General features: G+C 46.5%; 201 protein-coding genes, 1 tRNA gene, 1 pseudogene and 1 riboswitch (1 of these 204 cut by a window edge). Of the genes and pseudogenes, 132 read left to right on the forward strand and 71 right to left on the reverse strand.

Translation table 11 applies throughout. The features are described 5' to 3' along the window. Positions 1-543: 543 nt before the first annotated feature. The 3 genes from IEW88_RS04605 to IEW88_RS04615 form a co-directional block, all read right to left on the reverse strand. Positions 544-3420: a bifunctional diguanylate cyclase/phosphodiesterase gene (locus tag IEW88_RS04605; RefSeq protein ID WP_147903233.1), complete on the reverse strand. Its 2877-nt coding sequence runs from the start codon at positions 3418-3420 to the stop codon at positions 544-546. Between the two features lie 57 nt (positions 3421-3477). Next, positions 3478-5031: a methyl-accepting chemotaxis protein gene (locus IEW88_RS04610; RefSeq protein ID WP_147903234.1), complete on the reverse strand. Its 1554-nt coding sequence runs from the start codon at positions 5029-5031 to the stop codon at positions 3478-3480. Between the two features lie 170 nt (positions 5032-5201). Next, a complete protein-coding gene (locus tag IEW88_RS04615; RefSeq protein WP_147903235.1) occupies positions 5202-5756 on the reverse strand; it encodes a TetR/AcrR family transcriptional regulator in 555 nt (184 codons plus the stop codon). A 152-nt stretch (positions 5757-5908) separates the two neighbouring features. On the opposite strand from IEW88_RS04615, the gene IEW88_RS04620 reads away from it, so the two are divergent. After that, the gene (locus IEW88_RS04620) at positions 5909-6667 is read left to right on the forward strand and encodes an IS5 family transposase (RefSeq protein WP_140906638.1); all 759 of its coding nucleotides are present in this window, start codon (positions 5909-5911) and stop codon (positions 6665-6667) included. 809 nt (positions 6668-7476) lie between these two features. Here IEW88_RS04620 and IEW88_RS04625 read toward each other — a convergent pair. Genes IEW88_RS04625 through IEW88_RS04640 form a run of 4 tightly spaced genes read right to left on the reverse strand, consistent with a single transcriptional unit; the run spans position 7477 to position 12733 of the window. After that, positions 7477-7878 (reverse strand): hypothetical protein, encoded by a 402-nt coding sequence (locus IEW88_RS04625; protein WP_147903236.1) that lies wholly within the window; start codon positions 7876-7878, stop codon positions 7477-7479. Next, on the reverse strand, positions 7878-9785 hold the full coding sequence (locus IEW88_RS04630; RefSeq protein WP_147903237.1) for a site-specific integrase: 1908 nt from the start codon (positions 9783-9785) through the stop codon (positions 7878-7880). The genes IEW88_RS04625 and IEW88_RS04630 overlap by 1 nt, the downstream gene beginning before the upstream one ends. Before the next feature lie 3 nt (positions 9786-9788). Continuing rightward, positions 9789-11525 (reverse strand): hypothetical protein, encoded by a 1737-nt coding sequence (locus IEW88_RS04635; RefSeq protein WP_147903238.1) that lies wholly within the window; start codon positions 11523-11525, stop codon positions 9789-9791. Next, positions 11522-12733 carry a site-specific integrase gene (locus IEW88_RS04640; protein WP_147903239.1) on the reverse strand — a complete coding sequence of 404 codons (1212 nt, stop codon included), beginning with the start codon at positions 12731-12733 and terminating at the stop codon, positions 11522-11524. Before IEW88_RS04640 ends, IEW88_RS04635 begins: the two co-directional genes overlap by 4 nt. A 131-nt stretch (positions 12734-12864) precedes the next feature. On the opposite strand from IEW88_RS04640, the gene IEW88_RS04645 reads away from it, so the two are divergent. Beyond that, positions 12865-13419 (forward strand): DUF7010 family protein, encoded by a 555-nt coding sequence (locus IEW88_RS04645; RefSeq protein ID WP_147903240.1) that lies wholly within the window; start codon positions 12865-12867, stop codon positions 13417-13419. 36 nt (positions 13420-13455) lie between these two features. Here IEW88_RS04645 and IEW88_RS04650 read toward each other — a convergent pair whose 3' ends face one another. The 6 genes from IEW88_RS04650 to IEW88_RS04675 form a co-directional block, all read right to left on the reverse strand. After that, a complete protein-coding gene (locus IEW88_RS04650) occupies positions 13456-13920 on the reverse strand; it encodes a DUF4920 domain-containing protein (protein WP_147903241.1) in 465 nt (154 codons plus the stop codon). Between the two features lie 21 nt (positions 13921-13941). Next, positions 13942-14235, reverse strand: a complete 294-nt coding sequence (locus IEW88_RS04655; protein WP_147903242.1) for a nucleotidyltransferase family protein — start codon at positions 14233-14235, stop codon at positions 13942-13944. After that, positions 14228-14656 carry a nucleotidyltransferase substrate binding protein gene (locus tag IEW88_RS04660; RefSeq protein WP_147903243.1) on the reverse strand — a complete coding sequence of 143 codons (429 nt, stop codon included), beginning with the start codon at positions 14654-14656 and terminating at the stop codon, positions 14228-14230. The genes IEW88_RS04655 and IEW88_RS04660 overlap by 8 nt, the downstream gene beginning before the upstream one ends. Before the next feature lie 96 nt (positions 14657-14752). Beyond that, the gene (locus IEW88_RS04665) at positions 14753-15880 is read right to left on the reverse strand and encodes a serine hydrolase domain-containing protein (RefSeq protein ID WP_147903244.1); all 1128 of its coding nucleotides are present in this window, start codon (positions 15878-15880) and stop codon (positions 14753-14755) included. Between the two features lie 10 nt (positions 15881-15890). Beyond that, positions 15891-17273, reverse strand: a complete 1383-nt coding sequence (locus IEW88_RS04670) for a M23/M56 family metallopeptidase (RefSeq protein WP_147903245.1) — start codon at positions 17271-17273, stop codon at positions 15891-15893. A gap of 1 nt (position 17274) precedes the next feature. Beyond that, the gene (locus tag IEW88_RS04675; protein ID WP_147903246.1) at positions 17275-17673 is read right to left on the reverse strand and encodes a BlaI/MecI/CopY family transcriptional regulator; all 399 of its coding nucleotides are present in this window, start codon (positions 17671-17673) and stop codon (positions 17275-17277) included. 287 nt (positions 17674-17960) lie between these two features. Between IEW88_RS04675 and IEW88_RS04680 the strand changes: the two genes are divergently transcribed. From IEW88_RS04680 to IEW88_RS04690, 3 genes are all read left to right on the forward strand, one after another. Next, complete coding sequence (locus IEW88_RS04680; RefSeq protein WP_147903247.1) at positions 17961-19043, forward strand: type I restriction endonuclease; 1083 nt, start codon at positions 17961-17963, stop codon at positions 19041-19043. Between the two features lie 35 nt (positions 19044-19078). Continuing rightward, positions 19079-19213: a helix-turn-helix domain-containing protein gene (locus IEW88_RS18770; RefSeq protein ID WP_260394361.1), complete on the forward strand. Its 135-nt coding sequence runs from the start codon at positions 19079-19081 to the stop codon at positions 19211-19213. 70 nt (positions 19214-19283) lie between these two features. Continuing rightward, positions 19284-19781 (forward strand): DUF1993 family protein, encoded by a 498-nt coding sequence (locus IEW88_RS04690; RefSeq protein WP_147903248.1) that lies wholly within the window; start codon positions 19284-19286, stop codon positions 19779-19781. A 62-nt stretch (positions 19782-19843) separates the two neighbouring features. Here IEW88_RS04690 and IEW88_RS04695 read toward each other — a convergent pair whose 3' ends face one another. Together IEW88_RS04695 and IEW88_RS04700 are read right to left on the reverse strand one after the other, a co-directional pair. Further along, positions 19844-21385 (reverse strand): alpha-N-arabinofuranosidase, encoded by a 1542-nt coding sequence (locus IEW88_RS04695; RefSeq protein ID WP_147903249.1) that lies wholly within the window; start codon positions 21383-21385, stop codon positions 19844-19846. 273 nt (positions 21386-21658) lie between these two features. Further along, on the reverse strand, positions 21659-21907 hold the full coding sequence (locus IEW88_RS04700) for an HP1242/YdcH family protein (RefSeq protein ID WP_053423021.1): 249 nt from the start codon (positions 21905-21907) through the stop codon (positions 21659-21661). 265 nt (positions 21908-22172) lie between these two features. Here IEW88_RS04700 and IEW88_RS04705 point away from each other — a divergent pair, with 265 nt between their 5' ends. Further along, the gene (locus tag IEW88_RS04705; protein ID WP_147903250.1) at positions 22173-23618 is read left to right on the forward strand and encodes an amidohydrolase family protein; all 1446 of its coding nucleotides are present in this window, start codon (positions 22173-22175) and stop codon (positions 23616-23618) included. A gap of 61 nt (positions 23619-23679) precedes the next feature. Here IEW88_RS04705 and IEW88_RS04710 read toward each other — a convergent pair whose 3' ends face one another. Continuing rightward, positions 23680-24456, reverse strand: coding sequence for a hypothetical protein (locus IEW88_RS04710; protein ID WP_147903251.1), 777 nt, complete (start codon positions 24454-24456; stop codon positions 23680-23682). A 193-nt stretch (positions 24457-24649) separates the two neighbouring features. On the opposite strand from IEW88_RS04710, the gene IEW88_RS04715 reads away from it, so the two are divergent. Genes IEW88_RS04715 through IEW88_RS04730 form a run of 4 tightly spaced genes read left to right on the forward strand, consistent with a single transcriptional unit; the run spans position 24650 to position 29379 of the window. Continuing rightward, a complete protein-coding gene (locus IEW88_RS04715) occupies positions 24650-25765 on the forward strand; it encodes a type 1 glutamine amidotransferase domain-containing protein (protein WP_147903252.1) in 1116 nt (371 codons plus the stop codon). A 1-nt stretch (position 25766) separates the two neighbouring features. Beyond that, the gene (locus IEW88_RS04720) at positions 25767-26480 is read left to right on the forward strand and encodes a response regulator transcription factor (protein ID WP_147903253.1); all 714 of its coding nucleotides are present in this window, start codon (positions 25767-25769) and stop codon (positions 26478-26480) included. Then, a complete protein-coding gene (locus IEW88_RS04725; RefSeq protein WP_147903254.1) occupies positions 26473-27720 on the forward strand; it encodes a sensor histidine kinase in 1248 nt (415 codons plus the stop codon). The genes IEW88_RS04720 and IEW88_RS04725 overlap by 8 nt, the downstream gene beginning before the upstream one ends. A gap of 57 nt (positions 27721-27777) precedes the next feature. Continuing rightward, positions 27778-29379, forward strand: a complete 1602-nt coding sequence (locus tag IEW88_RS04730) for an amidohydrolase family protein (RefSeq protein ID WP_185148539.1) — start codon at positions 27778-27780, stop codon at positions 29377-29379. Positions 29380-29415: 36 nt separating this feature from the next. Here IEW88_RS04730 and IEW88_RS04735 read toward each other — a convergent pair whose 3' ends face one another. Continuing rightward, positions 29416-29790 carry a DUF3224 domain-containing protein gene (locus tag IEW88_RS04735; RefSeq protein ID WP_147903256.1) on the reverse strand — a complete coding sequence of 125 codons (375 nt, stop codon included), beginning with the start codon at positions 29788-29790 and terminating at the stop codon, positions 29416-29418. A 109-nt stretch (positions 29791-29899) separates the two neighbouring features. Here IEW88_RS04735 and IEW88_RS04740 point away from each other — a divergent pair, with 109 nt between their 5' ends. Then, positions 29900-30700 carry a helix-turn-helix domain-containing protein gene (locus IEW88_RS04740; RefSeq protein WP_185148540.1) on the forward strand — a complete coding sequence of 267 codons (801 nt, stop codon included), beginning with the start codon at positions 29900-29902 and terminating at the stop codon, positions 30698-30700. 59 nt (positions 30701-30759) lie between these two features. Further along, the gene (locus IEW88_RS04745) at positions 30760-31290 is read left to right on the forward strand and encodes a DUF6942 family protein (RefSeq protein WP_147903258.1); all 531 of its coding nucleotides are present in this window, start codon (positions 30760-30762) and stop codon (positions 31288-31290) included. Between the two features lie 163 nt (positions 31291-31453). Here IEW88_RS04745 and IEW88_RS04750 read toward each other — a convergent pair whose 3' ends face one another. From IEW88_RS04750 to IEW88_RS04760, 3 genes are all read right to left on the reverse strand, one after another. Beyond that, entirely contained in the window at positions 31454-33082 is a 1629-nt protein-coding gene (locus IEW88_RS04750) for a methyl-accepting chemotaxis protein (protein ID WP_147903259.1), read from the reverse strand. Between the two features lie 312 nt (positions 33083-33394). Then, a complete protein-coding gene (gene uvrA, locus IEW88_RS04755) occupies positions 33395-36223 on the reverse strand; it encodes an excinuclease ABC subunit UvrA (RefSeq protein WP_147903260.1) in 2829 nt (942 codons plus the stop codon). Between the two features lie 303 nt (positions 36224-36526). Beyond that, on the reverse strand, positions 36527-37627 hold the full coding sequence (locus tag IEW88_RS04760; RefSeq protein ID WP_147903261.1) for a DUF5694 domain-containing protein: 1101 nt from the start codon (positions 37625-37627) through the stop codon (positions 36527-36529). 216 nt (positions 37628-37843) lie between these two features. Here IEW88_RS04760 and IEW88_RS04765 point away from each other — a divergent pair, with 216 nt between their 5' ends. The 7 genes from IEW88_RS04765 to IEW88_RS04795 all read left to right on the forward strand — a co-directional run bounded on the left by IEW88_RS04765 (position 37844) and on the right by IEW88_RS04795 (position 46220). Next, complete coding sequence (locus IEW88_RS04765; RefSeq protein ID WP_147903262.1) at positions 37844-39211, forward strand: MFS transporter; 1368 nt, start codon at positions 37844-37846, stop codon at positions 39209-39211. An 11-nt stretch (positions 39212-39222) separates the two neighbouring features. Further along, positions 39223-39882, forward strand: coding sequence for a single-stranded DNA-binding protein (gene ssb / locus IEW88_RS04770; protein WP_053422926.1), 660 nt, complete (start codon positions 39223-39225; stop codon positions 39880-39882). Between the two features lie 306 nt (positions 39883-40188). Then, positions 40189-41382, forward strand: a complete 1194-nt coding sequence (locus IEW88_RS04775) for a site-specific integrase (protein WP_147903263.1) — start codon at positions 40189-40191, stop codon at positions 41380-41382. Between the two features lie 202 nt (positions 41383-41584). Beyond that, entirely contained in the window at positions 41585-43171 is a 1587-nt protein-coding gene (locus IEW88_RS04780; RefSeq protein ID WP_147903264.1) for a tyrosine-type recombinase/integrase, read from the forward strand. Then, a complete protein-coding gene (locus IEW88_RS04785; RefSeq protein ID WP_147903265.1) occupies positions 43168-45357 on the forward strand; it encodes a hypothetical protein in 2190 nt (729 codons plus the stop codon). Before IEW88_RS04780 ends, IEW88_RS04785 begins: the two co-directional genes overlap by 4 nt. Positions 45358-45359: 2 nt before the next feature. After that, positions 45360-45770 carry a hypothetical protein gene (locus IEW88_RS04790; protein ID WP_147903266.1) on the forward strand — a complete coding sequence of 137 codons (411 nt, stop codon included), beginning with the start codon at positions 45360-45362 and terminating at the stop codon, positions 45768-45770. 153 nt (positions 45771-45923) lie between these two features. Continuing rightward, a complete protein-coding gene (locus IEW88_RS04795) occupies positions 45924-46220 on the forward strand; it encodes a hypothetical protein (protein WP_147903267.1) in 297 nt (98 codons plus the stop codon). 13 nt (positions 46221-46233) lie between these two features. Here the strand turns inward: IEW88_RS04795 and IEW88_RS04800 are convergent, their stop codons facing one another. Next, positions 46234-46458 (reverse strand): helix-turn-helix domain-containing protein, encoded by a 225-nt coding sequence (locus IEW88_RS04800; protein ID WP_147903643.1) that lies wholly within the window; start codon positions 46456-46458, stop codon positions 46234-46236. Between the two features lie 82 nt (positions 46459-46540). On the opposite strand from IEW88_RS04800, the gene IEW88_RS04805 reads away from it, so the two are divergent. Further along, complete coding sequence (locus IEW88_RS04805) at positions 46541-47566, forward strand: Arm DNA-binding domain-containing protein (RefSeq protein WP_147903268.1); 1026 nt, start codon at positions 46541-46543, stop codon at positions 47564-47566. Positions 47567-48246: 680 nt separating this feature from the next. On the opposite strand, the gene IEW88_RS04810 is transcribed toward IEW88_RS04805, so the two are convergent. After that, complete coding sequence (locus IEW88_RS04810; RefSeq protein ID WP_147903269.1) at positions 48247-48807, reverse strand: Tll0287-like domain-containing protein; 561 nt, start codon at positions 48805-48807, stop codon at positions 48247-48249. Positions 48808-49103: 296 nt separating this feature from the next. Between IEW88_RS04810 and IEW88_RS04815 the strand changes: the two genes are divergently transcribed. From IEW88_RS04815 to IEW88_RS04830, 4 genes are all read left to right on the forward strand, one after another. Next, the gene (locus IEW88_RS04815) at positions 49104-50387 is read left to right on the forward strand and encodes a sensor histidine kinase (RefSeq protein ID WP_185148541.1); all 1284 of its coding nucleotides are present in this window, start codon (positions 49104-49106) and stop codon (positions 50385-50387) included. Continuing rightward, positions 50387-50917: a response regulator transcription factor gene (locus IEW88_RS04820; RefSeq protein ID WP_147903271.1), complete on the forward strand. Its 531-nt coding sequence runs from the start codon at positions 50387-50389 to the stop codon at positions 50915-50917. The genes IEW88_RS04815 and IEW88_RS04820 overlap by 1 nt, the downstream gene beginning before the upstream one ends. Positions 50918-51014: 97 nt before the next feature. After that, complete coding sequence (locus tag IEW88_RS04825) at positions 51015-53264, forward strand: TonB-dependent receptor (RefSeq protein ID WP_147903272.1); 2250 nt, start codon at positions 51015-51017, stop codon at positions 53262-53264. 417 nt (positions 53265-53681) lie between these two features. Next, entirely contained in the window at positions 53682-55310 is a 1629-nt protein-coding gene (locus IEW88_RS04830; protein WP_147903273.1) for a methyl-accepting chemotaxis protein, read from the forward strand. 157 nt (positions 55311-55467) lie between these two features. Here the strand turns inward: IEW88_RS04830 and IEW88_RS04835 are convergent, their stop codons facing one another. Beyond that, positions 55468-55656 (reverse strand): YgaP family membrane protein, encoded by a 189-nt coding sequence (locus IEW88_RS04835; RefSeq protein ID WP_147903274.1) that lies wholly within the window; start codon positions 55654-55656, stop codon positions 55468-55470. 182 nt (positions 55657-55838) lie between these two features. Between IEW88_RS04835 and IEW88_RS04840 the strand changes: the two genes are divergently transcribed. The 7 genes from IEW88_RS04840 to IEW88_RS04870 all read left to right on the forward strand — a co-directional run bounded on the left by IEW88_RS04840 (position 55839) and on the right by IEW88_RS04870 (position 67351). Next, complete coding sequence (locus tag IEW88_RS04840; protein ID WP_147903275.1) at positions 55839-57236, forward strand: cytochrome ubiquinol oxidase subunit I; 1398 nt, start codon at positions 55839-55841, stop codon at positions 57234-57236. Continuing rightward, positions 57236-58237, forward strand: a complete 1002-nt coding sequence (gene cydB, locus IEW88_RS04845; protein WP_147903276.1) for a cytochrome d ubiquinol oxidase subunit II — start codon at positions 57236-57238, stop codon at positions 58235-58237. The genes IEW88_RS04840 and cydB overlap by 1 nt, the downstream gene beginning before the upstream one ends. After that, entirely contained in the window at positions 58186-59967 is a 1782-nt protein-coding gene (gene cydD, locus IEW88_RS04850; protein ID WP_147903277.1) for a thiol reductant ABC exporter subunit CydD, read from the forward strand. Before cydB ends, cydD begins: the two co-directional genes overlap by 52 nt. Continuing rightward, a complete protein-coding gene (locus IEW88_RS04855; protein ID WP_147903278.1) occupies positions 59957-61690 on the forward strand; it encodes an amino acid ABC transporter ATP-binding/permease protein in 1734 nt (577 codons plus the stop codon). Before cydD ends, IEW88_RS04855 begins: the two co-directional genes overlap by 11 nt. A 75-nt stretch (positions 61691-61765) precedes the next feature. Next, positions 61766-63046 carry an NAD(P)/FAD-dependent oxidoreductase gene (locus tag IEW88_RS04860; protein WP_147903279.1) on the forward strand — a complete coding sequence of 427 codons (1281 nt, stop codon included), beginning with the start codon at positions 61766-61768 and terminating at the stop codon, positions 63044-63046. Positions 63047-63202: 156 nt separating this feature from the next. Next, positions 63203-64108: an efflux RND transporter periplasmic adaptor subunit gene (locus IEW88_RS04865; protein ID WP_229670313.1), complete on the forward strand. Its 906-nt coding sequence runs from the start codon at positions 63203-63205 to the stop codon at positions 64106-64108. Positions 64109-64141: 33 nt separating this feature from the next. Then, a complete protein-coding gene (locus IEW88_RS04870) occupies positions 64142-67351 on the forward strand; it encodes an efflux RND transporter permease subunit (protein ID WP_147903281.1) in 3210 nt (1069 codons plus the stop codon). Positions 67352-67462: 111 nt separating this feature from the next. Here IEW88_RS04870 and IEW88_RS04875 read toward each other — a convergent pair whose 3' ends face one another. Beyond that, a complete protein-coding gene (locus IEW88_RS04875) occupies positions 67463-68767 on the reverse strand; it encodes an NAD(P)/FAD-dependent oxidoreductase (RefSeq protein WP_147903282.1) in 1305 nt (434 codons plus the stop codon). Positions 68768-69276: 509 nt separating this feature from the next. Further along, positions 69277-69516, reverse strand: coding sequence for a DUF2798 domain-containing protein (locus IEW88_RS04880; protein WP_147903283.1), 240 nt, complete (start codon positions 69514-69516; stop codon positions 69277-69279). A 281-nt stretch (positions 69517-69797) separates the two neighbouring features. On the opposite strand from IEW88_RS04880, the gene IEW88_RS04885 reads away from it, so the two are divergent. The 3 genes from IEW88_RS04885 to IEW88_RS04895 all read left to right on the forward strand — a co-directional run bounded on the left by IEW88_RS04885 (position 69798) and on the right by IEW88_RS04895 (position 71446). Continuing rightward, the gene (locus tag IEW88_RS04885; protein WP_147903284.1) at positions 69798-70409 is read left to right on the forward strand and encodes a class I SAM-dependent methyltransferase; all 612 of its coding nucleotides are present in this window, start codon (positions 69798-69800) and stop codon (positions 70407-70409) included. A gap of 5 nt (positions 70410-70414) precedes the next feature. Beyond that, entirely contained in the window at positions 70415-70666 is a 252-nt protein-coding gene (locus IEW88_RS18860; protein ID WP_147903285.1) for a DUF3135 domain-containing protein, read from the forward strand. Positions 70667-70975: 309 nt separating this feature from the next. Continuing rightward, positions 70976-71446 carry a DUF302 domain-containing protein gene (locus IEW88_RS04895; protein WP_147903286.1) on the forward strand — a complete coding sequence of 157 codons (471 nt, stop codon included), beginning with the start codon at positions 70976-70978 and terminating at the stop codon, positions 71444-71446. 123 nt (positions 71447-71569) lie between these two features. On the opposite strand, the gene IEW88_RS04900 is transcribed toward IEW88_RS04895, so the two are convergent. Beyond that, positions 71570-72040 (reverse strand): Dps family protein, encoded by a 471-nt coding sequence (locus IEW88_RS04900; RefSeq protein WP_221411377.1) that lies wholly within the window; start codon positions 72038-72040, stop codon positions 71570-71572. 65 nt (positions 72041-72105) lie between these two features. Next, positions 72106-72255, reverse strand: coding sequence for a hypothetical protein (locus IEW88_RS04905; RefSeq protein WP_185148542.1), 150 nt, complete (start codon positions 72253-72255; stop codon positions 72106-72108). 208 nt (positions 72256-72463) lie between these two features. Here IEW88_RS04905 and IEW88_RS04910 point away from each other — a divergent pair, with 208 nt between their 5' ends. The 15 genes and pseudogenes from IEW88_RS04910 to IEW88_RS04975 all read left to right on the forward strand — a co-directional run bounded on the left by IEW88_RS04910 (position 72464) and on the right by IEW88_RS04975 (position 87878). Then, entirely contained in the window at positions 72464-73105 is a 642-nt protein-coding gene (locus IEW88_RS04910) for a peroxiredoxin (RefSeq protein ID WP_053425189.1), read from the forward strand. 56 nt (positions 73106-73161) lie between these two features. Further along, positions 73162-74028, forward strand: a complete 867-nt coding sequence (locus IEW88_RS04915; RefSeq protein ID WP_147903287.1) for an MBL fold metallo-hydrolase — start codon at positions 73162-73164, stop codon at positions 74026-74028. Between the two features lie 43 nt (positions 74029-74071). Continuing rightward, on the forward strand, positions 74072-74824 hold the full coding sequence (locus IEW88_RS04920; RefSeq protein WP_185148543.1) for a sulfite exporter TauE/SafE family protein: 753 nt from the start codon (positions 74072-74074) through the stop codon (positions 74822-74824). Between the two features lie 15 nt (positions 74825-74839). Then, positions 74840-75235 carry a rhodanese-like domain-containing protein gene (locus IEW88_RS04925; RefSeq protein ID WP_147903288.1) on the forward strand — a complete coding sequence of 132 codons (396 nt, stop codon included), beginning with the start codon at positions 74840-74842 and terminating at the stop codon, positions 75233-75235. Between the two features lie 209 nt (positions 75236-75444). Then, positions 75445-77631 carry a catalase/peroxidase HPI gene (gene katG / locus IEW88_RS04930; RefSeq protein WP_147903289.1) on the forward strand — a complete coding sequence of 729 codons (2187 nt, stop codon included), beginning with the start codon at positions 75445-75447 and terminating at the stop codon, positions 77629-77631. Between the two features lie 332 nt (positions 77632-77963). After that, positions 77964-78413 carry an OsmC family protein gene (locus IEW88_RS04935; protein ID WP_147903290.1) on the forward strand — a complete coding sequence of 150 codons (450 nt, stop codon included), beginning with the start codon at positions 77964-77966 and terminating at the stop codon, positions 78411-78413. Positions 78414-78658: 245 nt separating this feature from the next. Next, positions 78659-78769 (forward strand): annotated as a pseudogene (locus tag IEW88_RS18930) (helix-turn-helix domain-containing protein); the annotation flags it as partial. Beyond that, positions 78770-79201, forward strand: coding sequence for a TetR family transcriptional regulator C-terminal domain-containing protein (locus tag IEW88_RS04940; protein ID WP_229670343.1), 432 nt, complete (start codon positions 78770-78772; stop codon positions 79199-79201). After that, a complete protein-coding gene (locus IEW88_RS04945) occupies positions 79198-80349 on the forward strand; it encodes an efflux RND transporter periplasmic adaptor subunit (protein WP_147903292.1) in 1152 nt (383 codons plus the stop codon). The genes IEW88_RS04940 and IEW88_RS04945 overlap by 4 nt, the downstream gene beginning before the upstream one ends. Next, positions 80346-81548 carry an ABC transporter permease gene (locus IEW88_RS04950; protein WP_147903293.1) on the forward strand — a complete coding sequence of 401 codons (1203 nt, stop codon included), beginning with the start codon at positions 80346-80348 and terminating at the stop codon, positions 81546-81548. Before IEW88_RS04945 ends, IEW88_RS04950 begins: the two co-directional genes overlap by 4 nt. Before the next feature lies 1 nt (position 81549). Then, entirely contained in the window at positions 81550-82260 is a 711-nt protein-coding gene (locus IEW88_RS04955; RefSeq protein WP_147903294.1) for an ABC transporter ATP-binding protein, read from the forward strand. A 366-nt stretch (positions 82261-82626) separates the two neighbouring features. Beyond that, positions 82627-83073, forward strand: coding sequence for a flotillin family protein (locus IEW88_RS04960; protein ID WP_147903295.1), 447 nt, complete (start codon positions 82627-82629; stop codon positions 83071-83073). 832 nt (positions 83074-83905) lie between these two features. Beyond that, positions 83906-84256 (forward strand): hypothetical protein, encoded by a 351-nt coding sequence (locus IEW88_RS04965; RefSeq protein ID WP_147903296.1) that lies wholly within the window; start codon positions 83906-83908, stop codon positions 84254-84256. 315 nt (positions 84257-84571) lie between these two features. Beyond that, positions 84572-85843 carry a sensor domain-containing diguanylate cyclase gene (locus IEW88_RS04970; RefSeq protein WP_147903297.1) on the forward strand — a complete coding sequence of 424 codons (1272 nt, stop codon included), beginning with the start codon at positions 84572-84574 and terminating at the stop codon, positions 85841-85843. Positions 85844-85916: 73 nt separating this feature from the next. Then, positions 85917-87878 carry a CHASE domain-containing protein gene (locus tag IEW88_RS04975; RefSeq protein WP_185148544.1) on the forward strand — a complete coding sequence of 654 codons (1962 nt, stop codon included), beginning with the start codon at positions 85917-85919 and terminating at the stop codon, positions 87876-87878. Between the two features lie 90 nt (positions 87879-87968). On the opposite strand, the gene istB is transcribed toward IEW88_RS04975, so the two are convergent. Beyond that, positions 87969-88724 (reverse strand): IS21-like element helper ATPase IstB, encoded by a 756-nt coding sequence (gene istB, locus IEW88_RS04980; protein WP_147903299.1) that lies wholly within the window; start codon positions 88722-88724, stop codon positions 87969-87971. Further along, a complete protein-coding gene (istA, locus tag IEW88_RS04985; RefSeq protein ID WP_147903645.1) occupies positions 88714-90213 on the reverse strand; it encodes an IS21 family transposase in 1500 nt (499 codons plus the stop codon). The genes istB and istA overlap by 11 nt, the downstream gene beginning before the upstream one ends. 49 nt (positions 90214-90262) lie before the next feature. Between istA and IEW88_RS04990 the strand changes: the two genes are divergently transcribed. Further along, a complete protein-coding gene (locus tag IEW88_RS04990; protein WP_147903300.1) occupies positions 90263-90733 on the forward strand; it encodes a hypothetical protein in 471 nt (156 codons plus the stop codon). Positions 90734-91409: 676 nt separating this feature from the next. Here the strand turns inward: IEW88_RS04990 and IEW88_RS04995 are convergent. From IEW88_RS04995 to IEW88_RS05005, 3 genes are all read right to left on the reverse strand, one after another. Next, positions 91410-91832, reverse strand: a complete 423-nt coding sequence (locus IEW88_RS04995; RefSeq protein WP_147903301.1) for a hypothetical protein — start codon at positions 91830-91832, stop codon at positions 91410-91412. Between the two features lie 7 nt (positions 91833-91839). Next, entirely contained in the window at positions 91840-92355 is a 516-nt protein-coding gene (locus tag IEW88_RS05000; protein ID WP_147903302.1) for a DUF2971 domain-containing protein, read from the reverse strand. Positions 92356-92530: 175 nt separating this feature from the next. After that, positions 92531-92989 carry a hypothetical protein gene (locus IEW88_RS05005; RefSeq protein ID WP_147903303.1) on the reverse strand — a complete coding sequence of 153 codons (459 nt, stop codon included), beginning with the start codon at positions 92987-92989 and terminating at the stop codon, positions 92531-92533. A gap of 227 nt (positions 92990-93216) precedes the next feature. Here IEW88_RS05005 and IEW88_RS05010 point away from each other — a divergent pair, with 227 nt between their 5' ends. Then, on the forward strand, positions 93217-93849 hold the full coding sequence (locus tag IEW88_RS05010) for a hypothetical protein (protein WP_147903304.1): 633 nt from the start codon (positions 93217-93219) through the stop codon (positions 93847-93849). 267 nt (positions 93850-94116) lie between these two features. Here the strand turns inward: IEW88_RS05010 and IEW88_RS05015 are convergent, their stop codons facing one another. Further along, the gene (locus IEW88_RS05015) at positions 94117-94731 is read right to left on the reverse strand and encodes a CGNR zinc finger domain-containing protein (protein ID WP_147903305.1); all 615 of its coding nucleotides are present in this window, start codon (positions 94729-94731) and stop codon (positions 94117-94119) included. Between the two features lie 126 nt (positions 94732-94857). On the opposite strand from IEW88_RS05015, the gene IEW88_RS05020 reads away from it, so the two are divergent. Continuing rightward, on the forward strand, positions 94858-95793 hold the full coding sequence (locus tag IEW88_RS05020) for an alpha/beta fold hydrolase (protein WP_147903306.1): 936 nt from the start codon (positions 94858-94860) through the stop codon (positions 95791-95793). Positions 95794-95840: 47 nt separating this feature from the next. Here the strand turns inward: IEW88_RS05020 and IEW88_RS05025 are convergent, their stop codons facing one another. Further along, positions 95841-96767 (reverse strand): LysR family transcriptional regulator, encoded by a 927-nt coding sequence (locus IEW88_RS05025; protein WP_221411364.1) that lies wholly within the window; start codon positions 96765-96767, stop codon positions 95841-95843. A gap of 98 nt (positions 96768-96865) precedes the next feature. Here IEW88_RS05025 and IEW88_RS05030 point away from each other — a divergent pair, with 98 nt between their 5' ends. Continuing rightward, positions 96866-98044 (forward strand): MFS transporter, encoded by a 1179-nt coding sequence (locus tag IEW88_RS05030; RefSeq protein ID WP_147903307.1) that lies wholly within the window; start codon positions 96866-96868, stop codon positions 98042-98044. 46 nt (positions 98045-98090) lie between these two features. On the opposite strand, the gene IEW88_RS05035 is transcribed toward IEW88_RS05030, so the two are convergent. The 6 genes from IEW88_RS05035 to IEW88_RS05060 all read right to left on the reverse strand — a co-directional run bounded on the left by IEW88_RS05035 (position 98091) and on the right by IEW88_RS05060 (position 108794). Continuing rightward, positions 98091-99788, reverse strand: a complete 1698-nt coding sequence (locus IEW88_RS05035) for a glycoside hydrolase family 9 protein (protein ID WP_147903308.1) — start codon at positions 99786-99788, stop codon at positions 98091-98093. A gap of 81 nt (positions 99789-99869) precedes the next feature. Further along, a complete protein-coding gene (gene tkt / locus IEW88_RS05040) occupies positions 99870-101870 on the reverse strand; it encodes a transketolase (RefSeq protein WP_147903309.1) in 2001 nt (666 codons plus the stop codon). Positions 101871-101878: 8 nt separating this feature from the next. Further along, entirely contained in the window at positions 101879-102820 is a 942-nt protein-coding gene (gene tal, locus IEW88_RS05045) for a transaldolase (RefSeq protein WP_147903310.1), read from the reverse strand. Between the two features lie 52 nt (positions 102821-102872). Further along, positions 102873-105737 (reverse strand): glycosyl hydrolase 115 family protein, encoded by a 2865-nt coding sequence (locus IEW88_RS05050; protein ID WP_147903311.1) that lies wholly within the window; start codon positions 105735-105737, stop codon positions 102873-102875. Next, positions 105734-107428 carry a glycoside hydrolase family 43 protein gene (locus tag IEW88_RS05055; RefSeq protein ID WP_147903312.1) on the reverse strand — a complete coding sequence of 565 codons (1695 nt, stop codon included), beginning with the start codon at positions 107426-107428 and terminating at the stop codon, positions 105734-105736. The genes IEW88_RS05050 and IEW88_RS05055 overlap by 4 nt, the downstream gene beginning before the upstream one ends. Before the next feature lie 169 nt (positions 107429-107597). Continuing rightward, complete coding sequence (locus IEW88_RS05060) at positions 107598-108794, reverse strand: XylR family transcriptional regulator (RefSeq protein ID WP_147903313.1); 1197 nt, start codon at positions 108792-108794, stop codon at positions 107598-107600. Positions 108795-109039: 245 nt separating this feature from the next. Here IEW88_RS05060 and xylB point away from each other — a divergent pair, with 245 nt between their 5' ends. Together xylB and xylA are read left to right on the forward strand one after the other, a co-directional pair. Further along, positions 109040-110494: a xylulokinase gene (gene xylB / locus IEW88_RS05065; protein ID WP_147903314.1), complete on the forward strand. Its 1455-nt coding sequence runs from the start codon at positions 109040-109042 to the stop codon at positions 110492-110494. A gap of 284 nt (positions 110495-110778) precedes the next feature. Then, positions 110779-112098: a xylose isomerase gene (xylA, locus tag IEW88_RS05070; RefSeq protein WP_147903315.1), complete on the forward strand. Its 1320-nt coding sequence runs from the start codon at positions 110779-110781 to the stop codon at positions 112096-112098. A 140-nt stretch (positions 112099-112238) separates the two neighbouring features. Here xylA and IEW88_RS05075 read toward each other — a convergent pair whose 3' ends face one another. The 4 genes from IEW88_RS05075 to IEW88_RS05090 form a co-directional block, all read right to left on the reverse strand. Further along, the gene (locus tag IEW88_RS05075; RefSeq protein ID WP_147903316.1) at positions 112239-112619 is read right to left on the reverse strand and encodes a hypothetical protein; all 381 of its coding nucleotides are present in this window, start codon (positions 112617-112619) and stop codon (positions 112239-112241) included. A gap of 477 nt (positions 112620-113096) precedes the next feature. Continuing rightward, positions 113097-114224 carry an endo-1,4-beta-xylanase gene (locus tag IEW88_RS05080; protein WP_147903317.1) on the reverse strand — a complete coding sequence of 376 codons (1128 nt, stop codon included), beginning with the start codon at positions 114222-114224 and terminating at the stop codon, positions 113097-113099. 41 nt (positions 114225-114265) lie between these two features. Beyond that, positions 114266-115198, reverse strand: coding sequence for an aldose epimerase family protein (locus IEW88_RS05085; RefSeq protein ID WP_147903318.1), 933 nt, complete (start codon positions 115196-115198; stop codon positions 114266-114268). Positions 115199-115359: 161 nt separating this feature from the next. Continuing rightward, the gene (locus IEW88_RS05090; RefSeq protein ID WP_221411365.1) at positions 115360-116856 is read right to left on the reverse strand and encodes a sugar porter family MFS transporter; all 1497 of its coding nucleotides are present in this window, start codon (positions 116854-116856) and stop codon (positions 115360-115362) included. Between the two features lie 244 nt (positions 116857-117100). On the opposite strand from IEW88_RS05090, the gene IEW88_RS05095 reads away from it, so the two are divergent. Genes IEW88_RS05095 through IEW88_RS05115 form a run of 5 tightly spaced genes read left to right on the forward strand, consistent with a single transcriptional unit; the run spans position 117101 to position 126613 of the window. Then, positions 117101-118588: an MFS transporter gene (locus IEW88_RS05095; RefSeq protein WP_053422913.1), complete on the forward strand. Its 1488-nt coding sequence runs from the start codon at positions 117101-117103 to the stop codon at positions 118586-118588. A 4-nt stretch (positions 118589-118592) separates the two neighbouring features. Next, positions 118593-119594: a glycoside hydrolase family 43 protein gene (locus tag IEW88_RS05100; RefSeq protein WP_147903319.1), complete on the forward strand. Its 1002-nt coding sequence runs from the start codon at positions 118593-118595 to the stop codon at positions 119592-119594. Positions 119595-119618: 24 nt separating this feature from the next. Continuing rightward, positions 119619-122069 carry a glycoside hydrolase family 3 N-terminal domain-containing protein gene (locus IEW88_RS05105; RefSeq protein WP_221411366.1) on the forward strand — a complete coding sequence of 817 codons (2451 nt, stop codon included), beginning with the start codon at positions 119619-119621 and terminating at the stop codon, positions 122067-122069. Positions 122070-122091: 22 nt separating this feature from the next. Beyond that, positions 122092-124680: a glycoside hydrolase family 3 protein gene (locus tag IEW88_RS05110; RefSeq protein WP_147903320.1), complete on the forward strand. Its 2589-nt coding sequence runs from the start codon at positions 122092-122094 to the stop codon at positions 124678-124680. Positions 124681-124693: 13 nt separating this feature from the next. Beyond that, on the forward strand, positions 124694-126613 hold the full coding sequence (locus tag IEW88_RS05115) for a sialate O-acetylesterase (RefSeq protein ID WP_185148545.1): 1920 nt from the start codon (positions 124694-124696) through the stop codon (positions 126611-126613). A gap of 86 nt (positions 126614-126699) precedes the next feature. Here the strand turns inward: IEW88_RS05115 and IEW88_RS05120 are convergent, their stop codons facing one another. The 7 genes from IEW88_RS05120 to IEW88_RS05150 form a co-directional block, all read right to left on the reverse strand. After that, a complete protein-coding gene (locus tag IEW88_RS05120; protein ID WP_221411367.1) occupies positions 126700-127407 on the reverse strand; it encodes a DUF6445 family protein in 708 nt (235 codons plus the stop codon). Beyond that, the gene (locus IEW88_RS05125) at positions 127386-128867 is read right to left on the reverse strand and encodes a tryptophan halogenase family protein (RefSeq protein ID WP_147903322.1); all 1482 of its coding nucleotides are present in this window, start codon (positions 128865-128867) and stop codon (positions 127386-127388) included. The genes IEW88_RS05120 and IEW88_RS05125 overlap by 22 nt, the downstream gene beginning before the upstream one ends. Positions 128868-128906: 39 nt before the next feature. Next, positions 128907-129938: a cupin-like domain-containing protein gene (locus IEW88_RS05130; RefSeq protein ID WP_147903323.1), complete on the reverse strand. Its 1032-nt coding sequence runs from the start codon at positions 129936-129938 to the stop codon at positions 128907-128909. A gap of 23 nt (positions 129939-129961) precedes the next feature. Further along, positions 129962-130699: a SapC family protein gene (locus IEW88_RS05135; RefSeq protein ID WP_147903324.1), complete on the reverse strand. Its 738-nt coding sequence runs from the start codon at positions 130697-130699 to the stop codon at positions 129962-129964. A 96-nt stretch (positions 130700-130795) separates the two neighbouring features. Continuing rightward, positions 130796-133885: a TonB-dependent receptor gene (locus IEW88_RS05140; RefSeq protein ID WP_147903325.1), complete on the reverse strand. Its 3090-nt coding sequence runs from the start codon at positions 133883-133885 to the stop codon at positions 130796-130798. Between the two features lie 470 nt (positions 133886-134355). Then, positions 134356-134835, reverse strand: a complete 480-nt coding sequence (locus IEW88_RS05145) for a DMT family transporter (RefSeq protein ID WP_147903326.1) — start codon at positions 134833-134835, stop codon at positions 134356-134358. A gap of 9 nt (positions 134836-134844) precedes the next feature. Beyond that, entirely contained in the window at positions 134845-135279 is a 435-nt protein-coding gene (locus tag IEW88_RS05150) for a DMT family transporter (protein ID WP_147903327.1), read from the reverse strand. Between the two features lie 98 nt (positions 135280-135377). Here IEW88_RS05150 and IEW88_RS05155 point away from each other — a divergent pair, with 98 nt between their 5' ends. Then, a complete protein-coding gene (locus IEW88_RS05155) occupies positions 135378-136328 on the forward strand; it encodes a LysR family transcriptional regulator (protein ID WP_147903328.1) in 951 nt (316 codons plus the stop codon). Positions 136329-136522: 194 nt separating this feature from the next. Here IEW88_RS05155 and IEW88_RS05160 read toward each other — a convergent pair whose 3' ends face one another. Beyond that, complete coding sequence (locus IEW88_RS05160; protein ID WP_229670315.1) at positions 136523-137416, reverse strand: LytR/AlgR family response regulator transcription factor; 894 nt, start codon at positions 137414-137416, stop codon at positions 136523-136525. 124 nt (positions 137417-137540) lie between these two features. Between IEW88_RS05160 and IEW88_RS05165 the strand changes: the two genes are divergently transcribed. Then, on the forward strand, positions 137541-138743 hold the full coding sequence (locus IEW88_RS05165) for an acyltransferase family protein (protein WP_147903330.1): 1203 nt from the start codon (positions 137541-137543) through the stop codon (positions 138741-138743). On the opposite strand, the gene flgN is transcribed toward IEW88_RS05165, so the two are convergent. The 3 genes from flgN to flgA form a co-directional block, all read right to left on the reverse strand. After that, positions 138740-139174, reverse strand: coding sequence for a flagellar export chaperone FlgN (flgN, locus tag IEW88_RS05170; protein ID WP_053422899.1), 435 nt, complete (start codon positions 139172-139174; stop codon positions 138740-138742). The genes IEW88_RS05165 and flgN overlap by 4 nt on opposite strands. Next, positions 139171-139458: a flagellar biosynthesis anti-sigma factor FlgM gene (flgM, locus tag IEW88_RS05175; RefSeq protein ID WP_053422898.1), complete on the reverse strand. Its 288-nt coding sequence runs from the start codon at positions 139456-139458 to the stop codon at positions 139171-139173. The genes flgN and flgM overlap by 4 nt, the downstream gene beginning before the upstream one ends. An 84-nt stretch (positions 139459-139542) precedes the next feature. Beyond that, on the reverse strand, positions 139543-140301 hold the full coding sequence (gene flgA, locus IEW88_RS05180; RefSeq protein ID WP_147903331.1) for a flagellar basal body P-ring formation chaperone FlgA: 759 nt from the start codon (positions 140299-140301) through the stop codon (positions 139543-139545). Between the two features lie 79 nt (positions 140302-140380). On the opposite strand from flgA, the gene flgB reads away from it, so the two are divergent. From flgB to IEW88_RS05370, 38 genes are all read left to right on the forward strand, one after another. Further along, the gene (gene flgB / locus IEW88_RS05185; protein WP_053422896.1) at positions 140381-140755 is read left to right on the forward strand and encodes a flagellar basal body rod protein FlgB; all 375 of its coding nucleotides are present in this window, start codon (positions 140381-140383) and stop codon (positions 140753-140755) included. A gap of 2 nt (positions 140756-140757) precedes the next feature. Then, positions 140758-141174 carry a flagellar basal body rod protein FlgC gene (flgC, locus tag IEW88_RS05190; RefSeq protein ID WP_053422895.1) on the forward strand — a complete coding sequence of 139 codons (417 nt, stop codon included), beginning with the start codon at positions 140758-140760 and terminating at the stop codon, positions 141172-141174. A gap of 10 nt (positions 141175-141184) precedes the next feature. Further along, positions 141185-141856 (forward strand): flagellar hook assembly protein FlgD, encoded by a 672-nt coding sequence (locus tag IEW88_RS05195; RefSeq protein ID WP_147903332.1) that lies wholly within the window; start codon positions 141185-141187, stop codon positions 141854-141856. A gap of 11 nt (positions 141857-141867) precedes the next feature. Continuing rightward, a complete protein-coding gene (locus tag IEW88_RS05200; protein ID WP_147903333.1) occupies positions 141868-143232 on the forward strand; it encodes a flagellar hook-basal body complex protein in 1365 nt (454 codons plus the stop codon). Between the two features lie 19 nt (positions 143233-143251). Then, positions 143252-143980 (forward strand): flagellar basal body rod protein FlgF, encoded by a 729-nt coding sequence (locus IEW88_RS05205; protein ID WP_147903334.1) that lies wholly within the window; start codon positions 143252-143254, stop codon positions 143978-143980. Positions 143981-143993: 13 nt separating this feature from the next. Next, a complete protein-coding gene (gene flgG, locus IEW88_RS05210) occupies positions 143994-144779 on the forward strand; it encodes a flagellar basal-body rod protein FlgG (RefSeq protein WP_053422891.1) in 786 nt (261 codons plus the stop codon). Between the two features lie 10 nt (positions 144780-144789). Beyond that, positions 144790-145461 (forward strand): flagellar basal body L-ring protein FlgH, encoded by a 672-nt coding sequence (gene flgH, locus IEW88_RS05215; protein WP_053422890.1) that lies wholly within the window; start codon positions 144790-144792, stop codon positions 145459-145461. Between the two features lie 11 nt (positions 145462-145472). Beyond that, the gene (locus tag IEW88_RS05220) at positions 145473-146576 is read left to right on the forward strand and encodes a flagellar basal body P-ring protein FlgI (protein ID WP_147903335.1); all 1104 of its coding nucleotides are present in this window, start codon (positions 145473-145475) and stop codon (positions 146574-146576) included. A gap of 2 nt (positions 146577-146578) precedes the next feature. Next, a complete protein-coding gene (locus tag IEW88_RS05225; protein WP_147903336.1) occupies positions 146579-147016 on the forward strand; it encodes a rod-binding protein in 438 nt (145 codons plus the stop codon). Next, on the forward strand, positions 147013-148347 hold the full coding sequence (gene flgK, locus IEW88_RS05230; RefSeq protein WP_147903337.1) for a flagellar hook-associated protein FlgK: 1335 nt from the start codon (positions 147013-147015) through the stop codon (positions 148345-148347). Before IEW88_RS05225 ends, flgK begins: the two co-directional genes overlap by 4 nt. Positions 148348-148357: 10 nt before the next feature. Further along, positions 148358-149254, forward strand: a complete 897-nt coding sequence (flgL, locus tag IEW88_RS05235) for a flagellar hook-associated protein FlgL (RefSeq protein ID WP_053422886.1) — start codon at positions 148358-148360, stop codon at positions 149252-149254. 15 nt (positions 149255-149269) lie between these two features. Continuing rightward, on the forward strand, positions 149270-150283 hold the full coding sequence (locus IEW88_RS05240) for a hypothetical protein (protein ID WP_147903338.1): 1014 nt from the start codon (positions 149270-149272) through the stop codon (positions 150281-150283). Between the two features lie 154 nt (positions 150284-150437). After that, complete coding sequence (locus IEW88_RS05245; protein WP_147903339.1) at positions 150438-151274, forward strand: flagellin N-terminal helical domain-containing protein; 837 nt, start codon at positions 150438-150440, stop codon at positions 151272-151274. A 90-nt stretch (positions 151275-151364) separates the two neighbouring features. Then, on the forward strand, positions 151365-152654 hold the full coding sequence (gene fliD, locus IEW88_RS05250; RefSeq protein WP_147903340.1) for a flagellar filament capping protein FliD: 1290 nt from the start codon (positions 151365-151367) through the stop codon (positions 152652-152654). 13 nt (positions 152655-152667) lie between these two features. Next, on the forward strand, positions 152668-153057 hold the full coding sequence (fliS, locus tag IEW88_RS05255) for a flagellar export chaperone FliS (protein WP_053422882.1): 390 nt from the start codon (positions 152668-152670) through the stop codon (positions 153055-153057). Positions 153058-153287: 230 nt separating this feature from the next. Continuing rightward, positions 153288-153623, forward strand: coding sequence for a hypothetical protein (locus IEW88_RS05260; protein ID WP_053422881.1), 336 nt, complete (start codon positions 153288-153290; stop codon positions 153621-153623). Further along, positions 153623-154843 (forward strand): flagellar hook-length control protein FliK, encoded by a 1221-nt coding sequence (locus IEW88_RS05265; protein WP_147903341.1) that lies wholly within the window; start codon positions 153623-153625, stop codon positions 154841-154843. The genes IEW88_RS05260 and IEW88_RS05265 overlap by 1 nt, the downstream gene beginning before the upstream one ends. A gap of 22 nt (positions 154844-154865) precedes the next feature. Further along, the gene (locus IEW88_RS05270) at positions 154866-155297 is read left to right on the forward strand and encodes a flagellar basal body-associated FliL family protein (protein WP_147903342.1); all 432 of its coding nucleotides are present in this window, start codon (positions 154866-154868) and stop codon (positions 155295-155297) included. An 8-nt stretch (positions 155298-155305) separates the two neighbouring features. Then, positions 155306-156025: a FliA/WhiG family RNA polymerase sigma factor gene (locus IEW88_RS05275; RefSeq protein WP_147903343.1), complete on the forward strand. Its 720-nt coding sequence runs from the start codon at positions 155306-155308 to the stop codon at positions 156023-156025. Positions 156026-156043: 18 nt separating this feature from the next. After that, positions 156044-156901, forward strand: coding sequence for a flagellar motor stator protein MotA (gene motA / locus IEW88_RS05280; protein ID WP_147903344.1), 858 nt, complete (start codon positions 156044-156046; stop codon positions 156899-156901). Beyond that, positions 156901-157890 (forward strand): flagellar motor protein MotB, encoded by a 990-nt coding sequence (locus tag IEW88_RS05285; RefSeq protein WP_147903345.1) that lies wholly within the window; start codon positions 156901-156903, stop codon positions 157888-157890. Before motA ends, IEW88_RS05285 begins: the two co-directional genes overlap by 1 nt. 1 nt (position 157891) lies before the next feature. Then, the gene (locus tag IEW88_RS05290; protein WP_185148546.1) at positions 157892-158320 is read left to right on the forward strand and encodes a PilZ domain-containing protein; all 429 of its coding nucleotides are present in this window, start codon (positions 157892-157894) and stop codon (positions 158318-158320) included. Positions 158321-158323: 3 nt separating this feature from the next. Further along, a complete protein-coding gene (locus IEW88_RS05295; protein ID WP_147903347.1) occupies positions 158324-159205 on the forward strand; it encodes a FliM/FliN family flagellar motor switch protein in 882 nt (293 codons plus the stop codon). After that, a complete protein-coding gene (locus IEW88_RS05300; RefSeq protein ID WP_147903348.1) occupies positions 159205-159561 on the forward strand; it encodes a FliM/FliN family flagellar motor switch protein in 357 nt (118 codons plus the stop codon). Before IEW88_RS05295 ends, IEW88_RS05300 begins: the two co-directional genes overlap by 1 nt. Then, entirely contained in the window at positions 159554-160291 is a 738-nt protein-coding gene (gene fliP, locus IEW88_RS05305) for a flagellar type III secretion system pore protein FliP (protein WP_147903349.1), read from the forward strand. The genes IEW88_RS05300 and fliP overlap by 8 nt, the downstream gene beginning before the upstream one ends. Beyond that, complete coding sequence (locus IEW88_RS05310; protein WP_053422872.1) at positions 160288-160557, forward strand: flagellar biosynthetic protein FliQ; 270 nt, start codon at positions 160288-160290, stop codon at positions 160555-160557. Before fliP ends, IEW88_RS05310 begins: the two co-directional genes overlap by 4 nt. 7 nt (positions 160558-160564) lie before the next feature. Further along, positions 160565-161341, forward strand: coding sequence for a flagellar biosynthetic protein FliR (gene fliR / locus IEW88_RS05315; protein WP_147903350.1), 777 nt, complete (start codon positions 160565-160567; stop codon positions 161339-161341). Between the two features lie 14 nt (positions 161342-161355). Beyond that, positions 161356-162510, forward strand: a complete 1155-nt coding sequence (gene flhB, locus IEW88_RS05320; RefSeq protein WP_147903351.1) for a flagellar biosynthesis protein FlhB — start codon at positions 161356-161358, stop codon at positions 162508-162510. Further along, on the forward strand, positions 162507-164579 hold the full coding sequence (locus IEW88_RS05325) for a flagellar biosynthesis protein FlhA (RefSeq protein WP_147903352.1): 2073 nt from the start codon (positions 162507-162509) through the stop codon (positions 164577-164579). The genes flhB and IEW88_RS05325 overlap by 4 nt, the downstream gene beginning before the upstream one ends. A 331-nt stretch (positions 164580-164910) precedes the next feature. After that, positions 164911-164999: riboswitch (cyclic di-GMP riboswitch) on the forward strand. Between the two features lie 194 nt (positions 165000-165193). Beyond that, positions 165194-166030, forward strand: a complete 837-nt coding sequence (locus tag IEW88_RS05330) for an OmpA family protein (RefSeq protein ID WP_147903353.1) — start codon at positions 165194-165196, stop codon at positions 166028-166030. A 17-nt stretch (positions 166031-166047) separates the two neighbouring features. Then, positions 166048-167361, forward strand: coding sequence for a sigma-54-dependent transcriptional regulator (locus tag IEW88_RS05335; RefSeq protein WP_147903354.1), 1314 nt, complete (start codon positions 166048-166050; stop codon positions 167359-167361). 19 nt (positions 167362-167380) lie between these two features. After that, positions 167381-167698 (forward strand): flagellar hook-basal body complex protein FliE, encoded by a 318-nt coding sequence (gene fliE / locus IEW88_RS05340; RefSeq protein WP_147903355.1) that lies wholly within the window; start codon positions 167381-167383, stop codon positions 167696-167698. Between the two features lie 12 nt (positions 167699-167710). After that, a complete protein-coding gene (fliF, locus tag IEW88_RS05345) occupies positions 167711-169453 on the forward strand; it encodes a flagellar basal-body MS-ring/collar protein FliF (protein ID WP_147903356.1) in 1743 nt (580 codons plus the stop codon). Continuing rightward, positions 169434-170453 (forward strand): FliG C-terminal domain-containing protein, encoded by a 1020-nt coding sequence (locus IEW88_RS05350; RefSeq protein ID WP_053422864.1) that lies wholly within the window; start codon positions 169434-169436, stop codon positions 170451-170453. The genes fliF and IEW88_RS05350 overlap by 20 nt, the downstream gene beginning before the upstream one ends. A gap of 1 nt (position 170454) precedes the next feature. Next, complete coding sequence (locus tag IEW88_RS05355) at positions 170455-171096, forward strand: FliH/SctL family protein (RefSeq protein WP_053422863.1); 642 nt, start codon at positions 170455-170457, stop codon at positions 171094-171096. Beyond that, positions 171089-172414 (forward strand): FliI/YscN family ATPase, encoded by a 1326-nt coding sequence (locus tag IEW88_RS05360; RefSeq protein WP_147903357.1) that lies wholly within the window; start codon positions 171089-171091, stop codon positions 172412-172414. The genes IEW88_RS05355 and IEW88_RS05360 overlap by 8 nt, the downstream gene beginning before the upstream one ends. 4 nt (positions 172415-172418) lie before the next feature. Then, positions 172419-172841, forward strand: a complete 423-nt coding sequence (locus tag IEW88_RS05365) for a hypothetical protein (RefSeq protein WP_147903358.1) — start codon at positions 172419-172421, stop codon at positions 172839-172841. Positions 172842-172938: 97 nt separating this feature from the next. Further along, on the forward strand, positions 172939-173490 hold the full coding sequence (locus IEW88_RS05370; RefSeq protein ID WP_147903359.1) for an SRPBCC family protein: 552 nt from the start codon (positions 172939-172941) through the stop codon (positions 173488-173490). A gap of 27 nt (positions 173491-173517) precedes the next feature. On the opposite strand, the gene IEW88_RS05375 is transcribed toward IEW88_RS05370, so the two are convergent. After that, positions 173518-174876 (reverse strand): phosphohexomutase domain-containing protein, encoded by a 1359-nt coding sequence (locus IEW88_RS05375; protein ID WP_147903360.1) that lies wholly within the window; start codon positions 174874-174876, stop codon positions 173518-173520. A gap of 219 nt (positions 174877-175095) precedes the next feature. Between IEW88_RS05375 and IEW88_RS05380 the strand changes: the two genes are divergently transcribed. Then, entirely contained in the window at positions 175096-175629 is a 534-nt protein-coding gene (locus tag IEW88_RS05380) for an AidA/PixA family protein (protein ID WP_185148547.1), read from the forward strand. 280 nt (positions 175630-175909) lie between these two features. Then, on the forward strand, positions 175910-176155 hold the full coding sequence (locus IEW88_RS05385) for an XRE family transcriptional regulator (protein WP_147903362.1): 246 nt from the start codon (positions 175910-175912) through the stop codon (positions 176153-176155). Positions 176156-176169: 14 nt separating this feature from the next. Here the strand turns inward: IEW88_RS05385 and IEW88_RS05390 are convergent, their stop codons facing one another. The 4 genes from IEW88_RS05390 to rhtA all read right to left on the reverse strand — a co-directional run bounded on the left by IEW88_RS05390 (position 176170) and on the right by rhtA (position 180364). Continuing rightward, positions 176170-176574: a hypothetical protein gene (locus IEW88_RS05390; RefSeq protein ID WP_147903363.1), complete on the reverse strand. Its 405-nt coding sequence runs from the start codon at positions 176572-176574 to the stop codon at positions 176170-176172. Next, on the reverse strand, positions 176574-178268 hold the full coding sequence (locus IEW88_RS05395; protein ID WP_147903364.1) for a S41 family peptidase: 1695 nt from the start codon (positions 178266-178268) through the stop codon (positions 176574-176576). The genes IEW88_RS05390 and IEW88_RS05395 overlap by 1 nt, the downstream gene beginning before the upstream one ends. Positions 178269-178441: 173 nt before the next feature. Further along, positions 178442-179272, reverse strand: a complete 831-nt coding sequence (locus IEW88_RS05400) for a hypothetical protein (protein WP_147903365.1) — start codon at positions 179270-179272, stop codon at positions 178442-178444. A gap of 210 nt (positions 179273-179482) precedes the next feature. Then, positions 179483-180364 carry a threonine/homoserine exporter RhtA gene (gene rhtA, locus IEW88_RS05405; protein ID WP_053422929.1) on the reverse strand — a complete coding sequence of 294 codons (882 nt, stop codon included), beginning with the start codon at positions 180362-180364 and terminating at the stop codon, positions 179483-179485. 152 nt (positions 180365-180516) lie between these two features. On the opposite strand from rhtA, the gene IEW88_RS05410 reads away from it, so the two are divergent. From IEW88_RS05410 to IEW88_RS05435, 6 genes are all read left to right on the forward strand, one after another. Then, positions 180517-181518, forward strand: a complete 1002-nt coding sequence (locus IEW88_RS05410) for a M20/M25/M40 family metallo-hydrolase (RefSeq protein ID WP_221411368.1) — start codon at positions 180517-180519, stop codon at positions 181516-181518. 73 nt (positions 181519-181591) lie between these two features. After that, positions 181592-182836, forward strand: coding sequence for an exonuclease subunit SbcD (gene sbcD, locus IEW88_RS05415; protein WP_147903367.1), 1245 nt, complete (start codon positions 181592-181594; stop codon positions 182834-182836). After that, positions 182833-186192, forward strand: coding sequence for an AAA family ATPase (locus IEW88_RS05420; RefSeq protein WP_147903368.1), 3360 nt, complete (start codon positions 182833-182835; stop codon positions 186190-186192). The genes sbcD and IEW88_RS05420 overlap by 4 nt, the downstream gene beginning before the upstream one ends. A 118-nt stretch (positions 186193-186310) precedes the next feature. Next, entirely contained in the window at positions 186311-187003 is a 693-nt protein-coding gene (locus IEW88_RS05425) for a tetratricopeptide repeat protein (protein WP_053422851.1), read from the forward strand. Positions 187004-187051: 48 nt separating this feature from the next. Further along, positions 187052-188107, forward strand: a complete 1056-nt coding sequence (locus IEW88_RS05430) for a sensor histidine kinase (RefSeq protein WP_147903369.1) — start codon at positions 187052-187054, stop codon at positions 188105-188107. Then, a complete protein-coding gene (locus tag IEW88_RS05435; protein WP_147903370.1) occupies positions 188107-188703 on the forward strand; it encodes a response regulator transcription factor in 597 nt (198 codons plus the stop codon). The genes IEW88_RS05430 and IEW88_RS05435 overlap by 1 nt, the downstream gene beginning before the upstream one ends. Before the next feature lie 112 nt (positions 188704-188815). Here IEW88_RS05435 and IEW88_RS05440 read toward each other — a convergent pair whose 3' ends face one another. Together IEW88_RS05440 and IEW88_RS05445 are read right to left on the reverse strand one after the other, a co-directional pair. Then, positions 188816-189586 (reverse strand): DUF481 domain-containing protein, encoded by a 771-nt coding sequence (locus IEW88_RS05440; protein ID WP_147903371.1) that lies wholly within the window; start codon positions 189584-189586, stop codon positions 188816-188818. A gap of 3 nt (positions 189587-189589) precedes the next feature. Then, positions 189590-190408 carry a mechanosensitive ion channel family protein gene (locus IEW88_RS05445; RefSeq protein WP_147903372.1) on the reverse strand — a complete coding sequence of 273 codons (819 nt, stop codon included), beginning with the start codon at positions 190406-190408 and terminating at the stop codon, positions 189590-189592. Between the two features lie 168 nt (positions 190409-190576). Between IEW88_RS05445 and IEW88_RS05450 the strand changes: the two genes are divergently transcribed. The 3 genes from IEW88_RS05450 (at position 190577) to IEW88_RS05460 (ending at position 192706) form a co-directional block, all read left to right on the forward strand. Further along, a tRNA-His gene (locus IEW88_RS05450) sits at positions 190577-190652 on the forward strand. A 110-nt stretch (positions 190653-190762) separates the two neighbouring features. Beyond that, positions 190763-191299: a DUF1285 domain-containing protein gene (locus IEW88_RS05455; protein ID WP_147903373.1), complete on the forward strand. Its 537-nt coding sequence runs from the start codon at positions 190763-190765 to the stop codon at positions 191297-191299. Positions 191300-191425: 126 nt separating this feature from the next. Next, positions 191426-192706, forward strand: a complete 1281-nt coding sequence (locus tag IEW88_RS05460; RefSeq protein ID WP_147903374.1) for a metal-dependent hydrolase family protein — start codon at positions 191426-191428, stop codon at positions 192704-192706. A 41-nt stretch (positions 192707-192747) separates the two neighbouring features. Here IEW88_RS05460 and IEW88_RS05465 read toward each other — a convergent pair whose 3' ends face one another. The 4 genes from IEW88_RS05465 to IEW88_RS05480 form a co-directional block, all read right to left on the reverse strand. After that, on the reverse strand, positions 192748-193212 hold the full coding sequence (locus IEW88_RS05465; RefSeq protein ID WP_147903375.1) for a DUF2489 domain-containing protein: 465 nt from the start codon (positions 193210-193212) through the stop codon (positions 192748-192750). A gap of 10 nt (positions 193213-193222) precedes the next feature. Further along, complete coding sequence (gene yihI / locus IEW88_RS05470; protein ID WP_147903376.1) at positions 193223-193777, reverse strand: Der GTPase-activating protein YihI; 555 nt, start codon at positions 193775-193777, stop codon at positions 193223-193225. Between the two features lie 54 nt (positions 193778-193831). Next, positions 193832-194362, reverse strand: coding sequence for a methyltransferase domain-containing protein (locus IEW88_RS05475; protein ID WP_229670317.1), 531 nt, complete (start codon positions 194360-194362; stop codon positions 193832-193834). A gap of 664 nt (positions 194363-195026) precedes the next feature. Continuing rightward, positions 195027-195653, reverse strand: coding sequence for a c-type cytochrome (locus tag IEW88_RS05480; protein WP_053423029.1), 627 nt, complete (start codon positions 195651-195653; stop codon positions 195027-195029). 181 nt (positions 195654-195834) lie between these two features. Here IEW88_RS05480 and yihA point away from each other — a divergent pair, with 181 nt between their 5' ends. Beyond that, positions 195835-196449, forward strand: coding sequence for a ribosome biogenesis GTP-binding protein YihA/YsxC (gene yihA, locus IEW88_RS05485; protein ID WP_221411369.1), 615 nt, complete (start codon positions 195835-195837; stop codon positions 196447-196449). Positions 196450-197256: 807 nt separating this feature from the next. On the opposite strand, the gene polA is transcribed toward yihA, so the two are convergent. Continuing rightward, positions 197257-200034, reverse strand: a complete 2778-nt coding sequence (polA, locus tag IEW88_RS05490) for a DNA polymerase I (RefSeq protein ID WP_147903651.1) — start codon at positions 200032-200034, stop codon at positions 197257-197259. Positions 200035-200614: 580 nt separating this feature from the next. Between polA and IEW88_RS05495 the strand changes: the two genes are divergently transcribed. Beyond that, a complete protein-coding gene (locus IEW88_RS05495) occupies positions 200615-201013 on the forward strand; it encodes a c-type cytochrome (RefSeq protein ID WP_053423031.1) in 399 nt (132 codons plus the stop codon). Between the two features lie 215 nt (positions 201014-201228). Further along, positions 201229-203790, forward strand: a complete 2562-nt coding sequence (locus IEW88_RS05500; protein ID WP_147903378.1) for a diguanylate cyclase domain-containing protein — start codon at positions 201229-201231, stop codon at positions 203788-203790. On the opposite strand, the gene rep is transcribed toward IEW88_RS05500, so the two are convergent. After that, positions 203764-205779: a DNA helicase Rep gene (gene rep / locus IEW88_RS05505; protein ID WP_147903379.1), complete on the reverse strand. Its 2016-nt coding sequence runs from the start codon at positions 205777-205779 to the stop codon at positions 203764-203766. The two genes, IEW88_RS05500 and rep, sit on opposite strands and share 27 nt — an antisense overlap. A 161-nt stretch (positions 205780-205940) precedes the next feature. Between rep and ubiK the strand changes: the two genes are divergently transcribed. The 7 genes from ubiK (at position 205941) to IEW88_RS05540 (ending at position 211346) form a co-directional block, all read left to right on the forward strand. After that, entirely contained in the window at positions 205941-206195 is a 255-nt protein-coding gene (ubiK, locus tag IEW88_RS05510) for a ubiquinone biosynthesis accessory factor UbiK (protein ID WP_147903380.1), read from the forward strand. 14 nt (positions 206196-206209) lie between these two features. Then, positions 206210-207487: a Xaa-Pro dipeptidase gene (locus tag IEW88_RS05515; RefSeq protein ID WP_147903381.1), complete on the forward strand. Its 1278-nt coding sequence runs from the start codon at positions 206210-206212 to the stop codon at positions 207485-207487. Between the two features lie 129 nt (positions 207488-207616). Further along, positions 207617-207961, forward strand: a complete 345-nt coding sequence (locus tag IEW88_RS05520) for a hypothetical protein (RefSeq protein ID WP_053423036.1) — start codon at positions 207617-207619, stop codon at positions 207959-207961. 81 nt (positions 207962-208042) lie between these two features. After that, positions 208043-208198 carry a hypothetical protein gene (locus IEW88_RS05525; RefSeq protein WP_185148548.1) on the forward strand — a complete coding sequence of 52 codons (156 nt, stop codon included), beginning with the start codon at positions 208043-208045 and terminating at the stop codon, positions 208196-208198. Then, entirely contained in the window at positions 208167-208979 is an 813-nt protein-coding gene (locus IEW88_RS05530; RefSeq protein ID WP_185148549.1) for an alpha/beta hydrolase, read from the forward strand. The genes IEW88_RS05525 and IEW88_RS05530 overlap by 32 nt, the downstream gene beginning before the upstream one ends. A gap of 106 nt (positions 208980-209085) precedes the next feature. Then, the gene (gene katE1 / locus IEW88_RS05535) at positions 209086-210594 is read left to right on the forward strand and encodes a catalase KatE1 (protein WP_147903383.1); all 1509 of its coding nucleotides are present in this window, start codon (positions 209086-209088) and stop codon (positions 210592-210594) included. A gap of 248 nt (positions 210595-210842) precedes the next feature. Beyond that, positions 210843-211346, forward strand: a complete 504-nt coding sequence (locus IEW88_RS05540) for an ankyrin repeat domain-containing protein (protein ID WP_053423039.1) — start codon at positions 210843-210845, stop codon at positions 211344-211346. On the opposite strand, the gene IEW88_RS05545 is transcribed toward IEW88_RS05540, so the two are convergent. The 3 genes from IEW88_RS05545 to IEW88_RS05555 form a co-directional block, all read right to left on the reverse strand. Then, on the reverse strand, positions 211343-211687 hold the full coding sequence (locus IEW88_RS05545) for a RidA family protein (RefSeq protein WP_147903384.1): 345 nt from the start codon (positions 211685-211687) through the stop codon (positions 211343-211345). The genes IEW88_RS05540 and IEW88_RS05545 overlap by 4 nt on opposite strands. 14 nt (positions 211688-211701) lie before the next feature. After that, a complete protein-coding gene (locus IEW88_RS05550; RefSeq protein WP_053423041.1) occupies positions 211702-212493 on the reverse strand; it encodes a DUF2884 family protein in 792 nt (263 codons plus the stop codon). Positions 212494-212607: 114 nt separating this feature from the next. Continuing rightward, entirely contained in the window at positions 212608-215487 is a 2880-nt protein-coding gene (locus IEW88_RS05555; protein ID WP_147903385.1) for an ATP-binding protein, read from the reverse strand. Positions 215488-215683: 196 nt separating this feature from the next. On the opposite strand from IEW88_RS05555, the gene IEW88_RS05560 reads away from it, so the two are divergent. The 11 genes from IEW88_RS05560 to cysQ all read left to right on the forward strand — a co-directional run. Further along, complete coding sequence (locus tag IEW88_RS05560; RefSeq protein ID WP_147903386.1) at positions 215684-217489, forward strand: assimilatory sulfite reductase (NADPH) flavoprotein subunit; 1806 nt, start codon at positions 215684-215686, stop codon at positions 217487-217489. Beyond that, positions 217489-219204: an assimilatory sulfite reductase (NADPH) hemoprotein subunit gene (gene cysI, locus IEW88_RS05565; RefSeq protein ID WP_147903387.1), complete on the forward strand. Its 1716-nt coding sequence runs from the start codon at positions 217489-217491 to the stop codon at positions 219202-219204. The genes IEW88_RS05560 and cysI overlap by 1 nt, the downstream gene beginning before the upstream one ends. A gap of 24 nt (positions 219205-219228) precedes the next feature. Continuing rightward, positions 219229-219966: a phosphoadenylyl-sulfate reductase gene (locus IEW88_RS05570; RefSeq protein WP_147903388.1), complete on the forward strand. Its 738-nt coding sequence runs from the start codon at positions 219229-219231 to the stop codon at positions 219964-219966. 200 nt (positions 219967-220166) lie between these two features. Next, a complete protein-coding gene (locus IEW88_RS05575) occupies positions 220167-222449 on the forward strand; it encodes a GGDEF domain-containing phosphodiesterase (RefSeq protein ID WP_147903389.1) in 2283 nt (760 codons plus the stop codon). Positions 222450-222664: 215 nt separating this feature from the next. Beyond that, positions 222665-223879, forward strand: coding sequence for a serine/threonine transporter SstT (gene sstT, locus IEW88_RS05580; protein WP_147903390.1), 1215 nt, complete (start codon positions 222665-222667; stop codon positions 223877-223879). 238 nt (positions 223880-224117) lie between these two features. Beyond that, on the forward strand, positions 224118-225536 hold the full coding sequence (gene cysG, locus IEW88_RS05585; protein ID WP_147903391.1) for a siroheme synthase CysG: 1419 nt from the start codon (positions 224118-224120) through the stop codon (positions 225534-225536). 51 nt (positions 225537-225587) lie between these two features. Further along, positions 225588-226502, forward strand: coding sequence for a sulfate adenylyltransferase subunit CysD (gene cysD / locus IEW88_RS05590; RefSeq protein ID WP_053423049.1), 915 nt, complete (start codon positions 225588-225590; stop codon positions 226500-226502). After that, on the forward strand, positions 226502-227920 hold the full coding sequence (cysN, locus tag IEW88_RS05595; RefSeq protein ID WP_147903392.1) for a sulfate adenylyltransferase subunit CysN: 1419 nt from the start codon (positions 226502-226504) through the stop codon (positions 227918-227920). The genes cysD and cysN overlap by 1 nt, the downstream gene beginning before the upstream one ends. Before the next feature lie 2 nt (positions 227921-227922). Beyond that, positions 227923-229659, forward strand: a complete 1737-nt coding sequence (locus IEW88_RS05600; protein WP_147903393.1) for an SLC13 family permease — start codon at positions 227923-227925, stop codon at positions 229657-229659. 9 nt (positions 229660-229668) lie between these two features. Then, positions 229669-230262, forward strand: a complete 594-nt coding sequence (gene cysC / locus IEW88_RS05605; RefSeq protein WP_147903394.1) for an adenylyl-sulfate kinase — start codon at positions 229669-229671, stop codon at positions 230260-230262. Beyond that, a protein-coding gene (gene cysQ, locus IEW88_RS05610) for a 3'(2'),5'-bisphosphate nucleotidase CysQ (protein ID WP_147903395.1) crosses the window boundary here: on the forward strand, positions 230262-230686 show its 5' portion. It continues 346 nt past the right edge of the window; the window shows 425 of its 771 coding nt (coding positions 1-425); it begins with the start codon at positions 230262-230264; its stop codon lies beyond the right edge, outside the window. The genes cysC and cysQ overlap by 1 nt, the downstream gene beginning before the upstream one ends.

Raw genomic sequence — 230686 nt, forward strand, 5'->3', positions numbered from 1 at the left:
CAATAAAACCATATAAGGTAGTAATACGGCTGATACCTAGCAGAAAAAACCGTATAAGGTAGTATTGCCAGCGTTCTTTACACGAAAGTCATCGTTGTTGGTGAACGTTTGCTCTATTTTTGTAGATATTGAGGTTATTGGCGAGGCGCAAGTGCTGGCTTTGTGATTAATTGCATTTAATTTACCACCTTATTGCAATCTGTCCGTACCACATGCTGTAAATTAATCGCACCACCACTTTGATGGAAAGTACCACTTCGTCGAATCTCGGCTTTGTGCCAAAAGCGGAAATTCACTGAGATTCGATTAAATCGGCGCTTTTCACTGAAAGCGGAGATTTCAGGACATTAGATGTACCTCTCGAATACTTAGAGGCAACAGCGCATTACCAATAAAAGTTAACAATGCGAGGACTATTCATCGTACCTTTTAAGATATCACCGGTTTTTAGACTGAATCTAATTATATACGTTAATCAATGTTAACGTGCCGTCCTTAAAAAGGTGCGTTTCTATAGAATTATGCGTTAACTTGCTTTTTTAACTAGCATCCATTCCGCAACTGGTCTGCTGGCATCGGTCTGCCAAGTAAATAGCCCTGAAATGACTGGCAACCAGATTTAATTAAGAATTCCAGTTGCTCCTCTGTTTCAACACCTTCAGCGACGACTTCTAACTTCAAAGTTGAAGCCAGTGATAATATCGTAGCGACTACTGCAGCATCTTCCTGAGAGTTGATCATGTTCTCAACAAATGAGCGGTCAATTTTCAGCGTATCTATAGGCAGTTTAGTCAGATAGTTGAGTGATGAATAACCAGTACCAAAATCATCAAGTGAGAAGCGAATTCCTAGTGTACGCAGTTCTTTCATGGCTTTAATGGTTTCATCTACATTCACCTGCAACATACTTTCCGTTATTTCCAGCTTTAATCGGTATGGATTAGCCCCATGTTCTTTCAACGTCATTTTTACTGTTTCAACGAAGTTTGGCTGTTGCAATTGTCTTGCGCTTACGTTGACTGCGACAGTCCAGGCTGAGCGGCATTCATCTAGCGACCACCTAAAAAGCTGCTTACATGCAGTGTGCAATACCCAATTTCCAATATCTAAAATGAGATTGGATTGTTCAGCCAAAGGTATAAACTGTGCAGGAGATACCATTCCTAATGTCTTACTGTTCCAACGGATTAATGCCTCACTACCTACAGTGGTTTTATTCTTGTTATAAATAGGCTGATAGAAGAGCATAAACTCGTGTTGATGAGTTGCAAGGCTCAGTTCTCGAAGCATTTCATTGCGTTTGTTTAGTTCAGCTTGTAATTCAGGGTCGAAGAAACTGACCTGATTTTTACCGTGAGCTTTTGACTGATACATAGCAATATCAGCTTGTTTTAAAAATTCAGAAGCGTCATGTTCAGAGCAATCGAATAAGGCGACACCTATACTTGGGGTAATATTCAGGCTTTGACCATCGAGAAGATAAGGTTCAGATAACGCAGCTCGAATTTGTTCTGCTTGTGCTGCTACTTTGATTGAGGCGTTTGATTTAGTCTGTTCAACACCAGTCATTAAAAGAACAAATTCATCACCACCTAGCCTCGCTGCTGTCTGAGTTAATCCTGTTTGTTGTTGCAGTCGTGAACCAACCTGTTTTAACAACTCGTCACCGGCAGTATGACCTAACGAATCATTTATATCTTTGAAGTTATCAAGGTCGATGAGCAGTAATGCATTTATAGCAGGAGTAAGGCTACTAGCATTACTAAATATTTTCTCCAGTTTTTCTTTTAATAAGCGCCTGTTTGGTAACGAAGTCAACTCGTCGTAATACGCGAGTCGTTGCGCTTCCTGCTCGGCAAATTTACGTTCCGTGATATCAGCTCTGATCGCGATATAGTGAGTTGGCTTCCCGTTTTTATCTACATACGGGACTATAGTCGTGTTCACCCAATACAATGAACCGTCTTTTGCTTTATTGCATATTTCGCCATGCCAAATTTTTCCTGTGGCTATAGTTTTCCACATTTGCTTAAAAAAGCACGGAGGATGCACTTTTGAGTTAATTAACTGGTGCGTATTACCAACCAGTTCATCTCTTGAATATTGAGAAATCTCACAAAACTTACTATTAACTGACGTAATAACGCCTTTAGCATCGGTAAACGCAACAATGGCATGTTCATCCAGTGCTTTACGGAGTTTTTCAGTTTCCTGCAACGCTGCCAATTTTATTCGTTCAGCAGTTTCCTTCTCTGTTGTATCAACAACTAAGCAAAGTAAAGTTTCTATTTTATCTTCAGTATTTTTTTCGGGCACCATAATCACTTGGCGGTGGACTGTGGTGCCATTTGAGTAGGTGTATTCGAATTGAAACTCAACTTTATGGCCTGATAGCGTTTGCTCAAGGTGTGTCAGCATCAGCTCTAACACTTCTTTAGGTAACGAATCTCGAATGTTTCGCCCTATTTGAGGTGTATCAAAGATGTGTGACATACTCTGCATATATGGATTGATATATAGATAGTTGAATGAACTATCAAACCGCATAATCCCCAAAGGAATATTGGATAAAATAGCATTCAGTTCTGCATCTTTTTTATGGATTTTTGCTTCGGCCAATCTTGCTAACTGATAGGGACGCTTGAGCTCAGTCCAGTAAATTGCTCTGTAAATGAATACAGCTGAAAGTATTTTAAATAAGTGCCCGATAAGAAGACTGTAGTCTGATGGGGTAGCATAGTTTGTGAGTGTTAATGCGCAAAGCGCCATTGCGTAACATGAGCCAGCGAAATATAAATACTGCCCACGATGACTATGCTTGTATTGCTGAAGAAAAATTAATGCCAACACTGAATTGCCAATAAAAAGGACATATTCAAAGTTTGTCTTAAACTGAGTAACTCCAGTTCCTGGTATAAAAGTGGCTGGAAAACTATCTAAGTGATAAAGCCCTACGTAGCAGATAACAGCGGCAAGTAGCATTGCAGCCGATAGCCATATTAATTTATGACCATGCAGCTTGAAGTGAAAGGAGATTGCTACCATTGCCATTAATTCTAGTGTCCTTGATGACAGCCAGAAAAAAATCGCTTTTTCGGTGGAGCTTTCTGTTATGAATATCGGCATACCTTGGTATGACAGCGAATGGATGTAATCAAGCAATGCAATCGTTGTGAAACTAAAGACAATAGTATTGGTAAAGCGACTTTTGGTTTCGTCCACCCGTTGAAACAAGATGGCGACAATTGAGACCGACACAAAAATGGAGGCAAGCTCCAATGTCAGATGAGTCAGCCATAAATGATCAGTATCTAAACGGCCAAAATGGTCGGGCCAAGCAGAGACTGATACAAGCGCAAGGCTTAAGGTCACTAGCAAAAAAAGTGGCAATGGCACACTGCTGAACAGCCCCGATCTCATCAAATGACCTCTATCTCGAATGCTCCGATTAAATGATTTTTTGGTTTTGCTAAGCTGCTAGCGTTTAAAACGCACCACCAGTTCGTGCAATTCATCCGCTGTGGTTTTTAGCAAAGTAATAGAGTCAGAAGTATGATTGGCACTGTCTGAGCTTGTGCTTGCTAAATCAGAGATGTTCACCACTTGTCTATTAATATCATCAGCCACATGAGCCTGCTCCTCCACTGCGGCAGCCATTTGGGTCGACATGTGTGCTATTTGTTCTACTGCGTCCGAGATACCATTAAGCATCTTGCCACTCTCTAACACCTTTAACAGGCCTTCATCTGCTGCTTGCGTACCTAAGTTTGCAGTATCTACTGCATTTTGAGCCTTAGACGTTAGTTGCTGTACAATAGAGTAGATTTCACGAGTGGATTCCTGAGTTCGTTTAGCAAGGTTACGTACTTCATCGGCGACTACGGCAAACCCTCGGCCTTGCTCACCAGCTCTTGCGGCCTCTATGGCTGCATTAAGCGCTAGTAAGTTGGTTTGATCTGCAATTTGTTCGATGATTTGAGCCGCTTGGGCAATTAGACTGGTTTGCTCTGATACTTCCGCTACTGATGTACTGATATCCGATACCGTATCTCTGAGCTTTTGAATGGATTGGCGCGTGACTTCGGCCACTTCATTGCCTTTGACAGCCAAATCATTGGCAATATCTGCGTGACTGGCAGTGTCAGACACATGCTTAGATACCTCCGCTATGGTCGTGGTCATTTCATTCATCGCTGTTGCTACTTGAAATGTTTCTGCTTGTTGCCTTTCTATCTCGCTGCAGGTTTTCAGCGTGAGTTGATAGCCTTGTTCTGACTCTTTTGCCACATTAAGCGCCGCATTTTCGATACGGGTAATTATTGTTCCTAGATGTGCAGCCTGGCTTAACATTGCAACTTTTAGCATGCCCAGTGTGCCAAGAGAGTCTGTATATGTTTGTGCTGCTAGTTCATGTGAAAAGCTACTTGCCAACATTTCATTTAGCGATTGGAGCGTGCGTTGATTTTTTAGCGATACCAACACGGCATAAATTAAAACAGAAGGCACAAGTAGTAATTCAGATAACGTTTGAAAGCCCACTAAAAATAGAATCAAGCACAGCACCAGTGCACTGATAAGTACCCAGTTCGTTTTCGATATCAAAGGAGCTTTGGCTAATGGTTTTCCGGCATTAATCTTTGCATAAAGCGCTTCTGCTCTGACAACGTCTTCGCGCTTAGGGCAAGAGCGTACCGATTCATAACCTACAACCCTGCCTTTTTCAGTGACCGGTGTGACATAAGCATCTACCCAATAATAATCACCATTTTTACAACGATTCTTGACCAAGCCCATCCATGGTTTTCCGGCTTTGAGGTGAGTCCACATCACTTCAAATGCCGCCGCTGGCATTTCTGGGTGCCGGACAAGATTATGTGGTTTACCAATCAGCTCATTTTTTTCATAACCGCTGACCTCAACAAACGCATCATTGCATTCCACAATAGTGCCTTTTGTGTCAGTCACAGAAATTAATTTCGTCGAAATAGGAAAGGTTCTTTCGTTTCTGGTGATAGGCTGGTTATTTCGCATAGATACTCCTTGTATGACACTGCGCTGAATAACCATAGTCTAATATTGATTAGGTAGGTGCTGCTAATTAAATTTGAGTATTTTTAAGCCAAAAATGAAGATTTACAAATACTGTTTCATGTAGAGGTAATTTGTTGTTTTTTATGTACTTTAAAAGTGAAATCAGTGTGTCAGAAAAGCAGTTTACTAATGAGTGACTCTAAGTAGACTGAATATTCCTCGTAATTAAAAGGTGAATTCGCGATGCCCATTATTGGAACGAGGCCGTTAATTATGCTCGTGATTGTCAACAAGGCATAAATAGTTTGAGATTGCTTTTCAGTTCCTTCGTTGCCTGAGAGCCGAAGATGCACCTCTACAGGCATTTTATAGAGCTGTGCGAGGTGCATTGCTATATTCGTGTTTCCTAATGCATTGCTCCATATAAAAATCATGATTTTAACGAGTTTAGGGCTTCGAGCGTCCTCTAGCAGAAATCTCAGGAATTTTTTCGAGATCAGCTCTCCTTTGTTTTTTCCCGATTCAAAGTCGAAGTTTGAAGTAGATGTGTATCTAAGGATCAGTCGTTCAACGACTGACTCCACCAAATCCTCACGTTTTGGATAGTAATAAGTGACATTACCCTGTGATATCCCCAATGCTTTGGCGACCTTAGCCACCGAGAAATGCAAAGGGTCTCCGGTCTCAATCAGATTTATCGCAGCGTCAATAATACGCTCTTTCATTTAGAAGCAGTCCATCAGCAGATAAAACATTTTCAGTTGACAAGTTTAGCATTCTAGAGGCTGTTGATCTTTGAGCAAAAAACAAGCGGCATAGCAACAAGGTATAATGGTTTCGCCAAAAATCAAAAATACCACCGAGAACGGACGTTGCTATGCCACGAACAATGTTAACAGATAAAGCTTGGGAAACCCTAAAGCAAATCCTTAAAGAAACAGGACGTGTTTACAATAAATATGAACACCGAGATACGTTAGAAGGCATACTTTATCGAATGCGAACCGGTATTCAATGGCGCGATTTACCTGAAAAATTTGGTCGTTGGAACTCTGTATTTCGGCGATTTAATCTTTGGTCAAAAAAAGGGGTGTTAAGAGAACTGTTTCAACGCATATCTTCCGATAATGACCCTGAATGGTTGTTTATTGATGGGAGCATTGTAAAAGCGCATCAAGACAGTAGCGGGGCAGCCAGTCGTTCAGATGAAGCGATAGGAAAAAGTCGCGGAGGCAGTTCTACAAAAATCCATCTCGCAGTAGATAGCGGTGGACTTCCTGTTTATTTTGAAATATCAGGTGGACAGGTAAATGACATAATTCATGCTCAAAGCCTGATATCTGAGGCACCAAAGTCATACTACGTTACTGCTGATAAAGGCTATGACAGTAATCAACTAAGAACCTTTATTAAGACAAATGGCGGCGTTGCGAATATTCCCAGAAGAGAGAACAGTAAAATAGGGAATGTTCATATGGATTGGTGCCTCTATAAGTATCGCCACTTGGTTGAGAACGCTTTTTTAAAAATCAAGAGATTCAGAGGTATAGCTACACGCTACGACAAATTGGCTAGAAACTATGCCAGCAATGTTGCGTTAGCCTTTGTGATGATGTGGTTGCCAATGCATTGCTGAGGAAAAGATTGTGGGAGCCTCAACAGTGCTTGGCTCTAAAAAGAGAAAAACACTGTTATTCGCTTTTTTATACGCTCCCAAACACCCCAAAAACAAAAAATTGGTCATCCACGGATGACGAGATTTGGACACTTTAAAATGACTACCGTTATAACTGTAATATATACCAAGGTAGGATTTTCGACCTTTTTCAAAATGACTACCGTTACAAAGGGTACTTTATCTTAGGCCACCAAAAAATAGTCATCAGACATGCCGATGAGAATGTGTGCAAAATATATACAAAGATCAACAGGCTCTAGACTTTTTAGTTCATTTTTTTACTGATCTCAGTCAATACGTCTCGTATTCATTAATGTGGTCTGAATGGCTCGGTAAAGTGAGAGGACTAAAAAGTGAAGATACCCCACCAAGACAAAAATATGGTCACAGAGGCTTCGGCTATAAAGTGTGCGCCGGATTTAAGAAAGTAATAGCATAGACATGGATTTCGAAGAAGCGCCTCTTATCTTTGTATTTCTAGGTTCCTGCTAAATCGAACGTCTGTAATTAAGGCAAAGCAGAGATTCGTTTTTCACGAGCGGCCTGATCTGAATAGCTGCTTTTCGCTCATAGCTGACGGTCAATTCATTGGATCATTGCTGAAACTGGTGGTTATGTGAAAAAGCAACTGGCGGTAAATAGCCAGTGATCTTAGTGGTAAATTAGGGGGTGTTTTGCAGCTATGGCTTATCAGATAACACTTTCCACATTTACTTGAGAGCCTACTTGTGTCGGTGGTTTATTTGAATTGCACTATTCAAACCATTTTATTCGGAGAACTGCACCACGTTAGATGGCTGTATTCGTGTTGCTGTTTTATGGCGATGCAGCTCCCATGTTAGCTGTGCCACTGATGTTGCCATAACAGACAACTCCTTTTTCAGTTGTTCATTTTCGTCCTGCAAGCGCTTATTACGGTCTATAAGTTCGTCGTATTTATTCCTCTCTACCTGTTTTTTATCTGTACGTGCCGCAGACTTCTTTGCTAGCTCAGGGTTGGGGTGGTATCGCTCTTTCTCTAACATCACCATTTCGAGTATGGCTGGGTGATTTTTACACGACCCATTGCCCACACCAGCTCTTTTTTCAACTGCAAACGGACTGATTTTTTTACCTTCTCTTTTAAGTTCTTCGAAGGCGTTAAGCAGCTTGGTTCTCACATCTGTCATTACAATGCTCCCAAGTTGAACCGTTCAAATGCTATGTTATGGTCACGCATGACCTTCTCCGCAGATCGGATGTCTGTAAGCTCTCTAGCTAGAGTGTTTTGGTTATAAAACCCCATCTCTTTCATTTGCTGAATTTTATGACCGATACGCTTGTGCCTTTCTTGCCAACGAAGGGCTTCGTCATGGTTGATATTGAGGTTTTCACAATCTCGCCCTACGCAACTGGAAGGCTCAAATAAATGATTCATACTGCACTTAAAGCCAGCAAAGCATCGGCCAAAGCCCGTTGATTTATTTGCCCCTTTGGTTTCCTTGACAAGCTGTTCGAATTGTCTGTCGGTTAATACCTTTGGGTTGCCCTCGAACGCCTTCATAAACCCACCAGATTGCGCTTCTGGATGGTCGAACATATCTCGCAAATACGTTTTGTGGCTTTCCATTTCAGCATCTTCCACTAATTTTTTCACATTAGCTGGATTCACTATCCCTAATAGCGTCAACACCTCAGCATGACTGGAATAAATCGCAGTCATGGCGAGGCTGATATGCTTAAACTGATGCTTCAACGCAGCGAGCGTTACCAATCCATTTCCTACCACAAAGTGAGCGAAGGTGCGTCTCAATGAATGCGCTGAAAAATGCCAATAAAACGAGCCATCTGCTCGTGATTTAACAGGACTGTATCGATCAGATATAACAGGATTAAGCAAACGGTACACTTCATCCATCTCATCGGGTACATAGGTAATATCAAGGTGTTTTGAATAGTTAGTAAAAACGCCCCTAATATTGCATAAATTAAGAACAATATCGGCAGTTTGGCTACTAATGTTCTCTCCATGCCTGCCAGCATCGAAGCTAAAACGCGGTGAGCTGTGAATATCGCCCTTGACGGAGCGATAGTCATCATTTAACTCGGTTAAGATGGCGAGCGCCTTTTTACAGATAGGAGCGCAAGCCCACACATCTTCTCGGGGCAATTTTTCTAACTTACGAGTCCATGATCGCAGTGTACATAACGTAACGCCATCAAGGTTAACCTCTTTGTAAGAGGTCGAGTCGATTTGTGTTAACTCGCTGATGCGCATCCCTGTAAAGGCCGATAATGTGAAAAAGCAAGAGCCCTCTATCGTTTTGAATTCATGAAAAGCTTGCCACTCAGTCATTTGATATTTTTTAGCATAAGTCTTTACGTCGCGCAGGTCTTTGAGCTTGCTGTAAGCCTCATCAACGTCCTTCACCAAGCGCCCCATTAATTGTTCGTAAATTACGGGAATAACAGTTGGGTAGTGGCCAATACTTGAGCTGGAAAACTGCTTTGCGAATTGCTTTAAGGTTTTTCCTTCGGGAATGCCAAGCCAAAAGTGCCGCTTTTCTGGAAAGTGCTGGTTGACATGAGTGAGAGCGCTCAGGGATTTCAACAGAGACCATATTGTTCCTTCAGGGCTCGCTTTTTGCTCATGAAATAATTGACTCAAAACCAGCTCATTACGGAGTAAAGCCAAAGAACTTACTGATGTACCTTTAAGTGCCCTCAACGCATAATTTGCTGATTTTGCTACATCTACACAATAGCTTAATTTTCGGAAAGTATTGCCTTCCATATGAAGTAAATCGCCCTTTGCACCCCAAATTAAAAAGTAAACGCGCTGCTTAAGTTCAATCAGCAATTCAGGTTGGTGCTTTTCAGGATGGAAATTTATCTGATATCTTGATTTGATCTCTCTCGTGACGTTAAAAAACGCATTGAAATCCCATGTATCATCACGGAAATAGGAAACAGGCTTGCCGACTTTATCGACACTAACTACCGTATTGTCATCAGGCATGACGAACTCGCCCGATGCACTTGATGGAGGTAGTGCGTGCTGTGAAAACTTTTGGGTATCGTGGCTAACATTGAACATCGCTTACCCTCTGAATATATCTATGATTGAGCTTTCATCCCATAGCGGGTGACACTCTCGCTCCAAAAGCTTCATTGCCGCACTCAAGTGAGATTTATTGAAGCGAGCCTTAAGTGCATTCAACTGGGCTTTAGTTTCACCAAAGTTGGTGATGAAGTGCTCTATATTCTTATGCGCGAGCATCGCTTCATTCAGCCGTTTCTCGAATGAGAGCAGCCGCCAGATGTCATGTGGGTCATCGACTACCCCAAAGTTCTTGCAAATAAAGCATTTCACAACAAAACCGCACCCTAAGTCACCCTTATCCTCATCAGAAAGAACACTACTTTTCTCGACGCATTTTTGGAATTCTTGTTTCTGCGGAGTCTCTGCGCCCTTACAAAAACCACCGTTTAAGTTCTTCACAACGCGATGTTCAGGGTCGCTTTCTTGTAAAGCTTTCCATTCTTCCTGTGAAATGACAGCACCTACTGCTAATTTAGCCTTGGCCACTGCGACAACCGTTCCGCCAGTTGGATTTTGACCTACATGGTGTAAAGCACTTAAACCAAGCGCCAGTTGACTTCTCGCCTCGTCCACAGAGACTTTTCCATACTTGGCGCTGTCATACGTCCCTGGTGCATTACGAGTATTAGTTGCGGCATTGCTTCGTCCTAACCTCTGCTCCGCATACTGCTTAATGGAGGACTTTAAAAGATTACTACTCAGACGAAAATCAGGATTCTGGCTAATCAGGTCTTGAATCCGTTTTGAGTTTTTCGGCAGATAGCTTTTAGCATAAGCGTGCAGGTTAATATTTGATGGAACACAGCCATCTGCCTTTCTAAACAGAAAATGCTTATCCAGACCCAGCGAGAGAGAGTGCGCTTTTGAGAACGCAAGATGTGATTCAAAAAAGCTCTTGCAGGAGGCTCTTGGTGTAAATGAGCGTAGCTCAACGCTGTTTACTCGGGTTTTGAACCCTTCGATGCTGATACGACCTGCACCAGACTTTTTACAGACCCACTCATCGTCCAAGAACATGCTCAGTGTTTCGGTTTCCCCTGCCCCTAGATAGTAGATGGTCAAATACACGGCATTAAAAACCAGTCTATCAAACGCAAGCCTTCTTTGAGTTAACGACATTGACTCATCGAGATAACGTTTTAATAAGGCTTTTCGGTCAGCCAGCAAAGCAAAGGCGAGTGAGCGTAGTTGCGTTGCTGTGTAGTTATCAGAGCCTAGTATGGCTGAGCAGGTTGCAAGATTGCGAACAGGTCTTGGGATTGCGCCAAAGCCAAATTTGCTACAGATGGAGGATAAGTTCGAACCAAGGTAGCCTAACGTTTTTGCCTTCACAGGTTTGCCGTTTAACCCCTTACCCGTGCTAGCCATCAATAAATAAATCGCGCGGATATACTGAGTACAAGTATCAGTGGAAAATTCAACCTTTTGCTTGCTTCCTTGGGCATTAAACGCATGTCGCAACACACTTCGGATATGACTAAATTGGCCATACTTTGTAGGTTCGCGCCACCCCGACTGCTCAAATTTAGAAATTAGCAAACGAATATGTTCATCTGTGGAGTATGCCTTCAATTCTTTAAAGTCAACTGCATTCATCTCACCATTGCTATTTTTCCAAACATACTTCCACTTGGTAATTGTCGTAAGTGTATTATCCGTAACCATTTCAGCTGTAGGTGTTGAGCGGTATACACGAACGCTTTCCTTGCTCTTAGTGGTAAAGGTATCTGTCACGATAGTGTTTCATCCTCTAGCAAGCTCATGGTAAGTTCAGGCACCTGATTTTTTTCAGGATTGCCCTCGTAGTGCTTTAGATACAACATTGTTGTATCTAAGTCCTTATGCCCCATTTCGTTCTTGAGCATTGTTAACGCTTGCATCATCGACAGTTCTTTAATTGTTACTAACGACTCAAGCTTGTAAGCCCCAAACGTGGCTCTGCAGTCATGCTCTTTATGCTTAAAGTGCGGATTACTGTTTTCCTGTATGGCTGATCTCAGCTTAGCCCACTGCGTATTGATGCTTTGCGTGGTGAACATGTTACCATCTTTATTGATAAAAGCTGGAGCGTCCAAGTTACCTGTATTCATGAAGTACAACTGTTTTCTTTTCAGATAGCGAGCGCTCTGATGGTACTCATTCATCTGTTGCATCAGCCAAATAGGCATGGATATTTGACGGTTAATATCGTATTTAGTCTTACATTCATGAGCTGGTCCAATCCAAATGCCAGTGAGAACCCTGCCAGTAAATCCTTTTGGAATAACGAAATGTTTTGGCTTTATATCGGTTATTTCAATAGAGCGCAGACCTGAGCAAAGGGCAACGGATATCATTAAACGAAACTCCAGGGACAAACCATTGCAGTACCAATTGTCTCGAACATGCTTTAGGTCGAGGTCGTTTAATGGTTGTAAATTTGTGTCTCTTGACTCACTGCGGATAGAGCAATCGGTAAGGACTTGGCCGTACTTTGTTCTGCCAGTCACCGTAAAAGGCAAAGTTGAAATGTAGCCATGCCTAAAGCAGAAAAGGTAAAACCGTCTTACAACTGACATAGCAGCGACAGCCACAGAACGCTTTAAGTTTCCTTTTTCTATTTCACGATTTAAAAAGGCACGATAAAGAAAGATTGGGTAGCGCTGTAATTCTTTGGATTGGTCATACCAAGATAGATGATTGGCTTGCAGGAATCGGTAATAACGTAACAGATGAAAGCATGTGGGTTTTATATCCTTAGTGCCTTCTACAATACGGCGGCTCATTATATAGGCGTTAGGCTCATAAACAGGCTTTCCTTCACTGGTAAACAGCATGAGAACACCTTTAAATGACATTGGTTTGTTCACACTGAACGAGATTGGCTCTTGCTCGGTATCAATATAAACAGAACCGATGTCGATAGTGTCTTCTGTCTCAATGAGGTGATAGAAATGTTCCATTCCAAAAAGGCCTGTAGTAATCTAATTTTTAATATAGATGTCAATCTAATAATGTCAAATAAGTAAGTTTTAGTGTCAATCTAATTATAACTAATAAGTCTTTTAGTAGAATGTAAACAAAGGAGTGTGTGATGGAATTCACTTTAAGTCAGTTGCGGCAAAGTTTTGAACAAAGAACAAACCGCTCTATGTCGATGCCGCTGGCGGGCACTGTATTCTGGTCTGTGGTGCTGGGGCTGAGTTTTGTTTTACCTTTTAACAGCGCTTTGCTGGTGATGTTATTTGGTTCTGGCTGTATTTTTCCGCTGGCGTTGTTATTTGCCAAATGGCGCAATGAAGACTTTTTTATGAAAGGTCATGCTTTGGGCAAGTTGATGCTGACGGGTGTGATTATGGCCAACTCACTCTGGGTTTTGCATATCATTCTGCTGTTTGTTCAGCCGAAACTGGTGCCTTACAGTCTGGCTCTGGGTTTAGCTATTCACTGGCCTTTATACGGCTGGATTATTCAACACAGCTTAGGTTTGCAGCATTTATTGATGCGTGCTTTTGGCCTTTTTGCCGCTTTTATGTGGCTACCACTGAATTCTATTGCGGCCGCAGCTTTAGTCACTGTGATTTGTTATCTGATCACCTTGATACAAATGCAGCGCCGTGTGGTGGACGCCGGAAGTCCTGCCTTGTAATTTGTGCGGGCGACCATCAAGGTCGCCGTTGCAATTTTAATCAGCAATTTCCACTGCAACAGGCACCAACTGATACAAAGTGATGGCTTCAGTCACGTTGGCTGGGTCAAAAGCTTCGCCTTGCTCTTCGGCTTTATGCGCCAGATACTCACGGGTTGATTCTAAATCCATCTCAATCGGATCCAGCCTGCCACTGGCATAAGCCGTTTTGCCCTTGGCGCTGACTGGAAACACCATATCGCCGTCCTTCACTTTGATACGAAAAGTCGGTTGATTGGCATCAGCGGCGAATTGCATCCAGCAACCTTTTTTCTGACAGACGGCTTCTACAGTGCCTTTAACCGTCACTTGCTGCTGCAGATAACTTTGTGGTTTTGCCAGAATGTCAGCAACCTCGACCAGTTTAGTTTTATCGACAGTACCACCAAAAGTGCTGGCGGAAGTACTAAAGATAAGCAGTGTCAGTGTGGTGCTCAAAAACAGCTTTTGTAGTAATTTCATCATTCACCTTGTTAAGCTTATTTATTGAATAACCTGATAATTTTTCAGGATTAGCTGTTGAAACTCGGCCGAAATATCATGCCAGTCCACCAGATCGACCTTAAAAGGTAAGTCGGATTCCTCCAGCGCATCCTGCAGTTTAAATAGTTGTTGTGGCGGCAAAATCTGCTTCGCTACGAGGGCTAAGTCTAAATCAGACCATGCTTTGGCCGTACCTTTGACTCTGGAACCAAAAGCCCAAACCTTAACATCAGGTACATGGCTGCTGAGCAGGTGCCGCAACAAAGACAACTGATCATCCGACAGATTAAGCATTACGTTGCTGCAACCTCTGTAGTACAGATAAAGCCTGAGCCTCAAAATTCAAAGCGGCTTGATACACAACTGATGCTTTGTCCTGATCATAAGTGTGAGACGTGATATTGCGTTGCCGCCTGAATTCAAACCAGAGTTCAGGGTCGTCCAACAAACCTTTTTCCATGGCGGTACGAATCAAATCCCGAAAAGAATACTGGTCTATATCACTTAAAGCCGCTGCGTCCTGCTCCAGTTGGCGTTTGATCATTTTGACGCACAGCTCATAACAAAACTCAAAATTCTGGATCACACCAGCCACTACCAGACGTTTTTGGCTGTCAGATAAGCCAGCAATAAAACTCTGATTTTTGCTGTCCTGCACTGCTTCAGACAAGGACTTGCAAGCCAAAGCTAAAGCGGATAAATCCAGAATTTCCATAACAGTCTCGCCTGAGTCAATATAAAAGCATTACAGCAGCTGCACCCTGTTTTGGCAATATTGCTGATAATAGGTGTCTCAGTCTCTGAGTTCAACCTAAGTACTTAACACCTGCTGCCAGAACCATTTGGCTAAATCGCCTGTGATATCCGCTTCCGCATTGGTCAGCAGTACTAAACCTATGTCCTGCTCTGGTGAATAAGCGATATAAGGCCGGAACCCGTCCACCACACCACCGTGATAAAACAGTTTGTGCTCATCGTATTGGATCACCCGCCAGCCGCGGCCATACCAATTCGATACCTGTTTGTACTGTTGCCAGACCGGCCAACGGGATTTGCCGCGTAATTTCACCATAGGCTGTTGCAACTGAGCCAAAGCTTCTGCGCTGAATACACCAGGCTTATGACCCAACATGGCTATCAGGTATTTGGCCATATCATTAGCGCTGGCATTCACGCCAGCGGCCGGATTGACCCAATAAAAGTTCGGGTCAATTTTGACCGGACGCCAGCCTTTGCCCCCTCTTTTATGCGGCATAGCTTTGTTTTCAGTGGCTAAAAAGGGTGCATAACCGACAGAAGCTGTGCTCATCTGCAAAGGTTTAAAAATACGCTCTGGCAGTAATTCTTCGTAGCTTTGGCCTGTGCCGCGGCTTAATACCTGATCCAGCAACGCAAACACAATATTCTGATAGCTGTAGCAGGTGCCGGGTTTACAGCCCGGCGAGAGCTGTTGAAATTTTGGCAGAATTTGTTCTGGTGTTTGTTTATCTTCCAGCAGGTTTTCATAAGCATGGGGCATTAACCCTGTGCTTTGGCTAAGTACCTGATCGACTTTAATTTGCCTGGTGGCAGTGGCTGTTTTTAATTTAAATTCAGGCACATAGTTAATCAGTGGCAAATCTAAGTTCACTTTGCCCTGCTGTGCGGCCAAGACGCTAATGCCTCCGGTAAAAGTTTTGGAGACTGAGGCGAGGCGAAATACGGTGTCTGCATCAATTTTTTCCGGCTTGCCCATAGCACGTACACCATAACTGCCAGTGGCAATAATCTGGTTACCTCGCACTACGGCATAAGCACCGCCTGGCACTTTGGCTTTGTTTAGCTGCACCCTAAACTGCAAATCCAGCCCTTGCAGCAGTTCGCTTTGTTGAATTTGCGCTGAGGTTGAGAGCGCGCAGAGCAACAGGCTGCATAAGGTGGTTTTTATCAATAATTTCATTCGCTTGCCTTTACAACTTTAAAAAAGGGGCTGGGTCTTGCTGTTTGCCGTCGATCAGCAATTCAAAATGTAAATGAGGTCCTGTCACCCGGCCCGTTGAACCCACTTTGCCTATAGGCTGGCCCGGCTCAACGGTCTGACCTGCTTCGACATAAAAACCGTCCAGATGGGCATACAGGGTTTGATAGCCATGGCCATGGTCAATCAACACGGCTTTGCCATATCTGTCGTTCAGGCTTTTGGCGTCAGCTATCAGCACTTTGCCTTTTTGCGCTGCTTTGACCGTAGCGCCTCGTTTGGCACCAAAATCCAGCCCCTGGTGTGGACGGTTTTTGCGAAACGGGTGTTTTTCACCATAAAAAGAGTTGATAGGCACTTTGCCAACAGGTAATTGCCATTCTTGCGGCGGCGAGCTGAAGCTAAGCTGAGCACAACCCACATTCAGCAGCAAAGCCGTGCTGCATAACAGTGTTGTGGCGCGCCATTTTTGCCAGTACGACAACGCTGGCGTGGGCTGAAATAACTGCTGTAATCGTTGCTGATAAAAGCTTTGGCTGGCATTGCTTTGGATAAAACCCGGCATCAGAGCAGGCATTTGCTCTGCCTGACTTTGTTTCAGGCTGCAGAGCAAGGTTTGGCCATACAGCAGCGCTTGGTCTGGCTGCTGTTGCAGCACGGCTTTGTCCACCGCCAATTCCATACTGCGAATAAAAGCCTGTTCAATCCGCCGCAATACAGGGTTAAACCAGCATAAAGCCACCAGAATGCGAATCAGCAATAGCTGTTGTGGGTCCCGTCTTTGCAGATGCACCAGTTCATGTTCGATCAATAACTGACGCTGCTGTTCTGACATCGCTGATATGTAAGCAGGCAAGATTAAAACCATGCGGCTCCAGCCGGCAACAAAAGGCGAAATAGCGGCCTGAGTCAGACGAATTTCAAACTCTGCTGGTACAAGTTGGAGTTGGGTATTATTCAGCAGCAACGCCTTGTCTAAGGGCTGTGATTGCTGGATCAACCGCTGTACCTGCTGCCATTGTTTCACCACACGCCACAGCGATAGCAGGCTGATGATGGCTATCAGCCCCAAAGTCAGACGCCAGTAAAAAGCTGGATCTGTGGGCGGCTCTGTTAACGACGGATGCAGCGGCTGCGCTGTTAATGCCTGCACTGAGGTGACAGTATCAAGCAGCAACACCGAAGGTACAGTCCAGTACTGATACAGCTGTGGCATAGGCAATAAAGGTAAAAAACTCAACGCCAGTAAACACCAATACAAAGCAGGCCAATGCTGCAAGGCGCTGAATTTATTCAGCAAAAACTGACTAAAAACCCAAAGTAAGCCAGACCAAAGACTACAAAGCAGCAAGGATAACAGCAACTGTTCAGCCATCTTAAGCCTCCCCGTTGTTGATTGGCTTCTTGTGCTGCTGCGCTAAATCCGCCAGTAGCTTTTCCAAATCAGCCATTTCATCGGCGTTCACCAGTTTGCTGTTGGCAAACATGGCGACAGGCAAAGGGCCATTCAGTTCAAACACCCGGCGGGCAAAATCCTGCGCAAAAGCCGCTAGCGTTGGCATTTTGTCCAACAGCGCTTTGTAGCTGTTTTTATTGCCCAAAGTTTCGCAAGCGACAAAACCTTTTTCTCCCATCCGCTCCAGAGTTTTACGGGTAGAGGAATAACCCCAGCCCAACACAGGCTCCAGCTCGTCATGCAACTCGCGCGCAGTAAGAGGTTGTTTTAACCACAATAATTTAAGAATTTCCAGCTCAGGAGCCGTAGGTTGGTGCATAAAATTGAGTCTGTGATTTCACTATGCTTTTAGAGTGCGACAAATGTCACACCAAGGTCAAGCAAAATCTGCGACATTTGTCGCGGAGGCGAGGTGTTTGTTTGGGATTGTGCTGTAGGGTGTGACTTTTATGGTCGCCCGTGTAGCAATTAAAAATTTGAAAAAATCGGTAATCCTTTAACTGGGTTGCATTGCTTTTAGAAACAGCCGTTGCTATGTTGGTTCTGACATAACAAAAAGCTAATACACCAGCAGTTCGAGTGTGTTGATAACACGAGGATATCGAGATGGATTTTGTCGAACGTTTACAAGTTTTATCCAGAAAAATAGGCCAAATCTCCGGAAATCTGATTACGGAAGAAGCCACTAAAACAGCACTAGTCCTGCCTTTTCTCAATTCAGTTCTTGGTTATGATGTATTTGACCCAACTGAAGTTGTACCAGAGTTCACGGCTGATACTGGTATCAAAAAAGGTGAAAAAGTTGACTATGCCCTGATGAAAGATGGCGAAGTCCAGATACTGATTGAATGTAAAAAGTATGGTGACAATCTTAATACCAAACACTCAGGTCAATTATTTCGCTATTTCTCTGTAACAAAAGCCAGAGTGGCTATTTTGACTAATGGTTCTGTCTATCAGTTTTATACCGATCTGGATGCACCCAATAAGATGGATGAAAAGCCATTTTTAACGCTTGATCTGGAAGATATCGACGAGCATATAGTGCCAGAAGTAAAGAAACTGACAAAATCGTCTTTTGATGTGGAGTCTATAGTCGGAGCTGCTGGCGAGCTAAAATATCTTAATCAGATCAAAAAGTTGTTAGCCGAACAATTTCTAGCTCCTGAAGAAGAGTTTGTTAAATTTTTTGCATCACGAGTCTATGACGGTGTTTTGACTCCAAAAGTTAAAGCGCAGTTTATGGAGATCACCCCTAAAGCCATCAAGCAATTTTTAAATGACAGTATCAATGCGAGGCTAAAGTCAGCTATTGGTGGTGAAGTTAAGGCTCCTCTTACCGAAGATAAAGCAGACACATCTGTTACGTCAGAAACTCAGACTGACAGTGAAAAATCAAAAGTGGTGACTACGGCCGAAGAATTGGAAGGTTACAACATTATCAAAGCTATTCTGCGTCAAAGAGTTGCAGTCAGTCGTATCGTTGCCCGTGATACTCAAAGCTACTTTGGTATTTTGTTGGATGATAATAACCGCAAGCCAATAGCTCGCCTGCACTTTAATGCAAAGCAAAAATACATCGGCTTATTCGACGCAGATAAAAATGAAACCCGGCATCCAATAGAGTCTGTAGATGATATTTTTGGGTTTAGTGAGCAGCTCCAAGCTGCTATTAATTTTTATCTTTAGACCTAGCCAGAGGCGCCATTACGCCGGAAATAGCGTTGCGTTTGGAACTGGTTTTTAGCAAACCTTCGGCTGAGCATTGGCTGCGGTTACAAAACGCCTACGATCTGTGGCTGGTGCGTGAGCAACAAGCACAGTTACAGGTTTTGCCTTATCAGTTGGAATTTGCCTGACACCAGACATAGCAGCGGGTGGCCATAAAGGTCACCCCTACAATTTTTAGCATTGAGAAAGGACAACTCTATGTTACCCAATGTGCTTTTTATTCATCCTTTGCGCCAGATGGCGATGCTGTTGCAAAAGATTCAGCGGCATGATGCTGCTTTGCTGGAGTCAGCTTTAACAGCTGAACAATTTCCGTTATGGCAACAGGCGCAAACTGCCATAGGCTTTTCGTTACGTGCTTGTTGTCCGTTGTGTGATCAGGTAAAACCAGAGTTTGGTCAACCCAAACCAGGCTGGGCTGATTTGGAGCAGCAAATCCATTTATCCATTGAGTTCTTGCAGTCACTAAAAGCAGAGGGTTTTGCAGGTTGGCAACAAAAACGTATTGAAACTACGGCTGGTTTTGCACAACTGGAACTGACAGGGGAGCAGTTTTTGTATCTCTATGCGTTGCCGAATTTTTACTTTCACTACGGCATGGTGTACGCCATAGCCCGTGCTCAGCAAGTGCCTTTAACTAAAGGCGATTTTGATGGCTGGCATCAGTATCCGGAAGGGTTTTCTTTTCTGCGTTAGCTCTGGCATAAAAAAAGGGCAAACTGACTTGCCCTTTTCAGTGCTGTGAGTGACCCGTCAGCTTATTGCACTTTGACTACCAGTATAGATTTAGCTGGTAAGTCGAGGCTGAGCTTGCCGTTTTTACCTGTGGCGCTGAAGGCTGTTGGCTTGATGGTGTCTGGCTTGGCGAAGGTATTGTGAGTATCCATTGCATCGGCAGTCAGTAACTGGCCTGAGACACTATTGATCTGAATACCGTCCAGATTGATCTGCGTTGTTTCGGCTTTATTTGGGTTAGCATTCACCAGCGCCAGATAGACAGAGCCATCTTTAGCTTTGGCTGCTGTGGCGCTGACTGCAGGTATCGCAAACTCACCCAGTTTATATTGCGGCACATTACTTAGCTTCAGTGGTAAGGCTGTCGCATCCTGAAACGGCACATACATTTTAAAGGCATGATAGGTTGGGGTCAGGATCATTTTTTCCTTGTCTGTCAGTATCATGGCCTGTAATACGTTCACCATCTGGGCAATATTGGTCATATGTACCCGGTCAGCATGCTTATGGAAAATATTAAAGTTCAGTGCCGCCACTATGGCGTCTCTTAAGCTGTTTTGCTGATATAAAAAGCCAGGGTTTTCGCCTTTTTCCACGTCGAACCAGGTGCCCCACTCATCGACATAAAAGCCGACTTTTTTCTCAGGATCATGTTTATCCATCACCTTTTTGTTATTGGTGATAAACGTATCCATGGCCAGCGTGCGCTGCATGGTGCTGATCCACTCGCTTTCCGGGAATTGCAGCGCCGCACCTTTCACATCCCATTGGCCTGTTGGCAGGGTGTAGTAGTGGAAACTGACGGCATCCATTTTTTGTTTGATGTTGGCTGTCATGTAGTCAGCCCATGAGGTGTCATCGCCGTGGCTGCCGCTGGCAATCCATTTGGGTGTATTGTTGGCCGGAGTTTTCAGAAAGGTGGTGTAATGCTTATACAAATTGGTGTAGTACTCCACCGACATATTGCCGCCACAGCCCCAGGCTTCGTTGCCTACAGCAAAATAATGCACTTTAAACGGCTTATCGCGGCCATTTTTGCGGCGTAATTCGGCTAGTGTCGACTTTCCTTCGGCCGTCATATATTCCAGCCACTCGGCCATCTCCTGTGGTGTGCCTGTCCCCAGGTTGCCATTGACGTAAGCCTCGGCGCCCAGTAACTCCACCAGATCAAAAAACTCATGGGTGCCGACCGCATTATCTTCTTCTACGCCGCCCCAGTTGGTATTTACTTTCACTGGTCTTTTATCGCGTGGACCTATGCCATCACGCCAGTGGTATTCGTCGGCAAAACAGCCGCCCGGCCAGCGGATCAAAGGGACATGTAAGTCTTTTAACGCGGCCAATACGTCGTTTCGAAAACCTTTGGTATTGGCAATTTTAGAATCCGGACCTACCCAAAGGCCTTCATAAATGCCACGGCCTAAATGTTCGGCAAACTGACCGTAGATATTTTTATTGATCACAGCGCCTTTGGCACTGCTATCAAGCTGAATTTGTGTGGCAGCCAGAGCTGTAGCGCTCAGGCTAAAACCAAGGGCCAGCAATAGTGGTTTTATAACTCGCATCGAGTTCTCCCATTCATAGGTGAAGAGTTTGATTTGTGCTGTCGGTTGGGTGGTGCGGGTTTTTTATACATCCTATTGTAGGACAAAACAACCCTTATGCGCATTGAGAGAAAAAAGATGAAGTGATGCTGTGAAAAAACATAACGAGGTTTTTACCTCAGACTACTGTGAGTGCATCACAGACTTAGGTTGATTCGTTATGTAAAGAGTGGGCGAATAGTGGTGACGCAGAATAAAGAACGGGCCATAGAGGCCCGCCTTAGTTAAATGCTATTACACCGCAGCTTCGGCGGCTTTTATCATCATGTATAAGTCATCTTTTAAGTGCAGGCGTTGCACTTTCTGCTGCTCCAGATAGTCGTCACTGCATACCTCCGCACCTTGCTCAATGCGATGTATTTCGTGATCAATTTCGTGGTAGCGGTTAAACAGCACCGCAAAGTGGTTGTTGTGCTGCTTTAAATGATGGATCTGTTCTTTGTATTCTGGAAATTCGGCATGTAAATCGTGTTTATCTGGCATAGTTTTTCCCCGTTGGTTTTTCGTACGCTGTACCGGTAAAACATGCTCCGGTGTAGACAATACAGCGTTATGCTGATTTGTTACCGTTGTGCTGTCTGTGTGCTGATTTTCATAGTACGCCTTTGCATGGTGCTGTCTTTGATCCAGCACAAGCGGATAGCAGATTAGGATAAGACCAGCGTCGTGATTGTCGCGTTTGACGAGCTGGTCTTAACTGGCTGCAGTACGGCACTATGAAGTCATCATTATTTGTTGTGAGTTTGTGATGAAATTAATCCGTCTTTCTCTGATTGCCACAGCCGCTCTGGCGTTATTCAGCTGTACCCCTAAAGCTACGGCTCCTTTACTGGTGCTGCACAATATTCAATGGGTGGATGTCACCACAGGTCAGTTGGTGCAGGATCAACTGCTGGTGATCCAACAAGATCGTATTCAGGCGATTTTGCCTGAAGCAAAGCTGACTGATTACCCACAAGCACAGCAACTGGATGGCGGTGGCCGCTATTTAATTCCGGGTTTATGGGATATGCATGTGCATTTTGAAGGCCGCGATTTAGTGGAAGACAACAAGCTGTTGTTGCCTGTGTATCTGGCTTACGGTATTACCGGCGTGCGTGAAGCGGCCAGCAATCTGGCACCTGTGGTGCTGAACTGGCGTGAGCTGGTGAACCAGCAAAAGTTACTTGGGCCTAAAATATTTACTGCTGGTCAGAAGTTTGAAGGCATTAACTCCTTATGGGATGGCGACTTAGAAATTGGCAGTGAAGCCGACATGCTCGCAGGTATGGATAAGTTGCAGCAGATGCAGGTCGACTTTATCAAGATCACTGAAAATACCCTGCAACCTGACTTGTATCTCGCGACTATTAAAGAAGCAAAAAAACGCAGCCTGCTAGTGTCCAGCCATGTGCCTTATGGCACCAGTATTGAGCAATTGGCCGAAGCGGGTTTGTCCAGTATTGAACATGCTTCTTATCTGCTGCGCTTGGGTTTTGCTGACGAAGCTGCAGTGGCCGCGCAAGTGCGGGCCGGAACCCTGACTAATCAACAGGCAGCAGAGCACTACAAAACAGGTTTTGATCAGCAGCAGGCGCTGCAAGGTTACCGCATGTTAAAACAGCTGAATGTGGCTGTGACCCCTACTTTAATTGGTGGTCGACAACTGGCGCATTTGCATGACACCGACCATAGCCATGATGAATTTTTAAAGTACCTGACCAAAGATTTTACTTCGAACTATCAATGGCGTATCGATCGTATGGCTAACGAAACGCCAGAGCAGCAGCAACAGCGTAAAGACAAAGAACAATTGATTGCCAGCCAACTGCCTTATCTGCAACAAGCCGGAATAACCTTGTTAGCAGGCAGCGACTCGGCGGCGCTGAATACTTATGTCTATCCGGCTCAGGCCTTACACGACGAACTGGAACTGTTTCAGCAGGCAGGTTTAACTCCGGCGCAAATTTTACAAACGGCCACCATCAATGGTGCGCGGTTTATGCATCAGGACAAAGACTACGGCAGCATAGCTGTCGGGAAAAAAGCTGATTTAGTGTTATTGAATCAAAACCCGCTGCTGGATATTAAAGCCAGCCGCAGTATTGATACCTTGCTGTATCAGGGCAAAGTCTATAACCGTGCAACCTTGGATCAACTATTACAGCAAGCCGAACAACGTAAGCTGGAGCTGGAGCAAAAAACCGGTTCATGATCGGTTGCCGGGATATAGAGGCCGGAGTTATCCGGCCTCATTTCAGTGTTCCATCAGCAGGCTATTGAGCCGCATTTTTATACTCAAGCTGCAGTTTTTCCAGCTCGCCTTTTAGCAATTCCGTATTGCTGTTGGGGCTTTTTAACTGTTGCTCAACAAATTTGATCTGCTCTTTAATGTCGGACTGAGTAGGTTTTCGGTTTTCCAGCGCTTTGGTTATTTCTACCATGCCGACCATAAAGGAGCATTGTTGGTGGTAATAATCTATGTCGTACAGCATTTGGTATGCGCTGTAGCTGCTTTGCGTGGTCGCTGCCAGGCCATTGTAAATCTGCTTTTTGACTTCACTTCTTTTTAGCTCAATAGAGCGCAGTATGGTGGTTGCCAAAGCATTGGCATAAATTTGCTCATTAACTAAAGAGCGGCTGGAGTTTGATAAGGCTGCACCTGCGGATAATGCCGCTTTGGCACTTTCGCCACCCACTACAGTTCCCAATCCGGCCAGTACATTGGTGACTGTGCCTGTACTGATATTCCAGGTATTGGCATTAGAAATAATCAGTGACTTGTGCCGCTCACAACTTTCATCAGACAAGCTCAACAGTTCAAACGCCAAAGCTTCTTTCTTTTCTTTGGTGTTTGCTGCCGCCAAAACCTGCTGAAAACTCTGAGTATTGATTTCGGCATAAGCCTCACCCGTATCAGGGTTAAATTTGATGTAAGGTTTGAGGGTGCCGACAGGTTTAAACACTGGATCAACCCGATAATTTGCCGCTATCTGGCTACAACCGCTGAGGAGTAACAGAGTAATGAAAGCAATTAAAGAATAATGATTCATGCTGCGGTTCCTTTATCTGTTTTTTTGACAGTTGCTGTCGATAGTAAAGATCAAATCAATGCTAGTCCCCTTTCTGGATAAATCCAGTGTTGACGAAAAATTCAGACTGGTTGCTGCATCTGCAGTCTTTTACGCCCTTTTCACTTTTGTTTTGTCACCCTGCAAGCGAACCCTGAACATGGAGTAACAAAAGATGATCTCAACTTTCTTTAAAAAAACCGGGATTGCGCTGCTGGCTGCTTTGTCGCTTTTTGGCGTAGCACAAGCCGAAGAAGCGGCTAAACCCAAAGTGTTACTTGTTGCCAGCAGTTATGGTGTGGCTGGAGATCCGAAAAAGCCGGGCATGGAGTTTGATGAATATGCCATGGCGTATCATTTGTTGAGCCCACAGCTTCAGCTTGAATTAGCCAGCCCCAAAGGCGGCAAAGTGGAAGTGGGTGAATACAACAAAACCAAGTCGTATAACGCTGCTGTTTTAACCCATCCTGACGCTATGGCTTTACTGACCAATAGTAAAAAACTCAGTGACGTCAAAGCCCAGGATTATCAGGCGGTGCTGGTGCTGGGTGGCAAAGGCGCTATGTTTGATTTGGCTGAGCACTTACCTTTACAGCGACTGCTCTCTGAGATGGCGGCTCAGCAGAAAGTTATCGCTGCGGTCTGTCATGGTCCTGCGGCATTGCTGCATGTGAAAAACGCCGACGGTTCTTTATTGCTGCAGGGCAAAAAAGTAGCGGGTTTTAGCAATCAGGAAGAAACTATGTTTGCCAAGGAGATGCTGCCGTTGTATCCGTTTTTATTGCAGGATGCTGTAACCAAAGCGGGCGCTTTGTATCAACAGACCGGCCCTATGCTGCCTTTGGTGGTGCAGGATGGCACACTGATCACGGGCCAAAACCCCTATTCAACTCCGGCTTTGGTTGATGCGATATTAGCTCAGTTGCAACTGAGCACAGCCCCACGTCAGCCTTATCCGGATGAACAGGCTGTGAGCATCATTCAGCAGTTTTTAGCAGGTCAGCCGATACCAGCACAGTTGGATGAAAAGCTGGTAGATATTCCGCTACTGGCGATTTGGGGTTATTACTACCTGCAATTTGCCAAAGCAGACTCAGATCGTCAGCACGCTGTCCAGGTGATGGAGTTAGTCAGTGGCAGCTTTACCGATCCACAGTTTTTAATGGCTCTGGCACAAGGCCAATTACAACTGGGTAATACAAGCCGTGCTGTTGAACTGGCAAAAGCTGTGTTAAAACAACAACCAGACTCCAAAGCAGCACAAGAGTTGCTGAGTAAAGTGAAGGCATAAGTTGAAGCATCAAAGCCAACCTGGCCTACGTATTCTGCTGGTGGAAGACCAGCAGGCGTTGGCTTGTAATATCATCGATTACTTAACAGCTGCCGGGCATCAGCTGGATTATGCGGCTACTGGTACCTTAGCTTTGCAGCTGGCAAAACAGCATAGCTATGACTTAGTGCTGCTGGATTTGATGCTGCCTGATACAGATGGCAGGCAGCTTTGTTCCCAGCTGCGCCAGCTCTGGCTCAAAGCTGTGCCTGTACTGATGTTAACGGCTTTGGATAGTCTGGATGATAAGTTGCAGGGTTTTGCTGCTGGTGCTGATGATTACCTGACCAAGCCTTTTGAACTGGCTGAATTGGCAGTGCGTTGTCTGGCTTTAAGCCGTCGTCATTTACTGAGTATCGATCCGTTATTGCAGCTTGGGCCTTTGCAGATCGACAGGTCGCAGCAGCAAGCCAGCCGTTCTGAACAGATGCTGGATTTACATCCGCTTGGTTATCGAATTTTAGTGGTGCTTGCCGAAGCTTACCCGGCTTTGGTGAGCCGTTCTGATTTAAGTTATCAGCTGTGGGGTGACGAGCCGCCGGATTCCGATGCGTTGCGGGCTCATATTTACCTGCTGCGCCAGCAACTGGATAAACCCTTTAAAGACGCTATGTTGCAAACTGTCTACGGCATAGGTTTTAAGCTGGTATTGCCACAGGAGCAAGCCAATGCATAAACCCGCCCGCAGTTTAGGCCAACGAATTGTCTGGGCTTGTGTCATTTTGGCGCTGTTGTGTGCTTCCTTGTTCAGCTTTTTTAACGTGATTTTTGTCTACACAGTGGAAGACCAGTTCTTTCGTCATCAGTTAATGGATGAAGAAAAACGCCAGTTGCAACAGCCAGAGCTCGTTGTACCTTTATCTGCAGCTATGCAGATTTTGCTAAGCCCTCAGGATTTCCCTGCTGATTTACAGCAGCAGTTTGAACCCAATACAAGGCGCACGGAATACAGTGGTCTGGAAGGGCGGCATTATCATATCCGCTCTTTTATTCACCCCTCAGCCAAAGAGCCGGTCTGGTTAGTGGCCGAAGTCAGTTCGCAGCTGGTGGTGCGGCCGATTCGGGATGAAATGTTTTTATTGTATGGCATCAGCACTTTAATGATGGTGTTGCTGGCTGCTGCTTTGGGTTTTGCTTTAGCCCGTCGTGCGACACGGCCTTTAACTCAATTGGCAGAGCTGGTGCAAAACAATGAATTTAGTCCGGGTTTTGCGTCCGTATTTCCGGCCAATGAAATTGGTGTACTGGCTGACGCTTTAGAGCAAAACTGGTTAAGAGTGCAGGCTTTTATTGCACGAGAACAAGCTTTTAGCCGCGATGCCAGCCACGAGCTGCGCACACCTCTGGCGGTGATCCAAAGCAGCTGTGAGCTGTTATTGGCTCAGCAATGGCCTGCTGAGCAACACCAGCGTTTAGAGCAAATCCAGCATAGCAGCAGGCAAATGAATCAGTTGATCAGCACTTTATTGGCGATGTCGCGTGAGCAGCATTTGGGCCAGACTGAAACCATCAAATTGGCGGTCTTGCTGGAGCAATTGGTGCTGGACCTATCGCCTTTACTGGAGGGAAAAAACATCGAGTTGGAGCTGCAGGTCTCGCCGGATGTGCAGCTACAGCTTAACCCTGTCTTGCTGCAGATGGTGCTGACGAATTTGCTGCAGAATGCTTTTTTGCATAGCGCCCCCGGTACTATTTTTATCAGTGCAGACTCGCAGCAGTTACAGATCCAAAACCCGTTGCACGACGAAGACCAACCGACAGAGCTGACAGCTTTATTTGCCAAAGGCCGGCAAAGCAGTGGTTATGGTTTGGGGCTGGGTATAGTGCAACGGCTCTGTCAGCAAACCAGGCTGGATCTGCAGCTCCACCGCGTTGAACAACGACTGACCGTCAGCTTGATTTGGCCGCAACTTTGACGCTTTTTTCACATCTTCTCCACTATTCTGATGATGATTTATCAGATGGAGCTTCTTATGTATCGGCTATTTTCTCTGTTAAAACAAAGCACACTGACTTTATTGGTTGCGTTGCTGATGTGTTTTGTTGTGCTGGTTGGGTGTGTCAACTGGCCTTTACCTGATGCACCAGGTCCAGCCAGCACAGCTCCTTTGCTGCTGGATAACGTCAGTATTGTCGATGTGGAGACAGGGCAAATTCATCCGCATCAGGCAGTATGGATTGAGCATGGCCGGATTAGCAAAATTGCTGCTTCTGATCTGGTCGCTATGGATAAAAGCACAACAATGCGCACTGAAGTGATGGCCGATGGCCGCTTAAAAGTGCATGCAGGCGGGCGTTTTTTAATGCCGGGTTTGAGTGATATGCACACACATTCGTTACAACTTTCCCCTCAGTTGCATCATCCGCTCTGGATAGCTGCTGGTGTCACTGCAGTGCGGGATTTATCGGGTTGTATGCTGGAACCTGATAGTTTTCAGGCCTGTACGGCAGATAGAAAAGGCTGGCAGCAGGAACAGCAGGCAGGCCAAAGAACCAGCCCAAATTATTGGTTACACAGCAGTTATCAGTTAAATGGCGGGCCTGAAGTACCAGCGAGTTATCCTGCCTTTTTTAAGTTGCAATCGGTTGCTGACGCTAAAGCTTTGGTTGCGCATTATCAGGCGCAAGGCACTGATTTTATTAAAGTCTATGAAAAGCTTAGTCTGCAGCAATACCAGTGGTTAGTGGCAGCAGCTGATGAGGCTGATCTGACTTTGGCCGGACATCAACCCTGGCTGGTGTCTTTTACTCAGATGCTGGAAGCGAGTCAGCGTAGTGTGGAACATGGACGGGTCTTTATTTTTGAATGTGCCGATGCGATCAAAACCTATAAACAACAGCCACTTAGCCGGAGTTTTCAGCCAGAACAATGGCGTGAACTGCTGCAAAGTCAAAATCCGGAGTTGTGTCAGCAATTAATGCAACAAATGGCGTTATCCAACACTTGGTGGAGCCCAACTTTATTAACGCTGCAGCTGGGGGCAAAAGCCGGTGATCCAAGATTCCGGCAGGATGAACGCCTGAAGTTTGTGCCTTATCTGCTGCAGTTGCTTTGGCTGGGTGATGCTGACAGCATGTTGGAAGCAGCTTACGACACCAATGGCCTGAATGTGCATGCCGAATTGCTGCAGTTAGCGCAGCGGCAACTGAAACAAGCTCAGCAAGCTGGTGTGAAAATTTTGGCGGGCACAGATACCCCCGACTCTTTTGTGTTTGCAGGCTCGGGTTTACACGACGAGCTGGCGTTATATCAGCAAGCAGGTTTAACTCCTTTAGAAGTGATCCAGACTGCCACTCTCAACCCTGCTGTTTTTACAGGTATGGCAGCAGAAACGGGTTCAGTGGCTGTGGGTAAAACTGCTGATTTATTACTGCTAAATCAGAACCCCTTGCAGCGTTTAGCCACCATGCGCCAGCCTGAAGCTGTGGTGCTGGCGGGATTTTGGTATCCAAAAGCTTCTTTGCAACAGTTGGAGGCTTTTGCAGAAGACCAGGCTAACAGTATCCAACTAAACCTGCGTTTATTGTGGAATGCTCTAATGAGCGCGCCGGTGCGCCAGCAGTTTGCTGACTAACACTACCCGTCGTACCTGCAGCCACAGCTTTGTTGTTTAACCAATCACATAACTCGCTTGCCCTGCTTCGCCTGAGCTGAAAACTCCCTTCAGGCCCAGCAGTTCCGCATGAGTCGAACTACTGATAATGACAAACTGGCTTTTGGCGACGCCCCGTTCAAAAGTACCACTATGTTGCAGCGTAAGTTGACACAGCGTATCACCAAGGCTGCCGGTGATAAATTCGAAGCCATTAAAGTTGGCCTCTCCGCTGCTTTCATAGCTCAGTTGGTAGTGCACTTCGCTGCTGCCGTTGATATCACCGCTGTAGCTTTGGCTGACCAGGGCTTTGCTAAGTTTGGCTCCAGAGTCAAAAGAGTGGATGACTGTTTCTTGCCAGTTGGTAATTTGAAATGTGCCTTTAAGTTGCATTAGTTTTTCTGCCTTGCCTGATTAATTGTACTGATTTAACAGTATCATGCGGTTAACGCTTGGTATTGTAAAAACACGTCATTCTGACGGTTTGCTGTGGAGTAGGATTTTGCAAAGCAATCACAATCCAATCACCGGGGTGCTGCACCACCATCAAAGCGCCGAGCTGTATCAGCTACGCCGCTATTTCCCCGATGCTGCTCTGGCTGAACTGATTGAGCAATTTTGGCTGGTTGATTGGGATTTGAGTGGTAAGCCCGCTCATACCCAGCAGAACTTGCCCGACCCAAATTTTCACGTCCTGATCAGCCAGGGCACTGTGACTCTGCTTGGGCCTGTCAGCAAAAATTATAGTTATGAAATGCAAGGCAAAGGCCAGATTATTGGAGTGAAGTTTGCGTTGGGCGCATTGGCGGAACTATTGAATTTCAAGCCAGCTGACTTTATCGATCAGCAGATGGATGCGCAGCAGCTGTTTGACATTGATTGCAGTCAACTGCTGGCTGAATTGTCGTTAGCACATAGCGATCAGCAAATCATTGCTATTCTGCATGCCTGTTTTCTGCCTTTTGCAGTGCGCCCCTCATGGCAATGTACCAGAGTGCGGCAACTGGTTGGCCTGATTAAACAACAGTCTGATATCACCAGTGTTGAGCTGTTGGCAGAGCGCAGTGGTGTATCTGTGCAGACTATTCAACGCTGTTTCCGTCAGTATCTGGGCCTCAATCCAAAATGGCTGATCCGCAAGTATCGGTTGCATCAGGTCTTACTGCTGTTGGAACAGCAATCCGTAGAGAGTGCTGATCTGGTGGAAGCCTTGGGTTATAGCGATCAGTCGCATTTGATTCGCGACTTTAAAGAGTTTTTGGGCGTGACTCCAACAGCCTATAGTCTTCATCCGCGAAGCTGAAGGCAAAACGGCTAAAATCCTTTACCATAACGGCAGTTTTTAGCGGATGAGACAACACAGTGATTGGATTAGGGGATCAAAACGCCAGCTTTCGGGTTTATGTGGAGAACAGACCCAAAATGCCACAGTACCAGCAGCTATTTGACTGCGAAGCGATGCAAAAAGGTGATATCGACCTGATTTACCAACACTGTGGTAATGGCTGGCGCAAGTTGTTTAATGTCTACGCCAAATTGCTCTGCGTTTTGGATCCAACGCGCTTTCCCTTCCCGACTCAGGCCAGCAGCTGGCAGCAGTATCGTGATCAGTTTTTATTACAAAAAGCTTCAGACACAGCTTTGTTATTTGATATGCCGCAGCTAAAACCTGCCGATACCACTATCCATTTAATTGCTGGCCGCACCCACGCTAAGCAACTGATTGAGCGGGGTTTAGCTTGTCAGCTGCATTGGCTGAACGAAGAGTTTGCGATAGACCCCAGCAACAAAGTGCTGGTGACACCTTACTTTGATTACCGGCAGTTGAGTAATGAAAAGATCGCCTTTAGTGCGGGGTTATTAAAAACTTTAACCTGCTCCCTTTGTACATAAACGATTAGCTCGACAGGTACTCAGACCAATAGCGCTGATTCGTCAAGAAGTGCCTTAGTGCAGTAAAGATTTTGTAATCTGCAATCAAGCAGCTTTTGAAAAAACAAAACTCAGCTAAAAGGAGGCCGTTAAACAAAAGGCCTCCTTTTTCAACGTGCAGTGATCAAGACGTTCTGAATTGTTTAACGTTGAGTTCCAGTGTTTTTGCCAGCTGCTCCAACTGTTGGCTAGCCGCAGTAATTTTAGAGGCTTCCAACTCAGCTTGAGTCGCTGCGCTGGTGATTTGGTTAAAGTTACGATTAATTTCTGCGGCAACAACGGATTGCTGTTCCGCTGCAGTCGCGATCTGAGTGTTCATATCGCTGATCAACGTCACTGACTGGTTAATAGCGCTAAGTGAATCCCCGGCTCGTGTCGCTTGGTCCACACTCAATTCAGCCTGAGTTTTGCCTTCATTCATTACGTTTACTGCTTTGAGTGAGCTGCCCTGCATTTTTTCGATCACCGTTTGGATTTGGCGGGTCGACTCCTGAGTGCGGCTGGCAAGGTTACGTACTTCATCGGCAACAACAGCAAAACCACGGCCTTGTTCGCCTGCGCGGGCTGCTTCTATGGCCGCGTTTAAGGCCAGCAAGTTAGTTTGTTCAGCTATGCCTTGAATGACGTCTAATACTGAACCAATCTGACGGCCATCTTCTGATAAATGGTTAATCACATCGGCTGCTTCAGCTACTTTATCCGCCAGTAACTTAATGCTGGCCTGAGTTTTTCGTACTTCGTTTTGGCCTGCGTTAAACTCATTCATCGCGTTATGAGCAATACCTGCAGCTTCGCTGGTGTGATTCGCAACCTCACTTACAGTGGCAGACATTTGTTGAATAGCACTGGCACCTTGTTCTGTTGCTCGTTTTTGATTGCCGATCAGATCTTCGTTGTGATGGGCGGTCTGCAATAGATTTTTTGACGCTGTGAGTAACTGCTCTGCTGCCCGCATTGAGTTTTTGGTCATTTCAGACATATGCACTGTTAAATCGCGCACTGCGCTTAAGATACTGTCAGGTGCACCTACCTGTACTTGTTTGGTCAGATCGCCTGAAGCAATGTATTTCAGCACTTGTGTCGCATACTCAGGCTCACCACCTATCAAGGTTTTTAATCTATTTACTGCTCTTATCGCTACAAAGCTGCCAATCATCATGGCGAACGCTGTTACGCTCAGCATAATCCATTGAAAGCTGTTGGTTTGTTCGCGAGCTGCGGTGACTTGTTGTTGCACCAGCGTTTCCTGGTAATCGATCAGCTTATTGATGCGTTTTAACCATTCGCTGTAGGACGGTGACACAGTCGTTAGCAAATAACTGGTGGCTTCGTCGTGGCGTTCGCTATTGATCATCTCTAATAATGTTGCGGTCAGGGCTAAAGTAGCAGTCTCAATTTGCTTGATCGATTGCAACAATGCCGTTTCTTCACTGCTGTGCTTCTCTTTTCGATACATTTCATCAAGAGGTGCTGCCGCTTTCTGGTAGAAATCATTCAGCCGGATAATGTCGTTTTGATGAATTTGTGAATTGGCTTTATTTTGTACCAGCACCGCATCACGTATAGAGATGGCTCTGTCGTGCACGCTGCCCCTAAAGTTAATGGCGTAACGCTGCTCTACGGCAGTCTGCTCAGAGAGTTGGGTTAAGTTATTGTCTGCAATGCTTATTTTCACTAACCCAAGTAGGGTAATACCTAGCATGATGATCAATAAAATTGCGAAGCCTGCGTATAAGCGTTTAATGACGTTCATTTATTACACCTTGCTTTTTTTATCATGGAGCAAATTATCTATGCAGTCCCAGTGTAGCAGTTGCCCTTACCTTCAACTCTGTTTATTGCCGGATAGTGAGTGCTTTAAGTTATTTATTGATGATTTGGTAAGAAAGTCATCTATCGAGCTATTGGGTACGAGCTTTTTCTGAGAGTAGACTTAGTGGGCAGTTGTTATTTGGCAAAAACCTCAGTGAGTCTAGCCGCGACATAGGTTGAGCTATGCTGCTTGGTGGTGACCGATTTAAATAACTGATGGGCGTTGGCTAATAACGCCCATCAGTGTCTTGGTTTACATCCCCAACAGCGGCTTTAAATAATGCCCTGTGTAGGATTTCTCATAAGCTGCCACTTGTTCTGGTGTGCCTGCGATCAGGATTTCACCGCCGCCGCTGCCGCCTTCAGGGCCTAAATCGACTACCCAGTCTGCGGTTTTGATCACGTCGAGGTTGTGCTCAATGACGACTATGGTGTTGCCAGCATCACGCAGTTTATGCAGGACGTTCAGCAGTTGCTGGATATCAAAGAAGTGCAGGCCTGTGGTCGGCTCATCAAGGATATACAGGGTTTTGCCTGTATCGCGTTTACTCAGCTCACGCGCCAGCTTCACCCGCTGCGCTTCACCACCGGACAAGGTCGTTGCCGACTGGCCGAGGCGGATATAGGTTAAACCTACATCCATCAGAGTTTTCAGTTTACGGGCTATGGCCGGAATGCTTTCGAAAAACTCGTGGGCGTCTTCTACTGTCATTTCCAGCACTTCGTGAATATTTTTGCCTTTGTATTTCACTTCCAGTGTTTCGCGGTTGTAGCGTTTGCCTTTACAGACGTCGCATGGCACATAGACATCCGGCAGGAAGTGCATTTCTACCTTGATCATGCCATCGCCCTGACAAGCTTCACAGCGGCCACCTTTGACGTTAAAACTAAAACGGCCTACCTGATAACCCCTTGAGCGTGCTTCCTGAGTACCGGCGAATAAATCCCGCACCGCAGTAAAAATGCCGGTGTAAGTGGCCGGGTTAGAACGTGGTGTGCGGCCTATAGGGCTTTGGTCGATGTCGACACATTTATCAAAATGTTCCATGCCTTCAATGGCTTTGTGTGGTGCAGGCTCTTCGCCTTCACCTTTGTTCAGTACACGGTGCGCGACACGAAACAAGGTGTCGTTAATTAAGGTGGATTTACCTGAGCCCGACACCCCTGTGATACAGGTCATGACGCCAAATGGAATCTCTAAATCAACGTTTTTCAGGTTGTTGCCGCTAGCGCCCAACACCCGTAATTCTTTGCCTTTTTTACCAACATGACGTTTTTCAGGCACCGCAATTTTACGTACGCCGGATAAATACTGGCCTGTTAAGGAGTCGGGCGTATTTTTAATATCCTCCAGACTGCCTTGCGCCACAACGGAGCCACCATGCACGCCAGCGCCCGGGCCTATGTCGATAATATGATCGGCGGCGCGCACTGCGTCTTCGTCGTGTTCTACTACGATGACGGTGTTACCTAAGTCGCGTAAATGCGTCAGGGTGCCAAGTAATCTGTCGTTGTCGCGTTGGTGTAAACCTATTGAGGGTTCATCCAGCACATACATCACGCCGACTAAACCTGCACCAATCTGACTGGCTAAACGAATACGCTGGGCTTCGCCACCGGATAAGGTTTCGGCGCTGCGTGACAGGTTCAGGTAATTCAGGCCTACATTGACTAAAAACATCAGTCGGTCCTGAATTTCTTTTAACACCTTTTCAGCGATTTGCGCTTTTTGGCCTTGCAAGGTCAGTTGGCGGAAAAACTCTAAACAGTCACCAATCGACAGTTCCACTACTTCAGGCAAAGTGGTTTTACCAATAAACACATGGCGGGCTTCTTCACGTAACCGTGAGCCGTTGCAGGTGGGGCAAGACTGCGAAGCTAAATACTTGGCCAGTTCTTCCCGCACTGCGTTGGATTCAGTTTCGTGATAACGCCGCTCCATATTCGGCAAAATGCCTTCAAACGGATGCTTACGTTTGATGATATCGCCTCTGTCGTTCAGGTATTTAAATTCGATATCGGTTTTGCCTGTGCCGTTTAAGATCACTTGTTGATGCTGTTTGCTCAGGCTGGCAAAAGGCACTTCCAGCTCAAAACCATAATGGTCGGCTAAGGATTTCAGCATCTGGAAATAATAGAAGTTACGTTTATCCCAGCCACGAATAGCACCACCGGATAAACTCAGCTCGTCGCTGACTATCACTTTATTGGCATCAAAATACTGTTTTACGCCTAAGCCATCACAGCTTTGGCAGGCACCAGCCGGGTTGTTAAAGGAAAACAAACGTGGCTCCAGCTCGGCCATCGAATAACCACAAGTCGGGCAGGCAAAGTTGGCAGAAAAAATCAGCTCCGGCGCTTTGTCATCGTCCATTGATGCGACTTTGGCGATACCACCAGACAGTTCCAGCGCGGTTTCAAAACTTTCGGCTAAACGTTGTTTAATATCGTCGCGCACTTTAATCCGGTCAATCACCACTTCAATGGTGTGTTTTTTGTGTAAATCCAGCTTTGGCGGGTCGGACAAGTCACAAATTTCGCCATTAATACGGGCGCGGATATAACCCTGGGCCGCTAAGGTTTCCAGCGTTTTGACGTGTTCACCTTTACGCTCCTGCACCACTGGCGCGAGCACCATCAGCTTGGTGCCTTCAGGGAAAGCCACTACTTTATCGACCATCTCACTGATGGTTTGTGCGGCTAAAGGCAAATCGTGAGTAGGGCAACGCGGCTCACCGACCCGGGCAAACAATAAACGCAGGTAGTCGTAAATTTCAGTGATAGTGCCTACAGTCGAACGCGGGTTATGCGAGGTGGACTTTTGTTCGATAGAAATAGCAGGTGATAAACCTTCGATATGATCGACATCGGGTTTTTCCATCAGGCTTAAAAACTGCCGGGCATAGGCCGACAAAGACTCAACATAACGGCGCTGACCTTCAGCGTATAGGGTATCAAAGGCTAAAGAGGATTTACCTGAACCTGATAAACCCGTGATCACCACCAGTTTGTCGCGGGGAATTTGCAGCGAAATATTTTTCAGGTTGTGGGTGCGGGCACCCCGAATATCTATTTTATCCATAGGATTGAGTCTCTTGCCTGTTGAGTCGGCTTGGGGAAAACGAATTATCGCAAAAATTGCTATGAGGCAGTCAGTTTGATTTTGGTTGAAGCTTTATGCGGCAAAGCTTTAACCGGATCAGTAAAGCAATAATTCAATTGGAGATACTGTATATAAATACATGCTTTATAGCAAGTCGGTCGCTTAGAAAAACAGCAAAGAAACAGGCCTCCCTGCTGCCTTTTATTAACAAGATAGCGCTTGTATTCAATAGATGCGATGTAACCCAATCCTTACTGGCTGCGCTCTGGTTTTTTATTGTAGTTACTGTAACAGCGGGCGGATGTCGACAATGCTTAAGTCGCTGCTGACGCCCAGATAACGCTCGTAATAGGCCTTGTGTGATGAACCCACAATGGCCAATACTTTACTGCCAGAGCCTATAGTTTCGCGAATATTAGCGACCATTCTCATATTACGGGTTTCCCAGTAAGCCAGATATTTGCGCCCTGTATTCCCTGGCACTTGTGCGCCCGCTGCAGCAGCAAAGTCACCTGCGACGGCCCGACGAGCCTCCTCTACCGAATTGGTAGAGCTGTACCACTCCAACACGCTGGCTTCTTTATTTTCAACGAAATGTTTGTGCTGCTGCTCAAGCAAGGCTGCACGTTGTTTAGTCCACTCGTTATTCCAAATTTGCCTGATTTCCTGCTCAAAGACTTTTTCATCCATCTGGCCAATAGCCGCATCTCCGGTATGATCATCTACCGGATACACCTGTTCATGGCCTAGTTGCACCGCCAATGCCGCGGCAATACTGACATTTTCATTCATCTGTAAGCTGCGTTTTTCCAGTTGAGCCACCAGCTCTGCAGTCAGGCCATCGGCGCTGATCCGTTCTGTTTTTGGTAATCGTAACCACTGCACTACTGCTGAGACCGGATTACCTGCCGCCATAAATAACGCAGACAACCGACGACGCTCTGAGTGCGGACGATTGTTGGTTGGGATAGCTAAGAGCCTGGCTATCTGTTGACTGGCTTCGGCACCGGATAGCTTAAGTGCTTGTCTGGCCACCGTTGGATCGTAACAATACTGCTCTGCCGTGTCGGGGTAAGCAAACTGATAATCCCGCAGAAAATCGCACTGTGCACCAGAAAGTGCTTCAATCAGAATTTTGTCAGGGGCAAAAGTAACCAACCGGTTCAACAAGGGGGTCAGCCTGCTCTTATCAAAATCAGTCGGCAGGGAAGATAAATGTGAAGTGCCCAGCACGGCGATTTGGCTAAGCCCACCGCGTTCTGCTGCAGCTTTATCGGCCAGATAAACTGCCTGAGCGAATTCAGTGTCTGGTTTTGGATTTGTTACTGCAGCTGGTGCTTCGGCTGAGCTGAGTAAAGCAGCCACTAATAACGTAGTAAGCATAAAATCTCCAAAGCTGTGGAATGTAATCAGGGGAACTGTTACTACTCTAGTTGGGCCGCAGTGCAGCGCCAACCAGCGAACTGTAACGCCTTCATGCTTTTTGTAACAAAGTTCTTGCTCGAAAAAAAATGCTTCAGAGTCAGACCCTGAGCCCGACTCCGAATCCAAACTTTGTGCTACAATCGCCGCCCGCTTTAACCCGGAGAATTGTCGCGGATGTCCCATCTGAATCCACTGGAAAAACGTGCCGCCTGGTCTTTGGCACTGGTATTTGCTTTCCGGATGCTTGGTTTATTTATGCTGATCCCCGTCTTTGCCATTTTTGGTAAGGACCTGATCGGCTTTTCGCCTTTGTGGATAGGTTTAGCTATAGGTGCTTATGGCTTAACTCAGGCGCTGTTACAAATTCCTATGGGTTGGCTGTCCGATAAATGGGGCAGAAAGCCGGTGATGCTATTGGGGCTTAGCTTTTTTGTGCTGGGTTCTGTGGTCGCGGCTTTAGCAGATTCTGTCTATATGGTGACTTTTGGTCGCGTGCTGCAGGGCATGGGTGCTATTTCCGGCGCTGTGATGGCGCTCGCTTCTGACCTGACCCGTGAAGAACAACGACCCAAAGTCATGGCTGTGATTGGCATGACCATAGGTTTGTCTTTCACTATAGCTATGGTAGCAGGGCCTGCTATAGCAGCGGCCAGCGGGTTAAGTGGTATTTTCTGGTGCACTGCTTTGATGGCCATTACCGGTTTGTTGTTGGTCTGGAAAGTCGTGCCTGTAGCCGTCAGTAAAGCGCCAGCTTCTGAAACTCTGGCCACTAAAGGCCAAATCGCAGCGCTGTTTCGTCACCCGGAATTATTGCGACTGAACTTTGGTGTATTGGTTCTGCACCTGTTATTAACAGCTATTTTTGTGGTGTTACCCACTTTGCTGCTGCAGCAAAATTTCCTGTCAGAACAACACTGGCAACTCTATCTGCCTGTTTTAATTGCGGCTTTTATTCTGATGGTGCCGCTGATGATTTTGGCCAGCCGCAAGCAACAGGAAAAAGGCTATTTATTACTGGCAATAAGCCTGCTTATTGTTAGTTTTGTGTTAATTTTAATCAATCAGCAGTTGTGGTCGATCACCCTGGCGCTGTTGTTGTTTTTTGTTGGTTTTAATTATTTAGAAGCCAGCATGCCTGCTTTGTTGTCGCGTATTGCCCCTGCTGGATTAAAAGGTACTGCTATGGGTACTTATGCCAGTGCGCAGTTTTTTGGCGCCTTTGCTGGCGGTATTTTAGGCGGTGCTGTGGCAAGTTTCAGCAGCGGTGAATCCTTGTTTGCCGTGGCTGCCCTGATTGGTTTACTATGGTTAGCTTATGCCAGCCGCATGACAGTGCCTGCGCGATCGCAACGACTGTCATTGCCTGTCAAAGTGGCCGATGAAGCCGCCGCAGCCCAATTGGCGCAGCGCCTGACCCAACTCAACGGAGTGTTGGAAGTCACAGTGGTGGTTGCGGAACAACGTTTGTATTTAAAAGTCGGCCAGCAACAGTTTGATTTGGCAGAGGCACAGTCTTTGGTTGAGAGCAGCCAAAAAAGTTAAGGAGAAGTCGCATGGCTCGTGGAATTAATAAAGTAATACTCATTGGTAACCTGGGGACAGATCCTGAAGTCCGTTATATGCCGACAGGTGGTGCAGTGGCCAACCTGACGATCGCGACCAGCGAAAGCTGGACGGACAAAACCACCAATGAGAAGAAAGAAAATACCGAATGGCACCGTGTCGTGATTTATCAGCGTTTGGCTGAAATTGCCGGTGAATATCTGCGTAAAGGCAGCAAGGTGTATATCGAAGGTCGTTTGCGTACCCGTAAGTGGCAGGATCAGCAAGGTGTTGAGCGTTACACCACCGAAATCATTGCCAATGAGCTACAAATGTTAGATGGCCGTGGTGAAGGTCAAGGCGCTGGCATGGGTCAGGCTCCGGCTATGGGTGGCGGTGCTCCTATGGGTCAGCAAGGCGGTTATCAACAACCTGCCGCTGCACCACAACAACGTATGCCACAAGCAGCTCCGGCTCAGGGCGGTTATGCCCCGCAAGCTCCGGCTGCTGCAGCACCGGCACAAGGCGGTTACCAGCAACGTCCAGCTCAGGGCGGCTTCCAGAGTCAGGGCAATTTTAACCAGCCACAAGGCGGTTTTAATCAGGCAGCACCACAACAACGTGGCCCAATGGAACCCCCAATCGACTTTGACGACGATATTCCGTTCTGACTCACCGCTTTTGAAAGTGTAAAGTCAAACTGAATAGAACAGTAAAAAAGCCTCTAAAATCAGAGGCTTTCGTTCAAAATTCAGATCGTATACCTTTTGGGTACTTGCTCTCTGGTATTTGGGATTTCTAACACTTTAAAATGTAAAGACAAATGTAAAGTCGTCGATATTAATCGACATCTTATTGTTTTTGATTACCCTTTTGTCATTTTATACTTCAATAAAACCAAGCATTTAGCAAAGATTGCTACTTGATTTTGCGGTGCTATACTCGGTCTCGTCGTACAGTCGAAGTGGGGTAGTAACATGGCCTATTCAGTTCAGATGATGAGAGTAGAATCACACGGTGACAGAGAAGTCATTGTGCGTGATCAGAACGGTCTTCCTCCGATCGACATCAACATGTACGTCATTCGTTTTCGTAGTCGCTCTGAGTCTTACAGGAAGAGCATTGCGTATGCCATTACAAAACTTTATCTATGGGCTGAGCAGCGAGAACTGGATATCACCGAACGAATGCGAAGCGGTGAGTTTCTAACCTTTATCGAAATTGAATCGTTAAGAGAGTTTATGCGATTGCGCTTCAATGCAAAATCAAATGCGCCTCAGACGATTGAGCTTGCTAAACATACCTTTGTAAGTGCAGACACCTACCGCAGACGCTGTGAGCGTGTGATTAACTATTTACGCTTTCTTGGGCATGTATTTGCTGGGCAACGAAAGCGTTCCGACCCTTATGTCAAGAACATGAACACCTTCATCACTCAGTGTGGGCAGATCCTGAAAGAACCAAAGGGACTCAAGTATGCTCGACAGCGTTATGGTTTATCAGAAGCAGCTGTTAAAAAACTACTGTGGTGGCTCGATCCAGAGAATCCATCCAACCCATTTCAAAAACGGATCCGTTTAAGAAATCAACTCATTGTTCATATGCTCTTATTGACTGGGATCCGGGATGGTGAGCTCCTCTCTTTACGTCCTGATGCTTTAATAAGGAAACCTTATGGGTATGCGTTGAAGGTGACACAAAATACAACCTTGGATCTTGATCCCAGGCTTGAGCCTCCACAGGTGAAAACCTATTCGCGTGATATCCCGGTGAGTGATAAAACGGCCGAGCTCATTGATACGTACATCCGAGGAGAGCGTAAACAAAGAGGAAAGTCGGCAGCGAAAGCAGCTCCCTATCTTTTTTTGAATTCAAACTTAACTCCTAAGCCAATGACAATAAGAGTCTTAACTCATATTTGTGATCGGATTAAAAAGGTCGATCCAGAGACGTTTAAAGAGCTACACCCGTATTTGTTTCGTCATACATTCAACGACTTGCTCGTACTCACATCTGACCTTAGCGTGGACAGTGAAGAGTTCAAAAACTTACAACGTGAGTTGTGTGGTTGGGCTCGGAATAGCGAGCAAGGGAAAATCTATACAAAACGATCGCGAGAAATTTTAGCTTCTGAATGCTTGAAAAAAATGGAAAGCCAGTTTATTGTTTAAATGTTACCTCTGACAGGAGAAAGAGGTTTCGCATAGAGCCGACACACGAGGAGTGAAGGCTGCACACTTGAGTACTTCTTAGAAGTACTGTCCGTTTAACACAAACGGTCACTTTTACCTTACTTAGCCATATTAATCGAAATACATCCATACACCCTATGTTTTAGGGAGGGGTATTTCATGGCCAATGAGGTAAGAGCTGATGAAAAAGAAAGCCCGCACGCGTTTAAAGTCCAACTTTGCCATCCAAGCGTTAGAACGTCCCATTTTTAACAAACCCCATGTGCTCAGTCGCTCCAGACAAATTGACACATCAGGTGATGTATGGGAAATCGGTGAGAGTCATCCCGTATCATTAAATTGGTCTGCTTTTTCAGAGCTACCCACTGAGCTTGTCAGTCAGATTAAGTATGCTTTTGAATGCATTCTTGTGACCCTTGCGCCTGATACTGTGCGAGGATGTTTTGATTCACTAAAACTTTTCTTCAGCTCTGTAGATGATTGGGGGCATGATGAAAGTGTCAGCGAACAACTCACTGAATACCTTTTTGATTACATCATAACGCACAGAAGCTCCAATAATGAGGCCGTACTCAACACACTCCGGTTGTGGTACATCCGTTCCTATTATCTGGCGTTATCCCTTTTCAAACGAAGCACATGTCAGATGCTCTCCAGGTTTACCTTCAAAGGCAACATGAAGGGTATAGATGTGTTGACCTACATGGAGGGACGCTCGCCACTGCGTAGCGATGAGCTCGATAGGTTACGCAAGGCCCTGAGTGCATTGCGAGCCAGCATAACTCCTTACGACGCTCTGTTTCCTAAATTAGTTGTAGTCTGGTTGTACGTCGTCCTTGGCGTCAGACCACGGCAGTTATTGTTGCTAATGACATGTGACTTTGCGGTCCATATTGATCAAAGCAATGGTCAAAAAACTTACATGCTGAATGTTCCGTCGGTCAAAAAGCGCTACAGCTTGCCACGTCAGCAATTCAAAACGCGTGTATTGCCCGTGTTTCTGGGGGAGTTGTTAGAGCAGTTAATCACTGTGCAGTATAAAGATCTCTTCTCTGACGATGGCCTCCCATCCAGTGACTCACAACCAATATTTAGGGCGAAAACAGCAGAAGTTGGCCGTCGCGAGCGGCGCGCAACATTCGAGCGGTTTGAGGGTAGCAAAGATTTCGTTTTTTTTAACGGTGCACCGGCCGCCATTATTGACTACATCGACACCAAAAGAGTCTCTCAGGGTCATGCACCGCTCAATATAAAGCTAACACCGAGGCGGTTACGGAAAACCTTTGCCACCCACGCCGCCTCTATGGGGACACCGAGTTACGCCTTAATGGAATTGCTCGACCATGACGATTTACAGCATGTGATGGTGTATTACCAACTGGGTGTGGCTTTCGCCCTCAAGGTCGATGCGGTTTACCAAAAGCAGTTCAGCAGCCACCTGGAGTATTTCGAGGGGAAGATCACGCTTGCGGAGTTGGTTGACCGAAATAACTTACGTGTGGTTTTTGGGCCTGATTCCTTGAAAAAGCTGGTAGGGATCGGCCTGTGCGCGAAGCAGGAGCCTTGTTCTTTGCAGCCTCCATATTCGTGCTACAGCTGCAATAAATTTGAAGCATCTGACAATATTTCTGTTCACCAGGAAGTTCTCGATGCGATGCGAGAGGAGATCAGACAAAAGTTTGGAGATGACGCTCCACCCGGGTTTTATGCAGCGCCTCACATGAAAGCATGTAGTGAATTAGTTGAACAGTTGGAGGTGAGATCATGAGTTACTCGAATGCTGTACGCCAATTAAGCCTTGTCGATCAACTGTCCGAACAAGAACAGAATGTCAAACTTGCTCAGGTGTTGCGCCTGTGGAAACCGACAGACAACTGCGAAGAGAACTTTGCTGACCTTATCGATTTAGGGGCTCGCCTCTGCCAGATCGTGTTCAAAGGGCAGGTCTCTTGGCACGATGCGTCATGGAATATTAGTGGTTTCGAGTCCACGGTGAGTGTGAGGAGCGTTGCTCACAAGAGCAACATACTTTTTACCCAGCGATCGGGTTTGCAAAAGTTTCAGAAGCAAAAGAAGTCCGATGAACGGCCTTTTGCGGAACCATTTGCATCATTTGCAAAGGCATTAGTCGTCGTCGCGCATGCCCACAAACCTACAAGTCATAACGTGCACATGGTGATGATGCGGGCCATGCGATATCTCTATGAGGTTGCAGAACTTCATGGGTGTTCACATATTCATGATTTGTCTCCTGGCTTGTTTGATGAAGCCTTAAAGCTCGCCGTTGCCCAGAAGGAACAAGAGACGACCTTGTATGTCACAGGAGAAAAGCTCAGTTACATTGCCGATAAAATCATGGAATTTGGCTTATCAGTGATGCCGTTAAACTGGGAAAATCCTATTCCTAGAGATTACAAACATGGGGGGAGGCTTCAAACAAGGAATGGACCTGCTCAGGCAAAACAACGGGCCGAAAAGCTACCGAAAACTGCAGTCTTAGTGTTTATTTCTGCGCTATGGACTCACTATGAAGAACTTGAAGAACGTGACAAAGCACTGACCTGTATGGCCATGATCCTCATGGTTTGCGGCTTTCGGATGGATGAGTTTGTCAGTCTGGACGTCAACTGCATTCCTACACGGGAAGAGTTTTATACATTTGAACCGGAGTTAGATCCACAGACTGGCCGTTACTGCCGATTGCTTAAGATACGAGTACTTGCCCGTAAGCGTTATGTTTGGGACAGCAAAATAGTCCCCCCAAGCATGACCGAGTTGATTTTTCAGGCGATTGATCGGCTCAAGGAATTATCAAAAGAGCATCGCGAAGTCTGCAGAACAATGCTTGAGCATGGAAAGTGGACGAAATTCATGCAGTTTGGTGATGATGATCTCCTCACATCCAGACAAGTTATGGATGTTATTGGTGCGTCTTCAACCAGTAACACGATAACTACCCTCAAGCGATATGGTGTAGAGCCGTGGCCCGGCTCAAAACACAAGAGCACATTTTTTAGGGTCGGTGATATTCATTCTGCCTTTTGCAACGCTTACAAAGAACGCATAAAGCCGATCCTTGAAGGGATTGGAATGAACACGATTAAAGTTCCCGTTTGGGAGCTCATTACACTGCGATTCAAAGATCAGTACACGCCAAAAGAAATGCTAAATGTGTTTGCTGAACCACTGACGGGGACGCAAATCAATGACTTCTTTATGGGGCGTGATTATGTATCACGGATCTCTGGCAACGACGCTCGTATGGCCAATGTATTTGAGCGTTATGAGTTTCCTGAACTCAATGATCTTGAAGAGACTCCGGAGGTGCGTACTCACCAGTTCAGGCATTTACTCAATACGATCATGCAGGAATCTGACGCATTCTCTCAGGAAGATATTGCCAAGAATTTCCTGCGGGCAGGAACACGCGATAACGAGGCATACAATCATAGAAAATCGACATCATCTACCCGGGATCTGATTGAAAACGTTCAGCATGCGATTTTTCACCCTGGTGAAGATATTCCGATTGAGCGGGCCGCTACTCTTGCCAGGCAGTTCCCATTGTTATCCCCAGATGAGCTAAAACAGGATTTAGAGACCCTTGGCAGCTCTCACATTATGGATATCGGACGTTGTCGTCATGATTACGTCCAGAGTCCTTGTGGTTTGCACTATGCGTGCCTGCACAATTGCAAACATTATCGAAGAACCAAGGGAAACTCTGTGGAGGTAGCACGCCTTACTGAGCGAAAAAATATTGCCTTGGAACAGATGGAACGCGCGCAAATAGATGCCAGCGAAGGATTTACAGGTGCCAATGAATGGTACCGGCATCATGCTGAACTGGTAAAAGGATGCGATACCGCACTTGCGATCGAAGATGATCCAAATGTGCGTCTCGGCGAAATTGTTCAAATATTTCCGAACGGTCGTGATTCATGTGAGGTGTAAAGATGTTCACAAGATACATTTCTGAATCTTTGGAGCAGCAAATTATCGCTTTGCTAGACGAGTGGGCAACAGGAGAGCTGGGAACAGCTCTTTCCTGGGCAAAACTTGAAAAATCATTTGGTTATAGCCGGCAAGCATTAAGTGGTAATCGCGCCATTAAAAATAAGTTTGATGAAGCGAAATTCGCACTGAGAAACCGGAAGAAATCTGTTGCCGTTCAAAACGCGAGGCTAGATGAGCTGGAGGCTCTGAAAAATGAGAATTTGAAGTTATCTATCCAGGTTCAGGAGTTCGAAAAACGATTTATGAGATGGATGCATAACTGCCATTTAAAAGCGATTAATCCGTTAGAACTGGATGCGCCTATGGGGGTTAGTTTTAAAACAGCGATGCGAGCAAGAGATAGAACCTAAAAAAATTTTGAAAATAATGTAGATTATAGTTGATATATGTCGATTATAATCTACATTTGGTGGTGAGCACTGAAAATGGCTAAGTAAGGGCTTAAGTTCAGGATCACAAAATACCTGCCATGGATGGTCAACGATACATACCGGAGGTAAGTGATGACCATCATTTCAACAAATGTTTTTTTACAGAAAATGGACGAGCAAAAATTAAGACGCAGGCGACTAAAAAGCCTCCGCGATTTTTTGCTTTCCTCACTCCAAATAAGCCCCCATAGCCAAAACCTTGTCGTTGTCGTGGGTAATGGCAATGAAAGGAATAACTCTGAAGCTCTATTAAATTGGCTTGGCGAAGAAACCTTAGACGATAAGCCATTAGCTGAGTTACCTGCACATCAGGTTGAAGGGCATTTACTGCGTTACTTAGAGCGGCGCTTCGATTGCTGGCCTGATTAAAAACAACGCGGTACTAGTTATCTGGAATGTGCTCAATAACCTGATCGACCGGCACACCAAAATAGGAGCAAAGTCGATCAATCACATCCAGGGTAACGTTAGAGCCTGGTTTATTCAGGATTTTAGAGAGGGTGGCTCTGTGTATACCTGTGGCATCTGAAATGTCATTAATTGTGATCCGTTTACGATCATCGAATGACTTTTTTTCTATCAACGCCATTAAGTGATACTTGATCATCATCCCTCCAAACTTAAGTGGAAGTAATCATAACTGCTTTTTAGAAAAAAGAGCATATTTTCATCAGCAATTGAGGTGATAAATGAGAGCGATTATCAGAGATTCGTCTGGACACTTGATTCTCCGTTTTAAAGTCCTTGGTCAGCATTTTTCCGAACAAACACAGTACGTTGATACATATAAAAACAGGAAGCACTTAAGTGCACTTCATAAGAGAATAAGGGAAGACATCAACAATGGTGTTTTCGAATACCGCGAGCATTTTCCCCACAGTAAAAACGTAAATATTATAAGCGCTATCAGGGCTAAGTTCATATCACCAGACTGGCGCGCACTGCCAACAGTGAGGCACTTTTTGGTACACGAATACCAAGGGATCGTAAGCCACCCTTTACCAAAAATGATGCTGCACATCATGTCCTGCATAGGAGAGGTAAGAGTCAATGAGGTTACAGGGTTACACATCGTAACTTTGGCTGACTCGTTGAAAGCTATGGTCGGCATCAGTAAGTCCCAACTCTTTCTGACGATGTCGTTTGTTCTAGACATACTTGATAAAGCGGCTCTCTCTTACAAGTTTGAAAGACCTTTCCGTCTAATGGATGTTACAAAACTCGAAGATCCTGTAAAGCCTTTAAGTCTTCAGGACATCTCATATATTGCTCGATTCATCCCGGTAAAATACTACGACTTATTTATGTGTCAGTTTCACCTAGGGATCCCATCATGGGAGATCGTTGAACTTGAGTGGAGTCAGTACAACTCAAGAAAATCATCCTTCAGCTTCGCAGACCGGGTCATCCATGTCGCCCCTTACTCACGAAAATTTCTATTTCATCTATTGAAGAAGACAGGGAACTCACGCTATGTGTTTTGCGATGATGAAGGACAAAAACTAAAACTGAATCACTCATGGATAAACAACTATTGTTGGGTAAACGCCGATAAGGAAGCTGGAACCAAACGAAAGCGGATCAATGGATTAAGGCATGCCTCTATACCCTACCTGTTTGAGAGTGGCTTAAGTGTCTCGCAAATAAGTCAACAGACACAGACACTCTATCGCCCCACTATTAATCGTATTTTGTCAGAATATATTTTGATGTGAAGAGGTAACCGATGAACATTCTTTTTGGCGGAGAACTCTTAGAGTATTTTTTGGTTAAAGATCCAAAATTACCATTTCATTATGCAATAGGCATACGTTTTTCAAATAGCTATGGAGCACATCTTATACAGACAGCTCGTATTAATTCTATAGACACTAACATCGGGGTTCTTTATACCATCCATCGGTTTTATAGACTGCATCATCTTGTTACGGATGATATATATATCCATAATGTCCACTCCGTTTTTAAAAATAAGATCATTCCGATTTTTGATGACGAAATAGTAGAATCTTCAATAAGCCTGACGTTGCAGTAGATCTTACGTGTATTAATTCTTGAGAACTGGAGAGGTCAAAAGTCACGGTATGAGGTAATTCCCATAATGTTACATAAGATCCAGCAGTCTCCTAAAATCGCCTTTGTGGGAAAGTTTTTTAATTTTCTCAATGTTGTCATGTAGATATACTTCAACTGCAAAAAGGGGGATCGGCTTAAAATTTTTAGCTAACAAGTAAAACTCATACACAAGGATCAAATAGTAATCTTCGTTAATTCGTTTACCAGATAATTGACCAAACAGTGACTGGACTACCCTAACTGCTGGCGAGCAGTTGAAACTGGAAAGAAGCTTTACCCAGCTTCTTTCCGATGATAGATGTACAGACTGAGGTCAAGGTTAATTGAGTTGTTTTTGCAAGGTAAAAGCACCACGTAGTTCACCCGGAGTAAAACCTGTGGCTAAATCTGCAGGGTATAAAGTAGATATTTTTGTTTTTACTTCTTCTGCAATAGTTTGACCATGGCAGGCAACACACATCGTGTCCATAGGTATAGCTTTGATGAAACGAAAGGTCTTTTTGCCTTGGTCCTCAATGATTTCAGCTTTGGCCATTGTGGCTAGGGGCTCACCTTTTTGTGACGCAGATAACATCCAGTCCAGATTTTGCTTCTCCCACTGGTCCGGCTTATTGGCTGGATTTCGGTATTTCAGAGCTGTTCTCGCTACTGTCCAGCCATCTGATGCCAACTTCTTTTGAATTTCGGGGGCGATAACACTACATACCTGAACACCATTCGGATGGCCGCCTTGCTTTACGGCTTGCATCAAATTCGTTTTCAATTCTGTAGAGAATAGTTTAATACGTGCCTGAGCTTCAGTAGTTAAACTCTCGGTTGTCTCCGCAGCTAAAGGTTGAAAGGAGGAGAGGGCCAAAATTACGATGAGTTTTTTATACATGGATATTACCTCAATTAGATTTATCTAATAAATTACTCCGATTTAAAAGTTCAGCAAGCAGAAATTTTGCACCAAGTCACTTTATACTGCTCGGGGCAACCCGAAAAAGAGAGCTACCAACTGTAATTTGAACACCCTATAAATGCTGCAGAGCCCATAGTTGATAACGTTTGAACAATACTTCCGGAAGTAGGCATTGTGTTGTCAAAATCCAGTGTGACATTTTGTCGCAGTTCTCGCGTGACAATGACTTTACTGTTTTCATATACATGATTTATCAACTTAGAGTGCAACCTATGCCTTATTTCTTTCTCCAAACCAAAATGAGTATGCTCTCCAATTCATTCTGGCAACTGGTCATATTTCGGTTTGTGGTCATCATTATCCTCTCTACATTGTCGATTGCAGGCTGGATGCTGGATTATCCCGTGAGCTCTTGGGATACAGTAGTGTTTGTTCTGCTTGTTTTGCTGACTACCAATCTGGTTCTGTTTTTTTTACCTGATCGTCTGCAAACTTCGCAGGGAATGTTAGCACTCGGCTGTACTCTGGATTTTCTGGCAATTTTTGGCTTGTTGTGGCTATCAGGCGGCGTAAGTAATGGTTTTATTGCTTTACTTTTATTACCTGTTGCAGTTACCGCTGTTTTGCTGCCTGCATGGGTAAGTTATATTAACTCTCTGGCGGCGATTGGCTGCTATGGACTGTTACTTTGGCAGGGTGATCTGAGTGCTATATTACAGTTTAATAAGGACTTAGGTGCTCATAGTTTACATGACCATGTGCTGAAGCCTTTTTCGCAACATATGTGGCAAATGTGGTGTGCTTTTATCATTTCTGCGTTGTTGATGAGTTGGTTTATAAGTAGGCAAACTCGTCTGATAAGACTGAAATCACTCCAGTTAAATAATCTGCAACAAAATCAGCTACGTCAGGAGAAAGCGCTTGCCATCGCTATTTATGCGGCGAATGCCGCTCATGATCTTGCGTCACCTATTCAAAATCTGTTGCTGTTAACAGATGAGATTGCTTCCGAGTTGAAGGACAATGCAATATTGTCAGATATTCAACAGCAACTGGAACGCTGTCAGTACATTATTGACGGTCTGAGAAAACGAGCGGGGGATTGGCGTAATCTTAGTTCCGCTGAGCTCTATCCAGTGTTATTGATCGGTTTACAATCCTGGATTGTCACTCGTCCTGAATTAAGTGTAACCTTGGATGAGCAAAATGATCAAAGTCATTGCCGTATACCTGAAGCTACAACTGTAGCTTCTGCAGTATTTCAGATCCTGGATAACGCTGCTGATGCCAGTATTAAAAGTCAGCAGCCAAGGTTAATTTTAGAACTGAAGCTTAAAAAGCAGATGCTTAGCTTGCGGATTATTGATTTTGGCGAGGGGTTATCTGAAGAGCGACTGGCAGAGCTTGGGCACTTGCCGCAGTACAGTGAAAAAGGGCTTGGTTGGGGGCAATTCTTAGCCAACATATCGATTGAACGCTTAGGGGGAAAAGTGCAGCGCTGCAATCGGCCACAAGGCGGTCTGGAGACACTGATTACTTTTAAAGATCAAAGTTGATGAAAAAGTTTGTGATTGTAGATGATGACGTAACGCTTGTTAACACTTTGCAGCGCCGATTAAGTCAGCCCGGCTGGCAGTTAGTTTGTTTTTCTGATCCGGTCAGCGCTGTGCAACTGGCTTCGCAGCAGGCAGAGCTGTATTTGCTGGATTTACGCTTTGCCCAACAATCCGGGTTGGAGTTTATTCCTGTCCTGCGCCAGCAGTTGCCGAAATGCCGCATTGTAGTGCTGACCGGTTATGCCAGTATTCAGACTGCGGTACATGCGATCAAACTCGGTGCAGACGATTATCTGACCAAACCTGTGGATTTTCAGCTTCTGAAACAAAGTTTATTTGGCCATAGTGAAGCCGATTCAGTCGCTGGTACGACGAATGAGCATGGCTTTTTGTCGGCTGAGCAAATTGAGTGGGAACATATTCAGCGGGTGCTGGCTGAGCATCAGGGAAATATTTCCCATACTGCCACAAGTCTAGGAATGCACAGGCGAACTTTGCAGCGTAAATTGCTAAAACACAGACCGAGCTAATCCGCTACAGTTTCAATGCGACAATTTGCCGCATTAATTTATCTCTTTGAACTTACTACCATATCGATCTTTGAGATGATTACTGTAAGGCCCACCTATGTCGTTACAATCCAGTCTGCACTTTGCTACTTTTGCTATTTCATCCTGCACTTTAGCTTTTTATCTTGTCTGCCAGCCGGTCTTTGCGACTACAGATATTGAGCATATTGAAATTGAAGGCAAGGCCGCAGGTGCTAAGTCATGGTCTGTTACTGCAGAACAGCTACAAAACCAAATCGCAGCCACCAGCGATACGGCTGCGCTATTAAGTCGTTTTGCTGGTGTTACGGTGAAGCAAGCGGGGGCTGTGTCGGGGTTGCCCAGTATCCGAGGTTTGGCTGATGACCGAATTCGGATCCAGGTTGATGGTATGGATCAAGTCGCCGCCTGTCCTAATCATATGAATCCGCCTCTGTCTTATCTGGCGCCTTCGGCTGTGGGAAAAATCCGGGTATTTGCGGGTGTGACACCAGTCAGTGTTGGCGGTGACAGTATTGGCGGCAGCATTATCAGCGAGTCTTTAGCTCCAGAGTTTTCCGCAATGCCAAAATCCAGTGGTGCCTTAGGCGGCTTTTATCGCAGTAATAATCAGGCCCGGGGCACAGATGTGAAACTTAGTTACAGTGCACAGCAGAATTTTGCACAGTACAGCGGCAACTGGAGCAAGGGCAACAATTACCATGCGGCGGCTGATTTTAAAACCCAAAGCTCCAGTGGGAGGCCCGGACACAGTATTGCTTTGGATGAAGTGGCATCGACAGGTTTTGAAACGCAGAATCATCAGCTGCGGCTGGCGCATCAGCAAGGCGCTGATCAGGTGGAATTACAGCTTGGTTATCAGCAGATGCCTTATCAGGGTTTTGCCAATCAGCGCATGGATTTACTGCAGAATCAGCAGCAGAGGGTGAATCTGAGTTGGCAACGCGATACTGAGTTTGGGCAGCTGAAAAGCCGGCTGTATCGGGAAAATGTAGAGCATAAAATGGACTTTGGTCCGGACAGACAGTTTTGGTACGGCAGTTTGGCTGTGATGGGTAAAGCCTGTGAGCCTGTGCGGTTTCATGGCGATCCTGCCGGGACTTGTGCCGCCGGTATGCCGATGCATTCTGAGTCGGCCAATAGCGGTTTTCATTTCAGTGGTGATGTGGATTTGAGCCGCGACTCGCTGTTGCGCCTTGGCACAGACTGGCAGCAACTAAAACTGGACGATTACTGGACTGCGTCTGGCGGTGCCATGGGCCCCGGTACTTTTCTCAATATAAATCAGGGTGAGCGCAGCCGTATTGCGGTTTTTGCAGAGCATGAGCTCGCTATTAACGAGGACTGGCTGGTGCAATACGGTGTGCGTCATGAGCGGGTCGAGCGTAATGCCGGACCAGTGAGTGGCTACTCCACTAGCAGCACTGCGATGGGCATGCAGGCTTTGCAAGCGGCACAGTTTAATCAGGCAGAGCGCAAGCTCAGTGATGATAATCTGGACTTAAGCCTAGTTAGTCGTTATCAGCTTCACCCACAGCTTGAGCTGGAACTGGCGGCTGCCCAAAAAAATCGGTCAGCAAATTTATATGAAACCTATGTCTGGTCGGGTTGGGCTATGGCCGCCTCGATGAATAACCTGGTGGGGGATGGTAATGGCTATGTTGGTAACCTGCAGCTACGTCCTGAGCGTGCCCGTTTGTTGGCTGCCAGCCTGAACTGGCATAGTCTCGATCAGAAGCACCAGTTATCAGTCAGACCTTATCTGACTCGGGTGGATAACTATATAGATGCCGTCGCGGCGAACAGCAGCTGGCAAGCCGGGCAGTTTAATATTCTGCGTTATCAAAACCAGCAGGTTGAACTGAAAGGCGTGGACCTGAGTCTGCAAACAGAGTTGGCGCAAAATCAGAATGGGCGTTGGCAATTCAGTGCTATTGGCAGCTATCTGGATGCGCGTAATACGGATACCGGAGATGGCCTGTATCAAACCCCACCTTTACATGGCCGACTGACCTTGAGCCACGCAACAGGCGGTTGGGATAACAGCCTGGAATGGCAAATAAGTAAAAGCAAAACCAGGCTGTCTTCTATTCGCGGTGAGCAAGCTACTCCGGGTTATGGCATAGTGGCACTGCGACTGAGTCATAGCTGGTCACAGCTTCGGCTGGATGCGGGCATCGAAAACCTGTTTGATACCCTCTACTACCTGCCACAAGGTGGTACCTATACGGGGCAGGGGATGACGATGTCACTCAATGGTATTCCTTTTGGTATCAGAATGCCTGGCATGGGACGCTCGTTTTATGCCGGATTTAACTACAGATTTTAATGAAAAACTGGATTTTGAAACCCACCCAGAGCTTTGTGAAGCAAAGCTCTTTCACCTAGCATTACCTCTGGATCTGGCATACTTTCTCACTATTGCGGTCTATAACTGAATAGAAGCTAATATTTAACCACCCTAGATAAGACGTATTGGTGGCGAAAGTACTTGGTCGTTAAAAGTTTAGGGTGATTGTTTCAGTTTGCTGACCTATTTTTACAAGGAAGAGTGTCAGGTTCTTTGTTGCTATTTTAGTATGAGAAAGTTGAAATTGATAAAATTAGTAACTCATGTTAGTTTTTAAATTAGGCAACAAGACGTTGTCAAAAAGAGGGAAAATTTGTATTTTCTCTCGATGTCTCCCTTAAAAGCTTTAGAGTTTTATCTGTTAAGACACTAATCTTAGTTAAAAAGAGAATTTTTATGAGCTCTACACGTAGTTCGTTGTCTTTGGGTAAGAAAATTGGATTGAGTTTCATTGGTTTAATCTCATTTATCTTGTTAGTCGGTGTGATTTTTGTTTACTCACAAAGCGCAACATCTGAAGCAAGGGAGCAGGCTAATGAGCGTCGAAGTCTCGCCATTTTGCAGTTAGAAAAAGAAATAGATCACTTAAACTGGACTAATCAGCTTGCTAATAGTTTACTTTTTAATCAGCCATTTACCGGAGAGTTGCAGCCAACACAATGCAAATTTGGGCAGTGGTATCAGCAGTTGAAATCTTCCGATGCTTACCAGTTTTCTTCCCCTGAACTCCGCCAGGCTTTTGATGCGCTTGATAGTCACCACAAAGCTTTGCATGCTAGTGCTGCTAAGTTAGGCTCTATGGCTGAACAGGATCGTCACCAGATCTATAAAGAAGAAACACTGGTTCATCTGGCTAAACTAAGAGCTGGACTAAATGAGACCACGACATTGCTTGCTAAGCAGCGGGAACAAATAGTAAAGGCTGCGCAAGAGACCGAACAATCAGCAGTTATTGCAATCTGGTCTGCCATTTTTCTGGCTATAGTCGCTGCGATAGTGATGACCGTCGTGTTGCAAAGATTGGTATCACATCCAGCTAAACGTTTGAGAGACCAAGCTGAAGCTATAGCATCCGGCCAACTGAACAGACCTCAACTTGATACTGGTTCGGATGATGAGCTCGGGCAGGTTGCTCAGGCATTTAATCGGATGCAGATATCACTCAGACAAATGATGAGTCACCTCTTACAAACCTCACAATCCATAGCAGAGCAATCAGCAAGGGTTTCTGATGTCACCAAAAGAACAGATTTGGATCTTCAACAACAGGCCCTCGAAATAGACCAGCTAGCCACTGCAATGAATGAAATGGCTGCAACCATTACAGAGGTTGCCAAACATGCTCAGAATACATCTGACGCTACCGAGGTCTCAGAGAAGAATGCGTTAGATGGCCAGGACAAAGTTCATCAGGTTATTCGTGCAATAAATTCCATTGCAGATGAAGTGACCCGGGCGTCAGAGACCATCGGAATGGTGCGGCAAGAGAGTCTGAACATTGGGACTATTCTTGACACTATTCAGGCTATAGCTGAACAGACTAACTTACTTGCTCTTAACGCAGCTATCGAAGCGGCGCGCGCCGGAGAGCAAGGGCGTGGTTTTGCGGTCGTAGCAGATGAAGTACGCAGTCTTGCTGGAAGAACTCAAGCATCAACAGCGGAGATCAAATCTAAAATTGATGCGTTACAACGCACTGCTCAATTATCGGTTGAAGTGATGACTTCCGGAGTAGACAAAGCAAAAGAAGGTGTACTGCTTGTCGATGATGCTAAAGAATCTTTGTTAAGAATTATGGACTCAGTGAGTCAAATTAGTGATATGACGCTGCAAATAGCTAGTGCAACTGAGCAGCAAAGTATTGTAGTTCAGGAAATGGATAAGAATTTGACCCGTGTGAATCAGTTCAGTGATCAAACGAAGACTAGGTCGAAAGAGGCTGATATGGTTTCTGCGCAACTAGAGGTCACTGCACAACAAATGTTAGAGCTAAGCAGTCGTTTTGATATCGGCCCAACGCGTTGATAACATAATGCGGCAGTCATTCGATTGCCGCATTATTTAGATTTTGCGAGCCATAGATTAAAAATCTGCTGATATTTTTAGCTAATGTACGATATATATTCTTAATCTAAATTTTTCCAAAGATTTGCGAGTTTATTCATTATTTAATGCGCTAGTTTCAACTGACTTTACAGGTCTTAATACCCAATAAAGAGTACAGTGGGCAAACACTGAATAATCCCGTCAGCAAAGGAACGATACCAATCCATCCCCACATGCCTACAGTTCCAGTTGCAGCCAGAGCAATTAAAACCACTCCAGCTGTGATACGAAGAGCCTTGTCCAAACCACCTACGTTAGCTTTCATGCTATTTCCTTGTTAATTAGAGAGTTCTTATTAATAATAATCCTATAACATGCTGTTAGCGATAACTTTAAGCTGTAAAGTTCGTTACTGCGGCAATATGCCGCACTTGTTTATAAGAAATGTTTAATATAGCTTAAGTACAATGTACCAGTTTTTTCAAAATTAACTCTTCGGGAGTCGTTATGGAGCTTGATCCGCTCGTCCTTTCACGCATACAGTTCGCGTTTGTCGTATGCTTTCATGCAATCTTCCCTGTGTTCACCATAGGTTTAGCCAGCTTTATCGCTGTTCTTGAAGCTCTGTCTTTCAAGACGGGCAATCCAGTTTGGCAAAAGTTATCCAAATTCTGGATACAGGTGTTTGCCGTTGTTTTTGGCATGGGCGTTGTATCCGGTATAGTGATGTCTTTCCAGTTTGGAACAAATTGGAGTAATTTCGCCTACGCTACAGCCAACTTCCTTGGTCCGGTATTAAGCTACGAGGTGATTACTGCATTTTTCCTTGAAGCAGCGTTCTTAGGTGTGTTGCTATTTGGACGGGACAAGGTTCCACAAGGCGTACATCTTTTCGCTGCTATCATGGTTGCTACAGGAACCTTTATTTCCTCTTTCTGGATTTTGTCAGCGAACTCTTTAATGCAGACTCCAGATGGTCTTGAACTAAGAAACGGCATGTACCATGTGGTTTCATGGGCCGACGCTTTGTTTACTGCTTCTTTTGCCTACCGATTTGCTCACATGGCGTTGGCTTCATTTCTGACTGCTGCTCTCGTAGTCGCTGGTGTCAGTGCATGGTTTATTTTGCAAAAGCGCGAATTTGAAACGAACCGTAAGGCCTTATCTATAGCGCTTTGGATGCTTCTAATCTTAGCGCCGTTGCAAGTATTTATTGGTGACTTGCACGGTTTGAATACACTTAAGCATCAACCTATGAAAGTCGCTGCAATGGAGGGTAACTGGCAAACCAGTAATGGGGTACCGTTGCTGCTTTTCGCTATTCCAGATCAGGATGCGCAGACCAATCATTTTGAAGTGAAAGTTCCGAACATGGCGAGTTACGTACTGACTCATGACTGGAATGGCGAAGTTCCTGGGTTAAATGAAGTCGCTCCCGAGATGCAACCACCTGTATTCATAGTTTTTTGGGCATTTCGAGTTATGGTCGCGATGGGATTATTGATGGTGTTATTTTCGATCTGGGGTTTGGTACTACGGGTTAAAGGAAAATATTACCAATCAACCAGCTTTCTGCAAGGCTTGAGATTGATGAGTTTAAGTCCGTTTTTTGCTGTACTGGCGGGATGGGTTGTGACAGAAACTGGCCGGGCACCTTGGTTGATTTACGGACAGATGACCCACGCTCAGGGCGTTACCCCTTCTTTGACTGGTGGAATGGCTCTGTTCACACTAATTGGATATATCGTTGTGTACGCGTTGGTGTTTAGTGCGGGCGTTTACTATTTGCTCAAAGTATTTCGTGGAGGTATCGAAAAAGCAAACCGACCACATGAGCAAGATGAAGTTGAACGTGCGAAAAGACCGTTTTCTGCCGCGCATGCCAGTTTGGAAGGAGATAACTAATGGAACAACCATTTGATTTAACGCTGATTTGGGCTGGTATCATTGCATTTGGCGTCATGATGTATGTGTTGATGGATGGGTTTGATTTGGGGCAGGGGATTCTTTTTCCGTTTGCCCCTGATGAGCATCACAGAGATGTCATGATGAATTCAGTCGCTCCAGTGTGGGATGGTAATGAGACCTGGCTTGTTTTGGGAGGGGCAGGTCTATTAGCTGCATTTCCTCTAGTCTATGCTGTGTTTTTACCTGCCTTGTACATAGGTGTTTTTCTTTTGCTTGCTGGATTAATTTTCCGGGGAGTTGCTTTTGAGTTCAGATTCAAAGCGAAGACATCTAAATACTTATGGAATTGGGCTTTTGCGGGCGGTTCAACAGTCGCTGCATTTGCCCAAGGCGCGGTTGTAGGTGCATACATTCAAGGCTTTAAAACAGAGAATTTTCGCTATGTAGGCGGAGCTTTAGATTGGCTAACTCCTTTTACTGTAATTACAGGCTTAGGTCTGGTGGCTGGATATGCTTTGCTCGGTGCTACGTGGCTGATTATGAAATCTGAAGGCTCAGTCCAGCAGTGGGCTTACAAACTGGCACCGCGGCTTTTGTTAATGGTTCTGGTCGTTTTTGCTGTGATTAGTGTTTATACGCCATTCGTAGATCCATTAGTAAAAGAACGTTGGTTTAGTGGTTTCAGTGCAATATGGATACTGCCTTTGCTGGCATTGTATTGTGCTTATATAGTTTTTAGCTCGCTTAGAAAACAGCAAGAAGGTATGCCATTTGTGGCAACAATGGGCCTGTTCTTGTTCACCTACCTTGGATTATTAGCCAGTAAATGGCCTTATATGGTCCCACCTAATTACACCCTTTATGACGCGGCATCAGCCTTTGAGTCGCAGCTGTTCTTGTTATTAGGCTTCCTGTTCGTGATACCTATAGTGCTTACTTATACAGCATGGACCTATTGGGTATTTCGCGGCAAGGTGAAAGCTGGCGGATATCATTAACAGTGAGTTCTAACCACAAGACTGTCATTTCTGATACCAGAGTAGGGAGTGCGTCACATTTTAGTGACGCACAGCATCTCCTGAAAGTCGTAAGTAAAAAGCAATCCTCGAAGCTATTTCTTGCAGTAGGTTGTGCTGTACTAGCGACTTTCTGTTTAACTGCTCAGTGGTATAGTTTGTGTTATGCACTGTACTTGGGGGTCGTCATAGCACCAGAGTCGGGACTACCAGTAAACTGGCTCTGTTCAGTAGCTGGTTTTATGGTAGCCCGAGTTTGTCTGTTAAGAGCTCAAGAGCAAATTTCTGGCGCCGCCAGTGCGGCTGGGCGTGATTCAGTTCGATTGGCACTTCTGCAAAGCTGGCAACGACAGCCCGTCTCATTGATACAACAATATTCTCCCGCTGCGTGTGCTGGCCAGTGGTTGGAGGATACAGAAGCTTTTGATGGTTTTTTGGCCAGATATTGGCCGCAGCAATACATCAGTGTATTTTCAACTCTGATCATTCTGATAGCTGTCTATATTCATGATTGGCTCGCTGCTCTTTTGCTGCTACTTAGCGCTCCTTTAATACCGCTATTTATGGTTCTGGTAGGAAAAGGTGCTGAACAGCTCAATAAAAATCATTTTGTGTCGCGCCAGAGACTTGCTGGACATTTTTTAGACAGAATTAAAAATCTCACGACGATAAAGCGATTAAATGCCGAAACACAAACTCTTGATGAAGTTGCACAGAGGAGTGACAGGTACCGAGATGTTGTGATGAAAACACTAAAAATTGCGTTCTTGTCTTCTGCGGTCTTAGAGTTTTTTAGCAGTGTTGCAATTGCAAGCATAGCTCTTTACATAGGGTTCTCTCTATTAGGTGCGATCAGTTGGGGACCTTCTGCTGAGCTAACCTTGTTGTCTGGGTTATTTATTTTGTTATTAGCTCCCGAGTTTTTCCAGCCGCTTCGCACCTTTGCTCAGTTTTATCACGATAAAGCAGCTGCTTTGGCTTCGGCAGGGCAACTAATTTTACAACTAATCCCTGATGATTTTAATAAGGTAAGTTCAGAGAGCGAACTTACCTCTATCCGAGCTTCAGCTTCTCAATTAGACATCCAACGATTAACAATAGGTCACTCCAACCACTACCCTTTATATAAAAATCTTTCAGCCAGATTGAGGACAGGGCAATGTCTTCTTGTTAGTGGGAGGTCCGGATCAGGCAAAAGTACTTTACTGCAAAGTATTGCAGGCTTGCTCCCTCCCTTGTCAGGAGATGTTTTGTTTAATGGTCAACCCTTACAGCAACATGCGGTTGCTTATCTGCCACAGCAGCCTTGGATCATCAATGGAAGTTGGGGGGATAACCTAAAAGTGTTGTCTCCTGATGTGTCGGAGCAAGATATGCTTGAGGCTCTGGCTTTACTTGGTCTGGATAGTTACGTGCGAGGCCATCCGAATGGATTTGGTCGTCTTATCGATGAACAGGGAGGAGGTATATCCGGTGGTCAGATGCAGCGATTGGCTTTGGCTCGCACGCTATTGATTGGTAGTGAAATAATGCTGCTGGATGAACCAACTGCAAGTCTAGATCCGCAAAGTCGCGACCTTGTGCTGAGCGTTTTGCAGAAATTAAAACCATCTGTGGTTCTAATACTTGTCAGTCATGATCCGGCATTATTGACACTAGCAGATGAACACTGGGATTTATCTTCATTGGAGTCTTTAACCATTGAAAAATAAAAGCCTAAATGAAGTCAACTCTTTGCGCTACTGGAGCATTATACTTTTATGGCGACATCGTAATCGAGTAATGATTGGTGCCCTATTAGTGTTTCTAACTGCTGCATTTGCAATGGCGCTTTTAGCATTATCTGGTTGGTTTATTACTGCAACTGCACTGGCTGGCATCAGTGTTGCAGCTGGTGCAATGCTGGCTCTGGATATCTATTTACCGGGGAGTGGAATTCGTTTTTTCGCTCTTGGGCGAACAGTAAGTCGTTACATGGAACGATTGTATAACCATGATTCTGTGTTAAGGCAGTTATCACTTATTCGCCAGCAATTATTTAAAGGACTCTCCACTTTTCGAACTTCAGAGTTAAAGAAACAAACGAATGCTGACTGGTTAAGTCGTCTGACTGCAGACTTGGATAGTATGGATAGTCTGCTACTGCGTTTGTTATTGCCCCCATTTGCTGCTGTATTGGGTTTACTATTGTTGAGCCTGTTAGTTAGTTTTTGGTCTTATACCGCTGCACTTTTTTTATTCACTTCGACCTTATTCTTGAGCTGTATGATTTTTATCCTGTTTCTTCGATTACAGGAAAACGATAGCAAGGCTCTGGTGACGCTTTTTAATAGTGCCAGAGAAGAGTTCATCAATCATATGAATGGTTTGCCTGAATTACGTTGCGCTAAAATGCAGGAGCACCATCAGCAAAGTTTATTAATATTTACTAATAAATTTAATAAGTTACAGTGCCGATTAGTGCGTTTGCAAGCAAATGCGCAGTTAGCAATTAACACTCTGCATAGCATCATGGTTTTAGTTGCAGCAATTTGTTCGATCAAAGGAGCACAAGAAGGGCTGTTTGATGCGCCGGTAGCCGTTTTATTAGTGCTCGCCGTTTTTGCCTTTGGTGAGCTACTCCAGTTGTTACCTGGTCAGCTTGGAGTGTTGGGAAGAACTCGTTATGCAGCCGAGCGATTGTATCCGCTTGCGAACCCTGCAGAGGAAACGAAGGATACTTCTTTGTTGCCGCAGAAACTGTGGAATAAATTAGACATTCATTTAAGTGGCCACCCTTATATCCCCGCAAGTTTGAAGCAGATGTTGACGTTGGAGTTCAGTGCTGCAAAGCCTTATTTACTCGTGACTGGGCGCTCAGGAAGCGGTAAATCAACGTTGGCTGAATTAATTCTTGGTGAAGCTCATGAGCAATCTGAACATTTAGGGACCATAGCTTGTTTTAAACTCGATGGACAGAATGTGAGTTCAGAGCAGTATAGTTTGTCATTACAGGAAGGCACTGCTTATTTAAGCCAGCGAAATAGTATTTTAGCTGACACCCTATTTATCAACGTGACACTTGGATTGCCAGATATTTCAGACGAAAAAGTTTGGCAAGTATTACGTTTGGTTGAACTTGATGAGTGGGCGAAGTCTTTACCTGCTGATCTTGATAGTTGGTTGGGAGACACTGGGCAAGAGTTATCAGGCGGCCAAGCCAGACGTATATGTCTGGCAAGGTTATTGCTGCGCGCTCCTCATCTGGTAGTGCTTGACGAGCCATTTAATGGATTAGATGAGAGTATGGCTGAGCGTATATGGAGGAACATAGCTCCGTGGCTAGCTGACAAGTACGTCATGCTGTTAGTGCACAAATCCCCGGATTTTGTTTCGTCAGACTTACTCCCCCAACAACATTGGCAGCACCTGCAATTTTCCAGTGAAGATGAATAGTCAAGTTGTTGATCTACCAATGTTCTCTACTAAGCTAACGTTGTATATTAGATTTATCTGCATAAGGTTCATGAAATGAAACGTACAATTGTTGTTGGTGCAGGGTTGGGCGGAATGTCCGTGGTATATGAATTACGCCAAAAGTTAGACAAAAACCATGAGGTAATGCTAATTGGGGAGGGGACTGAGTTTCAGTTTGTGCCTTCAAATCCCTGGGTTGCTTTGGGGGAGCGTACCCGTGAGCAGGTTGTTTTGGATTTAACACCCTACGCAGAAAAGTACAAAATTCCATTCAATACTACTGGGGTTGCATCCATTGATGCAGAGAATTGCACGGTAACTACTGGTGACGGTCAGGCTTTTCACTATGATTATCTGGTACTTTGTACTGGACCTCGTTTGGCTTTTGATGCTGTAGCGGGGGCAGGTCCTGAGCATGGTTTTACTCAATCTATCTGTACTGTTGATCATGCTGTGAGGGCTTATCAGGCTTATTGTCAATTAGTTGAGTCGCCGGGGCCCGTCCTTGTTGGAGCTATGCAAGGTGCAAGTTGCTTTGGTCCCGCGTATGAGTATGTATTAACTCTTGAACACTTACTGCGTAAAAAGAAAATCCGTGATCGAATTCCAATTACGTTTGTAACGAGCGAGCCTTACATTGGTCATATGGGCTTAGGTGGCGTGGGTGATTCCAAATCTATGATGGAACATGAATTTCGTCAGCGAGATATCAAGTGGATATGTAACGCAAAGGTAGATCATTTCGACTCTGGTCTTGCTCATATCCATGAGATTAACCGTAAGGGCGAAATTGAATTTAGCCATCAACTCCCTTTTAACATGGCGATGTTTTTGCCCTCTTTCAGGGGCTCAGAAGCCATAGCTCAAGTTCCAGGGTTGTGTAATGAAAAAGGTTTTGTCCTGACAGATGAATTTCAACGAAGCACCTGTTATCCAAAAATATTTGCGGCTGGGGTTTGTGTAGCTATTCCCCCCTTGGAACAAACACCTGTCCCAGTAGGAGCCCCTAAAACTGGTTTTATGATTGAGTCGATGACAACCAGTATTGTCGAAAATATCCTGAGTCTAGAGCGCGGACAGGACATGGAAACAAAACCAACTCTTAATGCCATATGTCTTGCTGATATGGGAGATAAAGGCGCCGCATTTGTAGCATTACCACAAAATCCGCCTCGTAATACGAGTTGGACCTCGATGGGGAAATGGGTTCACGTCGCTAAAATCGCTTTTGAAAAGTACTTTATGTACAAAGTCAAACATGGCACTAGTGAACCAATTTACGAAAAATACATGTTGGGTGCTATTGGGATCCATCGGACAAAAGACAAAGAATAGGCAATGAACTAATCCGTTATTGTGAGAGAGTCAATGAAACTACAAGTCAAATTATTAATGACGGTTTTTTTCTGTATAACGAATGCATATGCAACCGACAATTCAGAATTTACTAAACTGAGCTCCATTGATTATCCGCGCTGGGTAAGACTACCAGTGACAGTGGAGGCCACATCTGCCTCCACTGTCTCGGCGCAGATCAGTGGTCGCATAGTTGAGCTCCCGTTTGACGTTAATGACTTAGTTCCTCAGGGAGCTGTTATTGTCAAATTTAGTGATATAGAGCAACAAGCCGGTTTGCAGCAGGCAAAAGCTGCTTTGGCGGAAGCTTTGAGCCGGCAAACTGAGATGGAAAAAGAGTGGCGCAGAGCTAAAGAGATCCGGGAGCAAGGATTGATTTCTAAATCTGCATTTGATCAGGCCACAGCAAATTTCGATGCAGCAAAAGCCAGAGTTGCTCAAGCAACAGCATCTGTAGCCCGAGCAAACGAGCTCTTGGAGCAAACGTCAGTTAAAGCTCCATATAGCGGTATAGTTCAGGAACGATTTGTTGAATTGGGCGAACTAGCCACTCCTGGTAAACCACTGATCCGCGGTTTGAGTCTGCAGCACATGCGAGTTAGTGGACAGTTGCCACAACAGCATGTATCTGCCGTACAGCAAGCGGATCGGGCTCAGATTGAGTTATCTGATGGTCAACTTCTTAATTTCGATAACCCAAAACTTACTATTGCGCCCGAGGCTCGTGATGGGGGACATAGTTTTCTTCTGCGTATGGTATTGCCGCCAGATGACTACATGAAATACTCGTTGTATCCCGGAAGCTGGCAGGTGCTCAAGCTTCAGGTTGCTATGGACCCTGTGTTGATTCTGCCAAAATCTGCTGTCTTTTGGCGTGGTGAGATAAGCGCTGTGTGGCAAAAAACGCCAGAGGGGGCTGTGTTGCAGCCTGTTCGGATACAAGACGTAGGGAACAATCAAGTACAAGTTCTCTCTGGACTAGATGCCGGGACCGAAGTCATTACAGATGCATTGGCTTATTTAAGCCGACTTAGCCATTAAGTGAATTCAGAGTGATTTGGGAGTTGTTGGCAAATGAATGAAAAACTTGGATTGGCTGGGCGTCTTGCTGAGATTTTTAAAGTAAGCCAAATCACGCCTCTGTTAGCGTTGGTTGGTTTTTTGCTAGGAATTTTTGCTGTTTTTGTGACCCCGCGAGAGGAAGAGCCACAAATAGAGGTAACCTTTGCCAACGTATTTATCCCATATCAAGGTGCTACGGCATCCATGGTCGAGAAACAGGTGGCAATACCTGCAGAGAAAATTGTCGCTGAAATTGCTGGGATAGAACATGTCTATTCGGTCTCTGAAGCGGGAATGGCTGTTCTAACTGTACAATTTAAAGTTGGTGAACCACGGACAGAAGCATTGGTTCGTTTATATAACGCATTCTATGCAAATGCAGACTGGCAACCTGAGGATAGTTTGATTGGCCCAGTCTTAATCAAACCTAAAGGAATTGATGATGTTCCCGTATTCGCAGTTACATTATGGAGTGATAAACCTGATGTTACTCGCGCAGAACTGAGTGCCGCCGCAAAAGGACTGGAAGAGCAGTTGCAACAAGTGTCCGGTAGTCGCGATGTTTACAGTATTGGAGAAGCTCCAGAGAGAGTCCTTCTTCGATTTGACCCCGCGAGGTTAGCTGCTTATAACCTGGACTTATCCCGTATTCAGGCCGCGCTGCAGCAAAGCAGTGGAATGAATCAACAGATGGCTATGTTAGAGCCACAAAAGGAAATTGTACTTGAGTCTGGTCTGGCTTTACGTACGGAAAAAGATATAGCCAACCTGATTGTTACTGTGAGACAAACAGAACAGGGAGCATTGCCAGTTTATATATCGGATGTGGCTGAGATCAGTTTTCAAAGTGCTGAGCCTGAAAATTACGTGCAGCATTTTCAGCGGTTTAATCCATCCAGTGAAGACGTAGTCCAAAGTTCTGCTGTTACAATTTATGTAGCTAAACAACCGGGTTATAACGCTGTCACGTTAACGCAGGACATCGAACGTAAACTTGAACACCTTTCTAAAGTCTACTTGAGCAAAGATATTCAACTGACAACCAGCAGAAATTATGGAGATACAGCGAAGGACAAAGCTGACACTCTGATTAAAAAACTCTTGTTCGCCACGTTGTCTGTCGTTTTATTGGTCGGTTTTGCATTGGGGTGGCGTGAGGCTTTTGTTGTGGGTATGGCCGTGATTATTACTTTAGCCATTACACTATTTGCCTCATGGGCTTACGGCTTTACTTTAAACCGAGTGTCATTGTTCGCACTGATTTTCTCAATCGGCATTTTAGTTGATGATGCAATAGTTGTTGTCGAAAACCTTCATCGACATTGGCTCGATGGTGAAAAAAGCTTGATAGACGCTATCCCACTCGCAGTTGAGGAAGTAGGAGCTCCAACTATTCTCGCAACGTTTACTGTAGTTGCAGCATTACTACCCATGGCTTTTGTTAGCGGATTAATGGGGCCCTATATGAGCCCAATTCCAATCAATGCCAGTATGGGGATGATGATCTCTTTGCTGATAGCGTTCATTCTGACACCTTGGTTATTTTATGTTGTTTTTGCAAATAAAAAACCAACCGCTCATCACGAATCTAATCATGGCGGTAAGACAGAGGCGTTTTTTGGTCGGCTGATGTTACCTTTTCTTCGAGGTACCGCAGGTCGCAGTAAACGTGTTTGGCTATTGGTAGGATTGTTAGTGGCTATAGCTGCTTCCGTGTTACTTGTAGTCAATCGCACCGTTATACTGAAAATGCTGCCTTTTGATAATAAGTCAGAGTTTCAGGTCGTTGTTGATTTACCTGAAGGGAGCACGCTGGAAAATACTCAGGCGGTTCTGAATAGAATTAGTCTGGTTTTAATACGCCAACCTGAAGTAACGCATGTGCAAACTTATGCGGGAGCTGCCTCACCTATTAATTTCAATGGGTTAATCAGACAATACTATTTAAGGAACTACCCTTGGCAAGGCGATGTTCAGGTTAATCTTGTATCCAGACTTCAACGTGATGAGCAAAGTCATGCCATAGCGCTTCGCGTCAGACCACTGTTGTTACAGCTAGCGAAGGAGACGGGCGCGACCATTAAATTAGTTGAAGTTCCTCCGGGGCCTCCTGTCATGGCACCTTTGGTTGCTGAAGTGTATGGTCCAGACTACCCAGCCCAGCTCAAAAAAGCCAATGAGATAATGGCTATATTTAATCAGATTGATGATGTAACCGATGTTGATACCACTGCAGAGGCAGCGCAGCAGCGCTGGGTATTGTCTGTTGATCAAAACAAAGCGGCTCTTTACGGTGTGTCTGTCGCTGCGGTAAATCAGGCTTTAACAATTGCGATATCGGGCGGGAATGCTGGTTACTTGCATGACGAGCAGCGTTACAGGCTAACTCCTATTGATTTAAGGCTTAGTCAAGGAGCCTTGGCTGATTGGGATCAATTGAAGCAACTCCCTGTAGCGAGAACTAATGGTGGGACAGTCCCACTATCAGAGGTTGTGACCAGAACTCTGACACAAAGACAAAACGCGATATACAGAAAAGATTTGAGACCAGTGGTCTTTGTTACAGCAGACCTGGCAGGTGGTTATGATAGTCCCCTTTATGGCATGTTGGAGATTAAGCGACAACTCAATCAGCTTTATCCTCAAATGCCACAATTGATGATCAATGCGCCTGAAAATACCGATGTTGTTGGAATAAAATGGGACGGCGAGTGGCAAATAACCTATGAAACATTTCGAGATATGGGATTGGCTTATGGGGTTGGTCTAATTCTGATCTATTTGCTGGTAGTTGCTCAGTTCAAGTCTTACAGCGTTCCGTTAATTATCATGGCGCCAATCCCACTTACATTGATAGGTATCTTGCCTGGGCATTGGTTTATGCAAGCGCAGTTTACAGCGACATCAATGATAGGAATGATTGCTCTTGCTGGGATTATTGTTCGAAACTCAATACTCCTGGTGGATTACATACAGCAGCAAGTGGCTAAAGGCGTGATGTTACAAACTGCTGTTGTTCACGCATCTGCGGTAAGAGCTCGGCCTATTATTCTTACAGGGTTAGCTGCAATGCTTGGTGCGTTTTTTATTCTTGATGATCCGATTTTTGGTGGTTTAGCTGTTGCACTTATATTTGGTATTTTGATTTCTACGCTACTGACTCTGATTGTTATACCCGTTGTTTATTACGCTTATAACTATGCCAAAACAGAGGTTGGTTAATCCGAAGTTACTGTTAATATATTCGAATGAACTTTTTTTGTTTCAAGCTCTGCAGCTAGATTACATTCTTAACGCTGCAGAGCTGTGTTTCGAATCGAACTCTAATTCACTTCAGGCGGGATCAAAATTACAGCTTGGTTTAGCGTGCCTATCTGTTGGTAAATCATCGCGGTATATCGGTGTTGCCATCCATTCATGGCCTTTTAACATGGCATACCAGTAGAGTGGTGGAAGCATTTTTTCTTTTAAAAACCATGATAAAGAAGATGGTTTTGTTCCATCGATAAGCCATTTCGGAAAGCTAGGATCTATTTTTCCTCCATAGATAAATTCCGCCAATACAATTTTTCCTCGCTCGACAGTAAGGGGGCATGAGCCATACCCGTCATACACTGCGCGTAACTTTTGGTCAGTTAACATGCTAATTAAATTTTCAGCCACTACAGGAGCCTGCTTGCGCACTGCAGCTGCAGTTTTTGAGTTTGGCGAGTTTGCGCAGTCACCAAGAGCAAATACATTGGCGTATTTTTTATGTTGCATCGTATCGGGGTACACGTCGATCCAACCAGCGGCATCAGCTAGGGGGCTTTTACGTATAACATCTGGAGCCACCTGATATGGAGTAACGTGCAACACATCAAAGCTCTTTTCAATGATTTCAGTACTGCTATCTGCGTTGGTTTTTTTGAAGGTTGCTGTTTTTGAGTCGGCATCTATAGCAATCAGATTAGTCTGTAGATTTAATGTGATGCCATATTTTTCAACATAACTCATGAGCGCAGGTAGATATTCAGCAACACCAAACAGCGCTGCTCCAGCTGAGCAAAATTCAACATTAATATTTTGAAGTCTTTTGTCACGTAACCAGTGATCACATGACAAATACATAGCTTTTTGAGGAGCACCTGCACATTTTATGGGCATGGGAGGTTGAGTGAAAATGGCATTGCCATGTTCGAGTTTCTGTACTAACTCCCAAGTATAAGGTGCCATACCTGGTTGGTAGTTTGACGTTATACCATTTCGTCCCAGGTTGTCTTCTAATCCAGGAATTGCGCTCCAATCTAGTTTAAGGCCTGTAGCCACAACAAGGCTGCGATAGCTTAACTTAGTATCATCACTTAGAAAAACGGAGTTTTGGTGTGGGGAGAAATCTAATGCTGCATTTTTAAACCAGCTAACACATTTTGGAATTAAATCAGCCATATTCTTGACTGTACTACTTTGCTCAAAAACTCCACCACCAACCAAAGTCCATCCAGGTTGATAATAATGCTTGTCACTCGGCTCCACGAGCGCGATGTTCAAATCCGGGTGTCTTTTTAACAGGCTGGCTATCGTCGCTAAGCCAGCAGCTCCACCACCTACAACAACTACATCATAATCTATTGTATTTAATGGCTTATTTGTAATCATAAAGTCTCCGAAGGCAGTGAGGATACTGCCTAAAAACTATTAATTAACTTCATATTCCATTGTGGAATATCATATATTAATAATGAATAATGTAAGCTACTGTAGGTTGAGTTGCTTTTTTGTGCAAGGTGGAACGATGAAATTTCGATACTGGTGATGTTGCGAATGACTTCGTCTTTTAGTTGATTTTATTAAAGTTGCAAGCAAAAACCAGATAACAAGTTGCGTGTTCTATTCTGATTAATCAATTGATTAATCAAGTATTAATCGTTTTATGGGTATAGAGCCGAAGTTAATCTATGGTTGTATTTTAAGGTCTGGATGAGTGCTTCAATGCGACAATATGTCGCATCAGAGTAGAGTAGGTTGAAGGGTGAAATCCCTATTGAGTCGCATACTTTAGAGTACGGTATTCAGCGATGGGTGATAGAAATGACTATTCTGCAGGGCCAGAGAGAGTCGTTCGACTCGTTTTAACCTAAAAAGCTCAGACAAAAATAGAAACGAGGTCAGTTAGCGTTGGCCCACTTGATTATTCTCTTCGTTAACTCCCGGACAAATGGTAAAACTAGTAAAAGAGTCGGAAATGCAATGATCCATGAAATTCCCCAAGCAGAAATCCAACGAAGTAGCGTAAATTCGCTCATGCCAAGGCTTATGGCTGATGTCACTAACGAGATCACAAATGTCATCACAATGGATAGAATTAATGGCATGATCCAATCTGCAGATTTTTCACTCAGTTTCATAGGGCTCCCTCAGAAAATGTAAAAAATTTTTAAAACAATGATTTACTGCTATTCCTATCTCGAAAAGTACAGCCTATAAGGCTGCTGTCTGCTACCACTTAGCTTTGCTAATTCTTTTAGTCCTATGCCGTTCCAAGGAATAATTGAACGCGTTTTGCATTAGATTTATCTAATCTTTGTTGAATGTTAGCGAAGTCATACCTAGTGTTCAATCTCTAGTTACACATGCTTGTGTGTTTTTAGTCTTATGCCAGTGGTGTACTCACGGAGAGTTTTATTTTATGTCGTCAAAAGATTTTTGGGACCAGCGTTACAATACAGATGAATTTGTGTACGGAATTCATCCTAATGATTTCCTTATGTCTATCATGCCAAAACTCAAAGGTAAGAAACGAGTTCTCTGTTTGGCCGAGGGAGAAGGGCGTAATGCTGTATTTTTAGCAGAGCAAGGTTTTGATGTGACAGCGTTAGATATTTCTCAGGTAGCAGTTGAAAAAGGTCAGCGTTTAGCCAAACAACGTGGTGTCGAGGTAAATTGGCTGGTAACCGATTTAGCTGATTATTCGTTTGAGAGATCAGGTTGGGATCTGATTGTCGCAGTATTTATGCATTTACCCTCAGAACTCAGGCAGCAAGTATTTCATAAGATCCCGGCTAGCTTAAGCTCAGGAGGTGCTTTTATCGGAGAGTTTTATCGTAAAGAGCAGCTACAATTAAATACAGGGGGACCAAAAGATTTAGACATGTTGTACTGCCCTGAGCTGCTTCAAAAGGAAATTCAGCCGTTGGAGTGCTGTCACCTTAACGTGATAAATAGAGAAGTCATTGAGGGGATCGGACATACGGGCATGGCAGCAGTTGTTCAGATTATGGCTATCAAAAGTGACAAGTAACTACTATGAATCAAACTTATCCTTCTTTACCTGATTTTGACGAGCTGATGCATCTAGCTCAGGCCGATCCTGAACGATTAAATGAGCTTCAACGTCAAATAAATGAGCAGTGCATATCTCAGGCATCGCATCCGAGGTCGGCATGGAAGTTACAAAAATTGATAATGCAGATTTCTAAAATAAAAAAAAGTTATCGGCACCCGATTTTAGTATGCGATCAGTTATACATCCTGATGCAAGATGTTATTTTATTATAGAAATATGTGCAGGTATCTAATCTTGGTGGAAAAAGTGCAGATCAATTGGTATGCACAACAAGCAACGTAATTTCAATAAAGTGATTTTTCTGGTTGGTTTTGACCTACTCAATCAAGCTTCTTAAGCGATTAATAAATATTTTGAGAAAAATAACCCGTCTTAAATTAATCAAATCTATCATCCGATAGCTGGACGATAGCGAAACAACTGGCCGGATAAACCTAAGTATGTTTGCCTGCGGCGTTATGTCGCATGGATAAGTAATTTTGCATCTTTTACATTAGATACCCCTAAATAAAGGAGATGTTATGTATAAACATATTTTGTCATTGAGCGCAGTGTTATGGCTTGCAGCTTGTTCACCTAAATCGATGGTAGTAGATGAGCGTTTAAGTCCTTTTGATCTTACTGAAACCATCTCTACGATACAGAAAAATGCGCAGGATTCAGGATGGGTGACGCCTAAAGTCATTAATATGAATGATAACGTTGTCAAAAATGGTGGCGAGCCGCTTGTAAAACAGGTCCGGATCCTTGAGCTTTGTAATGCGAAGCACGCTGCTACCATTTTAAACGACGAAGAAAGCAGATATGCGGCAGTCTTCATGCCCTGTTCAATTGCTGTTTATACAAAAGCGGATGGCAAAACATACGTTTCCAACATTCACGCTGCTCAAATGGGAAATCTGATGGGTGGTGTAGTTGGTGACGTTATGAGCGCAGTGGACGCTGAACAGCAGCATATTCTGAGGTTTTTAAATAACAGTCCAGCAAGTTAATTTAAAAGTTTTAGCCAGGTTTCAGAGCCTCATCATGTTGATGATTGAGGCTATTATCAATACTAGAGTGGAGTCTATTTCATAGTATTTAAGAAGTTTGGACTTTGACTTCTGAGGCGAAGGTCAGTCAGCCATCATACTTCTGAGCATCCACGCTGTTTTCTCATGTATGTTTAGTCGCTGAGTAAGGATATCCGCACTTGGTTGATCGTTCGCTTCATTGACAAGTTCAAACAGACTTCGTGCTGTTCTAGCCGTCGCCTCTTGTGCATTAACAAGATAAGCTAACATCTCGGTTGCTGATGGAACACCTTCAATCTCTTCGATTGAACTTAGCTTAGAAAATTCCTTGTAAGTTCCCGGCGCTGGAAATCCTAAAGCCCTAATTCTCTCGGCAATCTGATCCAGCGCAGTCCACTGCTCGGTATATTGATCCATAAACATGTTATGTAATCCATTAAACTGAGGACCAGTGACATTCCAATGAAAATTATGGGTCATCAGATAAAGTGTATAACTGTCTGCAAGTAGTTTAGATAATCCTTGAGCAATTTTTTTTCTATTCTTTTCGTCGATGCCGATATTGATATCCATTTTTTTATCTTTTTTCATCATTGCCTCGTGTGTTGCCGAAAAATCTACTGGTAGTATGCACGCTTTTATAGTTGTTTACCCAGCTCAACTTTCTCCGGTTGGGTTATTTTTGCAGGTTGGATTACCTGAACCGGCTCATTTTTGGGCTCTTGAGCCTGTAAAGGGCAGTCTGTGCTGGCGATAACAAGTTGAAATGTCAGCAAAGTTTTGTTCATCACAACTCACCTCAATCTCTATTTTTCTCTTTAACTATAGACCAGGTCTCATCTAGGGTATTGATATACATCAATAAAATCTAATGTTTGATTTCTTCATCGATTTATTGAATTAGATCAATCTAATCTATTTATTTCCTTTAGTTATATGCTTATACTAAATTGGAATACGAAAGTTAGACCCAACCAAACAACTGAGGTATTCGAGATGACTGAATCAACTGTAACTTTTCCACAATTAAATCAACCGGCTCCAGACTTTACTGCAAAGACTACGCACGGTATGAAATCGCTTGCCGACTATAAAGGTAAGTGGTTGGTACTGTTTTCACACCCTGCTGACTTCACACCTGTGTGTACAACCGAATTTATCGGTTTTGCGACTCGGGCAGAAAAATTTGCGGCATTGAATTGTGAGCTGTTGGGCTTGTCTATTGACAGTGTGCACTCTCACATTGCCTGGGCTCGTAGTATTGAGCAAAACTTTGGTATCACCATTCCATTTCCAATCATTGCCGACCTGTCTATGGCGGTAGCAAAGTCTTACGGCATGATCCAACCCGGTGCTAGTGATACAGCGGCAGTTCGTGCGACGTTCTTCATTGACCCTAACGGCATTATGAGAGCTATGGTGTATTACCCGATGAGCAACGGTCGTAGCATTGACGAGTTTGTTCGTATGCTTGAAGCCATGCAAACCAGCGATGCAAATAAGATCGCAACCCCAGAAAACTGGCATGTAGGCGAACCAGTTATCGTTCCTCCACCAGCAACAATGGCGGATGCAGCTGTGCGAAAAGATCAGGGTCATAACTACGTGGATTGGTACTACTGCACTAAAACACTGTAAATCTGTTTATTTGTTAATACAAAAGGGAGCGCTTTGCGCTCCCTCAGGAGCAAAAGATGAGTGATATTCATGTAGAAGCATTTTTGGATAAAGATAGCGAGACATTCAGTTATGTCGTCACTGATCTTGCCTCAAAGCATGCTGTTGTGATCGATCCTGTGCTGGATTTTGATTACAAATCAGGCCGCACTTCGACACAAAGTGCAGAACTCATGCTGGCTTATATTCAGCAAAATGAGCTGATACTGGACTGGGTGCTGGAAACCCATGCTCATGCCGATCATTTATCCGCAGCACCGTTTTTCAAAGAGCATCTGGGAGCTAAGGTCGGCATAGGCGCCCATATCAAGCAGGTACAAACTATTTTCAAAGAAGTGTTTAATCTTGAAAAAGAGTTTTTACCCAATGGCGCTCAATTTGACCGTTTATTCCATGATGGCGAAATACTGCACGTAGGCGCGATGTCTATTCGTGTGATCCACACTCCAGGTCATACACCCGCTGATCTTGCCTACCTGATTAATGATGAAGCTGCATTTGTAGGCGACACCTTATTTATGCCTGATGTCGGAACTTCTCGCTGCGATTTCCCTGGTGGCAGTGCTTCGACTTTGTTCCAGTCCATCTCAAAGTTACTGGCTCTACCAGAAGAGACAAAAATTTATGTCTGTCACGATTATCCAACAAAAGGACGTGAACATGAATATGTGACCACAGTGGGTGAACAACGTGAGCACAATATTCACGTGCATGATGGCGTTACAGAAGCACAATTTGTGGAAAAACGTGAAGCGCGGGATGCAACTCTGGCGATGCCACGGCTTATTTTACCTTCAATACAGGTCAATATCCGTGCTGGGCATATGCCTCCTGCGGATGAGCAAGGTAAGGTGTATTTAAAGCTCCCGATTAACATGCTGTAACTATGTTTATCTATTCAGGCTTCACTGGCAAAGAGAAGAAATTATGATCCATGCAATATTGGGGGCAATCTTAATAGGATTAAGCCTTGGCATCTTTGGTTCAGGCGGCTCTATCCTGACTGTTCCAGTACTAATGTATTTAGTCGATATGCCGGCGAATCTGGCGATTGCTTCCTCTTTACTTATAGTTGCCGGTATCAGCTTATTTGGCAGTATCCCTAACATTTGGCACAAAAGAGTGTCCTGGCCTCATGTACTACTGTTTGGTATTCCTGGCATGGTGGGGACTTATGGCGGTGCCTGGCTGGGAACTCTGGTTGACAGCGTTATTCAGCTATCTGTATTCGTTCTGTTGATGGTTGTCGCTGCAGTGATGATGTGGCGCAGCAAAAAAAGTTCTGAAGCCACGCCCAAGGTGAACTTTCTTAAGGTCGCTTTGGATGGGGTAGTCGTTGGAGTCATCACAGGATTTGTCGGTGTAGGCGGTGGTTTTTTGATAGTCCCCGCGCTAGTTCTGCTTGGTGGTGTTCCCATGATAATGGCAATAGGCACCAGCTTACTGATTATCGCACTGAAATCTGTGGTGGGTTTTGCTAAGTACTACGAAGTCTTGACCGCCCAGAACTTTTCTTTCGACTGGACTGTCATCGGAATTATGGTGGTTGGCGGTGTCGCTGGTAGTTTCTTTGGTGCCTGGATAGGGCATAAATTACCGAAAGAAAAACTGCAAAAAGCCTTTTCAATCTTCCTGATTATCATGGCAACTGTGGTCCTTACTCAATCCGTTTTAAATTAGTGAAAGAGGTAATATATGAAGAGTTCGCAACAAATAGTGAATGAAGCTAAGGCCAGAATCGTTGAAGTTTCTGTTCAGGAATTAGCCTCAGCCCTGCAGGATCATCATGCCATACTCATTGATGTGCGTGAGCCTGATGAATATATTCAGGGTTACGTCGACCGCTCGGTAAATTATCCTCGAGGTGTGCTTGAGATGCGTATTCACCAACATCCGAGTGTTGGTTCGAATTGTGACAGTATGGCAGCGCTTGAGCAGTTATCTGCCAAGCCCATTTATCTGATGTGTCGTTCCGGTGCACGTTCTGCCCTGGCCGCAGATTCGCTGAAAAACATGGGCTTTACTCAAGTCTTATCGGTTGCTGGCGGATTCCAAGCCTGGTTGGATGCAGGTTACCCAGTCGAACGTTAATTCATATCCAAAATGGCCTCCGCTGCGCAGGCCAGATAAAAGTTCTCACTGTCATTAGGTGCAGGCTAATGACAGTTTTTCAACAGATAGTTAGTTTGATACGCCTCAAAATTAGCCTGCTCTCTGCTACACGAGAGTTGTTTATTCATAAGACTTTACTATCTTAAACATCAGTTTCATTTTTTCTTCAACACAAAAGGATGATTTCAATGGACAATACGACGAATAGTTCGGCCGGAAAATGCCCTGTAGTGCATGGGGGTAATACATCTGCTGCTAAATCTGTAATGGATTGGTGGCCTAATGCGTTGAACTTAGACATCCTGCATCAACATGATACTAAGACTAACCCCTTGGGAGATGATTTTAATTACGCTGAAGAGTTTAACAAACTTGATTTAGAAGCGGTCAAACATGATTTAAAAGCTCTAATGACACAGAGTCAGAGCTGGTGGCCTGCTGATTGGGGGCATTATGGTGGATTGATGATCCGCATGGCCTGGCACAGTGCAGGCAGTTACCGTATTGCTGATGGTCGCGGCGGTGGTGGTACAGGCAATCAACGTTTTGCGCCTATTAATAGCTGGCCGGATAACGCCAACTTGGATAAAGCTCGCCGCTTACTCTGGCCTATTAAGAAAAAATACGGCAACAAATTATCTTGGGCTGATTTAATTATTCTGGCCGGTAATATGGCGTATGAGTCTATGGGCTTTAAAACCTTCGGCTTTGCCGGTGGTCGTCAGGATATATGGCATCCCGAAAAAGACACCTACTGGGGCAGTGAAAAAGAGTGGTTAGCCAAATCGGACAGTGAAGGCAGTCGCTACTCTGGTGAGCGAGACTTAGATAATCCGCTGGCTGCTGTGATGATGGGATTGATTTATGTGAACCCGGAAGGCGTGGATGGCAAGCCTGATCCTCTGAAAACAGCACATGATGTTCGTGTAACTTTTGCACGTATGGCGATGAATGATGAGGAAACTGTTGCTCTTACTGCTGGTGGACATACGGTAGGTAAATGTCATGGTAATGGTCGTGCAGAGAATTTAGGTCCTGAACCTGAGGCTGCTGGCATCGAAGAGCAAGGTTTAGGCTGGAATAATCACAAAACCCGAGGGATAGGCCGTGATACAGTCACCAGCGGTATTGAAGGTGCCTGGACCACAAACCCTACTCAGTGGGATAACGGCTACTTTTATCTGTTATTAAACTATGACTGGGAGTTAAAAAAGAGCCCTGCCGGTGCCTGGCAGTGGGAGCCAATTAATATTAAAGAAGAGGATAAACCAGTCGACGTAGAAGACCCGTCTATCCGCTACAATCCGATCATGACAGATGCAGACATGGCGATGAAAGTCGATCCTGAATACCGCAAGATTTCAGAGCGCTTTTATAACGATCAGGCGTACTTTGAAGAGGTGTTTGCCCGTGCCTGGTTTAAGTTAACCCATCGTGATTTAGGCCCTAAAAGTCGTTACTTAGGACCTGATGTTCCGCAAGAAGATTTAATTTGGCAAGATCCAATCCCAGCTGTTGACTATACACTTACAGCTGCAGAAATCAGTGAGCTCAAAGCGAAGATCCTGGCAAGTGGCTTATCTATAAGTGAGTTGGTATCGACCGCATGGGATAGCGCTCGAACTTTCCGTGGTTCGGACTACCGTGGCGGCGCCAACGGGGCTCGTATTCGTTTAGCGCCTCAAAAAGACTGGGAAGCCAATGAGCCTGCACGCTTACATAAAGTGTTATCAACGTTGGAGAATATCCAGGCAGGTTTGAGTAAAAAAGTCAGTCTGGCCGATTTGATCGTCCTTGGTGGCTCAGCGGCTATTGAGCAGGCAGCAAAAGCAGCTGGTGTGATGATTACCGTGCCGTTTACACCGGGGCGAGGCGATGCGACGCAGGAGCAAACAGACGTTGAGTCGTTTGAAGTATTAGAGCCACTGCATGACGCTTACCGTAACTACCTTAAAAAAGACTATGTAGTCCAGCCTGAAGAAATGATGTTGGATAAAACTCAATTACTGGGTTTAACAGCACCAGAGATGACAGCGTTGATTGGCGGTATGCGTGTACTGGATACCAACTATGGAGGTGTAAAACACGGTGTCTTTACTGGTAAGCCAGGTGCACTAACCAATGATTTCTTTGTCAATCTGACCGATATGAACTACAGCTGGCAGCCCACAGGCCGCAATAGCTATAACATCGTTGAGCGCAGCAGTGGCAGAGTAAAATGGACTGCGACCCGGGTTGATCTGGTGTTTGGGTCAAACTCGATTCTGCGCTCCTACGCTGAAGTCTATGCTCAGGACGATAACAAAGAGAAGTTTGTGAGAGACTTTGTTAAAGCCTGGTGCAAGGTGATGAATGCAGATCGTTTTGACTGCTGAACTGATGTTGACGTTAAAATTATAGTAAATATCAGTGCTCATTCTTGAAAGAGGATGGGCACTTATTATTATTGACCTCCGAGGAGCCTATTAAAGTAAGGTCTTGCTTGGATAGCCTTTGCAGCCCACGTATTGCTCTTCAACTATTCATCACCTCCAGTTATATGTTGGAATGAAGCCTAAATCTGCTTAGGTCTTGAAATCAAACAAGCGGTAATCATCCATATACAGAGTTGATGTTAACTCAGTAAGGACATGCGCAATGAATAGCACTGTCTAAATATGGGCTGGATGTTGGTAAAGTTTTCACAGGTGTAATGAAGGAAATCAGAATGTCTGAATCTAACAGTTTTAGTGTTCAAATGCGGTTATTAGAAGGCTTTAAGTTTGAAATTGATTTTGGCAGTGCAGGCCAAGTCTTGACTGATGAACCTCCTCCGTTAGGCGATGGGGAAGGTCCGAACCCATCACGTTTACTTGCTGCAGCTGTTGCTAATTGTTTAGCAGCGAGTTTGTTATTTGCTATTCGCAAGTTTAAAGAAGACCCTGGACAGGTTAGCGCTCAAGTACGTGGAGATTTAGAACGTCAGGAAGGTCGTTGGCGTATTAGTAAGTTAAGTGTTGAACTTAACCTTGGGACAGAGGCGATGACAATACCTCATCTGGAGAGAGCATTGAGCCAGTTTGAAAATTTCTGTGTTGTGACACAGAGCGTAAGACAGGGGATAGAGGTATCAGTAAGTGTTCGCGACAGTAATGGTGATTTACTCCATCAAGGATAAAGCAGCCTCAATGAATGAGTGCTAAAGCGAAATAAGATGTATACAAATTTATAACAGGCTAGATGAGTATTAGGAATCTGCCCACAGTAAAATAATTCTATTGAACTATTAGTGGAAAATGGGTAGTTGAGATTTTTCTAATATTAGTTAAGATAGTAATAGATTACTTTCTTTTTGGGGCGGACGTGTAACGGAAAAATCTTACTGCAGATGAACGCAAGGCAGCGACCGTTAGTGCTGTTCTGATGTTGGCTGCAGAGCAAAACCCAAGCGATATAACGACCTCTGCGATTGCGCAGAAAATGGGATTAACACAGGGGGCTCTATTCAGACATTTCGATAGTAAGGATTCCATTATGGAAGCCGTCATGAGCTGGGTCGCTGACAGCATTCTGAACCGAATTGAAACGGCCGCGCAAAACGAATCGTCGCCTTTAGCCGCATTACGTGCGGTTTTCATGACGCATATACAGTTTGTATTTGAGAACCCCGGAGTACCGAGACTGCTTTTGAGTGAGTTGCAACGCCCAGGCATTACCAAGCCTAAAGAGCAGACAAAAAGCATGCTCACTGGTTACAAAACCAAACTCATACAAATTTTGGAAACTGCCATTGCTCGCAAAGAACTGCCACCGGAACTAGATATTAAAATTGCTGTTGTGATGTTTATTGGCTCCATACAAGGGCTGGTTATGCAAGCGCTAATTGCCGGTGACGTCAGTCTTATTCGTCGTGATGCCGCTGGTGTTTTTGCAATTTATCTTCGTGGCATTGGAAACAACAAATGAAATTAACTCCGAAGCAACGCCAAAGTATTCCGTTAATAGTCTTCGTGCTCCTGTTACTTACAATATTTATATTTGTTGCTGTGCGATCTGGGCCGCTTGCGCCGATTTCTGTGACTTTAAGTACAGTTGAATCCAGAACGATCTCGCCGGACCTTTCAGGGGTAGGCACAGTGCAAGCCCGTTATACCTACAAAATAGGTCCAGTCATCACCGGAAAAATTGCAAGCCTGAATGTAAACGTTGGTGAAAGAGTTGAGGCAGGGCAATTACTGGGTGAAATGGATGCTGTAGATATCGCTCAAAGGCTCCAGGCTCAGGAAGCTGCTATTAGAAGTTCTGAGGCTGTTGTTTTACAAGCAACAGCAAAAGAGGATTATGCCAAAAGTCAGGCCCGGCGCTATGAGCAACTTATTTTAACCCGTGGTACCAGCGAAGAAACACTCCTCTCAAAACGTCAAGAGCTGGCAATAGCCAGTGCAACCCTCAGTGCGAGTATCTCGGAAATGGCTCGACTGCGCGCAGAGCGGGACGCGTTGTTATCCCAACTTAAAAATCTGAATTTGATCGCCTTTGCCGATGGTTTGGTTGCAGCCAGAAATGCCGAGCCAGGGTCTACAGTGACTGCCGGGCAAACGGTCATCGAAATTATTGACCCCGATAGTTTGTGGATAAACGCCCGATTTGACCAGCATAGTGCAGAGGGGTTAGCGGCAGGGCTTCCTGCAGAAATCACGTTGCGTTCCCGCCAATCTCAAACTCTGGCAGGCTCTGTACTTTGGGTCGAACCCAAAGCTGATGCAGTTACCGAAGAAATGTTAGCCAAAATTGTTTTTGCCACTACGCCAACACCACTCCCATCTATTGGAGAATTGGCACAAATCAGATTACGACTACCGGCTCTAGCTGAAACACCTACAGTGCTAAATGCTGCTATTCGCACACTGAACGGGCAACGCGGTGTCTGGAAACTAACCCAGGATGGTATTCTCTTTGTTCCAGTTGTACTTGGACGAACGGATCTTGACGGTTATGTACAAGTACTTGAAGGTTTGCAAGTGGGTGATCAGGTCGTGTTATACAGCGATAAAACTCTCAAAGCGGACAGCCGGATTCACATTACGGGGTCTTTGACAGGAACGTCACGTTGATTAGCCTGGCTGGTAGGGACATTCTTCATTCCTGGGGTAAATTCATTTTTACCGGTATAGGTCTAGGGCTTTTGATAGGTGTGACGCTCATTATGGCCGGCGTCTATCGTGGCATGGTCGACGATGGCAGGGTGTTGTTAGATAACAGTGGTGCGGACCTTTGGGTTGTTCAAAAAGATACTTTAGGTCCTTATGCCGAATCATCGAGCCTACCAGATGACTGGTGGCGGTCCTTCGCCAGCTTGCCAGGTGTCATGGGTGCTTCAAATGTTACTTACTTAACTATGCAGGTAAAAAAGGGCGAACGGGATGTTCGTGCCATGGTGGTAGGTATTGCACAAGACGGACCCACTGCAGCTGGCTGGCCACCGCAACTTGTCGCAGGCAGGCATATTACACGGAGCCACTACGAAGCTGTGGCTGATGTTGCTTCAGGCTTTGTGTTGGGGGATGAATTAAAAATCCGTCGTAATTTCTACAAAGTAGTAGGACTCACGCGCCGGATGGTATCTTCAGGCGGTGATCCGATGATATTCATCCCGCTCAAGGATGCACAAGAAGCTCAGTTTCTCAAAGACAACGATGCCATTTTAATGCAACGCAGACGGACCGAGGAAAATCCAATCTTTAACCGTCCAAATGTACCCGGATTGCTGGAAGCGGTAATAGAATCGCAGATCGTTAATCATTCAGTGAATGCGGTGTTAGTCAGAATTAAACCCGGCTACTCGGCCGAAGAAATCGCTACTTCGGTCCGTCGCTGGAACCGCCTCACCGTCTACACCCGTCAACAAATGGAACAAATCCTTATCGGCAAGTTGATTGCCACCTCTGCCAGGCAAATTGCTATGTTTCTGGTGATTTTGGCGGTCGTCAGTGCTGCGATAGTTGCATTTATTATTTACACACTGACGATGGATAAAATCCGAGAAATCGCGGTGCTTAAGCTTATCGGGACCCGTAACTGGACTATCTCCTGGATGATACTGCAGCAAGCGCTTGTGCTCGGATGTCTGGGATTTGTTGTAGGCAAAATCACAGCTACTTTTGCTGCTCCTTATTTCCCCAAATACGTGCTTTTGATGCCATTTGATTCAGTTATTGGATTTTTTGCGGTTGTCGTGATCTGCATTTTATCCAGTATTGTTGCTATCAGAATGGCTCTGAAGGTAGATCCGGCAGAGGCGATTGGGGGGTAATATGGCCAAGCAAGGCATTATTATTGAAGGACTGAGCAAACAATATGGTTATGGTGATACGGCGTTTTTGGCACTAAAAAACGTAAATATGCATGTAGCTCCAGGTGAGGTCGTTGGGCTAATTGGACCGTCTGGCTCAGGGAAAAGTACCTTATTGAAATGTTTGGGGGCCGTCATCGACCCTACTGCCGGGCGAATGACACTGGGAGATGAAGTCATCTTTGATGGGGCGTGGCATGTCAAAGATCTCAGAGCATTACGCAGAGATAAAATAGGTTTTGTATTCCAAGCACCCTACCTCATCCCATTTCTCGATGTTCTGGATAATGTCGCACTATTACCAATGCTTGCAGGTGTAGATAACACAACAGCCAGAAAACAAGCACTTGAATTGTTGACTGCACTGGATGTTCAGCATCGTGCATCTGCGATGCCTTCGCAGTTATCTGGTGGAGAGCAACAGCGTGTTGCGATTGCCCGAGGCCTGGTTAATAGACCGCCGGTTATTTTAGCCGATGAGCCAACGGCACCGTTAGACTCAGTTCGAGCACTTGCGGTGATACGGATGTTAAACGATATGGCAAAACGTTTCGAAACAGCTGTAATTGTTGTCACACATGACGAAAAAATTATTCCTACTTTTAAAAGGATTTACCATATTCGTGACGGCGAAACCCACGAGGAAGTTGGAGAAGGAAGAGCTCTTGGTTAAAGTGTAGTGGCTAACTGAATTTGGTCAGTTGAGAAGAGTTGATGTAGCCCTTTGGGTTCACGAAGAAATGAATGTCCGCAAATAAGGCAAAGCAGAGATTCATTTTTTCGAGAGTCCTGGTTTTAAGCAACCGCAATTCGCTCAAAGCGCAGATCGGTTCTGTGCCAAAAGCTGACTTTGCAGCTTCTTCAATTTGAACATCCACTTTCGATAAAAACGGCAACGCCAGCAGAATTATTCAGATTTAACCCAGTGGTTTATACCGCTTAAGTGTAAACTATAAAAAGTTCGGCGCTGAATGTTAACGTATGAAACTCAAGCCGCCAGACTATTGAGTAAGTTCCTGCTATGCATTGAGGTTAAATTATGAAAAATCTGTTTGTAATACCTGTAATCGCTTTTGTCTATTTATGGACTGCGCTCGCCTCACCAGTGCAGGCTGATCCAGCAAACAAAGCAGAGAAAGAGACATATAAAAAGCACAACGAAGCCAACAGGGAAGCTGCAAAACGTGAACTAGAACTGCACAAAGAGGTTAAGAAAGAACACCGCGAAGCGCAAAAAGAAGCAGATAAGGTAGATCGGGAATATCGCAAAGATGTAGCTGAAGCACAACGCGAAGCCGAGAAAGATCGGGATGAATATCAGCGTGAGCGCAGTAAAGATGTTGAGGAAGCGCAGCGCGAAGCGGAGAAAGATCGAGATGAATATCAGCGCGAACGCATGAAAAAGGCTGAAGAAGCCCAGCGTGAGTCACAAAAAAAGGCTAACAAAGACGCTCAGAAAAAAAATAAAAAGGATGACGATTTTTGAGTAAGTAGTTGAAGTTATAATGTAACAATTGTACTCGATGGTCAGTTTCATTCTGTGTTGAACATGAAAAGTATTTTTGCTTGATGCTTCCTATGAGATGACCTTCGATGGTCGTCTCATATTCAAGATACAAGGCTCACGAAAAAACGAATGTCCTTCACTAATAATGTAAGACAGATATTCTAATTATTCATGAAGGACTTTTCTGAACGACCGCAATTCGCTCAAAGCGCAGATCGGTTCTGTGCCAAAAGCGGACATTTACCCATGAAAACTGTAATAACCGCTTCACGCTCATAGTGAAGATCGCCCCTGCGCCATTAACCAAAATTCGTGCCATTTAGCTTTTACTGAGCCACAAAAGATTAATAGTGCAGAACTTTACTTAGGTATTGACGTTCAGGACGCCCTTGCAGCATCAGAAAATTTGGATATTTTAAGTGCAATAGGTGCCTTCCTAGTAAAACACTTGCGATATCAACGTTATTTAACTACGTTTAATATAAATAGCGTTCCTTGCTGAGTTTGTTATGGATATCCGGTTTGTCAATGAGTCGTAGTTCAACCAGCAGCTGTTAAGATGGCGCGATGCTGGTCCTTCACTACTATCGTTACCAAGAGTTGGTCGAGTGGGTCAGCAATATCGAATTTCTATCGTGGATATTAATAACGATGGAGAGTATGCACTTGAGCAATCTTTTTCATGTTATCAACAACTACTAGCCTGGTATGGTGCTATGCTAGATGAAATTTCTTAGGCTAGCTGCAATAGTGATCAGAGCTTAAAAACTTTGTTTTATTTCACAATGGATATTTAACCGAGGATTACCCCGTGTTGTTCGAAATCCTTATATCACTGGTATTTGCAGCAGTAATTCTTTATCTATTTCGTACCTTTAATACATGGGGAACTGACCGGCAGTTCTACGAGAATTTGAAATCTCAATCATACAAGTTTTTGAGTGAAGAGGCGTTAGCCCAAGCTCTGCGTGAAGCGGACAAGGTAGGATTGGGTAAGAGTTTTCGGGATTACATAGTCGGTATACTTGAGCATACCGATGAGGAAAAAATAAGAGTTGGTCATCTACTTTGGATTTTTGATCAATTAGAGGCAGGGATTGTGTTTGCTGATTGTGGCGTGATTCCGAAATTTACCGTGCATGATAACGTTTCATTTAAATAAAGTGTGCCATCAGGCTAGCGACTTATGTCAGACGCATTAGACGGACCTCTCTACACAATATTATTTCACACTCACTTTTCGACATATTCAAGCGTTTCCAGTATGATTAATCTCTGAATTTGTTATTTTTTTTAACCTTAATATCAAAATTATAGACAATCAAGAGAGTAACCGATGATTTGAAAAGCGTTGAGTGTCCATAACAGTGTCAAAAACATACTTTTGCTCTAATAATCAAAACCATTTATACTTAAGGCCTTGATTATATAAGCTGTTCATGTAAGTGTTTCGTTTTCAGCGGAATAGAAAAACTCGATGGGAAGTTCTGAACTTAGCTTGCTGCAAATGGCTGTCATGCAGTCTTGGAATGCGGTGGTGATTACCAGTGCCGACAGAGCAGCAGGATATCCTGTAAAAATTGCGAATCCTGCTTTTTGTAAGATGACAGGTTATGCAATTGATGAGTTGTATGGTCAGTCCTTGAAGATGTTACAAGGTCCTGCTACAGATCAGGAGGTGATTAACCGGCTTAGACATTGTCTTACCAGTGGTGAATACTTCGAGGGTATGACGACTAATTACCGCAAAGATGGTTCGCCATATTTGGTGCGCTGGAATATCTCACCGGTACGAGATGAAGAGGGCGACATCACGCACTTTGTTTCAGTGCAGCAAGATATGACTGCGTATGCCAAGGTTGAAGAGACCAGTAAAATTCTTGGTCAGGCATTGGATGCCGCAGCACAGCCGATACTCGTTACCGATGCGCAAGCTAAGATAATCTTTGCTAATCAAGCGTTTTGCCAGGTAAGCGATTATGAAGAATCAGAATTAATCGGCAATACACCATCACTTTTCAAGTCAGGCTTACACGACGATGACTTTTACAAGAACGTAAAAGCATCTTTAATGACAGCAAAGACGTTCCAGGCAATTTTCATTAATAAACGTAAAGACGGTACCTTGTATCATTCTGAGCAGAGTATCTCCGCTATCAAAGACCAAGCTGGTAACATTACTAACTATGTTAGTGTTGGAAAAGATGTCACTGAGCGACTTCGTGAAGAGCAAGCGCTACGAGAATCGGCAACAGTGGATCAACTAACTGGTTTGTTTAACCGCAATCATGGTAAGGCGTTGTTAAGCGAGGCTTATAGCTTTACTCTTAGCCGGGAAGAGCCCATGAGTCTCATTCTTTGCGATATTGATCACTTTAAGCAGATTAATGATAGCTTTGGGCATCCTGTTGGTGATCAGATCTTAGCTCAAGTATCGGGTCTACTTCGAAAGTCGGTTCGGGGTAATAATCGGGTAATTCGTTGGGGCGGCGAGGAGTTTTTGATCCTGCTTGAAAATTGCACTGATATGGTAGCGGCAGAATTAGCTGAACGCTTGCGATTGAGAATTGCTTCAGAGCAGTTTCAGAATGTAGGCAAGGTCACCGTGTCACTGGGAGTTGCATCATTATTTCAGAAAGAAAGTTTAGAGCAGCTGATCAGCCGTTGCGATGAAGCCTTGTATAAGTCAAAACGTAATGGTCGAAACCAACTAACGTTAGCTACCATGAACGAGTTTCCAAAAAATTGAACGACATATCACCTGCACGTGAAATACCATCAAGTAAAACGATATGTGGTCTGAGATTTGGAACATGTCTAGCATGAATGTATTAGGGAAGTCGAGCCATGCCATCCAGTTTCTATTGGCTGTAGTGGTTTTTGTTCTTGGGCTGGGCTCCACTGCCGTGATATATCAAATTATTGTCAATTCTGTTCACGAACGTGAGCAAGTCTATTTCGAGTTTCGAGCCCGGGAAGCTGTTGAGCGAATTAAGAGCCGTATGGCAGCCTACCAACAGGTACTTCGTGGCACGGCAGGTATTTTTAATATTTACAAAATTGTCGACCGACATCAATTTAGAGATTATTACGAGCGTCAGGCTCTTGAACGCTATTTACCTGGCATCCAAGGCATTGGATTTGCCAAGGCAATTCATCCATTAGAACTTCAGGTACATATTGAAAAAATTCGTGCTGAAGGGTTTCCATCCTACAGCGTACTCCCTGAAGGCCAAAGAGATCTTTATTCCTCGATAATCTATCTTGAGCCATTCTCGGGGCGTAACTTGAGGGCGTTTGGCTATGATATGTACTCTGAGCCGGTGAGACGCTTCGCCATGCAACGGTCAATGGACACTGGTGAAATGATGCTCTCCGGTTGGGTTCGACTGCAGCAGGAAGTCGGAGTTCATGAGCAAACAGGGTTTCTGATATATCAAGCCGTGTATGATAAAGACCTACCGGCTGCTACGGTGGCAGAGCGCCGGGCAAGTTTGCTAGGTTGGGTTTATGCACCGTTTCGCATGACTGACTTCCTGGAAGGACTTATGGGAGAGCAAGAACGCGATCTGGTTATAGACATTTTCGATGGCAAAGAATTGCGTGCCGCGGCGCAAACTCACTTTGGTAGTTTAAATAGAGATGATGTTTGGCCAGAGTTTGAGTCAGTCCATCAGTTAGATTTGCTGGGGCAAACCTGGACATTACGCATTCAAGCAAGTAAGAGCCTTTTGCAACGAGTCGAGACCGGGTTGCCGAGAGTTATTGTTTTAACTGGTGTCATGTTGAGTGGTATGTTGTCTGTTTTAGTTTTTATACTAATTTCAGGCCGGTCGAGAGCAGAAGCTCTGGCGAGGGAGATGACAGAGGACCTTTCAATGGAAAGGGCTAGATTGAATGCTTTTCTGGAAGGTACCCGTGTTGGCACCTGGGAGTGGCATATTCAAACTGGTGAAACTGTATTTAACCATAAATGGGCAAAGATTATTGGCTACAAGCTTGAAGAGCTTGAGCCAATCTCCATAGAAACTTGGATCAAACTCACACACCCGGACGATTTTAAAAAGTCAGAACAGTTGCTCAAGCAACACTTTTTGGGTGAGACACCTTTTTATGAGTGCGAGGCTCGCATGCGTCATAAGGACGGACACTGGGTGTGGGTTCTTGACCGTGGCAAGGTTGGGAAGTGGGATGATGAAGGTAAGCCCATCATTATGTATGGCACCCATCAGGATATCACCCGCAGTAAACTTCAACTGGAAACTTACCACCGAGGGGCCTATCACGACGTTTTGACTGACCTCCCTAACCGACAATTGTTTAATGAACGCATTTCGCAGGCACTTGCCCTGGCAGAGCGCGAAAAAACGCATCTGGCTGTGTTCTTCATGGATCTGGATGGGTTTAAGACAGTCAACGATATCTATGGTCATGAAGCCGGCGATGTTGTGCTTAAAACGGTAGCTAATCGTATTGAACAGTGCATACGCGCATCGGATACGCTTGCCAGATTAGGAGGAGATGAGTTTGTAGTGCTGCTACAAGATATCGTTGACGAACAAGAGGCTATCGATAAGGCGACTAAGTTCCTCGCCGAAGTTAAGTCCCCCATATCTCTGCCTGCTGGTAGTGAAGCAAACATTTCAATGAGTGTTGGTATCGCGCTGTACCCACAGCATGGGATAACAAGCGAACAACTTTGTAAGCGGGCTGACCAAGCAATGTATCAGGTGAAAAAAGGCTCAAAAAATGGTGCGTTAGTTTATCAGAACGATGATTGTTGATTTGCAGGCAAAACTGATCCACTGTTTGCATCGAATTTTGATCCGCTTTACTCAGCCATTATGGGCATGAGATTTGGGTTTTCGCAAGCATCACCTCCTCGCTGTTTTAGCCTTTCTGCTTGATTCTTTAAACCGATAACTATTGTTGCCTGTTTCGATGATATGGCAGTGATGGGTCAGGCGGTCTAATAGCGCTGTCGTCATCTTTGCATCTCCAAACACTTTGGGCCATTCGCTGAAGCTTAGGTTTGTTGTGATGATGACACTGGTTTTTTCATACAGCTTGGCCAGCAGATGGAACAACAGCGCTCCACCATGTTGACTAAAGGGCACATACCCCAGTTCATCCAGAATGACCACATCCACACTGCTCAGTCGTGCGGCTATCCTGCCGGTTTGGTCTTTGCGTTTTTCCAGCTCCAGTGCATTCACCAGCTCTAACGTCGAGATAAACCGAACCCGCAACTGATGATGTTGAATGGCTTGGACGCCCAGTGCTGTTGCTAGATGGGTTTTACCAGTACCGGGACCACCCACCAGCACGATATTCTGGCTACTTTGGATAAAGTCACAGCGGTGTAAGTCCTGTACCAATCGTTCATCTACTTCGCTTTCCTGGAAGTTAAAACCGTACAAGTCGCGGTACGCCGGGAAGCGGGCAGCACTCATTTGATAAGCGACGGAGCGAACTTCCCGATCAGCCACTTCGGCTTTGAGCAAGATATCCAGTATGGGCAGTGCTTGTTGCCAGGCCGGAGCGTTTTGTAAGCTTAGGTCCTGCACACTTTGGCGCATTCCATAGAGTTTCAACTGTTTAAGCAGCGCTTGCAGGGCTTCAATGTGCATAACCACCTCCTAATTGTTCGTAGCGGCTGATATCGCTGATGGGTTCAATGCTCAGTTGCAGATGTGCTGCCACAGGGACTGGCTCGGGTGGCGGTGTCTCCATCAATCGGTGCAGGCAGTTGATGACATGGTCTTTGGAGGCGCAGCCACTTTGCAGAGCTTCCGTAATAGCTTGCTCCACCAGTTCAGCTTCATGATGCAGCACCAGAGCCAGCACATCGACCATCTGTCGGTCACCACCGATTTTACGCAGCAGCACCTGCTGCAATTGCTTAAAGCTCTCAGGCAAGGTTTGGAAGGGGGCACCGTTTCGCAGTGAACCCGGTTTACGCTGTGCCACCAGTAAGTAATGCCGCCAGTTGTAGAGCACCTGACCCGGCGCATTGTGGTCTCGCGTAAACACACGCAGATGCTCTGTCACCTTCCTGCCTTCGGCAATGATATGGAGCACGGTCGGATAGACCCGAAGGCTGACTCTGCGGTTAGCAAAGCTTGCAGGCACACTGTATTTGTTGTTCTCGAAGGTGATGAGGCAGGTCGAGGAGACCTGTTTGCTGTGTTCGATAAAACCGTCAAAGCCACTGCTGATGTGCATCAGGTGCAAACGCTCTTCCTGCAAGCACTGCCAGAGCGTGTGAGGTTTAAACTCCGGGTGCTGTTGTTGTTGCCACACCGCTTGGCATTCTTGTTCCAGCCAGTCATTGAGCGCTTCAAGCGAGTTAAATCCAGGTGCTTTATGCCACAGTGCATACCGACCATCCTGCACCGCTTTTTCCACCTGACCTTTTTCCCAACCGGCTGCCGGATTACAGAAATCAGCTTCAAACAGATAATGACTGGCCATCGCCTGGAAGCGTTTGTTCACCACCCGCTCTTTGCCACGACCAATTTTATCGACAGCCGTTTTCATGTTGTCGTAAATACCGCGCTCAGGAACTCCACCAAACACCCGGAAGGCCTGCGTGTGCGCATCAAACAGCATCTCGTGGGTTTGCGTCCAGTAGGCCCGTTGGTAACTGACTTTACTGTGACAGAGCTTAAAGTGCGCGACTTGTACTTTCACCTTCTTGCCACCAATGGACACCCAGTTCTCGCCCCAGTCAAACTGAAACGCTTCACCTGGCGCAAACTGTAGCGGCACATACACTTGTTTGCTGACCGTCTGCTGCTGACGCCACAACCGGGCAAAGGCTGCCACCCTGTCGTACGAACCGGTGTAGCCTTGTGGCACCAACTCGTGATACAGCTGCTTGACCGTTTTACGTTGTTTGCGCGGCTTTTTTACCTCTCGCTCAAGCGCTTCTGTGAGCAGAGTTTCAAACGCATCCAGCTTGCTGACACAAGCTCGCTGGGGATACGCAGGCTCGACCTGCTCTTGGCTTAAGTACTTCTTCAGGGTATTTCTGGATAAACCAGTACGTCTGGCAATCTCCCGCTTAGACAGTCCTTCACGGAAATACCATCGTCTTATTACGCTTAAAAGGGCCACATCTAACACTCCACATTCTCCTGCCAGAACCGGACAGGATTGATTAAAAATGTGGATCAGTTTTCGATGCAAATCTGTGGGGTCAGTGGATCACTTCTGGGTGCAATTCAACAAGTTAGTTGTTACCAAGGAACTGCCGGAAACTTCCTCCCTTGACGATATTGCTGGCCCAGATACAGATTCTAATGGGGTTCGGGATGATGTTGATGGGTATATTCTGTCGTTACCGGTTACACCTTCACAAGTAGCAAGATTGCAGGAGCTGGCTAAATACTTACAGTTGGCTATAACCGTTGAGCCATCTACTCGACAAGATTCGAATGAGTTTGCCCAAAAAAAAGCACTTGCTCAATTCTGCGCAACCACCTCATTCACAGATAGAAAGTTGGCGAGACAGTATCTTCAAAAGATACAGGCCTACACCGCGAATACACACGAACGGGCCTTGAGATACAATGGTTATAATCATTCTAGAAACGGTTCTGTTTTGACATTGCCGTCGCCTTCAGATTGTAATTGATGGCTTCTGTTTGTACAGATAAACGTTTGTGCGACACGATTAATTCGAATATTAAAAGGCCTATGAGGTGCGTGTCGTAAACTACTTGACCTTTTACTGTTATCCGGGCTCCAGAGAAACCTACCAATGTCTTTGCGTAAGTCGCTTCACCTGGTTGGGGGTTATTGTACTGCATAGCTAGCTCTGTCACAGCACAAACACACGACCGAACTATTGACACATTCTCAGTTCATTGACGCGCCAAGTTCATTTGGTAATGAGTTGCAGAAAGGATGCAGAAAGAAAAAACTTCCTCTTGAGAATCGCTATGAAGAACAACACTATGTATTTATGCATCAAGCTCGTTTCATATGATTATGCAGAAAGGATTTGTGGGGTTTGCAGAAAGGACCCGTAGACCCTGAGATTTAACTCTACGCCCAAAAGACAATTAGCAATAAATGGAGTCAAATTGATATGACCAAAACAGTTCCTCAAATGGCTTTACCCAGCACCTGCAGGGCCGGCAGTTTTTCATCTCAAGGGGAAATTATGCGAACTGTCACCATGTCCTCTGTGATCTCTCGAATGGAGAGAGCTGCAGCCAGGAAAGCAGCTAAAGCCAAGAGTTCAGGTTAACATAGATATTCAGCGTAGATGCGATTAACTCGTCAATAAACCAGTCAATGACTAGCTTTTACATCATTTTGAAATAGACCTCAAATCTATCTTGGTCTTCAAAAGCCTTGTAAAAAATCAGATTTGAGCTGAAATTCTTGTTCTGCTTACACATTTTGATCGCTTCACTGATCTGCTGATCCGGCACTCTACAGCCGAAATAAATAGCTCTGATAGCATCAGGTTTAACCCGCTTAAAAAGCATAAGTTGCCCATTAGAAGATATAGAATCATCATATCTGACTTTTTGGACATTTCTAAAAGGACAATTTAAGTCTTCATTTTCAAAAGTATAAACATCAGGCCCGCCTTTGAACTGAATTTCTCGTTGCTTAAGATGTATATCGAAATCAGATTTAGAAAGGTGTTGATAGTCCGCCTTCAAGATAGCAACATCGGCTTCAGACAAAGGCAGTAGAAATCGATGCTCTTTTTCATACATCCAATCATCACTTTTTACGAAAGCAATATGGCGAAAAAAAATCATCTTCATATATGGAATGTATACACTCATGAGGCATATGCAGACCAGGTCGTCTACTATCATACATTACGCGCACTGGCTTTCTCTCAACAATTCTTGAATCCTCCACCCCACTATTTGAAAAATGGAATATTTCATCACTGTTGAATAGTTCAACAACAATCCCCTTGTGTTCATTGGCATAGTGCGACCACATTAATAAGCTGTGTGGGTTTTCTGTAAGGGAGATAATCCCGAATTTCTCCAACTCTCCCTCTAATTCTTCTTTAATGCTTCCATGTTTATGGTTAATTTCATCATCAGAAATATAGCCAGCGCCCTCTCCATAATCATCAGTTAAAAAAGCAATTTTCTTTCTTATTGCTTCTTTTGTTGGCTTAGAGTCAAACGGATCGTTTAAGCTTGATGGCTGCGTCAACCTAAATAATGGTTGCTCAAAGAAATCCATCCGTAGCGGCATATACTTATATAATGTTTTCAATTTTATGCCTCAGTAGAACAATTTAGCATCAATTGGGTCATATTGGTCCAACGGAGACTTGGCCTCCCTTCTGCCCCAGAGAAATCAGTATCGCCTGCAGAACTAGGCTCGACTTAATCCAAAGCCCGTATTGCAAGCCGTGCTTGCAATACGATTGACTTACCGTCCATACCAGCTACAAGATCCCATTCAAGCAACCTAGCTTAGACGCTTGCTCGGAGAACCCTGAAAGATTTACGACGAATGTGTTTGGTACATTCTTATAGTCAGTACCACGGACAACCAGCCGTTTTGAATCTTTAATCTGCTTAATAACAACTGCACTATCTTCATTGCGAAGAAAGCGAGAATCTCCACCTGTGCCACTTTCGGCCTGCAGAACTTTTACCTCACCCTGATCAAAACGAAGGGCAATGTTATTGCTTTTATTTCCTAAGTAGTCATCGAAATTAAAATAGACATCATAACCATCTTTTCCATCACATCTCACAACGACAGCGCCACGCGGCTCACCCAGCGCTATAACTACGCTTGTGTCGCGATCAGTCATTAAATCTACATCCTTATCATAAATCCACTCCGCTGCAGCACTGAATGATGTTGCAAGAGCAGCTGCTAACATTAGCATTTTCATAAGCTTATTCCTTTTATATTATAGAAAACTCTAATGTAGCAGACAGGAGCTCTCTATAGCCCTAAAAAGGCAACTTACATCTACGCAACAAACATTCCGATTACTTATGACTCTTTTCCTGGGTGAAAACTTAAAGTAGACACTCGGAGGACCTTTGCTAACACAAAGAGCTGGCACAATCCTTGATAAGTAAACTCAGTTGTCATTTAGTGAAATAGGGAGCTCCTATGATCGATAAAAGCTTTTTAAGATACGCATCGTTGGCTATTTTTTTAACGTTAACCGGGTGTGCTGGCCAGGGAGGGTTATTTGGTGTTGGTGAATTTGAGATTATCGAAACCGACAATCGTTTTAATCCAACCGGTGAATCACTTATCATAAGCAAGAACAATCGTATCTCTACCAAGTCAATCGCAGGAGGGGTTCACATAGATAGTAATGGAGTGTACGTAAACCCTTCTGTTACGAAATCCAAAGACGGTGGCGAAATTAGCGTGTCGTTATTGATTGTCAACCATACAAGCCACGACACAGCATTTGGTTCACCTAATGTACTTGGTAAGCCAGAGAGAATATCTTTTCTTATAGATAACGGAAAACTAATTGAACTTAAAATTTTCGATGCTGAACACGAATGGGCTGACACTCGTTACTACAACTCAGGCACAAGGTCTGTCTATACTCAGATAATGGAATCTGGAGTTGCACCACTTACGAAATCGCAGTATAGAGAAATCATGCAGGCGAAAAACCTCGTTGTTAAACTCGTGGGAACCAAACGAAGCGTAACTTATGAGGCCAGTGAGATTTCACAATCATTTCAAGAGAATTTGTCTCTTTTCTATCAAAACAATATGTAACTGTAGCTAGGAAAAATGCTTACTAAGCTACCCGGGACCACATCGATTGATGCCTCTTGCGCCTTATTTAGGTAAATGTAAAGTCATTACCTCGTTTTGTTAATGGCTTTACATTTTGTAACGATAAGAACTGCGGCTTAACCTATCTCATTGTTTTTTAAGTTAGTTTGTCTTTACATTTTTAGAAGTGTAATAGCCCCGTTCTAAGCAACAGAATATGTTCGAACTAAATTTAAGCCTCTGACATCAGAGGCTTTTTTATGTCATTTATTCTTGTACAACATCTGAACTACCGCTTCTCTTCCTAAACTGTGCCGCTTTATATCTGTTGCCGCATATAGCCATGCTGCACCAGCGGCGTTTGTGGGCTTTGGTGCGGTCGTAGAACCACAAAATACAGTCGGGGTGTTCACATCGTTTCACCAAATCAACTTTGTCTTCGACCAGTAGTTCAGCGATAGCTTGTGCGACCGGGCCTAATAAAGTTCCAATGCCGTTGCTGTGTGAAATACGGCTCAACTTGAGCTTGCCTTCTGCATCCCTTGCCAGATGAGGCGCAGTATCAAAAGCGCGTAGATACTGATTTAACTCGCCGATCTCCAGTGGTCTTTCTTCTTTAAATGCGCTGATGAGTTGCCGCGCCAGTGACCGTAGGGCTTTGGCCTGAGTCAGCAGTTCACCGGCGGCAAAAGTCTTACCCTCTGCTGCCAGGGTAATGTCGTAACGTGCCAGCCACTGCAACACATCATCATCACTGTTCCAGAATTCAATAGCTTTACCATCATTACGGGCTTCTGTATTGAGCAAGTCCATTGCTAAATGATCGCCCAGCATAGGTGCGCCAGTTAAAGTTTCTTCATGCAGAATTTCTGAAACAACCATAAGTAACCTCTAAAAATACATTTGACAGGTTACTTTGTTTAAGCCAGACTGATCTTAAGTAACCAATTAATTTAAATTATACGGGTTACTAAGTGATATTGCCAACTTTAACTTTACGGAGTCACTATGAACACGAAACAACTGTTACTGGCAGCTGCCGCTTTAACTGCCTCTCTTTCTGCCACAGCGGCAGAAGATAAGGCGCAAGTGCGTTATCAAAGCCTGGATGTGCAGGGTGTGAATGTTTTTTACCGCGAGGCGGGCTCGCCACAAGCACCAACCCTGTTGTTGTTGCATGGTTTTGGCGCTTCGTCTTATATGTTTCGGGATTTAATGCCAAAACTGGCAGAAAAATATCATGTGATAGCACCGGATTTGCCTGGTTTTGGTCAAACCACCATCAAGCCTGGCGTAGCATTTACCTATAGCTTCGATAATCTGGCCTCAGTGATTGATGCGTTTACCCTGGCTAAAAAGCTGGAACGTTACGCGCTGTATGTGTTTGATTATGGTGCTCCGGTGGGTTGGCGTCTGGCGGTGAAGAACCCGGACAAGATCACAGCTATTGTCAGCCAAAATGGTAATGGCTACGAAGAGGGCCTGAGTGAAGGTTGGGCTGATATGCGCAAAGCCTGGGCTAACCCAACAGCGGAAAACCGCGAAGCTCTGCGTAAGTTCAACACGGCAGAGATGCTGAAATGGCAATATACGGAAGGGGTTGAAGATAGCTCAGTGATAGCGCCTGAAGCTTACCAGTTGGCTCACGCAGCTATTGAACGCCATGGTGTGGATGCACAGATGGACTTATTGGTGGATTACGGCAGTAACGTGAAACAATACAGCCAGTTGCATCAGTTCTTCCGCGCCAAGCAGCCACCTTTATTGGCGATTTGGGGTGAAAAAGATCCGTTCTTTCTTCCTGCTGGCGCCAAAGCATTCCAGCGTGATAATCCAAAAGCTGAAGTACAGTTTTTGAATAGTGGTCACTTTGCTATTGAAACCCACGGCAAGGAAATAGCTGCAGCTATGCTGGAGTTTCTGGACCGTAGCATCAAGCCTTAAAGTTCATCAGCATCACAACGGCGGGCTTAAGGCCCGCTTTGATGATTTTAATCTGCAGTTTTTGCCTTGCCCGTCATTTTCTCCACCAGATAATCAACAAAGACTCTGACTCTGGCAGGCATAGTGTGACCCCCAATAAAAACCGCATGAATGGCTTCGCGGTCTTGCGGATTGTAGTCTTCAAGTAAAGCCACCAGTTGGCCTGTGGCCAGTGCCTGCTGTACATGAAAACAACCAACACGGGTAATACCTATGCCCTGCAGCGCCAGTTCGACCAGGGTCTCTCCATTGTTCGCTATCACATTGCCGCTGACGGCGAGCATATAGTCCTGATTATTTTCACGAAAAGGCCAGCCAGGCTCTAAGCGCCTGAAACTGAAATCCAGACAATTGTGATGGGCTAAATCAGCTGGTGTTTGTGGGGCTCCGGCTTTGGCCAGATAGTCGGGGGAAGCAAGCACAACACGGCCCGTTTCACCCAAACGACGGGCATGCAGGCCGCTATCTGGCAACTGGCCAAAACGAATTGCCACATCGACATGGCCTGCCTGAACATCGCGGATTTGGTCTGATACATCGATTTCAATACGAATATCCGGGTAGCGCTGCAAAAACTCTTTCAGCAGCGGCACTATAGTCAGGCGGCTATGGGCCGTTGCCGTCGTCACTTTAATACTGCCACTTGGACTGCCCCTGCTGGCAATGCTGCTTTCTGTATCTGCTAAATCTTTTAAAATTCGCCGGGCGGCCAGCGCATAAGACTCGCCTTCACTGGTTAAACGCAATTTGCGGGTGCTGCGCACTATCAGCCTGACTCCCAGACGTTTTTCCAGACGGGTCATAATACGGCTGACGGCGGATGGCGTCAGATCGAGTTCACGGGCTGCCGCACTTAAACTGCCGGTGCAGGCAACGGACAAAAAGGTCTCCATTTCTGCTGTTCGGTCTGTCTTTCCTGTCTTTTCAGCGCTCATTTGTGACTCCACGGCAAAACTGAATGTATCCTGCGCTACTTTTTCTCAGTGTTGTGATTATTTATATTCCTTCGCGTCACAAATTAGCGAGACTTTGCATGAAAATCAATATTCCTTTACTGGCCCTTGCTTTGGGGGCTTTTGGTATAGGTGTCACCGAGTTTTCCCCTATGGGGATGTTACCTGTGATTGCCAATGACCTGGCAGTTTCTATTCCAACTGCTGGTATGTTAATCAGCGCCTATGCCTTTGGTGTGCTGATTGGCGCACCTTTAATGACTTTAGTTTTTGCCAATATGAGCCGTCGCAACCTGCTGCTGTTGTCTATGGGCATTTTTACTCTGGGTAATCTGATCTCTGCTATGGCGGATAGCTATAACCTGTTGTTATTTGGCCGTATTGTCACCTCATTTAATCACGGCGCTTTTTTTGGTGTGGGCTCAGTGGTTGCTATGAGTATTGTGCCGCCAGAAAAGCGAGCTGGCGCTGTAGCTGCTATGTTCTCTGGTTTGACCATCGCCACTATTGGCGGGGTACCTTTGGCTACTTACATTGGTGAAGTGATTGGCTGGCGTCCTGCCTTTTTTGCTATGGCTGTGATAGGGGTAGTGACTATGCTGGCGCTGCGTTTGTCATTACCGCCACTGGCGAATGAAAGCAAAGCCAATGTGCGTAATGAGCTCAGAGTACTGAGCAAAGGCTCTGTGTTAGCGGCCTTACTGTTAACCGTAGTCAGCTCAAGCTCAATGTTTACTGTCTTTACCTACATAGTGCCTATATTGCAGGATGAGACTCATGCCTCGACGGCTTTTGTTACCTCCATGCTGGTGTTGTACGGTACAGGTTTGGCGCTAGGCAATTATCTGGGCGGCCGTTTTGCCGACCGCTCGCTGGATTTAACTCTGATCGCCTCTTTGGTGGCTGTCACTCTGTTATTAGCGCTGCTCTCCGTCACAGTGTCATCGCCGATGATAGTTGCGCCTTTAATCTTTTTATGGGGCATCGCCAGTTTTGCCTTGGTGCCGCCACTGCAATCTTTGGTGGTACAGGAAGCCAAAGCAGCGCCTAATTTAGCTGCAGCTATGAACATCGGAGCTTTTAATCTGGGGAATGCTTTGGGCGCTGTGCTGGGTGCTGCCATTATCAAAGCAGGTTTAGGCTTAAGTTATGTGCCTTTGGCTGGTGCTGGTACCGCCTTGCTTGGGCTTGTGATGGTGTTGTGGTTCAGGCGTGGCCGTCAGCAAGGCAGCCAACAAAGTCCGGTTACGGCTAATTAAACAGAAGAGTCTAAAGCAGCCTGAATGTTCAGGCTGCTTTGTTGTATCAAGGTTTTGGAATGGGCTGAGAAAAAGCAGCCAGCATATAGACTAGCGGCGCATTCCAGTTGATAGCTATTTCGTTGCTGGCATAGCTGCAGTAATCATCAGCATAAGATTTAGCGGGTAACTTGCTACTGTACTGGCATTTATCCTGCTGCCCTGGTTGTGCACCACCAGCTAACCAACCTGGTACAGGAGCCTGAATTCCGTCCGCTTCAGAAGGGCGATGATGGATATGTTGTGGGCTTTTTATGCCAAAACCTGTGACATAAGACAAATCGAGCGGATTACGGCCCAGCACATAATCGACCAGGCCTTGCATCGCCTGCAGATAAGCGGCTTTTGGCGTAATTTGATTGGCTTTGTATAGCAGAATGGCTTTATTCATCGCCACCGCATTACTGCCCCAGACAAAATCTTCCGCGACCATTGCCACTTTATAAGCTGAAGCCTGATGTTGGGCGACAAACTGATCGGCTACTTTGGCGATAGCGCTGAATACCAACTGGCGTTGCTCTGGTGTCAGCTGGTTTGCTTGTTTTGCCAAAGAGAAATAACCCAAAGCGGCGACCGAAGCCCATGAGGCGGTTTGTGCTGGCTGAGCTAATTGAAAAAACTGCTGCAGGTAAGGCTGTTCCCCTGTCAGTAAATAAAGCTCTGCTGCAGCCCAGGAGAATTCATCGGCCAGATGTTGATCGCCGTAAGGGCCTGTGCTGACATCTTTTGGTTGTTGATAATAAATAGCCTGATTCTTACTGGCCCATTGCCATGCCTGAATGGCCTGTTGTCTGAACAGAGCCGCCTTACCAGGCTGCTGCGCTTCAAATTCGCTGAGTACTCTGCTGGCTTTAGCCATGACAGCGGCAAAGTTTAAACTGGCTGCTGTGGTTTTTTGCACCAGATAACGTTCTGCTACTGCCTGGTGTGGCATAACAGTGCCATCAAAATTCAGATTAGTCAGTTTATGATAAACCCCACCGTCGGCTGGGTCCTGCATAGTGCTGAGCCAGTCCAGATTCCATAGCACTTCATCCAGCAAGTCGGGCATATTGTTGCCGGACTCAGGAATAGTCCATTGTCGCTCGCGGTAAAAGTCTTTGAAATCAGTCCAGGCATCTAACAAGGTGTAGGTGGTGATGCCTGAATTCACCACGTATTTATTGTAATCACCGGCGTCATACCAGCCTTTGGGCGACTGAACTACAGTGCCTGTAGGGCGGCTGGCTGAAGCGGCTGAGGCATGTATTTTTATCTGATTATCCGGATGTCCGGCAGGCCTGGCCCATACACCTGCATAAGCCGGTTCCAGCTGCTGTGAAGCTCTGTTGAAGTAATAAGCTTTAATAGCTGCATCATGCAATTGGGCATAAGGTTGGGCGGCAATCTGCAGTTCAACCGGGGCATAGCCTGCAACTTCCAAGCGATAACGGCCATTAGTTTGTACCTGACTAAAATCAGCAATACTGACGGTTTCGCCTGCAGGTGCCCAAAGCTGAGCCTCTGAACTTCGGCCTTTAAAGACCATCTTGCCTGATGGTAAAGCGACTAACTGAAAAGTGTGTTGGTTTTTCCCTGGGATCACGGCCAGTTTTTGGCCCTGGCTCTGATAGCCACTTTGATTCACTTTCAGCAAAGCGGGTGGCTCTGCTGCGCCGCAAGTGGCAACAAAGGCAAAACAAAACACAGGAAAAGCCAGACGCATAACAAAATCCTTGTTCAGGGAGTCAGACTTCAACCTTGCTGTGTTGATAAGGCTGAAGTCTTTGTTTTCAGATTTATGAAGTCAGGCCAGAATCTTAGCTGCTATGACCTCTGCGTTAAAGCCAAAATATTCCAGCAAGGCAGGGCCAGGTGCTGATTCACCAAAACTGTTGATACCAATAATCAGGCCTTTTTTACCGACGTATTTGTACCAGAAATCCGGGTGAGCTGCTTCTATCGCAACAAGTTTCGCCTGATCAGGTAGCACCGAATCCCGGTAAAACTCAGATTGCTGGTCAAACAAAGTAGTGCTTGGCATAGACACCACATTGACTTTTTTACCTGCTGCGCTCAGCTGTTCGGCAGTATCACAGGCCAGTTGCAGTTCAGAGCCAGTGGCTATCAGCACTATATCTGGCGCGCCGCCGCAGTCTTTTAAAATATAACCGCCTTTGCTGATCAGGCTGATTTGCTCTGGGTTGCGCTGGAATTGACGCAGATTTTGTCGGCTAAAGACTAAAGCTGAAGGCGAACTTGTGCTGGTTAAAGCCGATTTCCAGGCTACTGCGGTTTCAGTTAAATCAGCAGGCCGCCAGGTCACCAGATTGGGCGTAGTGCGTAAGTTGGTCAGCTGTTCTATCGGTTGGTGAGTTGGGCCGTCTTCACCCTGTCCAATAGAGTCATGGGTAAAGACATAAATAGTCGGCAGTTTCATTAAAGCGGACATCCGCACTGCATTACGGGCGTATTCCATAAACATCAGGAAAGTGGCGCCATAACAGCGGAAACCACTGTGGGCTGTGATGCCGTTCATTATGGACGCCATACCAAATTCGCGTACGCCGTAATAAATATAATTACCGGAACTATCGTCTTTCGTCAGGCCTTTGCTGCCAGACCATAAGGTCAGGTTAGAACCTGCCAAATCGGCTGAGCCACCTAAAACTTCGGGCAACAGTGCCGCAAAGTGCGCGATACAAAGCTGAGAGGCTTTGCGACTGGCGATATCCTGTTGTTGGTTTTGGCAATTCTCAATAAAACTTTGAGTGGCCGCTTCAAAATTAGCGGGTAACACTCTGTCTATCACCCGGCGTTGGTATTCTGCGGCCAGTTCAGGGTATTGGTTTTTATAAGCGGCAAATAGCTCTGTCCATTGTTGTTCAATAGCGGCGCCTTTGGGTTTGCAGTCCCAGGCGGCATAAACTTCGGCCGGAATTTCAAAAGGTGGATAAGACCATTGCAGAAATTCGCGTGCTTTGGCGATTTCATTGTCGCCCAGTGGAGAGCCGTGGCAGTCATGTGAGCCGGATTTATTCGGGCTGCCAAAGCCGATAACGGTTTTGCAGCAAATCAACGTAGGCCTGGCCGTTTCTGCCTGAGCTTGTCTGATGGCATCAGCAATTTGCGCAGGGGTATGGCCATCTACCTGAATGACATGCCAGCCATACGCATGAAAACGCGCTGGCGTATCGTCAGTAAACCAGCCTTCAACATGACCATCAATAGAAATGCCATTGTCATCCCAAAAGGCAATCAGTTTGCCAAGGCCTAAAGTACCAGCCAAAGAGCAAGCTTCGTGTGATACGCCTTCCATCAGGCAGCCATCACCTAAAAAGCAGTAGGTAAAATGATCCACAACCGGGTAATCAGGCCGGTTAAATTGCGCCGCCAGCGTTTTTTCGGCGATGGCCATCCCCACCGCATTGGCGATACCTGCACCTAAAGGACCCGTCGTGGTTTCGACACCTGGGGTGTAACCCAATTCAGGGTGGCCCGGGGTTTTCGAGTGTAGCTGACGAAAGGACTTCAAGTCCTCAATAGATAATTCATAACCTGTTAAATGCAGCAATGAATACAACAACATAGAGCCATGGCCATTACTCAGCACAAAACGGTCTCTGTTGCTAAAGGACGGATTCGCCGGGTTATGTTTTAAAAATTGCAGCCAGAGTACTTCGGCAATATCCGCCATACCCATAGGCGCACCCGGGTGGCCTGAATTGGCTTTTTGTACTGCATCCATAGTTAAAGCGCGGATGGCGTTGGCGCGGGTTTGGTGATCAGTATGCTTAGAAGTTTGCATAAGAGGTCCTAACGGCTTTGAGCTAAGTGATGTAACAGTTGTTCCAGCTTGCGCTGATCCACGGCAAATTTACGAATACCCTCGGCCAGTTTCTCTGTAGCCATAGCGTCTTCATTCAGTTGCCATAAAAATTCGGCCTGACTCAGGGCTTTGGCTGTGGCAGGGCTTTGAGTGCTCTGCGGCTGTAAAGCCGCAGGCAAAGGCTCGGTCGAGTCTTTTAATTGCAGTAACAAGTTTGGGGCTATGGTCAGCAGATCACAGCCTGCCAACTGGCGAATTTGATCGACATTACGGAAACTGGCGCCCATGACGACAGTAGGGATACCATGGTTCTTATAATGGTTATAAATAGTTTTAACTGATATAACGCCAGGGTCTTTATCTCCGGAAAAATCCTGCTCTGGCTGGTTTTGTTTGTACCAGTCAAGAATACGGCCAACAAAAGGCGAGATTAAAGTTACACCAGCGTCAGCACAGGCTTTGGCTTGAGCCAGACTAAAAATCAACGTCAGATTGCAATGAATACCTAATTTTTCCAGTCGGGCTGCGGCCTGAATGCCTTGCCAGGTGGCAGCCAGTTTAATTAGTACTCTGTTTGAGTCCACTCCTGCTGCGCGGTAACGCTCAATAATACTCAACGCTTTGGCCACACTGGCTTCGGTATCAAAAGACAAGCGGGCGTCAATTTCAGTCGATACCCGGCCCGGTATATGCCGCAAAATTTCACAGCCAAAATTCACTGTGACCTGCTCACAGGCTGCGGTTATATCCTGTTCATTGCCTTTGAGTGCACTGACTAATAAATGCTGATAATCCGCCTGCTGGCTGGCCTGCAAAATAAGCGATGGATTGGTAGTGGCTTCGGTGGGTTGCAGCTGCTCTATAGCAGCAATATCACCGCTGTCTGCCACTACCACCGTTACTTTGCTGAGTTGTTCTAGCTGATTCATTTAAATTCCTTTCCCCTGCGTTCGTATTACTTTGGGGTCTAATTTGCTTCAGTTATTTATCCGTGTTCACGATTCTTTTACTTTGCTCTGGCCCTAAATAACTTGGCTTCAAGCCGCCTGTATCAATGATCAGTTTTTGTAGCACTAAGGCAGGGTCGACCAGATAAATCCGTAATTTGTGTTCGCCCGGCTTGGGCACCTTTATTTGGCTTTTGATGATTCTGACGCCATCCAATACGGCCTTATCCCAAACCGCCGGACTTTTATCCGCCAGACTGTCGATCAATTCGGGCTTGTCATTATTTAGCGCCACAGCAAAACGCAAACCACGGCCAGGCACCAGATCCAAAGTCGGGGCTATCACGCTATGTAAAATGAACTCGCCAGTGGAATGGAAATACAGCGGGTATTCCAGATAAGGGGCGTTACTAATATCTTTGGTTTGATAATCCAGTTCCGTCATGGCTGCCATTGAGGCTTCACCACGGCCATGGCCAGGTATTAGTTGCCACCAGCTTTGAGCGTTATTGCCCTGCACTTTGGCACTGGCGGCGTCCAGCGCTATGTAGCCGTCTGCTTCAACAAAACCTGAAGTCGGCTCTGTGTCAGGTTTCACAGCCGACACTTTAATTTTTGCGCCGCCCCAGCCCGTACCCTGCACATGCACTTCACCGACATTCAGCCCGGTTTTCACTTTGCTCCAGTCAATGCTGACCTGAACCGTCTGAGCCACTTCAATCTGGCCTTTGGTTTGGCTCAACTGGATCCAGTCGGCTGATGCTTTAGCACTGAACTCAAAAGGCAAACTGCCTTTATTAAAGACTTCAATGCTGCGCTTTTTCTGGCCATGCGGATAAAAAGGGTCCAGCTCTAAGGGCTGGCCTTTGTATTCGCTGATGGGCCATGAAAAGGCTGAACCTTCAGGCGCCACGCCCATATCGGCCACTGCCATAGGTTCTGCCACTGACACCACAGGCATTAAGTTTGCCGGTGGATTACGCCAGTAAGTAAAACCTATATGAGGTTGCGACATCATATGGTTCCAGCGGCCATTGCCGAGGTTGTGATAAATGTTGGTCAGCTCTGCATCCTGTTTAAACCAGTAACGCACCTGCTCTGCCCAATAGGTAGTAGTGACCCGGCCTTGTTCGCCATGTAATTTATTCATCGCCACAGCACGGTTTAATTCATACACGGCCTGACTGGCTTTCAGTGGATGTGATACCAGCTGGATATACGCATCCCTTTGTTCAGTCGGCAGTTGAGAGTACAACTCATCGGATTTTTTCACTAAAGCAGCAAGTTCAGCACTGACGAGTTCCGCTTCCTGATAATGCAAAATGCTGTAGGTATCAGGTTCCACGGCTTCGGGTTTACGACGGCCGTTGTGCCTGGTGTAACCCTGAATAAGTTCAGCTACGGTTGCGGCATGCTCTGCACTGAATTGTTGTGTGGCCCAACTGACGGCAAATTGCTCTAAGTTATCTGCTTTAAAAGCAGGTGGGTTCCAGGCCATCCGCAGGAAAAAGTCGATGGGAAATTCCATCGGCTTTAAATCGCCAACATTGACTATCCAGATGCGATCCGCCTGAAATTGCCAGGCTAAATTCATCTGCTCCCAGATTTTTGCCATGGGCACTGTATTGATCCAGCGATACGAGCGGGGACTGCCGACATAATCAAAGTGATAATACACACCTGCACCACCGGCCCGGCCGCGTTCTTCGGCTGTTGGCAGGCGGCGGATATTGCCATAGTTATCATCAGCCCAGAGCAAAGTGACATCGTCCGGTACCCGCATGCCACGTTCGTAAAAGCCTTGTACCTCTTTGTACAAAGCCCAGACTTGTGGCACTTCAGTGATCGGCCTGTCTTCAAAGGTGTCCGTTAAGATCTGGCGTTGGTCGGCAACTATTTGCTCCAGCAAGCCGATGTTTTCACCTTCACTCATTGGCTCGTCTTCCTGACCCCGCATACCAAGGGTAAAAATGCTTTCCAGGTTTTTATGCCGCTTCGCGCCTTCTTGCCAGAATTTGTAGATGTTGGCTCTGTTGCTAGAGTATTCCCACGGTCCTTTGCCGTATCTGTTCCATTCTTTGTCGGCGCGCATCATGGGTTCGTGGTGACTGTTACTCATCACTATGCCCATTTCATCAGCCAGAATAGCGTTTTGTGGGTCGTCATCGGCAAAGGCGTTATTCCACATCGCAGGCCAAAGAAAATTCGACTTCAGCCGCAGCAACAGCTCAAACACATGCTGATAAAACTTGCTGTTGTAGCCGCCAAATTTTTCGCTGCTCCAATTGGTTAAAGCCGGGTGCTCGTCATTTAAAAAGATGCCACGGTATTTTACTTTGGGTGCATCGGTCAGGCGGGTGCCTGCTTTGATATAAAGCTCTGACTGCTTTTTCACCGGCACATCGGCCCACCAGTGCCAGGGCGATACCCCTATAGTTTCGGCCAGGTCATAAACACCAAAAATAGCGCCACGTTTATCGCTGCCCGCTATCACCAAGGCTTGTTCTACACCCGGTAACGGCTGCTCTACCAGCTGAATTAAATAGGCTTCCCAGCGGCCCTGAATGGCGCTTACATCCAGCTTGCCTGCTGCTATCAGTTGGTCTAACAGAGTGTTGTTGCCCAGACTGCCGATAATCAGCAGCTGTTTGGCTTGTGTGGTGGCACTGATGCTTAAGCTTTTACCACTGACCTTTTGGATATCCTGTTGCAGACTTTGTACGGCGCGTTTTAAGCCTTTATGGTCTTTGTCATCCAGTTGAATTTGGGCCACAGAACTTTTTCCCACCAAAGCAAAGTCGCCTTTGGTTGGTTGTTGCGCCAGATAATCGGCGGGTAACGCTGTGACTGCGGCGCTGAATAAAGCTAAAGCTAAGCTGAAGGCAAAACGGATCTTCATGGCGCGGCCTCTTGTTCCTGTCGGGCATGCACACCCAAGGTCGTGCCGACAAAACCACCTGCAACCTGAGTACTTAAGATTTTGGCATCCTGCACTTCACCCAATTGCTGCCAGTCGCCTTGTGGGTTCGCATAGAAAAAGCTGATTTCTCCGGCTTTACCCTGAATTCTGAGTTGAAGTTGCTCTGCAGTTGCGGCTAAAACCTGACTGGCGATAACAACAGCTTTACCGCCTTTGGCTTGCTCTAAAAAGACAGTCGTGTTGTCTGCCACGGTTTTTACGCCCAGATAGTAGTGATACTGCTCATTCTGAAACGCCACTAAACCCGCTGAAATCTTGCCTTTGGGCACCACCAGGCTGGTGCTGGTTTCAAAGCTGGTATGTTGCTGGCGACGCGCTATAAAGGCTGGTTGTGCTAACGAATCCATACCGACAGCTTTGGCATTGATATTGAGGTTTTGTCCATCCAGTGTGAACCAGCTTTGGTCAAACTCACGCAGCAGGTTCCAGTCCAGTTTTAAGCTCGAACTATCAAATTCATCACGCCAGTGAAAATTGCCGGTCTGACTCAAAGCTTTGGTACTGCTGACAAGGCCTGTTGGCGCAGTAAGGCGATAAGGAATAGCCTGGCCTTTGGGCAAAATAGTGGGCCATTCGTCCTGCCAGCTGACCGGCAGTAAAAAGCTTTCGCGGCCAGTATTAAAAAAAGTTTGGTCATAAGTGCGGGTGGCCAGAAATACAGCCCACCACTGACCGTCCGGTAGCTGCACTAAATCGGCATGACCCGCTGTGGTAATAGGGTTAGCTCTGTCAGCTGGTAAATCGCGTTGCGTCAGAATAGGGTTGTTGCCATAAGGCACAAAAGGTTGTGTCAGGCTGCGGGTTCTGAATACCACGGCTGAATGTTGATCGGCTGTGCCACCTTCGGCACAGACCAGATAATACCAGCCGTTGTGCTTGTAAATATGCGGTGCTTCAATCCAAATCGGTTTGGTGCTTAAGTCGACACCACCATTGACCAGCAGTTGTTTTGACTCTGGCAACACAGCTTTTTTCAGCGGGTCGTATTGCCACAGCCAAATAGCTCTGTGGCCTTCATACAAAGCCTCGCCCGGCGCCTCGCCGTTATGGCTGATGTAGACTTTGCCGTCGTCATCAAAAAAGATATCCGGGTCTATGCCTTCCACTTCAGGCAACCAGATGGGATCAGACCAGGGCCCGGCCGGGTCTGTGGCGGTCAGAATAAAGTTGCCGCCTTTATCCACGACTGTGGTGATGATGTAAAACGTGCCGTCGTGATAGCGAATAGTAGGGGCAAAAATGCCACGGGAGACTTGCATACCCGACATATCCACTTGCGAGGCACGGCTCAGTGCATGGCCTATCAGCTGCCAGTTCACCAGATCGGTGCTGTGTAAAATAGGTAAACCCGGCGTGTAGGAGAAAGACGAGGTCACCATGTAATAGTCATCACCACGGCGGGTAATACTTGGATCCGGAAAAAAGCCTGCAACAACCGGATTCTGGTAGCTGCCTTTGGCTACAGGGTCGGCAAATATCGCGTCCTGGCCCTGATAATCAAACCAGTGAAAAGTAGCTGTAGTGCTTTGTGGCTGAGCCGGTGGTTCCGGCTGACATCCGCTGAGTAACAGGCCAAGGCCTAGGAGCGCAGAAGCGTAGATTGTGTGCATTTTTCGTTGTTCCTTTGACTGCTTGTGTCAGGTTTAAACAGAAAAATACCATGATCATCAAAGGCTTCGGCTTTATGAAAATACGTCAGCTTAGTGCGTTTTTTCGGTGGCAGGAGTTCAATAGTGGCAGGGCGCGAACCACAGATACGCCCTGCAAATCAGTGAGTGATCAGTCATTTACCGCCAGATGATTCATCGCTTCGCCACGGCTTTCCCGGTATTCTTTCGGGGTCTGGCAAAAATGGCGTTTAAACACCGCATACATGTATTGCAGTGACGGATAGCCGCAGATATTGGCTATTTCAATAGGGTTCACCTGAGTGTCGAGCAGCATTTTGCAGGCTTTGACCAGCTTCTGGTTATGCAACTCAGTGTGAATCGAATGTCCCCGTTCTGCTCTGAAGCGTTGTTCCAGATTGGATCGGGAAATACCGACAAAGTCTGTGACTTGCTCCACTTTAGCCCCACGGGTTGCATGGCGGCGAATATAGTGCATGGCCTGAATTACATAAGGATCGCGCAGCGCTTTAAAGTCTGTAGACTGGCGAGACGCCACGCCCACGGGCGGCACCAGAATACGTTTATTACCTACATCTATATTATTCAGTTGGGTGTGCAGCAGTTTGGCTGCTTTATAACCCATTTCAAAACACCCCTGAGTCACAGAACTCAAACTAATGCGGTTCAGAAAGCGGGCTATGTCGTCGTCATCTATGCCAATGATGGAAATGTTATCCGGCACCACTATGCCCAAATGTTCACAGGCTTGCAGCAGATGGCGGGCGCGGGAATCGGTGACGGCAATAATGCCAATGGGTTTGGGTAAACTTTGGATCCAATCGGTCAGACGATTCATGGCGTATTGCCAGGTTTCAGGCCTGGTGCAATGGCCTTGATAAATCTGACAATCGTAACCGTCCTGCGCTGTTAATTTTTTAATCGCATTCTCGCGTTCAGTAGCCCAGCGGTGCTGATCGTCGGTTGGCACACTGTAAAAGGCGAAACGGTCTAAACCTTTGCGTTTCAGGTGTTCGTAAGCCGCGCTGACCAGCGCGAAGTTGTCGGTGGCGACATAAGGCACAGCAGGATAATCGGAAGCTTTGCTGTAAGAGCCGCCTACACCCACTATAGGTTTACTGGTTCCGGCCAAAGCGCGTTCAATATTCATATCGTCGAAGTCGGCGATAATACCGTCGCCACCCCATTCGTGAATGTGTTCGAGACGACAGAGAAAGTCTTCCTCCAAATACACGTCCCAGTCCACTTTTGATGATTGCAGATAATGACCTATGCCTTCGATCACTTGCCTGTCGAATACCTTGTTGGCATTAAACAACAAGGTAATGCTGTGTTTAGCTTTAAACATATAACCTGTCCCCGTCTTGTCATTTTTTATACTCTTCGTACCTGAAGTCGTAGCTTCAGTTTTTTTGAGTATTTATCGTTATCTTTTTTTGTTTTTGTATTTAAGCGGGTTAAATATTAGCCAGCCGGGCTTTTTTGGCAAACGATAAATCATAATTCAGCAGCGAATTATGAATTTTCGTAATTGCTGCTCAGCAATCCCTCGCCAAGTATTAGCTCACCAAAAGTCAGAACAGATTTCAGAGTATGTATATAGGCATAGATTTAGGTACTTCGGGCATCAAAGTAATTTTGCTGGGCGAAAACGGCAAAGTCATTGATAGCGCCAGTGCTGAGTTGTCCGTTAGCAGGCCTTTGCCTTTATGGTCAGAGCAAAACCCAGAGCATTGGTGGCTTGGGTTGCAGTCTTGTCTGGACCAGCTAAGAGGGCGTCAGTCGTTAGCAGCGGTGAAAGCCATAGGTTTAGCGGGCCAGATGCATGGCGCAACCTTACTGGACGCGCAAAATCAGATTATTCGCCCGGCGATTTTATGGAACGATGGCCGCTCTTTTGCCGAGTGCAAGCAGTTGGAGCTGAAGGTTAGCGATTTGCCGCAGATCACCGGCAATCTGGCGATGCCGGGTTTTACTGCACCTAAATTGTTGTGGTTACGTCAGCAGGAGCCAGAAGCTTTTGCCCGCGTTGCTAAAGTGTTATTGCCCAAAGATTATCTGCGTTTTTGTTTAAGTGGTGATTTTGCCTCCGATATGTCGGACAGTGCCGGTACTTTATGGCTGGATGTGGCCAAGCGGGACTGGAACGACGAGCTGCTCTGTGCTTGCGGTTTAAGCCGCAATCAAATGCCCGCATTGTATGAAGGTAATCAGATCACCGGAACCTTGTTGCCTGAGTTAGCGAAGCGTTGGGGTATGCAGGCTGTGCCTTTAATTGCAGGTGGTGGTGATAATGCAGCTGGTGCTGTCGGCGCTGGCATAGTGCATCCGGGCCAGGCCATGTTATCGCTAGGCACTTCGGGTGTGTATTTTGCCGTTAGTGATGGTTTTCTGGCCAATCCACAGTCTGCGGTACACAGCTTTTGTCATGCGTTGCCAAATACCTGGCATTTAATGTCTGTCACCTTAAGTGCGGCCAGTTGTTTGCAATGGTACGCCGAACACATAGTGAAAACTCCGGTGGCGACTTTGCTGGCTGATTTGGATCAAGGGCCTGAAAATAGTGAACAGCTGCCGCTGTTTTTACCTTACCTGTCGGGCGAGCGCACGCCGCATAACAACCCCAATGCCAAAGGTGTCTGGTTTGGTCTGGACTATAACACAGACCAAAAAGCCCTGACCTATTCAGTGCTTGAAGGTGTCAGTTTTGCCTTGTTTCAGGGCGCAGAAGCTTTGCATGCCAGCGGTTTGAAGCCGACAGAAATTAATCTGATAGGTGGTGGCGCCAGAAGTCCTTACTGGCGGCAATTGCTGGCTGATCTAATGAACCAGCCACTGACCTTCAGAGAAGGTGGTGAAGTAGGACCCGCCTTAGGTGCAGCCCGTCTGGCCCATTTAGCTCTGGAACCAGAGACAGCACTGGATTTGCTTTGCCCACCGCCGCCACTGGTCAGCCAGCATCAACCTAATGCTCAACGTCATGCCGCTCTGGCCAAACGCTACAACAAATTTAAAGCCTTGTATCAGTCCTTGGCTGAGCATTTTTAAACTTGCAACTATTTCCCCGCGTCATTGCAATTGGAGCCAACAAAGCTGCATCTGGGATATTCCCTATGGATTTACAGTTGTGGCTAGGCGGCAAGTAAGCGAGACCCCAGGAGCATAGTTTACCTATGTGACTGGGGGGAGTGTCGAGCCAACAACGCCATGGCAGCAAAGACGACGGGAATAAAGCAAAAGCACAAGGTGGCTTTGAAAAAACATAATTGTGATTGATGCCAGCTATGCCCACCATTAGCAGCATTGGAATTGATGTAACACAGGAGAGCAACATGGCTCAGTATTTCGACCAGATTAACAAAATAGAGTATGAAGGTGCCGATAGCACCAACCCTTTGGCCTTTAAGCATTACAACGCTAATGAAAAAATCCTTGGTAAAACCATGGCAGAGCATTTGCGTATGGCAGCTTGCTACTGGCACAACTTCTGCTGGAATGGTCAGGACGTGTTCGGTCAGGGCACTTTTGGCCGTCCATGGTTAGAAGCCGGTGACGCTATGGCGCAGGCCAAAGCTAAAGCCGATGTGGCTTTTGAATTCTTCAGCAAGCTGAGCATTCCTTATTACTGCTTCCACGACATTGACGTTGCACCTGAAGGCAACAGTATTAAAGAATATATCAACAACTTCGCCGCTATGGTGGATGTGCTTGAGCAAAAGCAAGCTGAAACCGGCGTGAAACTGTTATGGGGCACAGCCAACTTATTCAGTAACCCACGTTACGCTGCAGGTGCTGCTACCAATCCAAATCCGGAAATCTTCAGCTACGGCGCCACTCAGGTGTTTCATGCAATGAACGCCACTCAGCGTTTAGGCGGCGAAAACTACGTATTGTGGGGCGGTCGTGAAGGCTACGAGACTCTGCTGAACACCGACCTGCGTCAGGAGCGTGAGCAACTGGGCCGCTTTATGCAAATGGTGGTGGAGCACAAGCATAAAATCGGTTTTAAAGGCACTTTACTGATCGAACCTAAGCCACAGGAACCTACTAAGCACCAGTACGATTACGACTCTGCGACTGTGTATGGTTTCCTGAAGCAATTTGGCCTGGAAAAAGAATTCGCGATGAATATTGAAGCCAACCACGCCACGCTGGCTGGTCATTCGTTCCATCATGAAGTAGCGACTGCTATTTCGCTTGGAATTTTTGGCAGCATAGATGCGAACCGCGGTGATGCACAAAATGGCTGGGATACAGACCAATTCCCGAACAGCGTAGAAGAGCTGAGCCTGGTGATGTACGAAATTCTGAAGGCAGGTGGTTTCACTACGGGTGGTTTCAACTTTGACGCCAAATTACGCCGTCAGAGTATGGACCGCGCCGACATGTTCCATGGTCATATTGGTGGTATGGATCACCTGGCTATGGCATTAAAACGTGCAGCTGCTCTGATTGAAAAAGACTTTTTAGGTAAGGCTGTAGCCGAACGTTACGCCGGCTGGAGCGGTTCTTTAGGTAAAGCCATTCAGAGCAGCGAGCATTCACTGCAATCTCTGGCTGCTATGGTTGAGCGCGAACAGTTAAGCCCGAAAGCCGTCAGCGGCCGTCAGGAATTGCTGGAAAATCAAGTGAATCTGGTGTTGTTCAGATAAGGGATCCCGAACCCTGTCGTTGCCCGGCTTGCCGGGTATTTTATCCGGGCGCAGAGAAGCTACTGCGCCCTATTTTCTTATTAAAATTTACCTGATACCTGAGCTGGCGTCTTCGTGAGAACGCAGAGGCTGTTCTTTTGTCAGTTTTGCGTTACTAATTGATCACGCCAGTTCCACTCAGTAAAAGCGAGCCCACCAACAAATACTGCTTCGCCACCCAGATGTATGTAGCCAGGTAACGTCATGCTTCCAGAAAACTGTGCGACTAAACCAAGACAAACGAAAGCCCAGATTGCATTGGCTACTATTAGCATTTTTATAAAAAATCCGGAGCGCTTGCTATTAATGGCAAGAGAGAACGAATAACAGGCATAGAGTAGGTTGATCGCACCCATCACCAGTAGCAGTTGTTGTGGCACAGAGTACAGATCACTGAGCCATGCTGACGCCAGGACCACTATTACCCCGGCAGTTGCACCAGCAAAACAGTCTATCCATAAAAGATTTTTGATAAGTTGCATGGGTGTAACAGAGCCCTCAGGGTTAGGTCTACTTTGATAAAGGAATTTCAATGTCAGGTCTAAGTGATGATCTCATTGGCATACCCTTACGCAACACAGTGCTACCAGCTAAAAATGGTTGAGGAGTCGATCCAGCAATTCAAAAAAATTTCCGGTCAGAAATGAACCTATGGCTAAGCCAACCAATATGCCAACAACGATACCAATACCATAGAATAATCTGGATGATTTCATCTCTAGTCCTTTTTAAAAACCTTTGTCCTTGGTGTCAGGTCTACCTTTGGTCTGTTAGGCTGCACTGCGAATACCGTCAGAGCACATCCAGTTTATTAAATGGAATAGGGTTGTAAACTAGCAAAGCTAACAGGTTTTCGAAAAAAGCTTTGGTGTCAGGTCTAAAGTGATGATCCCGTTGGGAGTTAAATCGGTAAAAACAGACAGGCTGGGAAACCCCAGCCTTTGGGTGATTATTTGGAGTTATTTACCAGCTTTCTCTGCCAGTTTAATCAGCTGTGGCACCACTTCCTTTGGCTGATTCTTGCGGTCAAACAATAAGGGGTAGTCTGTTCTGCCTTTCATTGGCCAGTTGTTGCGCCAGGTTTGGTTGTCGTTCACGCCCCATAAAGTCACTCGTTCAATGGCGTCGCTGTGGCGCAAAAATAACTCAAACAATTGCAGGTATTTTTCTGTCAGCTGATCGCTGACTGCTTTTGGTAAGCCATCAGCGTAGGGGTTAAATTCTTGCTTTAACTGCATATTCAGTGAGATATCCGCGCCAATTTTTTCCGGCTCAGGGAAGGGTAAAACCGAGATATCCAATTCGGTAATCACTACTTTCAGGCCGGTGTTTTTAAACGCCACAATAGAGTCTTCCACTTGCTGCAGTTCCGGGTAATCCAGACTGTAATGGCCTTGTTCACCTATGCCGTGGATAGGCACATTTTTCGCTTTTAACGCCGCCACCAGCTTTAACACGCCGGCGCGTTTTTCTGGTTTAAATAAATTAAAGTCGTTGTAATAGAGTTCGGCTTTCGGGTCGACCTGATGCGCCAGCTCAAAGACTGTGGCTATATAATCGTCACCCAAAGCTTTATACCAGTTGGATTGGCGCAGGGTGCCGTCTTCGTTTAAGGCTTCGTTCACCGCATCCCAACCATGAATACGGCCTTTGTAGCGGCCCATCACGGCGTTGATATGGTTTTTCAGTCGGGATAACACCAACTCTTTGGAGGCCGGTTGGCCTTTAGCGTCCTGAAACACCCAGGCTGGCGTTTGCTCGTGCCATAACAACACATGACCTATCACCTTGATATTGTTGGATTCGGCGAATTCAATCATGGCATCGGCGGCGGCAAAGTTGAACTGGCCTTCCACAGGTTCAATGATTTCCCATTTCATTACGTTTTCTGCGGTCACCGCATTAAACTGTTGCTTGACCAAGCCCAGCGTGCCCGGCTCTTTGCCTTCTATTTGCGCTGCGCTTAACGCAGTGCCAATACTGAAGTGTTTGCTGTACGTATCTTTTAAAGAGGTGCTTTGCTCTTGTGCGTAAGCACTGCCTATCAACAGGCTGCTTAATAAGATACAAAATGGCATAGATCGCATGTGATGACTCCAAAAGTAATGAATAAGTAGAACTGCTGCTGTTAACCGGCTTTATCCAGTTGATAACGGATATGTGCCTTAAAAGGCTGGCCGGGACGGGTAAAGTGAAAGGGAAAACCTTTTTGGTTCGGTGAATCCGGGAAAAACTGTGGCTCAAGGCAAATACCCTGACGTGATTTAAAGGGGCCGGCTAAATGCTCTCCGGTATACACCTGCAGGCCCGGATAGTCGGAATACACACTCAGCCGCACTAAACCATCCGGGCTTATCAGTTCAGCCGCGGCCTGATGCAGATCGCCATTGACCACAAAGTTATAGTCCATCTGCACACCCTTTAAGGTTTTGGCTGTGCTGAAATCCAGCGAGCTACCCTGCACTTTGGGCAGTTCACCTGTTGGAATGCACTGCGCATCTACACTAGTGTAATGGGCGGCATGCAGGCAAAGTTTATGCTCGTCTATTGGGGCTTGATCTGGCGCCAGATTAAAATACGGATGCAAAGTTGGCCCCACTAGCGTAGTGACGCTGCTGCTGGCTTCCAGCTCTATATCCAAAGCGCTTTGTTCGGACAATTGATAAGTGACACGAAAAGACACTGGGCCAGGATAGCCACCCTGACCATCGGCCATTTCACAGCCCAGCACCAGTCTGGATTGCTGCTGCTCCAGTAGGTGCCAGTTCATTTGATGTAAACCTGCGGCGCCACCATGCAGCTGATTTTGTCCTTCATTTTGTTGCAGTTGATACCACTGCTGACCAATCCGCAAACGGCCTTTACTGATCCTGTTGGCGTAAGGCCCTACTAAAGCGCCGAGATAAAAAGGGTCCTGTGCATAACAGTCCGGATCGGCATAACTGAGGATCAATTCACGATGACTGTCACCCACAGCAGTAGACCAGCGCTGCATAGCCGCACCGCGCTCCAGTATGCTTAGCTGGTCGCCCGCTTTATTGGTAAGATGAAAGACGTTCATAAATGTATTCACTCCCGAAAATTCAACCCAAAGTAATTGGAGTTGCAACTAGGCGACAAGCGAGCTAGACCCCAGGAGCATAGTTACCTAGGTGACTGGGACGCCTCTTCGTTTTAAGATCAGGCGGTCAACAACGTTGCAGCTTCAATTAAGAAGGGTTTTTAGCCTTGCATATCTTCCAATTCAGTCCCCTTGGTCTCATGCACCATCCTGATCACAAAGAGGATAGAAAGCGCAGCGCCCAGGGTATAAAGGCCATAAGTTCCAGCCAGACCAATACCTGCCAGCAACAAAGGGAAAGTCATAGTGATCAGGAAGTTACAGCTCCACTGGGCTAAGCCACTGACGGCAAGGCCCAAACCACGAATTTGATTCGGGAACATTTCGCCCAACATCACCCACATCACAGGGCCCCATGACAGATTAAAAAAGAATACATAAGCGTTAGCGCTGATCAGAGCGACTTTTCCCCAGTCGCCTAACAGCAGATTGCCGTTTTCGTCCTGACCTGCGTTGGCAAAACAAAGCACCATTAAACCCAAAGTCAAAGCCATGCCGACTGAACCCCATTGCAGCAAAGGCTTGCGGCCCACTTTGTCGATAATCAGTAGGGTAATAACACAAGCAGCAATACTTAAACCGCCGCTAATGACGTTAATCAGTAAGGCGTCAGATTCAGAAAAACCAACAGCTTGCCAGAGCACTGCGCCGTAATAAAACACCACGTTAATACCGACCAATTGCTGGAAGCTGGCAAGGCCAATACCCACCCAAACAATTTTGCGCACTTTACCGGTTTGGCTGCTTAATAAATCAGTGAGTCGGGGTTGATGATCTGCAGATAAAGACTGTTGAATTTCAGTCAGTTTGCGGCTTGCGGCATCGCTGCCATACAAGCGGGTCAATACTGCAGAGGCCGCATCGTTGTTACCTTTGAGCACCAGAAAACGTGGGCTCTCAGGGATAAAAAACAACATCAGCAGAAACAGGAACGCCGGGAACAGTTCCATCCAGAACATCCAGCGCCAGGCGGCGAAATCAAGCCAAAGCGCCGCAGTAGAAGCGCCTGCATATTCAGCCAGCAGGTAATTGCTGACAAACGCCATAAACAAACCAAAGATGATGGCGATTTGCTGCAAGGTAGTGAGCATGCCACGGTAGCGGGCCGGCGCCACTTCACATATATAAGCAGGCGTAATCACAGAGGCGGCACCAACAGCCAAACCACCTAAAATGCGGTAAATAACAAACTCAAAGGAGCCTTCAGCAACACCTGAACCCCAGGCGCTGACAATAAAAAATACGGCTGAGATCAGTAAGATGGTTTTACGGCCACTGATATCAGCCAGCCGTCCGGCAAAAAATGCACCTACAGCGCAGCCCAACAACATACTGGCGACATTAAAACCAGTGCCGACGCTTGCGGAATTAAAGGCTTGTTGCAGGCCGTCGACAGTACCGTTGATCACGCCGCTGTCAAAACCAAATAAAAAGCCGCCTATGGTGGCGACTAAGCTGATAAACAGAATAAAAACTTTGTTGTCTGCTGAAACTGCCGGCTCGTTGCTGTGCTGCAAAATTATAACTCCTTTAGGTAAGCGCATAGCCTGAGCATAAGTTCTGTTTGACTGAAATACAGCCAGCTTGTTAAAAATCATAATTCTTTCAGTACATTCCGTTAGTCCGCTTTGGTAACTGTCGATGTATGTTAAGGTCAGAAAATACCTGTCGTCCTTGAAGCTGCAGCTTTGTTGACTACGCCACCTCGCCCGGTCACATAGGTTAACTATGCTCCCGGGATTTCACTGGCTTGTCGCAGCGCCGCAACTTCAAATGACTTGGGTAGATAACATAAAAACAGCCGGCATGCAGCGGGCGTAAAACAGCAACAGGCGAATTGATATGCAAACAGCAGTACAAAAATTATCTGTGACCGAAAAAATCGGTTATAGCCTCGGGGACCTGGCGGCCAATTTAATTTTCCAGACCCTGATGACCTTTTTGGCTTTTTTCTACACAGATGTGTACCAGATCCCGGCTGCAGCCGCTGCCACTATTATTTTTATCGGTGGCTTAATTGGCGCTTGTTTTAACCCTATTATGGGCATTATTGCCGACCGCACTCAAACCCGTTGGGGCAAGTTCAGGCCCTGGCTCCTCTGGACTTCAGTGCCTTTTGGCGTCATTGCTTTATTAGCCTTCAGCACACCGGATTTCAGCCCGGAAGGCAAAATTGCCTACGCCTTTATTACCTATGTAGTGCTGGTGCTGGTGTACTCCGCCAATAACCTGCCGTATTCAGCCTTAAGTGGGGTTCTGACCGGCAATATGGCTGACCGTAACAGCTTGTCGGCTTACCGCTTTGTTGCTGTGATGGTGGCGCAGTTTATTATTCAGGCCTTGTTATTACCGCTGGTACTGATTCTGGGAGACGGCGATAAAGCCGTAGGTTTTGAAAACACCATGACGCTGTTTGCCTGCGTTGGTATTGTGTTTTTCCTTATTACTTTTATTACCACCAAAGAGCGGGTGATGACCTGCAGCGCACAAAGCTCAACTATTCGTCAGGACATTGGTGATCTGCTGAAAAACCGTCCCTGGGCCATTATGCTGGTGCTGACAGTGTTGGTATTTATTACGCTGGCGCTGAAAGGTGGTATGTATATTTTTTACTTCGAAAACTACCTGAATGAACAACAAGTTGCTTTATTTCTGGAAGATATTGGTTTTAACGCCTTTATTGCCGGTTTAAACGCCATGCTGACCGGCATGGGCCTGACTGAATTCCTTTGGCCTAAAGATGCGGCCACTTCAGGTTTTAGTTTGTTTAATGCAGGTGGCATTATTTGCATGATTTTCGGTATAGGCTTTTCCAAGCCGCTGGCGGATCGTTTTGGCAAAAGAGATGTGTTTGCTGTGGCGCTTTTTATCTCCACTTTGTTTGTGATGGCGTTTTATCTGTTCCCTGCCGACGCTATAGGCCTGGTGTTTAGTTCGCAGCTTTTGCATGGCTTTTTTTATGGCATCACTATTCCGCTGTTGTGGGCCATGATCGCTGATGTGGCAGATTATTCCGAATGGAAAAACCATCGTCGTGCCACAGCTATTATTTTCTCTGCGATGATTTTTGGTCTGAAACTGGGCCTGAGTATAGGCGGCGCTTTGGTGGCCGGTATTCTGGCGCATTATGGTTATGACGCCCAGCTGGCGGTTCAGTCGCCAGAGACTATTCATGGTATCCAATTATCTGTCAGCCTTTATGCCTCAGCGCCTTTCCTGCTTGGTGTGGCTTGCATCTGTCTGTATGAAATTAACAAACACAAAGAAACCCAGATTGAGCAGGAGATGAATGAACGTCGCGCTGCTGCTGGTTTAGCTCAAACGGAGTAAGACAATGTCTGAGGATTTAAAAGTTCTAAAAGCTAAGGCTATTTCTCAACCTTTGGTGGAACACATATATACAGCCGACCCTTCGGCCCATGTGTTTGACGGCCGTATTTATATTTATCCGTCGCACGATATTGAAGCGGGTATCCCTTTTAACGACAACGGCGATCACTTTGGTATGCAGGATTACCATGTGTTGTCGCTGGATAATCCGCAAAGCCCTGCCGTGGATCATGGCGTGGCTTTACATATCAAGGATGTGCCCTGGGCCGAACGCCAGATGTGGGCGCCGGATGCCGCGAGAAAAAACGGCAGATATTACTTTTATTTTCCGGCGAAAAAACCAGATGGCATTTTTCAGATTGGTGTGGCTGTAGCAGATTCGCCTGTGGGGCCTTTTCAAGCTCAGCCAGAGCCAATAGCAGGTAGCTATTCGATAGACCCGGCGGTGTTTGAAGACGACGACGGTAGTTTTTATATGTATTTCGGTGGTATTTGGGGCGGGCAGTTACAAAACTACCGTAACAACCAGTACAGCGCTGATTATGCCGAACCTGCAGCTAAGGAACCGGCTTTAGGGCCAAAAGTGGCCAAATTACGCGACGATATGCTGGAGTTTGCCGAAGCGCCGCGTGAAGTGCAGATCCTGGACGAACAAGGTAAACCGCTGTTCGCAGGTGATACAGACAGACGCTTTTTTGAAGCCTCCTGGCTGCATAAATATCAGGGCAAATACTACTTCTCTTACTCCACAGGTGATACACACTTTTTATGTTATGCCACAGGCGATAACCCGTACGGACCTTTTACTTATCAGGGCCGGATTTTAGAACCTGTGGTCGGCTGGACCACTCACCATTCGATCTGTGAATTTGACGGCAAGTGGTACCTGTTTTACCACGACTCTATTTTGTCCGAAGGCGTCACCCATTTACGTTCAGTCAAGATGGCGGAAATTCAGTATGACGCGGCTGGCAAGATTCAAACCTTAAAGCCCTACCGGGATTAATCAGGTATTTCACAGGAGGTTCGAGTGGGTAAACAACTTCTCTCTGCGGTGCTGGGTTTAGGCGTCGCTTTTGCGGCTTCGGCAGAGCATCCCTATCAAAACGCCAGTTTAGCCACAGAACAGCGGGTAGAGGATTTGTTGTCCCGCATGACGCTGGAAGAAAAAGTGGCTCAGCTGCAAACCGTCTGGCAACAACGCCGCACTTTGGAAGATAAAAATCTGCAGTTTCTGCCGGAAAAAGCCAAAGAATTAATACCTCTGGGTATTGGCCATATAGGCCGTCCCAGCGAGTTTAAAACCCCAGAGCAAACCGCAGAATTTAACAATGCCTTGCAGCGCTGGTTAAAGGAACATACCAGACTGGGTATTCCGGCTCTGATGCATGAAGAAGCCTTGCATGGGTATGCCGCTTTTGATGCCAGCAGTTTTCCACAGGCCATAGCTTTGGCCAGTAGTTGGTCACCGCAGGATATGCATGACTTGTATGCGCTGACTGCCCGCGAAATGCGTGCGACTGGCTCGCACTGGGCTTTAACTCCGGTGTTAGACATAGCCCGAGACCCACGCTGGGGCCGGATTGAAGAAACCATGGGGGAAGATCCGTATCTGATGTCGGCTATGGGCGTGGCTGCAGTGGAAGGTTTTCAGGGCAAAACCGGTAAACATGGTCCTTTTGCTGCAGATAAAGTGGTGGCAACTTTAAAACATCTGACAGGTCATGGTCAGCCAGTGGCCGGCGTTAATATAGCACCGGCTTTTATTGGTGAACGTGAACTGCATGAAGTGTTTTTGCCGCCTTTTGAAGCAGCGGTCAAGCTGGCCCATGCCGGTAGTATTATGGCGTCCTACAACGAAATTGACGGTATACCTTCTCATGTCAATAAGCCTTTGCTGGAAGATGTAGTGCGCCAGCAATGGGGCTTTGGCGGTGTGATTGTCAGTGACTATTTTGCCATTGAAGAATTGAGTAGCCGGCATGGTTTGTACGACAGCGAGGCTGCTGCTGCCAAAGCTGCTTTATTAGCTGGCGTGGACATGGAAACTCCGGATCCAAAAACCTTCCCGCATTTAACGGCTTTAGTGAAATCGGGGCAACTGGATGAAGCGGCAATAGACAAAGCTGTCAGTCGGGTTTTGGCGCTGAAGTTCAGATTAGGTTTGTTTGAACAGCCTTATGTTGATGCCAGTAAAGCGGATGCCTTAGTGGGCGCAGCCTCAGACCGGACTTTTATCCGTCAGGTGGCTGAAAAGTCTATGGTACTGCTGAAAAATGACGGTACTTTGCCGCTAAAAGCCGACAAAATCAAACAGCTGGCAGTGATTGGCCCTCATGCGGATGAAGTGTTATTAGGCGGCTACAGCAGTATTCCGCGCCAGACCGTTAGTATTGTTGATGGCTTGCGGCAGAAGCTTAAAGGCAAAGCCAAAGTCGAATTTGCTCCGGGCACTAAGCTGATTCAGTATTTAACCAAAACTCCGGCTAAACAAGCGGCTTTTGTCACCAGCGATATAGCAGAGCGCAGCAAAGCAGCCGGTACTTATTCGATGCAGCGCTGGAACTACGACGATATTCGTTTGGCCAGTGAACAGGATCGCAAAGGTTTATTGCAACAAGCTGTGGCTTTGGCGAAAAACTCTGATGCTGTGGTGCTGGTATTGGGTGAAAACGAAGGTTTATCGCGTGAAGCCTGGGCCGACAGCCATTTGGGCGATCGCAGCAGTTTAGATTTAGTCGGCAATCAAGTCGAGTTAGCCAAAGCTATTCTGGCGACGGGTAAACCGCTGGTGCTGGTATTAACCAATGGTCGTCCTTTGGCTTTGGGTGCGCTGGCCTTGTCTATGCCGGCTATTATCGAAGCCTGGTATCTGGGACAGGAAACCGGCAGTGCACTTGCGAATGTATTGTTTGGCGATGTCAGTCCTTCCGGCAAATTACCTCTGACTTTCCCGCGTAGCGCCGGTCATATTCCAAGTTATTACAACCATAAAATTTCTGCCAAACGAGGTTATCTGTTTGATGACATCAGCCCACTTTATCCTTTTGGCCATGGTTTGAGTTACAGCCGCTTTGATTACAGCGCTTTAAAGATTGATGACAGCAAAGCCACAGCCAATGGCGAAGTGACAGTCAGCATGACCCTGCGTAACGGCGGTCAGTTTGATGCGACCGAAGTGGTGCAGCTGTATATTCAGGATCCTGCGGCCAGTGTGACCCGTCCGGTAAAACAGTTAAAAGGCTTTTTACGAGTGCCACTCAAAGCAGGCGAGCAGAAGAATGTTGAATTTAAACTGCCGGTGAACCTGCTGGCGTTTTTTGATCAACAAATGAACTGGGTCGTCGAGCCCGGTGAAATCAAACTGATGATTGGCAGCTCTTCGGCAGATATCCGGTTAAACAGCAGCTTTCAGATCACAGGTAAAATCACAGAGGTCAGTGCCAACAAAGCGTATTTAAGTCAGGCACGTATTTATTAACAGGCAGGCGGGAGCAAAGGCGATGGCGAAGGTAAAGAAGCGGAAAGAACTCAGCACTGGTTTGCTGATGCTGGCTGGTGGTTTGGCGTTAACGGGCTGTGGTCAACCTGCGGTGCAGACAGCCGAAGCTGTGCCTGAGCAGGCCGCCAGTCAAAGCTCAGCTGAAAAACCTGTGATTGTTCCTGCCAACTGGCCTTTGCAGCCGCAGCCTATAGCCCGCACTGAGGCGATAGAAAACAAAATCAAAACTTTGTTGGCCCAGATGAGTCTGGAACAAAAGGTGGGGCAGATTATTCAGGCCGATATAGCCTCTGTCACACCACAACAAGTGCGGGATTATTATCTGGGATCTGTGCTCAATGGCGGTAACTCAGCACCAGGACGGGACAACAGAGCTGGTGCTGCCGCCTGGCTACAACTGGCCGATGCCTTTTGGCTGGCCAGCACAGACACCAGCGATGGCCGGCCTTATATCCCTGTAATGTGGGGCACAGACGCTGTGCATGGCCATAGCAATGTGAAAGGCGCCACTATTTTCCCGCACAATATAGGGTTGGGCGCTATGCGTGAACCAGAGTTGATGCGCGAGATAGGCCGGGTGACTGCAGCTGAAATGCAGGTCACAGGCCTGGACTGGACTTTTGCGCCCACTATTGCGGTAGTACGAGATGACCGCTGGGGCCGCACTTATGAGTCTTATGGTGAAGACCCACAACTGGTGGCCTCTTATGCGCCTCATATTCTGCAGGGCATTCAGGGTGTACCGGGCAGTGCTGACTTTTTAAAAGGCCAACATATGCTGGCGACGGTGAAACATTTTCTCGGGGATGGCGGCACTGTAGATGGCAAAGATCAGGGAGATAACCAACATACCGAAGCCCAGTTGCGCGATATCCATGGTACGCCTTATTACAGCGCTATAGCAGCGGGAGCTCGTGTGGTGATGGCATCGTACAACAGCTGGTTTGGCGAAAAAATGCATGGGTACCGGCCTATGTTGAATGATGTGCTGGTGGAGCGTATGGGCTTTGACGGTTTTGTGGTAGGTGACTGGAATGGTCATGGTCAGGTCAAGGGCTGTACCCCCACAGATTGCGCCAATTCACTGTTGGGTGGACTGGATATGTTTATGGCGCCGGACAGCTGGGAAAAGTTGTATCAGAACACTTTAGCCCAGGCCAAAGATGGCCGAATTCCAATGCAGCGGCTGGATGAAGCCGTAGCCCGGGTATTGCGAATTAAAGCCGAAATGGGCTTGTTTGAGCAGGTAAAGCCTTCAGAGCGGCCTTTGGCGGGGCGTTATGAATTACTTGGCAGTCCGGAGCACAGAGCTGTTGCTCGTCAGGCTGCGCGTAAGTCTTTGGTGTTATTGAAAAATAACCAGCAGCTTCTGCCACTTAAAGCCAGCAGCAAGGTATTAGTGGCAGGGGATGGTGCAGATCATATCGGCAAACAAAGTGGTGGCTGGACTTTAAGCTGGCAGGGTTCAGGTAATAAAAACTCTGACTTCCCGAACGGTGAATCTATTTATGCCGGTATTAAAAAAGCGGTAGAAGCTGGGGGCGGCAGCACAGAGCTGAGCGAAAATGGTCGTTTTACTGACAAACCTGATGTGGCCGTTGTGGTCTTTGGTGAAGAACCTTATGCCGAATTTGTTGGTGATCGCAGCCATTTGGCTTTTGATGATAGCCGGGCTTTACAAATTCTGACTGAATTAAAAGCTAAGGGTATTCCAACAGTGTCGGTGTTTTTATCGGGCCGGCCTTTGTGGGTTAATCCTGAATTAAATCAGTCCGATGCTTTTGTCGCCGCTTTTTTACCAGGCAGCGAAGGGGGCGCTGTGGCGGATCTGCTGATCCGTTCGGCTGAAGGTGAAATCCGCCATGATTTTCAGGGCAAATTATCCTTCTCCTGGCCTGCCAAAGCGACGGGTGAGTTGCTGAATCTGGGTGACACAAATTATCAACCGCAGTTTGCTTATGGCTATGGCCTGACTTACAGCGACAAAACTGAACTGGCGAAGCTCAGCGAAGAGTCGGGTATCAGTGCCGATCAGGTGCTGAACTTCAGCCGTTATCTGCATGCCGGTAAAGCGGTGAATCCATGGCAGCTGCAATTACTGGACAAGGGACAGCTGACAGTAGTGACTGAACCGCTGCAAAAATCTGCTGGCGACGCTTTGGAAGCTGTGGCCACAGACAGATTGCAACAGGAGGATTCAGTGTTGCTGACTTTCCATCAGGACGCAGCTGTAGCTTTAAATCATGCGCAGGGTGTGGCTTTGGATCTAAGCCGTCAGGCCAATGGCGATATGACGCTGGAACTGGAATATCAGGTTGTGGCTGCGACTCCTGGTAAAGTTAGTGTGGCGATGCAGTGTGGCGAGAACTGTATATCTGCTCTGGATTTCAGCAGCTATTTCAGTCGCATGAATGGTAAAGGCTGGCAGAGCCTGAAGATCCCATTACGCTGCTTCACTGCAGCCAATAGCGCTTTTGATTTGAGCAAAATCAGTCAGCCTTTAGTGCTGACAGCTACAGCAGGCTTCCAGCTGCAATTGGCTAAAGTGCGTTTGGCCGAAAATGAAGGCCAGGGCCAATGTGGTAACTAACAAGGATGTTTTTATGTTCAGAATTTTACTCACTGCCGCTTTACTGCTGAGCCCTTTAGCTCAAGCTGATATTCGTCTGCCTAAGTTGATTAGTGATGGCATGGTGTTACAGCGTGACACTGTTATTCCGCTCTGGGGTTGGGCTGCTGCCGATGAAGCCATTGAAGTTCGCTTTAATGGCCAGTTAGTGGGCCAGGTCAAAACCAAACAGGGTCGCTGGCTACTGCAATTACCAGCTCAGCAGGCGGGTGGGCCACACCAGTTAAGTTTTAAAGGCCGTAACCAGATTGAGCTCAGGGATATTTATTTTGGTGATGTCTGGGTGGCGTCCGGTCAGTCCAATATGGAAATGGAAATGGCGCGGGTGGCTGAGGCTTATCCAGAGGACTTAACCAGCGCCAACTATCCTTTGGTCCGTCAGTTTAAGGTGCCACAAGAGTACAACTTTAAAGCGCCACAACAGGATTTCAGTGGCGGTGAGTGGGTGTCCGCCAGTCCACAAACCATAGCGAACTTCTCGGCTTTGGCTTTTTATTTTGGCCGCGACTTATTCCGTCATAACAGCGTGCCGATCGGTATTTTAAATAATGCCCTGGGCGGCTCGCCTGTCGAAGCCTGGATGAGCGAGGAAGCATTGCGGCCTTTTCCTGACGCTTTGGCTGAAGGGATCCGGTTTCGTGATGACAAATTAATTCAGTCCATTACCGCGGCTGACAAAAACAAAAATGACAGCTGGTATGGTGATTTGCAGCGCCGTGATCCGGGTTTAACCAGCAAAACACCCTGGTTCAGTGAAACTCTGGATGACAGTAATTGGCAAAGTTTCACAGTGCCGGGCTTCAGAGCAGAGCCTTTTACCGGTGTCTGGTGGCTGCGTAAAACCATAGAGCTGACAGCGGCACAAGCAGAGGAAGCCAGTATTTTACGCCTGGGCTCAATAGTGGATGCCGACGAGGTCTATATCAATGGCAAGCAAGTGGGTCATACCACGTATATGTACCCGCCACGTCGTTATGAATTACCTGCCGGAGTGTTAAAAGCCGGGACTAACCTGATTGCAGTGCGGGTAACAGCGACCAATGGCAAAACAGGTTTTCTGCCAGACAAGCCCTATTGGTTGGGCACTGACGCCAATCCATTACCTTTGACTGGTGAATGGAAAATGCAAACCGCAGCGACGGCAAACAATTTACCAGGTGATACCTTTATCCGCTGGAAACCTCTGGGTTTATACAATGGTTTATTGGCGCCTTTAACTGCTTTACCGATCAAAGGGGTGATTTGGTATCAGGGGGAATCTAATGTCGGTGCTTATAAAGACTATCAGCCACGATTCACCAGCATGATCCGCGATTGGCGCGCCAAGTGGGCCCAAGGCACAGGCCAGTACAACCCATTCCCGTTTTTATTTGTGCAACTGGCCAATTACCTGGAAAAAACAGCAGAACCTGTCGACAGCGCCTGGGCTGGTTTACGTGAAGCTCAGCGGCAAAGCCTGGCTGAAGCTAACACTGCTATGGTGGTAGCTATCGACACAGGCGAATGGAACGATATTCATCCGGTCGATAAAAAAACTTTAGGCCAGCGGCTGGCCTTAGCAGCCCGTGCCGTGGCTTTGGGCGAAAAGGTTGATTATCAGGGGCCTGAACTGACTTCTGTTCGTGCAGAAGGTGCAAAGCTGAAACTCAAATTCAGTCACAGCGGCAAGGGATTAGTGCTAAAAGGCACTGGCAACAGCTTCGCTATAGCAGGTGCTGATGGTCTGTATCGCTGGGCACAGGTTCAGCTAAAAGGTGAACACTTAGTGTTGTCGCACCCTGAGATCAAAACACCAGTCAAAGTGCGTTATGGCTGGGCCGATAATCCGGAGGCTGTGCTTTTCAACAGCGAAGGCTTACCTGCCGGGCCTTTTGAAGCAAAAATAACGAAATGAATCGGTAGGGGCGGGTCTTGTATCCGCCCGTCTACTGATACCGCGTACAGATGGACAGAGCCGGGACAAGCCACGGCCCCTACAAGTTACGACAGGTCAATAAAACTGCTGATGGTTAACCGGCCTAACCTCGGGTCAGCTGACAAGTTAGTGTCTTGGGTAATGACGCCGCTGTGTAAGGCATGGCGGCGATACACAATCAAGCGGTTAAAGACTCCGGGCTGCACTGCAATTTGTTCGAACAGCGGCGTATCGCCCTGAATATAACCATCGCTGACTTTTGGCAAATGGGGGCCGTTATTTTCAGCTTCCAGAGCACGGTAATAGTCCAGCGTGCGGTTTGCATCTATGCATTCAAATCCAGTTTTGCGATGCCGGTAGAAGGCTGTGCCGCCCTGATCACCCTGAAATAAATAATGTACAGCGGCCAGCGCATGTTGTTCTGTGGTATCAAAATGTGGAATACGTTGCAGTAGTTTTAATTGCTCTGGTGGCGTGGTCACCAGAGACAAATGACAGACTGAAAATCCAAGTGTTGTTGCTGGCAGCTGAAAAAACTCTATTAAAGTGTCTTGCAGGCTATGCAGCATAAATTGCCGATAGGCCGCAGGAGCTGCGGCTCTTATGCCGGGGTAATAAGGTGAATTGGCCAAAAATGTCTGGCTGGCTGCATAGTCGATCAGGCTTTGCGGTGCAGGCACAAAGTTATCCACCACCAACAGTGGCGATTGTTCGTGCCCAATTTTTAACCGGCTGATCTGCATGACTGTGATCAGCTGATAGTTGATGGACAATACTGTCGCAGGAAGTCGCGGTGTGACGGCAATCTGTCTACTGCTGCGTTAATAGTTTCTCTGATACTGTGCAGATGACGGCTTAATTCGCCCTGATTTAAAGCCGCTACCAACTGATGGTAACTGTTCGGCCTCAGCCGTTGCCCCAGCATGACATGGCTCCAGGATTCCAGCCGGAACATTTCGTCACCGGTCTGAAAGGCATGAGCGCTCTCTTTAAATAATTCAATCCGGTGCGCCAGTGTGTCTGGGATAGACATGGTGCGGCAATAATCCCAAAACGGGCTGTCGCTGCGTTCTGTCTGGTGGTAATGCAAAATAATAAAGTCGCGGATTTTTTCCACTTCGGTAATAGACTGCTGATTGTACTCATCCATCAAAGCAGGGGTGACGCCATTAAAGGGGAATAGTCGTAATAAACGGATAATGCCACTCATAAAGAGGAAAATACTGGTTGATTCCAGCGGTTCGATAAAACCGCTGGATAAACCAATAGCCACACAGTTTTTATTCCAGAATTTTTTCCGCCGCCCTGTCTGGTAACTCAAGACCCGGGGTTCAAACAAGGCTGGAGCTTCCAGTCCATCCAGCAGACGTTGCTTCGCCTTTTCGTCCGATAAATAGTCGCTGGCATAGACCAGACCATTGCCTCCTCTGTGTTGCAGTGGGATTTTCCACTGCCAGCCACTGTCATGGGCTATAGCTCTGGTGTACGGATGTATGTTTGGGCCAGGTTCTGTTTGCACAACCACAGCTTTATTGCAGGGTAACCAGTGATCCCAGTGATCGTAACCAGTCTTTAAGGTTTGCTCTATCAGCAAGGCTCTAAAACCGGTGCAATCGATAAACAAATCCCCTGTTATTTCCTGGCCTGACTCCAGCACTAAAGAGCGGATGTCGCCATTAACATGCTGCTGCACCTGAGCAATTTTACCTTCAATACGCACGGCCCCTAAATCTTCACTGAACTTGCGTAAGAAGCGGGCGTAACGGCCGGCATCCAGATGATACGCATAGTTAATGTTGGATTTGTCGGTTTTGCCAAATTTGTGTTGTTTAGCGGCCTGCAATTCGTAGCAATAATCGCCAAAGGGCGCGTCCACGCCCAAAGTTAAACCATGCAGATAATAATGCTGGAAGTCGGTTAAAAAACTACCTTTGCCTGTGACACCAAAAGGGTGGAAATACTGATCGCCAGTCTGCCCCCAGTTTTCAAAGGAAATGGCCAGTTTAAAGGTCGCATCCGTGGCTTTCATAAACTCCTGTTCGTCTATGCCAAGCAGATTATGAAACAGCTGTACAGGGGGGATTGTTGATTCACCAACACCTACAGTGCCAATTTCTTCAGATTCTATCAGCACCACTTCAATCAGGCCTTGCAGGCGTTTGGATAAAGCCGCAGCTGCTACCCAACCTGCTGTACCACCACCTGCGACCACTACTTTTTTAACCTGTTGCATTGTCTATCCCCTGTGATTTTTATAATAAGTTTATATCGATCAGCGGTTTAATCTGTTGAGCAGCATGGCGCGCAGCTGTCTGGCCTGCATCTCGTCCAGCTCACCCAGCACACCACGGGCTTGTTCTGGCAGGTGTTGTCCAGCCTTTTTTGGATCGTCAAAAATGTAATGATTCAGTACAGCTTGCCAGGCTTTGCGTTCGTGTTCAGGTTTATCGCGCAGGCATAACAGGGCGTGATACAACAAATTCATACCTGAACCTGTATAGCGGGGTGCAGTGCTCCACCAGTAATTGATCAGAATATTAAAGCAGCTTAAGCCTTCCACCTGATGCCACCACATACTGGGTAAATACAGCGCATCGCCTGGTTCCAGCTCAGCAATTTGGCCTGCCGCTATTGCTTTGGGGAAGTCGGGAAAACGCTCTAAATCCGGCTTATCAAAATCCACCATACTAATGACCTGACCACCAGGTGTTGGTTCTAATGGGCCCGGATATAAATGACTGATGTGCTCCGGTGGAAACAAAGTAAAGCGCCTTTTGCCGAGTACACAACAGGCCAGATTTTCTGAGGAGTCGTAATGGCAAGCGGACAGCGACTTGTTGCCCAGCCAGATACTGACTCTATCCGGCTCAGTCTCGTAATTCACTGCCGGTTTGGGCAACTGAATATCATTGTGTTGCCGCAACGATGGAAAATGGCTACTGAGCAAATTAGAGGCGATGTAGACAGAAGGGGGCTGTTCCAGCTCCTGCCACTGCAGGATTTGCTGCAGTACCTGATCGACCTGCCCCAATCGGGTTTCATAATTGAAAGCGCGGCAGCTTTCATCGTAAAAATAGCGGCCATTCAGCGTCGGAGCGCCATAAAAAACCTGTGTGGTTTTACCGTTGTAATGACTGCAAAGATAATCTGCTACAGCAGCAGAACTTTGCTGACCCAGTTGCACTAAAGGCCAATGACTCACCAGCCCTTTGAGGATCACAGGCTCTGCGGCTGACAGCACTTCAGCTGGGATCTCGCCGCCTGGGCATTGAATTGCTGTGGTGGTACGACTGACTTTTAACATAGCCTTTGATGTTACTCCGGGCTCTATTGGCGCAAGCTGTTGTTTTTGCGATCAATTAAATGACGGATATTGCTCATCGAAAATACCATGGCATAAACCAGCGGCAAAAAGCCGGACTGCTGTAGCTGTACTAACGCCTCGGCAGGCAAAGTGGCCAGTCGTTGCTCGTTGATACAATAGTTGCCTGTTAAGCGCACCTTTTCACTGGTGCAGAGGGTAAATTCGATAGTGACGGCTTCAACCAGCTCCAGTTGTTCCAGCGCTTTATAAAACACAGGTGCTAACACCGAGCCTTGATGGATAGTATCCAGTCGCGCTGAGATATGCTCCAGATAAGGACTGTTGCCGCCCTGAGCTAAAAATAATTGCTGGCCTTGTGCTGAGCTGACTTTGGGATGGGCCATGTCAATATGGACAACGGCGTCCGGCTTTTCATCCTGCAGAGCGCCAGAGCGCTGAAAACCAATTAAAAAAGGACCCTTTTCAATACTGGCCGGAATATAAAGGGCATCCCAACCTGTGGCATGTTGGTTGTTCAGATACAAATTTTCAGCTGCGGCAAAACCTAACAAAGCGATGGCCTGATAAGCGCCTTGTGGATCATCTTTACGCAGCAGGATCGGATATTCTTTTTGCAGTTCAGTAAATTCAGTGGGAAACACCAGAGCACTGTGCAGATTGTCGCCAAACTCCGGTCCAAAGTAGTGGATAACGCGGGTATCTTGATGGTCGATATTATTGAGTAACACATGCTTGGTCATAGTGCTGTACTTCCTGTGACTCTTCACACAAATCAGAGCAGGGAGAAGCTGCAAAAGCAACTTCTCCCAATAGTCTATAGATCACAACATCCAGATTTAGAACTGGTAACGCATACCTACCTGATAACGTGCATCCAGGTCTGTCAGATACCACAACATGGATTCGTTGCGGGCATGAGAACGACTGTCTTCACCTGTCAGGTTCAGCGCTTCAATAAACACCGTCAGTTGATCGTTTACATCGTAGCTGAGGTTGGTATCCAGTTGCCAGTAGGCTTCCTCAAAGCGTGGGTTGTTCGAGCCGCCTTTGTTGACCTCTGCCAGATACTCATCACGCCAGTTCCAGGCCACCCGCGCTGTCCAGCCATCTTTTTCGTAAATACCGATCAAGTTGGCGGTGTCGCTCAGGCCTAATAATGCAAACTGAGACTCAGCCGGGTTGGCATTTACATCAAAGCCAATGTCGCCCCTGACTATGGTGTAGTTCGCCTGCAGACCAAAACCTGTCTCACCAAAGAAATGCTGAATTGCAAATTCGGCACCGTGGATTTTAGCGGCTCTGTTGTTATCCGGTGTGCTGGTACGGAATACCATTTCCGGATCGTCAGGATTTGCAACTAAGTCAAAACCTGGATTGCTCGCCAGGAAGTCAATTTGATCTGAAGTACCAGTAAACTGTGGATTAGCACCATACTTGGCAATCATATCCGGATGGTTGCGGTACTCAGTAAAGACCATCATCGCATACAGATAAGTATCATCCAGCGGGAAACCTGCATCTTGTACAGCTTGTGCCGCAGCAATAGCACGAGGACCACCTGTGACGTCAAGAATACCTAACAAGGGCTGGTCTACCTGACGACTACCGATAAAGTTCACTACGTCTTTCTGGAATAAACCAGCTGACATATAGCTGCCATTGTCGTAGTACCATTCTAACGATAAATCGTAGTTGGATGATTCCAGTGGCAACAGAGCAGGGTTTGATGCGTTGGCTGTTGGTTGAGCGCCTAACAGTGTTGAGCCGCCACCGCCACCAAAGTTAGACGCAGATACACCTAAGCTACCTAAACCTGCACGGGCAATAGTTTTGCTAAAGGAGAAACGGCTGATCAAGTCGTCACTCAGATGCAAGGTAAAATCTAAGCTTGGTAACAAGTAGTCGTACTTGTTTTCTGCAGTAAAAGGTTGTGCCGGTACAGTACTATCCACATAAGAGACGATGTCGTTATTGTCTTCCCAGCGGAAATAGTTTCTGCTGACCAGTGAGCTGGATTCAGATTCAGTCTCTTCGTAACGTAAGCCAGTGAGCACATCAAATGGCATTTTGCCGATTTCACCACCCAAAGATATCTGGAAGTAAGCAGCCATCGTATCTTCTTTGACTATATTGTCAGTAGACAAAGACGCTTCAGAAGCTGTTGGAATGCCTGGATACAGATCTAAAGCTGCGGTGTATAAAGCGCGTGGGTCAGCAATAAAACCATAACCACCAGGTAAAGCGGTGAAATCGTCGAACTCTCCCGGTAAATCAAATGGTTGGATCAGATCGCCAAACTCGCCAGGATTACCTACGTTCCAGTTACCCAAAGCAATGTTATTACCTGCGGTTTGAATGGTACGGGATTCCATATTGCGCATTTCGATACCAAAGTCGAACCGGCCGTTGTCCACCATGTAAATGGCATCCAGTTTAAACTGCTGAATATCGCTTTCCTGAGCAGCGTTACGGATACGTGCAATAGATGAACCTACGTCGCCGGCATCGACCATGCCGTTGGCATTGGCACCTTTGCCTGGCGCTGCGTCGTTATAGACGTTCAGGTAAGTGGGTAAATCCGCGCCCCAGAACCATTCACGGGATTCGACTATAGGAGCACCTAAACCTACTGCTAATTCACCTGAATTCCGTGGGCCTGTACCACGGCTGTGCATCTTGGAATCGTGAGCATCAAAAACAAACGTCAGATCATCGTTGTAGTCGTACTCTAAGTTTAAGCCTACAGACTTCAGCGTATTGGTTTGTTCACGCCATTGTTGCTCGTAGCCTTCATCCACGGCACTTGCATACTCTTCCTTGATATAAGTTGGAGTTTTGACAATATTGTTATCAAATTCAATTTCTTTGGTGTTACTACCGGTTTGCACCCAGTTAGTGATTTCACCTCTGTGCTCAACAATATTATTTTCAGCATAGGTGTAATCCCCTGTTGCTGTAAATTTTTCTGTTGGTTTAAATTGTAGCGTCAGTTGGGCATTATCACGTTCACGTTGTGAATCGGAAAATGCGTAACGAATATCGTTAGGGCGGGCGTAGAGCTGGCCTTGTTCCGGACCATTGGTGACAAGTGTGTCCGCATTGTTCCATAAGCGGTCGGCGTCGGCCAAATCATCCCAATACCCTACCTGCCAATCGTTGACTGTCGCGCCTGTATAACCAGAATCACGTCGTTGATGGCTGGCAGATACGCTGACACCAAATTTACCATCGTCATCAGCGTGGCTGAAAATACCTGAAATTTCAGGCGTCACATCATCACCAGCTCTGTTGGTGGTGTCATGTGCAGCTTTTACACCTATGCTGGCGATATCTTCAGAGTTTTCTAGTGGACGGTTGGTTTTGATATTTAAAGTCGCGCCTATACCACCAGTTGCGACGTTGGCTTTGCTGGTTTTGTAGACTTCAACACCACTGATACTTTCAGACGCCAGATTAGAAAAGTCAAAAGCGCGGGCACTACCGCCACGGCTTGAACCATCTGCACCTGAACCTGCCGCGTAGGTATTGGCGGCTGGCATGGTACGGCCGTTCAGTGTGACCATGTTATTGTCACCACCAAAACCCCGTACTGTGACTTCTGTACCTTCACCGTTAGTGCGGCTGATAGATACGCCTGAGATACGTTGCAGAGATTCCGCCAGGTTGGTATCAGGGAACTTACCTATATCTTCAGCAGAGATGGCGTCGACCACCCCCATCGAATTCCGTTTAATTTCTGCAGCTTGTTGCAAACTGGAGCGAACACCGTAAACCGCAATAATTTCAACTGGTGCGGTTTCTGCTGCTTTGGTTTCCTGTGCTTGCTGAGTTTCCTGCGCATAAAGTGGCAGTACTGCAGTGCCACTCAGTAGCAGGGTGACAGCCCTTGCCACTGCGGTTCTGGTAAATATCTTATTATTCTTCATTCTATCCATACCCTCTTGATTTGTAATAGTCACCTGGATCAAACAACTAACCAGCGAGACGCACTGCATCCGCTGAATGCCGTTATGTTGTTTGTTTTTTTAAGGTGCTGAACTTACCGGCTTCCTCCACTTCCACGCCGAATTGCCAACTCCCCAAGCTGAATTGTAGTGACAGTGAAGAAAATTTAACGTTGCCAAAATGCGTTAGTCTTTTGCTTTTTTTTATATTTTTAGTTGGTGAAAAACCAAACAAAGACTTTAGCGGTTAAAAGTGTAGGCTAGTGTGGAGGGATAGCTAAATCATCATCTGTCGCAAGAGGGATAAAGAGCGGTAGTGCAGGAGTCATTGTGGTTGCAAAGACAGAAGTGCAGATCTGATGTGTCTTTTCGGTCGGTTTTTAGTCGCTACTTTAGCGATGAACCAAGGCCTCAGCTCGGTAAATACGCCAAGCTGAGTTCTGCCGGAGAACTTATTCCTGAGCTAAGTTACTGTTTGGCTTAGGCGCGGTGTTTTTGCCACTGCTGTAAATGAAATACAGTGCTACACCCAGACATAAAATAGCGCCGAGCCGCTGCTCTGAAAGTGGCATGGCGCTGTTACCCAGCCAGCCAAAATGATCGATCAACATACTCATAGTCAACTGACCAAAAATTACCGCGACTGTTGCTATAGCAGTGCCTATACGTTGCACTGCCAGTACCATAATCACTATATAAGGCACGCCCATGAGTGCGCCGAGTAATTGCCATTTAGGTACATCCAACAGCGTGACACTGTATTTAGGTTCGAAGAAAAAGATCAATAAAGCTGTGATTAATGCACCTAACGCAAAAGTTAAAAAAGCACAGCGAAACACACCCACCTGAGCGCCCAAACGGCCATTAATAGCAGCCTGAATACTTAAAACTGCACCAGCCATCACCGCCAGAATAATCATTAAAATCGTCATAGGTTTTCCTTAACTGTTGGCCATTAATATCAATGCAATCACTATAAAAAATAATGCGATCAGACGTTTGGTATCCATTCTGCGGTGTTGCACCCCAAACCAGCCATAGTGATCAATGATTAAGCTTTTAAACACCTGACCGGCCAAAATGCCGACCATAGTCATGGCTATGCCAATAATGGGTGTGGCCAGAGTCAGAATCACCACATAAACAGGTCCTAATACGCCACCGAGCAGTTGCCATGACGGCTGACTGAAAAAAGACGGACTGTTACGTGGGCTAAAAAACAGCATCAGCAGAAAAGTGATAGCTGCACCCACAGCAAAAATACTGAAAGTGGCCCATAACTTACCCACTTCAAGCCCCAATGGCCCTAGTAAACCCGCTTCCACCGACAATCCCATGCCACCTGCTACCACCAGTAGCAATAACAACATCTGCATAACTTTCTCCGCTGCTGATTCAAGCGGCGCAGCATATAGCAGTGCCTGGTTGCGAAAAACGCTATAATCCAGAAATTACCTTTGCAGGATTTGCACGAATGAATGACTTAAATGCAATTAGCATCAGAAATTTGCTGTTTTTTATCAGCGTGTTTGATGCACAGAGTTTTTCCATAGTGGCGCGAAGAGAAGGGGTGTCAGCTTCTATGGTGTCGCGTTCTGTGCAGCAGTTAGAAGATGCACTGGGCCAACAATTGTTTTATCGCAATACAAGGGCGGTGATCCCAACAGAAGCGGGGCGGATTTTTGCGGACTATGCGCGAACCATGGCTGAGCAGTTGAGCGAAGCGCAAAAAGAGTTACAGGACAAAACACTGCAGCCAGCCGGTGTGGTTCGGGTTAATGCGCCGGTATTTTTTGGCCAAAAACATATAGCGCCCTGGCTGGCGGCATTAAGTAACAGATACCCCAGGTTACAGATAGAGCTCAGCTTAACCGATGATTTTATTGACCCTCACCGTGAAGCGGCCGACCTAATTTTCCGTATTGGTGCTTTGGCTGACTCTTCTTTTCATGCACGGGTTATCGGGCAGCAAACTTATTATCTGGCGGCTTCTCCTGACTATATAAACAAACACGGTGAACCAAAAGCACCAGCCGATCTTCTTCAGCATCAGGCTTTGGTGTATCGCGGATCTTCAGGACCAAATCGCTGGCTCTTCCGGGAAAAACAACAGGGTGAAAAACAAACCAATTGGGTGCATGCGCCAGTCAAGGCTATTTTAACCTCCAACAATGCGGACAGCTTATATACAGCAGCGCTGACAGGTATGGGCCTGGTGCTGTTTCCCGACTGGCTGATTGGCGACAGCCTGAAGCAAGAAAAACTGGTTCGGTTGTTGCCCGGCTATGAAGCCGCTATTAAAACCGAACCGCAGTGTATAGCTGCTATTTACCCTCATGTGCGTCATCCGCCGCTGAATGTGCGTGTGCTGATTGATTATTTTATTGAAGTTTATGGCTCGCCGCTGTATTGGCAGTTGGAATAAATCTGCTGTTGGGTCCATAAAGGCAAAACATAAAGATACAACAATTCATAATTCCATCCTGATTGTCGTTGCCAAAGCTTTGGCCTACTGCCACGTCTGGCCATTTTTCCGAAGCGCAGATTGGCATTATTTCCACCTCCGACACTATTTTTTCGTTATTTAATCTGGTGCAGGGGTAATTATTAATCTGGAATTTAGTTTTGCCTGAGTGACGCCGCCTGACATCGAGACCTGAATTCGTCTTTATAGCGTCTGGATAAATTCAGCCGCTCGCCGCTGTTTAATAAAATTTCACCATCACCACTGGGGTCATAACTGATGCTGTGGATCGCATGATGATTCACCGCCAGACTGCGGTGAATTCGGCTGAAGCCTTTGTGTTGCAGTATATTCACTGTGCTGGCAAGCGTGGCTCGTAGCGGGTAAATCCGGCCTTTGCTATGCAAGTTGACATAGTTACCGGACGATTCCAGCCAATCGATATCCTCCACTTTGACCAAAAATTCTTTATCCAGTTTACGTACCAGAAAATGTTCAGGAGCAGTGTTGTTTTGGCTTGCTGAGGCGCTGTCTTCGGTATGGTCCGAGCCAATCAGCATGGCATCACCTTTTAAGCGGCGATAAACAAAAAGTCCTAGCTGAAACAACGTAAATAAAAACAGATAACCCCAGACATCTTTGCGGTATTCATAGAAAAATTCACGGGCTAAAGGGCCGAAATCATAACCCTGACCCAATAGCCCATACACTAGCTTGCGCAGGACGACCATCAGGCTGATATGACCAATACAAAAGACGAAACTGGCGAGCAGATGCAGTGCTAATTGCAGGCGTATCGCCTCAAAACGGGGTGGCATTTTATTAAAAAACCAGACTAAAAAAGGCGCTAGCAGCAAGGTGCTGATGGCGCTGCTGTATTCCCAGACTAAAGGCTCCCACCATTGCAGGGTAGAAAGAGGATCCCTCTGGTGCTCCATCCAGACAGAGCTGGCATTAATGCTGTTGTTGATCAGCAAATACAAAGCAAAGGCTACATAGCTATACAGCACCTTGTGTTGCTCAAATTTTTCAAACCAGTTTTTAGCCACAGCGTTCGTCCCCACCAACCACCTTTTATCCCTCAATTCCACCACCAACCTATTCAACCCTGTGCGGTTGGGTTCACAACAGACAGAATCAAATCCAGTATTACACCACAATAGGATGAGTAGAATGACACGATCACTAACCGCGCGTCGATACGAACTCGACTGGCTCCGAACCTTGGCTTTTGCACTGCTGATTTTGTACCACATTGGTATGTATTATGTGGCCGACTGGGGCTGGCATATTAAAAGCACCCAGACCTTTACCGGTCTGCAGGACTTAATGATCCTGACCAATCCATGGCGTATGTCTTTATTGTTTCTGCTCTCTGGTATGGCACTGAGTTTAGTTTTGCCGCGTATCAGCAGGTTGAAACTGTTAGGGTTACGCTCCAAAAGGTTATTGATCCCTTTGTTGTTCACCATGTTTGTTGTCGTAGTGCCACAAGTTTATTACGAGGCTTTAAGCCAGCAACTGATCCAGCCGGGTTATCTGCAGTTCTGGTGGCAGTACATCAATCCTGTCACCGACTTATTGCCGGATCATCATAGTCCTATTAGCTTACTGACCTGGAACCACGCTTGGTTTATCCCGTATTTATGGTGTTACAGTCTGCTGGTATTGATGTTTTATCCGTTGCTGAACGCTATGTCGCAAGCCGGCTGGTTGCAGCAGTTACAAGGCCGTTATGCCCTGGTGCTGGTGTTAGGCCTGATGTTTTGGGCCTGGTGGACTTTAAGGGCCGATTTTCCCAGTACTCACGCTTTGGTGGATGACTGGTATAACCATGCTAAATATTTTCTGGTGTTTATCGCGGGGTTTTTATTAGCCCGGCAGGACCTGTGGTGGCAACAGCTGGTTTTGAACAGAAGGTTATGGTTGCTGACAGCGCTGTGTTGCTATTGCCTGATTATCGCTGAACGCAATGACTGGTTTGACTATTATTCAGGCCCGACCCAGAGCGAAACTCTGCATAACACTGTGTTTGGTTCTGTATTGGTCCTGAACCACTGGCTGTGGTTACTGGCCGTTTTAGGTTATGCCGGCGCTTATCTGACAACAATCAATAACCCGCTGTTGAGGTATTGTAATGACGCGATATTGCCCTGGTATATTTTGCATCAGACCTTAATTATTTTATTTGCCAGCTGGCTTAAACCCTTGGCTATACCCGTCATGGCAGAGTTTCCGTTAGTCTTGCTATTGACTGTGGCAGGATGCTGGCTGGGTTATGAAGTGATACGTCGTTCAGCAGTATTAAGCTGGTGTTTTGGCCTCAAACCGCCTGTTCGCGGCGTTGGGGTGCAAAGGCAAGCTCAAGCCGCTTAGCCTAATGGCATATCCGGGTAGCTGGTTTTGTTGTCCATACCCAACAGGTTTTGCATCAGTTGGCGCTGGTGCGCCAGCAGTTCACCGTTTTTCTGGTTGAGTTGCTGGCAAAGTTCGGTATGACGCTGCACTTTGTCCAGCAGTTGCTGGCTGGCCTCGCGGATTTTTTCCGGCAAAGAAGATAACAGGCGTTCGAAACCTTGTTGTGTCGGTTGAAGCCGTAATACGCTCATGGCCTGATAACGCTCAGTCGCATTACGGTGTAACTGCTCCAGCAGCATGGCCGCTTTTTGATTGAGCAGCTCCAATTCATTGCTTTGACGCATGCTCATCAACACATACTGTTTTTGCAGCATGGGACTTAGCTGCTGCAGCAAATCCGCATCATGCTGCAGGCCGGCAATGATATGCTTCAGAGCGGTCTGATTCATTTTTTATGAAAATCCAGCATAGCTTGCACTAACTGGTCATCATCCAGCTGCAGTGAACCCTCAGACAAGGCCAGTTTAATTTTGGCTACTTTGTCCATATCCACTTCGCTTTGTTGCTGCAACTGCTCAAAGGCCTGTTGCACCGCTTGAGTGGTGCTGCTAATTGAAGCTTGCGCTTCAGCAGGCTGAGCCGCTGCGGCTGCACTTTTTGTCTGGCTACTCTGGCCTTGCTGGTCAGTTTTGATCAGGGGTTGCACCTGACTGTAATGGTCAATTTTTACCATAATAGATACCTGATTCGCCGGATCCTGATCCGAAATTTTGCTGCTATCTGTGTTAAGCGACAGCTGGATACGGAAACTTTAATATTATTTAAAAATACTTTGTACTATGGCTTCAGCCACAACATCGGCCTCGAGCACAGTGCCTGAGCTTAAATTCTGCACCTTAATCCGCTGGCCTAATTGACCGTTTTCCAATGCCACTCCTTTGGTGCTGGCTTCAAAGCCCTGAGTTTGCACCCGAATAAGCACATGGCTGCCTTTTTCCACTAAGAGTTTATGTTCCAGCAGATGACGGCTGATCACTTGCCCGGCCTGGATCCGGCGTTTGGTTTGCATACCCACTAAAGCTTGAGGTTGTAATTCGATACTGAGTTTGGACTGAGTCAGTTCGGTCAGGCGGGTGCCCAGCATGGCTTCAGTTAAGACTTGGTTTTTTTGAATCGCCTGATTCGCGACCACTACAGGCAACCAGACTCTGACTTTGGCCGTGGCCCTACTTTGCCAGCTGTTGTTGTCTTTGCAATTTAAACTGTAACTAACCCTGCCCCATGGGGCTTTCTGGTTATTGCTGCGACTGATCTCCAGTCTGCTGCAACGGCCTTGTTTGTCTAATCCCGCTGGTAAAGTGAGTTCCAGTTCCTGCTTAATTGGGCCTTTTGCACCTAGTTGGCGGGCAAAAGTTTGTACTTCAGCACTGATATGGGATCGGATCTGTTGCTCCAGCTGTGCATTCGCAAAAGCGGCCAGCGGAAAACACAACAGGAGGAAAAATAACCACTTCCGTAGCGGAAGCTGCACTTCCGCCCTGAGAGCTGATTCTACGATAGTTTTAGTGTAAGTCATTAAATTATATGGCCTTTTAATGATGGCATAAAGCTTGTACCTCCCAACCCCACTACTGCTGCATTCACAGAGTACTCAGATGGAATTTTTTAACAAAGCTTTAGGTGTACATCCGTTTTCACTGCAACTTCGCCTCGACAGAGCCGAGATTATCTCAGGCAATCTGGCCAATGTCGACACGCCGGGTTTTAAGGCCCGTGATCTGGATTATCAAAGCATTTTGCAAACTATCGAATCAGATTTAACCAGTCCTTATGGCGCCAGCATGAATGCCTCTGATGTGCGAGACGAGCTGAAATACCGCACACCTTTCCAGCCGTCGGCCGATGGTAATACGGCAGAGCTGAGTGTGGAGCAAGCGAATTTCGCTGCCAACAGCATGGACTTTCAAACCAGTCTGACCTTTCTGAATATGAAAATTAACGGCTTGCACAAAGCCATTAAGGGAGAATAAGCATGTCTTTTTCCGCTATTTATGACATAGGCGGCAGCGCTATGCGTGCTCAGGTGATGCGTCTGGATACAGTGGCTTCGAATTTAGCCAATGCAGACACAGCGGCCTCCAGCGAGGCTGAAGCTTATCGTGCCACTAAGCCAGTGTTCTCCGCATTATATACTCAGGATTTTGATAACAGATCCATGTCTGCTCAGGTGCAAACCTTAGGCGTAGTCAAATCTGACCGTACTGTCGAACAACGTTTTGAACCCAACAGTCCGCTGGCAGATGCCAATGGCATGGTGTTTTATTCCAACGTCAATCCAGTCGCTGAAATGGCTGACATGATGTCTGCTTCCCGTGCTTTCCAGACCTCTGTGGAAGTAATGAACCGAGTCTCCAGCATGCAGCAAAGTTTGCTGAAGCTGGGCCAATAAGGATTGAACCATGTCTGCTGTGGATAACAACTCACCTGTGCGCACGACCACATCCAGCGATCAAATCGCCAGCAATGGTAAAACCGATGCGGCTGGATTATCCAGCATGTTTCTGGAGCTTTTGGTGGCACAAATCAGTAACCAAAACCCGCTGAATCCTATGGATGGCACAGAGTACGTCAGCCAGCTGGCGGAATTCAGCAGCGTGGAAAGTTTAGAAAACCTCAATATCCAGTCCGGCCAGCAAATCAAATACATGCAAAGTATGCAGGCGATGGAAGCAACCAGTCTGGTTGGCCAGAAGGTGGATGTCAAAGCCGACACTCTGTCACTGGAACAGGATGACACAGTCGAGGGCGCCATTAACCTCGGTGCCAAAGTCGACAGCCTCGTGCTGCGTTTGTATGACAGCAAAGGTGTGCTGGCAGATGAAATGACGCTGGACAACCCAGCCATAGGCACAGTGCGTTTTGCCTTCCCTGAGCAACAAGCCGGTGCTTACAGCATTCAGGCCGAAGTCCAGCTCAATAACAGTAAACAACAAGTACCGACTTATCTGACCAATGAAGTGGAGCGGGTCTCTGTAGGCACTGGCCCGGATGACATCATTCTGCAGGTCAACGGCTTAGGTAACCATTACCTTTTTGATATCAACCAGTTGTCTAAAACAACTCAGAGTTAAGGAACCGCATAATGTCGATGTTTAGTATTGGCCTGAGTGGCTTAAGTTCGACCCAAAAAGCACTGGAAGTGACATCAAACAATATCGCCAACGCCGGTACTGCAGGTTATAAAACCACCAGCACTGAATTTTCTGCTTTGTACAGCGGCGGTCAGCGCAACGGTGTCAATGTCTCAGCCACCAGCGAAAACTTTGAAAAAGCCGGCAATCTGGTCGGTACTGGCCAAAGCCTGGATTTAGCCATCACAGGCAAAGGGTTTTTTATTATCTCCGAAAATGGTCGTCTGGCTTACACCCAGGCCGGTCAGTTTAAAATGGATGGCAGTGACCGCAGCATTGTCACTAATAATGGCGATAAATTGCAGGGCTATGGCATTGATGATCAGGGCAATTTAGTCCCGGGTTTGCTCACCGATCTGAAAGTTGAGGCGGGTAATATCCCGGCGAAAGCTTCTACCAATATTAACTTTTCACTGAATTTGAATTCGGGTAGTGATGTCATCACATTGGCGACTTACACGGCCCCTGCTACATCGGCTACAACGGATTTTGATCCTACCGATGGCTCATCCTTTAACTACTCGCAATCCAGTGAAGTGTATGACTCACTGGGTAACAGTCATACTCTTACTCAATACTTTATGAATGCTGGCGGCAATGAGTGGGATGTTGTCTATTACATGGATGGTAAACCACTGACGGCCTCTGAATTGGGCTGGACGGGTAAGTCCCCAACTCCAACTATGACATCAGCACTTGATGACAAAGGCACCTCAGTAGATGGTGTCGGCGTGGTGCGGATGAGTTTTGGTACAGACGGGCAGTTGTTACCGCTTAATACGCCTACCGTAGCTCCGGTCACAGACAACAATGTGACGGATCCGGATGGACTGCGTGAAGTTACAATCAACTTTAGTCCGGCAGGAGCTGATGCAATGTCCATCAAACTGGATCTGGTGAAAAGCACTCAGTTTGGCTCTGCTTTTGGTTTATATGAAAACGATCCCGATGGCTATACCTCAGGTGAGTTTAGTGGTGTGGCTGTAGCTGAAAATGGTGAAGTCTATGCCACCTTCTCCAACGGCGAAGTGAAACTACAAGGCCAGATAGCGCTGGCCAACTTTGCCAATCCTCAGGGTTTAGAAACCGCCAATAATACCACCTGGTATGCCAGCCAAAAATCCGGTGAAGCTTTAGTAGGTGTGCCATCTGAAGGTAGTTTCGGCGGCATTCTGGCTGGCTCTTATATGGGCTCAAACGTTGATATCAGTAAGCAATTGGTCGACTTAATGTCGTTCCAGCAAAGTTATCAGGCCAACGCCAAAACCATCAGTACTGCAGATGAAATGATGCAAGTGCTGTTTAACGCTGTGTAAGGCTTCAGAGGATTAGGTTATGGAACGTTTGATCCACACCGCAGTGTCCGGGGCTGAGCTGGCCCAAACCGCACTTCGAATCACGGCGAATAATTTGGCGAACGTCAATACCGTTGGTTTTAAAGCCGATATGGAACAAGCCAAGTCGCTGCAAATCACAGGTGAAGGCTACCGCACCCGTTTTCAGGCGCAGCTGATGCCGGTGGCAACTGATTTACAAGCCGGTGCCATGATGGAAACCGGCCGCGATCTGGATGTTGCCGTCAGCGATAAAGGTTTTATTGCAGTGCAGGATGCTAATGGCAATGAAGCTTATACCCGCTCTGGCGAGTTACAGGTAGGAGCAAATGGCCAACTCACCGTCAATGGTTTTGCTGTAATGGGGGGCGCTGCCGCTATTCAGTTACCTGAGTTTGGAGATATTGATATCAGCCCGGACGGTACCTTAAACCTGTTGCCTGTCGGCGGCGGTGTCATTGAACAGCAGGAACGTATCAAGCTGGTCGACTCGGACAATAGGGTCATGGTCAAAGGGGCCGATGGCTTATTCCGCGCTGTTGACGGCGAGCCTTTGGATCAGGCGGAAAATATCACTTTACGCTCCGGCGTATTGGAAGGGTCTAACGTCAATGCCGTCGAAGAGATGGTCAGTACCATGAATATCAGCCGTCAGTTTGAGCTCAATCTGAAAATGATGAAAACAGCAGATGAACTGGCCGTATCTGGCAACAAACTGATTAGCGGTTAAGAGGAACACAGCAATGAATTCAGCTTTATGGGTCAGTAAAACAGGTTTAGCAGCGCAGGATATGCGCATGACCACCATTTCTAACAACCTGGCGAACGTCAACACAGTAGGTTTTAAAAAAGACCGGGTGGTATTTGAAGATTTGTTTTATCAGGTGCAACGTCAACCCGGCACCCAAGCCGATGAATTAAACCAGGTGCCGTCCGGTATTCAGGTGGGTACTGGTGTTCGGGTCAACGGCACTCAAAAGATTTTTACCGATGGCAGCGCTGAAACCACAGGCAATCAAATGGATGTCGCCATTGATGGTCAGGGTTTTTTCCAGATTGAAAATACAGATGGCGAATTGCTGTATTCGCGCAACGGCCAGTTTCATCTGAATTCAGACGGGCTAATCACCAATGGCAATGGTTTGCCACTGGCGCAAAATATTGTGATCCCACCGGATGCCACCAAAGTCACTATTGGCACAGACGGCACTGTCACAGCCAAAGTGGCTGGTCAGGATGAATTAGTCGATTTGGGACAGATATTAACGGTGAACTTCGTCAATCCGGCAGGTCTTGAAGTGCTGGGCGGTAATTTGTACCGCGCTACTGCAGCTTCAGGTGAAGCGGTGGAAGGTATACCAGGCGAAGAAGCTTTAGGTAAGTTGCAGCAGTACACGCTGGAAGGTTCCAACGTCAGTGTGGTGGACGAAATGGTCAATATGATTGCAGTGCAACGGGCTTATGAAATGAATGCCAAAGTGGTGACTGCGGCTGACGATATGCTGAACTTTATCAGTCAGAGCATGTAAGGGGTTGACTATGCTACGTTTTCTTCTGGTGTTTGTGTTGTTTAGCCTGACGGCCTGCAGCTCAAAGCCTGACAGTCCACTGGCCGATGATGCCGATTGGGAACGTGGCGCTGCCAATCCTCTGGTTAGTCAGCAGGCAGAGCCTGCCAGTGACGGCAGCTTGTATGCTGAGTCTTACATGTTCACCTTATTTGAAGACAAAAGAGCCTACAGAGTGGGTGACATTCTGACCGTGGAGCTGAACGAACGCACTCAATCCAGTAAAAGCGCTGATAGTGCTGTGGATCGCAGCACAGATATCTCTATGGGAGTGCCTTTATTGGGTAATGCCAACGTATCAGATTTAGCTATGCAACTACGCAACGGGCAGAACTTTGAAGGCGAAAGCAGTGCCAGTCAGCAGAACTTTTTACGTGGTGCTATCACGGTCCGGGTCACTGAAGTGTTGCCGAATGGCTCTTTAACTATTCGCGGTGAAAAGTGGATCAAACTGAATCAGGGCGATGAATATATCCGGCTGCAAGGCATAGTCCGCCCCGATGATATTGACGTCACCAACCGTATTTCTTCCCAGCGTATCGCCGATGCCCGTATTACCTACGCCGGTAAAGGCAGCATGGCGGATGCGGCTGAACCCGGCTGGATCACCAAGCTGTTTTCTTCTTACCTGAATTTATTTTAACGGGTGGCTTTATGCGTTTGTTTTGTTTGATCCTCCCTGTGGTTTTGCTGTTGTTAAGTCAGCAAACTCAGGCTGCCACAAGACCCTTATTAGATATTGTTGATATTCAGGGTGTGCGGGATAACCAACTGGTCGGATACGGGTTAGTGGTGGGTTTATCCGGTTCAGGCGATAAAGCCCAGATTAAATTTGCCGCTCAGTCACTGAATAATATGCTGAAGCAATTTGGTGTGCAGCTGGACGAGGCTTCATTACCTAAATCTAAAAACGTTGCCGCTGTGGCTGTTCAGGCCACTTTACCTCCTATGGCAAGCCCGGGCCAGGCGATAGATGTCACCATTATGTCGTTGGGCGATGCCAAAAGTTTGCACGGCGGTAGTTTGATGTTAACTCCGCTGCGGGGTGTAGACGGTAAAGTTTATGCATTAGCACAGGGCAATTTAGTGGTCGGTGGTATTAAAGCTGAAGGTTTAAATGGTTCCTCTGTGACGGTCAATGTGCCTACAGCCGGTATTATTCCTGGCGGTGCCATTATTGAACGCAGCATTGAAAATTTGCAGCAGGACGGCGATTTAGTGCTGAACCTGAAAAAGCCGAATTACAAGACAGCCCGCAATGTGGTGACTGCAATCAACGAGATGTTTGGTCCTAAAGTGGCGCGGGCAGAAAACTGGTCAAAGCTGGTGATCAGTGCACCACGGGATGCCGACAATCGCACTACTTTTATGGCGATGCTGCAGGACTTAACAGTGGAAGAAGGCTCGCAACGTCCTCGGGTCGTCTTTAACAGCAGAACCGGCACTGTGGTGATTAGCGATGAAGTGCGGGTGAAACGTGCAGCTGTCAGTCATGGCAATTTAACTATCACTATCAGTGAGCAGGAAGGCGCCAGCCAGCCTTTACCATTCAGCCAGGGCGAAACAGTGCCTTTGCAAAACAGCAGTGTGGATGTGACTCAACAAAACGCCAATATGATGGTGTGGCCAGAGGGCACCTCGCTCGACACCATAGTGCAAGCAGTCAACAGCCTGGGAGCAACACCTACAGAACTGATGTCTATTTTATTAGCCTTGGACAAAGCGGGCGCTCTGGATGCCGATGTGGTGGTGATCTGAGTATGAAACTTGATGCCATGAGCCAGAAGCTGGCGTTTGACCCCCAGTTTAGTCAACAGATCAGTAAAAACCAGTCGGAGAGCGAGTCTTTGCAGCAGGTAGCAGAACAGTTTGAGACCTTATTTTTGCAAATGGTGCTGAAAAATATGCGTTCTGCCAGCGATGCGCTGACAGGCGACGAAGGCATGTTCAGCAGTGATCAGCAAGTGATGTTCCGCGATATGTACGACAGCCAAATGGCGCAGTCGATGGCCAGCAACAGTAAAACCGGTCTGGCTGAGCAAATAGTGCAGCAATTTTCGCCGGCGACGGAAAATACTGAAAATAAATTTAAGCCAGAGGCCAAAGCTGTCGCTGAGTCTATGTATCAGGATTATGGTGCCGCGGCTTTAACTCAGCCTTTGCAGGTGCCGGTTCGTCAGAGTGAGCGCACTGAATGAGTATGTTATCGAACGGAGTCTCCGGACTTAACGCTGCCAATGCCGGGCTGAATGCGGTCAGTCAAAACGTATCCAATGCGGCAGTCAAAGGCTATAGCCGTCAAACTGTGGTATTACAAACCAACGATGGTCCGCTTAATGGCGTCAAAGTCACTAAGTTTGAGCGGGTGGTGGATAACTTCCTCAATGCCGACATCTGGCGTACTCAATCCGATTTAAATTATTACGAAAGTTATCAGGATTATCTGGGCTATCTGGAAGAAGTGTTAGGCACTGACTCACTGAATCTGAATGATGCGGTCGCAGAGCTGAACGCTGCTTTTAATGCTGCATTGTCTGCGCCTGAATCCCCGGCTTATCGGCAACAGGTGATTTCGTCGGCTAATGCGATGGTGCAGGATTTACAGCAGTTAGACGGTGCTTTAACAGGTCAGGTCCGCAAGCTGGAGTTTGAGCTCAAAGCAGTCACAGAAAATGTCAATTCAGTGCTGCAGGAACTGGCTGATTTAAACCAGAACATCAGTAAAGAAATTGCGTTAGGGCGCGATGCCTCCACTTTGCTGGACACCCGAGAACAGGCCATTAACAGACTGTCTGCTTATGTGCAGGTTGAGGTGATGCAGGAAGATAATGGTTCTATGACTATTTCTGCCCTCAATGGTGCACCACTGGTGATGTCAGGTAAGGCGGCTGTATTGTCTGTAGCCGGGACTGAGGTGACTTCAACTTTTAATATTCAGGAGTTTCCAATTTCAGGGTTGGCCGGGGGTAGTTTAGGTGGCTTGTTGCGGGTTAAATCTGAAGTACTGGACCCGGCCCGCGCTGAATTAAGTAACCTGGTGACCACTATTGCCACTCAGGTCAACGATGCGCTGGCCGAGGGTTTTGATTTAAATGGCAACGTGGGTGAGCCTTTATTCACCTTTAATCCTGCCGATCCTTTAGGTTCTATTTTAGTGAATGCGGATTTGAGTCCGGATGAGCTGGCGTTTCGTGGCCGGGTATCGGATGGCGCCGGTGGCTGGCTACCTGCTGGCGGAAAAGGTGACAACAGCAATCTGGTGAATGTCATTGACTCGATGAAAGGCGTGGCCACAGGTTATGACGGCCTGATCGGTAAGCTGGCTATTCAAAGTAAACAGGTACAAGCCAGTGTCAAAACCTCACAGGTGCTGAATGATAAAGCTGTAGCTTCACGCGAAAGCATCAGTGGTGTTAATAGAGATGAAGAAGCTGCTAATTTGTTGTATTACCAGCAGTTGTATGAGGCTAATGCCAAAGTGATTAGTACCGCCGGGCAAATGTTTGACACCCTGATGATGATGTTCTGAGGAAAATAAGATGCGTATAAGCAGCAGCCAATACCATGAAACAGCAATACGGAACATTCAGACCAGCAGTGCCAAATACAGCCAACTGTCAGTACAAATGGCCACCAACGAGCGGATCACTAAGCCATCAGACGACCCGCTGGGCAGCGTGTTGGTATTGCGGCTGGACTCAGAGCTGACGTCGCTGGAGCAGTATGGCAAAAATATGGAACTGGTGACTTACACCTTAAGTCAGCAGGAAACTCAGTTAAGTAGCATTAATAATTTACTTTTGTCTGTGCAGTCTTTAGTGACAGCAGCGGCTGATGCTTCTTATGGTGAAGATGAACTGAAAGCTATGGCCAACGAGCTGGCTGTATTAATGCCAGGTATCGCCGATTTATTAAACGCCAAAGATGGTAATGGTAATCATCTTTTTGCCGGCAGTGAAATTGATCAGCAACCTTTTATAAAAGATGTAACAGGTCAGTATATTTATCAAGGCGACTCGCTGGTACGTAAAGTGGCTGTGTCATCCAATACACTGGTCGACGCCAACATTGTTGGCAGTGACTTAGTACCAGGTGCGACATTTCTGAATGATTTACAGGATTATGTGGCTTTGCTGCAGGCCCCTCCGGCTGCTGGTGTGGGTACAGAATCCCGCGCTATGCTGGATAAACTCAGTGCGACTTTGGGCAATACCACTGCGGCTATCACCAAAATAGGTGGTATCGTCAGTTCACTGGAATCTCTGGAGTTTACCAACACGGATATAGCGCTGTTCACTGAAAATCTGCGGGATGATTTAACAGCTGTGCATTATCCGTCCGCTTATATTGAGATGAATAATGCGCTGGCGTCTTACGAATCTACTTTAAAAGTCTACAGTTCAGTGTCACAGCTGAGTTTGTTTAGTCAGCTTTAAGTTGAGAATCGCGCCATGCTGATAGATAGCCTGAAACAACTAACCAGTAGCACAGCCTCGCTGAATTCAGCGGGCAAAGCGGTTAAAACCCAGGCTGTCGAAACAGAACAAACCAAATCGGCTTCAAGCCGCACTGGGGCATTGCAGCAGCAACTGGATACTTTAAGTCGCTGGAGTGTCAGTGCCGATGTGTCTCGCCAGTTGGCAAAAAACCAGCAGGCGGAACAACAAATTCGTCAGGTATATCAGCAGTTAGAGCAGCTGAAAAAACAGCTGGAGCTGCCGCAAAGTATCGGCCAGAAGCAGCAGATCAGTCAGCAACTGCAACAGTTGGAAAATCAGCTAAAGCAAAAAAACACTGCTTTGACGCCAGCCTTGCAGTTAAGTAGCCAGCCCACAGGCCAAAGTCAGTGGCAACTAAACAGCAAAATTGATTTATTAAGCCCACGTAAGCAACCTGAGTTAGTGACTATTGGCTTGTCCGATGGGAAAAAAATTCAATTGAGTTTCCCGGCAGGGCAGTCAGCCGATGCTGCTCTTGCGATGATGCAACAAGAGTTCGCTAAACATCAGATTGAACTGAAACAACAAGGCCCTGTGCTGTTGTTTAGTACTTCAGCTGGCCACAGTCATCTGTTAAGTCAGCCCTGGCAAATGCAAGGCGAAGGTATTCGTATTGCTGCTGGCAACCCTGTGCAGCTAAGACTACAAAAACCTGAAGGCCAGTTGAGTGTGCTGGCACAACAGGCGCAGCAGATGGAAAATCAGCAGGCTTATCAGGCTGAACTGGCTCAGGTGCAGCAAAAATTACAACAGATGTTACGGCAGGTTCAAGCCGAGCGTCAGGTGCTGGTGGCTAAACTCAATGCATTGCGTATGGCCGGCAGTCAGCAGAGCGAACAACAGGTTTCTGCGGTTAGCCAGGAGCTGAAAGTACAAATGCAACAAGGTGCTGCTTCCTCTTTATCCGCCATTATGGCGCAAGGTAACGTTACGCGCAGTTTAGTGGAATTCGCCTTAGCTGATTGAAATGATCTTTCCTGTAGTTTGGCGCTGCACTGGTCACCAGTTCAGCGCCGTTTTTTTATCTGAGCCGTTTAAAAAATTATTGAAAAAAAATTTCAGTTCCTGCGTTGAGGTGTCGCTTTATAGTTTTGAGCAACATGCATAGGAGCAAACTCAAATGGCTTTATCAATTCAATCAAACGCAGCTGCAACTACAATCCGTAACCAGTTAAACCGTACTAACGATGGTTTATCTGTGGCTTTAGAACGTTTAGGTACTGGCTACCGTATCAACTCAGCAAAAGATGATGCTGCAGGCTTACAAATCGCCAGTCGTCTGAGCGCTCAGTTAGTAGGTCAGGAGACTGCAATCAACAACGCTAACAACGCAAACTCTATGCTGCAAACTGCTGAAGGCGCGTTTGATGAGATGACCAACATTGTTTTCCGTATGAAAGAGCTGGCAACACAAGGTGCTAACGGCACGAACTCTGCTACTGAATACACGGCTTTAGGTGGTGAATATACAGCTCTGGCAGCTGAGTTAACCAACATTCTGGGTAACACCTCTTTCGGTTCAGGTACTAACCTGTTAGGCGCTGGTGGTAAATTCTCAGCTGCTGTTACTTTCCAGATCGGTGCATCAACTGCAGAAACTTTAGCTGTTGATATCACTGCAGAACTGACAGCTTTAACTGCTGCTATCGGTGCTCCTGGCGCTTTAACTGACCAGACTACTTCTTCTGCTGCGATCACTACTTTAGATGGTTTGCTGACTAACGTTGGTGCAGCCCGTTCTAAGCTGGGTGCCAGCATGAACCGTTTAGATCACACTATCAATAACTTATCCAACATGACTGAAAACACTGGTGCTGCCCGTGACCAGTTGATGGATGCAGATTTTGCCAAAGAAACTTCTAACATGACTAAACAGCAGTTGTTACTGAACTCAGGTATTTCTGTACTGAGTACTGCCAACTCTACCACTCAAATGGTAAGCCAGCTGTTACGTTAATCGAGCCCGGGGCTATGGATAGCTCCAACCGCGCCCCACTAAGTTTCGGCTTAGTGGGGTTTTCATTCAAGCGTTTTGCAGGAAGACGACATGGCATTCTCCAGTATCGACCCGGCTTATCTGGCGCAGCAGTACACTCAGATTGAGCGCTCAAGTAAAGATGGTGTGCTGAAGGCACAACAGACCCGTTTTACCACTTTACTGTCGTCTTACCAGAAGTTGGAGACCTCTTTGGGATCTATGCAAGACTTGCTGGAAAGCTTTACCAAAGACAAAGAATTATTGAGCAATACGGCCAGTACCAGTGCAGACACCGTATTGTCAGTGACAGCCGGCAGTGATGCTGTAGCTGGTAACTATGAAATTTTCGTCCAACAACTGGCACAAAATCATCAGATGTCGCTGTCCTTTAACAGCACCGACACTTTACCTGCTGACGGACAATTTGAGCTCACAGTAGCGGGCGAATCTTTTGCTGTGGATTTATCTGCATTACCAGCCAATGCTGGCCTGACCGATTTAGCTTCTGCTATTAACAATGCAGCAGACAATAGCGGTGTGCAGGCGACTGTGATGCGCAGCGGCACTCAGTCTTATCTGGTGTTAACCAGTAAAGAGTCGGGTGCAGCCAATGCCATCAGTATGAATTTTGTGCCTGGTGCTGACACTTCAGGTGCAGACATAGGTGCTGCAGTCACAGCAGCAACAGAATTAAAAGCTGCCCAGGATGCCATAGTCAAAGTGGGCGCGCAGAATCCTATTACTGTGACATCGGCCAGTAACAAACTCGAAGACGTTATTGCAGGCGTGACTATCGACTTAAAGAAGATGCAGGCCGGAACCGATCAGCCGGTACAAATTTCAGTACAACAGGATCCAAAAGCGGTAGAGGATAAACTGAAAAAGTTTGTCGACAGTTACAATGCATTGGTGAAACAAATCAATGCCGACCCTTCGCTGAAATCGGACACTATGGCTCGTAGCATCAGCAGTCAGATGCGCCAGTCTTTTCAAAAACTTTATCAGGGTGCCACTTTAAGCAGTGTAGGGATCGAGTTTGACCGTAATGGCGTGTTATCAGTCAACAGTGAAAAGATGACCCAAGCTTTAGCGGAGAATCCGGCCAAAGTGGAACAAATGCTGGTTGCTGATAACAGTTTGTTCAGTGGCATACAGGATTCACTTGAGCCTTACACAAAAAGATTTGGCTTAATGAAAGACAAGCAACAAACCTTGCAAGCCAGCCTTGATATGGTGACGGAAAAACAAAAACGGCACGATTATTCCATGGACTTAGTGTACAAGCGCTATCTGTCGCAGTTCACCCAAATGCAGGTGACCATAGCACAGTTAGAAAGCTCAATGTCGCAGTTTGGTTAACAGAGGTTCAGTGATGTTAGATTTTGCTCAGGGTTATCAGGCCTATCAACATACCAGTGTCAATGTAAAAGCCTCAGGTGCAGATATTCATAGTCTGGTGTTGATGCTGTTTGAAGGTTTTTTGGATGAACTGGCTCGCGTAGAAGGCCATATTCAGGCCAAACGATTCGATAAAAAAGCCGCTGGTGTCGAGAAGTTACTCAAAATTCTCGGTGGCCTGGATGCTTCGTTGGATCAGGAGAAAGGCGGCGAAGTTGCGCTGAATATGCACAACTTGTATCAGCATTGTGGCCACAGTATTTTACGTGCCAGCATGAAAAATAATGTTGCTGAACTGGAGCATGTCCGGGAAGTCATGACCAACTTACAAGAAGGCTGGCAAGGTTTACTGAACAAGGCCTAGTATCTTTTTGATCAGGTTCGGGTTAGAGGCAAGTTAAACTGCGGTTTAATGTGCTTCTAACCCGAATTTGCATTTCATAGAGGAACTATTTTTTTACCCAGTTCCGCCCTGCGGAAGTTTTACTTCCTCCTCCTAAGTTTAATTCTTATTAATCCCTTATAAATCATATAGATATTTTGTGGCGTGCTTTTTGCTGAATCAGTTGGTGATTCGGTAATTTGGTGAACCTGATGTCTGTGTATGTAGCGAAGTCTAACCCTGCCTTGATGCAGATCCAACACCTGTTGTTGCAGATGCAACAAGCTATGGTTGCGGGTAAATGGCTGCAGGTACAGGACTGCGATCGTCAAATCAGCACTTTGGTGCAACAGATCAAACAAGCTGCGGAATATCACGAGTTGAAAGTGGAATTACAGCTGGTTAAACAACGTTATAAGGCCTTGCTGCAACTGGCTAAACGCCAGCAGCAAATGTTAGAGCAAAAGATGCAACGTTTTCAGGACAATAAAACCGCTGTGGTGGCTTACCAACAGACGACTGAAGCACTGATGGAGATGAAAAGCTGATGACAATGCCGGTATTTGCTTTGTTGACTCCGGTTGCTTTGCCTCAGGGCGGCATCGGCGGACAGTCCGCGCTGACGGATTATTCCGAAGGTCAGCAGCAGTCTTATTCTGAGGATTTAGCAGCTTTGCTGACCGGTATGGAAACTGCGCTGAGCCAGCTGGACAGCGAAGTGCAGCAATTATCAGAGGCTACAGCAGCAGAGTTGCTTGACCAGGGTCAAGTGCAAAGTCTGAGTCAAAGCCTGGTACCAGCACCTTTGTTGGTTGAATTCGATGCTATGTTGGTAAATACGACAACGCTACCTTCTCTGATGACGAGCGATTTGAGCTCTGCACAAGCGGAAGGATCCGCAGAATGGCTTCCGCTCTCTTTATCAGCTTTATCTTCATCTGCCGGCGCTGTTTCCAGCCAGAACCCTTTGCCAGCAGCTGGGCTTCTCCAATCACAGCAGTCTTCGGCTCTGGTTGCACCTTTGATCATGCCAGGCCTATTGCCGCAACAGTCTGCCTCTGATGCTGCTGCAATTCAGGCTGTGTTACCACAGGATTTGACTGAATCGCAGGATCTTTGGCCTGCACTGAAGCCGTTACAACAGAACTCTCAAAATGCAGCAGTGAGTGCCGGGTTATTTAATTTCAGCCAAAACAGCCTGCTGAATGCAAATCAGAATAAGACCGCAGCTTTGCATCAGACAACGAACATCACTGATCTGCTTGCCCCTACTGCTGCTGTCGCTTCGGCTGCTGGTACTGCGGTGTCTGCTTTACCTGTCTGGCAAGCCGATCCTATACCTGCTCAAAGTCAGCACTTCGGCCAACGCCTGCTACAGATGCTTGCCGACAAAGTCGATCTGCAACTGGGTTTAAACGTGAACAAAGCCATGATCCGGCTCGACCCTCCTTCATTAGGCAGTATCGAATTGTCAGTGCAGCTGGACGGGGATCGCCTGACAGTACAGATGCACAGCAGCAATACGCAATTACGCGATGCGATGGGGCAAGGTCTGGAGTTATTAAGAGCCAGCTTGCAACAAAAATTAGGCGCTGATGTACAGATTGAACTGCGGATGGGGTCTGACAGCTCTTCGCAACAGCAACAGCAAAAAACACCGCAACACCTGGTGCAACAGCTTGAGTCAAATTTTCATGCAGAGCCTGAAATAGCACTGACTGAAGCCACACAACCCAACAAACTGAATTTAGTCAATCAACTGGTTTAACAAGGATAAAAGGGAAAAACCAATGAATAAGATGGTGGTATTACTTGGAGTTTTATTGGTTGGGGCCTTGGGCACCGCAGGTTTTTATTGGTTTCAGGCAGAACAAGCGAAAACAGTAGTTCAGGAAATCAGTGTAAAACCACTGTTCTTCCCGATGGAGAAATTCGTGATGAGCGTTAACAGCGATCCGAATTCCCGTTATCTGGTGTTGGAGCTGACGCTGGTCACCCATAAGCCAGATACTGTTACTGCTTTAAAAGAAGCCACTCCTTTATTACGTAACGCTATGGTGGAGCATTTTGCCAAAAGTAGTCATCTGGAAGTGAAACTGGCAATGCAGCAAATTGAAGAAGTGCAAAAGCTGTTACTCAACCGCTTTAACCAAACACTTGCTGACAACAAGTTTGAAGATCAGCTGGATAACGTGCTGATCACTAACATTTTTATTCAGTAGGTACTGCGATGCTGGCGGAAAGTCTCTGGTCAGATACTGCAACACAAAGCTCATCGGCTCTGGCTGTCAGCAATGAAAACCAGCTGCTGGGCCACTATAGCTTTCTGGTGAAACGAGCCGCAGGTCATTTGCGTTCTTTATTAGGGCCAGTGGTGGATTCCGATGATTTACAGCAAATAGGTTTGCTGGGGTTGTTGTCCGCGTTACGACGCTACGGCAAAGCCCCGGATGAGTTTTTTGAAGCATACGCCTTTAAGCGTATTCGTGGCGCCATGCTGGATGAGTTTCGTCGGACCGACTGGCGTCCGCGGCAATTACGCCAGCAAGCCCATCAGTTTCGTGACGCCAGCCGTGAGCTGACTAAAACACTGGGCCGGGTTCCAAGCCATGACGAGTTAGGCAAACATTTAAAGATTGATGCGGCTCAGTTGTCCGAGTTGATGTATTTGACTCAGGCTGAATCGATGGAAAGTCTGGATCAATTACTGGAACAGCAGCAACACGAACAGTTAGGTGCAACCAGTCTGTCGGCACTGGAACTGAAGTTGTCGTTAAAAAAAGCTATGGAGTCACTGCCGGAGCGCTGCCGTTTGTTGCTGCATCTGTATTACAGCCATGAGCTGAATATGAAAGAAATCGCGCTGGTGTTGGAGCTGACCGAGTCCAGAGTTTGCCAGCTGCATAAGCACGCTATTGATTTACTGAATAAAAAACTGGCCCAGTGGTAAAAGGACGGAATAAAAACAATGCAAAGACTAATAGGTTTTCTGGTTGTGCTGGCTACTGTAGTGGGTGGCTTTATGATGGCTGGCGGTAATGTCGCCATGCTATGGCAACCTGCTGAGTTTGTTATTATTTTAGGCGCTGGTATTGGTGCTTTGATTATAGGTAACAGCAGCTATGTACTCAAAGATCTGCTGGGGCAACTGAAAGCTCAGTTTGTTAAACAGCCGGATCAAAGCCAGTTGTATAAAGAGCTGCTGATGTTGATGTATCAGTTGCTGGAAACCATTCGTAGCAAAGGTTTTCGTGAGCTGGAAGATCATGTCGAAAATCCACAGGTCAGCTCTATTTTCATTTCATACCCTGCCGTATTGGAAAACCCTGAATTACTGGTGTTTGTCTGCGACAACGTGCGTTTACTCAGCATGGGTAAAATTAACGCCTATGACCTGGATGCATTGCTGGAACAGGAAATTCAGACCATAGAGCAACAAAAGCTCAAACCTTCTACGGCATTACACGGTATAGCTGAAGCCATGCCGGGCTTTGGTATTTTGGCTGCTGTAGGCGGCATTATTATCACTATGCAGCATCTGGATGGGCCTTTGAGTGAAATTGGTTATCACGTTGCCGCTGCTCTGGTCGGTACTTTTATTGGCATTTTTGCCTGTTATTGCCTGTTTGAACCCTTAAGTTCGGCCATGGAAGCTTATATCAAAAAACAGACTGCCGTTTTTGAATGCGTGCGTGCTGTGCTGGTGGCCCACGCCAAAGGTCATGTCGCTGTAGTGGCTACAGATTCAGGCCGCAAACTGATCACCGAAGATTTGAAACCTTCTTTCACCGAAATGGAAGATTGGATCAATAACAAGGCGGCCTGATGAACGATACAGCTCCAGTCATAATACGGCGGGTCAGTCGCGCTAAAGCCGGACGTAAAAGTAACGGTGCATGGAAAGTGGCTTTTGCTGACTTTACGCTGGCGATGATGGCATTTTTTATGGTGTTGTGGATTTTAGAAGTCTCCACTGTGAAGGAACGCACCAAGGTAGCGTCTTATATGCGTACTCAGTCGATTTTAGGGGGGAACAGTCATCCTTTTGATGCGATGAACAGTCCTTATCCGGTGGATTTAGGCGGCACTCCTTCCCCTGTTGAAATGGCGGTTTCTGTGCATGAACCTCAGCAGACTTTTGTTGCTGGTATGTCAGCGCATTTGCAAATCCCTGAAGGTAAACGTGAACCTTCTGCAGGTGTGGGTGAAAAGCTGAACTCTTTGATCAGCGGTCAATATGATTCACCACCGGATTTAAGTTTGTTGGCACAGGCCTTTCAGAATTTTGCAGAGGTCAATCAGGCCGAAGCTAATCTGGTGATTGAAGCTATGCCTGCAGGTTTACGTGTGATTATCCGCGATAGTGAAAACCGCCAGATGTTTCAGCGGGGTCAGGTCGAAATGACACCTTATTTCGAGGATTTGTTATTAAAACTGGCACCAGTATTTTCCCGCATTCACAACAGACTGCTGATATCAGGTCATACCGACGGTACGGCCTTTAACAGCAGCCAATACAGCAACTGGGAGTTATCCGGTGACCGGGCTTTACAGGCACGTCAGGTGTTAGCCGCAGGCGGTATGCCGGTGCAGCGAGTAGCTCAGGTCAGTGCTTTTGCTGAAACCATGCTGTTGAACAAAGCTCAGCCTGGCGCCAGTGAAAACCGCCGTATCGAGATTTTAATCCTGACCAGTAAAGCTGAGCAGCAGCTCAAAGACATGTTCTCCAGCGAGAACAAAAGTAATGAGCTGAACAAGGCTGCGGATGCGGCCCGTCAGAATCAGCCCGTTTTGCGCACAGATTATCAGGATTGATATGCCGTATTTACGTCAGCAACCAGGCCGCAGTTATTACCGTTGGTATTTTTATGACCCAGAGCAGTCGTTGCAAACTCAAACCAAAGGCATAGCGGTGAAATTAAAGCGCCTGGGCTGGTTTGGTAACGAGATTGGCAGCGCTGTCGTCAAAGATATGAGTATGGGGGGAGCCGGATTACTGGCTCCGCTGAAAGATAAAGTGCCGGATGAATTTTGGGTGCTGTACGACAAGACCACCAAAGTGAAAGCCAGAGTCTGTTATCGCAAAACTGTTAACGACAAGCTGGAATTTTTAGGTCTGGAGTGGCAAGGCAAAGACAGTTCAGTACGACTGAAGTTATTACGCAAACTCAGACGGCGCGCTTTTGTATTAAAGCAGGATAACTTTCGACTGGTTGAAGTGAACCAGCAGCAGAATTTAGGGTAGCGGATGATTCTTACAGAGACACAGCAGAAGTTGTTAAGCGGGGATTTAGCATTAGCCGCTACGCCTTATGCCTTAACCCGGCAACAACGCAGTTTTGAAGTTGCCAGCCAAAGATGCAAGAGCCGCCTGGCGGATCTAAGTAAAGCTTTGCAGGCTGAATTGGGTCGGATGTTGACCGATGTAGTCTTTGAGCTGGACCTGAATTTATGCAGTGGTGTAGGCCTGGAAAATTGGTTGGCAGAACCCGGAATTTTATTATTGGACGCCGCTTTGCCGCTGGACAAAGAACGGCTGTGTTATATGTCGATTGACCATCAGGCTGTGCACAATATGGCTGACTTATGCCTGGGTGGGCAGCTGACAGACAAGACGCAAATCCAGGAAAAAGTTGAATTCAGTAGCTCTGAAAACCGTATTTGCTGTCGTTTATTACAAAAACAAGTCCAGGCTCTGATGCAATTGCTGTTTAACCAGCATTTACCTCTGACTGCACATTTGTATAAGCAAAAACTGCAGCTGGACGCTTTTAGTTATTTGCCACTCAAGGTACGGCTGATTTTAGAGAAAGAAGCAGTCAGCTGGTTTTTATGGCTACCTATTGAGCTGTTATTGCAGGAGAACGATGAGTTATTTAGTGCTGATAGTTCTCAAGGTGAAGCTTTGTTCGTCGATTGGCAGCAGGTACCGGTGCGCTGCACTGTCGAAATGGCCCGTAAGCAAGTCACAGTCAAACAGTTGCAAGACTGGTTACAGGGAGAAGTATTGGCCATAGAGCTGTTTAGCTCTATGCGGTTCCAATTAGGTAAACAAGTGCTGTTTCATGGCACTGTGGCCGAAGAAGGTCAGGTATTAATGTTCCAGGTGACGGAAAAACAGGAGAAATAATGATGAGTAATGTGCAAACAAATGCAGACAGCATGATGGATGACATCAGTATGCTGGATATGGGGGAGTTATTTGGTGAGGACAAAACTGAAAAACCGGCCGGAGCATTGGGTATGGACATGTTCCGTGATGTGCCTCTGACCGTGACCTTAGAAGTGTCCAGCACCGAAGTTACCTTAGGTGAGTTGAGTGGGGCTGAAGCTGGTGATGTATTGCCACTGGATAAGCCTATTGGTGAACCTCTTGATGTCAAAGTGAACGGGGTGTTATTTGCTAAAGCTGAAGTGGTGATGGTCAACGGTAAATACGGCTTGAAGTTTGTCTCTACTCAAAACAGCCCGACCCGTCATGCCTAAGATCTTACTGACTCTGGCCGCACTGCTGCTGCCTTTGGGGCTGTCAGCTCAGGATCTGACCTTGTTGTCTGTGACGGACAGCGCAACAGGACAAGATTACAGCGTGAAACTGCAAATTTTGCTGTTGATGACGGTGTTGAGTCTGATCCCCGGCATAGTGCTGATGATGACCTCTTTTACCCGCATTATTATAGTGCTGGCTATTTTGCGTCAGGCGCTGGGGTTAGCCCAAAGCCCGCCAAACCGGATTTTAATTGGCATAGCTTTGATGTTGAGTCTGCTGATTATGAAGCCTGTCTGGCAGGATATTTACCAGAATGCCTTCAAACCTTATCAGGCTGAAACCCTATCTTTGGAGCAGGCGATAGCCCGGGCTGAACAGCCGGTACGGCAATTTATGCTGGCACAAATTCGTGAGAACGAACTACATCAGGTGTTAAAAATTGCCAATGAGCCGACCACCAGAGCAGCGGCAGATTTAACTTTTGATGTCTTGTTACCGGCTTTTGTATTAAGTGAACTGACCACAGCTTTTCAGATAGGTTTTATGTTGTTTATCCCCTTTTTGATCATCGATCTGGTGGTCGCCAGCGTGCTGATGTCTATGGGTATGATGATGTTGTCGCCTTTGATTATTAGTTTGCCCTTTAAGCTGATGATTTTTGTGCTGGCGGATGGCTGGTCTATGGTGGCAGGCACTTTAGCTGCCAGCTTTGGAGCTGCGCCATGAATCCGGGTATGGCGACACAGCTGATCAGCGACGCCATTTTTACTATTATCGAAATGTTACTGGTGCTGATAGTGCCAGGTTTGATCCTGGGTATTCTGGTGGCCGTGTTCCAGGCGGCTACGTCGATTCAGGAACAAACCTTAACCTTTTTACCTCGTATGTTGCTGACACTGTTAATGGTGGTGTTTGCCGGGCATTGGCTGATCCAGAAGTTACTGGACTGGTTTGCTAATTTAAGTCAAATGATCCCGGCCATCTTGGGGTGAGCAACTCATGAGCTCGTTACTAAGCCTGACAACAGATCAATTGATGGTGTGGTTTGGCACCTTATGGTGGCCTTTTGTCCGGTTGGCGGCTTTTTTCTGGGCCTTGCCTGTATTTGATAATCCTGCTGTGGTCCCCAGAGCCCGTATTATTCTGGCGCTGTTTCTAAGCTTTTTACTGGCGCCTTCTGTTGAGGTCAAAGCCATAGATCCTTTTTCTCTGGAAGGGGCTGTAGTGACGCTGGAGCAGGTGATTTTTGCGGTCATTATGGCCGGTGCAGTGCGGATGTTATTTGAAGTGCTGGCGCTGGTGGGCCTGATGATTTCGATGCAAATGGGTTTGTCTATGGCCATGATGATGGACCCGGCCAGTGGAGACTCAGTCTCGGTATTAAGTCAGTTATTCTGGGTAATGACAGCGCTGCTGTTTTTCGCTTTAAATGGTCATTTGATCAGCCTGCAAATTATGGTCGACAGTTTTAGTCTCTGGCCTGTTGGTGTCAGTTTGTATCAGTTGGATCTGATGCTACTGATAAATTTATTTGGCTGGATGTTTGGTGCCGCTTTACTGGTTGCTCTGCCCGCTATTATTGCCATGCTGCTGGTGAACTTAACCTTTGGTATTGCCAGTCGCTCTGCTCCGAGTATGAATTTGTTTTCTTTAGGTTTTCCGATGACCCTGTTGTTGGGTTTTGTCTGTGTGTTTTTGACTTTAAGCCAGATGGGTAATCACTTTTCTGTTTTAGCCGAGCATGTGCTGGGCGTGATGCAACTGGTGATGAGCTGAGGGGCTAAGTCGTTATGTCAGAAAATACCGGTCAGAACAAAACCGAACAACCCACAGAGCAGCGACTCAGGAAATCCCGTGAGGAAGGGCAGGTTGCCCGCTCCAAAGAGCTGAATACGGCGCTGCTGTTGCTGCTCGGCAGTGCGGCGTTATTGTGGTTTGCCGATATGTTTATGCAGCTGTTTTATCAGTTGGTGCAAAGCAGCTGGCAACTGGATAAAGATGCGCTAAAACAAGGTGATTTAATGACAGGGGCTATCGCTGATGCCTTGCTTGCTATGCTGGGTGCAAGCCTGCCTTTTCTGCTGACTTTGTTTATTGCCAGTTGGGTCGCAGGTATTTTGCCGGGAGGCGCGATTTTTTCCAGTAAATTGCTTGGGCCTAAATTCAGCAACATGAATCCTATTGCCGGTTTAGGCCGGATGTTTGGCAGCGAAAGTCTGGTTGAACTTGGCAAATCTATTTTAAAAGTCTTATTGCTGGGGTTCTGTTTATGGGGCCTGATGAGTCATCTGGCGACCCGCTTATTGTTTTTACAGCGGATGGATCTGGCAACAGCAGCCAAAGATGGCCTGGAAGTGTTGTCCTTCAGTCTGATGGTGCTGGCTTTGGTGCTGTTAATAGTGGCAGTCATTGATGTGCCATTTCAGCAATTTAAAGTGGCTAATAAGCTGAAAATGACCAAACAGGAAGTGAAAGACGAGCGTAAATCCACAGATGGCAACCCGGAAATTAAAGGCCGCATTCGACAAATTCAGTACCAGATTGCGAGCAGACGTATTGAAGACAGAGTACCGACTGCTGATGTGATTATTACCAACCCGACTCACTACGCCGTCGCGCTGAAATACTCAGAGAAGAAAGCCAAAGCCCCTTATGTGGTGGCCAAAGGCGTCGATCAAATGGCGCTGCGCATCCGTGAACTGGCGGCTACTCATCAGCTGGAAATTATTGAATTACCGCCGCTGGCCCGGGCAATTTATTTCTCCACCCGGGTTGATCAGGAAGTGCCTAAAGGTTTGTACACAGCTGTAGCTTATGTACTGACTTATGTGATGCAACTCAAAGCTTATAAACAGGGGCGAGGCCAAAAACCTGCGCCTATTCCCGATATTTTTATTCCGTCCAGCCTGCAGAAACAGGCCAATGAGCGAGGAAGTACATTGTGAACTGGCGTTCTTTAACTCAACCGTACACCGCAATTCCTGTGTTATTGCTGGCCATTTTGGCCATGGTGGTGTTGCCTTTACCGGCCTGGCTGCTGGATGCGTTATTCACTTTTAACATAGTGCTGTCGATCATCGTGCTGTTGGTGGCGGTCTCCAGCCAAAAACCGCTGGATTTCTCTGTGTTTCCGACTGTGTTGCTGGTTGCGACCTTAATGCGCCTGACGCTGAACGTGGCGTCTACCCGGGTGGTGTTGTTACACGGCCATGAGGGCACTCATGTGGCTGGTAATGTGATCCAGTCTTTTGGTGAAGTGGTGATAGGCGGCAACTATGTGGTCGGTATGGTGGTTTTTATCATTCTGATGATCATCAACTTTGTGGTTATTACCAAAGGTGGCGAGCGTATTTCTGAAGTGGCAGCCCGTTTTACCCTGGACGCCATGCCGGGTAAACAAATGGCGATAGACGCCGATTTAAACGCTGGTTTAATAGCACCGGAACAAGCCAAAGAACGTCGTCAGACCATAGCCAAAGAAGCCGACTTTTATGGTTCTATGGATGGTGCCTCTAAGTTTGTCCGTGGTGATGCCATTGCTGGTTTAGTGATCTTAGTCATTAACCTTTTAGGTGGTGTGGCCATTGGTGTCTTTATGCATGGCCTGGGTTTGGGTGAGTCATTCCAGCGTTTTGCTTTATTGACCATAGGTGATGGTTTAGTCGCTCAGGTGCCATCCTTACTGATGTCGGTCGCTGCCGCTATTATTGTCACCCGGATGAATGACGAAGGTGAAATGTCGGACGAAGTGGGCCGACAGTTATTGGCCTCCCCCCGGGTTTTGCTGACCGCGGCTTTGATTATGACAGTGCTGGGTTTAGTGCCAGGTATGCCAACAGCCGCCTTTTTAATTTTTGCTGCGCCTTTATATTTTGCCGCCTGGCGCCTGCAGCAAAAAGCGGATGGTCGCAGTTACACTGAAGTTGAAGCACTGACCGAAAAAATCAGTCAGGAACCTGCGGCTCTGGTCTGGGAAGATTTGCCTTTTATCGATCGGGTCTCCGTCGAGCTGGGCTTCCGCCTGGTCTATCTGGCCGATAAAGAGCAGGGCGAAACTTTATTACAAACCTTAAGAGGGGTACGTAAAACCCTATCAGAGCAATCCGGCTTTTTATTGCCTGAAGTGCGGGTGCGCGACAGCTTAAAACAAAATCCTCAGGAGTATCGGATTAAACTGGCGGGAGTGCCGCTGGTATCGGGAAAATTGCAACCGCAAAAGCTGCTGGCTCTGAATACAGGTGATATTTATGGTCAGATGGACGGGGAGTTAACTGTTGATCCGGCCTATGGCTTAGAAGCGGTTTGGATTGAACCAGAGCAAAAAGCCAAAGCGTTAAATTTAGGCTATTCAGTGGTGGATGCCGCTACCGTCATTGCTACTCATGTTGGCAAAGTGATCAAAGAGAATCTGGCCGATCTATTTTTATTTGAGGATATTAAACAATTTAACAAACGCCTGGCGCAGGTGGCCCCAACTTTGGCTGAGAGTTTAGAAAAGGCTTTAACCCCTAATCTGCAACTGAAAGTCTATCGTTTGTTACTCAAAGAGCAGGTCAGTTTAGGCGATGTAGTGACCATAGCCACAGCTTTGGTGGATAGTGCTGAAGTGACCAAAGATCCGATCTTACTGACCAGTGATGTGCGCTGTGCGCTGCAACGCGTGCTGGTAAAACAAGTGTTGGGAGAGAGGGAAGAGCTGGCGGCTTATAGTCTGGATGAGAAGCTGGAGCAAACCTTACAAAGTGCGTTAAATCAGGCGATGCAGGCAGGTAAGGTGGCGCTGGATAGTTTCCCTGTGGCGCCTAATTTACTCAGCCAATTTCAGCGTGCTATGCCGCAGGTGAAAGAGCAAATGCAGCAACAGGGTTATCAGCCAGTGTTGGTAGTTTTACCACAATTGCGGCCTTTACTGGCGCGTTATGCCCGTACTTTTACCCAAGGCTCGCTGGTAGTGTTGTCTTATAACGAAATTCCAGAGCAAATTCGGGTCAATGTATTAGGAACTTTAGGTTAAAAGGCGACTAAATAACAACAAAAAAGATCTGGCCTCGAGCCTTTTGTCGCTTAAAAGGATAGTTTTGTCGCAATTCAGCCTGAATTCAGGTTAAGGCCTGGCTTTGTAACCAAAAGGTCATGTGTTATAGTTAGAATTCGCATGTTATTGAACTGTAAATGTTTTTTAAACATGCTTTCGCAATAAACCAGATTATAGTTCTATGGCTGTTTTTTGACTAAATGATTGAAGGTCATGAAAATAAAGCTTGCAGCCAGTTTTTTTTTGTTTATTGTAGAGTATTAAGTGAGAGTTCATTTTTGTTCAGAACCTCATTTTTCTAACAAGCTTAGAAATTAAAAGGCAAACTGGCCTAAAGGTCAGGACGCAAAGCCTCCGGTCTAAGGATCCAAAAGGATCTACGATAGCGGGGTTGCATTAGCAAGCGGTCACCCAAAAGGTGAACCTGTAGGTTGATCAATACTGGTCAAGCCTCGGTTTTGCCTGTTCAGGTGGATACACCACAGATCCGTCCAGGATTTGGCTGTATGCCTGTCTGCTTTTTTTGCCTTTTAATACTGTTTGTGGTTGACGTTTTTGTCGATTGCGGTTGGGCGGTTTAAAAGGATGAACCTGTGATTATTTCTTTGTTAGGTCTTTGGCTAACATCGGCTGTAGCTACTGCTCCGCAGTACACGCCCGCTATGGATCAATCAGAGTGGCGTATCAGCGGAGATCAGTTTCAGTGCCGGATGGAGCAGGATCTGGGCGCTATGGGTACTCTGGCTTTTAGTAAAGAGCCTGCCCGTGCTATTGAAATGCAACTGACTATGCATGCCGCGCATCTCGAGTTACAGGATGTGCAGGGCCATGTAGTCACTGCTGGCTGGCAACCTGAGCAGGTTGCGCCTGCGGTACAATTTTCCCCCACTTTTATTAATGCCAAAGTAGCCCGTTTTATTGAGCAGGTGCCTGTTGTGATGCAGCAGTTACAGCAGGGGTATTGGCTACAACTGATGCTGGATCTGCCAGGTCAGGAAATCACCCTGACAGTGCCTAATATCAAATCCACTTCAGCGCTCGCGCAATTCCAAAGTTGTATTGACGCTTTATTACCTTTGTCCTGGGCTCAGGCCCGCGAATTCCAACTGTTTTATCCACTGAATGAACGCCAGCCTTCAGCCGATGACACGGCTTACCTGAAAACCCTGGCACTTTATATTCAGCAAGACAAAGCAGTAAAAAAAGTACTGATAGACGGATATACCGACGATATGGGAAGCAGCATCGCCAACAGAGTGATGTCCGAAGAACGCGCCGATGAAGTCGCGTCACGTTTAATTGAATTTGGTGTCAGCAAAAACAAACTGGAAATCCGTGCCCACGGCAACAGATATCCCGCGGCTGCTGGTAACAAAACACAATCGCACAACAGGAGAGTACTGGTCCGTTTGATCCGTACTCAAAGCTGAAAGACAAGAGTGAACCCATGAACATGAAACATTTACTTTGGATTGAACAATGCCGGCCGGGACAGGACCTGATGCTTTGTGTCAAAGCTGAAGGTTTTCAGTTAAATCACGCCGCCGATCTGAGTGCCGTGCTGAACTCTTGCTCTTTGCATCAACCGGATATCGTAGTGATGGCTGCGGAACTGGCCGAGATTCGTACAAAAGACTTAATGCTTCTGTTGAAGAAGCAGCACCCCTCTTGCCAAATCATAGTGCTGGTGGAAAAAGATCAACATGCAGTGGCAGCAGAAAGCCTGAACTATGGCGCTATTGATTATCTGCTGAAGCCTTTTAATCAGCAGCAGTTACAAAACACTATCCGCAATGCGTCTTCGATCAGCCGCGGCTTAAAAGACTTAGTGGCCGTATCGCTGGGCAGTCGGCAGGTGTTGCAACTGGCCAATCGCGCTGCGCAAACTGATGCCACAGTACTGTTGCATGGTGAGTCGGGCACAGGTAAAGAGCGTTTGGCCCGTTATATCCACAATGTCTCTGCGCGTCGTGATCAGGCCTATGTCGCAGTGAACTGTGCTGCAATTCCCGACAATATGCTCGAAGCCATGTTGTTTGGTTACAACAAAGGTGCCTTTACCGGTGCCGTCAGTCAGCAAATTGGTAAGTTTGAATCCGCCAATGGCGGCACTTTACTACTGGATGAGATTTCTGAATTACCACTTCCATTACAGGCCAAATTACTGCGGGTATTGCAGGAGCGTGAATTAGAACGTTTAGGCAGCAACAGTAAAATTAAGCTGGATGTGCGTGTGATAGCGGCCAGTAACAAAGACTTGCGTCAGTTGGTAGACCAGGGGTTGTTCCGTCAGGACTTATTTTATCGGCTGGACGTATTACCACTGAGCTGGCCTGCGTTACGCGAACGCAAAGACGACATTATTCCGCTGGCTGAATTTTTTGTACAGAAGTATGCCGATGGCAAATATGTGCTGAGCAAAGAAGCCAAAGCAGCTTTGTGCCAATACAGCTGGCCAGGCAATGTGCGGGAGCTGGAAAACGTGGTGCAGCGTGCTTTGGTGATGGCACGTGGTATTGAAGTCCAGGCCATTGACCTGAACTTGCCTCTGCCAGCAGTGACAGCTCCAGAATCAGCCAGCATTAACCATCTGAAACTCAACAAGAAGAATGCCGAATTTGATTACATCCTGGGTGTACTGAACCAATTTAATGGTCACAGAACCCGGGCTGCAGAGGCTTTGGGTGTAAGCACCAGAGCCTTACGTTACAAACTGGCCGCTATGCGTGAGCATGGTGTCGATATTGATGCAATAGCTTAAGCAGCAGGAAGGATTAGCTATGATTTCCCCGTTAAATACCCAAAATGTGTTACTCAGCCAGTTTGACCAATTGCAGCAAATTGCCAGCAATGAGCAGGTGATGCCTGCACAAAACGACAGTTCGGTGTCCGGTGATTTTGCTTCAGCGTTACGCTCTATCAATGCGCAGCAAAATCTGTCGTCAGAAATGATGGCGGCGGTCGATGCGGGCCGTAGTGATGATGTGGTAGGCGCTATGGTTGCCAGCCAAAAAGCAGATTTAAGTTTTTCGATGTTGTTGCAAATCCGCAACAAAGTGATGAATGGTGTCGATGACATCATGCGTATGTCTCTGTAAGGCGGGTTTTAAATGAAAACTGAATTGGCAAAAGCTCTGCCTGTGGCGGCTTCAGACAACAGGCTACGGGAAAAAGTTATTAACTTATCCAGTAAAATAAACTGGTTACCTAATGGCGATAAAAGCCTGGCATCCATTGCTTTGCTGGCGACTTTAGTTGCCGCCACTATAGTGGTGATCCTCTGGACTTCAGCAAAGAATTTTGTGCCTTTGTATGGTAATCAGGAGCATTACGATAAAGCCGGGATAGTGGAAATTCTGGATAAAGAGCAGTTTCCATTTCGTATCGATACCGACAGCGGCAATATTATGGTGCCACAGGAACGCTTAGCCGATGCCCGCATTACGCTGGCAGCCCGTGGTATTAAAGCGGCTATGCCTGAAGGTTTGTCTGCAATGCAGGACAAAGTCACCATGGGCACTAGTCAGTTTATGGAGTCGATGCAGTACCAGCATGCTTTAGAAGGTGAACTGGCCCGCACCATTATTACTATGGATGGGGTGCGTAATGCCCGGGTGCATTTAGCTATTCCGAAACGGAATTTGTTTGTTGGCCGGCAGGAAGAAAAATCTGCGGCTTCTGTGATGGTGGATTTAGCTCCCGGTTATAACCTCAAATCTGAACAAGTCGAAGCTATTGTCAGCCTGGTTGCCGGCAGCATTCCAGGTTTGGATAGCCGCAATATTTCTGTTGTGGATCAACGCGGTAAGTTAGTCAGCGGCGATCTGTATGATGAAACTCCGGTTGGTAAAGAAACCGACAAAAAACTCGCCTTTATTGAAAAAGTGGAACGTTCCGTCGAAGAGCGGGCTTCTATTATGTTGTTGCCTATTTTAGGCGACGGCAATTACCGTATTCAGGTGTCGGCTGATGTCGACTTTAACGTGGTGGAAGAAACCCGTGAAGCGCTAGATAAAGAAGGCGTGTTAAAAAGTGAAAACAGCAAAACCGACTCTATGTTGGACCAGCTGGCGATGGGCATTCCTGGTTCTTTGGCCAATCAGCCGCCTGTGCCAGCCCAGCCAGGCGCAGCTGCTCCTGCAGACAACAATGAACGTACCTCACAACGTAATGAAATGCGCCGTGAATTTGATACCGGCAAAGCCATTACCCATACCCGTTATGAAATAGGCCGGGTGCGCAGTCAAAGTGTATCCGTGCTGGTGAATGAAGCTGCTGCAGGTGCAACCCCCTGGACTCCAGAGCGTTTAGCTCAGTTAGGCGAAATGATCAAAACCGCGACCGGCCATCAGGCTGAACGGGGTGATCAGTTCAATATCACCAGTTTCAGTTTTGTCCCCAGCGATGCTGCAACTCAAATGGAAGGCATGGCCTGGTGGCAGATGCCTGAAATGAAAGAATATTTGCGTTATCTGATCGGCGCCATTATTGGTCTGGCACTGGTGATTTTTGGTGTAAGGCCTTTGGTTAATCATCTGGTCAGCCGTAAAAATAAAGAACAACACTCAGCCGCTGGGTTTCAGGGTATGGCTGGCGCACAGAATCCGGCCCAGATGCAAAATGCAGATCTGGCGACAGGGCCAGCCGTACTGGATGCCAAAGCCGATCCTGCTTTACCAAATAATCAGGCAACAGGCCCACAACACAGTATTCATTTGCCTGAAGTGGGCTCTGAATTTGCTCAGCAAATCAACCACCTGCAATTATTGGCTAACCGCGAGTCGGACCGGGTGACCGCAGTGATCAAATACTGGATAGAACGAGGAGTCAGCATTGAATCCGTTAAGAGCTGAGCAAAGCAAACAGATCTCGGATCTGGACAGAGCCGCTATCCTGCTGTTGAGCATGGGTGAAGAAAACGCAGCCTGTATTATCAAGAAGTTAGGCCGTAATGAAGTACGGGCTTTGTCGGAGCGTATGGCCAAGATTGCCAATGTGACGCAGGACGATGTGGCTACTATTCTGACTGACTTCTTTGATCAGTACCGCACCGAAAGTGGCGTTAGCGGCGCTTCACGTGTGTATCTGGAAAGGGCTTTGGATAAAGCTGTAGGCCGCAAATTAGCCCGTGGCATGCTGGATGATATTTACGGCGGCGCTTTGGCCGATGATGTACGTCGTCTGGAATGGGTACCTGCTGAGCTTTTGGTGCGTTTTATGGAGCAGGAACATATTCAGATGCAGGCGCTTATTTTGGCCTTTTTACCAGCCGAACAGGCCAGCACTATTTTAGGTTTATTTCCGGCGCAAAAACACGACGATATTTTGTTCCGCATTGCCAATATGCGTGAAGTCAGCGAGCACGTGATCGAAGATTTACGGTACACGCTGGAACGTTGTATTGAGTATGTTGGCGAACAGGTTGGTGCCCGTATTAACGGCGTGCAGCAAGTGGCCGACATTATGAACAGATACAGCGGCAATAAAGCTGAGGTAATGGATTTATTAAAAATGCACGACCTGGCAATGGCCGGAGCTATTGAAGACAAAATGTATGACTTCTACAGCTTAAGTCGCCAAAGCGAAGATGTGTTGAATCAGTTGCTGACCGATATACCGGACGAGCTTTGGGTCACCGCACTCAAAGGCGCCGATGTGGCGTTGACCGAAAGTATTCTGGCTGTGTTGCCCAAACGTCTGGCGCAGGTCTACCGTCAGCAAATTGAGACGATGAAACCTCAGCCTGTGCGTAAAGTCGAAGCGGCCCGTGCTGAGATCATGACTATCGTCAAACAAATGATGGCTGCAGGGCGACTGGAATATCGCCTCTATCCTGAAGAGACGGTAGGTTGATATGAGCGCTGTGCTGCAGCAGGACCAACAATTTCGCTTTCCCGTGTTGCAACGCAAGGATGGCAGCGCTACAGCGCAGCAACTCAGCGAGCAGTTTTATCAGCAAGGCTTCCAGGCTGGTGTGGCTGCGACTGAGCAAGAAGCATATCAGCGTGGTGTGGCTGAGGGTCAGCAGCAACTAGAGCAGTTCTGGCAAAAAGAGCTGGAAAAACAGCAAAACGAACTGAAGCAAAAGCAACAGCGGGCTTTGGATTTTCTCACCGAACAATTTAATCAGCAGCTCCAACATAAAGAGCAACAGTTGGGGCAGGAATTGTTATTGCTGGTACAGCAACTGGCCAGCACAGTGTTGCAGACTGAACTGGTGTTGCAGCCGTCTCTGTTACAACTGGCGATTGATCAGTTGTTGCCACAACTGGGCGCAACGGATCCTTTAGTCTCTATCCAGTTGTCTCAGGCCGATGCGTCGCTTTTTAACGGTATCCGCCATATTCAGCAGATCCCGTTACAGTTTGATGCCGCCTTGCCCTCAGGCCGGGTGCAGTTTAATGGTCGTCAGCAATTGCATCAGCTGGATTTTCAGCAGCGTTTAGAACAAGCCATGGTACCAGTGCGTCGGCAGTTGTTGGGCGAAGATGCGTAAGTCATTCAGCGACAGCCTGAGTCTGGCCAGAGCGCAAATTCAGCCACCGGACTGGGTGCATAGTTACGGCCGTTTGTTGCGCGTCAACGGCATGATTTTATCCGCCGCAGGTCACAGTTTTACCTTAGGTCAGCGCTGTCAGATTGAAAGCGAAGATGGTCAGTGGTTTGACGCTGAAGTGGTAGGTTTTGATACCGATCAGGCGTTTCTAATGCCATTAACTGCAGTAGATGGCTTAAGGGCTGGCGCCCGGGTCCGCACTGTCGCAACGGCCAGTCAGTTGCTGGTTTCCACCGAATTATTAGGTCGGGTACTGGACGGTTTAATGTGTCCACTCGATGGCAAAGCCGCCATTAAAACCGGCGATCGCATCAGCGCGGCATTACCAGCGGTGAACCCATTACAAAAGAAAGGCGTCAGCGCCCCTTTGGATGTAGGCATTCGCGCTATTAACTCACTGTTTACTGTGGGCCAGGGCCAGCGCATGGGTTTATTTGCCGGTTCAGGCGTGGGTAAAAGTAAGTTGCTGGGCATGATGACCCGTTATACCCAGGCCGATGTGGTAATAGTGGGCCTGATTGGCGAACGTGGCTGGGAAGTGAAAGACTTTATCGAACACAGCCTGGGACCTGAAGGATTAAAAAAAGCCATAGTCATAGCAGCACCAGCCGATCAGTCGCCTTTGCTGCGGTTAAAAGCGGCAGAGTTGAGTCACAGACTGGCGGCTTATTACCGCGACTTAGGTTTTAACGTCTTGCTGCTGGTCGATTCACTGACCCGGTATGCTCAGGCGCAACGTGAAATTGCCTTGTCTGTCGGTGAACCTCCAGCGACCAAAGGTTATCCTCCGTCAGTTTTTAGCAAACTGACACAACTGGTGGAAAAAGCGGGCAACAGTGCCGATAGCAAAGGCAGTATGACGGCTATTTATACCGTATTGGCAGAAGGCGATGACCAGCAGGACCCGATAGCAGACGCAGCGCGCGCTATTTTGGATGGTCATGTGGTATTAAGCCGGACTTTAGCCGAACGTGGACATTATCCAGCCATTGATATTGGCGCTTCTATTAGCCGCGTGATGCCACAAATAGTGCCGGATCAACAGCTGAAACATGCTTATGCCCTGAAACGATTGTATTCACGTTATTTACAGGTGCAGGAATTAATCCCTTTAGGGGCTTATCAGATGGGCAAAGATCAGGAGCTCGACAGAGCTGTGCAACTGTATCCGGCCATCGAACATTTTTTATGTCAGGGCTTACAGCAAAGCTCTGATTTCCAGCAATCCCAAGCCGATTTAACTAAATTGTTGAGTTAAGCCTATGTTGAAAAAATACCTGGAACAACAGCAAGCCAATTTAAAGCAAATGGGACAACGCCAGCAGCAGCTGAATCAGCAGGCCGCTAATGAAGAGCGGCGTCTGCAACTGCTGACTGAGCATATTTCCGGGATGGAACGCAGTTATCAGATGAAATCGGCTTTGGGTTTACAGAATCTGGCGTCGATGAAAACTGTGTTGCATGACATGCAACAACAGCAACAGCATAAAACTCAGGCAGCTTACGCTGAATTACAGCAACAGCAGCAAGTTTGCCAAAAACAAGTGGCGTACAGCAAAGGCATAGAAGCGGTGATCCATAACCGTGAATTTACCGCTCAGCAAAAACAGCAAAAAGCCGAGCAACAGCAAGCCGATGAAATTGCGATGCAGCTGTTTCAGTTGAAGCTAAGAAAGCCAGCCTGAACCTAGCATAGCTTAAGTCACTCTTTTCTATATCAAAATTTTCGGACTACACTGGTAGAGGGCTGTGTTTAGCCTTTATCACCAGAAGAGAGTCCTTATGAAACTTATAAAAATAATACTGATTGGTTTTTTGCTGGCTGTGGCGCTGGTGTTGCTGGCCGCTTTGGTGTTGCCTTCGTCTTATCAGGTGGAACGTAGCGTCAGTATCAATAAAGCCAAAGAGCAGGTGTTCAGTTACCTGGTGCTGCTAAAAAATCAGGACAATTTCAGTGTCTGGATGGCTTTGGATCCAAATGTGAAAAAAACCTATCAGGGTGAAGATGGCACTGTAGGTTTTGTGTCGGCCTGGCACAGTGAAAAGCAGGAAGTAGGCGCAGGCGAGCAGGAAATCAAAGCGATCAAAGCCGGTGAACGTATTGAGTACGAACTGAGGTTTTTACAACCTTTTGCATCAGTAGCACAGGCTTATATGCAACTTGAAGCACCGCAGGCCGATCAAACCACAGTTCGTTGGGGCTTTCAGGGTCATATGCCATATCCGATGAACCTGTTGCTGCTGGTGATGGATATGGAAGGACTGATAGGTAATGACCTACAACAAGGCCTGGATAAACTGAAACTGGTGCTGGAACAACCCGATGCAGGTTAAATCAAGGGGAACTAGTCCCCTTGTCGATTAGGCTAATGCAGTAATCAGTGCCGATACTTCAGTGATTTTTTGTTGCAGTAACTCACGATCCGCTCTGGTTTCAATATTGAGCCGCAGTAAAGGTTCGGTATTGGAGCTGCGTAAACTCAGCCGCCAGTCGTTAAACACCAAATCCAGACCATCGAGCAGGTCGATACTCTGCAATTCGGCCTGATAATGCTGTCGAATCGACAGCATGACCGCATCTGCGTCTCTCACCTTGAAGTTGATTTCATCGCTGCATGGAAATTGCTGTTGCAGTTGTTTCACCAGTGCCGAGAGTGGTACCGACTGCTGTGACAGCAACTGTGCCACCAGTAACCAGGGAATAGTGCCGTTGTCGCAGTAGGCAAAGTCGCGGAAATAGTGATGAGCACTGATTTCACCGCCATAAAGTGCATTTTCAGCGCGCATTTTTTCTTTCATAAACACATGACCGGTCTGACTTGGCACGGCGATGCCACCACTTTCGGCGACACTTTGTTGGGTGGCCCAATACAAACGAGGGTCATGTACAATTTTTTGCTTTGGGTTGGCGCTGAGTAAAGACTGCGCCAACAAACTTACGACATAATAACCATCAATAAACTGACCCTGTTCATCAAAGAAAAAACAGCGGTCAAAGTCGCCATCCCAGGCCACACCAAAATCCGCTTTGTGCTCAAGCACCGCCTGACTGGTCACAGCCCGGTTTTCGACCAATAAAGGATTAGGTACGCCAGTTGGAAAAGTACCATCAGGCTCAAATTCTAACGCTATGATCTGCAACGGCAGTTTTGGTGCTAAGGCATTAACGACCAATCCTGCGCCACCATGGCCAGCATTCATTACTACTTTGAGTGGCTTGAATTTGTCGGGCTGAATGTAAGTCAGCACGTGTTCGATGTAAGCTGGCAAGGTGGAGAGCTGCTGATGGTCCCCCTGTTGCACGGCGCTCTGACTAAAGTCAGCCGCAGCGACTAAGTGTTTGATCTGCTCCAGTTCAGTGTGCGCATTCAAAGGCACGGCGTTTTTTCCAACCAGTTTCATACCATTGTAATGGGCCGGATTATGGCTGGCGGTGATACAAATACCGGCATCTGCATTGAGGTGAAACACCGAAAAATACACTTGTTCTGTGCCACAAAGGCCAATATCTATGACTTTTGCACCGCCTTCAGTGAGGCCCTGCGCTAACGCTGCGCTTAAGGTCGGACTGGACAGGCGGATATCATGCCCAATCACCACAGTTTTTGCTGCTAACACCTGACATAAAGCCCGGCCTATCCGCCAGGCTAATTCTTCATTCAGCTGTTCTGGCACAGTGCCACGAATATCATAGGTTTTAAAACAGGAGACTGGCCACATAAGTTCGATTTTTCTGACGTAAATAATACCAGAGTATACCGCCTTTTTATTTCCACCGACATCTGAGGCTGACACCAAACTGACGCTGTTCTGAGACTGACCTTTTGTCTGCATCGGATAAGCTCTCTGTACCCAAAACTATCCACTATCAAGGTGGGAAGTGAATGGGGCAACAGCAACTCAGTTAATTATTTATTTCACTATGAAAAAGGAATGATCATGGCTCTTATCAATATTCTTGTTGCAGTGAATGCCTCTGAACTGGCATCACGTTTAGCTGATGGTTCTATGAAGCCTGGTTCTGTCAGCAGTCCAACCAATCTGGGGGCCTGGGGAGGCTCTGATGTCTTTGTCTCTATGATTGCTCAAAACAGCTATGTTGCCAGTGATCAGGGGGGGTCTGAGCTGGATATCAAAGCGAACTCAGGTGATACAGTACGCTGGACTGTCAGTACTTTTGACGGAGACACAGATTACACAGCGTTTTTATACAATGGCAGTTTTAACCCGTCTGCCAGCATTACGGCTTTGAATTACTTTAATATGCATACCAGTGTTTATCTGCCAAGTGGCTCAGATCCGGTCAATGGTACTTTACAGCTGTTCCACAACAATGCTTATGCGACCCAAGGTACTGTGATTGAAGCTGGTCAGAAAATTCAATACACCCTGAGCTTTAAACTGGTCAACAACAGCACCGGAGCCATTATTGGCTACTTCACCTGGGATCCATTTATCAGTATTTCGAACTAAATTGTTGTTGCAGACAAGGCCTGAGATTTCAGGCCTTTTTTCAGTCTGCTGCAAAGCCACACTACTTAACGCTCCGCTGGTCTATCAGGATTAAGCCTCGTTGTTGCATAACAGTTTAGGGGGCAATGTCGTATCAGTTTGGTCTCAGGTTAATCATATGTAAATTTTGAGCTGGACTAAAAGTAGTGTCAGGTTCATAATTTTGTCTCTTTTTTGAAAACAAAATCATGCAGACTTAACTACCGCCATGCTGTTTTCCAATTCATGGAGTGAAGGCCTTATGCAAGAAGCTCTGGTGTTAAAAGTGGAGTTGCTTAAATCACTGCGGCAGCAACGTTTTCTTAGTCAGGAAGATCTATTTAATGCCTGCCAGCAGCGTTCGTTGCGGGTCTCATTGGCGACCATTAAAAGGGCGGAGACAGGCAAAAAAGTCAGTTACCGCACAGTACGGGAATTGTCCGCATTTTACGCTGTGCCAGCTTTGTCTTTGGTACTGCAGGAATCAGCTGACTCCGGCCAGGTTTAGCTGGATTCTGAGCGTTACTTTTCAGGAAAACGTTGCTTTTCAGCCATACATTTTGCTTTGGTCAATACAAATAGTTGTCCTGATTTATTGTGTTTCAACTGGCACTGTCCCTGCTCAATTTGTAGGATAAACAAGTTAGCTAAATCCATATGACGGCCATCCAAAGGACGACCTTTATCATCCCGTAGCACCGCAGACTCGACCCAGATCTGGCTTTCAAATAAATAAACATTGTCGGCCAACTTTACCAAAGGGCCGCCTACGGCTTTTTGGATCTGTTGCTGTAGTTCCAGCTTCACTTCTGGTGAGCTTTCTGTCAGTACTGCAGGTTCTGCTACGGCCTGAACTTGCTGACAGGCGCTGACTATCAGCAACATGCTGCCTAAAGTGGCATATTTTAAAAATAAGGTTGTCTTCACTACTGCTGGTCTCTGATGGGTTGACGAATACTATTATTGAATACGTTGTCTGTTGGATTTTTGACTGCGAAGCCATCTGCTACAGCGGCGCCTGATAAAGCAGTAGCCAGAGTGGTTTTGGCTCCAAACTTATTCGTCGCAGCAGAAGCTGGCAGAGTCGGGCAACTATTATTTTCCATATAATACAATGCAGCTTCTAACATATCTTCCTGCTGGTCGCCTAAGGCTTTAGAGAAATCATCGGCCACAGGGCAGCCTTTCACATCAGCACTAAAGACAGGGTTGTTGGTTGGATTAAACCCATCTGCGTAGTCGCCAAATCCTTTGAAATTAATACCACTGAATTGGATGCTAAAGTAGGTTGTGCCGCAGTTGTCCTGTGGATAAAAACCATAAGGTTTGCCACAGGTTTTGCCCCCTATCTGAATGATTTCGACATCAACTCCCCTCAGTCCATTGATAAAAGCCTCACTGGCGGAGCAAGTATTGTCTGTGGTTAATACATAAATACGGCTTAAATTTAAACTGGGCAAGGTGGTATTGGTTAAAGTCCCTGCTTCGTAGTTTATTTCACGGCTGTAAAAAGGTGTGGGGTTTAAGCTGTCACCTGTGATTGGGTCTGTATTAGGATATTTATCGTTAAACCGTAAACGTTCAAAATATCTGCCCTGAATAATATCCGGACCCGTGACCATGTAACCCAATTGTGAGGCCAGGGCCAACAAACCGCCGCCGTTATAGCGTAAATCCACCACCAGCTCAGAAATAGCAGCTTCACGGAACAACTCAACAGCGTCAATCAGTTGTTGCTGCGCTGGCACTATATAGCTGTTAAATTGAAAGTAGCCCACAGCGCCGGAGTCGGTATTGATCACTTTTGCATTCTGTACCGCGCTGGATGCGACATCCGCTGATCTGAGCTGATAACTGACGTCGGTATTTTCGACGGTCCTGAATTTAAAACTATGTGTTTCGCCTGCACTGTCGGGAAACAAGCCGGCATTTAAGCTATTGACGCCGCTTCTGCTGTTTTCATTCACAAAATCTATGCCATCAACTTCAAGTAAAAAGTCACCTCTTTTGACCCCGGCCTGAGCAGCGGGAGAGCCGGGTTCGGTATAGGCTACAGTGAAAGAGCGTGGTGCACTGGTCGATACAACTGACCATTTAATGCCATAACCAGAGCTGACACCGGATTGAGATTGCTGTTGGTATTCAGCGGTATTTTCAGTGTAATGAAATTGATCTTTAGCTACGCCGGAATCTGTGACTGCTGTTGTTTTTAACAAGTCAAAATAAGCCGTGATGCTGTAGCTCGCGGGATCCACATCGGCAACTTCGCGATACCAAAGGTAGGTTCTGTTATTCCAGGAGCGTAGCCACATTTTCTCGTGCATGGCTGTGCCTGCTTTATCCGGGTAGGCACCTCCATTAAAAGGATCTGTGCCTGAACGCGGCGCTACACAAAAGTTTTTAAACTGAGATTCATCATTAAATTGACCTGCAGTCCAGATGGGAGCCGCCGGAATGGTGCTGCCAGTGCCACCATTACCCCCCGTATTTCCCGTGCCGCCGGTATTACCAGTCCCAGCAGTATTACCGGTACTGCCGCTCTCAGAACCGCCACCGCCACATGCAATTAAGGTTGTCAGAGCAAAGAAAAAGGATAAGGTGAATTTAACATTCTTTGACATTCTATCTCTCCATTTGACTGCACCACAAGGCTGGCGCTGCACGCCTTATGCCTCAACGGATCTTCTGTCAGTGTATGCCAGCTTTATGATTTTGGTTTGTTCAGATAGTAAAGCTTCCGGAGCTTGTTGTGTCAGTATATTTACATCAGACGGCAGGGCCTGAATAAGCCGTCTTAGCGCTCTGTGCCGGGATACTTTCGTTTTGCCGCACAGACAAAAGCAAAATTTCCGGGCATCACTAAATCTGGATGGCGAATTTTATTAAACAAAGCCCAGCCTCCTTTGTAGCGTCCGGGTTCAATACGATGCATATACTGGCCACCTTTTTGCCCATCCAGCATGGCGATCACTCTGTTACCTTCGACGACAAAACCATCTCCCGACGGATCGACAAAATGTCCCTTGGTCAGCAGGACTCTGTCGTTGCAAAGCTGAGCAGTAAACTGCAATCTGCGTTGCTGATCCCTGATTTTCAGAGTATTGACTTCATAGCTGTACTCCCAGTGTTCGGGGCTTTGTTTGAGTTCACCCTTTTCCACGTCGATCAGCACCTGACCTGCAGCATCTGACATCATAAAAGAAAAACATAACCAGCCGGATTCTGAATACAGAGTAAAAAACTCTTGCCCGTTCACCCAAATACAATACTGTTCAGTTTCCGTAGCAGCAAAGTCAGCATATACAGTATTCATCCCGACAGAGACCTGCACCCTGCGATGTGGATCAAAACTAAAACCAGGTTTATTGATACGTTGTTGGTTAAAAGGCTGATTAACACGTTCCGCCAGAGTGGAACGGCTCAGTAAGGTGCTGTTGAGTTGTTTTGCATGCAAGGGGCAAATCAGCACAGCAGACTGATGATTGGGCTGCTGGTAGTAACGAAATACAGGGGAGCCACAGAAAACGCAGCCATAAAAACACTGCTGGCGAGTTTGTAATTTTTGTTGTTGTGTCAGATCTGCTGCCAGAATTAATGCTGACTGATGTTCCTCAACTGGCTGCATATCGATAAAACCTGCACAAATTTGCTGTAAAATTTAAGTCTCTAAAGTAACTGAGTCACTCAGACTTTCACAATGGCTGAAAGCGGAAAAAGTTAAAAAAGCCTGACCAGTGTTGCTGCCGATCATTGTTTTTGTGTTCAAACCGCTTTATTTGGAAAAACTGCAATCCCAGACGTTATAGCGCTCTGGCCATACAACTATTGAATGCAGTTATGACACTACTTCTGTTACAGGTTTTTTCCCTGCAGTCAGACTACTGCCCAATGAGGCCGCGATAACAGAAAAGATCGCCAGCCACTGCAACAGACTTAACTGTTCGGCCAGAATAATCAGACCAGCTAAAGCGGCTATAGCGGGTTCCATACTCATTAAGATACTAAAACTCTGCGCTGGTAAACGTTTGAGTGCCACCATCTCCAGACTGTACGGAATCGCACTGGATAGCAGCGCGACGGCAAAAGCAAAAGGCAAGACACTCCAGCTAAAAAGTGTACTTCCGGCAGAGACCAAGCCGATAGGAAATAAAAACAAAGCCGCCACAGCCATACCCAAAGCCACAGCTGTACCGCCATGCAGAGCACCACCGGTTTTCTGACCAAAGATAATATAACCCGCCCAACAGGCGCCTGCGCCTAAAGCCAGAGCAACACCCAGTGGGTCTAGTGCTGTGGCTTCGGTTTGCCAGGGCAACAACAGGCCTATACCTGCCATAGCTAAGGCCACCCACAGCAAATCCAGCTTACGTTTGGATGACAGTAAAGCGACAGCTAAAGGACCGGTGAACTCTAATGCGACTGCTATTCCTAAAGGAATTCGTTCAATCGCCAGATAAAACATCAGGTTCATCCCCCCTAAGCTTATGCCGTAAAACCACAGAGCTTTTTGATCCTGTTTGGCGGGCCACTTTTTCCAGGGCTGAAACACTAAGGACAAGATCAAAGCGGCAAAACCCACCCTTAATGCTGTGGTGCCCTCTGGCCCAATCACAGGAAATAGGGTTTTAGCTAAAGAGGCACCAGATTGGATCACCACCATAGCCACTAAGACACTGGCGATAGCCCACCAAAATGACGCATTACGGCTGTGTGGCATAACATTCTCGGAATCACTGGGAAAAGCAGATTTTACCACTCAAAGCCGCTGTCGGGCGACAGAAAATATCAGATCTTTCAAAGTCTTTGACTGGTGGGCTGATGCAGTTTGCGCTAGTCTGCTGCATTGTTTTTTTGTTTGTCAGGATAGTTATGAAGTTATTCCGTATTCCGCTCTGGCTGTGGTTGTTATTTGTAGTTGCAGGCCTGGGTTATGCTTTTCATCCTTATCTGTTAGCACAAATGATGCAGATGGAACAAAAACGTCTGTTGGCTCAGCCTGAACCTATGGTTGAGCAGATGCCAGAACGGCTGGACTTTGGGCGGCAGATGGCAGATTTGCGTTATCTGGCGTCCGATGAATTGGCGGGCCGTGGCACAGGACAACCCGGTGGAGCTAAAGCTCAGCAATGGCTGGCGGCAGAGTTCACTCACATAGGTTTGGTTGCAGCTGGCACAGCAGGTTATTTACAGCCTTATCAGCCTACTACAGGCAAAGCTCAACTGATGAAGGGCGCCGCCAATGTGTTAGGTCGGATTGAAGGTTCAGACCCGGCTTTACCTATGTTGGTACTGACAGCGCATTATGATCACTTGGGTGTACATCAGGGCAAGATTTATTTTGGTGCAGATGACAATGCATCCGGGGTTGCTGCCTTATTGGCGCTGGCGCGTTATTTTAAGCAATATCCACCTCGTCATACCCTGTTATTTGCTGCTTTGGACAACGAAGAAACTGGCATGTGGGGCGCCCGTATGTTGTTTGAGCAAGAGCTGCTCAAACCAGAACAGATCAAGCTGAACATCAATATGGATATGTTAAGTCAGAATACCCAACAGCAGCTGATTGCTGTGGGTTCTTATCATTACCCAGAATTAGAAAAACCTTTACAACAACTGCAACAACAAAGTTCAGTGCGTTTATTATTGGGCTATGACAGACCCGCCTGGCTAGTGGGGACTCATCAGGACTGGACTTTCAGTTCAGACCACAGAGAATTCCACAAAAGAGCTGTACCCTTTGTCTATTTTGGTGTGCCGGATCATGCTCACTACCATCAGCCGAGCGATACAGCTGAAAATATTGATCCAGAGTTTTACCGCGAAGTGAGTGAAACCCTGCTGGATGCTGTACTGTTATTCGACGCCAGCTAACCAACTTATGAAACTCAGGACCCTGTGCTATGCTGGCCTTATTCCGGCATAGTGCGGCGACTTTTCAGTTTTTATGCGAATTCTTCACAGCTCCGACTGGCATTTAGGCCAGCATTTTATTGGCAAAAGCAGGGCAGACGAGCACAAAGCTTTGTTTGGCTGGTTAAAACAACAGATTGAAATTCATCAGGTTGATGCCCTGATCGTAGCCGGAGATATCTTTGATACTGCCACTCCAGCCAGTTATGCCCGCGAGTTGTATCACCAGTTGATTGTGGATTTGCAGCCCACAGGCTGCCAACTGGTAATGCTGGGTGGTAATCACGATTCGGTGGCTGTGCTGCAGGAAAGTAAAGAGTTGCTGGCCTGTTTACATACTCAGGTGGTGCCAGGCTGGCTGGGCGCAGCAGAGTCTCATCTGATGGTACTGAAGAATAAACAAGGTCAGCCCGGTGCTATTCTGGCCGCTTTACCTTTTTTGCGTGCCCGCGATTTGTTACAAAGCCAGAGTGGCCAGCAGGCCAGCGATAAACAACAGCAGTTACAACAAGCCATAGCAGACTGTTATCAGCAGTGTTTTACCAAAGCTCAGGCATTCAAAGCTGAACTCGGATTGGAACTGCCTTTGTTAGCCACAGGGCATCTGACCACAGTGGGTGCCAGCAGTAGTGAGTCGGTGCGGGAGATTTATATTGGCTCGTTAGAGGCATTTCCTGCCAGCGCTTTTCCAGAATTTAATTACATAGCCCTGGGCCATATTCATCAGCCGCAATTGGTGGCTGGCAAACCACATATCCGTTACAGCGGCTCGCCTATTCCATTAAGTTTTGATGAGGCCAAACAGCAAAAATCCATGGTGTTGCTGGATTTCACCGCTGCTGAAGGTGTGATTGAGTTGTTGCCTATCCCTTGTTTTCAGCCGCTTTTGAGCCTGAAATGCAGCTTACCTGAACTGAATTCCTTATTACAGCAACCTCTGGCAGAGCTTAAAGCAGAACAAAAACTCTGGTTAGAGCTGGTATTAACCGGCAGCGATGGGTACCTGAGTGATTTGCAAAGTCAGGTGCAGCAGCAATTGGATGGCTTACCGGTGGAGCTATTGAAACTACGTCGCGCCAGAGTAGCGGCAGTAGCGTCTTTAACTGCAGAACAACAAGAGTCTTTACACGAAATGACACCGGATCTGGTGCTGGAGCGACGACTGGCGGCAGAAGAGTTAACCGACAGCGAAAAAGCGGAATTTCAGTTGATGCTGCAACAGGTGATGGCGCAGCTGGAACAAGCTGATCAGCAGCCAGAACCGCAGGTGTTGTCATGAAAATTTTATCGGTGCGGCTGCAAAATTTAAATTCATTAAAAGGCGAGTGGAAAATTGATTTCACCCAGCCGCCTTTTGATCAAAGTAATTTGTTTGCTATCACAGGCCCAACAGGCTCGGGCAAAAGCACCCTACTGGATGCGATTTGTCTGGCGTTGTATCACCAGACGCCACGCTTAAAGCTGTTATCGCAAAGTAGTAACGAACTGATGACCCGCCATACCAGCGAATGCCTGGCTGAAGTGGAGTTTCAGGTACGCGACCAGCGTTACCGCGCCTTCTGGAGTCAGCGTCGTTCCCGTGGTGCAGTGGATGGCAACTTGCAGGCTGCCAAGGTGGAACTGGCCAAAGCCGATGGCGAAATACTGACAGATAAAAGCAACGAAAAGCTCCGACTGACGGAACAGATTACCGGTCTGGATTTTGGCCGTTTTACCAAGTCGATGCTGTTGGCTCAAGGCGGTTTTGCTGCCTTTTTAAATGCGCCGGCCAATGAGCGGGCAGAGCTATTGGAAGAGCTGACCGGTACTGAGATATATGGTCAGATTTCGATGCAGGTGTTTGAACAAAACCGCCAGCATAAAACGGCGTTGGAATTATTACAGGCCAAAGCCTCGGGTCTGGTGTTACTGGATTTAGAGCAGCGTCAGTTATTGCAACAGCAGTTGGCGGAGTTAGAACAACAACAGCAGCAGCTGAAAACAAAACAGCAGCAACAAGCCCCTTTATTAGTCTGGCGTCAGCAGCAACAGCAGGCCGTAGTGCAACTGCACCAGGCAGAGCTGAAGCAGCAGCAGTTTGAGCAAGAACAGGCGATGCAGCAAAGTGCGCTGGCTAAGTTACAGCATTATCAGCAGGCCGCTGTTCTGTTGCCTTTGTACAAAGAGTTGCAGCAACAACGCTCGGCTGTAACAGAAGCACAAGAGCAGCAGCAACTGCAGTCCCGCCAGTTAGATGATTTACAGCATCAGCAACAACTCCAGCTACAACAAGGTCAGGGCTTAGCGCTGCAAATACAGCTGCAGCTTCAGCAACAGGTTCTGCAACTGCAGCAACAGGGTAAGACTTTAACTGAACAACTGGCACTACAGCCTTTAGGTGCTAATCTCGCTGCCGCAGTTGCGGGCTGGAAACCTTTATTGCAGCAACGTCAGCAAGGCTTAGAGCAGCAGAAAAACCTGCAGATGCAGCTTAGCCAGTCGGACATTGGGGTATTGCAACAACAGCTGCAGCAGGTAAAGGCCGAATTACAGCAACTGGAGCTGCAGTTGCAACAGAGCGCTCCTGCGTTCTCCATTGAGCTGTCAGAGTTACAACAGCAACTACAGCATTACAAAACTCAGTTGCATACGTATCCGTTATTACTGCGGGTTGCCGCTGCTTTGCAGCAAAAATTGCAGCAACAGCAAACAGAGCAATTGGAACTACAACAAAAACAAAGCGACAGCCAGCAGTTGCAGCAACAAATAGCGGCATTACGTGAGCAGTTCAGGTCGTACAATGACAGAGTGGCAGATAAACAGAAACTGGTGCAGCAGGAGCGACTTATTGCTGAACTCAGCAGTCACAGAGCCAAACTGCAACCAGGCGATGAATGCCCGCTGTGTGGCAGCACCACCCATCCCGCGGTTAGCAGTTATCAGGCACTGGATCTAACACAGACTGAAACAGAGCTGGCGGCCTTAACTACTGAACTGAAACAGGTCGAAGAGCAGGGCAAAGCCTTACGTGAGAAGCAGCTACAGCTGGAAGAACAACAAAAAGCACAGCAACATCAGTTACAGCAGCTGGCTGAAGATATTAAGCAGCAAAGTGAACAATGGACTGAGTTACTGCAAAATCTGCCAGCAGCAGAGCAACAACAACTGCAACAGGCCAGCTTAAAAAAAGCGTTATTGCAGCAATTTCAGCAGCAGGCCCAGCAGGCTTTGGAGCTACAACTGCAGACAGAGAAACAACTGCTGCAACGCCAGCTTTGGCAACAGCAGCAGCATGAAATTGCCCATCAGCAGCAACTGCTACAACAGCAACTGTCTGTGCAACAGCAGCATCAGCAGCGGCTAGGCGAGGCTTTGCAACAAAACCAAACTTACGTGCAGCAACTGGAACAGCAGTGGCAACAAGAGCTTCAGCCTTTTGGTTTTGTTTTGCCCACAGCGGCTCAGCAACAGCAGACCTGGCAGCTTTGGTCACAACAAGCGCAACAATGGCAGCAGTGGCAACAAGAGTTACAGCGCCAGAGTCAGCAGTTGGATAAAGCGCTGATGCAGCAGCAACAGGCTGATGGGCAGTATCAAAGCTGGGTAGATAAGCTACAACAGGCGGGTTTAGCGCAGGTATCGGCCAGTCAGAGTGCAGCACCACTGCAAGAACTTGAGCATGTGCAGCAGCAGCTCACGGTCTTAGGCAACGAACTGCAGCAAAAAACTGGCCAGCAACAACAAAGCGAGGCCCAGTTACAGCAGTTGCAATCGAGGTTAACCCTATTGCAGCAAGACTGGCAAAAACAGCTGGAACAGCAACAATTTGGCAGCGAAACCAGCTTTTTGGCTATGTTACTGACTGAGCAGCAAGTGCAGCAGTTAACAGAGTTAAAAGACAAACTGGCGGCTGAAAAAATTCGTTGTCAAAGCCAGCTGGAGCAAGCAAAGCAGCAAGTGGAGGTTTTAGAAAAGCAGCAACTGACAGAGCAAAGCCTGGAGCAGTTGCAGCAACAAAGCGCAGAGCTTGAACAGCAGTTATTTAGTGCGCTGGAGCAGGCTGGCCAATGCAGGCAACAACTGCAAAGTGATCAGCAGCATCAACAGCAGCAACAACAGCTGTATAACCAGATTGAGCAACAACAGCAACTGGTGCAACAATGGCATAAATTCAACAGTTTAATAGGCTCTGCCGATGGCGCTAAGTTCCGCCGTTTTGCTCAGGGGTTAACTTTATTGCAGTTGGTGGGCTTAGCGAATCAGCAGTTGGATAAACTGCACAGCCGTTATCAACTGGCTCGTAAAGCCGACGCTGAATTGGAATTACAAGTACTGGACAGCTGGCAGGCTGATACCACAAGGGATACTAAAACTTTATCCGGTGGCGAAAGCTTTTTAGTCAGTTTGGCCCTGGCCTTAGCTTTGTCGGATTTAGTCAGCCACAAAACCCGCATTGAATCTTTATTTCTGGATGAAGGTTTTGGCACTTTGGACCCGGACACCCTGGAAACTGCATTGGCCGCCTTGGATCAACTGAATGCCAGCGGCAAGATGATCGGCATTATCAGCCATGTGGAGGCGTTAAAAGAGCGTATTCCGGTACAAATTAAACTACAAAAGCAGCAGGGGTTGGGGTACAGCAGCTTAAGTTATTAAATTTAGTTGGATGACAAAAGTCATGCTCAAATCATGACTTTTGTGTCTGATATTTTTTCTGTAGTTCTTTGATACTGAGTTCACACCACTGAGGTGAAACAGCACAAGGACTATCAAGATGAAAACTTTACTGATGACGTTCAGCATTTTAACTTTGACTGCGGCTCAGGCGGCCACTGTGGAACAAATTGATGCGGCTTCGAACCGCATGGATCTGAAACAGCTGGCTGTATATGCTGCTGAAGATCCGGCCGATTACAACAAAGCCTATGCCAACTATCGATTATCCATTATGGCGGGTCTTACAGGGCAACAGGATCAGGCTGCACAAGCTTTAGATGTAGCGCAGTCGACGCTGGAGCAACTGACTTCAGCCCAGCCTGAAGCCGAGAGTCTGGCTTTATTGTCCAGCGTGTATGGCATGCAGATTGGCAATAATCCATTAAAAGGTGCGTTGTATGGTCCAAAATCCAACAAAGCTATTCAACAGGCAACCAAGCTGGACCCAGCGAATCCGCGGGTTGCTCTGATCAAAGCCATCTCGGCTTACAATACCCCAGCTGCTTTTGGCGGCAGCAAACAAAGTGCTATTGACCTGAGCAGCAAGGCCATTGAACTCTATGCCCAGCCTTGTCAGCAGCTGTGCTGGGGGCATGCTGAAGCTTACACCTGGCGGGGTTTAGCGAAACAAGAGCTAGGGGATAAAGCCGGTGCTATTGCCGATTGGACTAAAGCGACAGAAGTGGAACCTTCTTATAGCTGGGCCAGGTTTCTGCTGACACAACAACAAAGTTACAGTCAGAATCGTTAATTTTTCTGGCACGGGGCTCTGCTGAGCCCCGCTCTGAAGGAGTCGAAGATGTTAGAGCTGGAAAAACGTTTATCCTGGGTGTATCTCATCAATTTGGTGTTCTATATAGCGCCATTTTTTTACATCAATTACAGTCCGCTTCAGTATCTCTGGATGACAGTGGCCTTAGTGGCTTTTGTTGGTTGTTATTACTGGGTTTACCGCAGTCACAGCTCACAGATGTTAGTGCCTATCCTGCTGATGGCTCTGATCGCCAGTGTGATCACGCCGCTGAATTATGGCTCTATCGCGATGTTTGCCTATGTCAGTTTTTTTATTGGTTTTGCCTATAATTTCCGTCAATTTTTAGTTGGTGTTGCTGCCTTGCTTTGTGTGCTGGTGCTGCTGGATCACTTTTTTGTCAAAGGTGCGCCTTATTTCTTGCTTTACGGTTCAGCTTTGGTACTCGCCATAGGGGTATTTGGTGTGCTCGACCGGGCCAGGCGTGATAGTTTGTTGAAAGAGCAGCGCAGTGCTGAAGAAATTAAGCAACTGGCCACTATAGTGGAGCGTGAACGCATAGCGCGCGACTTGCACGATATTATGGGACATAGTTTGTCTGGCATAGTGCTGAAAGCGGATTTAGCCGATAAGTTATTACAACAGCAGCAGTTTCAGGCTGCCCACCAGCAACTGCAGGAGCTGGCTCAGATTGCGCGTGAAAGTTTAAGTCAGGTGCGTCAGACGGTGTCCGGTTATAAACATAAAGGTTTGGTCGGCGAAGTTCAGGCTTTAAGCACTAAGTTACGTGAAGCCGGATTTGGAGTCGATGTTCAGGGCGAAATCCCGACGCTGTCAGCTCGGGAAGAAACTGCTGTAGTGTTGATCCTGACTGAGCTGGTCACCAATGTGTTAAAACATAGTAATGGCGATGAAGTGCAGATTAGCTTTAGCGAAAATCAGCAGGGGCGTCAACTGATGGTGTCGGATAACGGCAAACTCAGTGAACTGAAACAAGGCCATGGTTTGACTGGCATTCAGGAGCGTCTGGCTGCGCTGAACAGCCAACTGGAATGGCAATTATCGCCCAGTCGCTTTCGTTTTACTTTGCCTAAGGAGGCCTGATGCATATTTTACTGGCTGAAGATCAGGCGATGGTGCGGGGGGCCTTAGCCGCTTTGTTGGGGCTGAATTCAGAGTTTCAGATCACTCAGGCGGCCGATGGCGATCAGGCGTTGGCACTTTTGAAGCAGCAGAACTTTGATTTGCTGTTGACTGATATTGAAATGCCGGGCCGAACCGGTCTGGAGCTGGCGCTTTATCTGCAGCAGCAACAAAATCCGACAAAAGTGATAGTGATCACCACTTTTGGCCGAGCCGGTTATATTCAGCGTGCTATTAGCGCTGGTGTGCAAGGCTTTTTACTGAAAGACGCGCCGTCAGAGCAGCTGGTGCAGGCGATTTATCAGGTGATGACTGGAAAACGGGTGATAGATACTGAGCTGGCTTTGTCAGCTTTGGGTGAACAAGACCCGTTAAGTGACAAGGAGCGTCGTGCTCTGCGTTTAGCGTCAGAAGGCAAAAGTACTGCTGATATTGCGGCCACACTTTATATCGCCGAAGGTACAGCCCGAAATTATTTGTCGGAGGCTATCAGCAAATTAAATGCAGCAAACCGGGTTGATGCTGCAAGAATAGCACGGCAAAAAGGCTGGCTCTGACTTAGCCGTTGTACTTGAAGCTGCAGCTTCAATTACTGAGGCTAAGAACCTGTCGTACTTGAAGTTAGACAGAGGGCGCGGATAAACCGCGGCCCTTGTGAAAATAGGCTTATTAAAACGAATACACAAAAGTTAAAGAGGTTTGGGTATCGGTTTTCTTTTTACCTACAGGTACTTTCGAGTCGTTTTGCACTAAAAAAGCAGCTTTCATCTGCATCCGGCCGTTAATTTTGGCGGTTAACGACGATTCAGCGATAGTACGTTTATTGTCTTCACCATACTCCAGACTGAGGGTCTGTTTAAAGCGGGCTGACTCACTGATTTGCCAACGATAGGTAGCGGCACTACGCACTATCATGCCATTTTCGGTTTCTTCCAGGTCCGTTTTTCCTCTGTAATAACCCGGACCTATTTCACCTTCCAGCGACATAGTGTCAGTTTTAAACAGTTCATCGCCGTACCCTATAGCGACAGTGGTGTATTCAGTGTACGCACCAAAACGGTCATCAACATGAGAGCCATAAACAAACAACCGTGCTGTGTCTTTATTCAGTTTGTAACCGCCTTTGGCAGAGGCGGCATATCTTTCGGCTGAGGTTTCTACCAGGGTTTGACCATCGTCAGCTTCGGTTTCGTCACGCTTAAAAAATGCACTGAAGGTGTAGTCGTTTGACCACTGCTCCAGTTCTTGTTTGGAGTCGATTTTTCCTGTGATGGATGTACCCTTGGTGTTACCGGAGGTGGTGATAGCACCTAATTCGGCCGATGTACTCCAACCCAGTTTCGTCTCGTTGGAAGCACTTTCTTCGGCTTGGACTGTGACAAGGCCGCTCAGAATGAACAGACTGCTCAACACTGACACAGAGCAGAGAGTTTTTTTCATGCGTTATTTTTCCTTTTTGAAATGCAGGTCCATTTGTGGAAAAGGGATCACAATCTGGTGCTGATCAAAGCTCAATTTGATTTTTTCCAGAGTGTCCCAGTACACAGGCCAGTAGTCGGCTGCGTTGACCCATGGACGGACTAAAATATTGACTGAACTGTCGGCTAAAGCGCCAACAGCTATGACAGCAGTGGGTTCGGCCAGAATACGACTGTCCGCTTTGAGTATTTGTTCCAGTAGTTCTTTGGCTTTTTTCAGATCAGAGTCGTAGCTAATGCCCACTGTTAAGTCGACTCTGCGGGTTTTTTCGGCTGAATAATTCACTATAGCCGAGCCGGTAATTTGCGAGTTCGGCACAATAATGCGTTTATTGTCAGGGCTTTTCAGCACTGTCTGAAAGATTTCTATTTTTTCTACCACACCAGAAACACCTGCCGCATCGACAAAGTCACCGGCTCGGAAAGGGCGGAATAAAATAATCAGTACGCCGGATGCGAAATTGGATAACGAACCTTGCAAGGCCAAAGCTATAGCTAAACCTGCGGCACCTAAAATGGCGATAAAAGACGCGGTCTGAATGCCGACCTGAGACAATGCAATCAGGATGGTGGCGACCATAATGGCGGCTTGAATAATTCCGCTTAAAAATGACACGACAGCCCTGTCTACTTTGCGGTGAATTAAGGCTTTTTCCAGCATGCGGGTCAGACTTTTTGAGAGCCAGCGACCCAGATATAAGATGACTAAAGCGACCAGAACTTTGACGCTGTAACTTAAAATTAATTGCTGATTTTGTTCCAGAAAATCCAGGAATTGTTGCATGTTTTTCTCCATTTTCGAGCCGCTGGTCTCATCAATATCGGTTCATCTGACGGCCATACCCTAGCATAATCAACAGCCCGACCCAAGCCGAACGGGCCTTTGCGCTATGTTTCGTAAAAAATAACTTTGCTTCATCACAGAATTTCGCTAGAATCCGCGCCGCTTGTGGTGACTGTAGCTCAGTTGGTAGAGTCCCGGATTGTGATTCCGGTTGTCGTGGGTTCGAGCCCCATCAGTCACCCCAATTATCCTCAGCAGACATCCATAATCCCAAACTACTAGTTCTCACAAATATCCTTGAAGCCATTCTGTTGTTATGCTTTGCAAGGTTCTTGTTTATTTAGTTGCATCATCATGGATTTAAAACAACTACAGTTATCTTTGCAGCAGCCCCATTTAGCCCCTGTGGAACTTTGGGATCCAGCTTTTTGCGGTGATATCCCTATTCGTATCGATCGGCACAGTGACTGGTTTTATCTGGACTCTAAAATTCAGCGTCCTGAACTGATTCAGCTTTTTGCCTCTGTACTAACCCGGCAACAGCAAGACTACTTTTTGCTGACACCTGTGGAAAAAGTCCGGATCCAGGTGGAAGACGCAGCTTTTCTGATTTTAGCGCTGGAACAACAGGGAACCGATCCTGTTCTGATAGCGACCACCAACTTAGGCCAGCAGTTATTAATTGGCGCTGAATATCCGTTATTTTTGCAGGAACAACAGGACGGTCAGTTACTGCCTTATATGCGGTTATGGCGTGGCTTGACGGCTAAATTCAGCAGAAATACCTATTATCAGTTGGTGGAGTTAGCCTCTGTTGTGGAGTGCAATGGCAAAGATGTGTTGCAGATCAGCTCTGCAGGGCTCAGTTTTGAGCTTGGTGCCTTGGACTAACCGTTAATCCCAGATCTAAGGCTCTGTATCGCATTCATTTTTTCTGTGCTTGCTGCTTTGACATTCCTGTTTCATAGTCGATGTAAAGCAGCTGGAAAAAGCTGTGTTTATCCACCAGGAGATAGAATGAAACTGCAACTTAGCTTTATCACCAGCGCTTTACTGATAGCAGGAACTGCGCAGGGCGCTACTTTAATTCATGCCGGTAAACTCATTACTGCTGACACAAACAAAGTGCTGACACAACAGACTGTGATTGTGGAAAATGACAAAATTTTAGCCGTGGAGTCTGGTTATAAAACACCGGCCAACGGTGATCAGGTTATAGATTTAAAAAATCATACGGTGATGCCTGGTTTAATGGATATGCATACTCACTTCTCCAGTCAAATGGGGCCGGGCTCCTACACCGAAGATTTTTTACTAAATGAAGCCGATGTGGCCTTACGTGGCGCTACTTTTGCCGAAAAAACCCTGATGGCAGGTTTTACTACAGTGCGTGAATTGGGGGATACCCATCACACCAGCACTGCGCTGCGTAAAGCTATTAACTCGGGGTATGTCAAAGGTCCACGTATTTACACAGCGGGTAAATCTATTGCTACAACAGGTGGGCACGCAGACCCGACTAATGGCGTAGCTTATGCGCTGATGGGCGATCCTGGTCCAAAAGATGGCGTGGTCAATGGTCCGGATGAGGCTCGCAAAGCGGTGCGCCAGCGTTATAAAGAGGGCGCAGACCTTATTAAAATCACGGCCACAGGTGGCGTGCTGAGTGTGGCTAAAAGTGGTTCGAACCCGCAGTTTAACAGTGAAGAGTTAAAAGCTATTGTTGAGACGGCTAAAGACTACGGTATGACAGTAGCTGTGCATGCGCATGGTAAAGAAGGCATGGACAGAGCCATTGAGGCGGGCGTGGATTCGATAGAACACGGTACTTTGATGGATAAAGCTACGATGAAACTGATGAAAAAACATGGCACTTATTATGTGCCCACCATCAGTGCCGGCAAATGGGCTGCTGAAAAAGCTGCGATGCCAGGCTTCTTCCCTGAGTTAGTTCGTCCTAAGGCCTTAGCTATAGGCCCTAAAATTCAGCAGACCTTTGCTGACGCCTACAAAGAAGGCGTCAAAATAGCTTTTGGTACAGATTCAGGAGTGGGTGCCCATGGCGACAACTGGCGTGAGTTTGTTTTTATGACTGAAGCCGGCATGCCAGCATTGGAAGCTATACAAGCTGCGACTATCGACTCAGCCCGCTTGCTAAAAGTAGAACAGGAACTGGGGTCTGTAACACCGGGTAAGATGGCTGATTTAGTGGCAGTACCTGGCGATCCGTTGCAAGATATTCAGCTGATGGGGAAAGTCAGTTTTGTGATGAAAGCCGGAGTTGTGTACAAGCAATAACAGCAGTTCAACAATAAGAAAGGCAGCGTTAGCTGCCTTTTCTACTTCTGTTGCTGGTGATGGAAAAACTCCAGCAACTTATGTACGTCGGCCATTATTTCAGCCTTTAAATCAATTTCCGCTTGCTCGCGCAGGTGATCCAGATGGCGGATTTCTTTTTTATCCCGCTCTTTGCGCGCCTGATGAGTCGGCATATCTTTGACCACGTCATACATTTTAAACAAGCCAGGGTAGCTCTGTACTGCATCGGGTTTATTGGGGAGTTGCAGATGGTCCAGCAATACCCAAATCCGCAATGCGCCTTCAGACAATTCACACTGCTCTTCGCGCATAGCTTTGGCAATCAATACTATGCTTTGCGTCAGGTCAGCGTTTTTAGCGTCAACCACCTGTTGCTGCTTTAATTTTTGTTGTTGAATGAGCCACAACAAACGACCGAGGTAAAAACTCAGGCCAGCAATAATCAAAACTGCCGCTAAGGTGGCTAGTATCCAGTTGAAGGTCAAACTTTATCCCCTATTCACCTAAAAATTCTTTACGCCAATCAGTACGTTCTAATTTGGCTAACGGATCCTCGTCTTCCTCTGCTTCGTTTTCCTGATCTAAACCTAACAGGGCAACAAGCTCCGCATGACGTGCCGTTTTGGCATTAAAGTACTTCGCGTCTTTACCCGTCAGGATTTCGCCTTTATCGACCAGGTCCAGTAATTCCAGCAACTTCTCATCGTTTTCGAGCAGCGCTAATTCCTGTTCTGGTGGCATTTCCGGTTCTTTGGCTTTGCTCAGTTGTACCACTGGCTTGAACTGCTTTGGCTGAGCCATCAGCTTTTGTTCTGCTTCTGTCACTATTAAAGCAATAGGCTTCTTACTGCCATGGCGCGGATCTTTAGAGCCTTTGCCTGATTGCTTTTGCTTATCTTCAGCGGACGGAGAATGGCGACTACCGGATTTTAAGCCTGCACCTTTCTTTTTGGTTTCAGGCGCGCGCGTGCGATCCTGACGGGCTTCTTCAGCCGGTCTGTGCCTGGTACCAAGTGGGCCTGAGGTGCGAGTTTTTTTAATCCGGGTCATTATGTGTTACCTACAAAAAAGGGCGCGTATTTTAACCAGTTTATGTCAGAAAACCTAGGTATTTCGTTTTTTAAATAGAACTACGTCATCGGCCGGAAAATTCACAGTGAAATTATCCCGTTTCGCCAAAAATTCAAAAGTGTCCTGGTGGAAAAAACTGATATGGGTGGGGTCGTTTTTATAGTGCCAGTTGCTGAAGCTGCTTTGGTCTGTGTAACGTTTGGTCATCAAGGCCAACACAGCTTCCGGCAATAGTAAATCCAGCCATAAACTCCATTCTTTCGCCGGATTAATGAAATGTTCTATGGCTTCAGTGCAACTGACAAAATGATATTTTCGCTGCAAAGCATGTGGCTCTGCTGCATAAAAAGGATCCCAGACTTGCATCTGTTTACCTGCTTCGCTGAGCATTTGCGCTAATAAAGGCCCGGGGCCACAACCGAAATCTAATCCGGTGTTTTGTTCAGGCGTGAGGCTGCTCAGCAGAGGCACAGATAAGCGAGATAAGAATTTGCGGTAGCCTGGGTCGTCCAATTGATTTTGATGTAAATCGTATTGAGCTTTTTCCTGTTCGGCAGTCAACAAGCTAGTGCGATCAGCAAAGACTAAAAAACACTGCTGGCATTGAAAATATGCACGTCTTTTATCGCTGCAAAAAGGCTGGATTTGTGAATGCTGGCATAAAGGGCAAACTGAATTCATGGTGAGGATAAATAAAAAGGGCGGTGTAAGATGTTACCGCCCTCTATATAAGGTGTCTAGCGCGACACATAATCTGCTTTAAGTCGTCCTGACGGGAGTTCAACACCCTGTCTGCACAAATTCCCTATATTTTTACGCAAATTCCCTATGAAAATAATTATTCGCGATCATCCTGATACTTAGTGGTCCTTCCATGCGCTGTGTAAAATACACATTGTCATCATCTTGATGCTGAAAAAACGTACCGATGCACTGCTGCTTTCCGTGCCTGCTTTCCGTGTTTTTAAACGTTACTAAATGTAACGGACTTAAATCTACTCCGATTTTTCAGAATGGCAATACAACGGTATAAAAAAAATACAAAAAAATTGAACTTTTTTGTAATATTATTATAAATCAATTGGTTAGGTTGTTGTTTTGTGGTTTTTAGGTCGCGTGAGTCATATCTCACAAATAGAACATAATCAGCTGGTGATTGGTGCGGATGGCGTTGCAGAGATAAAAAAACCAGGCATGGAGCCTGGCTTTATGCAGAGTCAAAGAGCTACTAGTGTAAACCACCCACATATTTAGACAGAACTTCAATATCTTCGTCAGTCAGTTTCTTAGCAACGTCACGCATCATGCCGTTCATGTCATTGGCGCGTGAGCCATTACGGAAAGACTCCAACTGAGTTTTTACGTAAGCCGCGTGCTGGAAAGAGATTTTAGGAAAGCCAGCTAAGCTATGACCAACACCCCGTGGACCATGACAAGCGATACAGGCTGTAACACCTCGCTCCATATCACCACCGCGGAATAATTTCTCACCTTTAGCTACTACATCTTCCGGCGTGCTGCCTTCTTTCATAGTTTGGCTAGAGTAATACGCTGCCAGATCTTTCATATCTTGCTCAGATAGAGCAGCAACCATACCGGCCATCACAGCATTGTTACGACCTTCTTTACCACCTGTAGCTGCGCCGAGCTTAAACTCTTTTAATTGCTTAAAAATATAACCAGCATGTTGACCAGCAATTTTTGGATATAAATCGGTTGGGCTATTCCCGTCCATGCCATGACAGGCTGCACAAGTTACGGATTTAGCTTTACCTGCTTCAGCATCCCCATCGGCTGCATAAGCTGTACTGATTAACCCTAAAAAGAGCGTGAGTGGAAGTGCGAATTTTTTCATTTTTTTTCCGTCTCTGTCCGCGTTGAACCGCCAGTGATCTGGCAACCAAATTGAATAACCCTACATTTTATGTCTATTTTACACGAATCTTGCGCAGATAGAATCCCATAAATCACAGTAAAGCTTCTGTGGATCTTCAGGATCCGTTACACTATAGCCAAATTTACAGCCGGAGCTGACAGTGTACAAAGCGATCATCAATTATCAGAAAGCAACTTTTCTGACCAGTGCCCCTGATATTAAGGCTCTGCCCGCAGATACAGGTATCGAAGTTGCCTTTGCTGGTCGTTCAAACGCCGGCAAGTCCAGTGCATTAAATACGCTGACGCGGCAAAATGGTTTAGCCCGTACCAGTAAAACGCCTGGTCGTACTCAGCTAATTAACACCTTTGCATTAGCTGAAAACCAGCGTCTGATCGATTTACCAGGTTATGGTTTTGCTAAAGTGCCTTTAGCTGTGAAAGAAAAATGGCAAAAAGCCCTGAGCGAATACCTGATGAAACGCCAGAGTTTAAAAGGCATAGTGGTTTTAATGGATATACGCCATCCATTGAAAGACTTAGACCAGGATTTAATTCATTGGGCAGTGCAAAGTAATTTGCAAGTTCTGCTACTGTTGACCAAAGCTGATAAATTAAGTCCGGGGCCACGTAAAAAAGTGTTGTTAGAAGTGACTGAAGCTTCGATGGCCTTTATGGGCGACGTGACGGTGCAGGTATTCAGTTCTCTGACTAAATTAGGTTTGCCTGAGTTAGAACAAAAACTGGATCAGTGGTTTAGTGCCGAACAAGAATAAGTTGTAGAAAAATCCTGAACTTCTGAAAAGCAGAGCATAGTCTCTGCTTTTTTTTGTCCATTTTCGACGGTCTTGCAGTAACGGTAACTGACCTCGGAGGCATTAGGAAAAAAAATTGTGAGAATGGTTGTTCGATGGGTAGAGTGATGGGTTTTTGTAGGCCTGAAAAAAGAAAACCGGCCTTTTTTGAGGAGGCCGGTCATAGCAAACGGGGAGAAGCTATTCAATAATTTCAAATCAACAGGGTGTCTTGGATTAACAAGACAACGCCATTATACATAAAATTATGAATGTTTGAAGTATTTGCTCTAAAAAATCTAATTTTATTTCAGTTTTTCTGATCAACAGACAAAAAAAACGCCCCACTGCAAGCAGTGGGGCGGCTAAATAAGCCTTTCTTTCTGGTCACTAAATAAGCATTTAAGCTGATTAGTGCTGAAAGATAGAACATCTTACCTCTGTACCCTACGAAATTGATTCTACAAGTGTTGATTAAAAAAGCAAGTGAAGAGCTGTAATTAAACTACAAATATTTAGTGAGACCGTCATTAATTTGAAAAAATGTAGCTTAATTACCAATGCTTGAGAGGCTTTTTATCCTAAAATTGTGCACTGCAGGTGGGAATAGCTGAGGAAAGAGCGCTCTAGCTATTTTTTGTATCTGATCGATCACGATTCCAAAATGAAAAATAGTTATAAAAAAGCCCCAAACAAGTTGGGGCGAAAAATCAAACTACCAGGAATGGGCATTTACACACTTAGTAAGACTGGCTGTTTTTTACTAAGTTCAGCCGGATTCCATTTTTTTTAATGGGCTTGATCCCAGTTCGGGCCAGAACCAGCTTCTGCTAGCAAAGGTACATCAAGTGATGCTGCAGTTTGCATAATCTCAACCAGTTCCCTACTGACCCGTTCCAGCTCTTCGGTTTTCACTTCAAACACCAGTTCATCGTGTACCTGCATAATCATAGCAACAACACCCTCAGGTTGTTTGTCTTGCCAGGCTGCTACTTTGATCATCGCCATCTTAATAATATCGGCCGCAGTGCCTTGCATAGGCGCATTGATAGCGGCGCGCTCAGCGCCTTTTTTCCGCGCCATGTTTTTGGCATTAATTTCCGGCAGATACAAACGACGGCCAAATAGAGTTTCAACATAACCTTGTTCGTGCGCCTGGGTACGGGTACGTTCCATATAACCCAACACGCCAGGGAAACGCTCAAAATAAAGGTCAACATACTGCTGAGCTTCGCCCCGACTGATACCTAACTGGCGTGCCAGACCAAAAGCTGACATGCCATAAATCAGACCGAAGTTCACCGCTTTAGCACGACGGCGTTGTTCTGCACTGACCTGGTCCAGCGCTACACCAAAGACTTCAGCAGCTGTGGCTCTGTGAATATCTTTGCCTTGAGCAAAAGCATTGAGCAGAGCAGGGTCACGTGATAAATGCGCCATAATGCGTAATTCAATTTGCGAATAGTCGATGGCCAGAATAGTTTTGCCAGGCTCAGCAATAAACGCCTGACGAATACGACGGCCTTCTTCGCTGCGGATGGGGATATTTTGCAAGTTGGGCTCAGTCGAGCTTAAGCGGCCCGTAGCAGCCACAGCCTGATGGTAAGAAGTATGTACCCGGCCTGTGACTGGATTAACAGATAACGGGAGTTTATCGGTGTAGGTCGATTTAAGCTTACTCAGGCCCCGGTGTTCTGTTATAAGTTTTGGAAACTCGTAATCGTGCGCCAGTTCAGCCAGAACTTCCTCTGCTGTGGATGGCGTGCCTGTGGGCGTTTTTTTCAACACAGGTAAGCCCATCTGTTCAAATAAGATTTCCTGTAATTGCTTAGGCGAGGACAGGTTAAATTCTTTCCCGGCCATCTGATAAGCTTGTTGCTCTATCTCGCTGATCCGTTTGGCTAAATCCAGACTTTGTTGTGCCAGCAAGTTGCCATCAATTTTAACCCCGGTACGTTCCATTGCGGATAAAATAGGAACTAGCGGCATTTCGATATCGCGAAAGACTTTGTGTAAACCAGAATGCTGTTCCAGCATAGGCCATAAGGCCTGATGCAAGCGTAAAGTGACATCAGCATCTTCTGCAGCATAAGGTGAAGCTTGTTCCAGTGCGATTTGGTTAAATGTGATTTGTTTGGCACCTTTGCCTGCAATGTCTTCAAAACCGATCGTTTTATGACCCAGGTACTTCAGTGCCAGAGAATCCATGTCATGACGCGAGGCTACGCTGTTGACTATGTAAGATTCGAGCATAGTGTCAAAACGAATACCGCGCAGTTGGATACCGTGGCGTGCGAGCACACTTTGATCGTACTTCAGGTTTTGACCCACTTTGGCTTTGCTTTCATCTTCCAGCCAGTTTTTCAGTTCTGCTAATACCCAGTCACGGCTCAGCTGTTCAGGTGCACCTACATAATCATGAGCCAACGGAATGTAACAGGCATCACCAGCTGCCAGGGCCAGTGAAATACCCACTATATCGGCCTGCATATAATCCAGGCTGGTGGTTTCGGTATCAAAAGCTACCAGTTCAACTTCAGGTAGACGCTTTAACAGCTGCTGAAAGTCCGCTTCGGTCAAAATACATGGGTAGTTGGAGGTGTCAATGCCACTGCCAGATGATTCTGCAGCTGGTTCGTCCTTGGTTTTTGCTGCTTCCGTTGTAACCGCGGTCGCTGTATCTTTCCCTGCTAACACTTCACTCAACCAGCGTCTAAATTCACAGGCGGCATAAAGCTCCGCCAGTTTGGTCTGATCTGGTGTTTTGATATCTAAGCTTGTTGGGTCAAGAGAGAGTTCAACATCGGTTTTGATGGTGGCTAACTGATATGACAAGGTCAGTTGCTCTTTAAATTCTTGCATTTTTGCCGCTATGGTTTTACTACCACGGAAATTCAGTGCGGCGATTTGATCCAGTTGTTGGTAAAGCTTATCTATTGAGCCTATGCCTTGCAGTAATGCTAAAGCTGTTTTTTCACCTACACCAGGTAACCCAGGAATATTGTCAGCTTTATCTCCCATCAGGGCTAAATAATCGATAATGAGTTCAGGGCCCACACCAAATTTTTCAGCCACACCAGCAGGATCTAAAATGGTATCTGTCATGGTATTAATTAAGGTGACATGTTGGTCGACCAACTGAGCCATATCTTTATCGCCAGTAGATATCAATACATGACGACCTTGCTGACTGGCTTGCACAGCCAAAGTACCAATAACATCGTCCGCTTCAACACCACTGATACAAAGCAGAGGTAAGCCCATAGCTTCAATAATTTGATGCAAGGGCGCTATTTGACTACGCAAATCATCGGGCATGGGTGGGCGATGGGCTTTGTATTCGCTGTACATTTCATTGCGAAAAGTTGGTCCCTTCGCATCAAATACCACGACCATTTGACTGGGTTTATACTGGCGTAACAAACTTTTCAGCATGTTGACCACGCCATAAATAGCGCCTGTGGCCTCTCCTTTGGAGTTAGTCAGATGTGGTGGCGAATGATAAGCGCGAAATAAATAAGAAGAACCGTCGACCAAAATAAGAGGATTGTCCGGTATAACAACCATGATAAGGATCCCTAAATGTTTTGCATAAGCATGCCACAACAGGGCTGGATCAGCCAGCTGTAGCTCTGTCGCCTTAGTCGTTGAGGCTGCGGCTTTATTAATGGCAAGCTCTTGCCTCAGTTGATACTTTTTTATACGAAAAAGCTGTGGATAACTTTGTGGACAGACCATAGGAAACACCCAGAAGATCTGCAGAGAGATTCCGGTGCTTGATGATTAAGTTTATGTATTTAAAAGAAAAAGAAAGGTGATACTACAGGTTCCCTTATTGTTTTTCTTATTATTCCATTTTGTGGAAAATTATCTCACTTTGGTTACCCGTCGAAAAAGGCGACAGCGTAAGACAATCAAAGTGGGAAAACAGACTACCACAAAGATTTTCTTTGCACAGTCCTGTTTTGAATTTTTTTTAACTGAAAAAAATGTCTGTCAGATTGATCAGTTATAAGCAACTTTTGGCTGCAAATTTTACCCAAGATAGGCTAAGTTAAATACCAACAAATACAGGGGCTTCCACTATGAAGCATCACGGCGTTATAATGCCTTAACTTTTGTATGGCTTATTGACAGGATTATCCAGATGAAAAAATTCACTTTCGCCTTAGTGCTAATGGCAACTGCTGCAATAGCCAACGTTGCTGCGCAGGAAGCTGACAACGAAGCTCTGAAAAAACGTCTTGAACCCGTAGGTCAGGTGTACCTGGCTGGTGCTCAGGCTGCTGCAGATACCGGACCTAAAGGCCCACGCACGGGTGAGCAAGTATACCAAGGTGCCTGTTTTGCTTGTCATGGTACCGGTGCTTTAGATGCGCCGAAAAAAGGTGATGCAGCCTGGAAACCACGTTTAGCCCAAGGCATGGATATACTGAAGAAACATGCCATTGAAGGTATCCGCTCTATGCCTCCACGTGGTACCTGTGGTGATTGTTCTGATGATGAAATTGAAGCAGCAATCAAATTTATGACCGAAGGCGTGTAAACTTTTTGTTAGCGAAGAACGCTGCCTTGGCAGCGTTTTCTGTTTCTACTGCTCCAATAGATCCAGTTATTGTATTTATAGCTCGATCGTTTATAAGAAGATCTGACCAGCCGACTCATTTTGCCTTCCATCTGCTTAAGCTTTGTGCATAATAGAGATGTTTAAACATCAGTCAGTTTTGGCTGCCTCGCCTCAAACAAGAATAAGAGAAAAAGTTGAAGGATATAACAACTCTGAACAAAGCCCACCACCTTGTGGTTAGTCAGCTGCGTCGTTTGCGTAAGCTGGCTGCAGGCTATAAACAGGCTTATATCATTCAGGGCGCTTTACTTAAACTGTCAGAATTAGCGTCTGGCATTAAAGACATGCGTGAGTTTTATCCCGCTATTCACCGGTTACTTAACCAGCAACTCAAAGCCGATAATTTTTATGTAGTGCTCTGTGAGCAGGACCAACAGTTTTCGTTGGAATATTTTGCAGATGAAAAAGATCAACGAGCCTTGTTAGATGCGCCATCGGATGCATTTGCTTCAGGTTTGACTGGATATGTAGCCCGCACTAAACAAGCCCTGCTGTGTGATCAGGACGAGTATCGCCGACTGGTAGAAACAGGCGATATTACGGCTCAGGGGACCGCCAGTCAGTATTGGTTGGGCGTACCTTTATGTCGTGGTGAAAAAGTGATTGGGGTGATGGCGATTCAAAGCTACGACCCGGACTGTCGTTATAATCAACACGATTTAGCGCTGATCAGTAATATTGCGATTCATACAGTCACAGCCATCGATAGAGTCAAAAGCCGGGAGCTTTTAGAGCAAACGGTTCGTGAACGTACTCAACAATTACGCAATACCAATCAGTCGCTGGAAAAAGAAATCCGTGAGCGGACCAATGCAGAGCAGTTGCAGTCTGCTTTGTATAAAATTTCAGAAATGACAGCAAAAAGCACCGACATGATGAGTTTTTATCATGAAGTACACCAGATTTTGTCTGAATTGATGAAAGCTGATAACTGCTATATTGCTCTGTTAAACGAAGCCGGTGATCGCTTACATTTTCCGTTTTATTTGGATCAGTACACACCAACGCCCAGAGAGCGTGCTTTGCAAAGTGGCTTAACTGAGTATGTGATCCGCTCTGGCGAAGCCAAATTAATCAGCCAGGCCCAGTTGTTAGAGCTTATCAAAACGGGTGTAGTTGACCGTGTTCAATCTAGTCTTAATCACAGCTCTATGTCCACCAGTTGGCTAGGTGCGCCTTTGTTAGTGGGACCGCAGGTGTTAGGTGTTATTGCACTGCAATGTTATGACAATACCTATAGCTATAGCGAACAGGAGCTGAATCTTCTGCGTTTTGTTTCGCAGCATATAGCGGTGGCTATTTCTCGTAAGTTAAACACAGAGCAACAAAAGCAACAGCATGAAGAGCTGGAAAAACGTATTTTTGAACGCACCCGCGAATTGCGGCAAACCAATTTATTTTTGCGTTTACAGGTTGAAGAGCGAAAAAAAGCCGAAGAAAAACTTTTCCACGAAGCGAACCATGATGCTTTAACAGGTTTGGCGAATAGGCAAATGTTTTTAATGCAGTTGCGCCAGCGTTTTTCCTACCGTAATCGGGAGGCCACACCACGTTTTGCGTTGTTATTTATCGATTTAGACCGTTTTAAGCTGATTAACGATACCTTAGGTCACCATATTGGCGATTTATTTTTAATCGAAGTAAGTCGGCGTTTACAGCAAACAGTAAGGGAACATGACTTAGTCGCTCGTTTAGGTGGTGATGAGTTCGTTATTTTATTGGGGCAGATCCAGAGCGATGTTGACGCTGAGGAAGTGGCCGAGCGTTTAATTGAATCGTTGCGTCAGCCGATGATGCTTGAAGGCCAGCAGGTCTGTTCAGGCGCCAGCTTAGGTATTGCCTGTTATCAGCCTGACTATCAGAACGCCGATGAATTGTTACGCGATGCTGATGCGGCCATGTACCAGGCCAAGTCGTTTGGCCGAAACCGTTTTGTGATTTTTAATGATTCGATGCGTCAGCAAATGCTGCAAGAGTTAGGTCAGGAACAAGCCTTACAACAAGCTGTGGATCAACAACAGTTTGCTCCAGCATTCCGGCCTTTAGTGCAGGATAAAGACGTGCTTGGTTATCAAGTACTGTTGAACTGGCAACAGGGCGATGCGGCACAAAAAGCTGAATTAAGTCGTCAGGCGACTCAGGCTGGTTTAATGCCTGACATTGAACTGGAGCTGGTGCGGCAGATTTGTCAGAAAAATGCCAGTACAGAACTCTTCAGCATGACATTGAGCAGTGGCCATCTGAACAATACCTTACTTTTTGATAAGCTCTGCAATGTGTTGCGCCATTCCATACTGCCATTACATCAGCTTTGTATTGGCTTTAACGAAGCGGAATTGTTACGTTTAACCACCACTCAACTGGCCAACTTGCATCAGCTTAAGAGACTGGGGATCCGATTATTATTGGATCAGTTTGCTGCTGAAGTGGCTGCGCTAGGTTTGCTTGTACAGTATCCGTTTGATTTTGTTGTCTTAGATACCGCCTTTAGCCGCAGTTTACAGCGCAGTGATCAGCGTAAACAGCTGCTGCAGGTCTTGCTAAGTTTGGCGCAGACCCACAAATACCGTCTGGTTGCTGCTGTGGCCGAAACTGACGAAAGCCGCTCTTATCTGACTCAGCTGGGATGCTGCTATTTTACCGATAGCAGCCCAGTCAGTGAAACTCAATCAGGACTTTTTCAGCAACTGGCGTAATCTATCGATATGCGCTAAACCTGTTTCCTGACGCTGCTGTTCTGTTTTCACAGGTGCCGCTTTGCTCCACTCCAAATCATCGGCAGGCAATTCATATAAAAACCGGCTTGGTTCTGGTTTGATCACTTCGCCGTACTGACGACGCTCGCGGGCATAAGTAAAAATCAGCTCACGTTGTGCTCTGGTGATACCTACATAAGCCAAGCGGCGCTCTTCTTCGACATTGTCTTCGTCTATGCTGCTTTGATGCGGTAATAAACCTTCTTCCATACCGACCATAAAGACATAAGGAAACTCCAGACCTTTCGAAGCGTGTAAGGTCAGCAGTTGCACCTGATCGGCCTCATCCTCCTGCTCCTGTCGTTCCATCATATCCCGTAGCGTCAGTTTGGTGACCACTTCGTTTAAACTCAGCGGCTCTTCATCGTCTTTGCCTTCAAGCATTTCACTGATCCAGCGATACAGCTCATTGATATTCTTCAGTGCCATTTCCGCGGCTTTGGGGCTTGCGCTGCTTTCAAATAACCAGGCTTCGTACTGACTTTGCCGGATCAGATCTTTTACTGCTTCCTTTGGATCAGACCGCAGTGCATTGTCGGCGACATGATTAATCCAGTTGGCAAAGTTCTGCACGGCTTGCAGGCCGCGTGCTGGCAAACGTTCTGCCAGCTCAGGCTCGAAGCAGGCGGCAAATAAGCTGATATGTTTTTCATTGGCCAGGCTGCCAATTCGCTCCAGCGTTGCCGCACCTATCTCGCGTTTTGGCGTGTTGATAATACGCAAAAACGCATTGTCATCGTCCTGATTCACCAATAAGCGTAAATAGGCCATGATGTCTTTAATTTCAGCGCGGGAAAAAAACGAGGTCCCCCCTGAGACTTTGTAGGGGATTCGGTTGGTCATCAGGGCTTTTTCAAATACCCGTGCCTGATGGTTGCCGCGATACAGCAGCGCATATTCCTTGTACTGAGTACGATTAATAAAGCGATGCGAAATAATCTCAGCCACCACTTTTTCGGCTTCATCTTCTTCATTGCGGGTCGGTAACACCCGTAAAGGCACGCCATAACCCAGCTCACTGAACAGTCGTTTATCGTACTCATGCGGGTTATTGGCGATCAGAATATTGGCTGCTTTTAAAATGCGTTCGGCCGAGCGGTAGTTTTGCTCCAGCTTAATGACTTTTAAATTCGGAAAATCCTTGCCCAAGAGCACCAGATTTTGTGGTTTAGCGCCTCGCCAGGAATAAATCGACTGATCGTCGTCTCCTACCACAGTAAAACGCTGACGCTCACCGACCAGCCATTTCACCAGTTCGTACTGGCTGGTATTGGTATCCTGATATTCATCTACCAACAGATACTGGATTTTTTGCTGCCATTTTTGCCGCACTTGTTCATTGGAAGCAAACAGCAGGGTAGGCACCATAATTAAATCGTCAAAATCCAGCGCATTATAGGCCCGCAGTTGCTGGGCATATTGCTGGTAGAAATTAGCAAAGCTGATGCTTTGCGCATCAGTAGCGCGAGCCAGCGCTTGGCCTGGTAAAGTTAAATCGTTTTTCCATGAGGATATTTTACCTTGCAGCGCTTTCAGTAAATCTTTATCACCTTGCAGTTCGGTATCGGTCAGCTCTTTGAGCAGCGCCATGCTGTCCTGATCGTCAAATAGCGTAAAGTTCGGCTTATACCCAATAGCGCGGTATTCCTTTTTCAGGATCTCAAGACCCAAGGTGTGAAAGGTAGAAACAGTTAAACCCCGTAACAAAGGGCGTTCCAGCTGATGTTTAATCCGCTCTTTCATTTCGCGGGCAGCTTTATTGGTAAAAGTCACGGCCGCTATATGTTTAGCGGGCACACCACATTGCTGAATTAAATAGGCAATTTTATTGGTAATGACCCGGGTTTTGCCACTGCCAGCACCAGCCAGCACCAGGCAAGGCCCGCTGATATAATGCACCGCATCGTTTTGTTGAGAGTTAAGTTTCATCAGGCACCTTTCACAGAAGGACGCTAGTTTAACTCAAATTGACCGGGCAGAGGCGCGCTGATTTCTGCACAAAACGAGCAAGTCCGGTAAATATGCGGCAGAATGGATCCACCTTGAGCCTCAAGGCTCGTAGAATAAACTGATGCTACAGGAGCTAGACCATGATTGATCCAAAAAAGATTGAAGAAATTGCCAAACAAATTGGCGCCGCTATCCCACCTAAAATGCGTGAGATGGCCGATGATGTTGAAAACAAAGTAAAACAGGTGCTGCAGCAAAAACTCAGTCAGCTGGATTTTGTCTCCCGCGAAGAGTTTGATGTACAAACTCAGGTGCTGGCTAAAACCCGTGCCAAGTTGGATGAGCTGGAACGTCGTGTGGCTGAATTATCGGTTAAAGACGGTTCAGGAAACTAAAGATAAGGGCGGTTATGAAGTTAAGTCAGGTATCGGTATTGTTGGCTGGATTATTCAGCTCTGTGGTTTTAGCTCAGGTTGAGCAGGTGATCCAGGTTGGGCATTTGCTGGATGTGCGCACAGGGAACTACCAGAAAAATAAAGCTATTCTGGTTGACGAAGGTCGCATCAGCGCTATTGTTGATGCAAAAGATGCTCCCAAAAACGTACAGATAATTGATTTATCTACCCATTATGTAGTGCCTGGCCTGATTGATATGCACGTACATTTAACTTCAGATCCGCAAAAACATGGCTACCGTGGTTTAGTGGAAACCCCAACCCGTGAAGCCATCTTTGGAGTCAGCGCGGCCAAGGCGACCTTAAAAGCAGGTTTTACCACAGTGCGTAATCTGGGAGCATCAGGTTATGCCGATGTGTCGCTTCGTGATGCTATTGAAGAGGGCGAAATTCAGGGACCTCGGATGCGGGTGGCGGCTAATACCATCTGTATCACAGGAGGGCATTGTGATAATAATTTGCTGCCCCATATCTACAACGCACGCAGTGCTGGTGTAGCTAATGGTCCGGATGAAGTGCGCGCTAAAGTGCGGGAAAACATCAAATACGGCGCTGATGTAATTAAGTTTGCAGCCACTGGTGGTGTGTTATCGAAAAACACTGATGTCAATGCCAGTCAGTATAACCTCGAAGAAATGAAAGCCTTAATAGACGAAGCTCATGACAGGGGCAGGATAGTGGCAGCCCATGCTCACGGTTTACAGGGGATTAAACGCGCGATTGAAGCCGGCGTCGACTCGATTGAACACGGCAGTTTTATTGATGATGAAGCCATTAAACTGGCGAAAAAACACGGCACTTATTTAGTCATGGATGTGTACGTCAGCGACTTTATCTTAAGTGAAGGTGAAAAAGCTGGCATTTTGCCTGAGTCTTTAGCCAAAGAGAAAAAAGTAGGTTTACTGCAACGGCAAAACTTCCAAAAAGCGGTCAAAGCCGGTGTGAAAATGGCCTACGGTACCGACGCGGGAGTCTACACTCATGGTTTAAACGGCCGTCAGTTTGCTTATATGGTGCAGTGGGGCATGACGCCTTTGCAGGCGATTCAGGCCGCCACAGTCAATGCTGGTACTTTGTTGAACTGGAGAAATGAGCAAGGCCAACAAAATGTCGGTGTGCTGGAAGTTGGGGCTTTTGCTGATTTAGTCGCCTTGTCTGCAGACCCGTTGCAACAAATCAAAACCCTGGAACAACCCGTAAAGGTGGTGAAGTCAGGCCAACAAGTGTTATAAAACCTTCAGTAGTAGCATTAGATATTCTAATGCTACTGTCACACTTTTTCTCGTCTTTCTTACACAGTCCTGTCATGACCCTACTGAATAATGATACCCAGTTTAATGACTGATAACGGGAAAGACCTGATGAAAATATTCACTGCTGTAGCTCTGACTTTAGCCTTTGTAGCTGCACAAGCACAAGCCAGTTATCTGTATTCCAATACAGAATACTGCGAGTTAGCTAATGATAAGGCGCAATCTGCTTTACTGAGCGCGTACAGTAAAAAGTTAGGCGTGAAACCTTCCTATACAGAGTGTAGCCAATTGTTACGTCCTGCAACTGCCTTGGTGCAGGTGAAAGATGCAGAGGGACAAATCCGTTCTTTCTCTCGTGGTTCAGCCCGTAAATTGCCTGCTTCGTTGATCCAGCAATTAAAAGCCATGTCAGACAAAGAGCGTTTGATGGCTTTGACACAGATCTACGGATAATTTCACCCGTTTGTCACTTTCGCTCTGGGTACTGACTTGAAAACTCAGTAAAGTAGCTCCAGATAGAAAGCGGAGGTAACAATGAGTGAATTTGATTTTGATTTAGACCATCTGGATTTTGACAGCGCAGAAAAGAACTCTGAGCTGAAACAAAAAGCCGCCGAAGCTGCAGCAGCTGAGCAAGCTCAGTTGCAGGATGATTCGGATGACTGCGCCAGCGGTGCCTGTAAAATTTAATAATAAGCCGATGACTTTGCTCATCGGCTTATTTTTTATGGCGACAATTTCACTTGCCGCAGCTCCGGCAGTTGCAAAATTATCGCCAGCACAGCGCATTGACTCAAAGCATCTTGGTTATGAACTGCAATACTGGGTTTATACGCCTGAACAGGACGCTGCATCTGCATTACCTTCTTTATATGTGACTGACGGTGCTGCTTACCTGGCGGCAGGGCAGATGGAGCAAATACTGGATAACGAAATTAAACAGGGCAGAATTCAGCCTCTGCATGTGATTTTTGTCGATAGCCGTGACCCTGACAATCTGAGGAACAATAGAAGAAACCAAGAGTTTATGTGTAATTCACAGTACGCTTCTTTTTATAAAGAAGAGTTGATTCCAGCTGTGGAGAGACAATACAAAAGTCTGCAGGACAGAGCTCAGAGAGGGATTATGGGCTTATCTTTTGGGGGAACCAATGCTGCATGTTTTGGCTTGCTTTTACCTGATCTGTTTTCAAAAATAGGGATGCATTCACCTGCGTCCGGCCAGCATTTGAACGTACTGACTCAAATGTATAAAAAAAGCTCGTTTTCTGAGCTGAAGTTTTTTCACTCGGTGGGCACAAAGAATGACAATCTGGGGGCTAACCGCAAGTTTCACCGTGTACTGAAGGCCAAGGGCTATCAAACCCATTTTATAGAAGTACGTTATGGTCATGACTGGGATAACTGGCGGCCATTAATCGATGACTTACTGCAAAGCTTGTATCCAGCCAGCTTAATAACGGCTAACTAATCCCTTTAATCGATTGAGTGTATTTGTTTATTTCATTTTTTGAAATGAAGGCCCCCGCTTATGCTGTGTCGGCAGGATAGAGCGAACTCCAAAGAGGGTCATAACAATGTTTCAAAAATCAGCCTTAGTCGTAGCTTTAGGTTTGTCTTTAGCTGTGCAAGCAAACACTTTAACCAGAGACAATGGTGCCCCGGTTGGGGATAATCAGAATTCTACTACAGCAGGTGCGAACGGCAGTGTGTTACTGCAGGACGTACACCTGATCCAGAAATTACAACGTTTTGCCCGTGAGCGTATTCCTGAACGTGTTGTGCATGCTCGTGGTACTGGTGCTCATGGCGAGTTTGTTGCGACTGACGATTTATCCGATTTAACCATAGCTGCGCCTTTCGCCGACCAGGGGAAAAAGACACCGGTTTTTGTGCGTTTCTCCACCGTTATTCATGGTAATCACAGCCCTGAGACGTTGCGTGATCCCCGTGGTTTCGCCGTCAAGTTTTATTCTGATCAGGGCAACTGGGACTTAGTGGGCAACAACCTGCCGGTATTTTTTATTCGTGATGCAATTAAATTTCCGGACATGGTGCATTCATTAAAACCTTCCCCAATCGACAATATGCAGGACCCGAATCGTGTGTTCGACTTTATGTCGCACGAACCTGGCTCTACCCAGATGCTGACTTTTGTCTACTCAGACTTAGGTACGCCAGCCAGCTACCGTGAAATGGATGGTTTTGGTGTGCATGCATACAAGTTCATTAATGACCAAGGAAAGGTGCACTATGTTAAGTTCAACTGGAAGAGCCAGCAGGGGGTGAAATCTCTGGACGCAGACGCTGTGACTAAAACTCAGGGCATGGATTTTAACCACCTGACCCGTGATTTATATCAGAACATCAATGCAGGCAATAATCCGAAGTGGGATTTGTATGTGCAGGTGATTACACCGGATCAACTGGATGATTTTGACTTTAACCCGCTGGATGCCACTAAAACCTGGCCTGGTGTGAAAGAACGTAAAGTCGGTACCATGACGCTGAACCGTATGCCGGATAACTTCTTTGAAGAAACTGAGCAATCAGCTTTTGCGCCAGCCAATCTGATCCCGGGAATAGAGCCATCAGAAGACCGTTTATTGCAAGGTCGTATTTTCTCTTATTCAGATACTCAGTTGTATCGTTTAGGTGCAAATCACAGCCAGTTGCCCATCAATAAAGCCAAAGTGATGGTGGATAACCACAATCAGGATGGCGCTATGAATTTGGGTAACAGCAAGTCCAATGTCAATTACGAACCAAGCCGGATTGAACCTAAAGCTGTGGTAACAGCTGCCCGCGCTGTCGAAACAAAGTTAGATGGCACAGTGATGCAAAAAGCCATCAGTAAACAAGACAACTTCAGTCAGGCTGGTGCTTTATACCGCAGCTTTGATAAACAGCAACAAGCCAATCTAATTCGCAACCTGGCAGGTGATTTAGGTCAGGTAAAAGATGCTGTAACCAAACACAAAATGCTGGCGCATTTTTACAAAGCGGACAGCGAGTATGGCACTCGCTTAACTAAAGCGGTTAACGGCGACTTAACACAAGTGCAGCAAATCGCTTTGTCTTTGTAACCCAACCTTTGGTGCAGGTCAGTTGGTCTCATCCCTGCCAACTGACCTTTTTTTGAAGCCCTGCGAAACTCGTATGCTCTGTCCTGCACCCAGGGTGAGTTTCGCAGGCACTTATTACCTTTTGTACTTGAAGCCTTAGCTTTGTTGAACACGAGACGAGCAGGGTAAACCAACCCCTACAACATCGTCTTGCTGTAACTCTGAGTGCTTTAGGGAATCTATAGCTCTATATTTGAGGCATTTATCTGATGCGATTATTACTACTGAGTCTGATGCTGTTAAGTACTATGCTGAGCTCTGAAGAACAAGCCTCTGATCCATTGGAACAACTCACGTCTTACTTCTTTGCAGCTGCCCGCACTGGTGATGTTGTCGTTTTGAATGAGTTTTTAAAGCAGGGGTTTCCGGTTGATCAGCGCAATAGTCAAAGTTATACCGCGTTGATGGTGGCGACTTATGCCGGTCAGCAGCAAGCTGTTGAATTATTACTGCAACAAGGGGCAGACGCCTGCTTACGCGATAAACGTGGTCATACCGCTATGATGGGAGCCATAGTAAAAGCCGAATGGACTATAGGAAAAATTCTGTATCCTATTGACTGTAAGGAAGACAAATCAGTGGATGCGAAGACTCCTGTGACAGACAAAGAAAAAATGACGGTAGCGCAGTTTGCTGCAGTTTTTGGCCAGAGCGAAAAACTACAGCAACTGGCAGAAGATATTCAGGCTAAACAGCAGGCTAGTCGGGATTAGAGTGCTGCTGTCACTTTAATTTCTACTTTCCACTCCGGGTTTGCCAAACGAGCTTCCACAGTGGCCCGGGCAGGAGCCTGATCTTCTTCTACCCAGAGATCCCAGGCTGTATTCATTGCGTTGTAATCCGCCATATCAGCCAGATAAATAGTGGCGTCGACAATACGGCTTTTAGTCATACCTAATTCGGCTAACAGCGTGTCAATTTGCGCCAGCACATTCGTTGTCTGTGCTGTTGCATCCGCATCCAAATTATCCGGCACCATGCCGGATAAAAACACTAAGCCATTGGCTATAACGGCTTCGCTATATCTTTTGCCTGGTTGTATACGTTGGATCATCAATTTTCCTTAGCTTAGATCACGGGTTTATAGCCTTCACTTTGACCATCTATCAGGTCATAAGCTGACATAGCCGGGATCTGTTGTTGTATTTGTTGTTCCAGCTGATCCAGCGTTTTTAACTGCTGACAAATCTGCTGGCCGCGTTGCTGTAAGTTTTTACTGTTCTTTTGCATATCGGTTTTTAGCTGGCTACCGAAGGTTTGCATTTTACTACGAAAACTTTGCATTTTTTCTGTAGCGGAACCCGGGCTTTGCAGCGCATTTTGGCCCAAGGTCAGCATCATTTGTCCACTAATCCTGGCAACAGCCTGCTGAATTTTTTGTTCAGCCTCTTTCGCCAGATTTTTATCCGCTGAGCGCAGCTGACTGCCAAAGACGTAAATCGTATCTCCTTGTCGTTGCACCAGCTGATTCAATTGCAGTTCCAATTGCTCGACAGGCTCCTGCAATTCAGGGTTTTCGGCAAGGCTCATGCCTGTGGCTGTTTGTACATTTTGGTCCAACACAGAACGTGCCAGTTGCAAACTGTCATCCATCAATGCTGCAGAGGCCGTCACCTGAGTACGAATGCCTTGTTGATAAGCCTTCAAATGTTGTTGGGTTTCGGCACTATGAGTAGTTTTTTGCTGAGCCAGCCACAATTGTCCTTTGGTATCGATGCGCCAAAGCTCCTGCTCACCACGTTGAATGCTGACGACTGACGGACTGACTTTCAAATCATCCTGCAGTGTTAAAGCACATTGATCGCTGGCGTAGCTCAGACCACTCGCCAGTAGCATTGCACTTGTACAGATATACTTCATAACAACCTCAATAAGGTGAAAAAAGCTATGCTGTAAGACTGGCTATGAATCATCACTGAATCACTGTTCGGCCTTGCCACTACAGCTTTTTTGTCTTCATTTTTTGTTCCTGACTCAGCTGGTTGGAGTGCTGGGGGCAAACAGCAGTTCAATCGCCCGTTTCGTTTGCTGCAAACAAAGTTGTAACTGACCAGCAAGCAAAGGGTCGAGCTTCTGCTGTTGCTGCAGTTGGTGTTCAGTCAGTCGGCATAATTGACTTAAACGTAATAATCCTAACTGCCCCATGCTCCCAATCATACGATGGAACAGTTTAGAGTCGGGCTCTGCCTGACTTAACGCCTGCTGCAGAGTGCACAACTGTTCCTGCACCTTTGTACTCAGCGCCTGACGCTGTTCAGCAGTTAATGCCTGTAAGGTTTGCTGCATATAATCCATTTGATAAAGAGGGCTCAATGGTGGTAACTGTGCCAGTTGTGCAATCAGTGCCTGCAGTTGTTCACGTCGCCAGGGTTTAAGCAGCACAGCACTGATCTGTGCTGCGTTTTCTTTGTGTGCTGAACCCGTAACCAGAATAAAACGGGAATTCTCATCGACCTGCTGCTGTAACTGCAGTTGTCTTATCGTCTGATGTGCATCCGCATCTTGCAGCTGTCCATCTAAAAACACCCAAGACCAGAGTCGCTGCGGTAACTGTGTCACCTGCTGCAGACTGCTAACGGCAGTTACCTCAAAGCCTGACTGGGTTAACACCTGTTCCAGGCTAACCCGACATAATTCATCGTCTTCAACCACTAAAGCTGTTGCTGCTGCGGCAGTCGTGGACTGGAGGGGCGCTAATAACTCAGACACCTGACATTTCAGCACAAAGCTGACTTCAGTACCAAGCCCAGGTACCGACTGGATTTCCAAAGCTGACCCCAACTGACGCAGCAGTTTTTGGCACACTAGCATGCCAAGACCCGGACCTGCCTGCAATGCGCGTTGCTGGCTTAAACGCTCGCCACTTAATAATTGATGGATTTGCAGTGTCGTTAAACCTACGCCGGTATCCCGTACTTTAAAGCACAGGTTCAGAGTTGCATCCTGTCGGCTCACTAACTCGACCCTGACCTCAATTTCGCCTTGCTGAGTGTACTTCACCGCATTTGAGATCAGATTCGTTAGTAATTGAGTCAGCAGATTTTCATCAAGCAACAGCAAATCGGGTACATTGGTCGCTACGGAACTACTTAATCTCAATCCTTTATTGCTCGCCAAAGGCTCCAGTAAGTCGTGTAAGCGTGCCAGTAGTTCAGTCAGCACCACTTGCTGATCCACGGGTTGATAAACCCCATAATCCAGTCTGCTAGTGGTCAGAATGTTGTTGATAATATTATCCAGTGACCAGACTGAACGACGTGCCAATAGAATTTTTTGTTGACCTTCGGGATGTTCGATTTGAGGTAACAACTGAGTCAGGACGGCATCAATACCCTGCAACGGGGTACGGATTTCATGGCCTAAAGTGGCGATAAATTCATTTTTAACTGCAATTTTTTGTTGCGCCATTTCCTGCTGTTTTTGTAGCAGTAGTCTGTTACGTCTTGATTTGTGATAAAAAAGGGACAACAACAAGGCTAAAGCTAAGCAAGCGCCCACGGATAACAGCAACAGCATGTTTTTTTGATGCTGATGTTTCAGCACATCCAGTTGGCTTTGCTGCGCGGACTGTTGCAACTCAACTTCAAGTAAGTTTTTGTGTTGCTCGCTGGCGATCACCAGAGCTTGTTTATGGGTTTGATCATCAAAGAGGGATTGCTGCAACTGACGCACTTGCTCCAGTGCTTCATAGGCGCGTCGATCATCTTGCTTAAATCTGGCGACCTTCGCTGTGACCAACCAAAAATCCAGCAGAAGTTGTGGCTCGGCAAAATCAGCAGATTGTAGAGCCAACTTTGTATACAAAGCTGCCGCTTGGTCTGGCAGCGAAAACTCCAGTAAAGCACTCAGATGGCGTAAGCTAAATCTTTGGAAATTACTTTTGTATTCATCCTGGTGCAGTAACTCAGTGATCTGTTGATATTTGCTATTCGCTTGTTCAACACGGTCAAAATGTAAATCCAGCCAAGCCAGACTTTGCAGAGCATCCGCTTGTTCTATTCTATTGCTCACCTGCTGTGCGGCTGACAAGGCGAATTGTAACTGCTGTTCACTTTCCTGATATTTGTGCTGGGCCAACAAAGTGCGACCCAAGCTCAAATGGTATTGGGCTATCAGGGCTTGTTCCTGTCGCGCCAGTCTTAACTCCAGCGCTTTGCGGGCAAAATCTTCTGCACTCTGATACTGCTGATAGAGGCGGCTGGCTTCTGCCAGAAGGTGTAAAAAATTAGCCTGACGATTTGTGTCCTCTCCCGTCATCGCCAGAGTTAAGCCATCACTGGCAATCTGAATCGCCTGTGGGTAGGCATACAGATTCATGTAAATATGCGCCAGATCGTAACGAATGATTTGCAGTGGCACAGCATTATTCGCGTCTACAGCTATTTGCATAGCTTCCAGCGCTTTAGGCAGCGCTTTATCGGCCTGACCTAAACGATTCAGGTTGTCGGCTTGTCGCCTCAATGCATTAAATAATTGTTTGGTATCTTTCTGGATGCGGGCTAAACGTTCAATTTCAAGACTGGTGTGGTAGGCCTGTTGGTAGTTTCCCTGCAGCATAAAAGCTGTCGTTTGCTGCAGCAGTATTCTGTGATAAAGAGTACTTTCTCTGTCTGTGCTGCTATCCAGCCACTGTCTGGCATACGTCAGACTGAGCGCCGGGTCTTGAGTCACAAAGACTTCGGTTAGCCTGACCAAGAGATCAAGCCGCTGCTCCAAAGTCCTGCTTTGCTCCAGTTGCTGTTGCAATTGCTGACGCTCAGCAGCAGTGGATACTTCCACCTGTTGCTGACTTTGCGCCATCGCAGGAACAAGCAATACCAGACCCAACCATAGAGAAAGCAGCTTAACGGCCACTATGCAACTCCTTGAATACCTTCAATCCATGCTAACAACCAGTTCTGATTAGAGCAAGGCGTCATCTGATTTAATGGTTATAAACCAAAAAAGTTATTTTAATAACTAAAAGGTATAAAGCAGAGAGAAGGGTTATTTAGGTTTATCCATTTAGACGGCTAAAATGGCGTTAACTTAGCTTATTCGTGGTGTTTTTATGCTATTAGCCTCTTTAGCTGCTCAGGCCAGCCCTTTGTCTGCTCAACAAATCAAGGATTTACAGTCGCTGGTGAGTCAACTGAATCCTATACAGCAGGCTTGGGTCAGTGGTTATCTGGCAGCAGCTGCCCAGCTGGCTGGCGGTCTTTCTGCAGCACCCGTGCAGCAGACCAATGAAAGTGCGGTACTGACTATTCTGTATGGCTCACAAACTGGCAACGCCAAAGCGGTAGCTACTAAGGTCAAAGCAGCGGCTGAGCAACAAGGTATAGCGGTGAAGCTGGCCGATATTGGCAGCTATAAAACCACGGCTCTGGCAAAAGAAAAATACTTGCTGATTGTCACTTCTACTTATGGTGAAGGTGAGCCACCAGAAAGTGCAGTGGCTTTCCACAAATTTTTATTCAGCAAAAAAGCTCCGAAACTGGATGGCCTGAAATATGCTGTCTTGGGTTTGGGCGATACCAGTTACGAATTCTTTTGTAAAACCGCTATCGATTTCGACGAGCAATTAGCGGCTTTAGGTGCCAAACGTTTGCATGCAAGGGCTGATCTGGATGTGGATTATGCGGCACAAGCGGCCAGTTGGACTGAAGCTGCAGTGTTGGCTTTTGCACCTGAGTTAAAACAGGAGACGGGTTCTGCCCAGGTTATTGCCTGGCCAGGAGCTACGGCCACGGCAAGTCACGACAGCGCCTACACCAAAGAAACTCCATACAGTGCAGAGTTGTCAGTCAATCAGAAAATTACTGGCCGTGATTCGACCAAAGATGTACGTCATATTGAAATTTCTCTGGTCGATTCAGGTATTACCTATCAGCCTGGAGATGCGTTAGGTGTGTATTTCCTCAATGATACTAAAGCGGTTGACGCTATTTTGACTGCAACAGGTTTGGATGGCACAACTGAAGTGCAGCTTGCCGGCCAAACACTGGCTTTGAAGACGGCCTTAACTGAACAGTTAGAGCTGACTCAGTCTTACCCAAGCTTTGTCGAAAAATACGCACAAGCTACAGCCAACAGCGAATTGCTGGAGCTAGTCAAAGATAAAGCGGCTTTGCGGCAGTATCTGGACAGCCGCCAGACGCTGGATGTGATTTTGCAAAACCCTGCACCTTTAACCGCTCAGCAGCTGGTTGATTCGCTGCGTAAACAGCAACCTCGTTTGTACTCTATTGCCTCTTCTCAGGCTGAAGTAGGGGATGAAGTGCACTTAACGGTAGGTGTGGTGCGTTACGACGCCTTTGGTGAAACGCATTTAGGTGGTGCTTCAGGCTTTTTGGCCGAGCGATTGGAAGAAGGCTCGCAGGTCAAGGTCTTTGTTGAACACAACGACAACTTCCGCCTGCCGGACCATGAAACTCCTGTCATTATGATAGGTCCTGGCACAGGCATAGCGCCGTTCCGCGCTTTCCTGCAGGAGCGGGATCAGGCCGGAGCTACAGGTCAAAACTGGCTGTTTTTTGGTAATCCACACTTTACTCAAGACTTCCTGTATCAGGTCGAGCTGCAGGACTATCTAAAACGTGGCGTGCTGAGCAAACTGGATGTGGCCTTTAGTCGCGATCAGGCGCAAAAGGTCTATGTGCAGGACAAATTACGCGTAAAAGCCGAAGAGATCTGGACCTGGTTACAACAAGGCGCTTACCTGTATATCTGTGGTGATGGCAATAAAATGGCCAAAGACGTGCATCAGGCTTTGCTCGACATCGCCCAGCAACAAGGTGGCTTTAGTGTAGAACAAGCAGAACAGTATTTTGACGATTTACGTCAAGCCAAACGTTATCAGAAGGATGTTTATTAATGACTCAGCCAATTAACCCGGATTTACAGGTGCAAGGTCAGCTGTCTGATAACGAGCGGCTGAAAAAAGACAGCCATTTATTACGTGGCACTATCACCAAAGATTTAAAAGACGAAATCACCGGCGGCTTTAACGGCGACAACTTTATGTTGATCCGTTTCCATGGCATGTATCAGCAGGACGACCGCGATATTCGCCCTGAACGTGCTCAGCAAAAACTGGAGCCTCTGCATAACGTGATGTTACGTGCCCGTATGCCGGGCGGTATTATCACGCCAGAACAGTGGCTGGCGATTGACGAGTTTGCGGCGGACAACACTCTCTATGGCAGCATTCGTTTAACTACCCGCCAGACTTTTCAGTTTCATGGTGTGTTAAAACCCAAGATCAAAGGTATGCACCAGATGCTGAACAGCATCGGCATCGACTCTATTGCTACAGCAGGGGACGTCAACCGTAACGTGTTGTGTACCTCGAACCCGGTGGAGTCTGTGTTGCATCAGCAAGCCTATGAATGGGCTGCGAAGATTTCTGAACATTTATTGCCAAAAACCAGGGCTTACGCCGAAATCTGGTTGGATGAAGAAAAGGTCGAAACCACAGAAGTGGAACCTGTACTGGGCGAAACTTATCTGCCACGTAAGTTTAAGACCACAGTGGTGATCCCACCACAAAACGACGTCGACGTGCATGCGAACGACTTAAACTTTGTCGCTATTGCCGAAAATGGCCAGTTGATCGGTTTTAACGTGTTGGTGGGCGGTGGTCTGGCCATGACGCACGGTGACAAAGGCACTTACCCACGTAAAGCCGAAGACTTTGGTTTTATTGGTCTGGAGCATGTATTGGCTGTGGCTGAGCACGTAGTGACAGTGCAGCGTGATTATGGCGACAGGGTCAATCGTAAAAACGCCAAAACCAAATACACCATAGACCGCATCGGTGTTGAGACTTTTAAAGCTGAAGTGGAAAAACGGGTAGGTGTGAAGTTTCAACCAAGCCGCCCTTATGAATTCACCGGCCGTGGCGACAGATTCGGTTGGGTCGAAGGTATAGATGGTAAACACCACCTGACGGTATTTATCGAGAACGGCCGTATCCTGGATTATCCGGGCAAAACCTTAAAAACCGGTGTCGCTGAAATTGCCCGTATTCATAAAGGCGATTTCCGCATGACCGCCAATCAGAACCTGATTATCGCTGGAGTGGCGGCTGAAGATAAAACCCGGATTGAAGCTTTAGCCCGTCAACACGGTCTGATTAACGATTCAGTCACTGAGCAGCGTAAGAACTCTATGGCTTGTGTGTCCTTGCCTACGTGTCCTTTAGCTATGGCCGAAGCCGAACGTTATTTACCAACCTTGGTCACTCATGTCGAAGCTTTGCTGAGCAAACATGGCGTGCCTGATGATCATATTATCTTACGGGTGGTGGGTTGCCCGAACGGTTGTGGCCGCGCCATGCTGGCTGAAGCCGGTTTAGTCGGCCGTGGTCCCGGTAAATACAACTTGTATTTAGGTGGTAATACCCAGGGCACCCGTATTCCAAAGCTGTACTTAGATAACGTGGCTGAAGCTGAAATTCTGCAGGCGCTGGACGGCCTGATTGGACGTTGGGTGCTTGAGCGCCAAAGCGGTGAATGTTTTGGTGATTTTGTCGTGCGAGTTGGCGTTGTGGCCGAAGTGAAAGTATCTAAAACCGACTTTCATGCCTGATGATATTTATGTGAGGTGCTGGTCATGAGTCAGTATAAACAGCTACTACAGCTGGACACAGAACAACAGCAACAACTGCTGGCAGAAGCCAATCAGCTGTTACTATCTTTTACAGCTGCAGAGCGCGTCAGGTGGGCGCTTGAACATTTGCCGGATCAGCAGATCTTAAGTTCTAGTTTTGGTATACAGTCCGCTGTGATGCTGCATCTGGTGACGACTGAGCGACCTGATATTCCAGTCGTATTAACAGACACGGGTTATCTGTTCCCGGAAACTTATCAGTTTATTGATGAGCTAAAAGAGCGGTTACAGCTGAATCTGAAAGTCTATCGTGCTCATTTAAGCCCGGCCTGGCAGGAAGCGCGTTTTGGCAAGTTATGGGAAAACGAGGCGGGTATTAAGCAATACAACCATATGAACAAAGTGGAGCCTCTGCAGCGTGCATTAAAAGAGCTCAATGTAGGCACCTGGTTTAGTGGTTTACGCCGCAGCCAGTCCAGCACGCGCGCTGATAAAAATATCATCGAAATCAGCCGTGGCACAGTCAAAGTGCAGCCTATTATTGAGTGGAGCAATAAAGACGTATTTTATTATTTAAAACAACACGATTTGCCGTATCACCCGCTGTGGGAACAAGGTTATGTTTCAGTGGGTGATGTACACTCAACCCGTAAACTCGAGCTGGGTATGACCGAAGAAGAGACACGTTTTAATGGTTTTGGTCGTGAGTGTGGCATTCATTTGGATGGGGATGGTATCTGAACCATCCCGTTCTCACTATTGTTCTGCCTGTCACTGAACTGGCAAATAATACCAGTTATCGTCTTTGTCCCCCAAGTACAGAAAAATAACTTGTAGTTAACAAGCTGACCTATTACATTTCCATCGGTGAAAAACCTGTAGCAGGTTTGAGTTATCAGCGCCCCGAGCTGGCCTGATCAAAGGGAACTAGGGAGCTGGATGTGGGGTGGTTGGGTCGTTATTTGCGGCTGAGGACTCAGGATTTAGGCAATGCTGATACAGCCTTTTGGCAACAAAGTGTGCTGCGCATCATTATGTTGTCTGGTCTGTGTCTGGTGTCTGTTATCGTGTTCCACAGTTCCTGGCAAGCATGGCAATTAGGCGCTTATCAAGTCATCATCATCAGCTCGTTATTTTACGCTGCTTTAGTTTTTGCGCTGTTTCTCTCCAAACAACATACAAAGAAAAGTGCTGTGGCTTTGCTGCTGATTGTGGTGATGGCAGGACTTTGTATTCTGCTGTTTAATGACGATTTTGAAATGGGCAAGCTGGGTATCATTTTTATTTATACCTTGCCGATGATCAGCCTGATGTTTTTTGGTTTCAGAACGGCATTAGTTTTTATGTCGTTAAATTTTATTCCCTTTATTTATCTGCTTCAAAATCAGGCTCCGAATAATTTATTCGGTTTATCCATCACTCTGCCTGCGACTCATAGCTACTTACACGGCTTGTTGTTTTTGTTTTTTAACTTATGTTTACCACTGGCTGCGGCCCGTATTTTCAGCACGTTAAAACGCAGTGCCGGCCAGCTTTCTGAACTGAATCAGAATCTGGCACAAAGCCACAATTATTACGAAGAGTTGTTTGAGCACAATGGTTCAGCCACTGTGCTGGTAACGGCGTCCGGCGATATTATTAAGTCGAATAGTCTGGCCTGTGAGGTGTTAGGACTGGAGGTAGGGCAACAAGCTAATTTATTGTCTTTACTGAATTTTGTGCAGGACGGTCAGTTACAAGGGCATTGGCTGAAAGGCAAAGTGGAATGCAAGGTCAAAAGTCGTCCTGATTCCAGCTTAGTGTTAAAACATGTGATGTTAACCCGCTCCGGTCATCATGTGGTCAGTTTGCAGGAAATCAGCGCTTTACGGCAGTTGCAACAACAGTTGAAACAAAGTCAGAAAGTACAGGACAGTTGGCTGCATTACGACAGTTTAACCTGTTTACCTAATATCGCTGGTTTTACCGAGCTGGCAAACTACAAACAAGAGCAGTTAGCACCGCATGAGTTCGCTCTGGTGGCTATTATCAGACTGCGTCACGTGAAGACTCTGAATCAACAGTACGGTTATGAGTTTGGCAGCCAGTTGTTGCAACATTTCTCCAAAGTAGCGAAAGCGGCTTTGCCTTCAGATGCGGTATTAGCGCGGGTGCGGGGGGTGAAATTTGCTCTGTGGCTCAAAGGTGATCTCAATGTGGTGGACCCCAAGCAATTAGCTCAGGCTATCGCCAGTCAGTTACCGGTTGAACTGACGGTTGGGCCTTACACTGCTCGTATGAGTTATCAGTTTGGTGTCAGTTTCACTGAGCGACGCGACAATTACAATGCCCAACAACTGATTGAACAGTGTGAGCTGGCTTTGGAGCTTTCAGATCCGAATCAGGTGGTCGGTTTTTATGATCAACAACAAGCTCAGCAATTGGAGCAGGATTACCAGCTGTTAAATGCTTTTCGTGATGCAATACGGCAAAAACACCTGGAGTTATGGCTACAACCTAAGGTCGACCCACAAGGTCAAATTCAAAGCTTTGAAGCCTTAAGCCGCTGGTTTATTGATGGGCAGGCGATAGCTCCTGATAGCTTTGTATTAATGGCAGAACGCCATGGTTTAATGACCATGTTTTCGCGTTTAGTTCTACAGCAAAGTGTCGGTATCTTACAAAGCTGGCAGCAGCAAGGCCTGTTATACCCCATAGCTATTAACCTCGGTGGACCAGAACTTTTGGATGACAGCTTTTTTGCAGAGCTGATGAGCTTGAGTGCTGACCATCCCTGGCTTACGCGCTACCTGCAACTGGAAATCACTGAAACCAATATTGCCGTGCAGCAACCTTTATTACATAAGCGGTTAAAGGCACTGAACCAGTATGGTTTCAGTATTTCTATTGATGATTTTGGTACAGGCCACTCCTCTTTAAGTCAACTGGTTGATTGCCCGGCTGATACGATAAAAATCGACAGACGTTTTGTCAGTTGTATCCCACAAGACAGCCGTACAGTGCGTATTTTGCATACCACTATTCAATTGGCTAAAGCCTTGAATCTGCAGATAGTCGCCGAAGGGGTCGAAAACGATATTCAGCGCCGTTTCTTGCAAAGCCTGGGGTGTCAGTTGATGCAAGGCTATTTATTTGGCAGGCCAGCCCCCGCCTTGTATTGGGAAAATCTATTGTCGCCTCACTTAAGCTCCGTCACTATTCCAGCGTTGCAACATCAAAACTGACCGCACCAGGATTAGCATAAGGAGACGTCGTTTAGTTTCTGTCTGGTTATCCCAAGCACAGGTTCTATAACAAAGTGACTGAAACAGCGTCGAAATAGCGATAGCCTGAGAGGATCTGCTGCTGCTCCGACTTGCCCCAATGAAGGATTCAAGGCAAAATCGGGCACTTATTCCTATAACTGTGGCGCGCACCACAGCAGCAACAGAGAGTCCGTATGACATCCACTGTATCCCGTCCATGGCAAAAACTTCTGCAACTCGGTTTAGTACCCCAAATTATTATTGGTATTTTGTTAGGTGTGCTGGTGGCGGTTGTTTCGCCTGAACTGGCAAAAAATCTGTCCTTGTTAGGTACCTTATTTGTCAAAGCTTTAAAAGCTATAGCGCCTTTGCTGGTGTTTGTGCTGGTGGCTTCAGCTATTGCCAATAAACAAGCCTCTGAAAGTGGTGGCATTAAGCCAGTTCTGGTGTTGTATTTATTCGGTACTTTTTTAGCCGCAGTGGTCGCTGTACTGCTGAGTTTTCTGTTTCCTACCACCTTAGTGCTGACCGCAGTGCCAGAGGCTATTGTGGCACCTGAAGGTATTAGTGAAGTATTAAAAGCCTTGTTACTGCAGGTGGTGGATAACCCTATTAATGCTCTGATTACCGGCAACTACATCGGCGTTTTAGCTTGGGCCGTAGGTTTAGGTCTGGCCTTACAGCATGCCAGCAAAAGCACCAAGCTGGTGTTCTTTGATTTGTCGCACGGGGTCTCCTCTTTAGTACGTTTTATTATTCGTCTGGCACCTTTTGGTATTTTGGGTTTGGTCGCCGATACCATAGCAACCACAGGTTTTGCAGCTTTAGCCAGTTATGGTCAGCTGATAGCTGTATTGTTAGGTGCTATGGCGATTATCGCTTTTGTGGTGAACCCTTTGTTAGTGTTCTTGAAAACAGGCTCTAATCCTTATCCGTTGGTCTTTACCTGTTTGCGTGAAAGTGGCGTGACCGCCTTTTTTACCCGTAGCTCAGCTGCCAATATTCCGGTGAATTTACAGCTCTGTGAAAAGCTGAAGTTAAATGAGGAAATATATGGTGTTTCCATACCGCTGGGCGCGACCATTAATATGGCCGGCGCTGCTATCACCATCACAGTACTGACGTTAGCCACTGTAAATACGCTGGGCATAGAAGTGGATTTTGCCAGCGCTATTTTGCTAAGTATGCTGGCAGCAGTTTCTGCTTGTGGTGCGTCAGGCGTGGCTGGTGGTTCGTTATTACTGATCCCTCTGGCTTGTAGCTTATTTGGTATCCCCAACGAAGTGGCCATGCAGGTGGTGGCGACTGGCTTTATTATTGGTGTCATTCAGGACAGCGCTGAAACTGCTCTGAATAGTTCGACTGACGTGGTCTTTACTGCAGCTGTTTGCCAAAGCCAAAAAGTCTGATTATAAAAATGGGGTCAGGCCAAAGGCCGGACCCCATCTGAGTTTCCGCCCGCCCGCCCGCTTTTACTTCTGCCCCTATTCCTTTTAGTTATAAGAGATCGATATCCATTATTGTAAAAAAGACGTTTAGACGTCTAATATGCAGGCTCAGATGAAAAAGCTTTGATTGAGGTATCCACTCTAACCAAATCAAAGTGCTGTTTATGTCAAAGTGCTGTCCATACAGCAGGAGCCCCAAGTGCAGTATTTGCCTATTTTTGCCCAATTGAAAAATCGCCCTGTGTTGCTGGTAGGCGCTGGTCATGTGGCATTGCGCAAGGCCGGTACTTTACTCAAAGCGGGCGCCCGTCTGACGGTAGTGGCGACTTACTTTGCCGATGAATTCATCGAGTGGCAGCAACAAGGCAAAGCCACTTTAATTGAAAGCCGTTTTGAAGCTCATCATATCGACGGCCATGTACTGGTAGTCGCAGCGACTGATGATGATGCGGTTAACCAGTCGGTGTTTGAAGCTGCCGATGTGCGCAATATTCTGGTCAATACTGTGGATGACCAGCCCAACTGCAGTTTTATTTTCCCTGCCATTATCGACCGTAGTCCTATTCTGATTGCCATTTCCAGCGCAGGTACTGCACCTGTGTTAGCTCGGCGTTTGCGCGAAAAACTCGAAGCTATTTTGCCTGCTCATTTGGGTCCTCTGGCCCAGTTAGTTGGGGCTTTTCGCGACAAAGTAAAACAAAAGATTGATGGTTTTGCCGGTCGTCGTCAGTTTTGGGAGCGGGTATTTGACTCCTCCATTGTGCGTGAAGTGCAAGCCAACCGGCTGGATGTCGCTCAGCAGCAATTAGAAGACTTATTGGAGCGGGAAATACCCACTCAGGGCGAAGTCTATTTAGTCGGCTCTGGTCCTGGTGATCCGGAACTTCTGACCTTAAAAGCTTTGCAATTGATGCAACAAGCGGATGTGGTGGTGTACGACTATTTAGTCTCAGAGCCTATTCTACAACTGGTGCGCCGTGACGCCGAACTCGTCTGTGTAGGTAAAAAAGCTGGCGCCCATTCGGTTGCTCAGGAAGAAACAAATAACTTGTTGGTTTCTTTAGCTTTATCAGGTAAAAAAGTATGCAGACTCAAAGGCGGTGATCCTTTTATTTTTGGCCGGGGTGCCGAAGAAATAGAAGTACTTTTGCCTCATGGCATTCCATTTCAGGTGGTGCCGGGCATTACTGCTGCCGCAGGGTGCGCCGCTTATGCAGGTATTGCTTTAACTCACAGAGATTATGCCCAGGCTGTGCAGTTTGTTACGGGTCATTGCCGTAAAGATGGTGTGGAGCCGGACTGGCAAAGTTTAAGCCGGCCAAATCAGACGCTGGTGATTTATATGGGCCTGATGAAAGTAGAGCATATTCAGCAGCAGTTGCTCAGCGCCGGTCGTGCTGCAACTATTCCTGTGGCAGTGATTGAAAACGGCACCAGAGCCGATCAGCGTGTGTTTACCGGACAGCTCAGCCAACTGGCCAATTTAGTGGCGGAGCATCAGGTGCAATCACCGGCTTTGCTGATTATTGGTGAAGTAGTGGCCTTACAGCAAAAATTAAACTGGTTTGGCGACAGGCCTGATCAGCAGGCTCAACAGCCTTTAACCACCAGAATTTAAAAACTTTTTGTTTTAGAACTCTTTTTTAAAGACTTAATGGGAGCAGACCCTATGGGCCAGCCAGTGAAACCTCTGACACATTTACAACAACTGGAAGCTGAAAGTATCCAGATTTTCCGCGAAGTCGCGGCTGAATTTGATAATCCGGTGATGTTGTATTCCATAGGTAAAGATTCCTCTGTGCTGCTGCATTTAGCGCGCAAAGCTTTTTATCCGGGCAAAATTCCGTTTCCACTGTTGCATGTCGATACCCGTTGGAAATTCCGCGAGATGATCGAGTTCCGTGACAAAGTGGCGAAACAATATGGCTTTGATTTGCTGGTGCATATCAATCCGGAAGGTGTGGCCATGGATATGAATCCTTTCACTTATGGTAGCTCCAAACACACAGACGTAATGAAAACTCAGGGCTTAAAACAAGCGCTGGATCAGTACGGTTTTGATGCAGCTTTTGGTGGTGCGCGCCGTGACGAAGAAAAATCCCGAGCCAAAGAGCGGGTCTATTCCTTCCGCGACCAACATCACAGATGGGATCCAAAAAATCAGCGTCCTGAGCTGTGGCATACCTACAACGGTCAGGTCAATAAAGGCGAAAGTATCCGCGTATTCCCGCTGTCAAACTGGACTGAGCTGGATATCTGGCAATACATCTATCAGGAAAAAATCGACATAGTACCGCTGTATTTTGCCGCTGTGCGTCCTGTAGTGGAGCGTAACGGTACGCTAATTATGGTGGATGATGAACGTATGCCACTGAATCCTGGTGAAGTACCAGAGCAAAAGCTGGTGCGTTTTCGCACTTTAGGCTGTTACCCACTGACCGGTGCTATCGAGTCTTCAGCCGACAGCCTGACCGGTATTATTGAAGAGATGCTGTTGTCGACCTCCAGTGAGCGACAAGGCCGGGTGATTGACCACGATTCCAGTGGTTCGATGGAAAAGAAAAAACGTGAGGGGTATTTCTGATGTCAGTCGCCAATGAATTAGCAGAAATCGGTATTGAGCAGTACTTAGAGCAGCAACAGCACAAATCGCTGCTGAAGTTTTTAACCTGTGGTTCAGTCGACGACGGTAAAAGTACGCTGATCGGCCGTTTATTGCATGACAGTCAGCAGATTTATGAAGATCAACTGGCAGCGTTACACAAAGACAGTAAAAGCCATGGTACTACAGGCGAAGCTATTGATTTAGCCTTACTGGTGGATGGTCTACAGGCGGAGCGCGAGCAGGGCATTACCATAGATGTGGCTTATCGCTATTTCTCTACTGATAAACGTAAGTTTATTATTGCCGACACCCCAGGCCATGAGCAGTACACCCGCAATATGGCGACAGGTGCCTCAAACTGCGACCTGGCTATTATTCTGGTCGATGCCCGTTATGGCGTGCAAACCCAAACCCGTCGTCACAGCTTTATCTGTTCTTTGCTGGGTATTAAGCAGTTTGTAGTCGCCATCAATAAAATGGATTTATTAGGTTTTGACCAGCAGCGTTTTGAGCAAATTAAACAAGAGTACCTGCAATTTGCCGCGCAGCTGAACGTGCCTTCTATTCAGTTTGTGCCCTTGTCGGCGCTTAATGGCGACAACGTGGTACACAGCTCGACCCAAACGCCCTGGTATCAGGACGGTCCATTACTGAGCTTATTGGAGAAGGCTCCTGTTACAGGTTTTAACTGGCATGCCGAAGCCCGTTTGCCGGTGCAGTATGTCAGCCGCCCTAACCTGAACTTCCGTGGTTTTGCCGGTACTATCGCCAGCGGTAGCTTTAAAATGGGTGATGCTATTGTGGCTTTACCTTCAGGCAAAGGCTCGGTTATTAAGTCTATTGTCACTTTTGATGGCGAATGGCAGGAAGCAGTTGCAGGTCAGGCAGTTACGCTGACGCTGAACGACGAAATCGATATCAGTCGGGGTGATGTGATAGTGCCTGCGACTCATCATGCTGCGGTTTCGAACCGTATTCTGGCCAAAGTGGTCTGGATGCATGAAGAGCCACTGTTGATTGGCAAAAGCTACAACATCAAACTGGCGACAAAAAAGGTCAGCGGTAAAGTGACAGCGATAGCGCACAGCATAGATGTCAATACATTGGCGGAACATCAGGCCGACAAGCTTGAGCTGAACAGCATAGCGCTGGTCGAGCTGGAGCTGACCGAAGCTGTGGTGTTTGACCCTTATGCGCAAAACCGCGACACAGGTGGCTTTATCTTTATCGACCGCATCAGCAATATCACAGTAGGTGCTGGTATGGTTGACAGCGCTTTGGCCAGTGTCAGCAGTAAAGCTGAATTCAGTGAGTTTGAGCTGGAACTCAATGCCTTAGTGCGTAAACATTTCCCACACTGGCAGGCACTGGATTTAAGCCAGTTGAAAAAAGGCTAAGCATGAGTCTGGAGCAGTACGGCGTATTCGCTATTTTGGCAGGGCTGATTGCCCTGCTAACCCTTACGCGGCTGTCGGCTGCCTGGGTATTCGGAGCAGTGGCCGTACTGACTTATCTAACGGATTTGCTGAACGTCCAACAGTTTGCCGCCAGCTTTACCGATTCCTCGTTATTAACCCTGGTGTTGTTATTGCTCGTGTCTATAGCGTTGGAGAAAACCCGGTTGATCAGTTGGGTCGGGCAGCAACTGAATAATGGCGGCTTACGTACTGTGCTGACCCGGCTTTGGGTATCGACAGCACTACTTTCATCTTTCACTGCCAATACCGCTGTAGTCGCCAGTTTAATTGGTGCTATTAAACGCAGTCAGAAGTTTGCGCCTAGCAAACTGATGTTGCCTATGGCGTTTGCTGCTACTTTTGGTGGTACTCTCACTTTGATTGGTACCTCGACCAACTTAGTGGTCAATAGCTTCCTGGATAAGGCGGGCTTGCCCTTACTGCAGTTTTTTACCACCACGGCTGTTGGTGCTGGTGTAGTGGTTGCCGGTATGCTGATGATGTGGCTGATTGCTAACCGCCTGCCTGTTACTGAAAAAGCAGCAGACGAAGCGGATCTGCCTTACTTTTTGGAAGCTCGTATCAGTGCTGATTCAGTGTTGATTGGCAAGACTATAGGGGAGGCTGGGCTTCGGCATTTACGTAAACTATTTTTAGCTGAAATAGTGCGGGGTGAACAAAATATAGCCCCTGTTTGTCCGGAAGACAGGCTACAACAAGGCGACGTCTTACTCTTCGCCGGTGATATGGAGTCCGTGGCTTTATTGCAGGAAATTCAAGGCCTGACTTTGTATGGCCATCACAGCATGAATGGCCAGGCGTTGGTGGAAGCCATTATCAGTCACTCGTCCAGTTTAAATGGCGTATCACTAAAAGACGCCAAATTCCGTGAAGAATTTGATGCTGTGGTCGTTGCTGTTAAGCGTGGCCAGGAACGCTTACAAGGTGGTTTAGGTTCTATTGTGTTACAAACCGGCGATACTTTATTGCTGGTGCCGGGCAAAAGCTTTCATCAAAACAGTAAACTCACTAAAGAGTTTTTGCTGGTGAATGGTGTGGATTCGGCTACCCGTTTATCTTTGCGTCGTAGCTGGGGCGTATTATCTGCTTTTGTCGCTGTGATTGGTTTATCCATGACAGGCGAATTGCCATTGCTCAAAGGGCTGGTGTTATTGCTGATAGGTTTAATGGCAACAGGCATCATCAGCTTGCAGGAAGTCAGGCGACGTTTTCCGCTCGATATAGTGCTGATTGTCGGTGGTGCTTTGGTGCTATCACAGGCTATGGAGAATACTGGCGTATCCGAGCTCTTGGGACAGGGCTTATTGCAGGTCTTTACCGGCTATCATTTATTCTGGGCTTTAGCTGCTTTGTATTTTTTCACCCTGATACTGACTGAGCTGATGTCCAATAACGCAGCCGCTGCTTTGGCTTGTCCTTTGGCTATCAGTTTAGCCAAAGCCTTTGGGATAGATCCTACGCCTTTGATTATGGCGGTGTTGTTTGGTGCCAGTGCCAGCTTTATCTCGCCCTGGGGTTATCAAACCAACCTGCTGGTGTATACAGTGGGTAACTACAAATTAAGCCAGTATGTCAAAGTAGGTTTGCCCATGGCACTGGCCTATTCGATAGCCGTATTGGCATTAATACCTCTGTTTTTCCCTTTTCAGTCGCTGTAAGGAATTTTTATGAGTCAGGTCGTTTGGCAAAACTATCAAATCAGCCGCGCCGATCGTGAGCAACAAAACGGTCATCAGGGTGTTGTAGTGTGGTTTACCGGATTAAGTGGCGCAGGAAAATCGACAGTGGCCAACGCATTAGAGCAGGAACTGGTAAAACGTAAAGTACATAGCTATTTGCTGGATGGTGACAATGTGCGCCACGGTTTATGTGCTGATTTAGGCTTTAGCGAAGCTGATCGCACTGAAAACATCCGTCGTGTAGGTGCAGTCGCAGGTTTAATGCTGGACGCAGGTTTGGTGGTTTTGAGCGCTTTTATTTCACCTTACCGAGCACAACGCCAGGCGATAAGAAATAGCCTGCCAGAGGGCAAGTTTTTAGAGATTTATATCGCAACTTCTTTAGATGTGTGCGAGCAGCGTGACGTCAAAGGTTTGTATCAAAAAGCCAGACGGGGTGAAATCAGCCATTTCACTGGTATTTCTGACCCTTATGAAGCACCGGACCAACCGGATTTAACCATAGATACGGCGCAACAAAGTCTGGAACAAAGTGTCGAACAACTGATTGCCTTACTGACGGAAAAAGGAGTGCTGAGCTGATGTTGCCACTGACACAGGATTTACTTGAACAAGTAAAAGCCATTGCCATTGCTGCTGGCGAGGCGATATTGGCTGTGTATCAGCGCGATTTTAGCGTTGAGCAAAAAGACGATGATTCGCCTTTAACTGAGGCCGATTTAGCAGCCCATCATTTGATTTTGTCTGAACTGACGAAGTTAACGCCTGCTGTGCCTGTGTTATCCGAAGAGGCGGCAGATATTCCCTGGTCAGAACGCCAACGCTGGACCCAATACTGGCTGGTGGACCCTTTAGATGGCACCAAAGAGTTTATTAAACGCAACGGTGAATTCACTGTGAACATCGCCCTTATTCAACAAGGTGAGCCTGTGTTGGGGGTTATTCACGCGCCAGTGCTGGATAAAACCTATGCCGCAGCTGAAGGTTTAGGTGTCACCCGGCAGCA

The sequence above is a fragment of the Rheinheimera tangshanensis genome (genome assembly GCF_014645135.1).
Classification (GTDB): Bacteria; Pseudomonadota; Gammaproteobacteria; order Enterobacterales; family Alteromonadaceae; genus Pararheinheimera; species Pararheinheimera tangshanensis.

Coding starts and splice junctions, on each gene's coding strand:
- flgK (WP_147903337.1), top strand. CDS start 147,013: ATGAGTATGTTATCGAACGGAGTCTCCGGACTTAACGCTGCCAATGCC.
- IEW88_RS05400 (WP_147903365.1), bottom strand. CDS start 179,272: ATGCAGCCAGTTGAGGAACATCAGTCAGCATTAATTCTGGCAGCAGAT.
- IEW88_RS05075 (WP_147903316.1), bottom strand. CDS start 112,619: ATGCAACTTATCAAAAATCTTTTATGGATAGACTGTTTTGCTGGTGCA.
- IEW88_RS04750 (WP_147903259.1), bottom strand. CDS start 33,082: ATGAACGTCATTAAACGCTTATACGCAGGCTTCGCAATTTTATTGATC.
- IEW88_RS04785 (WP_147903265.1), top strand. CDS start 43,168: ATGAGTTACTCGAATGCTGTACGCCAATTAAGCCTTGTCGATCAACTG.
- IEW88_RS05285 (WP_147903345.1), top strand. CDS start 156,901: ATGAACGATACAGCTCCAGTCATAATACGGCGGGTCAGTCGCGCTAAA.
- IEW88_RS05165 (WP_147903330.1), top strand. CDS start 137,541: ATGACACGATCACTAACCGCGCGTCGATACGAACTCGACTGGCTCCGA.
- IEW88_RS04830 (WP_147903273.1), top strand. CDS start 53,682: ATGAGCTCTACACGTAGTTCGTTGTCTTTGGGTAAGAAAATTGGATTG.
- IEW88_RS04625 (WP_147903236.1), bottom strand. CDS start 7,878: ATGACAGATGTGAGAACCAAGCTGCTTAACGCCTTCGAAGAACTTAAA.
- IEW88_RS05245 (WP_147903339.1), top strand. CDS start 150,438: ATGGCTTTATCAATTCAATCAAACGCAGCTGCAACTACAATCCGTAAC.
- IEW88_RS05385 (WP_147903362.1), top strand. CDS start 175,910: ATGCAAGAAGCTCTGGTGTTAAAAGTGGAGTTGCTTAAATCACTGCGG.
- IEW88_RS04920 (WP_185148543.1), top strand. CDS start 74,072: ATGATCCATGCAATATTGGGGGCAATCTTAATAGGATTAAGCCTTGGC.
- IEW88_RS04900 (WP_221411377.1), bottom strand. CDS start 72,040: ATGGATATCAATATCGGCATCGACGAAAAGAATAGAAAAAAAATTGCT.
- IEW88_RS05100 (WP_147903319.1), top strand. CDS start 118,593: ATGTCTGAGGATTTAAAAGTTCTAAAAGCTAAGGCTATTTCTCAACCT.
- IEW88_RS05570 (WP_147903388.1), top strand. CDS start 219,229: ATGAGTCAGTATAAACAGCTACTACAGCTGGACACAGAACAACAGCAA.
- IEW88_RS04765 (WP_147903262.1), top strand. CDS start 37,844: ATGTCCCATCTGAATCCACTGGAAAAACGTGCCGCCTGGTCTTTGGCA.
- ubiK (WP_147903380.1), top strand. CDS start 205,941: ATGATTGATCCAAAAAAGATTGAAGAAATTGCCAAACAAATTGGCGCC.
- IEW88_RS04825 (WP_147903272.1), top strand. CDS start 51,015: ATGTCGTTACAATCCAGTCTGCACTTTGCTACTTTTGCTATTTCATCC.
- IEW88_RS05270 (WP_147903342.1), top strand. CDS start 154,866: ATGAATAAGATGGTGGTATTACTTGGAGTTTTATTGGTTGGGGCCTTG.
- IEW88_RS04835 (WP_147903274.1), bottom strand. CDS start 55,656: ATGAAAGCTAACGTAGGTGGTTTGGACAAGGCTCTTCGTATCACAGCT.
- IEW88_RS05545 (WP_147903384.1), bottom strand. CDS start 211,687: ATGATCCAACGTATACAACCAGGCAAAAGATATAGCGAAGCCGTTATA.
- IEW88_RS04800 (WP_147903643.1), bottom strand. CDS start 46,458: ATGATCAAGTATCACTTAATGGCGTTGATAGAAAAAAAGTCATTCGAT.
- IEW88_RS04940 (WP_229670343.1), top strand. CDS start 78,770: ATGGAAGCCGTCATGAGCTGGGTCGCTGACAGCATTCTGAACCGAATT.
- sbcD (WP_147903367.1), top strand. CDS start 181,592: ATGCGAATTCTTCACAGCTCCGACTGGCATTTAGGCCAGCATTTTATT.
- IEW88_RS04730 (WP_185148539.1), top strand. CDS start 27,778: ATGTATCGGCTATTTTCTCTGTTAAAACAAAGCACACTGACTTTATTG.
- IEW88_RS04815 (WP_185148541.1), top strand. CDS start 49,104: ATGCCTTATTTCTTTCTCCAAACCAAAATGAGTATGCTCTCCAATTCA.
- rep (WP_147903379.1), bottom strand. CDS start 205,779: ATGAAACTTAACTCTCAACAAAACGATGCGGTGCATTATATCAGCGGG.
- IEW88_RS05375 (WP_147903360.1), bottom strand. CDS start 174,876: ATGTGGCCAGTCTCCTGTTTTAAAACCTATGATATTCGTGGCACTGTG.
- IEW88_RS04860 (WP_147903279.1), top strand. CDS start 61,766: ATGAAACGTACAATTGTTGTTGGTGCAGGGTTGGGCGGAATGTCCGTG.
- IEW88_RS04875 (WP_147903282.1), bottom strand. CDS start 68,767: ATGATTACAAATAAGCCATTAAATACAATAGATTATGATGTAGTTGTT.
- IEW88_RS04795 (WP_147903267.1), top strand. CDS start 45,924: ATGACCATCATTTCAACAAATGTTTTTTTACAGAAAATGGACGAGCAA.
- IEW88_RS05460 (WP_147903374.1), top strand. CDS start 191,426: ATGAAACTGCAACTTAGCTTTATCACCAGCGCTTTACTGATAGCAGGA.
- IEW88_RS04700 (WP_053423021.1), bottom strand. CDS start 21,907: ATGCCAGATAAACACGATTTACATGCCGAATTTCCAGAATACAAAGAA.
- IEW88_RS05020 (WP_147903306.1), top strand. CDS start 94,858: ATGAACACGAAACAACTGTTACTGGCAGCTGCCGCTTTAACTGCCTCT.
- IEW88_RS04895 (WP_147903286.1), top strand. CDS start 70,976: ATGTATAAACATATTTTGTCATTGAGCGCAGTGTTATGGCTTGCAGCT.
- IEW88_RS04695 (WP_147903249.1), bottom strand. CDS start 21,385: ATGCGAGTTATAAAACCACTATTGCTGGCCCTTGGTTTTAGCCTGAGC.
- fliF (WP_147903356.1), top strand. CDS start 167,711: ATGAAAACTGAATTGGCAAAAGCTCTGCCTGTGGCGGCTTCAGACAAC.
- IEW88_RS05090 (WP_221411365.1), bottom strand. CDS start 116,856: ATGATTTTTAACAAGCTGGCTGTATTTCAGTCAAACAGAACTTATGCT.
- flgC (WP_053422895.1), top strand. CDS start 140,758: ATGTCTTTTTCCGCTATTTATGACATAGGCGGCAGCGCTATGCGTGCT.
- IEW88_RS05300 (WP_147903348.1), top strand. CDS start 159,205: ATGATGAGTAATGTGCAAACAAATGCAGACAGCATGATGGATGACATC.
- IEW88_RS05495 (WP_053423031.1), top strand. CDS start 200,615: ATGAAAAAATTCACTTTCGCCTTAGTGCTAATGGCAACTGCTGCAATA.
- IEW88_RS05380 (WP_185148547.1), top strand. CDS start 175,096: ATGGCTCTTATCAATATTCTTGTTGCAGTGAATGCCTCTGAACTGGCA.
- katG (WP_147903289.1), top strand. CDS start 75,445: ATGGACAATACGACGAATAGTTCGGCCGGAAAATGCCCTGTAGTGCAT.
- IEW88_RS04620 (WP_140906638.1), top strand. CDS start 5,909: ATGCCACGAACAATGTTAACAGATAAAGCTTGGGAAACCCTAAAGCAA.
- IEW88_RS05295 (WP_147903347.1), top strand. CDS start 158,324: ATGATTCTTACAGAGACACAGCAGAAGTTGTTAAGCGGGGATTTAGCA.
- IEW88_RS04655 (WP_147903242.1), bottom strand. CDS start 14,235: ATGCTTAATCTGTCGGATGATCAGTTGTCTTTGTTGCGGCACCTGCTC.
- cysN (WP_147903392.1), top strand. CDS start 226,502: ATGTCAGTCGCCAATGAATTAGCAGAAATCGGTATTGAGCAGTACTTA.
- IEW88_RS04960 (WP_147903295.1), top strand. CDS start 82,627: ATGAAAAATCTGTTTGTAATACCTGTAATCGCTTTTGTCTATTTATGG.
- IEW88_RS05265 (WP_147903341.1), top strand. CDS start 153,623: ATGACAATGCCGGTATTTGCTTTGTTGACTCCGGTTGCTTTGCCTCAG.
- IEW88_RS04780 (WP_147903264.1), top strand. CDS start 41,585: ATGAAAAAGAAAGCCCGCACGCGTTTAAAGTCCAACTTTGCCATCCAA.
- IEW88_RS05410 (WP_221411368.1), top strand. CDS start 180,517: ATGAAGTTATTCCGTATTCCGCTCTGGCTGTGGTTGTTATTTGTAGTT.
- IEW88_RS05140 (WP_147903325.1), bottom strand. CDS start 133,885: ATGAAGAATAATAAGATATTTACCAGAACCGCAGTGGCAAGGGCTGTC.
- IEW88_RS04905 (WP_185148542.1), bottom strand. CDS start 72,255: ATGAACAAAACTTTGCTGACATTTCAACTTGTTATCGCCAGCACAGAC.
- flgN (WP_053422899.1), bottom strand. CDS start 139,174: ATGAATCAGACCGCTCTGAAGCATATCATTGCCGGCCTGCAGCATGAT.
- IEW88_RS04630 (WP_147903237.1), bottom strand. CDS start 9,785: ATGTTCAATGTTAGCCACGATACCCAAAAGTTTTCACAGCACGCACTA.
- IEW88_RS04615 (WP_147903235.1), bottom strand. CDS start 5,756: ATGAAAGAGCGTATTATTGACGCTGCGATAAATCTGATTGAGACCGGA.
- IEW88_RS04995 (WP_147903301.1), bottom strand. CDS start 91,832: ATGTATGAAAAAGAGCATCGATTTCTACTGCCTTTGTCTGAAGCCGAT.
- IEW88_RS05130 (WP_147903323.1), bottom strand. CDS start 129,938: ATGTTAAAAGTCAGTCGTACCACCACAGCAATTCAATGCCCAGGCGGC.
- IEW88_RS05540 (WP_053423039.1), top strand. CDS start 210,843: ATGCGATTATTACTACTGAGTCTGATGCTGTTAAGTACTATGCTGAGC.
- IEW88_RS05110 (WP_147903320.1), top strand. CDS start 122,092: ATGGCGAAGGTAAAGAAGCGGAAAGAACTCAGCACTGGTTTGCTGATG.
- IEW88_RS04680 (WP_147903247.1), top strand. CDS start 17,961: ATGGATTTTGTCGAACGTTTACAAGTTTTATCCAGAAAAATAGGCCAA.
- IEW88_RS05395 (WP_147903364.1), bottom strand. CDS start 178,268: ATGTCAAAGAATGTTAAATTCACCTTATCCTTTTTCTTTGCTCTGACA.
- IEW88_RS05030 (WP_147903307.1), top strand. CDS start 96,866: ATGAAAATCAATATTCCTTTACTGGCCCTTGCTTTGGGGGCTTTTGGT.
- IEW88_RS04935 (WP_147903290.1), top strand. CDS start 77,964: ATGTCTGAATCTAACAGTTTTAGTGTTCAAATGCGGTTATTAGAAGGC.
- tal (WP_147903310.1), bottom strand. CDS start 102,820: ATGAATCAGCTAGAACAACTCAGCAAAGTAACGGTGGTAGTGGCAGAC.
- IEW88_RS05200 (WP_147903333.1), top strand. CDS start 141,868: ATGTCGATGTTTAGTATTGGCCTGAGTGGCTTAAGTTCGACCCAAAAA.
- tkt (WP_147903309.1), bottom strand. CDS start 101,870: ATGCAAACTTCTAAGCATACTGATCACCAAACCCGCGCCAACGCCATC.
- xylB (WP_147903314.1), top strand. CDS start 109,040: ATGTATATAGGCATAGATTTAGGTACTTCGGGCATCAAAGTAATTTTG.
- IEW88_RS04990 (WP_147903300.1), top strand. CDS start 90,263: ATGTGGATCAGTTTTCGATGCAAATCTGTGGGGTCAGTGGATCACTTC.
- cysI (WP_147903387.1), top strand. CDS start 217,489: ATGACTCAGCCAATTAACCCGGATTTACAGGTGCAAGGTCAGCTGTCT.
- IEW88_RS05365 (WP_147903358.1), top strand. CDS start 172,419: ATGTTGAAAAAATACCTGGAACAACAGCAAGCCAATTTAAAGCAAATG.
- IEW88_RS04805 (WP_147903268.1), top strand. CDS start 46,541: ATGAGAGCGATTATCAGAGATTCGTCTGGACACTTGATTCTCCGTTTT.
- istB (WP_147903299.1), bottom strand. CDS start 88,724: ATGCACATTGAAGCCCTGCAAGCGCTGCTTAAACAGTTGAAACTCTAT.
- IEW88_RS05085 (WP_147903318.1), bottom strand. CDS start 115,198: ATGAACGTCTTTCATCTTACCAATAAAGCGGGCGACCAGCTAAGCATA.
- fliS (WP_053422882.1), top strand. CDS start 152,668: ATGTTAGATTTTGCTCAGGGTTATCAGGCCTATCAACATACCAGTGTC.
- IEW88_RS04975 (WP_185148544.1), top strand. CDS start 85,917: ATGAATGTATTAGGGAAGTCGAGCCATGCCATCCAGTTTCTATTGGCT.
- IEW88_RS04725 (WP_147903254.1), top strand. CDS start 26,473: ATGCATAAACCCGCCCGCAGTTTAGGCCAACGAATTGTCTGGGCTTGT.
- IEW88_RS18860 (WP_147903285.1), top strand. CDS start 70,415: ATGAATCAAACTTATCCTTCTTTACCTGATTTTGACGAGCTGATGCAT.
- flgL (WP_053422886.1), top strand. CDS start 148,358: ATGCGTATAAGCAGCAGCCAATACCATGAAACAGCAATACGGAACATT.
- IEW88_RS05205 (WP_147903334.1), top strand. CDS start 143,252: ATGGAACGTTTGATCCACACCGCAGTGTCCGGGGCTGAGCTGGCCCAA.
- flgM (WP_053422898.1), bottom strand. CDS start 139,458: ATGGTAAAAATTGACCATTACAGTCAGGTGCAACCCCTGATCAAAACT.
- IEW88_RS05150 (WP_147903327.1), bottom strand. CDS start 135,279: ATGCAGATGTTGTTATTGCTACTGGTGGTAGCAGGTGGCATGGGATTG.
- IEW88_RS05600 (WP_147903393.1), top strand. CDS start 227,923: ATGAGTCTGGAGCAGTACGGCGTATTCGCTATTTTGGCAGGGCTGATT.
- cysC (WP_147903394.1), top strand. CDS start 229,669: ATGAGTCAGGTCGTTTGGCAAAACTATCAAATCAGCCGCGCCGATCGT.
- fliD (WP_147903340.1), top strand. CDS start 151,365: ATGGCATTCTCCAGTATCGACCCGGCTTATCTGGCGCAGCAGTACACT.
- IEW88_RS04665 (WP_147903244.1), bottom strand. CDS start 15,880: ATGAAATTATTGATAAAAACCACCTTATGCAGCCTGTTGCTCTGCGCG.
- flgH (WP_053422890.1), top strand. CDS start 144,790: ATGCTACGTTTTCTTCTGGTGTTTGTGTTGTTTAGCCTGACGGCCTGC.
- fliR (WP_147903350.1), top strand. CDS start 160,565: ATGAGCTCGTTACTAAGCCTGACAACAGATCAATTGATGGTGTGGTTT.
- IEW88_RS04790 (WP_147903266.1), top strand. CDS start 45,360: ATGTTCACAAGATACATTTCTGAATCTTTGGAGCAGCAAATTATCGCT.
- IEW88_RS05010 (WP_147903304.1), top strand. CDS start 93,217: ATGATCGATAAAAGCTTTTTAAGATACGCATCGTTGGCTATTTTTTTA.
- IEW88_RS04710 (WP_147903251.1), bottom strand. CDS start 24,456: ATGAATCATTATTCTTTAATTGCTTTCATTACTCTGTTACTCCTCAGC.
- IEW88_RS04760 (WP_147903261.1), bottom strand. CDS start 37,627: ATGCTTACTACGTTATTAGTGGCTGCTTTACTCAGCTCAGCCGAAGCA.
- IEW88_RS05525 (WP_185148548.1), top strand. CDS start 208,043: ATGAGTGAATTTGATTTTGATTTAGACCATCTGGATTTTGACAGCGCA.
- IEW88_RS05155 (WP_147903328.1), top strand. CDS start 135,378: ATGAATGACTTAAATGCAATTAGCATCAGAAATTTGCTGTTTTTTATC.
- IEW88_RS05095 (WP_053422913.1), top strand. CDS start 117,101: ATGCAAACAGCAGTACAAAAATTATCTGTGACCGAAAAAATCGGTTAT.
- IEW88_RS04910 (WP_053425189.1), top strand. CDS start 72,464: ATGACTGAATCAACTGTAACTTTTCCACAATTAAATCAACCGGCTCCA.
- IEW88_RS05520 (WP_053423036.1), top strand. CDS start 207,617: ATGAAAATATTCACTGCTGTAGCTCTGACTTTAGCCTTTGTAGCTGCA.
- yihI (WP_147903376.1), bottom strand. CDS start 193,777: ATGACCCGGATTAAAAAAACTCGCACCTCAGGCCCACTTGGTACCAGG.
- IEW88_RS04670 (WP_147903245.1), bottom strand. CDS start 17,273: ATGGCTGAACAGTTGCTGTTATCCTTGCTGCTTTGTAGTCTTTGGTCT.
- IEW88_RS05440 (WP_147903371.1), bottom strand. CDS start 189,586: ATGAAAAAAACTCTCTGCTCTGTGTCAGTGTTGAGCAGTCTGTTCATT.
- IEW88_RS04925 (WP_147903288.1), top strand. CDS start 74,840: ATGAAGAGTTCGCAACAAATAGTGAATGAAGCTAAGGCCAGAATCGTT.
- IEW88_RS04880 (WP_147903283.1), bottom strand. CDS start 69,516: ATGAAACTGAGTGAAAAATCTGCAGATTGGATCATGCCATTAATTCTA.
- motA (WP_147903344.1), top strand. CDS start 156,044: ATGCAAAGACTAATAGGTTTTCTGGTTGTGCTGGCTACTGTAGTGGGT.
- IEW88_RS05015 (WP_147903305.1), bottom strand. CDS start 94,731: ATGGTTGTTTCAGAAATTCTGCATGAAGAAACTTTAACTGGCGCACCT.
- IEW88_RS05195 (WP_147903332.1), top strand. CDS start 141,185: ATGTCTGCTGTGGATAACAACTCACCTGTGCGCACGACCACATCCAGC.
- uvrA (WP_147903260.1), bottom strand. CDS start 36,223: ATGGATAAAATAGATATTCGGGGTGCCCGCACCCACAACCTGAAAAAT.
- cysD (WP_053423049.1), top strand. CDS start 225,588: ATGGGCCAGCCAGTGAAACCTCTGACACATTTACAACAACTGGAAGCT.
- IEW88_RS05035 (WP_147903308.1), bottom strand. CDS start 99,788: ATGCGTCTGGCTTTTCCTGTGTTTTGTTTTGCCTTTGTTGCCACTTGC.
- IEW88_RS04945 (WP_147903292.1), top strand. CDS start 79,198: ATGAAATTAACTCCGAAGCAACGCCAAAGTATTCCGTTAATAGTCTTC.
- IEW88_RS04775 (WP_147903263.1), top strand. CDS start 40,189: ATGGCCTATTCAGTTCAGATGATGAGAGTAGAATCACACGGTGACAGA.
- IEW88_RS04660 (WP_147903243.1), bottom strand. CDS start 14,656: ATGGAAATTCTGGATTTATCCGCTTTAGCTTTGGCTTGCAAGTCCTTG.
- IEW88_RS05005 (WP_147903303.1), bottom strand. CDS start 92,989: ATGAAAATGCTAATGTTAGCAGCTGCTCTTGCAACATCATTCAGTGCT.
- IEW88_RS05530 (WP_185148549.1), top strand. CDS start 208,167: ATGACTGCGCCAGCGGTGCCTGTAAAATTTAATAATAAGCCGATGACT.
- IEW88_RS05420 (WP_147903368.1), top strand. CDS start 182,833: ATGAAAATTTTATCGGTGCGGCTGCAAAATTTAAATTCATTAAAAGGC.
- IEW88_RS05310 (WP_053422872.1), top strand. CDS start 160,288: ATGAATCCGGGTATGGCGACACAGCTGATCAGCGACGCCATTTTTACT.
- fliE (WP_147903355.1), top strand. CDS start 167,381: ATGATTTCCCCGTTAAATACCCAAAATGTGTTACTCAGCCAGTTTGAC.
- IEW88_RS04645 (WP_147903240.1), top strand. CDS start 12,865: ATGGAATTCACTTTAAGTCAGTTGCGGCAAAGTTTTGAACAAAGAACA.
- IEW88_RS05480 (WP_053423029.1), bottom strand. CDS start 195,653: ATGAAAAAATTCGCACTTCCACTCACGCTCTTTTTAGGGTTAATCAGT.
- flgB (WP_053422896.1), top strand. CDS start 140,381: ATGGAATTTTTTAACAAAGCTTTAGGTGTACATCCGTTTTCACTGCAA.
- IEW88_RS05335 (WP_147903354.1), top strand. CDS start 166,048: ATGAACATGAAACATTTACTTTGGATTGAACAATGCCGGCCGGGACAG.
- IEW88_RS05455 (WP_147903373.1), top strand. CDS start 190,763: ATGGATTTAAAACAACTACAGTTATCTTTGCAGCAGCCCCATTTAGCC.
- IEW88_RS04735 (WP_147903256.1), bottom strand. CDS start 29,790: ATGCAACTTAAAGGCACATTTCAAATTACCAACTGGCAAGAAACAGTC.
- IEW88_RS05435 (WP_147903370.1), top strand. CDS start 188,107: ATGCATATTTTACTGGCTGAAGATCAGGCGATGGTGCGGGGGGCCTTA.
- IEW88_RS05515 (WP_147903381.1), top strand. CDS start 206,210: ATGAAGTTAAGTCAGGTATCGGTATTGTTGGCTGGATTATTCAGCTCT.
- IEW88_RS04690 (WP_147903248.1), top strand. CDS start 19,284: ATGTTACCCAATGTGCTTTTTATTCATCCTTTGCGCCAGATGGCGATG.
- IEW88_RS04885 (WP_147903284.1), top strand. CDS start 69,798: ATGTCGTCAAAAGATTTTTGGGACCAGCGTTACAATACAGATGAATTT.
- IEW88_RS05220 (WP_147903335.1), top strand. CDS start 145,473: ATGCGTTTGTTTTGTTTGATCCTCCCTGTGGTTTTGCTGTTGTTAAGT.
- IEW88_RS04970 (WP_147903297.1), top strand. CDS start 84,572: ATGGGAAGTTCTGAACTTAGCTTGCTGCAAATGGCTGTCATGCAGTCT.
- IEW88_RS05260 (WP_053422881.1), top strand. CDS start 153,288: ATGTCTGTGTATGTAGCGAAGTCTAACCCTGCCTTGATGCAGATCCAA.
- IEW88_RS05060 (WP_147903313.1), bottom strand. CDS start 108,794: ATGTTTAAAGCTAAACACAGCATTACCTTGTTGTTTAATGCCAACAAG.
- IEW88_RS05425 (WP_053422851.1), top strand. CDS start 186,311: ATGAAAACTTTACTGATGACGTTCAGCATTTTAACTTTGACTGCGGCT.
- IEW88_RS05360 (WP_147903357.1), top strand. CDS start 171,089: ATGCGTAAGTCATTCAGCGACAGCCTGAGTCTGGCCAGAGCGCAAATT.
- IEW88_RS04840 (WP_147903275.1), top strand. CDS start 55,839: ATGGAGCTTGATCCGCTCGTCCTTTCACGCATACAGTTCGCGTTTGTC.
- IEW88_RS05290 (WP_185148546.1), top strand. CDS start 157,892: ATGCCGTATTTACGTCAGCAACCAGGCCGCAGTTATTACCGTTGGTAT.
- IEW88_RS05115 (WP_185148545.1), top strand. CDS start 124,694: ATGTTCAGAATTTTACTCACTGCCGCTTTACTGCTGAGCCCTTTAGCT.
- IEW88_RS04610 (WP_147903234.1), bottom strand. CDS start 5,031: ATGCGAAATAACCAGCCTATCACCAGAAACGAAAGAACCTTTCCTATT.
- IEW88_RS05355 (WP_053422863.1), top strand. CDS start 170,455: ATGAGCGCTGTGCTGCAGCAGGACCAACAATTTCGCTTTCCCGTGTTG.
- IEW88_RS05025 (WP_221411364.1), bottom strand. CDS start 96,767: ATGAGCGCTGAAAAGACAGGAAAGACAGACCGAACAGCAGAAATGGAG.
- IEW88_RS05135 (WP_147903324.1), bottom strand. CDS start 130,699: ATGACCAAGCATGTGTTACTCAATAATATCGACCATCAAGATACCCGC.
- IEW88_RS04715 (WP_147903252.1), top strand. CDS start 24,650: ATGATCTCAACTTTCTTTAAAAAAACCGGGATTGCGCTGCTGGCTGCT.
- IEW88_RS05055 (WP_147903312.1), bottom strand. CDS start 107,428: ATGCACACAATCTACGCTTCTGCGCTCCTAGGCCTTGGCCTGTTACTC.
- flgG (WP_053422891.1), top strand. CDS start 143,994: ATGAATTCAGCTTTATGGGTCAGTAAAACAGGTTTAGCAGCGCAGGAT.
- IEW88_RS05225 (WP_147903336.1), top strand. CDS start 146,579: ATGAAACTTGATGCCATGAGCCAGAAGCTGGCGTTTGACCCCCAGTTT.
- IEW88_RS05560 (WP_147903386.1), top strand. CDS start 215,684: ATGCTATTAGCCTCTTTAGCTGCTCAGGCCAGCCCTTTGTCTGCTCAA.
- IEW88_RS05430 (WP_147903369.1), top strand. CDS start 187,052: ATGTTAGAGCTGGAAAAACGTTTATCCTGGGTGTATCTCATCAATTTG.
- katE1 (WP_147903383.1), top strand. CDS start 209,086: ATGTTTCAAAAATCAGCCTTAGTCGTAGCTTTAGGTTTGTCTTTAGCT.
- xylA (WP_147903315.1), top strand. CDS start 110,779: ATGGCTCAGTATTTCGACCAGATTAACAAAATAGAGTATGAAGGTGCC.
- cydD (WP_147903277.1), top strand. CDS start 58,186: ATGGACCTATTGGGTATTTCGCGGCAAGGTGAAAGCTGGCGGATATCA.
- IEW88_RS04820 (WP_147903271.1), top strand. CDS start 50,387: ATGAAAAAGTTTGTGATTGTAGATGATGACGTAACGCTTGTTAACACT.
- rhtA (WP_053422929.1), bottom strand. CDS start 180,364: ATGCCACACAGCCGTAATGCGTCATTTTGGTGGGCTATCGCCAGTGTC.
- polA (WP_147903651.1), bottom strand. CDS start 200,034: ATGGTTGTTATACCGGACAATCCTCTTATTTTGGTCGACGGTTCTTCT.
- flgA (WP_147903331.1), bottom strand. CDS start 140,301: ATGACTTACACTAAAACTATCGTAGAATCAGCTCTCAGGGCGGAAGTG.
- IEW88_RS05125 (WP_147903322.1), bottom strand. CDS start 128,867: ATGCAACAGGTTAAAAAAGTAGTGGTCGCAGGTGGTGGTACAGCAGGT.
- IEW88_RS05275 (WP_147903343.1), top strand. CDS start 155,306: ATGCTGGCGGAAAGTCTCTGGTCAGATACTGCAACACAAAGCTCATCG.
- sstT (WP_147903390.1), top strand. CDS start 222,665: ATGACATCCACTGTATCCCGTCCATGGCAAAAACTTCTGCAACTCGGT.
- IEW88_RS04915 (WP_147903287.1), top strand. CDS start 73,162: ATGAGTGATATTCATGTAGAAGCATTTTTGGATAAAGATAGCGAGACA.
- IEW88_RS05050 (WP_147903311.1), bottom strand. CDS start 105,737: ATGAAGATCCGTTTTGCCTTCAGCTTAGCTTTAGCTTTATTCAGCGCC.
- flhB (WP_147903351.1), top strand. CDS start 161,356: ATGTCAGAAAATACCGGTCAGAACAAAACCGAACAACCCACAGAGCAG.
- IEW88_RS04810 (WP_147903269.1), bottom strand. CDS start 48,807: ATGTATAAAAAACTCATCGTAATTTTGGCCCTCTCCTCCTTTCAACCT.
- IEW88_RS05550 (WP_053423041.1), bottom strand. CDS start 212,493: ATGAAGTATATCTGTACAAGTGCAATGCTACTGGCGAGTGGTCTGAGC.
- IEW88_RS05240 (WP_147903338.1), top strand. CDS start 149,270: ATGCTGATAGATAGCCTGAAACAACTAACCAGTAGCACAGCCTCGCTG.
- IEW88_RS04605 (WP_147903233.1), bottom strand. CDS start 3,420: ATGAGATCGGGGCTGTTCAGCAGTGTGCCATTGCCACTTTTTTTGCTA.
- IEW88_RS04640 (WP_147903239.1), bottom strand. CDS start 12,733: ATGGAACATTTCTATCACCTCATTGAGACAGAAGACACTATCGACATC.
- fliP (WP_147903349.1), top strand. CDS start 159,554: ATGCCTAAGATCTTACTGACTCTGGCCGCACTGCTGCTGCCTTTGGGG.
- IEW88_RS05445 (WP_147903372.1), bottom strand. CDS start 190,408: ATGCAACAATTCCTGGATTTTCTGGAACAAAATCAGCAATTAATTTTA.
- cydB (WP_147903276.1), top strand. CDS start 57,236: ATGGAACAACCATTTGATTTAACGCTGATTTGGGCTGGTATCATTGCA.
- ssb (WP_053422926.1), top strand. CDS start 39,223: ATGGCTCGTGGAATTAATAAAGTAATACTCATTGGTAACCTGGGGACA.
- IEW88_RS04675 (WP_147903246.1), bottom strand. CDS start 17,673: ATGCACCAACCTACGGCTCCTGAGCTGGAAATTCTTAAATTATTGTGG.
- IEW88_RS04705 (WP_147903250.1), top strand. CDS start 22,173: ATGAAATTAATCCGTCTTTCTCTGATTGCCACAGCCGCTCTGGCGTTA.
- IEW88_RS05370 (WP_147903359.1), top strand. CDS start 172,939: ATGAAACTTATAAAAATAATACTGATTGGTTTTTTGCTGGCTGTGGCG.
- IEW88_RS05080 (WP_147903317.1), bottom strand. CDS start 114,224: ATGCGATCTATGCCATTTTGTATCTTATTAAGCAGCCTGTTGATAGGC.
- IEW88_RS04650 (WP_147903241.1), bottom strand. CDS start 13,920: ATGAAATTACTACAAAAGCTGTTTTTGAGCACCACACTGACACTGCTT.
- IEW88_RS05145 (WP_147903326.1), bottom strand. CDS start 134,835: ATGACGATTTTAATGATTATTCTGGCGGTGATGGCTGGTGCAGTTTTA.
- IEW88_RS04955 (WP_147903294.1), top strand. CDS start 81,550: ATGGCCAAGCAAGGCATTATTATTGAAGGACTGAGCAAACAATATGGT.
- IEW88_RS04870 (WP_147903281.1), top strand. CDS start 64,142: ATGAATGAAAAACTTGGATTGGCTGGGCGTCTTGCTGAGATTTTTAAA.